At 71.7% G+C, this 213,835-nt stretch carries 196 protein-coding genes and 1 pseudogene (1 of these 197 cut by a window edge); 119 read left to right on the top strand and 78 right to left on the bottom strand.

Annotated elements, in window-relative coordinates:
• Positions 1–80: 80 nt before the first annotated feature.
• Together ACWC24_RS06710 and ACWC24_RS06705 are read right to left on the bottom strand one after the other, a co-directional pair.
• Entirely contained in the window at positions 81–290 is a 210-nt protein-coding gene (locus tag ACWC24_RS06710) for an acyl-CoA carboxylase epsilon subunit (RefSeq protein WP_450661728.1), read from the bottom strand.
• Between the two features lie 15 nt (positions 291–305).
• Positions 306–1,898 (bottom strand): acyl-CoA carboxylase subunit beta, encoded by a 1,593-nt coding sequence (locus tag ACWC24_RS06705; RefSeq protein ID WP_450661727.1) that lies wholly within the window; start codon positions 1,896–1,898, stop codon positions 306–308.
• 110 nt (positions 1,899–2,008) lie between these two features.
• Here ACWC24_RS06705 and ACWC24_RS06700 point away from each other — a divergent pair, with 110 nt between their 5' ends.
• Both ACWC24_RS06700 and ACWC24_RS06695 read left to right on the top strand, forming a co-directional pair.
• Complete coding sequence (locus ACWC24_RS06700; protein WP_450661726.1) at positions 2,009–2,875, top strand: biotin--[acetyl-CoA-carboxylase] ligase; 867 nt, start codon at positions 2,009–2,011, stop codon at positions 2,873–2,875.
• A 270-nt stretch (positions 2,876–3,145) separates the two neighbouring features.
• Positions 3,146–4,309, top strand: coding sequence for an adenylate/guanylate cyclase domain-containing protein (locus tag ACWC24_RS06695; RefSeq protein ID WP_450661725.1), 1,164 nt, complete (start codon positions 3,146–3,148; stop codon positions 4,307–4,309).
• Positions 4,310–4,400: 91 nt separating this feature from the next.
• Here the strand turns inward: ACWC24_RS06695 and ACWC24_RS06690 are convergent, their stop codons facing one another.
• On the bottom strand, positions 4,401–5,117 hold the full coding sequence (locus ACWC24_RS06690; RefSeq protein WP_450661724.1) for a hypothetical protein: 717 nt from the start codon (positions 5,115–5,117) through the stop codon (positions 4,401–4,403).
• A 94-nt stretch (positions 5,118–5,211) separates the two neighbouring features.
• On the opposite strand from ACWC24_RS06690, the gene ACWC24_RS06685 reads away from it, so the two are divergent.
• The 4 genes from ACWC24_RS06685 (at position 5,212) to hutH (ending at position 9,953) form a co-directional block, all read left to right on the top strand.
• Entirely contained in the window at positions 5,212–6,228 is a 1,017-nt protein-coding gene (locus ACWC24_RS06685) for a hypothetical protein (RefSeq protein ID WP_450661723.1), read from the top strand.
• A gap of 12 nt (positions 6,229–6,240) precedes the next feature.
• The gene (locus tag ACWC24_RS06680; RefSeq protein WP_450661722.1) at positions 6,241–7,041 is read left to right on the top strand and encodes an enoyl-CoA hydratase/isomerase family protein; all 801 of its coding nucleotides are present in this window, start codon (positions 6,241–6,243) and stop codon (positions 7,039–7,041) included.
• 136 nt (positions 7,042–7,177) lie between these two features.
• The gene (locus ACWC24_RS06675; RefSeq protein ID WP_450661721.1) at positions 7,178–8,320 is read left to right on the top strand and encodes a diguanylate cyclase domain-containing protein; all 1,143 of its coding nucleotides are present in this window, start codon (positions 7,178–7,180) and stop codon (positions 8,318–8,320) included.
• Positions 8,321–8,414: 94 nt separating this feature from the next.
• A complete protein-coding gene (gene hutH / locus ACWC24_RS06670; protein ID WP_450661745.1) occupies positions 8,415–9,953 on the top strand; it encodes a histidine ammonia-lyase in 1,539 nt (512 codons plus the stop codon).
• Between the two features lie 79 nt (positions 9,954–10,032).
• Here hutH and ACWC24_RS06665 read toward each other — a convergent pair whose 3' ends face one another.
• Positions 10,033–10,827, bottom strand: a complete 795-nt coding sequence (locus tag ACWC24_RS06665) for a hypothetical protein (RefSeq protein WP_450661720.1) — start codon at positions 10,825–10,827, stop codon at positions 10,033–10,035.
• 41 nt (positions 10,828–10,868) lie between these two features.
• Positions 10,869–11,207 carry a hypothetical protein gene (locus ACWC24_RS06660; protein WP_450661719.1) on the bottom strand — a complete coding sequence of 113 codons (339 nt, stop codon included), beginning with the start codon at positions 11,205–11,207 and terminating at the stop codon, positions 10,869–10,871.
• Positions 11,208–11,316: 109 nt separating this feature from the next.
• On the opposite strand from ACWC24_RS06660, the gene ACWC24_RS06655 reads away from it, so the two are divergent.
• The 4 genes from ACWC24_RS06655 to ACWC24_RS06640 all read left to right on the top strand — a co-directional run bounded on the left by ACWC24_RS06655 (position 11,317) and on the right by ACWC24_RS06640 (position 15,618).
• Positions 11,317–11,670 (top strand): hypothetical protein, encoded by a 354-nt coding sequence (locus tag ACWC24_RS06655; protein WP_450661718.1) that lies wholly within the window; start codon positions 11,317–11,319, stop codon positions 11,668–11,670.
• 220 nt (positions 11,671–11,890) lie between these two features.
• Complete coding sequence (locus ACWC24_RS06650; protein ID WP_450661717.1) at positions 11,891–13,153, top strand: L,D-transpeptidase; 1,263 nt, start codon at positions 11,891–11,893, stop codon at positions 13,151–13,153.
• Between the two features lie 232 nt (positions 13,154–13,385).
• On the top strand, positions 13,386–14,843 hold the full coding sequence (locus tag ACWC24_RS06645; RefSeq protein ID WP_450661716.1) for an ABC transporter permease: 1,458 nt from the start codon (positions 13,386–13,388) through the stop codon (positions 14,841–14,843).
• Positions 14,844–14,934: 91 nt separating this feature from the next.
• Positions 14,935–15,618, top strand: a complete 684-nt coding sequence (locus tag ACWC24_RS06640; RefSeq protein ID WP_450661715.1) for an ABC transporter ATP-binding protein — start codon at positions 14,935–14,937, stop codon at positions 15,616–15,618.
• 171 nt (positions 15,619–15,789) lie between these two features.
• Here ACWC24_RS06640 and ACWC24_RS06635 read toward each other — a convergent pair whose 3' ends face one another.
• On the bottom strand, positions 15,790–16,701 hold the full coding sequence (locus ACWC24_RS06635; protein WP_450661714.1) for a helix-turn-helix domain-containing protein: 912 nt from the start codon (positions 16,699–16,701) through the stop codon (positions 15,790–15,792).
• Between the two features lie 178 nt (positions 16,702–16,879).
• Here ACWC24_RS06635 and ACWC24_RS06630 point away from each other — a divergent pair, with 178 nt between their 5' ends.
• On the top strand, positions 16,880–17,920 hold the full coding sequence (locus tag ACWC24_RS06630) for an NAD(P)-dependent alcohol dehydrogenase (protein WP_450661713.1): 1,041 nt from the start codon (positions 16,880–16,882) through the stop codon (positions 17,918–17,920).
• Positions 17,921–18,031: 111 nt separating this feature from the next.
• Here ACWC24_RS06630 and ACWC24_RS06625 read toward each other — a convergent pair whose 3' ends face one another.
• Together ACWC24_RS06625 and ACWC24_RS06620 are read right to left on the bottom strand one after the other, a co-directional pair.
• Positions 18,032–19,504: an FAD-binding protein gene (locus ACWC24_RS06625; protein ID WP_450661712.1), complete on the bottom strand. Its 1,473-nt coding sequence runs from the start codon at positions 19,502–19,504 to the stop codon at positions 18,032–18,034.
• A gap of 55 nt (positions 19,505–19,559) precedes the next feature.
• Entirely contained in the window at positions 19,560–19,757 is a 198-nt protein-coding gene (locus tag ACWC24_RS06620) for a hypothetical protein (protein ID WP_450661711.1), read from the bottom strand.
• Between ACWC24_RS06620 and ACWC24_RS06615 the strand changes: the two genes are divergently transcribed.
• Positions 19,756–20,370, top strand: a complete 615-nt coding sequence (locus ACWC24_RS06615; protein ID WP_450661710.1) for a hypothetical protein — start codon at positions 19,756–19,758, stop codon at positions 20,368–20,370. The two genes, ACWC24_RS06620 and ACWC24_RS06615, sit on opposite strands and share 2 nt — an antisense overlap.
• A gap of 73 nt (positions 20,371–20,443) precedes the next feature.
• Here ACWC24_RS06615 and ACWC24_RS06610 read toward each other — a convergent pair whose 3' ends face one another.
• The gene (locus tag ACWC24_RS06610; RefSeq protein ID WP_450661709.1) at positions 20,444–21,562 is read right to left on the bottom strand and encodes a hypothetical protein; all 1,119 of its coding nucleotides are present in this window, start codon (positions 21,560–21,562) and stop codon (positions 20,444–20,446) included.
• 122 nt (positions 21,563–21,684) lie between these two features.
• On the opposite strand from ACWC24_RS06610, the gene ACWC24_RS06605 reads away from it, so the two are divergent.
• Positions 21,685–22,845 (top strand): cystathionine gamma-synthase, encoded by a 1,161-nt coding sequence (locus ACWC24_RS06605; RefSeq protein WP_450661708.1) that lies wholly within the window; start codon positions 21,685–21,687, stop codon positions 22,843–22,845.
• Positions 22,846–22,860: 15 nt separating this feature from the next.
• Here the strand turns inward: ACWC24_RS06605 and ACWC24_RS06600 are convergent, their stop codons facing one another.
• The 3 genes from ACWC24_RS06600 to ACWC24_RS06590 form a co-directional block, all read right to left on the bottom strand.
• Complete coding sequence (locus tag ACWC24_RS06600) at positions 22,861–23,109, bottom strand: hypothetical protein (RefSeq protein ID WP_450661707.1); 249 nt, start codon at positions 23,107–23,109, stop codon at positions 22,861–22,863.
• A 40-nt stretch (positions 23,110–23,149) separates the two neighbouring features.
• The gene (locus ACWC24_RS06595; RefSeq protein WP_450661706.1) at positions 23,150–23,662 is read right to left on the bottom strand and encodes a sigma factor-like helix-turn-helix DNA-binding protein; all 513 of its coding nucleotides are present in this window, start codon (positions 23,660–23,662) and stop codon (positions 23,150–23,152) included.
• A 177-nt stretch (positions 23,663–23,839) separates the two neighbouring features.
• Positions 23,840–24,346 (bottom strand): MarR family winged helix-turn-helix transcriptional regulator, encoded by a 507-nt coding sequence (locus tag ACWC24_RS06590; RefSeq protein ID WP_450661744.1) that lies wholly within the window; start codon positions 24,344–24,346, stop codon positions 23,840–23,842.
• A 163-nt stretch (positions 24,347–24,509) separates the two neighbouring features.
• Between ACWC24_RS06590 and ilvA the strand changes: the two genes are divergently transcribed.
• On the top strand, positions 24,510–25,739 hold the full coding sequence (ilvA, locus tag ACWC24_RS06585; protein WP_450661705.1) for a threonine ammonia-lyase: 1,230 nt from the start codon (positions 24,510–24,512) through the stop codon (positions 25,737–25,739).
• A 125-nt stretch (positions 25,740–25,864) separates the two neighbouring features.
• Here the strand turns inward: ilvA and greA are convergent, their stop codons facing one another.
• On the bottom strand, positions 25,865–26,365 hold the full coding sequence (gene greA / locus ACWC24_RS06580) for a transcription elongation factor GreA (RefSeq protein ID WP_162468080.1): 501 nt from the start codon (positions 26,363–26,365) through the stop codon (positions 25,865–25,867).
• Positions 26,366–26,630: 265 nt separating this feature from the next.
• Positions 26,631–27,029 carry a DUF4307 domain-containing protein gene (locus ACWC24_RS06575; RefSeq protein WP_450661704.1) on the bottom strand — a complete coding sequence of 133 codons (399 nt, stop codon included), beginning with the start codon at positions 27,027–27,029 and terminating at the stop codon, positions 26,631–26,633.
• A 235-nt stretch (positions 27,030–27,264) separates the two neighbouring features.
• On the opposite strand from ACWC24_RS06575, the gene mca reads away from it, so the two are divergent.
• Together mca and ACWC24_RS06565 are read left to right on the top strand one after the other, a co-directional pair.
• The gene (gene mca, locus ACWC24_RS06570; protein WP_450661743.1) at positions 27,265–28,125 is read left to right on the top strand and encodes a mycothiol conjugate amidase Mca; all 861 of its coding nucleotides are present in this window, start codon (positions 27,265–27,267) and stop codon (positions 28,123–28,125) included.
• Complete coding sequence (locus ACWC24_RS06565) at positions 28,118–28,381, top strand: hypothetical protein (RefSeq protein WP_450661703.1); 264 nt, start codon at positions 28,118–28,120, stop codon at positions 28,379–28,381. Before mca ends, ACWC24_RS06565 begins: the two co-directional genes overlap by 8 nt.
• An 84-nt stretch (positions 28,382–28,465) precedes the next feature.
• On the opposite strand, the gene ACWC24_RS06560 is transcribed toward ACWC24_RS06565, so the two are convergent.
• Positions 28,466–31,678 carry a tetratricopeptide repeat protein gene (locus tag ACWC24_RS06560; protein WP_450661702.1) on the bottom strand — a complete coding sequence of 1,071 codons (3,213 nt, stop codon included), beginning with the start codon at positions 31,676–31,678 and terminating at the stop codon, positions 28,466–28,468.
• 161 nt (positions 31,679–31,839) lie between these two features.
• Here ACWC24_RS06560 and ACWC24_RS06555 point away from each other — a divergent pair, with 161 nt between their 5' ends.
• The 5 genes from ACWC24_RS06555 to ACWC24_RS06535 all read left to right on the top strand — a co-directional run bounded on the left by ACWC24_RS06555 (position 31,840) and on the right by ACWC24_RS06535 (position 40,616).
• Positions 31,840–33,873, top strand: coding sequence for a thioredoxin domain-containing protein (locus tag ACWC24_RS06555; protein WP_450661701.1), 2,034 nt, complete (start codon positions 31,840–31,842; stop codon positions 33,871–33,873).
• 203 nt (positions 33,874–34,076) lie between these two features.
• A complete protein-coding gene (locus ACWC24_RS06550) occupies positions 34,077–35,345 on the top strand; it encodes a glycosyltransferase (protein WP_450661700.1) in 1,269 nt (422 codons plus the stop codon).
• Complete coding sequence (locus ACWC24_RS06545) at positions 35,342–36,991, top strand: ArnT family glycosyltransferase (protein WP_450661699.1); 1,650 nt, start codon at positions 35,342–35,344, stop codon at positions 36,989–36,991. The genes ACWC24_RS06550 and ACWC24_RS06545 overlap by 4 nt, the downstream gene beginning before the upstream one ends.
• Entirely contained in the window at positions 36,988–38,193 is a 1,206-nt protein-coding gene (locus ACWC24_RS06540; RefSeq protein WP_450661698.1) for a glycosyltransferase, read from the top strand. The genes ACWC24_RS06545 and ACWC24_RS06540 overlap by 4 nt, the downstream gene beginning before the upstream one ends.
• On the top strand, positions 38,190–40,616 hold the full coding sequence (locus ACWC24_RS06535; RefSeq protein ID WP_450661697.1) for a galactose oxidase-like domain-containing protein: 2,427 nt from the start codon (positions 38,190–38,192) through the stop codon (positions 40,614–40,616). Before ACWC24_RS06540 ends, ACWC24_RS06535 begins: the two co-directional genes overlap by 4 nt.
• A gap of 40 nt (positions 40,617–40,656) precedes the next feature.
• Here the strand turns inward: ACWC24_RS06535 and ACWC24_RS06530 are convergent, their stop codons facing one another.
• From ACWC24_RS06530 to trhA, 4 genes are all read right to left on the bottom strand, one after another.
• Complete coding sequence (locus ACWC24_RS06530) at positions 40,657–41,388, bottom strand: Mut7-C RNAse domain-containing protein (RefSeq protein ID WP_450661696.1); 732 nt, start codon at positions 41,386–41,388, stop codon at positions 40,657–40,659.
• 34 nt (positions 41,389–41,422) lie between these two features.
• Positions 41,423–42,052 (bottom strand): TetR/AcrR family transcriptional regulator, encoded by a 630-nt coding sequence (locus ACWC24_RS06525; RefSeq protein ID WP_450661695.1) that lies wholly within the window; start codon positions 42,050–42,052, stop codon positions 41,423–41,425.
• A gap of 5 nt (positions 42,053–42,057) precedes the next feature.
• Entirely contained in the window at positions 42,058–43,635 is a 1,578-nt protein-coding gene (locus ACWC24_RS06520; protein WP_450661694.1) for an MFS transporter, read from the bottom strand.
• 118 nt (positions 43,636–43,753) lie between these two features.
• Positions 43,754–44,467 carry a PAQR family membrane homeostasis protein TrhA gene (gene trhA / locus ACWC24_RS06515; RefSeq protein ID WP_450661693.1) on the bottom strand — a complete coding sequence of 238 codons (714 nt, stop codon included), beginning with the start codon at positions 44,465–44,467 and terminating at the stop codon, positions 43,754–43,756.
• Positions 44,468–44,778: 311 nt separating this feature from the next.
• Here trhA and ACWC24_RS06510 point away from each other — a divergent pair, with 311 nt between their 5' ends.
• Positions 44,779–46,599: a phosphoenolpyruvate carboxykinase (GTP) gene (locus ACWC24_RS06510; RefSeq protein WP_450661692.1), complete on the top strand. Its 1,821-nt coding sequence runs from the start codon at positions 44,779–44,781 to the stop codon at positions 46,597–46,599.
• Positions 46,600–46,838: 239 nt separating this feature from the next.
• On the opposite strand, the gene ACWC24_RS06505 is transcribed toward ACWC24_RS06510, so the two are convergent.
• The 6 genes from ACWC24_RS06505 to ACWC24_RS06480 all read right to left on the bottom strand — a co-directional run bounded on the left by ACWC24_RS06505 (position 46,839) and on the right by ACWC24_RS06480 (position 53,158).
• Complete coding sequence (locus ACWC24_RS06505) at positions 46,839–47,444, bottom strand: hypothetical protein (protein ID WP_450661691.1); 606 nt, start codon at positions 47,442–47,444, stop codon at positions 46,839–46,841.
• Positions 47,431–48,969 carry a substrate-binding domain-containing protein gene (locus tag ACWC24_RS06500; RefSeq protein ID WP_450661690.1) on the bottom strand — a complete coding sequence of 513 codons (1,539 nt, stop codon included), beginning with the start codon at positions 48,967–48,969 and terminating at the stop codon, positions 47,431–47,433. The genes ACWC24_RS06505 and ACWC24_RS06500 overlap by 14 nt, the downstream gene beginning before the upstream one ends.
• Positions 48,966–50,141, bottom strand: coding sequence for a toxic anion resistance protein (locus ACWC24_RS06495; protein ID WP_450661689.1), 1,176 nt, complete (start codon positions 50,139–50,141; stop codon positions 48,966–48,968). Before ACWC24_RS06495 ends, ACWC24_RS06500 begins: the two co-directional genes overlap by 4 nt.
• 17 nt (positions 50,142–50,158) lie before the next feature.
• Positions 50,159–51,235 (bottom strand): hypothetical protein, encoded by a 1,077-nt coding sequence (locus ACWC24_RS06490; RefSeq protein ID WP_450661688.1) that lies wholly within the window; start codon positions 51,233–51,235, stop codon positions 50,159–50,161.
• Positions 51,236–51,416: 181 nt separating this feature from the next.
• Entirely contained in the window at positions 51,417–51,842 is a 426-nt protein-coding gene (locus tag ACWC24_RS06485) for an SCO4983 family protein (RefSeq protein ID WP_450661687.1), read from the bottom strand.
• Between the two features lie 104 nt (positions 51,843–51,946).
• Positions 51,947–53,158, bottom strand: a complete 1,212-nt coding sequence (locus ACWC24_RS06480; RefSeq protein WP_450661686.1) for a pyridoxal phosphate-dependent aminotransferase — start codon at positions 53,156–53,158, stop codon at positions 51,947–51,949.
• Between the two features lie 126 nt (positions 53,159–53,284).
• On the opposite strand from ACWC24_RS06480, the gene ACWC24_RS06475 reads away from it, so the two are divergent.
• Both ACWC24_RS06475 and ACWC24_RS06470 read left to right on the top strand, forming a co-directional pair.
• On the top strand, positions 53,285–54,289 hold the full coding sequence (locus ACWC24_RS06475) for a hypothetical protein (protein ID WP_450661685.1): 1,005 nt from the start codon (positions 53,285–53,287) through the stop codon (positions 54,287–54,289).
• A 195-nt stretch (positions 54,290–54,484) separates the two neighbouring features.
• Positions 54,485–55,366 carry a S1 family peptidase gene (locus ACWC24_RS06470; protein WP_450661684.1) on the top strand — a complete coding sequence of 294 codons (882 nt, stop codon included), beginning with the start codon at positions 54,485–54,487 and terminating at the stop codon, positions 55,364–55,366.
• Between the two features lie 25 nt (positions 55,367–55,391).
• Here ACWC24_RS06470 and ACWC24_RS06465 read toward each other — a convergent pair whose 3' ends face one another.
• Together ACWC24_RS06465 and ACWC24_RS06460 are read right to left on the bottom strand one after the other, a co-directional pair.
• Positions 55,392–57,002 carry an N-acyl-D-amino-acid deacylase family protein gene (locus tag ACWC24_RS06465; RefSeq protein WP_450661683.1) on the bottom strand — a complete coding sequence of 537 codons (1,611 nt, stop codon included), beginning with the start codon at positions 57,000–57,002 and terminating at the stop codon, positions 55,392–55,394.
• A gap of 37 nt (positions 57,003–57,039) precedes the next feature.
• Complete coding sequence (locus tag ACWC24_RS06460) at positions 57,040–58,305, bottom strand: amino acid deaminase (protein WP_450661682.1); 1,266 nt, start codon at positions 58,303–58,305, stop codon at positions 57,040–57,042.
• A gap of 133 nt (positions 58,306–58,438) precedes the next feature.
• On the opposite strand from ACWC24_RS06460, the gene ACWC24_RS06455 reads away from it, so the two are divergent.
• From ACWC24_RS06455 to ACWC24_RS06435, 5 genes are all read left to right on the top strand, one after another.
• Positions 58,439–59,551, top strand: a complete 1,113-nt coding sequence (locus tag ACWC24_RS06455) for a sugar kinase (protein WP_450661681.1) — start codon at positions 58,439–58,441, stop codon at positions 59,549–59,551.
• Positions 59,548–60,309 (top strand): IclR family transcriptional regulator, encoded by a 762-nt coding sequence (locus ACWC24_RS06450; RefSeq protein WP_450661680.1) that lies wholly within the window; start codon positions 59,548–59,550, stop codon positions 60,307–60,309. The genes ACWC24_RS06455 and ACWC24_RS06450 overlap by 4 nt, the downstream gene beginning before the upstream one ends.
• Before the next feature lie 79 nt (positions 60,310–60,388).
• Positions 60,389–60,799: a RidA family protein gene (locus tag ACWC24_RS06445; protein WP_450661679.1), complete on the top strand. Its 411-nt coding sequence runs from the start codon at positions 60,389–60,391 to the stop codon at positions 60,797–60,799.
• Between the two features lie 123 nt (positions 60,800–60,922).
• On the top strand, positions 60,923–62,401 hold the full coding sequence (locus tag ACWC24_RS06440) for a GntP family permease (protein WP_450661678.1): 1,479 nt from the start codon (positions 60,923–60,925) through the stop codon (positions 62,399–62,401).
• Between the two features lie 54 nt (positions 62,402–62,455).
• A complete protein-coding gene (locus tag ACWC24_RS06435; protein ID WP_450661677.1) occupies positions 62,456–63,247 on the top strand; it encodes a hypothetical protein in 792 nt (263 codons plus the stop codon).
• Between the two features lie 76 nt (positions 63,248–63,323).
• On the opposite strand, the gene ACWC24_RS06430 is transcribed toward ACWC24_RS06435, so the two are convergent.
• Positions 63,324–64,679 carry a M14 family metallopeptidase gene (locus ACWC24_RS06430; protein ID WP_450661676.1) on the bottom strand — a complete coding sequence of 452 codons (1,356 nt, stop codon included), beginning with the start codon at positions 64,677–64,679 and terminating at the stop codon, positions 63,324–63,326.
• Positions 64,680–64,987: 308 nt separating this feature from the next.
• Between ACWC24_RS06430 and ACWC24_RS06425 the strand changes: the two genes are divergently transcribed.
• A complete protein-coding gene (locus ACWC24_RS06425; RefSeq protein ID WP_450661675.1) occupies positions 64,988–65,896 on the top strand; it encodes an anti-sigma factor RsbA family regulatory protein in 909 nt (302 codons plus the stop codon).
• A 31-nt stretch (positions 65,897–65,927) separates the two neighbouring features.
• On the opposite strand, the gene ACWC24_RS06420 is transcribed toward ACWC24_RS06425, so the two are convergent.
• From ACWC24_RS06420 to ACWC24_RS06410, 3 genes are all read right to left on the bottom strand, one after another.
• Positions 65,928–67,211: a hypothetical protein gene (locus ACWC24_RS06420; RefSeq protein WP_450661674.1), complete on the bottom strand. Its 1,284-nt coding sequence runs from the start codon at positions 67,209–67,211 to the stop codon at positions 65,928–65,930.
• 92 nt (positions 67,212–67,303) lie between these two features.
• Positions 67,304–67,813: a SigE family RNA polymerase sigma factor gene (locus ACWC24_RS06415; protein ID WP_450661673.1), complete on the bottom strand. Its 510-nt coding sequence runs from the start codon at positions 67,811–67,813 to the stop codon at positions 67,304–67,306.
• A 224-nt stretch (positions 67,814–68,037) separates the two neighbouring features.
• Positions 68,038–69,801, bottom strand: a complete 1,764-nt coding sequence (locus ACWC24_RS06410) for a chitinase (protein ID WP_450661672.1) — start codon at positions 69,799–69,801, stop codon at positions 68,038–68,040.
• 429 nt (positions 69,802–70,230) lie between these two features.
• Between ACWC24_RS06410 and ACWC24_RS06405 the strand changes: the two genes are divergently transcribed.
• The 14 genes from ACWC24_RS06405 to ACWC24_RS06340 all read left to right on the top strand — a co-directional run bounded on the left by ACWC24_RS06405 (position 70,231) and on the right by ACWC24_RS06340 (position 81,530).
• The gene (locus ACWC24_RS06405) at positions 70,231–71,040 is read left to right on the top strand and encodes a hypothetical protein (protein WP_450661742.1); all 810 of its coding nucleotides are present in this window, start codon (positions 70,231–70,233) and stop codon (positions 71,038–71,040) included.
• Between the two features lie 89 nt (positions 71,041–71,129).
• The gene (gene cpaB, locus ACWC24_RS06400; protein ID WP_450661671.1) at positions 71,130–71,837 is read left to right on the top strand and encodes a Flp pilus assembly protein CpaB; all 708 of its coding nucleotides are present in this window, start codon (positions 71,130–71,132) and stop codon (positions 71,835–71,837) included.
• Positions 71,838–71,846: 9 nt separating this feature from the next.
• Positions 71,847–73,103: an AAA family ATPase gene (locus ACWC24_RS06395; RefSeq protein WP_450661670.1), complete on the top strand. Its 1,257-nt coding sequence runs from the start codon at positions 71,847–71,849 to the stop codon at positions 73,101–73,103.
• Positions 73,100–73,501, top strand: coding sequence for a TadE family protein (locus tag ACWC24_RS06390; protein ID WP_450661669.1), 402 nt, complete (start codon positions 73,100–73,102; stop codon positions 73,499–73,501). The genes ACWC24_RS06395 and ACWC24_RS06390 overlap by 4 nt, the downstream gene beginning before the upstream one ends.
• Before the next feature lies 1 nt (position 73,502).
• Complete coding sequence (locus ACWC24_RS06385) at positions 73,503–73,865, top strand: TadE/TadG family type IV pilus assembly protein (protein WP_450661668.1); 363 nt, start codon at positions 73,503–73,505, stop codon at positions 73,863–73,865.
• 150 nt (positions 73,866–74,015) lie between these two features.
• Positions 74,016–75,353, top strand: a complete 1,338-nt coding sequence (locus ACWC24_RS06380) for a CpaF family protein (RefSeq protein ID WP_450661667.1) — start codon at positions 74,016–74,018, stop codon at positions 75,351–75,353.
• Positions 75,354–75,385: 32 nt separating this feature from the next.
• The gene (locus ACWC24_RS06375; RefSeq protein ID WP_450661666.1) at positions 75,386–76,330 is read left to right on the top strand and encodes a type II secretion system F family protein; all 945 of its coding nucleotides are present in this window, start codon (positions 75,386–75,388) and stop codon (positions 76,328–76,330) included.
• Between the two features lie 61 nt (positions 76,331–76,391).
• Complete coding sequence (locus ACWC24_RS06370; RefSeq protein ID WP_450661741.1) at positions 76,392–77,279, top strand: DUF5936 domain-containing protein; 888 nt, start codon at positions 76,392–76,394, stop codon at positions 77,277–77,279.
• An 81-nt stretch (positions 77,280–77,360) separates the two neighbouring features.
• On the top strand, positions 77,361–78,659 hold the full coding sequence (locus ACWC24_RS06365; RefSeq protein WP_450661665.1) for a sensor histidine kinase: 1,299 nt from the start codon (positions 77,361–77,363) through the stop codon (positions 78,657–78,659).
• Positions 78,656–79,405 (top strand): response regulator, encoded by a 750-nt coding sequence (locus ACWC24_RS06360; protein WP_450661664.1) that lies wholly within the window; start codon positions 78,656–78,658, stop codon positions 79,403–79,405. Before ACWC24_RS06365 ends, ACWC24_RS06360 begins: the two co-directional genes overlap by 4 nt.
• A gap of 110 nt (positions 79,406–79,515) precedes the next feature.
• Complete coding sequence (locus tag ACWC24_RS06355) at positions 79,516–79,701, top strand: hypothetical protein (protein ID WP_450661663.1); 186 nt, start codon at positions 79,516–79,518, stop codon at positions 79,699–79,701.
• The gene (locus tag ACWC24_RS06350) at positions 79,701–80,294 is read left to right on the top strand and encodes a pilus assembly protein TadG-related protein (RefSeq protein WP_450661662.1); all 594 of its coding nucleotides are present in this window, start codon (positions 79,701–79,703) and stop codon (positions 80,292–80,294) included. Before ACWC24_RS06355 ends, ACWC24_RS06350 begins: the two co-directional genes overlap by 1 nt.
• A 31-nt stretch (positions 80,295–80,325) precedes the next feature.
• Positions 80,326–80,907, top strand: a complete 582-nt coding sequence (locus ACWC24_RS06345) for a hypothetical protein (protein WP_450661661.1) — start codon at positions 80,326–80,328, stop codon at positions 80,905–80,907.
• 8 nt (positions 80,908–80,915) lie between these two features.
• Positions 80,916–81,530, top strand: a complete 615-nt coding sequence (locus ACWC24_RS06340; protein ID WP_450661660.1) for an OmpA family protein — start codon at positions 80,916–80,918, stop codon at positions 81,528–81,530.
• On the opposite strand, the gene ACWC24_RS06335 is transcribed toward ACWC24_RS06340, so the two are convergent.
• The 3 genes from ACWC24_RS06335 to ACWC24_RS06325 all read right to left on the bottom strand — a co-directional run bounded on the left by ACWC24_RS06335 (position 81,531) and on the right by ACWC24_RS06325 (position 83,238).
• A complete protein-coding gene (locus ACWC24_RS06335; RefSeq protein WP_450661659.1) occupies positions 81,531–82,454 on the bottom strand; it encodes an RNA polymerase sigma-70 factor in 924 nt (307 codons plus the stop codon).
• 32 nt (positions 82,455–82,486) lie between these two features.
• Positions 82,487–82,960: a carboxymuconolactone decarboxylase family protein gene (locus ACWC24_RS06330; protein ID WP_450661658.1), complete on the bottom strand. Its 474-nt coding sequence runs from the start codon at positions 82,958–82,960 to the stop codon at positions 82,487–82,489.
• Between the two features lie 86 nt (positions 82,961–83,046).
• A complete protein-coding gene (locus ACWC24_RS06325; RefSeq protein ID WP_450661740.1) occupies positions 83,047–83,238 on the bottom strand; it encodes a hypothetical protein in 192 nt (63 codons plus the stop codon).
• A gap of 332 nt (positions 83,239–83,570) precedes the next feature.
• On the opposite strand from ACWC24_RS06325, the gene ACWC24_RS06320 reads away from it, so the two are divergent.
• On the top strand, positions 83,571–83,894 hold the full coding sequence (locus ACWC24_RS06320) for a hypothetical protein (protein WP_450661657.1): 324 nt from the start codon (positions 83,571–83,573) through the stop codon (positions 83,892–83,894).
• Between the two features lie 17 nt (positions 83,895–83,911).
• On the opposite strand, the gene ACWC24_RS06315 is transcribed toward ACWC24_RS06320, so the two are convergent.
• Positions 83,912–84,295: a DUF192 domain-containing protein gene (locus ACWC24_RS06315; RefSeq protein ID WP_450661656.1), complete on the bottom strand. Its 384-nt coding sequence runs from the start codon at positions 84,293–84,295 to the stop codon at positions 83,912–83,914.
• Positions 84,296–84,412: 117 nt separating this feature from the next.
• Between ACWC24_RS06315 and ACWC24_RS06310 the strand changes: the two genes are divergently transcribed.
• The 5 genes from ACWC24_RS06310 to ACWC24_RS06290 all read left to right on the top strand — a co-directional run bounded on the left by ACWC24_RS06310 (position 84,413) and on the right by ACWC24_RS06290 (position 91,268).
• The gene (locus ACWC24_RS06310) at positions 84,413–85,219 is read left to right on the top strand and encodes a class I SAM-dependent methyltransferase (RefSeq protein ID WP_450661655.1); all 807 of its coding nucleotides are present in this window, start codon (positions 84,413–84,415) and stop codon (positions 85,217–85,219) included.
• A gap of 937 nt (positions 85,220–86,156) precedes the next feature.
• A complete protein-coding gene (locus ACWC24_RS06305; RefSeq protein WP_450661654.1) occupies positions 86,157–86,930 on the top strand; it encodes an isoprenyl transferase in 774 nt (257 codons plus the stop codon).
• A gap of 343 nt (positions 86,931–87,273) precedes the next feature.
• Positions 87,274–88,599, top strand: a complete 1,326-nt coding sequence (locus tag ACWC24_RS06300; protein WP_450661653.1) for a PhoH family protein — start codon at positions 87,274–87,276, stop codon at positions 88,597–88,599.
• A 453-nt stretch (positions 88,600–89,052) separates the two neighbouring features.
• A complete protein-coding gene (locus tag ACWC24_RS06295) occupies positions 89,053–89,742 on the top strand; it encodes an aggregation-promoting factor C-terminal-like domain-containing protein (protein WP_450661652.1) in 690 nt (229 codons plus the stop codon).
• Between the two features lie 131 nt (positions 89,743–89,873).
• Entirely contained in the window at positions 89,874–91,268 is a 1,395-nt protein-coding gene (locus ACWC24_RS06290; protein WP_450661651.1) for an AI-2E family transporter, read from the top strand.
• Positions 91,269–91,338: 70 nt separating this feature from the next.
• Here the strand turns inward: ACWC24_RS06290 and ACWC24_RS06285 are convergent, their stop codons facing one another.
• Together ACWC24_RS06285 and ACWC24_RS06280 are read right to left on the bottom strand one after the other, a co-directional pair.
• Complete coding sequence (locus ACWC24_RS06285) at positions 91,339–91,872, bottom strand: alkyl hydroperoxide reductase (RefSeq protein ID WP_450661650.1); 534 nt, start codon at positions 91,870–91,872, stop codon at positions 91,339–91,341.
• A 3-nt stretch (positions 91,873–91,875) separates the two neighbouring features.
• A complete protein-coding gene (locus ACWC24_RS06280; protein WP_450661649.1) occupies positions 91,876–92,430 on the bottom strand; it encodes a peroxiredoxin in 555 nt (184 codons plus the stop codon).
• Between the two features lie 139 nt (positions 92,431–92,569).
• On the opposite strand from ACWC24_RS06280, the gene ACWC24_RS06275 reads away from it, so the two are divergent.
• The 4 genes from ACWC24_RS06275 (at position 92,570) to ACWC24_RS06260 (ending at position 95,452) form a co-directional block, all read left to right on the top strand.
• On the top strand, positions 92,570–93,520 hold the full coding sequence (locus ACWC24_RS06275; RefSeq protein ID WP_450661648.1) for a LysR substrate-binding domain-containing protein: 951 nt from the start codon (positions 92,570–92,572) through the stop codon (positions 93,518–93,520).
• Between the two features lie 178 nt (positions 93,521–93,698).
• Positions 93,699–94,610 carry a MarR family transcriptional regulator gene (locus ACWC24_RS06270; protein ID WP_450661647.1) on the top strand — a complete coding sequence of 304 codons (912 nt, stop codon included), beginning with the start codon at positions 93,699–93,701 and terminating at the stop codon, positions 94,608–94,610.
• A gap of 13 nt (positions 94,611–94,623) precedes the next feature.
• On the top strand, positions 94,624–95,019 hold the full coding sequence (locus tag ACWC24_RS06265) for a roadblock/LC7 domain-containing protein (protein ID WP_202919887.1): 396 nt from the start codon (positions 94,624–94,626) through the stop codon (positions 95,017–95,019).
• A 4-nt stretch (positions 95,020–95,023) separates the two neighbouring features.
• Positions 95,024–95,452, top strand: coding sequence for a hypothetical protein (locus ACWC24_RS06260; protein WP_152895570.1), 429 nt, complete (start codon positions 95,024–95,026; stop codon positions 95,450–95,452).
• 67 nt (positions 95,453–95,519) lie between these two features.
• Here ACWC24_RS06260 and ACWC24_RS06255 read toward each other — a convergent pair whose 3' ends face one another.
• The 5 genes and pseudogenes from ACWC24_RS06255 to ACWC24_RS06235 all read right to left on the bottom strand — a co-directional run bounded on the left by ACWC24_RS06255 (position 95,520) and on the right by ACWC24_RS06235 (position 101,095).
• A complete protein-coding gene (locus ACWC24_RS06255; RefSeq protein ID WP_450661646.1) occupies positions 95,520–97,895 on the bottom strand; it encodes an ABC transporter permease in 2,376 nt (791 codons plus the stop codon).
• Positions 97,892–98,581 (bottom strand): ABC transporter ATP-binding protein, encoded by a 690-nt coding sequence (locus tag ACWC24_RS06250; protein ID WP_450661645.1) that lies wholly within the window; start codon positions 98,579–98,581, stop codon positions 97,892–97,894. Before ACWC24_RS06250 ends, ACWC24_RS06255 begins: the two co-directional genes overlap by 4 nt.
• Positions 98,578–99,102, bottom strand: coding sequence for a PadR family transcriptional regulator (locus tag ACWC24_RS06245; protein ID WP_450661644.1), 525 nt, complete (start codon positions 99,100–99,102; stop codon positions 98,578–98,580). The genes ACWC24_RS06250 and ACWC24_RS06245 overlap by 4 nt, the downstream gene beginning before the upstream one ends.
• Positions 99,103–99,914: 812 nt before the next feature.
• Positions 99,915–100,214 (bottom strand): annotated as a pseudogene (locus tag ACWC24_RS06240) (hypothetical protein); the annotation flags it as partial.
• A complete protein-coding gene (locus tag ACWC24_RS06235; RefSeq protein ID WP_450661643.1) occupies positions 100,160–101,095 on the bottom strand; it encodes an SPFH domain-containing protein in 936 nt (311 codons plus the stop codon). The gene ACWC24_RS06235 and the pseudogene ACWC24_RS06240, both read right to left, overlap by 55 nt.
• A 247-nt stretch (positions 101,096–101,342) precedes the next feature.
• Here ACWC24_RS06235 and ACWC24_RS06230 point away from each other — a divergent pair, with 247 nt between their 5' ends.
• Complete coding sequence (locus ACWC24_RS06230; protein ID WP_450661642.1) at positions 101,343–103,691, top strand: transglycosylase domain-containing protein; 2,349 nt, start codon at positions 101,343–101,345, stop codon at positions 103,689–103,691.
• 66 nt (positions 103,692–103,757) lie between these two features.
• Here the strand turns inward: ACWC24_RS06230 and ACWC24_RS06225 are convergent, their stop codons facing one another.
• The 4 genes from ACWC24_RS06225 to ACWC24_RS06210 all read right to left on the bottom strand — a co-directional run bounded on the left by ACWC24_RS06225 (position 103,758) and on the right by ACWC24_RS06210 (position 110,252).
• Complete coding sequence (locus ACWC24_RS06225) at positions 103,758–105,884, bottom strand: SpoIIE family protein phosphatase (protein WP_450661641.1); 2,127 nt, start codon at positions 105,882–105,884, stop codon at positions 103,758–103,760.
• A gap of 346 nt (positions 105,885–106,230) precedes the next feature.
• Entirely contained in the window at positions 106,231–106,923 is a 693-nt protein-coding gene (gene fomD / locus ACWC24_RS06220; protein WP_450661640.1) for a cytidylyl-2-hydroxypropylphosphonate hydrolase, read from the bottom strand.
• Between the two features lie 83 nt (positions 106,924–107,006).
• Entirely contained in the window at positions 107,007–108,392 is a 1,386-nt protein-coding gene (locus tag ACWC24_RS06215; RefSeq protein ID WP_450661639.1) for a class II fumarate hydratase, read from the bottom strand.
• A gap of 192 nt (positions 108,393–108,584) precedes the next feature.
• The gene (locus tag ACWC24_RS06210) at positions 108,585–110,252 is read right to left on the bottom strand and encodes a fumarate hydratase (RefSeq protein ID WP_450661638.1); all 1,668 of its coding nucleotides are present in this window, start codon (positions 110,250–110,252) and stop codon (positions 108,585–108,587) included.
• A 144-nt stretch (positions 110,253–110,396) separates the two neighbouring features.
• On the opposite strand from ACWC24_RS06210, the gene ACWC24_RS06205 reads away from it, so the two are divergent.
• Together ACWC24_RS06205 and ACWC24_RS06200 are read left to right on the top strand one after the other, a co-directional pair.
• A complete protein-coding gene (locus ACWC24_RS06205) occupies positions 110,397–111,098 on the top strand; it encodes a DUF1707 SHOCT-like domain-containing protein (RefSeq protein ID WP_450661637.1) in 702 nt (233 codons plus the stop codon).
• Between the two features lie 175 nt (positions 111,099–111,273).
• Positions 111,274–111,648 carry a WhiB family transcriptional regulator gene (locus ACWC24_RS06200; protein ID WP_162469284.1) on the top strand — a complete coding sequence of 125 codons (375 nt, stop codon included), beginning with the start codon at positions 111,274–111,276 and terminating at the stop codon, positions 111,646–111,648.
• A gap of 157 nt (positions 111,649–111,805) precedes the next feature.
• On the opposite strand, the gene glpX is transcribed toward ACWC24_RS06200, so the two are convergent.
• Positions 111,806–112,840: a class II fructose-bisphosphatase gene (gene glpX, locus ACWC24_RS06195; protein WP_375973165.1), complete on the bottom strand. Its 1,035-nt coding sequence runs from the start codon at positions 112,838–112,840 to the stop codon at positions 111,806–111,808.
• A gap of 127 nt (positions 112,841–112,967) precedes the next feature.
• Here glpX and ACWC24_RS06190 point away from each other — a divergent pair, with 127 nt between their 5' ends.
• The gene (locus ACWC24_RS06190; RefSeq protein WP_450661636.1) at positions 112,968–113,492 is read left to right on the top strand and encodes a DUF4245 domain-containing protein; all 525 of its coding nucleotides are present in this window, start codon (positions 112,968–112,970) and stop codon (positions 113,490–113,492) included.
• A 209-nt stretch (positions 113,493–113,701) separates the two neighbouring features.
• On the opposite strand, the gene ACWC24_RS06185 is transcribed toward ACWC24_RS06190, so the two are convergent.
• The 3 genes from ACWC24_RS06185 to xseA all read right to left on the bottom strand — a co-directional run bounded on the left by ACWC24_RS06185 (position 113,702) and on the right by xseA (position 115,917).
• Positions 113,702–114,292, bottom strand: a complete 591-nt coding sequence (locus tag ACWC24_RS06185) for a malonic semialdehyde reductase (RefSeq protein WP_450661635.1) — start codon at positions 114,290–114,292, stop codon at positions 113,702–113,704.
• A gap of 169 nt (positions 114,293–114,461) precedes the next feature.
• On the bottom strand, positions 114,462–114,698 hold the full coding sequence (locus ACWC24_RS06180) for an exodeoxyribonuclease VII small subunit (RefSeq protein ID WP_450661634.1): 237 nt from the start codon (positions 114,696–114,698) through the stop codon (positions 114,462–114,464).
• A 4-nt stretch (positions 114,699–114,702) separates the two neighbouring features.
• A complete protein-coding gene (gene xseA, locus ACWC24_RS06175; protein ID WP_450661633.1) occupies positions 114,703–115,917 on the bottom strand; it encodes an exodeoxyribonuclease VII large subunit in 1,215 nt (404 codons plus the stop codon).
• Between the two features lie 194 nt (positions 115,918–116,111).
• On the opposite strand from xseA, the gene ACWC24_RS06170 reads away from it, so the two are divergent.
• Positions 116,112–117,137, top strand: coding sequence for a 4-hydroxy-3-methylbut-2-enyl diphosphate reductase (locus ACWC24_RS06170; RefSeq protein ID WP_450661632.1), 1,026 nt, complete (start codon positions 116,112–116,114; stop codon positions 117,135–117,137).
• Between the two features lie 29 nt (positions 117,138–117,166).
• The gene (gene ppgK, locus ACWC24_RS06165; RefSeq protein ID WP_450661631.1) at positions 117,167–117,913 is read left to right on the top strand and encodes a polyphosphate--glucose phosphotransferase; all 747 of its coding nucleotides are present in this window, start codon (positions 117,167–117,169) and stop codon (positions 117,911–117,913) included.
• 94 nt (positions 117,914–118,007) lie between these two features.
• Here the strand turns inward: ppgK and ACWC24_RS06160 are convergent, their stop codons facing one another.
• Entirely contained in the window at positions 118,008–118,664 is a 657-nt protein-coding gene (locus tag ACWC24_RS06160; RefSeq protein ID WP_450661630.1) for a DUF6542 domain-containing protein, read from the bottom strand.
• A gap of 187 nt (positions 118,665–118,851) precedes the next feature.
• On the opposite strand from ACWC24_RS06160, the gene ychF reads away from it, so the two are divergent.
• The 3 genes from ychF to ACWC24_RS06145 all read left to right on the top strand — a co-directional run bounded on the left by ychF (position 118,852) and on the right by ACWC24_RS06145 (position 122,874).
• Positions 118,852–119,940 carry a redox-regulated ATPase YchF gene (ychF, locus tag ACWC24_RS06155; protein WP_450661629.1) on the top strand — a complete coding sequence of 363 codons (1,089 nt, stop codon included), beginning with the start codon at positions 118,852–118,854 and terminating at the stop codon, positions 119,938–119,940.
• A 366-nt stretch (positions 119,941–120,306) separates the two neighbouring features.
• Positions 120,307–120,561, top strand: a complete 255-nt coding sequence (locus tag ACWC24_RS06150; RefSeq protein ID WP_450661628.1) for a hypothetical protein — start codon at positions 120,307–120,309, stop codon at positions 120,559–120,561.
• A 129-nt stretch (positions 120,562–120,690) separates the two neighbouring features.
• Positions 120,691–122,874 carry a DEAD/DEAH box helicase gene (locus ACWC24_RS06145; protein WP_450661627.1) on the top strand — a complete coding sequence of 728 codons (2,184 nt, stop codon included), beginning with the start codon at positions 120,691–120,693 and terminating at the stop codon, positions 122,872–122,874.
• Positions 122,875–122,949: 75 nt separating this feature from the next.
• Here the strand turns inward: ACWC24_RS06145 and ACWC24_RS06140 are convergent, their stop codons facing one another.
• Entirely contained in the window at positions 122,950–123,531 is a 582-nt protein-coding gene (locus ACWC24_RS06140) for a Uma2 family endonuclease (RefSeq protein ID WP_450661626.1), read from the bottom strand.
• 288 nt (positions 123,532–123,819) lie between these two features.
• Here ACWC24_RS06140 and ACWC24_RS06135 point away from each other — a divergent pair, with 288 nt between their 5' ends.
• The 6 genes from ACWC24_RS06135 (at position 123,820) to ACWC24_RS06110 (ending at position 130,332) form a co-directional block, all read left to right on the top strand.
• Positions 123,820–125,052: a DUF4190 domain-containing protein gene (locus ACWC24_RS06135; RefSeq protein ID WP_450661625.1), complete on the top strand. Its 1,233-nt coding sequence runs from the start codon at positions 123,820–123,822 to the stop codon at positions 125,050–125,052.
• Between the two features lie 147 nt (positions 125,053–125,199).
• The gene (locus tag ACWC24_RS06130) at positions 125,200–125,952 is read left to right on the top strand and encodes a GntR family transcriptional regulator (protein WP_450661624.1); all 753 of its coding nucleotides are present in this window, start codon (positions 125,200–125,202) and stop codon (positions 125,950–125,952) included.
• A 299-nt stretch (positions 125,953–126,251) separates the two neighbouring features.
• Positions 126,252–126,446: an SPOR domain-containing protein gene (locus ACWC24_RS06125; protein ID WP_152892976.1), complete on the top strand. Its 195-nt coding sequence runs from the start codon at positions 126,252–126,254 to the stop codon at positions 126,444–126,446.
• A gap of 35 nt (positions 126,447–126,481) precedes the next feature.
• Positions 126,482–126,895 carry a (deoxy)nucleoside triphosphate pyrophosphohydrolase gene (locus tag ACWC24_RS06120; protein WP_450661623.1) on the top strand — a complete coding sequence of 138 codons (414 nt, stop codon included), beginning with the start codon at positions 126,482–126,484 and terminating at the stop codon, positions 126,893–126,895.
• Positions 126,896–126,961: 66 nt separating this feature from the next.
• The gene (locus ACWC24_RS06115; protein WP_450661622.1) at positions 126,962–127,420 is read left to right on the top strand and encodes an ATP-binding protein; all 459 of its coding nucleotides are present in this window, start codon (positions 126,962–126,964) and stop codon (positions 127,418–127,420) included.
• A 299-nt stretch (positions 127,421–127,719) separates the two neighbouring features.
• On the top strand, positions 127,720–130,332 hold the full coding sequence (locus ACWC24_RS06110; protein ID WP_450661621.1) for a SpoIIE family protein phosphatase: 2,613 nt from the start codon (positions 127,720–127,722) through the stop codon (positions 130,330–130,332).
• 126 nt (positions 130,333–130,458) lie between these two features.
• Here the strand turns inward: ACWC24_RS06110 and ACWC24_RS06105 are convergent, their stop codons facing one another.
• Positions 130,459–132,093 carry a hypothetical protein gene (locus tag ACWC24_RS06105; RefSeq protein ID WP_450661620.1) on the bottom strand — a complete coding sequence of 545 codons (1,635 nt, stop codon included), beginning with the start codon at positions 132,091–132,093 and terminating at the stop codon, positions 130,459–130,461.
• Positions 132,094–132,304: 211 nt separating this feature from the next.
• On the opposite strand from ACWC24_RS06105, the gene ACWC24_RS06100 reads away from it, so the two are divergent.
• Together ACWC24_RS06100 and ACWC24_RS06095 are read left to right on the top strand one after the other, a co-directional pair.
• A complete protein-coding gene (locus tag ACWC24_RS06100; RefSeq protein ID WP_450661619.1) occupies positions 132,305–133,567 on the top strand; it encodes a hypothetical protein in 1,263 nt (420 codons plus the stop codon).
• A 44-nt stretch (positions 133,568–133,611) separates the two neighbouring features.
• Complete coding sequence (locus ACWC24_RS06095; RefSeq protein ID WP_450661618.1) at positions 133,612–133,917, top strand: hypothetical protein; 306 nt, start codon at positions 133,612–133,614, stop codon at positions 133,915–133,917.
• A 161-nt stretch (positions 133,918–134,078) separates the two neighbouring features.
• On the opposite strand, the gene ACWC24_RS06090 is transcribed toward ACWC24_RS06095, so the two are convergent.
• The 4 genes from ACWC24_RS06090 to ACWC24_RS06075 form a co-directional block, all read right to left on the bottom strand.
• Positions 134,079–134,849 (bottom strand): succinate dehydrogenase/fumarate reductase iron-sulfur subunit, encoded by a 771-nt coding sequence (locus tag ACWC24_RS06090; protein ID WP_450661617.1) that lies wholly within the window; start codon positions 134,847–134,849, stop codon positions 134,079–134,081.
• Entirely contained in the window at positions 134,846–136,792 is a 1,947-nt protein-coding gene (locus ACWC24_RS06085; RefSeq protein ID WP_450661616.1) for a fumarate reductase/succinate dehydrogenase flavoprotein subunit, read from the bottom strand. Before ACWC24_RS06085 ends, ACWC24_RS06090 begins: the two co-directional genes overlap by 4 nt.
• A 51-nt stretch (positions 136,793–136,843) precedes the next feature.
• Complete coding sequence (locus ACWC24_RS06080; protein WP_450661615.1) at positions 136,844–137,665, bottom strand: hypothetical protein; 822 nt, start codon at positions 137,663–137,665, stop codon at positions 136,844–136,846.
• 90 nt (positions 137,666–137,755) lie between these two features.
• Positions 137,756–138,043 carry a hypothetical protein gene (locus tag ACWC24_RS06075; RefSeq protein ID WP_450661614.1) on the bottom strand — a complete coding sequence of 96 codons (288 nt, stop codon included), beginning with the start codon at positions 138,041–138,043 and terminating at the stop codon, positions 137,756–137,758.
• A 347-nt stretch (positions 138,044–138,390) separates the two neighbouring features.
• Between ACWC24_RS06075 and ACWC24_RS06070 the strand changes: the two genes are divergently transcribed.
• The 12 genes from ACWC24_RS06070 (at position 138,391) to ACWC24_RS06015 (ending at position 155,569) form a co-directional block, all read left to right on the top strand.
• On the top strand, positions 138,391–140,643 hold the full coding sequence (locus tag ACWC24_RS06070; protein WP_450661613.1) for an ABC transporter family substrate-binding protein: 2,253 nt from the start codon (positions 138,391–138,393) through the stop codon (positions 140,641–140,643).
• A gap of 468 nt (positions 140,644–141,111) precedes the next feature.
• A complete protein-coding gene (gene typA / locus ACWC24_RS06065; RefSeq protein WP_450661612.1) occupies positions 141,112–143,019 on the top strand; it encodes a translational GTPase TypA in 1,908 nt (635 codons plus the stop codon).
• 492 nt (positions 143,020–143,511) lie between these two features.
• A complete protein-coding gene (locus ACWC24_RS06060) occupies positions 143,512–144,534 on the top strand; it encodes an ABC transporter permease (RefSeq protein WP_450661611.1) in 1,023 nt (340 codons plus the stop codon).
• Between the two features lie 102 nt (positions 144,535–144,636).
• Positions 144,637–146,442 carry an ABC transporter substrate-binding protein gene (locus ACWC24_RS06055; RefSeq protein WP_450661610.1) on the top strand — a complete coding sequence of 602 codons (1,806 nt, stop codon included), beginning with the start codon at positions 144,637–144,639 and terminating at the stop codon, positions 146,440–146,442.
• Positions 146,443–146,540: 98 nt separating this feature from the next.
• Complete coding sequence (locus ACWC24_RS06050) at positions 146,541–147,518, top strand: ABC transporter permease (protein WP_450661609.1); 978 nt, start codon at positions 146,541–146,543, stop codon at positions 147,516–147,518.
• Between the two features lie 15 nt (positions 147,519–147,533).
• The gene (locus ACWC24_RS06045) at positions 147,534–148,595 is read left to right on the top strand and encodes an ABC transporter ATP-binding protein (RefSeq protein ID WP_450661608.1); all 1,062 of its coding nucleotides are present in this window, start codon (positions 147,534–147,536) and stop codon (positions 148,593–148,595) included.
• Between the two features lie 13 nt (positions 148,596–148,608).
• Positions 148,609–149,730: an ABC transporter ATP-binding protein gene (locus ACWC24_RS06040; protein WP_450661607.1), complete on the top strand. Its 1,122-nt coding sequence runs from the start codon at positions 148,609–148,611 to the stop codon at positions 149,728–149,730.
• Between the two features lie 217 nt (positions 149,731–149,947).
• Positions 149,948–151,585, top strand: a complete 1,638-nt coding sequence (locus tag ACWC24_RS06035; RefSeq protein WP_450661606.1) for a peptide ABC transporter substrate-binding protein — start codon at positions 149,948–149,950, stop codon at positions 151,583–151,585.
• A gap of 6 nt (positions 151,586–151,591) precedes the next feature.
• Entirely contained in the window at positions 151,592–152,515 is a 924-nt protein-coding gene (locus ACWC24_RS06030; RefSeq protein ID WP_450661605.1) for an ABC transporter permease, read from the top strand.
• The gene (locus ACWC24_RS06025; protein ID WP_450661604.1) at positions 152,508–153,494 is read left to right on the top strand and encodes an ABC transporter permease; all 987 of its coding nucleotides are present in this window, start codon (positions 152,508–152,510) and stop codon (positions 153,492–153,494) included. Before ACWC24_RS06030 ends, ACWC24_RS06025 begins: the two co-directional genes overlap by 8 nt.
• A gap of 7 nt (positions 153,495–153,501) precedes the next feature.
• Positions 153,502–154,515, top strand: coding sequence for an ABC transporter ATP-binding protein (locus ACWC24_RS06020; protein ID WP_450661603.1), 1,014 nt, complete (start codon positions 153,502–153,504; stop codon positions 154,513–154,515).
• Positions 154,508–155,569, top strand: coding sequence for an ABC transporter ATP-binding protein (locus ACWC24_RS06015; RefSeq protein WP_450661602.1), 1,062 nt, complete (start codon positions 154,508–154,510; stop codon positions 155,567–155,569). Before ACWC24_RS06020 ends, ACWC24_RS06015 begins: the two co-directional genes overlap by 8 nt.
• A 243-nt stretch (positions 155,570–155,812) precedes the next feature.
• Here ACWC24_RS06015 and ACWC24_RS06010 read toward each other — a convergent pair whose 3' ends face one another.
• The gene (locus ACWC24_RS06010) at positions 155,813–157,930 is read right to left on the bottom strand and encodes a prolyl oligopeptidase family serine peptidase (protein WP_450661601.1); all 2,118 of its coding nucleotides are present in this window, start codon (positions 157,928–157,930) and stop codon (positions 155,813–155,815) included.
• Positions 157,931–158,103: 173 nt separating this feature from the next.
• Here ACWC24_RS06010 and ACWC24_RS06005 point away from each other — a divergent pair, with 173 nt between their 5' ends.
• The 9 genes from ACWC24_RS06005 (at position 158,104) to ACWC24_RS05965 (ending at position 166,543) form a co-directional block, all read left to right on the top strand.
• Complete coding sequence (locus tag ACWC24_RS06005) at positions 158,104–158,298, top strand: hypothetical protein (RefSeq protein ID WP_162468695.1); 195 nt, start codon at positions 158,104–158,106, stop codon at positions 158,296–158,298.
• A gap of 468 nt (positions 158,299–158,766) precedes the next feature.
• The gene (locus tag ACWC24_RS06000; protein WP_450661600.1) at positions 158,767–159,159 is read left to right on the top strand and encodes a hypothetical protein; all 393 of its coding nucleotides are present in this window, start codon (positions 158,767–158,769) and stop codon (positions 159,157–159,159) included.
• Positions 159,160–159,169: 10 nt separating this feature from the next.
• Complete coding sequence (gene mshB, locus ACWC24_RS05995; protein ID WP_450661599.1) at positions 159,170–160,033, top strand: N-acetyl-1-D-myo-inositol-2-amino-2-deoxy-alpha-D-glucopyranoside deacetylase; 864 nt, start codon at positions 159,170–159,172, stop codon at positions 160,031–160,033.
• A complete protein-coding gene (locus tag ACWC24_RS05990) occupies positions 160,030–160,440 on the top strand; it encodes a DUF6113 family protein (protein ID WP_450661598.1) in 411 nt (136 codons plus the stop codon). The genes mshB and ACWC24_RS05990 overlap by 4 nt, the downstream gene beginning before the upstream one ends.
• A gap of 192 nt (positions 160,441–160,632) precedes the next feature.
• On the top strand, positions 160,633–162,915 hold the full coding sequence (locus ACWC24_RS05985) for a hypothetical protein (RefSeq protein ID WP_450661597.1): 2,283 nt from the start codon (positions 160,633–160,635) through the stop codon (positions 162,913–162,915).
• A gap of 130 nt (positions 162,916–163,045) precedes the next feature.
• Complete coding sequence (locus ACWC24_RS05980) at positions 163,046–163,996, top strand: ABC transporter ATP-binding protein (RefSeq protein WP_450661596.1); 951 nt, start codon at positions 163,046–163,048, stop codon at positions 163,994–163,996.
• On the top strand, positions 163,993–164,733 hold the full coding sequence (locus tag ACWC24_RS05975; protein WP_450661595.1) for an ABC transporter permease: 741 nt from the start codon (positions 163,993–163,995) through the stop codon (positions 164,731–164,733). The genes ACWC24_RS05980 and ACWC24_RS05975 overlap by 4 nt, the downstream gene beginning before the upstream one ends.
• Positions 164,730–165,932 (top strand): sensor histidine kinase, encoded by a 1,203-nt coding sequence (locus ACWC24_RS05970; RefSeq protein ID WP_450661594.1) that lies wholly within the window; start codon positions 164,730–164,732, stop codon positions 165,930–165,932. The genes ACWC24_RS05975 and ACWC24_RS05970 overlap by 4 nt, the downstream gene beginning before the upstream one ends.
• Entirely contained in the window at positions 165,929–166,543 is a 615-nt protein-coding gene (locus ACWC24_RS05965) for a response regulator (protein WP_450661593.1), read from the top strand. Before ACWC24_RS05970 ends, ACWC24_RS05965 begins: the two co-directional genes overlap by 4 nt.
• Before the next feature lie 47 nt (positions 166,544–166,590).
• Here the strand turns inward: ACWC24_RS05965 and ACWC24_RS05960 are convergent, their stop codons facing one another.
• Both ACWC24_RS05960 and ACWC24_RS05955 read right to left on the bottom strand, forming a co-directional pair.
• Positions 166,591–167,442, bottom strand: coding sequence for a transglutaminase family protein (locus tag ACWC24_RS05960; protein ID WP_450661592.1), 852 nt, complete (start codon positions 167,440–167,442; stop codon positions 166,591–166,593).
• A 17-nt stretch (positions 167,443–167,459) separates the two neighbouring features.
• Positions 167,460–168,488 carry a GNAT family N-acetyltransferase gene (locus ACWC24_RS05955; protein ID WP_450661739.1) on the bottom strand — a complete coding sequence of 343 codons (1,029 nt, stop codon included), beginning with the start codon at positions 168,486–168,488 and terminating at the stop codon, positions 167,460–167,462.
• Positions 168,489–168,628: 140 nt separating this feature from the next.
• On the opposite strand from ACWC24_RS05955, the gene fdxA reads away from it, so the two are divergent.
• Both fdxA and ACWC24_RS05945 read left to right on the top strand, forming a co-directional pair.
• Positions 168,629–168,949, top strand: a complete 321-nt coding sequence (gene fdxA, locus ACWC24_RS05950) for a ferredoxin (protein ID WP_007495984.1) — start codon at positions 168,629–168,631, stop codon at positions 168,947–168,949.
• A gap of 132 nt (positions 168,950–169,081) precedes the next feature.
• Complete coding sequence (locus tag ACWC24_RS05945) at positions 169,082–170,179, top strand: bifunctional succinyldiaminopimelate transaminase/glutamate-prephenate aminotransferase (protein ID WP_450661591.1); 1,098 nt, start codon at positions 169,082–169,084, stop codon at positions 170,177–170,179.
• A gap of 91 nt (positions 170,180–170,270) precedes the next feature.
• Here ACWC24_RS05945 and ACWC24_RS05940 read toward each other — a convergent pair whose 3' ends face one another.
• Both ACWC24_RS05940 and ACWC24_RS05935 read right to left on the bottom strand, forming a co-directional pair.
• Positions 170,271–170,693, bottom strand: a complete 423-nt coding sequence (locus tag ACWC24_RS05940) for an ATP-binding protein (RefSeq protein WP_450661590.1) — start codon at positions 170,691–170,693, stop codon at positions 170,271–170,273.
• Positions 170,694–171,050: 357 nt separating this feature from the next.
• Positions 171,051–172,085 (bottom strand): heavy metal transporter, encoded by a 1,035-nt coding sequence (locus ACWC24_RS05935; protein ID WP_450661589.1) that lies wholly within the window; start codon positions 172,083–172,085, stop codon positions 171,051–171,053.
• Positions 172,086–172,169: 84 nt separating this feature from the next.
• Here ACWC24_RS05935 and dapE point away from each other — a divergent pair, with 84 nt between their 5' ends.
• Complete coding sequence (gene dapE / locus ACWC24_RS05930; RefSeq protein ID WP_450661588.1) at positions 172,170–173,249, top strand: succinyl-diaminopimelate desuccinylase; 1,080 nt, start codon at positions 172,170–172,172, stop codon at positions 173,247–173,249.
• Positions 173,250–173,386: 137 nt separating this feature from the next.
• A complete protein-coding gene (locus ACWC24_RS05925; protein WP_450661587.1) occupies positions 173,387–174,148 on the top strand; it encodes an LOG family protein in 762 nt (253 codons plus the stop codon).
• Positions 174,149–174,335: 187 nt separating this feature from the next.
• Here ACWC24_RS05925 and folP read toward each other — a convergent pair whose 3' ends face one another.
• The gene (folP, locus tag ACWC24_RS05920; protein ID WP_450661586.1) at positions 174,336–175,196 is read right to left on the bottom strand and encodes a dihydropteroate synthase; all 861 of its coding nucleotides are present in this window, start codon (positions 175,194–175,196) and stop codon (positions 174,336–174,338) included.
• Positions 175,197–175,327: 131 nt separating this feature from the next.
• Between folP and ACWC24_RS05915 the strand changes: the two genes are divergently transcribed.
• Together ACWC24_RS05915 and ACWC24_RS05910 are read left to right on the top strand one after the other, a co-directional pair.
• A complete protein-coding gene (locus tag ACWC24_RS05915; protein ID WP_450661738.1) occupies positions 175,328–175,672 on the top strand; it encodes a DivIVA domain-containing protein in 345 nt (114 codons plus the stop codon).
• Positions 175,669–176,247 carry a DNA-3-methyladenine glycosylase I gene (locus ACWC24_RS05910; RefSeq protein WP_450661585.1) on the top strand — a complete coding sequence of 193 codons (579 nt, stop codon included), beginning with the start codon at positions 175,669–175,671 and terminating at the stop codon, positions 176,245–176,247. The genes ACWC24_RS05915 and ACWC24_RS05910 overlap by 4 nt, the downstream gene beginning before the upstream one ends.
• Positions 176,248–176,355: 108 nt before the next feature.
• Here ACWC24_RS05910 and chcB read toward each other — a convergent pair whose 3' ends face one another.
• On the bottom strand, positions 176,356–177,159 hold the full coding sequence (chcB, locus tag ACWC24_RS05905; RefSeq protein ID WP_450661584.1) for a 2-cyclohexenylcarbonyl CoA isomerase: 804 nt from the start codon (positions 177,157–177,159) through the stop codon (positions 176,356–176,358).
• Positions 177,160–177,543: 384 nt separating this feature from the next.
• Here chcB and ACWC24_RS05900 point away from each other — a divergent pair, with 384 nt between their 5' ends.
• On the top strand, positions 177,544–177,711 hold the full coding sequence (locus ACWC24_RS05900) for a DUF3117 domain-containing protein (protein ID WP_003966491.1): 168 nt from the start codon (positions 177,544–177,546) through the stop codon (positions 177,709–177,711).
• Positions 177,712–177,888: 177 nt separating this feature from the next.
• Here ACWC24_RS05900 and ACWC24_RS05895 read toward each other — a convergent pair whose 3' ends face one another.
• Positions 177,889–178,584 carry an O-methyltransferase gene (locus ACWC24_RS05895; RefSeq protein WP_450661737.1) on the bottom strand — a complete coding sequence of 232 codons (696 nt, stop codon included), beginning with the start codon at positions 178,582–178,584 and terminating at the stop codon, positions 177,889–177,891.
• A 250-nt stretch (positions 178,585–178,834) separates the two neighbouring features.
• On the opposite strand from ACWC24_RS05895, the gene sigE reads away from it, so the two are divergent.
• The 5 genes from sigE to ACWC24_RS05870 all read left to right on the top strand — a co-directional run bounded on the left by sigE (position 178,835) and on the right by ACWC24_RS05870 (position 184,617).
• Complete coding sequence (gene sigE / locus ACWC24_RS05890; protein WP_450661583.1) at positions 178,835–179,536, top strand: RNA polymerase sigma factor SigE; 702 nt, start codon at positions 178,835–178,837, stop codon at positions 179,534–179,536.
• Entirely contained in the window at positions 179,533–180,528 is a 996-nt protein-coding gene (locus tag ACWC24_RS05885) for an anti-sigma factor family protein (RefSeq protein ID WP_450661582.1), read from the top strand. Before sigE ends, ACWC24_RS05885 begins: the two co-directional genes overlap by 4 nt.
• Before the next feature lie 155 nt (positions 180,529–180,683).
• Entirely contained in the window at positions 180,684–183,026 is a 2,343-nt protein-coding gene (locus ACWC24_RS05880) for a trypsin-like peptidase domain-containing protein (RefSeq protein ID WP_450661581.1), read from the top strand.
• Between the two features lie 233 nt (positions 183,027–183,259).
• Positions 183,260–183,712, top strand: coding sequence for a sec-independent translocase (locus ACWC24_RS05875; protein WP_450661580.1), 453 nt, complete (start codon positions 183,260–183,262; stop codon positions 183,710–183,712).
• A gap of 248 nt (positions 183,713–183,960) precedes the next feature.
• Positions 183,961–184,617, top strand: a complete 657-nt coding sequence (locus ACWC24_RS05870; protein ID WP_450661579.1) for a hypothetical protein — start codon at positions 183,961–183,963, stop codon at positions 184,615–184,617.
• A gap of 92 nt (positions 184,618–184,709) precedes the next feature.
• Here the strand turns inward: ACWC24_RS05870 and ACWC24_RS05865 are convergent, their stop codons facing one another.
• Genes ACWC24_RS05865 through ACWC24_RS05855 form a run of 3 tightly spaced genes read right to left on the bottom strand, consistent with a single transcriptional unit; the run spans position 184,710 to position 187,786 of the window.
• Complete coding sequence (locus tag ACWC24_RS05865) at positions 184,710–185,843, bottom strand: Mrp/NBP35 family ATP-binding protein (RefSeq protein WP_152894649.1); 1,134 nt, start codon at positions 185,841–185,843, stop codon at positions 184,710–184,712.
• Positions 185,844–185,886: 43 nt separating this feature from the next.
• On the bottom strand, positions 185,887–186,489 hold the full coding sequence (locus ACWC24_RS05860; protein WP_450661578.1) for a DUF1003 domain-containing protein: 603 nt from the start codon (positions 186,487–186,489) through the stop codon (positions 185,887–185,889).
• Complete coding sequence (locus tag ACWC24_RS05855) at positions 186,479–187,786, bottom strand: magnesium transporter MgtE N-terminal domain-containing protein (protein WP_450661577.1); 1,308 nt, start codon at positions 187,784–187,786, stop codon at positions 186,479–186,481. The genes ACWC24_RS05860 and ACWC24_RS05855 overlap by 11 nt, the downstream gene beginning before the upstream one ends.
• A gap of 217 nt (positions 187,787–188,003) precedes the next feature.
• On the opposite strand from ACWC24_RS05855, the gene ACWC24_RS05850 reads away from it, so the two are divergent.
• Complete coding sequence (locus tag ACWC24_RS05850) at positions 188,004–188,756, top strand: hypothetical protein (RefSeq protein WP_450661576.1); 753 nt, start codon at positions 188,004–188,006, stop codon at positions 188,754–188,756.
• 61 nt (positions 188,757–188,817) lie between these two features.
• On the opposite strand, the gene ACWC24_RS05845 is transcribed toward ACWC24_RS05850, so the two are convergent.
• Positions 188,818–189,348 (bottom strand): hypothetical protein, encoded by a 531-nt coding sequence (locus ACWC24_RS05845; protein ID WP_450661575.1) that lies wholly within the window; start codon positions 189,346–189,348, stop codon positions 188,818–188,820.
• Between the two features lie 23 nt (positions 189,349–189,371).
• Positions 189,372–190,517: a magnesium and cobalt transport protein CorA gene (locus ACWC24_RS05840; RefSeq protein WP_450661574.1), complete on the bottom strand. Its 1,146-nt coding sequence runs from the start codon at positions 190,515–190,517 to the stop codon at positions 189,372–189,374.
• A gap of 481 nt (positions 190,518–190,998) precedes the next feature.
• Here ACWC24_RS05840 and ACWC24_RS05835 point away from each other — a divergent pair, with 481 nt between their 5' ends.
• Entirely contained in the window at positions 190,999–191,595 is a 597-nt protein-coding gene (locus ACWC24_RS05835; RefSeq protein ID WP_450661573.1) for a suppressor of fused domain protein, read from the top strand.
• Between the two features lie 57 nt (positions 191,596–191,652).
• Here the strand turns inward: ACWC24_RS05835 and ACWC24_RS05830 are convergent, their stop codons facing one another.
• Complete coding sequence (locus ACWC24_RS05830) at positions 191,653–192,876, bottom strand: MFS transporter (RefSeq protein ID WP_450661572.1); 1,224 nt, start codon at positions 192,874–192,876, stop codon at positions 191,653–191,655.
• Between the two features lie 184 nt (positions 192,877–193,060).
• Here ACWC24_RS05830 and ACWC24_RS05825 point away from each other — a divergent pair, with 184 nt between their 5' ends.
• The 3 genes from ACWC24_RS05825 (at position 193,061) to ACWC24_RS05815 (ending at position 195,403) form a co-directional block, all read left to right on the top strand.
• The gene (locus tag ACWC24_RS05825; protein WP_152894656.1) at positions 193,061–193,702 is read left to right on the top strand and encodes a DUF6758 family protein; all 642 of its coding nucleotides are present in this window, start codon (positions 193,061–193,063) and stop codon (positions 193,700–193,702) included.
• Positions 193,703–193,881: 179 nt separating this feature from the next.
• Positions 193,882–194,739, top strand: a complete 858-nt coding sequence (locus ACWC24_RS05820) for a PHP domain-containing protein (protein WP_450661571.1) — start codon at positions 193,882–193,884, stop codon at positions 194,737–194,739.
• Between the two features lie 58 nt (positions 194,740–194,797).
• A complete protein-coding gene (locus tag ACWC24_RS05815; RefSeq protein WP_450661570.1) occupies positions 194,798–195,403 on the top strand; it encodes a MarC family protein in 606 nt (201 codons plus the stop codon).
• Positions 195,404–195,521: 118 nt separating this feature from the next.
• Here the strand turns inward: ACWC24_RS05815 and ACWC24_RS05810 are convergent, their stop codons facing one another.
• Positions 195,522–195,674, bottom strand: coding sequence for a hypothetical protein (locus tag ACWC24_RS05810; protein ID WP_152895186.1), 153 nt, complete (start codon positions 195,672–195,674; stop codon positions 195,522–195,524).
• A 227-nt stretch (positions 195,675–195,901) separates the two neighbouring features.
• Here ACWC24_RS05810 and ACWC24_RS05805 point away from each other — a divergent pair, with 227 nt between their 5' ends.
• Positions 195,902–196,801, top strand: coding sequence for an NYN domain-containing protein (locus ACWC24_RS05805; protein ID WP_450661569.1), 900 nt, complete (start codon positions 195,902–195,904; stop codon positions 196,799–196,801).
• A 22-nt stretch (positions 196,802–196,823) separates the two neighbouring features.
• Here ACWC24_RS05805 and ACWC24_RS05800 read toward each other — a convergent pair whose 3' ends face one another.
• The gene (locus ACWC24_RS05800) at positions 196,824–197,693 is read right to left on the bottom strand and encodes an alpha/beta fold hydrolase (protein WP_450661568.1); all 870 of its coding nucleotides are present in this window, start codon (positions 197,691–197,693) and stop codon (positions 196,824–196,826) included.
• Between the two features lie 93 nt (positions 197,694–197,786).
• The gene (locus ACWC24_RS05795; RefSeq protein WP_450661567.1) at positions 197,787–200,351 is read right to left on the bottom strand and encodes a DEAD/DEAH box helicase; all 2,565 of its coding nucleotides are present in this window, start codon (positions 200,349–200,351) and stop codon (positions 197,787–197,789) included.
• Between the two features lie 500 nt (positions 200,352–200,851).
• Here ACWC24_RS05795 and ACWC24_RS05790 point away from each other — a divergent pair, with 500 nt between their 5' ends.
• Complete coding sequence (locus tag ACWC24_RS05790; RefSeq protein WP_450661566.1) at positions 200,852–201,643, top strand: ferritin-like fold-containing protein; 792 nt, start codon at positions 200,852–200,854, stop codon at positions 201,641–201,643.
• A 152-nt stretch (positions 201,644–201,795) separates the two neighbouring features.
• Here the strand turns inward: ACWC24_RS05790 and ACWC24_RS05785 are convergent, their stop codons facing one another.
• The 4 genes from ACWC24_RS05785 to ACWC24_RS05770 all read right to left on the bottom strand — a co-directional run bounded on the left by ACWC24_RS05785 (position 201,796) and on the right by ACWC24_RS05770 (position 203,934).
• A complete protein-coding gene (locus ACWC24_RS05785) occupies positions 201,796–202,065 on the bottom strand; it encodes a hypothetical protein (protein ID WP_152895182.1) in 270 nt (89 codons plus the stop codon).
• Between the two features lie 331 nt (positions 202,066–202,396).
• Positions 202,397–202,624, bottom strand: a complete 228-nt coding sequence (locus ACWC24_RS05780; RefSeq protein ID WP_123762915.1) for a DUF3107 domain-containing protein — start codon at positions 202,622–202,624, stop codon at positions 202,397–202,399.
• Positions 202,625–202,770: 146 nt separating this feature from the next.
• Positions 202,771–203,412 (bottom strand): TetR/AcrR family transcriptional regulator, encoded by a 642-nt coding sequence (locus tag ACWC24_RS05775; protein ID WP_351620748.1) that lies wholly within the window; start codon positions 203,410–203,412, stop codon positions 202,771–202,773.
• A 288-nt stretch (positions 203,413–203,700) separates the two neighbouring features.
• Positions 203,701–203,934, bottom strand: a complete 234-nt coding sequence (locus ACWC24_RS05770; protein WP_450661565.1) for a hypothetical protein — start codon at positions 203,932–203,934, stop codon at positions 203,701–203,703.
• Between the two features lie 270 nt (positions 203,935–204,204).
• Here ACWC24_RS05770 and ACWC24_RS05765 point away from each other — a divergent pair, with 270 nt between their 5' ends.
• The 8 genes from ACWC24_RS05765 to ACWC24_RS05730 all read left to right on the top strand — a co-directional run.
• Positions 204,205–205,230, top strand: coding sequence for an alpha/beta fold hydrolase (locus ACWC24_RS05765; protein WP_450661564.1), 1,026 nt, complete (start codon positions 204,205–204,207; stop codon positions 205,228–205,230).
• An 8-nt stretch (positions 205,231–205,238) separates the two neighbouring features.
• The gene (locus ACWC24_RS05760; protein WP_450661563.1) at positions 205,239–206,687 is read left to right on the top strand and encodes a DUF3152 domain-containing protein; all 1,449 of its coding nucleotides are present in this window, start codon (positions 205,239–205,241) and stop codon (positions 206,685–206,687) included.
• A gap of 56 nt (positions 206,688–206,743) precedes the next feature.
• Positions 206,744–206,836, top strand: a complete 93-nt coding sequence (locus tag ACWC24_RS05755) for an Ms4533A family Cys-rich leader peptide (protein ID WP_338017843.1) — start codon at positions 206,744–206,746, stop codon at positions 206,834–206,836.
• 159 nt (positions 206,837–206,995) lie between these two features.
• Positions 206,996–208,723, top strand: a complete 1,728-nt coding sequence (locus ACWC24_RS05750) for an ABC transporter substrate-binding protein (RefSeq protein ID WP_450661562.1) — start codon at positions 206,996–206,998, stop codon at positions 208,721–208,723.
• Positions 208,724–208,727: 4 nt separating this feature from the next.
• Positions 208,728–209,747 (top strand): ABC transporter permease, encoded by a 1,020-nt coding sequence (locus ACWC24_RS05745; RefSeq protein WP_450661561.1) that lies wholly within the window; start codon positions 208,728–208,730, stop codon positions 209,745–209,747.
• The gene (locus tag ACWC24_RS05740; protein ID WP_450661560.1) at positions 209,744–210,742 is read left to right on the top strand and encodes an ABC transporter permease; all 999 of its coding nucleotides are present in this window, start codon (positions 209,744–209,746) and stop codon (positions 210,740–210,742) included. The genes ACWC24_RS05745 and ACWC24_RS05740 overlap by 4 nt, the downstream gene beginning before the upstream one ends.
• Positions 210,739–212,424: a dipeptide ABC transporter ATP-binding protein gene (locus tag ACWC24_RS05735; protein WP_450661559.1), complete on the top strand. Its 1,686-nt coding sequence runs from the start codon at positions 210,739–210,741 to the stop codon at positions 212,422–212,424. Before ACWC24_RS05740 ends, ACWC24_RS05735 begins: the two co-directional genes overlap by 4 nt.
• Before the next feature lie 190 nt (positions 212,425–212,614).
• Positions 212,615–213,835, top strand: the 5' portion of a protein-coding gene (locus ACWC24_RS05730) for a DUF3492 domain-containing protein (protein WP_450661558.1). It continues 537 nt past the right edge of the window; only the first 1,221 of its 1,758 coding nucleotides appear in the window; the start codon lies at positions 212,615–212,617; its stop codon lies off the right edge, out of view.

The raw sequence follows: 213,835 nt of genomic DNA, 5'->3' as shown, positions 1-213,835 counted from the left end.
ACCCCCCCCGGGGGGGGGGGGGGGGGCCCCCCCCCCGGGGGCCCGCGGGGGCGCCCCGGCGGCCCCCCCCCGCGACGTGCTCAGCCGGGCCAGTAGGTCCGGGCCCATGCCGTGGGGCCCGGCCGGGGCACCGGACGGGTGGCCACCCGGGCCGGGTCGGACCAGGAGTCCCGCGGCGTGGGCGCGCCGGACGGCACGGCCTGTGCCGCCGCGGCGCGCGCTCGGACCACCGCCAGTGCGGCGGCCAGCTCCTCCGGGGTCGGATTGCCCCGTACGACCTTGATCGTCACAACCGCTCCCAGGGTCTAGAGGGGGATGTTGCCGTGCTTCTTCGGAGGCAGGGATTCCCGCTTGGTGCGCAGCTGACGCAGACCGCGCACGATGTGGCGGCGGGTGTCCGACGGCATGATCACGGAGTCGACGTAGCCGCGCTCGGCCGCGACGTAGGGGTTGAGGAGCGCGTCCTCGTACTCCTGGATCAGCCGGGCGCGGGTCGCCTCCAGGTCACCGGCGGCCTCCGCCTCGGCGATGGTGCGGCGGTGCAGGATGTTGACGGCGCCCTGCGCTCCCATGACCGCGATCTGGGCGGTGGGCCAGGCGAGGTTGAGGTCGGCGCCCAGATGCTTGGAGCCCATGACGTCGTACGCGCCGCCGAAGGCCTTGCGGGTGATGATGGTGATCAGCGGGACGGTGGCCTCGGCGTAGGCGTAGATCAGCTTGGCGCCGCGGCGGATGATGCCGTCGTGCTCCTGGTCGACCCCGGGCAGGAAGCCGGGCACGTCCACGAAGGTGAGCACCGGGATGTTGAAGGCGTCGCAGGTCCGCACGAAGCGGGCGGCCTTCTCACTGGCCTTGATGTCCAGACAGCCGGCGAACTGCATCGGCTGGTTGGCGACGATGCCCACCGGGTGGCCCTCGACCCGGCCGTAGCCGGTGATGATGTTCGGCGCGAACAGCGGCTGCGTCTCGAAGAACTCGCCGTCGTCCAGGACGTGTTCGAGCACCGTGTGCATGTCGTACGGCTGGTTCGCGCTGTCCGGGACGAGCGTGTCCAGTTCGAGGTCCTCCTCGGTGACGGACAGGTCCGCCTCCTCCGCGAAGACCGGGGGCTCGCTCAGGTTGTTGGACGGCAGGTACGACAGCAGCTGCTTGACGTACTCGACGGCGTCCTTCTCGTCCCCGGCCATGTGGTGCGCCACGCCCGACACGGAGTTGTGGGTGCGGGCACCGCCCAGCTCCTCGAAGCCCACGTCCTCGCCGGTGACGGTCTTGATGACGTCGGGGCCGGTGATGAACATGTGCGAGGTCTGGTCGACCATGACCGTGAAGTCGGTGATGGCGGGGGAGTACACCGCGCCGCCCGCGCAGGGGCCGACCACCAGGCTGATCTGCGGGATGACACCGGAGGCGTGGGTGTTGCGGCGGAAGATCTCGCCGTACGCGCCCAGCGACGCGACGCCCTCCTGGATCCGGGCGCCACCGGAGTCGTTGATGCCGATGACCGGGCAGCCGGTCTTCAGCGCGAAGTCCATGACCTTGACGATCTTCTGTCCGTAGACCTCGCCCAGCGCGCCGCCGAAGACGGTGAAGTCCTGGGAGAAGACGGCCACCGGCCGCCCGTCCACGGTTCCGTAACCGGTCACGACGCCGTCGCCGTACGGGCGGTTCTTGTCGAGGCCGAAGTTGGTGGAGCGGTGCCGCGCGAACTCGTCGAGCTCGACGAACGAGTCCTCGTCGAGCAGCAGCTCGATGCGCTCACGCGCCGTCAGTTTGCCCTTGGCGTGCTGTTTCTCGACGGCGCGTTCCGAACCGGCGTGCGTCGCTTCCTGGATGCGGCGCTGCAGATCCGCGAGCTTGCCCGCGGTGGTGTGGATGTCGATCTCTTCCGGCTCGGACATCGGGATACGGCTCCCTGCCTGCTCAAAAGGGGGGACGGTTACTCATCCGTAGAGTAGTGGCGGCCCTACCGTTCGGCAGTGCGGCGTTTCACACACCTAGGGTGGCTTGCATGACGCCGCGAGATGACTCCCACGGAAACGACAGTCCCTGGTCCGATCTGGATCGTCCGCCCCTCAACGCGGCCGCGTTGCGCCGCGCGCTGGTGCGTCCGGGAAGCCTGTGGACGGAGGTGGAGGTGGTGCCCTCGACGGGCTCCACGAACTCCGATCTGGTGGCGCGGGCGGTGAGCGGCAAGCCGGCCGAGGGCGCGGTTCTGCTCGCCGAGGAGCAGAGCGCCGGGCGGGGCCGCCTGGACCGCCGCTGGTCGGCACCGCCCCGCTCCGGCCTGTTCTTCTCCGTCCTGTTGCGGCCCAGTGATGTGCCGGTGGCCCGCTGGGGCTGGCTGCCGCTGCTCACCGGGGTCGCCGTGGCGACGGGACTGGCCCGGGCGGCGGCCGTGGACACGGCCCTGAAGTGGCCCAACGACCTGCTGGTCACGGTCGGGGGCGAGGAGCGCAAGGCGGGCGGGATCCTCGCCGAGCGCGCCGGGGAGGACGGCGTCGTGATCGGCGTCGGCGTCAACGTCACGCTCCGCGAGCTGGAGCTGCCGGTGCCGCAGGCGGGCTCGCTGGTCCTGGCCGGGGCGCAGACCACCGACCGGGATCCGCTGCTGCGAGCCGTGCTGCGGTCCTTGGAGGACTGGTACGTGCGCTGGCGGGACGCCGGGGGCGATCCGGTGTCCAGCGGGCTCCAGGAGACGTACGCGGCGGGCTGCGCGACGCTCGGCCGGAGCGTGCGGGCCGAACTGCCGGGCGACCGTTCGATCGTCGGCGAGGCGGTGGCGGTCGACGGGGACGGACGGCTGGTGCTGGCCACCGGCGAAGGGGTGCAGGAGCCGGTCGGGGCGGGCGACATCGTGCATCTGCGACCTGCCTGAGGTGCGGGCGGACCGTCGGGCGGGTGTCATGGAAGGGCCGGTACGTGTCATCCGGCCCGCCCGGCGTCCGGGGGCGCGGTCGGCGGACCGGCGGGGGCCCGGGGCTGCCGAGTGCCCGGCGGGGCCCGTACCGGCCTGTGACGACGCCGGGTGACGCACGCGCACGGGAAGGGAACGTCCGCTCCACCTGACGGAGTGAGCTGGCGCACACCTGCCGTAGAGTGAAGGCCGGTCGATACCTGACCGTGGCAGATCGGAAGGGCAACAGGCGTGACCGTCGACGACACGGGCTCCGGCGCGGACGCGGACGGCCGGGTCGATCCACCCCCGTTTTCGTCCTCACCCGAGCGGAACGAGCCGCAGGACGCCGAATCCGACGGGAACCCCCTCGCCCTGCGTCTCGAACAGCTCATCCTCGGCGCCGAGCGGCGCTACACGCCCTTCCAGGCGGCCCGCAGCGCCGGTGTCTCCATGGAGCTGGCGTCCCGGTTCTGGCGGGCCATGGGATTCGCCGACATCGGCCAGGCCAAGGCGCTCACGGAGGCGGACGTGCTGGCGCTGCGCCGGCTGGCCGGTCTCGTGGAGGCGGGCCTGCTCAGCGAGGCCATGGCCGTGCAGGTGGCCAGGTCCACCGGGCAGACCACCGCCCGGCTGGCCGAGTGGCAGATGGACTCCTTCCTGGAGGGGCTGACCGAGCCGCCGGAGCCGGGGATGACCCGCACCGAGGTGACGTACCCGATCGTCGAGCTGCTGCTGCCCGAACTGGAGGAGTTCCTCGTCTACGTCTGGCGCCGGCAGCTCGCCGCCTCGGCCGGCCGGGTCGTGCAGGCCGCCGACGACGAGGAGATGGTCGACCGGCGGCTGGCCGTCGGCTTCGCCGACCTGGTCGGCTTCACCCGGCTGACCCGGCGGATGGAGGAGGAGGAGCTCGGCGAGCTCGTCGAGGCCTTCGAGACGACCTCCGCCGACCTGGTGGCCGCCCGTGGCGGGCGGCTCATCAAGACGCTCGGCGACGAGGTGCTGTTCGCCGCGGACGACGCGGGGGTCGCCGCGGAGATCGCGCTGCGGCTCATCGAGACCATGGCCAACGACGAGACGATGCCCGAACTGCGCGTCGGCATGGCCTTCGGCACGGTGACGACCCGGATGGGCGACGTCTTCGGCACGACGGTCAACCTCGCCTCACGGCTGACGTCGATAGCCCCGCGCGACGCCGTCCTCGTCGACGGGGCGTTCGCGCAGGAGCTCATCCGCACCGGTGAGGCGCCGGTGTCCGAGGCGGAGGCGGCGGAGGCCGCGGCCGCCGCCGAGAAGGAGGGCGAGGAGCCGCCGACGTACCGCTTCGCGCTGCGGCCGATGTGGCAGCGGCCGGTGCGCGGACTCGGCGTGGTCGAGCCCTGGCTGCTCACCCGCCGCGACGGCGACCAGCGGTAGCCGGGGGCCGCGGGCGGCCGGCAGCGGCGGTCCGGTTCCCGCTCTCCGGTTCCCGGTGTTCGGTGTCCGGTGTCCGGTTTCCGAAGCCGGGTCAGCGGACACCCGGGTCCAGTACGTCCACGCACAGACCGATGACCGGCACGCACAGCCCGGGCGCCGTCTGCTCGCCCTGTTGGTCCCGCTGGTCCTGTCGGCCGTGCTGGTCCTGCTCGTCCCGTTGATCCCGTTGATCCCGTTGATCCCGTTGATCCCGTTGATCCCGTTGATCCCGCTGGTCCGGCTGCTGGTCCGCCGGGGCGGCGGTGGCCGGTGGCGGTACGGGCCCCGGGGCCTTCGGGTGTGGGGTGGCGGCGTTGGTGACAGGCGTACGGGGTGCCGCGGCGGACGCGGAGGCACCGGCGCGGTCGGCGGAGTCCGCCCCGGGGGCGAGCGAGGACGACGACGCCCGCGCCGAGTCCGCCGGGACGGGGGTGACGCGGGTGGTCGTCGCGACCGGGCCCGACCCGCCTGCCGCAGAGGTCGACGAAGGGCTCACCCGAGGCACGGCCGCGACGGTGGCGGCTGCGGTGGGCGACCAGTCCCCGCCGACGTCCGGGCTGGGCCCGGCCTCCGCCGCGCCGAGCCCGCCGACACCGGAATCGGGCGCCATCCGTACGAGGCTCAGCACACCGGCGGCCAGCGCGAGCCCGCCCGCCGCGAGCAGCACCTTGCGCGGGCGCGGCCTGCGGTGCCGGCCCCGGGAGGCCCAGGGACGACCGGTGACCGGGGCCGGAACGCGGATCGGCCGCCGAGCCCCGCCGGGGCCCACACCACACCCCTTGCCCGCCACCACCCGCCCCACGCCTGCCGCGTCTGCCGGGCCTGCTGAGGTTGGCGTGCCCGTCCGGCTCGCCGTGGCCGGCATGCCTACCGACCTCGCCGCACCCACTGACCTCGGCGTGCCTGCCGTGCCTACCGACTTCGCCGCACCCGCCGACCTTGCCGCGCCCGGCGTCCTCGGCGTGCCTGCGGTGGCCGCCGGCCCAGTCGCGCCAGCCGTGCCTGCCGACCTCGCCGTACCCGCCGACGTTGCCGTGCCCGGCGTCCTCGGCATGCCTGCGGTGCCGGCCACGCCTGGCGTGTCCGCCGCCTTCGGTGTGGCCGCTGCGGCGGGCGCGCCTGCCGCGCCTGCTGCCTCCGGTGTACCTGCCGTCCTCGGCACGCCCGCCGTGCCCGGCGTCCTCGGCACGCCCGCCGCGCCTGCCGTCCTCGGCGCGCCCGCCGTGCCCGGCGTCCTCGGCACGCCCGCCGCGCCTGCCGTCCTCGGCGCGCCCGCCGTGCTGGCCGACCTCCGCACCCCCGTCGACCCCGCCGCGCCCGCCGACCTCGGTGTGCCTGCTGTGTCCGCCCTGCCTGGTGCGCCCGCCCTGCTTGGCGTGCCCGCCTTGGCCGCTGTGCCCGGCATGCCCGCCGTAGGCGCTGCGTCTCGAGTGCCCGCGGTACCCGCCGTGCTCGGCGTGCCCGCCATGCCCGCCCCGCCCGGTGGACGAGCGGTACCCGCCGTGCCCGCCCCGCCCGGCGCGCCCGCCGTGGCTGCTGCGGTCGGCGTACGCGCCGTGCCCGCTGCGGCCGACGTGCCCGGACCGCCTTCGGCGGAAGCCGCCGCGGTCGCCGCCGCTGTGGTTTTGCTGATCGGTGCGGTCTTCTCGGCCGCTGTGTCCGTCATCGTGATCCCTCCCCGATGCGCCCGCGCCCCCGTTGTGCCATGGCGGAGCGCACGTTATGCGCTGCCATGGGCGATCGGCCGGGGGTTGGGCGAGATGTCACTCGAACGGGGAATCGGGTGTGGGGTTCGGGAACCGTCCGCGGGGGAGCCCGCTCTTTCCCCCGCGGGGCCGGGCTGCGATGATCGGGCGGAGTCGGATGTTAACCCGCGTTAACCGGAGGGTGTCATGAGCGAGGAGCGGTTCGGGGAGTTCGTGCTGGTGAGGCGGCACGGTGACGGGCATGTCGCCGAGCTGGCCCTCGACCGGCCCAAGGCCATGAACGCGGTCTCGACCGAGATGGCCCGGTCGATCGCCGCGGCCTGCACGGCGCTGGGCGACGACCGTGACGTACGGGTCGTCGTGCTGACCTCGACCCATGAGCGGGCGTTCTGCGTGGGCGCCGACCTGAAGGAGCGCAACTCCTTCACCGACGCCGACCTGATGCGGCAGCGGCCGGTGGCGCGGGGCGCGTACACCGGGGTGCTGGAGCTGCCGGTGCCGACGGTCGCCTCGGTGCACGGGTTCGCGCTCGGCGGGGGCTTCGAGCTCGCGCTGTCCTGCGATCTGATCGTGGCCGACGCCACCGCGGTGGTCGGGCTGCCGGAGGTCTCCGTGGGCGTGCTTCCGGGCGGTGGTGGCACGCAGTTGCTGCCGCGCCGGATCGGGGCCGCGCGGGCCGCCGAGCTGATCTTCACCGCGCGCCGGGTCGAGGCGGCCGAGGCGCGGGAGCTGGGTCTGGTGGACGTCCTGGTGGAGGAGGGGCGCGACCGGGAGGAGGCGCTGGCGCTGGCGTCGCGGATCGCGGCCAACTCGCCGGTGGGCCTGCGGGCCGCGAAGCGTGCGCTGCGGCTCGGGCACGGCCTCGACCTGCGGGCCGGCCTGGAGGTCGAGGACGCGGCGTGGCGGTCGGTGGCGTTCTCGGGGGACCGGGCGGAGGGCGTGGCCGCGTTCAACGAGAAGCGCAAGCCCCAGTGGCCGGGCGAGTGAGCCGACGGCTGTCCGGCGGCGTGCCGGCCCGGGGCCGAGTCCGCCCGTTCCCGCCGCCGGACCGGCAGCCGCAGTCCGTCCACCTGTTCGCCGTATCAATGTCCCGGTTGTCATGGAACCTCCCTAACCTGGAGTGATGGGTGAGGACAGTCGGCTCGCGGGCGTGGTGGCGTTGGCGCAGGGGATGGCGGCGGCCCACACCCCCCGTGAGTCATGGCGGGCGGCGGCCCTCGGGGCCTGCCGTGCGCTGTCGGGGAGCTTCGCCGCGCTGTCGGTCTGGGAGCGGGAGCTGGGCCGCCTGCGGGTCCTCGTGAACGTGGGGGACCGGGCCCCGGACGAGGAGGAGTTCCCCGAGGCCGAGGCCTACCCCGTGCACCAGTTCCCGGAGATCACCGAGTTCCTGCACGAGCGCTGGGCCGCGGGCGGGGAGCCCGACGCCTGGGTCGAGACGGCCTTCGGCCCCGCCTCCGGTGGTTTCGGTTACTGCCATCAGAGGGTGGCCGCGCTGCGGCGGCGGGGGCGGGGGTGCTGTGTCGTCGCGCCGCTGGTGATGCACGGGCGCGCCTGGGGGGAGCTCTATGTCGCCCGCGCGGCCGACGCGCCGGTCTTCGGTCGCGACGACGCCGACTTCGCCACCGTCCTCGCCTCCGTCGTCGCCGCCGGGATCGCCCAGACCGAGCGGCTGGAGGAGGCGCGCAGGCTCGCCTTCACCGACGCGCTCACCGGACTCGCCAACCGCCGCGCCGTGGACATGCGCCTCGACGAGGCGATCGACCGGCACCGGCGCGAGGGCGCCGCGGTGGGCCTCGTGGTCTGCGACCTCAACGGCCTCAAGCGGGTCAACGACACCTGCGGGCACGCCGTCGGCGACCGGCTCCTCGAACGGTTCGGGTCCGTCCTGTCGCTGTGCGGGGCGATGCTGCCCGGGGCGCTGGCCGCCCGGCTCGGCGGCGACGAGTTCTGTCTGCTCGCCGTGGGGCCGCCCGCCGACGACGTGGTGCGGACCGCGGGCGAACTGTGCCGCCGCGCGGCCGAGCTGGAGCTCGGCGACGGCGTCGCCTGCGGGGTGGCGTGCACCGAGGACGCCATCGGACCCGTCCGCTCGGCCCGCAGGCTGTTCCGGCTGGCCGACGCGGCCCAGTACCGGGCCAAGGCGCTGCGGGCGGACCGGCCGGTCGTCGCCGGGCGGGAGGGGCCCGACGACCCCGTCGTACGGCTGGCCGACGCGCCCTCGCGGGAGGCGAGCCCGGAGCGCCGCCGCTTCCGAGGGCGCCGCTGACGCCGGTCCGGCGTGTGACGGAGTCGGTAAGGGGTGCACCGGGCACCCACTGGTGACATCTCGGAATTCAGTGCGTACGCTCCTGAATATGGATATGCACACTGTGGTGGTGGGGACGTCCGGGGTCACCGCGTCCGACGTTCTCGCCGTGGCGCGCGACGGCGCCCGGATCGAGCTCTCCGACGAGGCGGTGGCGGCCCTCGCCGCGGCCCGCGAGATCGTGGACGCGCTGGCGGCCAAGCCCGAGCCCGTCTACGGCGTCTCCACCGGCTTCGGCGCCCTGGCGAGCCGGCACATCAGCCCCGAGCTGCGCGCGCAGCTCCAGCGCAACATCGTCCGCTCGCACGCCGCCGGCCTGGGCCCGCGCGTGGAGCGGGAGGTCGTACGGGCCCTGATGTTCCTGCGGCTGAAGACCGTGTGCTCCGGACACACCGGTGTGCGGCCCGAGGTCGCGCAGACCATGGCCGACGTGCTGAACGCCGGCATCACCCCGGTCGTGCACGAGTACGGCTCCCTCGGCTGCTCCGGCGACCTGGCGCCGCTGTCGCACTGCGCCCTCACTCTGATGGGCGAAGGCGACGCGGAAGGTCCCGACGGGGTCGTCCGCCCCGCGGGCGAGCTCCTCGCCGAGCACGGCATCACCCCCGTCGAGCTGCGCGAGAAGGAGGGTCTGGCCCTCCTCAACGGCACCGACGGCATGCTCGGCATGCTGGTGATGGCCCTCGCCGACCTCGACACCCTCTACAAGTCCGCCGACGTCACCGCCGCGCTGTCGCTGGAGGCCCTGCTCGGCACCGACAAGGTCCTCGCCCCCGAGCTGCACGCCATCCGCCCGCACCCGGGCCAGGGCGCCGCCGCGGCCAACATGCTGGCCGTGCTGAAGGGTTCGGGTCTGACCGGGCATCACCAGGACGACGCCCCGCGGGTCCAGGACGCCTACTCGGTGCGCTGCGCCCCGCAGGTCGCGGGCGCCGGCCGGGACACCCTGGCGCACGCCCGGCTGGTCGCCGAGCGCGAACTGGCCTCGGCCGTCGACAACCCGGTGGTCCTGCCCGACGGCCGGGTCGAGTCCAACGGCAACTTCCACGGCGCGCCCGTGGCCTACGTCCTCGACTTCCTCGCCATCGCCGTCGCCGACCTGGCGTCCATCGCCGAGCGCCGCACCGACCGGCTGCTGGACAAGAACCGCAGCCACGGTCTGCCGCCGTTCCTGGCGGACGACGCGGGCGTCGACTCCGGGCTGATGATCGCTCAGTACACGCAGGCGGCGCTGGTGAGCGAGCTGAAGCGGCTCGCGGTGCCCGCCTCGGCGGACTCGATCCCGTCCTCCGCCATGCAGGAGGACCACGTCTCCATGGGCTGGTCGGCCGCCCGCAAGCTGCGTACGGCCGTGGACAACCTCGCGCGCGTGCTGGCCGTGGAGCTGTACGCGGCGACCCGCGCCATCGAGCTGCGCGAGGGCCTCACCCCGGCCCCGGCCTCGCAGGCGGCCGTCGACGCCGTACGGGCGGCGGGGGTGCAGGGTCCCGGACCGGACCGCTTCCTCGCCCCGGACCTCGCCGCCGCGGACGCGTTCGTGCGCGCGGGGCTGCTGGTGGCGGCCGTCGAGCCGGTCACCGGACCGCTGCTCTAGAACGGCTCGGGCCCCGCCGTCCGAACCGGACGGCGGGGCCCCGGGCGCACCCGCGACGGTTCGTGGGTGCGCTTCGCGCCTACTTGAGCTTGGCGACCTGCGCCTGGACCACGGCGGCCGGGTTCTCCATGGCCTCGCCCGTCGCGAACGCGGAGAAGTTCACCGTGTAGAACGTGGCGACCGTGTTGCCCTTGCGGATCACCTCGGTGTTGAAGGTGGCCGTGCCCTCGCCGTCCATGTCGACCTGCTCGGCGAAGGCCACGGACTCGTCGCCGCCGCCGACGCCCTTCGCCGCGGTGACCTTGGTGACCTTCGTGTCCTCGCCGTCGGCCTTGAGGCCGTATCCGCCGGAACAGGCCTTCACTCCGTCGCTGACGGCCTTCAGGGCCTTCTCCGCGCCGTCGCCGTCGTACGAGGAGAGGCCCACGAACGTCATGGTGACGTCGAAGGCGTTCGCGATGTCCTCCGCACTGGCGTCCTCCGCGGAGACGGACTTGTCCGACGCCTTGGCCTGCTGGACGGAGTTGCTTGCGCCGGCGGCCGTGTCGCCCGGGGCCAGACCGGCGGTCGCCCAGGCGAGCGGGGCGCACTCCGCCTTGTCCGTCTCCACCTCGGACTTGGACTTCGGGAGCGTGTCGTCCCCGGAGTCGACCTTGTAGCCCTTGACCTCGCTCGTGGTGAGCAGCAGCTTCTCCAGCTCGGCGGCGCCGAGAGCCTTCGCCGCCGGAGAGGTGGTCTTCGACGCGGCGGAACCGGACGCCTTGGCGTCCCCGGTGTCCTTGGAGCCGTCGCCGGAACAGCCCGTGACGAGGGCGAGCGACAGCACGCTCACGACAGCCGTGGCGCCGAGACGCGCCCCCGATGATCTCTTCATGAGCGGACTATGAAGGTTGAGTCAAAGGACCGTCAAGTTCTTTAAAAGCCAAGGCGTTCGCGACGGACCGCGTAGGTCACGAAACCCACCCCCATGGCGAGGCAGAGGCTTCCGCCCACCGTGTACGGGGTGGTGTCGAAGCTTCCGGTGTCGGCGAGCCGGGTCCCCTCCGTCCCGTCGGCGGTCGTGCCGGTGGTATCGGCGGTCGTCGTCGCGGACGCGGTCCGCGCCCGGGCGGTGGCCCCGGCCGACGCGGTCGTCGAAGGCTGCGACGCCACCGGGCTGTTCTGGGACGCGTTCGCGGAAGGCACGAACCACAGGGCCCCCAGAAGGGTTCCCGCGGCGGTGGCGGTCAGCAACGGACGGCGAGCGGATGACACGGAATATCGATCCCCTTGTGGCGCTGGTGAATTGGCCGGGTAGGGCGATGCTAATGAAAGTCGCGGGTCGTGGGAAAGTTAGGGGAGGCCGGAGTCGTACGCTCCGTTCATGACTGCTGAAGAGACAACACGTTTTGTACGGCTTCGCGTGGAACTCGTTGTGGAAGTGGACGACACGGAAGCTCTGACGGCCGCCGCGTTGGCGCGGATCGCCGAGGACGAGGAGCTTCCGGGTGACGAACAGGCGCATGCCGAGAGTGCTGTGACGGAAGACACCGCGGAGGCGCTCGCCTATCTGGTGGATCCGTTCGACCTGGTCAGCGAGGTGCCCGGGGTGGAGCTGCAGCAGGCTTCCTGGTCGACGGAGCTGGTCGAGTACGACCCGGATTCGCCTGACTGGGACGTGGACGAGGAAGATGGCTCCGAGGATGACGAAGGCGACCGCGAATCCGGCATCGGTTGAGCGGCTCGGGGAATTCGGGACCCCGGGCGGCAACCGAAGCCCGGGGTTTCTTCGTCTCAAGGGGCGCACTGACCGACACCCGTACCACTGGCCCCAGCGGGTGACCGCCCGGCGGACGTGGTGCGACCCACATATGCGGAGCATGTGAAAAGGGACGAACCGGTCGTAGCGTGGATAGTTCTAAACGGGGACTCTCGGGTTTTTGGGGAATTCGGCAACGATGGAGAAGCGTGTGATGACGGACAGCAAGCGGCGCAAGCGTCTCATGGCCGCGTCCGCCCTGCTCGGCGGTGTGCTCGTGCTGACGGCGTGTTCCGGCGGTGACGCGGGCGCGTCCGGCAGTGGCGACGGAACCTCCCAGGCCAAGGTCGACGAGGCGGCGGCCAAGAAGACATCGGTGGCGCAGATCAAGATCACGCCCGCCGACGGTTCGTCCAACGCATCCATCAACAATTCCGCAGCCGTCACCGTGAGCAAGGGAACGCTCACGGAGGTGTCGATGACGACCTCCGACGGCAAGGCCGTCGCGGGGGAGCTCTCCGCCGACAAGACGAGCTGGAAGCCCAGCGGTCAGCTGGAGCGCTCCACCACTTACAAGGTCGCGGCCGCAGCCAAGGACTCCGAGGGTCGCGAGGCGCACGAGAACGCCTCGTTCACCACGGTCTCGCCGGCCAACAGCTTCATAGGGAACTTCACCCCGGACGACGGCTCCACCGTCGGTGTCGGGATGCCGGTGTCGATCAACTTCAACAAGGCGATCACCGACAAGGCGGCCGTCCAGAAGGGCATCACGGTCACCTCCAGCGCCGGCCAGGAGGTCGTCGGTCACTGGTTCAACGCCAACCGGCTCGACTTCCGTCCCGAGGACTACTGGAAGGAGGACTCCACCGTCACGCTGAAGCTGGCGCTCGACGGTGTCGAGGGCGCCTCCGGCGTCTACGGTGTGCAGCAGAAGACGGTCACCTTCCACATCGGCCGCAACCAGGTCACCTACGTCGACGCGCAGACCAAGCAGATGAAGGTCACGCAGGACGGCAAGACGGTCAAGACCATCCCGATCTCGGCCGGCTCGCCCGAGAACAAGACGTACCAGGGTCAGATGGTGATCTCCGAGAAGTTCAAGGAGACCCGGATGAACGGCGCCACCGTCGGCTTCACCGACGACGACGGCAAGGGCGAGTACGACATCAAGGACGTGCCGCACGCCATGCGGCTGACCAACTCCGGCACCTTCGTGCACGGCAACTACTGGGGTGCGAAGTCCGTCTTCGGCAACGTGAACACCAGTCACGGCTGTGTGGGTCTGTCGGACACCAAGGGCGCCAACGACGCCAGTACCCCGGCGGCCTGGTTCTTCGACAACTCGATCGTCGGTGACGTCGTGGTCGTCTCGAACACCGGCGACAAGACCGTCGCCCCGGACAACGGCCTCAACGGCTGGAACATGGACTGGGCGCAGTGGAAGGCGGGTTCGGCCGTCTGACGCCACCTCCATCGCCGACCGATGCCGCCCTCCGGGGCGGCATCGGCCGTTTCCGGTCCCTCCGGGGCGGCATCGGCCTTCCGGGGCGGGCTCCGCCTCCCGTGGGCTTCCTGAGGCTTCCGGGGGCTCTCAAGGGTCTTCGAGGGGACTTTCCTGGGCCTCGCACAGCCTTCTCATCGTTCTCTTATTTCGGCCTTATCGAGTCATCACACGCCGTACCTAGCTTGCGGCCATGTTCTTCACCTACCTGAGGCGCGAACTGCGCCGCCGCAGAAAAGCGGCCCTCGTCGTCGCCTCCGGCCTCGCGCTGGGCATCGCGCTGGTCATCGTGGTCAACTCCGTCTCCTCCGGGATGGGGAAGGCCCAGGACAAGGTCCTCCAGTCGCTGTACGGGCTGGGCACCGACATGACGGTCACCAAGGCCGCCTCGCCGACCACCGGCACCTCACAGCGTCCGCGCTTCCAGTTCGACGCGAAGGACAACGACTCCGACACGGAGCAGAGCACCGACCGGGTCATGGTCCAGGGCTTCCAGACCCTGTCCACCGCGACCGTCTCCAAGGTCGGCAAGCAGTCCGGCGTCTCGGACGCGGTCGGCGGACTGAGCCTCCAGGTCATCAAGGTCAGCGGCCAGTTCACCCGCGGCCAGTTCCAGCAGAACGGCAACGGCGGGGGCGGCTTCTCCCGGGGCGGCGGCCAGCCGCAGGGCGAGGTCAAGGGCGGCGGCGCCGACTTCGACGTCAACAACTACTCGGTCTACGGCACCGACGTCACCAAGCCCGCGCTCGGCCCGCTGACCTCCTCCAAGATCAGCAGCGGCCGTACGTTCACGACCTCCGAGACGAACGCCAAGGTCGCCGTCGTCGACTCGGCGTACGCCAAGGAGAAGAAGCTCAAGGTCGGCTCCACCGTCACCATCAAGAGCGTCAAGTTCAAGGTGATCGGCGTCGCGACGGCCGACAGCGGTGACTCCGCGGCCAACCTCTACATCCCGCTGACGCAGGCCCAGACCCTCAGCGACTCGAAGAGCAAGGTCACCACGATCTACGTCAAGGCGACCGACTCGCAGCAGATCGACAGCGTCAAGTCCACGATCCAGAAGAACGTCTCCGGTACGACCGTCACCACCTCCGCGGACCTGGCGGACACCGTCTCCGGCTCCCTGTCCACCGCCTCCAGCCTCGCCACCAACGTCGGCAAGTGGCTGTCCATCGCGGTGCTCGTGGCCGCGTTCCTGGTCGCCGGTCTGCTGACCTCCTCGGCCGTCTCCCGCCGGGTGCGCGAGTTCGGCACGCTCAAGGCGCTGGGCTGGAAGTCCGGCCGGGTCACCCGGCAGGTCGTCGGCGAGGCCATGGTCAACGGCCTGCTCGGCGGCGCCCTCGGCATCGCGCTCGGCCTGGCGGGCGCGTACACCGTCACCGCGATCAGCCCCACGCTCCAGGCCCAGATGGGCGGCGGTGGCGGCGGCGGTGGTGGCGGCGGCTTCGGTGGCGGTGGCGGCGGCTTCGGCGGCCCCGGTCGGCAGACCGCGGCCAAGACCCTCGACGTCGCGCTGACCGCGCCCGTCAGTGTCACCACCGTCGTCCTCGCGGTCGGCCTGGCCGTCGCCGGCGGCCTGATCGCCGGTGCCTTCGGCGGCTGGCGCGCCTCCCGGCTGCGCCCGGCCGACGCCCTGCGCCGCGTCGAGTAACCGGCCCCCGCCCGGTTCCCGCGGCCTCCGGGGCCCGCCCCGGGCGGGGCGGGCCCCCGTCTCCACACCTCACCCAGGAGTTGCACCCACCATGTACGAACTCAGAAGCGTCACCAAGCGCTACACGCGGGGCAAGGACACCGTCCACGCGCTCGACGGCATCGACCTGACCATCGCCGACGGCGACCGGCTCGTCATCCAGGGCCCCACCGGCGGCGGCAAGTCCACCCTGCTCCAGATGCTCGGCGGACTCGACCGGCCCACCTCCGGCGAGGTCGTCCTCGACGGCACCGACCTGGCCAAGCTGTCCGAGGGCCGGCTCACCAAGGTGCGCAGCGAGAACATCGGCTTCGTCTTCCAGTCGTTCAACCTGATCCCGACGCTGACCGCGCAGGAGAACGTCGAGACCGCGCTCGTACCGCTCGGCGTGAAGGTGAAGGACCGGCGCGAGCGGGCCGCCGAGGCGCTGAAGTCGGTCGGACTCGGCGAGCGGCTGGGACACCTGCCCGGCGAGATGTCCGGCGGTCAGCAGCAACGCGTCGCCATCGCCCGCGCCCTGGTGAAGCAGCCGAAGGTGCTCCTCGCCGACGAGCCCACCGGCAACCTCGACGAGGGCATGCGCGACGAGATCATGGAGGTGCTCGAAAGCATGTGGAAGGAGCACGGGCTCACCTTCATCATGGTCACCCACGACTCCGCGATCGCGAAGAAGGCACCGCGCCTGGCGACCATCCGCAAGGGAAAGATCACCGTCAAGGAGAACGCGAACTCGTAACCCGAGCACGCCGACGACGCCGTCCGCGCACGACCGCACCGGTGGTGGTACGCGGACGGTTCCGCACCCGGACCCTTCCGCACCCCTGCGGGCCGCCCCGGACCCTTCCGCACCCCTGCGGGACGCCCCGGACCCTTCCGCGCCCCGGACCGCCGCCCCGGGCGCGCCCGCTCAGGTCAGCGGTACGCGTCTCGCGTCCGTGCCCCAGCTCGCCAGCAGGCGCAGCGCCTCGGCCGACGCGGAGCCCGGCTCCGCGTGATAGGTGATCAGATGCTGCTCGCCGTCGTCGACCAGGCCGAACGTCTCGAAGGAGAGGACGAGATCGCCGACGAGCGGATGGCGCATCCGCTTGGTGCCGTGGCTCTTCTCCTTGACGTCGTGCGTGGCCCACAGCCTGCGGAACACCTCGCTCTTCACGGAGAGCTCGCCGACCAGCGCCGACAGCCGCGGATCGTCCGGATGACAGCCGGCGTCCATCCGCAGGTAGCTGACGATGTCGGTCGCCTTCTGGTCCCAGTCCACGAACAGCTCGCGGTAGTCGGGCCTGAGGAACACCAGCCGGGCCCAGTTCCGCTCCTGCGCGGGCAGTTCCGACCAGTCGCCGAACAGGGCCGCCGCCATCCGGTTCCAGGCGAGGATGTCCGAGCGCCGGCCGGAGACGTAGGCCGGGATGCCCTCCATGCTGTCCAGCAGCTGCCGCAGCCCGGTGCGCACCTGCTGCTGGCGCGCCGCCGGCTTGCGCTTGTGCTGCTTGGGCTTGGCCAGATGCGTGAGGTGCGCGTGCTCGGCGCCGGTCAGCCGCAGCGCCCGCGCGATCGAGTCCAGCACCTCCGCCGACACGTTCCGCCCGTTGCCCTGCTCCAGCCGCGTGTAGTACGCCACGGACACCCCGGCCAGCTGGGCCAGTTCCTCGCGCCGCAGTCCGGGCACCCGGCGGTGCCGCCCGAAGTCCGGCAGCCCCACGTCCTGCGGCTTCAGCCGGGCCCGCCGGGACCGCAGGAACTCGCTGAGCTCGGCCCGGCGGTCCAGCGCCGCCCGGCCCGGCTCCAGGGGCCCCGCTACGGGCTCGGGCAGTTCGTCCATGCGTCCAGTATTCCTGGCCCGCCGCCGGTCCTACGCTGCGAGCCTGACCCCGCCAGTAGTAGGAACAGCAGACGTAGGCACAGGCGTGGTCTGGGTGGACGCCCGGATGTCGGGCAGGCTGGTCACCGTGCCCGGCCGAGGACGGCCGGGCACGGAATCACCAGCTAGGAGAATTGGCATGACCACTGTCGCCGCCTACGCCGCCCCTGCCGCCAAGGCGCCGCTGGAGCGCACCACGATCGAGCGCCGCGCGGTCCGCGAGTTCGACGTGCTGATCGACATCAAGTTCGCGGGCATCTGCCACTCGGACATCCACCAGGCCCGCGAGGGCTGGGGCCAGGCCCGCTTCCCGATGGTCCCCGGCCACGAGATCGCGGGTGTCGTATCCGAGGTCGGCCCCGGCGTGACCCGGTTCGCCGTCGGCGACCGGGTGGGCGTCGGCTGCATGGTCGACTCCTGCCGGGAGTGCGACAACTGCAAGGCGGGCCTGGAGCAGTACTGCACCAACGGCGCCACCATGACGTACAACGGCGTCGGCCGGGACGGGGAGCCGACCTACGGCGGCTACTCCGAGAAGGTCGTCGTCGACGAGAACTACGTCGTCCGCATCCCCGACGGCCTCAAGCTGGACGAGGCCGCGCCGCTGCTGTGCGCCGGCATCACCCTGTACTCCCCGCTGCGGCACTGGAACGCGGGCCCCGGCAAGAAGGTCGCCATCCTCGGCATGGGCGGCCTCGGCCACATGGGCGTCAAGATCGCGCACGCGCTCGGCGCCGAGGTGACCGTGCTGTCGCAGTCCCTGCGCAAGCAGGAGGACGGCCTGAAGCTGGGCGCCGACCACTACTACGCCACCAGCGACCCGAAGACCTTCGAGGAGCTGCGCGGCAGCTTCGACCTGATCGTCTCCACGGTGTCGGCACCGCTCGACTTCGGCCTGTACCTGTCCCTGCTGAAGTCCGACGGCGCGCTGGTGAACGTGGGCGCCCCCGAGGAGCCGATCTCGCTCAACCTCTTCTCGCTGATCGGGGGCCGCAAGACGCTGGCCGGATCCAGCATCGGCGGCATCCGCGAGACCCAGGAGATGCTGGACTTCTGTGCGGAGCACGGGTTCGGCGCCGAGATCGAGCTGGTCCGCGCCGACGAGATCAACGAGGCGTACGAGCGGGTGCTCGCCAGCGATGTGCGCTACCGGTTCGTGATCGACGTCGCGACGATCTGACCGCGTCGCCTGCCGGCTGCCGGCTGCTGTCTGCTGTCTGCCGCGCGTCGCCCCGGCCCGGCCGCCCGCCTGCCCGTCACCCGGGGAGGCGGGCGGCCGGGCCGTCGGCGCTCAGAAGATGCCCTGGCCCGGCACCAGGATCCCGCGCGGGTCGTACGTACGCTTCGCCGCCTTCAGCCGCGGCCAGGCCGGGCCGAAGTGGGCCCGCCAGTCCGCGCGGGTGAAGGGGATGCTGCCGACCGGGTACTGGGTGCCGCCGGCCGTGGCGGTCGCCTCGTAGGCGGAGCGGTTGGCCGCCAGCAGACGGTCGACGGCGGCGGTGTCGTCCGGCGGCGCGGCGCGCAGCACCCCGAGGAGGTACGACAGGCGGTCGTCGGAGGTGCGCAGCAGCGGGGTGGTCAGCCGGTCCCGGCGCAGCGGGTAGAGCAGGACGACGCCGGGGCCCAGGTCGGCCGGGGTGAGGGCGTCCAGCATCCGGCCGCCGAGCGCGGCGGCGGACGACCCGGGGAGCAGCAGGTTGAGCCATGGGTGGGCGTACGACCACAGGCCCGCCGCCTTCAGCGCGGCCACGGCCGGGGCCAGCCGGTCGAGGAAGTCGTAGTACGCCAGGTCGGCGCGCTCGACCCGGGCCGGGTCGTGGCGCAGGCCGCGCAGCAGGGCGGTGTCGTCGGGCGCGGGTCCGGCCGGCGGGCCGTAGGCCACCGCCTCCAGGAGGTACGAGCGGAAGGCGCCGTCGGCGTCCGCGACGACCTGGCCCTCGACGTAGTCGAAGCGGTCCTCCTCGACGAGGATGCGCTGGTCGTCGAGGAAGGTCTCCAGATCGTCGTAGGGCAGCAGATAGTGGCGTACGGTCCCCGGCGCGCGCACCAGCCGCAGCGTCGCCTCGACGACGATCCCGCACTGGCCGAGCCCGGCCAGGACGGCGTGGAAGAGGTCGGGGCGCCGGGTGGGGGAGCAGCGGACCGCCTCGCCCGCTCCGGTGACCACCAGGAGTTCGGCGACGTTGTCGACCTGGGCGCCGTGCCGGTGGGTCTGGCCGCCCAGCCCGCCCACGGACAGGGTGCCGCCGACGGAGAGTTCGAGATAGTCGGTGAAGACGGGCGGGGTGAGCCCGTGGGCGGTCGTCGCCCGGGCGACGTCGCTCCACCGGGCGCCCGCCCCGACGGTGACGGTGGTGCTGTCCGGCCCCACGTGACCGATGTCCGTGAGGGTCGCGGTCTCGATGACCAGACCGCCCGTCACCTGCGCCTGGCCGAACGTGGCGTGTCCCTGCCCGCGCGGCGCGACCGGCAGTCGCCGCTCGTCGCAGAACCGGACCATGGCGACGACGTCGCGGACCGAACCCGGGCGCAGGACGGCGACGGGACGGTGGTGCACGAGGTGCCCGTAGTCGTCGGCGGTGGCGGCGAGCGACGGCTCGTCCGTGACGAGCGTTCCGTCCAGCCGGGGGATCCCGGCCGTGCCCGCACCGGGCACCGACCCGGCCGCGGCCCAGGCGCGGGTACCGGGGTCGAAGCCGATCACCGCCGTCCCGGTGACGGCGAGTCCGCGCAGCACGGCACGTCTTGACGGGGTGTGAGCCATCCGCCCCAACCACCTTCCAGCCGATCCGATATGGTCAAATCTCGGTCAGCGTAGGTCAGTTGCTCCCGTCGGGTGCGGACTTCGACCGCTCCCGGGCGAGCCGCTGCCGGGTGCGGCCGGGGCGGCCGGGACCGGCGAGAAGGCCGTGCATGCCGTCCCCCACGGGGCCGAGGATGTCGACAACGGCATCGGCGGTGCCGCCGAGCCGGCCGGTGGCCGGCTCGGGTTGTGACTCACGGAAGCCGGATTCCATGGTGGAGAAGAAAAGGGCGAACCGGTCGCGGAGCGACTGGACCCTGCCCCCGAAGGCCGCCGGACAGAAAGCGCGTCTGGACGCGTCACGTGACAGGATCGCCCGGCTGCGGGAGCCGGTGCCGCAGCGGCGGCTGATCCTGACGCTGTTCGCCCTGTTCCTCGTGTCTCTCGGGATCTTCCTTTTCTTCCTCGTCCCCTCGCGCTCACTCGTGGGCGACCTGCGTTCGCGCGGTGTCGCCACATGGGCGGAGGTCATGTCCGCGCCGAAGGACCACTTCGGCAGCCCCGGCGACATCGAGATCCGGTTCAGGGGCCCCGAGGGCCAGGTCGACACGACGCTCGGCGACTGGGGCGGCAGGCGCCCCTCCGGCCTGGCGGCCGGAGAGGTCGTGTCGGTGACCTACGACCCGCACGACCCCACCCGGGTGCTCACGACGGCCTGGGTGAATAGTCCGCCGGTCGTGACCCTGCCGATGCTGGTGTCGCTGGTCCTGTCCCCGTTCTTCCTGGCCGGGGCGCTCTTCCTCGCCTTCCGGCGGCGCAGGCTGCTGATCGAGCGGCTGGGGGCGCAGCCGGCGGAGGAGCCGAGGAGCGCGAAGGAGCACCGGTGACGGATCCTCGGCCGAAGGCGGACGGCCGAGGCGGAGGGCCCCCGCCCTCCCGGGGCTCCCGGGCTGCCTGTGTTCAGTGCGGGAGCGTCGCCGGGGTGCCGCCGTTCGCCTCGTAGCCCGCCACCGCCAGTGCCCGGTACGTCGCGAAATCGGCGGCCGGGTCGGCGGACAGGGACCACGGCAGGGCGCCCACGTGGCCGTCGACGTGTATCAGCTGGCTCATCGCCTCGGACCAGCGTTCGGCGCGGACCAGGAAGAAGACGAGGAGGTGACGCACGTGCGCCAGCATCGGGTCGTCGGGACGGGCCGCGTGCACCGCGAACAGCGCGCCGTGGATCGCCCTGGTCACGACCTCGCTCCGGTAGAAGCTGCTGACCAGGTTCAGCTCGGGCAGGTGCTCGAAGACCGCGAAGAGCGGCATGGCGGCCAGCAGCGAGCCCTGGGGGGCGCGGGCCGCCGCGGACTCGGCGAAGGAGTACGCCAGCTCGCGCGAACCGTGCCACTTCTCGCACCAGTGGTGCAGCGCCGCCAGATGCGCGCCCATGTGCGCCGGGGCGCGGTCCAGGATCTTCAGCCACAGTTGCTCGAACTCGGGCTGGGTGTACGCCAGCCCGCGGGCCACCGACAGCTCGACGATGTACGGGACCGGGTCGCCGGGGGCGAGCAGCGCCGCCTGCCCGCAGGCGTCCCTGGCCTCCTCCATGATGATCCGGAAGTCCTCCGTCCCCGGCGTCGACGTCCGCCACGCCTGCTGCACCAGGAACTCGGCGTGCACCGCCGCGCCGCCCGCGTCCTTGGGCGCCTCGGCCCGCCACACCCGCAGCCACTGTCCGCCCGGCGTCTCGCTCACCCCGCCGGGACGCTGCTGCAGCTCCAGCGAGGCCGCCCCCGCGAGGGACTGCACGCGCTGCCAGCGCAGCTCGCCCTCCGTCTCGGTGCCGGCCAGCAGTTGCTGCGCCGCCCGGTGGTCCTGGGTGCGCTGCACCAGGTCCAGGACGTCGACGAGGTCCTGGTCGCGGCCGGGCAGGCGGATGTCCAGCGCCTCCTCGCGCACGAACCCGTAGTTCGCCGGATCGGCGGCGTCCGGGTGCCCGGGTGTCACCCGCTCGACCCGGCCGCGCCTGCGCATCAGGAAGGGGCTCAGCACGAAGCCCAGCATGACCAGAGCCATCAGGACCCAGAGAATCTCCATGCCTCAAGCGAACCAGACGGCGCCGGCAATTGGCCAACCCGTTCGACGGCCGGCGCCGCCACGGGAGCCCCGCCGTCCCGCCGCCCGACACCGGCTCCCCGGGCGCACTACGCTCGGGGCCCATGAGCGACAGGCACATCAGTCAGCACTTCGAGACCCTCGCGATCCACGCGGGCAACACCGCCGACCCCCTCACCGGCGCCGTCGTCCCGCCCATCTACCAGGTCTCGACCTACAAACAGGACGGCGTCGGCGGTCTGCGCGGCGGCTACGAGTACAGCCGCAGCGCCAATCCGACCCGCACCGCCCTCGAAGAGAACCTCGCCGCCCTGGAGGGCGGCCGTCGCGGCCTCGCGTTCGCGTCCGGACTGGCGGCCGAGGACTGCCTGTTGCGTACGCTGCTGAGCCCCGGCGACCACGTGGTCATCCCGAACGACGCGTACGGCGGCACGTTCAGGCTGTTCGCGAAGGTCGTCGCCCGGTGGGGCGTGGAGTGGTCGGTGGCCGACACCAGCGACCCCGCCGCCGTACGGGCGGCCGTCACGCCGCGGACCAAGGCCGTGTGGGTGGAGACCCCCTCCAACCCGCTGCTCGGCATCACCGACATCGCCGCCGTCGCGCAGATCGCCCGTGACGCGGGTGCCCGGCTGGTCGTCGACAACACCTTCGCCACGCCGTACCTCCAGCAGCCGCTGGCGCTCGGCGCGGACGTCGTGGTGCACTCCCTGACCAAGTACATGGGCGGCCACTCGGACGTCGTCGGCGGTGCGCTGATCGTCAACGACGCCGGGCTGGGCGAGGAACTCGCCTACCACCAGAACGCGATGGGCGCGGTCGCCGGGCCCTTCGACTCCTGGCTGGTGCTGCGCGGCACCAAGACGCTGTCGGTGCGCATGGACCGGCACAGCGAGAACGCCACGAAGATCACCGACATGCTCACCCGGCACCCGCGCGTGACGCGTGTGCTCTACCCGGGTCTGCCCGAGCACGCCGGGCACGAGGTCGCCGCCAAGCAGATGAGGGCGTTCGGCGGCATGGTGTCCTTCCAGGTCGAGGGCGGCGAGGAGGCGGCGGTCGAGGTCTGCAACCGGGCCAAGGTGTTCACGCTCGGCGAGTCCCTCGGCGGCGTCGAGTCGCTGATCGAGCACCCCGGGCGCATGACGCACGCCTCCGCGGCGGGCTCGGCCCTGGAGGTGCCCGCCGATCTCGTACGCCTCTCCGTGGGCATCGAGAACGTCGAGGACCTGCTGGAGGACCTCCAGCAGGCCCTGGACCGCCCCTAGGGCCTGCCGGGCGGTTCACCAGCCGATCACGGGTGGAGTCGGGTCCGACGGCGGCTCCACCCAGGGCCGGGCGGTCAGCGCCCAGACCGTGAACGCCAGCACCCCGGCGAGCAGCAGCAGCCACAGCAGGCGGCGCGCGTGGGCCCTGCGCCGCAGGATGCGACCGCCCCGGCGTACGGCGTCCGCGTGCAGGCCGGGCGGCAGCCGGGGCGGGGTCCGTTCCATGATCCGTCGTGCCGCCGCTTCCCGTTGGGGCCGGTTCACCGGCACCTCCCCTCGTGCGGCCGCCCTGTCCCGGGGGCCGTCACGACGGGGCCGCCTTCGCCCCGGCCACTGCCGGCGCCGCGCTCCTGGGCGGGTGCAGCAGGGTGGCCGTCGCCCGGTCGCAGATCGCGTGGACGCGTTCGACGGGCAGCCCGAGCAGCGACGCCGCCTGTTCCTCCGCGACCCCCTCGTACAACCGCAGGACCAGGATCAGACGCTCCTGCGCCGTGAGGACGGCCAGCGCGCTCGCGGGGTGCCCGCGGGCGCGACGGCCGATACCGAGAACGCCGTACCGGTACCACGCACCATGGGCGAACCGGGTGGCCAGATATCGGCGGGCGCGGTCGTACGGATCCTCGCCGCGCAGCCGGTCCCAGTACGCGTAGGTGTGGGCCAGGGCCAGCGTCAGCAGGCGTCGCGCGCGTGGGTTGTCGTCCGGCGCCTCCGCCGTGAGCAGCGTGGCGGTGTGCAGCAGCCGTCCGCCCGCGCCGGCCACGAACGACTCGAACTCCCGGTCCTGGCGGGCAGCTTGCGGGGCATGACGTTCTCGCACCGTGCCTCCCGCCTGGCAGCCGCCCTGAGGAAACGGTTCCCCGCCGTTGGTGAGGGAGACCCGGTCTCATATGAGGCCCGGCGCGGCCTTTCGGTCAAGGGGCGCGTACGGCCGGAAACCCCGGGCCGCGCGTCCCGCCGGGGGGAGACCGCCGCGGCCCGGTGCGTCGGCCGCGGCTCAGGAAGCGGGCTGCGGGTTCGAGCCGACGATCGCCTGGGGCGCCATCCGGGAGGAGAGCGCGCTGTTGAAACGGGTCAGGAGCGCACAGAACGTCTCACGCTCCCCGGGCGCCCAGTCGTGCGTCAGTTCGGCCATCAACTGACGCCTCGACGAGCGCACTTCCTCCAGTCGCGCCAGCCCCCGCGGGGAGAGCTGGAGCACCACCGCGCGCCCGTCCTCCGGGTGCGAGGTGCGCTTGACCAGGCCGGTGTCCACCAGCGGGGCCACCTGCCGGGTGACGGTCGAGGAGTCGATGCCCATGCTCGCGGCGAGCGCCTTGACGCCCATCGGGCCTTCGTTGTCCAGCCGGTTGAGCAGGAGGTACGCGGCACGGTCCATGGAGTTGCGCACCTGCCCCACGCCGCCGAGCCGGGTCTGTTCGGCACGGCGGGCGAACACCGCCACCTCGTGCTGGAGGGTGTCCAGCAGACCGGGGTCACCGAGGGTCGTCATGTCCATCGACATTTCGGGTGTTGTGGGCATGGCCGCGGACTCACTTCATGAAGGGTGCTGGGATGTGGGGGAAAGGGTACGCGGCCGAAGGGCGAGCCGTACCGGCGCTGAGGAAACCAGTCTCGGTGGTTGGTCACAAAGGAACGCTTCAGCTGTGAACTGCGAGACTTGAGTCATGAACTACCGCAAGGCCGACCCCTTGCCGCCGGTCACCCTGGACGACGTGCGCGGAGCGCAGAAGATGCTCGCGGGCGTGGCCCGCACGACCGCGATGGAAGGCAGCAGGTACCTGTCGCGGCTGGTGGGCGCGCCGGTGCACCTCAAGTGCGAGAACCTCCAGCGGACCGGGTCGTTCAAGCTGCGCGGCGCCTACGTGCGGATCGCCGGGCTGCTGCCCGAGGAGCGGGCCGCCGGCGTCGTCGCCGCCAGCGCGGGCAACCACGCGCAGGGTGTCGCGCTGGCGTCGTCGCTGCTCGGGGTGCGTTCCACCGTGTTCATGCCCAAGGGCGCCCCGCTGCCGAAGATCAGCGCGACCCAGCACTACGGCGCCGAGGTGCGCCTGCACGGACAGGTGGTCGACGAGACGCTGGCCGCCGCCCAGGAGTACGCGGACGCGACGGGCGCGGTGTTCATCCACCCCTTCGACCACCCCGACATCATCGCGGGCCAGGGCACGGTGGGCCTGGAGATCCTGGACCAGTGCCCCGAGGTGCGCACGATCGTGGTCGGGATCGGCGGCGGCGGCCTGGCGGCCGGGGTCGCGGTCGCGGTGAAGGCGCTGCGGCCGGACGTGCGGATCGTCGGTGTGCAGGCGGAGGGCGCGGCCGCCTATCCGCCCTCGCTGGCCGCCGGACGCCCGGTGTCGATCGAGAACCCGGCCACCATGGCCGACGGCATCAAGGTGGGACGGCCCGGTGACGTGCCCTTCGGGATCGTCGACACGCTGGTGGACGAGGTCCGCACGGTCGGCGAGGACGCCCTGTCGACCGCGCTGCTGCACTGCCTGGAGCGGGCCAAACTCGTCGTCGAACCCGCCGGGGCGTCTCCGGTCGCGGCACTGCTGAGCGAGCCCGGGGCCTTCGAGGGGCCGGTGGTGGCGCTGCTGTCGGGCGGCAACGTCGACCCGTTGCTGCTCCAGCGGATCCTGCGGCACGGCATGGCCGCGCAGGGCCGCTACCTCGCGGTGACCGTACGTCTGACGGACCGGCCCGGTGCCCTCGCGGCGCTCCTGGGCGTGCTGTCGGTGGCCGACGCCAACGTCCTCGACGTGAGCCACGTACGGACCGACCCACGGCTCGGCCTCGCGGAGGCGGAGGTGGAGCTGCACCTGGAGACGAAGGGCGCGGAGCACTGCGCCGAGGTCGGCCGGGCCCTGCGCGAGGCGGGGTACACCGTCATCGGCTGAAGCCCCGAGGGTGCCTCGCGGGCAGCCGGGCGTACGGCGGCGGTGGACGAGCATCGTCCGGTCGTCGTACGACGAAGCCCCCGGCGTCTCGGCGACGCCGGGGGCTCTGTACGAGAGGGGAGGGCTCAGCCGCTGTAGGGCTCGGCCTTCAGGATGCGCACCGAGGCCTTCTTGCCGTTGGGCAGCTCGTACTCCGCGTCCTCGCCGACCTTGTGGCCGATCACGCCGGAACCCAGCGGGGACTGCGGCGAGTAGGTCTCGATGTCGGCGCTCGCGTACTCGCGCGAGGCGAGGAGGAACGTCATCGTGTCGTCCTCGTCGCCGTCGAAGGCGATCGTCACGACCATGCCGGGCGCGACCGTGCCGTCCGCCGAGGCCGGGGCCTCGCCCACCTGGGCGTTCTCCATGAGCTGGGTCAGCTGGCGCACGCGGAGCTCCTGCTTGCCCTGCTCCTCCTTGGCGGCGTGGTACCCGCCGTTCTCACGCAGGTCGCCCTCCTCACGCGCGGCCGCGATCTTGGCGGCGATCTCCGTGCGCGCGGGACCAGTAAGGTACTCAAGCTCGTCCTTGAGCTTGTTGTACGCCTCCTGGGTCAGCCAGGTGACGTTCTCGCTGGTCTGGGTCACAGGGTGCTCCTCGTCGGTACAGGGAATACAAAGCATCGCCCTCCCCACAAGAATGGTCCCTCACGGATGGGCGAAACCACGAGCCTAACAATTCATGGCCCGCAGGGGGAGGACATAAGCCACCAGAATTCTGTCGGCGCAGGTCAGCGGCTACGCATTCCGGAGGATGCGCACCTCGTCAGCCGATAGCGGCCGATGTCGGCCGGTAGGGGCCGGTACGGCCGGTAGGGACCGGTTCCGGCGGTGGGGCCGGTGTCAGCAGGTGTCAGCCGACATGGCACCCGAGGAGCTGGGCCGTGGTGCCGGGGGCCGTCGTACGCAGGGTGACGACCTTGTCGATCCGCGTGGCCGAGCCGGAGAAGCGGAAGTCCGCCCGGCCCACCTCGGAGCCGTCGGCGGCCTGGGAGCGCAGCGTGCAGTAGCCGTCGGCGCCCGCGTCCTTGTGCACTTCGAGATGGACCTTCACCGCGTGCGCCGAGGCGTCGAAGGTGATCACCTGGGCGCTGATCTCGTTCTGGACCACGTAGTGGTAGCCGAGGAAGCCGATCAGGGCCAGCAGCGCGGCGCCGAGCACGGACCCGACGACCTTGAGCGTGCGGTCGGCCCGCTCGTCCGAGGAACGGCCGTAACGGCCCTCGGGCAGTCCCGTGCTCGCCGTACTCATGATCGTCCTCTCGGCAACGCCCTCGGCGGTGTCGGATGAAGCTCCGAATGTGCCCTCCGGGGCGGGACCCCGGAATTATTCGTCCCCCGATTCGGTCACTATAGAAGCCGCCCGCCCGCGGCCCGACCGCCACCCCACAACGACCTCCCCTGCGGGCCGGCACCTACCGACCTGCACCCGTGCCCAGCGGGGGCCGACCACCGAGGAATGAGTCTTGACTGACCAGCTGCGACTGATGGCCGTGCACGCGCACCCCGACGACGAGTCGAGCAAGGGCGCGGCCACCATGGCGAAGTACGTGTCCGAGGGGGTGGACGTGCTGGTCGTGACCTGCACGGGCGGGGAACGCGGCTCCATCCTCAACCCGAAGCTCCAGGGCGACAAGTACATCGAGGAGAACATCCACGAGGTGCGCCGCAAGGAGATGGACGAGGCCCGGGAGATCCTCGGCGTCAAGCAGGAGTGGCTCGGCTTCGTCGACTCCGGCCTGCCCGAGGGCGACCCGCTGCCCCCGCTGCCCGAGGGCTGTTTCGCCCTGGAGGACGTCGACAAGGCGGCCGGCGAGCTGGTCAGGCAGATCCGCTCGTTCCGTCCCCAGGTGATCACCACCTACGACGAGAACGGCGGCTACCCGCACCCCGACCACATCATGACCCACAAGATCTCGATGGTGGCGTTCGAGGGCGCGGCGGACGCGGAGAAGTACCCCGAGAGCGAGTACGGCCCGGTCTGCCGCCCGCTCAAGCTGTACTACAACCAGGGCTTCAACCGTCCGCGCACCGAGGCGCTGCACCACGCGCTGCTGGACCGGGGCATGGAGTCGCCGTACGGGGACTGGCTCAAGCGCTGGAGCGAGTTCGAGCGCACCGAGCGCACGCTCACCACGCACGTCCCGTGCGCCGACTTCTTCGAGATCCGCGACAAGGCGCTGATCGCGCACGCCACGCAGATCGACCCCGACGGCGGCTGGTTCCGGGTGCCGCTGGAGCTCCAGAAGGAGGTCTGGCCGACGGAGGAGTACGAGCTGGCGAAGTCCCTCGTGGACACCTCCCTCCCCGAGGACGACCTCTTTGCGGGCATCCGCGACAATGCCTGACATGAGCGCAAGCGTGAGTCTGGCAGTGACGCACCTCGTCCCCCTCGCCAAGGAGGTCGACGAGAACAAGGTCACCCCCGGCGTCCTCGGCTTCATCGTCTTCGCGGCGATGGCCCTGGCGGTGTGGGCCCTGATGAAGTCCATGAACAAGCACATGGGCAAGGTCGACTTCAAGGAGTCCCAGGGCGCGGACTCCGCGGCCGAGGCCGGCTCCCGGGCGACGGCGGCGGCTCAGGCCGAGCCCCGGCAGGGCTGACCGGCCCCGGTCGGCCGGACCGGGCAGGGGCGGCGATCCCACCGCCCCGCGCCCGGCCGTCCCACCGCCCCGCGTCCGCGGGAGTCACCGCGCGGCTCGGGTCCCCGCCGGAACCGGTACGCCCATCACCTCGCGGGCGTGCCGGTCCGGGACCATGCCCAGGCGCCATGCCTGCCAGCCCGCCTCCGGGCTCACGCCCCGCTCCAGCAGCAGCCGGTACGCCTCCAGGCAGCCGGCCAGTTTCTCGTCGCGCAGCGGGTGCCCCGAGCCGGCGAGTCGGCTCACCTCGCGCAGGGCCGCCGCGGTGCCGGCCTCGGCGCCGGCGGGGTCGGTGTGCGGCAGCAGGGTGCAGCGCAGGAAGGCGGCCCAGTCGGCGCCGCGCAGATCGCCGTACGAGGTGAACAGGCCGGTGGCCTCGTCGCACAGGGCCAGGGCCTGCCGGTCGCGGGCGTTGCCCGCGTCGACGACCGCCAGCTCCAGGCAGGTCCAGGCCTCCCCGTGGGCGACGCCGATGCGCTGGAAGTCGGCGCGGGCGTCGACGAGGAGCTGGCGGGCGAAGCCGGAGTTGCGCAGCGAGCCGGTCTGCGCGGCGCGCTGGTTGCGGGTCACCCGGGCCGAGTGGTGGCGGGCGCAGGCCAGGCCGTAGACGTCGCGCATCCGGGAGAACATCGTGCGGGAGCGCTCCAGCGCGCGCACCGCGCGGTCCAGGTCGCCGGTCTCCTCCAGCGACTGGCCGAGGTAGTAGAGGGTCCAGGCCTCGCCGCGGGCGTCCTCGTTGTCGCGGTGCCGGTCGGCCGCCCGGCGCAGGCCGTCCACCGCGGGCGAGGGATCGCCGGCCACCAGCCGGGCCCGCGCGAGCTGGGTCAGCGCCCAGGCCTCGCCGCGGGCGTCGCCGGTGCGGCCGTACAGGTCGAGGGCCTTGCCGAGTTCCGCCTCCGCGCGCGGTACGTCGCCCATGCGCAGCCCGAGCTGGCCGAGCTGGAAGTGGGCCCACGCCTCGCCGTGCACGGAACCGCCCTCGTGGTGCAGCACCAGGGAGCGGGTCAGCAGGTCGAGGGCCTCGGCGAGGTGGGCGCGGTCGCGTTCCACGGCGGCCAGCGCGTGCATGGTCCAGGCACGGTCCGTGGCGAGCGCGGGATCCGCCTGGAGGGCCAGGGCCTCCCGCAGCCGTGCCGCCGCCTCGGTCAGCAGACCCTGGTGGTGCAGCGTGATGCCCAGCGAGCACAGGGCACGGGCGGCGCCCGCGTCGTGGTGGGCCTCCCGGTAGAGGTCGACGACGGAGGTGAGGGTCGTGCGGGCCTTGTCGAGCTCGCCGAGCTGGCGGGCCGCGATGCCGGTGCGCCACTGCACCGAGCGGACCAGCAGACCCTGGTCGACGGACTGGGCCAGTTCGCTGATCTCGCCCAGCCGGTAGAGGTCGCCGCGCAGCAGGCAGTAGTCGCACAGCGCGCCGAGCAGGTTCTGCACCGCGGCCTGGTCCACGCCCTCCGCGTGCCGCAGGGTCGCGGTGATGAAGCTCGACTCGTCGTCCAGCCAGCGCAGCGCCTCGTCGAGGGAGGTGAAGCCGTGCGGGCTGAACCGGTCCGAGCGGGTGGACATGTTGCCGTCGACGAGCCGCAGCACCGAGTCGGCCAGCTCGGCGTAGCTGACGATCAGCCGTTCCTGTGCGGCCGTGCGCTCGGCCGGTTCCTCCTCGTCGAGGAGGCGGGCCTGGGCGAAGGAGCGGACCAGGTCGTGCAGCCGGTAGCGGTCGCCGCGCACGTGGTCGATCAGGCCCGCCCGGGAGAGCGCCACGAGCTGCTGGGTGGCCTCCTGCCGGTCGGTGGCCAGCAGCGCGGCGGCGGCCGCCGCGCCGAGCGAGGCCCGGCCGGCCAGGGCCAGCCGTCTGAGCAGCCTGCGGGCCGGGTCCGGCTGGTCGGTGTAGCGCAGCCACAGGGCCCGCTCGACCGGTTCGACCGGGCCGTACGCGCTGAGGTCGGTGGCGAGCTGCCGGGGCGAGCGCGGACCGAGCGCGGAGCCCGCGATCCGCAGGGCCAGCGGCAGCGCGCCGCACAACCGGCTTATCAAGTCGGCCGATTGGGCGTCGTAGGGCGCTGAGCCGTCCTGCGCGGCCGCCCCGAGCAGCGCCTCCGCGCCGGCCGCGTCCAGGGCCCGTACCGGCAGCCGGTGCACCCAGGCGGTCAGCTCGGCGGGCAGCTCCAGCGGCTCGCGGGCGGTGACGAGGACCAGGCTGTCGGAGCGCTCGGGGACCAGTGTGCGGATCTGCTCGGGGTCGCAGGCGTCGTCCAGGATCACGGTGACGGGCAGCCCGGTCAGATGCTGGTGGTAGAGCTCGGTCAGCCGTTTGACCTGCTGTTCGGGGGAGACGCGTTCCCGGAACAGCAACTGCTCGCGGGGCGCGCCGAGCCGGTTGAGCAGATGCAGCAGCGCGTCCCGGGTGGGCAGCGGCGGCTCCTGCGCGCTGTCGCCGCGCAGATCGACCACGCACGCGCCCCGGAACTGGTCCTTCAGATCGTGGGCGGCACGGACCGCGAGGGTGGTGCGACCGCTGCCGGGCGCCCCGTGCAGCACGACGACCGTCGGCCGGGTCTCGGAGCTCGCGCGGGCCGCCTGCACCCACTGCCCGATCTGCGCCAGCTCCGTCCGGCGGCCGGTGAACATCCCGCCGGGCTCGGGCAGTTGCCCGAAGGACTGGCCCAGCACGCTGCGGCCGCGCGCGGCCGCGCTCTTGTCCGCCCCGCGCAGTTGCGGGCCCGTCTTCTTCGGGCCGGTGGACGCGCTCAGCACCCGTTGCTGGTCCAGGAACGGACGTATCCCGCGTACCTCCAGCGCCGTCAGCCACTGCAACCTCAGCTGTTCGGGGCCGCCCGGCTGGCCCACGGCTCCCGCCCGATGGTGTGCCGCCGGCAGATGGGAACCGGCCACCTTCACGACGGTCGCCGCCGCGCCGACGACCCCGACGGTGGCGCCCGCGGCCAGCGCCGTGCCCGCGCCGGTGCCCAGGGCCAGGTCGCTGACGGCGGCCGCGACCGCGGCGACGGCCGCCACCAGCAGGGGGGTCGCGCCACCCTGACGGGCGTAGCGCTGCTTGAAGGTGAGCTGTCCGGCGTGCGCCTCGTCGAGGGCGCGGGTGTAGGCCGTGTACTCCTCGGCGGCCGTCCGCGCCATGGTGTCGAGGGCGGCGCGCGTGCGGGTGAGCAGGACCTGTCCGTCGGCACGGCCGCCGGAGCGCCGTACCTCCTCCTCGACGGCCCGCACGATCAGCTCCTCGGCCTCCACCCTGTGACTGTCCCTCATGCCAGGTCCCCCTCCGGCGGCGACGGTGTGCCTCGTGGTCAAGTGTGCGGCGGACGAGGCGTGCAGGGGAGAGGGCCGACGGCCCGCGGCCGGTGCGGGCGGGAGCCGCGCCGCACCGGCGCTGACCGTGGATCAGTGGGTACTGGGGCAGGATGGACCTCATGCCGAACCGCCTGGCTCATGAGACGTCCCCGTATCTGCTCCAGCACGCCGACAACCCCGTGGACTGGTGGCCGTGGTCGGCCGAGGCCTTCGAGGAGGCCCGTACGACCGGCAGGCCGGTGCTGCTGAGCGTCGGCTACAGCAGCTGCCACTGGTGTCACGTCATGGCGCACGAGTCCTTCGAGGACGATGGCACCGCCGCGTACATGAACGAGCACTTCGTGTCCGTCAAGGTCGACCGCGAGGAGCGGCCCGACGTCGACGCCGTCTACATGGAGGCCGTGCAGGCGGCGACCGGCCAGGGCGGCTGGCCCATGACGGTCTTCCTGACCCCGGACGGCGAGCCCTTCTACTTCGGGACCTACTTCCCGCCCGAGCCCCGGCAGGGCATGCCGTCCTTCCGGCAGGTGCTGGAGGGGGTGCACGGCGCCTGGACCGACCGGCGCGACGAGGTCGCCGAGGTCGCCGGGAAGATCGTGCGGGACCTGGCGGCACGGGAGATCTCCTACGGCGACGCGCGGACCCCGGGCGACGAGGAGCTCGCCCAGGCGCTGCTCGCGCTCACCCGGGAGTACGACGCCCGGCGCGGCGGGTTCGGCGGGGCGCCCAAGTTCCCGCCGTCCATGGTGGTCGAGTTCCTGCTGCGCCACCACGCCCGTACCGGCTCCGAGGGCGCGCTCCAGATGGCGCAGGACACCTGCGAGCGGATGGCCCGTGGCGGTATCTACGACCAGTTGGGCGGTGGCTTCGCCCGGTACTCCGTGGACCGGGACTGGATCGTGCCCCACTTCGAGAAGATGCTCTACGACAACGCCCTGCTGTGCCGTGTCTACGCACATCTGTGGCGGACCACCGGCTCGGAGTCGGCCCGGCGGGTGGCGCTGGAGACGGCCGACTTCATGGTGCGCGAACTGCGCACGAACGAGGGCGGGTTCGCCTCCGCGCTCGACGCCGACAGCGACGACGGCAGCGGCCGGCACGTCGAGGGCGCGTACTACGTGTGGACACCCGCGCAGCTCGCCGAGGTGCTCGGGGAGCAGGACGCCGAACTGGCCGCCGCCTATTTCGGGGTGACCGCGGAGGGGACCTTCGAGGAGGGCTCCTCCGTGCTGCAACTTCCCCAGCAGGAGGGTGTGTTCGACGCGGAGAAGGTCACCTCGGTCCGGGCCCGGCTGCTCGCGGCCCGGGGCCTGCGCCCCGCGCCGGGCCGGGACGACAAGGTCGTCGCCGCCTGGAACGGGCTCGCGATCGCCGCCCTCGCCGAGACCGGCGCCTACTTCGACCGCCCCGACCTGGTCGAGGCCGCCGTCTCCGCCGCCGATCTCCTGGTGCGGCTGCACCTGGACGAGTACGCGCGGCTCTCCCGCACCAGCAAGGACGGCCGGACCGGGGCGAACGCGGGAGTGCTGGAGGACTACGCCGATGTCGCCGAGGGCTTCCTCGCGCTGGCGTCGGTGACCGGCGAGGGGGTGTGGCTCGAATTCGCCGGGCTGCTCCTCGACCACGTACTGGCCGGATTCGTCGACCCCGGGTCGGGCGCCCTGTTCGACACCGCGGCCGACGCCGAGAAGCTGATCCGCCGCCCGCAGGATCCGACCGACAACGCCACCCCGTCCGGCTGGACGGCCGCCGCGGGCGCCCTGCTGGGCTACGCGGCACAGACCGGCTCCGAGCCCCACCGGACGGCGGCGGAGCGGGCGTCGGGCGTGGTGAAGGCGCTCGGTCCGCGGGTGCCGCGGTTCATCGGCTGGGGGCTCGCGGTCGCCGAGGCGCTGCTGGACGGGCCGCGGGAGGTCGCGATCGTCGGCCCGTCGCTGGACGATCCGGCGACCCGGGCGCTGCACCGTACGGCACTGCTGGGCACCGCCCCCGGTGCCGTGGTCGCCGTCGGGACCGCGGAGAGTGACGAGTTCCCGCTGCTGTCCGACCGCCCGCTGGTCGGCGGAGAGCCGACGGCGTACGTCTGCCGTAACTTCACGTGCGACGCCCCGACGACCGAAAAGGAGCGGCTGCGCGCGGCGCTGAGCGGCTGAAACGGGCCATGGATGGCCGATCGGGCGTGCCCGAATTGGGCATGTGTTCGGACACATCCGGGTAATGGCGGCTCAGTTCCGAAACAAGCTATTTATCGGAAGAGCTGCCTCATTTCACAGTTCCCCCCTAGTCTCTGCACAGTAACGCGACGGTCGTGACTCCCCGTCGCGTCCAGGGGGCTATGGGGATCCGGGGGGATCTGTTGCTGACGTCTGTCTTCATCGCTGCCGTTTCACTGGCACTGTTCTGGATGGCCGCCTTCACCCTGTGGTGGCAGATGCACGCGTGGCGTACGCCCGAGGTGCTGGCCTCCACCCGCTTCAGCAGACCGGACGGGGGCGAGCACCTCTCCTTCTCGCTGCTGCTGCCGGCCCGGCACGAACAGGCAGTGCTGGACCACACCATCCAACGGCTGCTGGAATCGAGCCACACCGACTTCGAGATCATCGTCATCGTCGGACACGACGACCCGGAGACCGCGGCGGTCGCCGAGCAGGCGGCGCGGCGCGATCCACGGGTCCGGGTGGTCGTCGACACCCACGAGAAGAAGAACAAGCCCAAGGCCATGAACACGGCGCTGCCGCACTGCCGCGGCGATGTCGTGGGGGTCTTCGACGCCGAGGACCAGGTCCACCCCGAGCTGCTCGCCCATGTCGACCACGCGTTCCGCAGCACCGGCGCGGACGTCGTCCAGGGCGGGGTGCAGCTGATCAACTTCCACTCCAGCTGGTACAGCCTGCGCAACTGCCTGGAGTACTTCTTCTGGTTCCGCTCCCGGCTGCACCTGCACGCGCAGAAGGGGTTCATCCCGCTCGGAGGCAACACCGTCTTCGTGCGCACCGACGTGCTGCGCGAGGCCGACGGCTGGGACCCCGAGTGTCTGGCCGAGGACTGCGACCTCGGGGTACGGCTGTCCAGCGTCGGCAAGAAGGTCGTCGTCGCCTACGACTCCGCGATGGTGACCCGGGAGGAGACCCCGGGCTCGCTGATGTCGCTGCTGAAGCAGCGCACCCGCTGGAACCAGGGCTTCCTCCAGGTCTACCGGAAGAAGGACTGGAAGCAGCTCCCGGGCTTCGGCCGGCGGTTACTGGCCCGCTACACCCTCATGACGCCGTTCCTCCAGGCGTTCTCCGGGGTCATCATCCCGCTCAACGTGGCCGTCGCGCTCTTCCTCGACGTGCCCGTCGGGATCGCCTTCGTCACCTTCCTCCCGGCCGTCACGGCCCTGGTCACCTTCGTCTTCGAGGTCGTCGGACTGCACGACTTCGGCAGGCAGTACGGCCTGCGCGTCCGCCTCGTCCACTACCTGAAGCTCGTCGTGGGCGGGCCCTTCTACCAGGTCCTCCTCGCCGGGGCCGCCGTGCGCGCCGTGTGGCGCGAGCACCGCGGCCGCAACGACTGGGAGCTGACCACGCACGTCGGCGCGCATCTCACCGCATCCGAAGTGATCCGAGAGGACGTCCCAGCGTGACCTCCACCCTTCCCGCGGTGACCGCACCCAAGGTCCCCGCGCAGCGCCGGCCTGCGCCCACGACCCGTCCGACCGGCCGCACGGAGCCGCCGAAGCGACTGCGGTCGTCCCGTCCCGACCTCCTGCTGTGCGGCGTGCTCCTCGTGGCGATCCTCGTCGTGCAGGGCTGGAACATCGCCGACTACCCGACCCTCAGCGACGACGAGGGCACCTACCTCGCCCAGGCCTGGGCCGTCCAGGAGGGCCGGGGCCTGGCCCACTACACCTACTGGTACGACCACCCGCCCCTGGGCTGGCTCCAGATCGCCCTGCTCACCTGGATCCCGTCCCTGGTCAGCCCCGGCTCGATGACCGTCGGCTCGATGCGGCTGGTGATGCTGGCCGTCGGCGCGGTCAGCGCCGTACTGGTCTACGTCCTCGCCCGGCGGCTCGCCCTGCCGCGCTGGGCGGCCGGGCTCGGCATGGCCCTGTTCGGGCTCTCCCCGCTGTCCGTCGTCCTCCAGCGCGAGATCTTCCTCGACAACCTCGCCGTGATGTGGACGCTGCTGGCGTTCTGCCTCGCCGCCTCCCCGAGCCGGCACCTCTGGCACCACTTCGGCGCGGGGATCGCGGCCGCGGCGGCGGTGCTCACCAAGGAGACGATGCTCGTCGTCCTGCCCGCCGTGGTCGTCACCATGTGGCGCCACGGACACCGCGACACCCGCAAGTTCGCGCTCACCGGCGCCGTCACCGCCTGCGCCCTGATCGGCTTGTCGTACCCCCTCTTCGCCCTGCTCAAGGGCGAGTTGTTCCCCGGCGGCGGACACGTCTCGCTCTGGGACGGCATCAACTACCAGATGTCCAGGCCCGGTTCGGGCTTCATCCTGGACCCGGGCAGCGGCTCGTACGGCGTGCTGCACTCCTGGCTGTACTACGACCGGGTGCTGCCCCTGGGCGGCCTGGCCGGCGCGGTCCTGCTGCTGGCCACCTGGCGCTGGTCGGTCACCGCCCGCGCGCTGGCCGGACCGGCCCTCGCGGTCGCCGTCCTCGCCCTGGTCGCGATGCGCCCCAGCGGCTACCTGCCCGCGATGTACGTCATCGGGGCCCTGCCGTTCCTCGCCCTGGTGCTGGCCGGCGCCACCGCGTCGGTCGCCCACGCCGTGCTGCGCCGACGGCGCGGCGAGGGCGAGAACCGGTACGTCACCGGCGGCCGCTACGCCCTCGCCGCGGTCCTGGCCCTCGCCGCCGGGGCCTATGCGGTCCCACGGTGGTACGACGGCGACCGCACCGCCGTCACCGCGGACGCCAACGCCCCCTACCGGGCCGCGTCCCGGTGGCTGAGCACCGAGGTGGCCGACCCCGCCGACACCCGGGTCCTGGTCGACGACGCGCTCTGGCTGGACCTGGTGCACGCCGGGTACCGGCCCGGACTGGGCGTGATCTGGTTCTACAAGGCCGACCTCGACCCCGCGGTGACCCGGACCATGCCGCACGGCTGGCGGGACCTCGACTACGTGGTCGCCTCGCCGACCGTACGGCGCGACGCCGCCGATCTGCCCGCCGTCCAGGACGCCCTGCGGCACTCGACACCGGTCGCCACCTTCGGCACCGGCGAGGACCGCATCGAGATCCGCCGGATCGAGACCGCCGCCGGAGGCCCGCGATGAGCCACGAGCACACCGTCCCCGGCGAGCTGGGCGACCCGGCCGTACGGGCCGCCGAGGTGCCGGAACCCGGCGCCGTCACCATCGTCGTACCGACGTTCAACGAGTCCGCCAACGTCCGCCGGCTGCTGCACCTGATCACCGAGTCGGTGCCGGCCCGGCTGCCCTGCGAGGTCGTTTTCGTGGACGACTCCACCGACGACACCCCCGAGGTCATCCGCGCGGCGGCCGAGGACTGCCCGTTCCCGGTGACCGTGCTGCACCGGGACGAGCCGGTCGGCGGGCTCGGCGGGGCGGTCGTCGAGGGGCTCAGGGCGGCCGGCTCGGACTGGATCGTCGTCATGGACGGCGACTGCCAGCATCCGCCGTCCCTGGTGCCGGAGCTGGTCGCCACCGGCGAGCGGGCGCACGCCGGTCTCGTCGTCGCCTCCCGCTACATCAAGGGCGGCAGCCGGGCCGGGCTCGCGGGCAGCTACCGGGTGGCCGTCTCGCGCGGGGCGACCTGGCTGACCAAGTCGCTGTTCCCGCGCAAGCTGCACGGCATCAGCGACCCCATGAGCGGCTTCTTCGCGATCCGCCGCAGCGCGGTCACCGCCGACGTCCTCAAGCCGCTCGGCTACAAGATCCTCCTCGAACTCGCCGTGCGCAGCCGCCCCCGCCAGGTCACCGAGGTGCCCTTCGTCTTCCAGGACCGGTTCGCGGGCGAGTCCAAGTCCAGCGCGCGGGAGGGCCTGCGCTTCCTGCGCCATCTGGCCGGCCTGCGCACCGCCTCGCCGGTGGCGCGCATGATCGGCTTCGGGCTGATCGGCGCCACCGGGTTCGTCCCCAACCTGCTCGGCCTGGGGGCGCTGACCGCCGCGGGGATGCACTACGTCCCCGCGGAGATCCTCGCCAACCAGTTCGGCGTCGCCTGGAACTTCCTGCTCATCGAGCATCTGCTGTTCCGCGACCGGCGCTCGCACCGGCGCTGGTGGGACCGCGTCGGCCGGTTCGCGCTGCTCGCCAACGCCGACCTGGTGCTGCGCATTCCGCTGATCGCCCTGTTCGTCGGCCGGTTCGGGATGGGGGCGCTGTCCGCCACCGCCCTGGCCCTGGTGACGACGTTCGTCCTGCGCTTCGTCGGTACCGAAGCGCTGGTCTACCTGCCCCGGCGGGGACGCGCCGACGCCCCGGCCGACAGCCGCACAGCAAGGAGAGCCGTGTGAACCGAGTCAGCCGTGCGAACCGCCCGGGCGGGAGCCGAAGAAGGACCGCGTTCGTCGGGGTGGGCGCCCTGACGGCCGGGCTCCTGCTCGCCTCGCCCCAGCCCGCCTCCGCCGCCAACCTGATCCTGAACCCCGGCTTCGAGACGGCCGGCACCGACGGCATGCCGTACTGCTGGGAGAAGTCGGGCTGGGGCGACAACGACTTCACCTTCGACACCACCACCGACGCCCACTCCGGCACCAAGGCCATGAAGGTCACCCTGACCCGCCGGGTCGACGGCGACCGCAAGGCGATGGTCACGGAGTCCACCGCCTGCGCCCCGGCGGTCTCGCCGGGCAAGCAGTACGACCTCTCGCTCTGGTACAAGACGACCACCCCGGACGCGGCCGTCACCCTCTTCCGGCACAACACCACCGCCGGCTGGCAGTACTGGACCGACCTCAAGACGCTGGAGATGCAGGGCAACTGGACCAAGGCCTCGGTCCGCACCCCCGAGGTGCCGGCCGGCACCGACCGCATCACCTGGGGTGTCTCCGTCTACGGCACCGGCTCGGCGACCACCGACGACTACACGATGGAGCAGGTCCCCGACGTCACACCGCCGGCCGCCTGCACCGGCACCGCCGACGAGTGCGCCAACGGCCGCTGGACGGTGCTGCCCACCCAGAACCCGGTCCGCTCCATGCACTCCGTCGTCCTCAACAACGGCAAGGTGCTGCTGATCGCGGGCTCCGGCAACAGCGAGGAGCAGTTCAACGCGGGCACCTTCACCTCGGCGGTCTACAACCCGGCCGACGGCAGCTACAAGGTCATCCCCACCCCGAAGGACATGTTCTGCGCCGGGCACGTCCAGCTCCAGGACGGCCGGGTGCTGGTGATGAGCGGCAACAAGGCGTTCCCGGTGGCGGGCGGGCACGGCTACGAGGGCTTCAAGGACTCGTACGTCTTCGACCCCGTCACCGAGACCTACAGCAAGACCAACGACCTCAACGACGGCCACTGGTACCCGTCGGCGACGGAACTCGGCAACGGTGACGTCATCTCCTTCGGCGGTCTGCGCGAGGACTCCACCGGCTCGGTGACCGCCGAGAAGTGGTCGGACGCGCAGCAGAAGTGGCTGCCGCTGTCCCAGGTCAACCAGACCTGGTCGTACTGGGGTCTGTACCCGTCGATGATCCTGATGCAGGACGGCCGCCTCTTCTACTCGGGCAGCCACGTCTTCGGCAACAACATCCCCGGCACCGGCTCGGCGATCTACGACTACGACGCCAACACGATCACCCAGATCCCCGGCCTGCAGAACAAGGACCAGCGCGACCAGTCGGCGAGCGTGCTGCTGCCCCCGGCCCAGGACCAGAAGGTCCTCACCCTCGGCGGCGGCAACATCGACTCCAACCCGGACGGCAACCGGCTGACCGACGTCATCGACCTCAAGGCGGCCAACCCCGCCTACGTCGCCGGGCCGCCGCTGCCGCAGGGCACGGTGGACCTCGGCAACGGCCCCGTCGCCGAGACCGGCAACCAGGGCAAGATGTACGTCTCCGCGGTGCTGCTGCCGGACGGCAAGGTGCTGGAGACGGGCGGGGCGCTGCACAACCGCGCCGACCCGGTCTTCGAGTCGTCGCTGTACGACCCGGCGACCAACACCTTCGACCCGGTGGCCGCCGACCCCCAGGCCCGCGGCTACCACTCCTCGTCGTTCCTGCTGCCCGACGGGCGGGTGATGTCGACCGGCGACAACCCGGGCAACGGCACCTGGAACCACAACGTGTCGATCTACACCCCGCCCTATCTGCTCAAGGGCGCCCGGCCGACGATCACTTCGGTCATCGACAACCAGTGGACCTACGGCGACACCCAGCGGATCACGGTCGACCGGCCCGTCGCCAAGGCCGAACTGATCCGCCCGGCCGCCGTCACCCACTCCTCCGACCCCAACCAGCGGTTCGTGGACCTGCCGTTGTCCGTCAGCGGCAACAACGTCGACCTGAACGTGACGAGCAACCCCAACCTGGCGCCGCCCGGCTGGTACATGCTCTTCGCGGTCGACGCCAACGGCGTGCCGTCGGTGGCGAAGTGGGTCCACCTCCAGGGCCCGGCGGCGCTGAGCGCCACCGAAGCCTCCCCGCACGTGCACTCCTTCGCCGACTCGCTGACCGGCACGGTCACCGAGCCCGGCAGGAAGCGCACCGCGCAGCAGGTCAGCCCGACCGTCTCCGGCTGCGACCGGCACTACGGCACGATCAACGTGTGCGTGCCGACCGTCTTCCCGGCGCAGGTGAAGAAGACGGCCGCCGCGCGCTGCGCCTGGCTGAAGACGAACCACTACGGCCGGCTGAAGGTCAACGGCAAGGACGACCCGCTGGCCCTGGACCGCGACCGGGACGGGGTCGCCTGCGGAAAGGGTGACGTGAAGAAGTAGCGGTGCAGAGCCGGCGGGTGGAGAGCCGGCGGGTGAGGAGCTAGCGCTCGCCCGCGAACTCCTCCAGGGCGCGCTCCACGATGGCTTCCAGCTGTTCGTGGTGCGCGCCCTTCCAGTAGGCGCGCCCGCACTCCCGGCACTGCGCGAACACGTCGTACGACGCCTGCGTGCCGTGCTTGAGCTGGTCGGCGACCTCGTCCTTGGTGGCCTCCTTCAGCAGGCCGTTGCAGGCGGTGCAGCGTGTCCAGGGGCGCAGCTCGGGGGCGAAGCGGTCGAGGACGTCGCGGAGCTGGTCGTCCGGGTCGGTGCTGTAGACGAACGCGCCCGCCCACAGTTCCCGGCGGCGCAGCAGCCCGCGGTCGCGGCTGAGCATCACCCGCTGTTCGGCGGCCGAGCGGGCGGCGAGCGCCGGGTCGCCGATGTCGGTCGACTCGTACGCCGTGTCCACGCCGAGCAGGCGCAGCCGGCGGGCGAGGGTGCCGAGGTGGACGTCGAGGAGGAAGCGCAGCGGGGCGCCGGGGACCCGCTGGGGGCGTTCGACCGCGCGGACGGTCACCGACTCGCCCGCGGCCGGGATGTGCGAGACCGCTACCTGGCGGCCGTCCACGACGAGCGAGCCGACCTCGGTGAGCGGGACACCGAGGGACTCGACGACATGGCCGAGGGTCGAGACGCCGTCGGTGGCCAGGGCGGTGGCGCCGTGCCGTCGGGCGTGCGGGACGAACAGGTTGAGTTCGGGGGCGACTTCGACGTGGATCTCGGGTCGGTTCACCTGGTCAGGATGACACGGGGGGCGGTGCGCGGTCTCAGGAGTTCCGCTGCGGGAGGCCGTGTTGCAGGACGTCCAGGGTGCGGTCGATGAGACTCGGGAAGTCGTCCGTGTGCCCTCGCTCGGCCCAGTAGAGGGACGCCTCCATCAGACCGCCGACCAGGGACATGGCGTAGACCCGCACCTCGACGCTGTCCGGGTCGAGGCCGGTGCGCTCGCCGATGGCCTGGCAGAGCATGCGGCCGGTGACCGACATGCTCTCCATCATGCGCGAGCGCACCGCGGGGACCTCGACCGTCAGCCTGCTGCGCAGCCGGGAGACCTCGATGTCGTCCTTCGCGCCGAGGCTGAGGGCCCGGTGCATCACGTAGCGGATGGACTGCGGCCACGGCTCGTCGGCGGGCCGGGCGCGCAGTTCGTCCATGAGGAACGCGTCGTACTCGTCCGTGAGGACGATGTCCTCCTTGGTGGGGAAGTAGCGGAAGACGGTCGACGGCGACACCTCGGCGCGCTCGGCGATCTGGTCGATCGTCGTGGCGTCGTACCCCTGCTCCTCGATCAGTCCGTAGGTGGCGGTACGGATCGCCTCCCGGGTCTTGATCTTCTTCCGCTCCCTCAGTCCCAGCTGGGGGCGGTCGGCGGGGGTGGTGCGATGTGCGGCCGTCATGGGGTTCATTGTCGGGCATCACCTGTGAGCGTGACCACGGCCGGACCCTCGTCGCCCTCGTCGCTCTCGGGGTTCTGGGCGGGCCGCGCGCTCGGCAGGAAGGCGGCGGCCAGCAGGGCGGCGGCCAGCGAGGCGATCGCGCACACCAGCAGCACCAGGCCCATGCCGTGGACGTAGGCGCCGTCCGCGGAGGCCGCCAGGTGGGCCGAGCCCGCCTTCTCGGCGACGAGGTGTGCGGCCACCACCGAGTCCCCGGCTGCGTCGGCGGCCTTCGAGGGCAGTCCGGTGACGTCGAGCCGGTCGCGGAAGGCGCCGGCGAGCAGACTGCCGAGCAGGGCGATGCCGATCGCGCCGCCGACCTGGCGCAGCGTCATCAGCAGCCCGGACCCGCTGCCGGCCCGGTCGCGGGGCAGCGCGGCCAGGGCTCCGTCCATCGCCGGGACGACCGAGAAGCCGAAGCCGAGGCCCGCGACCGACAGCCACAGCGCGGTGAAGCCGTAGCCGGAGTCGGTCGTGGTGCGGCTGCCGAGCAGCGCGGCGAAGGCGAGGACGACCAGGCCCACGGAGACCACGGCCCGGGACCCGAACCGCGCCACCACCGGCTGGGCGGTCCGCGCGGCGATCATCAGACCGCCCATCATCGGCAGCAGCCGCACCCCGGTGCCCAGGGCGTCGTTGCCGAGCACGGCCTGGAGGTAGGGCGGCAGCACGAACATCAGGCCGGACAGGGCGAACATCACCAGGGTCGCCGCGGCCGTGTTGAGCAGGAAGCCGCGGTGGGCGAGCAGGCTCATGTCGAGCATGGGGCGCTCGCTGCGCCGCTCGCGCAGGACCAGGCCGGCGAGCAGGACCGCGGCCACCGCGAAGCAGGACAGGACCAGTGCGTCGCCCCAGCCGCGGCCGGGCGCCTCGATGATCGCGTAGATCAGGGCGGCGAGGCCGGACGCGGTGAGCGCGGTGGAGACGGCGTCGACCTTCGGGGAGGCCGGGTCGCGGGTCTCGGGCAGCAGGAACAGGCAGGCCGCGACGCCGATGGCCACCATCGGGACGTTGACCAGGAAGACCGATCCCCACCAGAAGTGGTTCAGCAGGAAGCCGCCGATGATCGGGCCGAGGGGCAGGCCGAGCGCCGAGGCGGCCGAGATGATCCCGACGGCCCGGGTGCGTTCGTCGGGGCCGAACAGCGAGGGCAGCACGGACAGGGCGAGCGGCATCACCAGCGCCGCGCCGACGCCCATCAGCGCGCGGGCGGCGATCACCCAGTCCACCTCACCGGCCAGGGTGCCCACCAGGGAGCCGGCCAGGAAGATCACCAGCCCGGTGATCAGCATCCGGCGCCGTCCGAACCGGTCGCCGAGCAGTCCGGCGGGGAGCATCAGCGCGGCGAAGACGACGATGTAGGCGTCCGCCATCCACTGGAGCTGACCGGTGGTGGCGCCGAGCTGGTCCGCCATCGTCGGCAGCGCCACATTGAGGATCGTCATGTCGAAGCCGAGCACCAGCATGCTCGCGACCAGGGCGCCCAGGGCCCACCATCGGCGCGCGGCGTGCCGCACGTCGTCGCCTTGCGTGACAGTAACCATTAAATGAGAGTAACTGTCAAAAGATGTTTGCTGTCAAGTGAGGTCTGCTGTCGGCAGAGCTCGGGCAACGAAAAATGGCCACGGCTCGTGAGCCGTGGCCATGAAGGGGGAGGGGGCGTTACGCGTGCTGGTACGCCACCAGGGAGATCCCGACGTAGTGGACGATGAAGGCGGCCAGGGTGAGGGAGTGGAACACCTCGTGGAAGCCGAACCAGCGCGGTGACGGGTTGGGCCGCTTGATCCCGTAGATCACGCCGCCCGCGCTGTAGAGCAGGCCGCCGACGATCACCAGGACGAGGACCGCGATGCCGCCCGTGCGCATGAAGTCCGGCAGGAAGAAGACGGCCGCCCAGCCCATCGCTATGTAGCAGGGCGTGTAGAGCCAGCGCGGGGCGCCGACCCAGAAGACGCGGAAGGCGATGCCCGCGGCCGCCGCGCCCCAGACGCCCCACAGCAGCCACTGCCCCTTGGCCTCCGGCAGCAGCAGCATGGTGAGCGGTGTGTAGGTGCCCGCGATGATCAGGAAGATGTTCGCGTGGTCGAGACGGCGCAGGATGCCGTCCATCCTCGGGCTCCAGTCGCCCCGGTGGTACAGCGCGCTCACACCGAACAGCAGGCACGCCGTCAGCGCGTAGATCCCGCAGGCGATGCGGCCGCGCGGGGAGTCGGCGAGGGCGGTGAGCACCAGTCCCGAGATCAGTGCGGCCGGGAACATGCCCAGGTGCAGCCAGCCGCGCAGCTTCGGCTTGATCGGGTGCGACGGGGCGGGCGCGGCGGGGCCGGGGGTGGCGGCCGACGGGTCCGTCGACGCCTCGGGGACGGGCGCAGTCATGGAGGGCATGGTACCTACGGAACCGTAAGTTACGTGTCAGTACAGCCTGCGAGTGTCCATGATCTCACGTGATTCGGGCAACGCAAAAAGTCCTTCAGTCGAACGCCATGTGGACGCAAAGAACCCCGGCTACACGTGGCGATGGTCACTCCGCTCACCTGTGACGCCCTCTGGACATATGGGCGGACGCGTCGGATGATCAAATGAGTGCGGTCGGCACCGGATGAGCGGAACTGTCTCCGCGGCGCAGCGTCCGGGTCGCAGCCCCCACGGGGCCTCCAACAAAAAATCCCCTCTTTTTAGGAGCAATCGTGGCGCGCGACATCGCGGCTCCCGTCATTCCCACCAACCATCAGGAACTGATCTCGTGGGTCAACGAGATCGCCGAACTGACGCAGCCGGACAACGTGGTCTGGTGTGACGGATCCGAGGCCGAGTACGACAGGCTGTCGGCGGAACTGGTGGCCAAGGGCACCTTCCGCAAGCTCGACCCGATCAAGCGCCCCAACTCCTACTACGCCGCTTCCGACCCGACCGACGTCGCCCGGGTCGAGGACCGGACCTTCATATGCTCCGAGCGCGAGCAGGACGCGGGCCCGACCAACCACTGGAAGGACCCCGCGGAGATGCGGGAGATCTTCCAGGGCGAGAAGGGCGTCTTCCGCGGCTCGATGAAGGGCCGGACGATGTACGTCGTCCCGTTCTGCATGGGCCCGCTGGGCTCGGACCTCTCCGCGATCGGCGTCGAGATCACCGACTCCGCCTACGTCGCGGTGTCCATGCGCACGATGACCCGGATGGGACAGCCGGTCCTGGACGAGCTGGGGTCCGACGGCTTCTTCGTGAAGGCCGTGCACACCCTCGGCGCCCCCCTCGCCGAGGGCGAGGCGGACGTCCCGTGGCCGTGCAACAGCACCAAGTACATCTCCCACTTCCCCGAGACCCGCGAGATCTGGTCCTACGGCTCCGGCTACGGCGGCAACGCGCTGCTCGGCAAGAAGTGCTACGCCCTGCGCATCGCCTCCGTCATGGCCCGTGACGAGGGCTGGCTCGCCGAGCACATGCTGATCCTCAAGCTGACCCCGCCGCAGGGCGAGTCCAAGTACGTCGCCGCGGCCTTCCCGAGCGCCTGCGGCAAGACCAACCTCGCCATGCTGGAGCCCACCGTCTCCGGCTGGACCGTCGAGACGATCGGCGACGACATCGCCTGGATGCGCTTCGGCGCGGACGGCCAGCTGTACGCGATCAACCCCGAGGCCGGCTTCTTCGGCGTCGCGCCCGGCACCGGTGAGCACACCAACGCCAACGCGATGAAGACGTTGTGGGGCAACTCCGTCTTCACCAACGTCGCCCTCACCGACGACGACGACATCTGGTGGGAGGGCATGACGGAGGAGACCCCGGCCCACCTCACCGACTGGAAGGGCAACGACTGGACGCCCGAGTCCGGCGCGCCCGCCGCCCACCCCAACGCCCGCTTCACCGTCCCCGCCGCCCAGTGCCCGATCATCGCGCCCGAGTGGGAGGACCCCAAGGGCGTGCCGATCTCGGCGATCCTCTTCGGCGGCCGCCGCGCCACCGCGGTGCCCCTGGTGACGGAGTCCTTCGACTGGAACCACGGCGTGTTCCTCGGCGCGAACGTCGCCTCCGAGAAGACCGCCGCCGCCGAGGGCAAGGTCGGCGAGCTGCGCCGCGACCCCTTCGCCATGCTGCCGTTCTGCGGCTACAACATGGGCGACTACATGGGTCACTGGGTCGACGTCGCCAAGGACAAGGACCAGGCGAAGCTCCCGAAGATCTACTACGTCAACTGGTTCCGCAAGAACGACGAGGGCAAGTTCGTCTGGCCCGGCTTCGGCGAGAACAGCCGCGTCCTGAAGTGGATCGTCGACCGTCTCGACGGCCGCGCGGAGGGCGTCGAGACCCCCATCGGCATCCTGCCGGCCAAGGGGTCCCTGGACACCGACGGCCTGAACCTGTCCGAGTCCGACCTGGACTTCCTGCTCACGGTCGACAAGGAGGTCTGGCGCGAGGAGGCCGCCCTGGTCCCCGAGCACCTCAACACCTTCGGCGACCACACGCCCAAGGAGCTGTGGGACGAGTACCACGCCCTGGTGGAGCGCCTGGGCTGACCAGCCCCCTCATACGCCGCGGCCGGCTCCGATCGTGCCCTGACCAGCAGTATCGTCACGGCCGGCCGCGGTGACCCACCACAGACCGGCGAGGTTGCGTACAACGGCGTGCGCGGCCCGAGGCCTGTCGCCGGTTCCCCGTCCGCCCTGACGGGGAACGGGCGGCAGGCCTTCGCCCTTCTCCGCGCGGACACCGGTCCCTTTCCCGGGCACCGGCGCATTCCCCGCGGGCACCGGCCCTACTGCTGCGACCGGTCCTCCAGATAGCGCGTGTGCGACTCCTGCCGCCGCGCCTCCGCCTCCCGCAGCCCCGCCGCCAGCCGGTCCGCCTCCTCGTGCAGCAGCGTCAGCTGCCGCTCCAGATGCCGCTCCGGCGGTTCCTGACCCGGAGCCAGCCGCGTCCACCACCGGGTCCGTACGAAGGTGTCGACGGCCTCCGGCAGGTCCTGCCGTACGGCCCGGGAGAGCGCGTGGACGCCCTCCGGATCCTGGGCGAGCAGCTCGGTGACCCAGCCGGGGTCGAGCAACGCGGTGAGCAGCTCGGTCAGTTCGGTCAGCCGGCCCGCGGCGGCGGGCGGCAGCTCGACCTCCGCGAGATAGTCGCGCAGCTTCCCGAAGTCGGCACGCACCTCGTCGAGCTGCGCGGACGGGTCCGGGAAGTCGGGCAGCGGCGGACGCTCCGGCGGGGCGATCAGCGCGCCCGCGCCGTACAGACCCGCGACCACGACCGGCCAGTACGGGCCCGCCACCCCCGTGAAGGTCAGCGCCAGACCGGCGATCCCGCAGGCGGCGCCGGTGATGTTCTTGCGGCTCTCCAGATACCCGAGGAACTTACTGGTAGCCACGGATCTCCTCGAAGGCGCCGTCCAGCGAGCCCTGCTGGGCGTCGAAGAGACGGCCGCCGGTCAGGTCGGCGATGTGCGCGAGCTCCGCGCGGTCGGAGTCGCCGAAGAGGATGGGGAAGACGGGGATCTCCCGCCGGTCGGCGCCGAGCCTCCGGTAGAAGGCGTCGAAGTCGCCGGCGTCGTCGCCGGTGGTGTTCTCGCCGTCCGTCATCAGCACGATCGACGTGAACGTGTCGCTGTCGCCGGCGAGATGGTCGTAGGCCTTCTCCAGCGAGGTGTAGATCGCGGTCTCGCCGTCGGCGTCGAGCGCCTTCGTGTCCCGGCGGATCGCCGCGAGCCCGCTCTGCGGGTCGGACGGGCTGACGACATGGGTCCGGACGTTCTTCACCTCCGACCCGAACGGCATCAGCGTGACCTCCTCGCGGTCGCGGAAGTCACCGGTCAGATCGGTGAGCGCCTGCTTCAGCCGGGACAGCCGGTCGCCCTCCATCGAGCCGGAGGTGTCCAGCACGTACACCGTCCGGGAGGGGCGGCGCAGTTCGTTCTCGTAGGAGTGGAGCAGCCCGTCGGCGACGGAACGGCTGCCCGGGAAGGGCAGTTCGCGCCGCCTGGAGGTGTCCAGACCTGCGGCCGGCCGCACCGAGGCCACGACCGGCCGGCGGTGGGTGCGCTCGGTGATGAGCCGCTGCACCGCGTCGGTGCGCAGGTCGTCGGCGAGGCGGCGGACGTCCGTCCGGGCCGCCGCGTCGGAGGACGCCAGCGAGGAGAGCGGGTAGTCGGCGGTGACCACCCCGTCCGTGGGGCGGATCACCGTCAGGCCCGGGATGCCCTTGAGGACGGACTCGTAGTTGAGCAGCGCGTCGACGTTCCCGCGCCGGGTGTACGCGCTCGCCAGCCAGCCCGACGACCCCGAGGTCAGCTTCTGCCCCCGGAAGAACTCCTTCAGCCGCGGGGTGGCCTCGGCGACGTCGGCGTCGGTGAGCGCCGACTGGGCGCCGGACAGGGCGGAGGCGACCGAGATCAGGGTGGAGAAGCCGGAGTTGGAGCGGGCCGGGTCGGTCATGCCGTAGGTGAGCCTGCCGTCCGCGACGGCCTTCTCGACCTGTGACCAGGTGACGTGGTCGGGCTGCCAGCCCAGGGAGGCCACCGTCCGCGTCTTCACCCCGATCGCCACCGGGCTCGACATGACGGGGGTCTCGGACACGATCTTCTTCGCCGCGTCCGGGCGCAGCCGCAGATAGGCGTTCGAGGACAGCCACACCGCGTCGAAGCGGCTGTCCGCCTTGCCCTTGGCGAGCAGGTCCACGGCGTCCAGGGTGCCCATGTAGGTGGGGCGGACGGTGAGACCGGTGTCCTTGCGGACCTGCTCCAGCACCGGCGTCATGTCGCCGAGTTCGCTGGAGGCGAGGACGCGGACGGTGCCGGGTTCGGGCGCGTCGGGATCCTTCTTCTGCCCCGTCGAGCAGGCCGTCAGGAGGGACAGCACGGAGAGCGCGGCCAGGGCCGCGGCCGGAGCACGTCTCATCCGAGGCCTCCCTCCAGCGCGCCCTGCGACCGGCTGCGCTCCAGGTACGAGCTCGCGCTCTGGAGCTCCGAGGTCAGGGACTCCACGGTCGACGCCATCACCTCGGTCGCCTGGACCTTGTACGTGTCGATGGCGTCGAGGGTGCGGTAGATCTGCTGGAAGGCCGCGCGCAGGGTCTCCGCGCCCACCGCGGGGTCGGCCGCGATCCGCTGGATCTCCCCGCTCTGGGTCGCGAGCATCTCCGCGTTGCCCCGGATGAGGTCCTCGGTCGTCCCGCGCAGGGCGTTGACCTGGTCGACGACCTTCTTCTGGTGGTCGAGGGCGGAGGCCAGCATCACCGAGATGCGCAGCGCCGACACGGTGGTCGTGGCCGCCCGGTCGACGCCCTTGATCAGCTCCTCGTTGTTGCGGCGTACGACGTCCATGGCGAGGTAGCCCTGGGCGCACACCGCGAGCTGGGTCAGCAGGTCCTGCTGCTTCTGCCGGACTGGGAAGAGCACGTCCGCGCGCAGGGTGTCGCCCTGTTCGGGCTCGGTCGCCTCCACCCCGGTGATGTGCTGCTCCACGGCGGTGTCCAGGGCCTGGGTCAGCACCACGTACTCCTGGAGCTTGCCCATGGTCTCCCACAGCCGGACCCGCTCGGTCTGCAACGCGGCGTTGTCGCGCCGCAGTTCGTCCTGTCCGCCGCGCAGCGAGCCCACGATCTTGTTCAACGTGCCCTGTGCGGAGGCGTACTTGGCGACGTGGTCGCGCAGCTTGTTGCCGCCGGGCAGCCGGGAGAGGAACTTACGGCCCTTGTTCGCCGGCAGGTCGCGCGGGTCCAGGTCCTCGACCACGCGCCGCAGTTCGACGAGCGAGCCCGCGACCTTCGACTGGGCGTCCCCGCCCTTGTCGGGCAGGCTGCGCACGGCCCGCTCCAGCATCCGGTTGGACTGCGCGGCGGCGGTGCGCATCTCCCCGGCGCCGAGCGCGGTGATCTCCCCGACCTTGCCCGCGAACTCGGGCGAGCGGGCGTCCAGCGCGGTCAGGCCCTCGATGTAGGCGGTGGCCCTGGCGGCCATCTCCGTACGGACCCGGTCGTCGACGGGGACGAGCCCGCCGGCCTTCTCCCGCGGCACCGGCGCGACGGCCTCGGGCGGGCTGAGCGTGAAGTCGTTCTCCGCAGTGGTCATGTGGTTCCCCCCGTTGTTCATCCGCGGGCCCGGCGCGCCAGTTCGTGCAGCACCTTCGAGGTGGGCACGGGCGCCTGCCGGACTCCGGTCAGTTGCTGCTTGAGATAGGCGGTCCGGCCGGCGGTCGCCGCCGTGAACTCGGTGGTGTCGCCCTGCGGCCGGAACCCGTGCCGCACGGCCAGCTTGCGCAACAGCGGGTCGGTGCCGAGGAGTTCGGCCAGACCGCGGCCGTTCTCGGTCAGCGGTACGACGGTGTGGTCGCTGTTGACGGTGGTGTCCGGGTAGAGGACGACCAGGTCGCCGGGGTCGTGCTGCTGTTCGAGCAGGGAAGCGACCTGGGACTCGTATACCAGGACGAGCGGGTTGCCCGCGCCGCTGACGAAGTCCCGGAAGTTCGCGTCGGTGCTGGACTGCTGGGCGCCCTGGACGCTGACCAGCTTGTGCAGCAGGGGCGCGGTGCGCGCGATGTCGGCGTCGCTGGACACCACCCGGCCGCCGTCGGCGACGTAGGAGGTCGCGGCGAGGTAGAGGGCGCCCGAGTTGGAGGTCTCCGGGTCGGTGCTGGAGATGTAGAGGGTGCCGGTCAGCTCTCCGTACTTGGCGGCGCCCTTGAGCTGCTGCCAGGTCCGGTCGTGCCGGGCCGCGTCCAGGTACGCGGCCATGCGCAGGGTGCCGCGGTTCCTGGCGTCGAGGGTGGCGAGCCCGTTGCCGGCGAGCACCTCGGCGGCGCCGCGGTGGGCCACGACGACGAGGGGCGAGTAGAACGGGCGCGGCAGCGTCCCGTGCACCTCGTACTTCGCGGCGAGTTCGGCGGCCGGGGCCTGGCTGGACGGGAAGGCGACGTCGTACCCCTTGAGGTCGAGGCCTTCCATCGCCCATGACCCGGAGGTCTCCGCCTGCACGGTGTAGCCCTTGGCGGCGAGGGCCTTCACCACGTCGGGATCGGCGAAGAACTCCGCCTTCTCCGATCCGATCACCATACGCACGGTCTTCGTTGCCGTGCCCTTGTCCCCGTGTTCCCGGCCCGCGACGACGGCAGCCACCACTCCGCCGATCAGCAGTGCCGCGAGGACTATTCCTGCGATGCGTCTCACGCCGGGGAGCGTGCTCCCGGAACCATACGTTCCTGGGCAGGGCGGGTGAACGGGAGGTGAAGTGGTGATCCCGGTATGCAACGGGAGGACAGGAGTCCGAAGGGAGAAACAGGGCGCCCGGTCCGCGCGTCGCTGCGGGTGCACGCGGACCGGGGCCGTTCGGGGCCCCCGTGAGGGGGTGTCAGCCGGCGGCGCTCAGCTCCGGCCGTTCCGCCGCCGCGGCGTGCGCGTCCATGCGCTCCGCCGCCAGGATGGCCGCCGCCGTGTCGGCGCGGGACGCGGCGACCACGAGGGCGCGGCCCGCGAGCGCGTGCGCCCGCTCGTGCAGTGCGGCGTGGTGCCGCTCGTCGGCGGTGGTCCTCGCCGTGGCGCGGACCGGCGCGCGACCCGCGCGCAGCCGGGTCACCTGCTGGGCGAGACGTTCGGCCGCGGTGTCGAGATCGGCCGACGGGTCCGCGCCGCGCAGTTCGTCCGTGACGGCGAGCAGCGCCGAGAGATGTCCTGCGAGCTGGATGTCCAGCTCCTCCTCGCGGGAGCGGTGGGGGAAGTCGGAGGTGTCGCCGGCCATCGTGCTGTGGACCGACTTGGTGCGGATCGGCTCGTACATGGGATGGTCTCCTGTGCTGTGACAGGAAACCATCCTAGCTTGGATTTCGTCTAAAGTTGCATCGTTCGAGAAAGGCGGCCGCCACCGGTCCCGCCGGGGTGCGCTCAGGTCTGGCTGTAGCCGTCCAGGAAGGTGCCGATCCGGCCGATCGCGTCCTGGAGGTCCCCGACCGACGGCAGGGTCACCACCCGGAAGTGATCGGGCTCGGGCCAGTTGAAGCCGGTGCCCTGGACGACCATGATCTTCTCGCTGCGCAGCAGGTCGAGGACCATCTGCCGGTCGTCCTTGATCTTGAAGACCTTGGGATCCAGGCGCGGGAACAGGTACAGCGCTCCCTTCGGCCGTACGCAGGTCACGCCCGGGATCCGGGTCAGCAGCTCGTAGGCGGTGTCCACCTGTTCCTTCAGCCGCCCGCCCGGCAGTACCAGCTCGTTGATCGTCTGGCGGCCGCTGAGCGCGGCGACCACGCCGTGCTGGCCCGGCATGTTCGCGCACAGGCGCATGTTCGCCAGGATCGTCAGACCCTCTATGTACGACTGGGCGTGCGCGCGGGGTCCGGAGACCGACATCCAGCCGACGCGGTAGCCGGCCACCCGGTAGGCCTTCGACATGCCGTTGAAGGTGAGGGTGAGCAGGTCGGGCGCGATCGCGGCGGTCGGGGTGTGGGTGGCGCCGTCGTAGAGGATCTTGTCGTAGATCTCGTCCGAGCAGACCAGCAGGTTGTGGCGGCGGGCGATGTCGGTCAGACCCCTGAGCATCGCGTCGTCGTAGACCGCGCCCGTCGGGTTGTTCGGGTTGATGATGACGAGCGCCTTGGTGCGGTCGGTGATCTTCCGCTCCACGTCCGCGAGGTCGGGCATCCAGTCGGACTGCTCGTCGCACCGGTAGTGCACGGCCGTGCCGCCGGACAGGGAGACGGCCGCGGTCCACAGGGGGTAGTCGGGGGCCGGTACGAGGACCTCGTCGCCGTCGTCCAGCAGGGCCTGCATCGCCATCACGATCAGCTCGGAGACGCCGTTGCCGATGAAGACGTGCTCGACGTCCGTCTCGATGCCGAGGGTCTGGTTGTGCATGACCACGGCCCGGCGGGCGGCCAGCAGGCCCTTCGCGTCGCCGTAGCCGTGCGCCGTGGAGACGTTGCGGAGGATGTCCTCCAGGATCTCCGGCGGGCACTCGAAGCCGAAGGCGGCCGGGTTGCCGGTGTTCAGCTTGAGGATCCGGTGCCCCGCCGCCTCCAGCCGCATCGCCTCCTCGAGCACCGGGCCCCGGATCTCGTAACAGACGTTGGCGAGCTTGGTCGACTGGATCACCTGCATGCTCGTGAGCTTACGGCTCGATAACGTCTCTTGGGTCGTGTTTTCCGCCACGTGAGACACGTCAGTTTGTACGGGTATCGCCGAGAGCTGTCACAGGAGCCCCACCTGTACCTAGAATCCGCGATCATGTCCATCCCATCTCAGCGCCAGGACGGGACGTACGGCCCCGGTGCCGCAGGCGATCCGACCGGCACTTCCGGCGCCCACCTGGGGGCGGAGTCCGCGGCGCACCCGAACGTGTACCGGCCGCAGGCCGCCGCTCCGGCTCCGGCGTACGAGGAGTACGCCGATCCCGCGGCCGCGCACGGCTGGACGAACTCGTACGACGAGACACGCGAACTGCCGGCGCTGGTGGATGGCGGGATACCGCCGGGATATCCCGGGTATCCCGGCCATTCGGAAAATCCGGAGCACGCGGAGCATTTGGAGTATTCCGCGTATTCCGCATACTCCGCGCACCCGGGGGAGAGCGGCCGTCCCGGTGACGACGGGTCCCAGGACGCGGGCGGGTACGCGGGGGGCTACGGGCATCCGCACGGCGACGGGGGCGGGGACGGGGCCGGGCGGGACGGGTACTCCGTGCCGTCCGCGTCGGTCGCTGTGTCTCCGGCGGTCCCGGCGGTCCCGGCACCCGTGGGTCCCGGCCGTCGGTCCCGGCGCAAGCCGGGTCCCGTGCGCAGGCGCCGGGCGGCGATCGTCGCCGGCGCGGCGGGGGTCGTGTCCGTGGCGGCGGTGCTGGCCGGACTCTCCTTCACCGGCTCCGGCTCCGGCGGCGAGCGGGACGGTACGGCCGGGGGGTCCGCCGCGCCGGAGGACCCGGAGACGGGCGCGGCAGCGGTCACGTTGCAGGACCCCGAAGGGGCGACGGCCCCCGGGGCCGCCATGTCCTCCGCGGCGTCGAGCGCCCCGGCCGCCGCCACGCGGCAGGCTTCGCCGGAGCACTCCGCGAGCACGTCGGCCACCGCGTCGGCGTCGCCGGGCGGGAGTGCGACGCCCTCGGCCACCCCCTCCGCCCCCGCCTCGACGGCCCCCGCCGCGACGGCCCCCGCCGTCACCCCGACCCCCTCGGTGAGCGCCTCGACCGGTAACGGTCACGGCCACGGCCACGGCCACGGCGGTGGGTGGGGCTGACCGCCTCGCCGATGATGCCCCGCCGGTAGCGCCCCGCCGGCGCCGCCCGGCCAGGATCCGGCCGTCCGGCCGAAAAGGACTCGTTGTTCACGCGCCCCTCTGTCATCACAATGTGCCTGCCGCCGCAATGTGCATGACAAATCAGTGGCGATCGGAAGATCTCCGGTCGCCTCCGTCGCAAGAGGGGACCCCCACATGAGAAAGCCTCTCGTCGCCGCACTCTTCGCCCTGGTGATCGCCGGGGCGGGCGCGGCACCCGCGGTCGCCGCCCCCGCACCCGAGGCGCCCGCGTCCGTCAGCAGTGCCGCCGCCCCGACGCGGACCGCCGCAGCCCCCACGCTCCAGGCCGTCACGTTCGCAGGCACCGTCTCGCTGAGCAACTGTTCCGGCTCGGTCATCCGCTTCCCGAACTCCGCGTCCACCGACCCCGCGCTGGTGCTCACCAACGGCCACTGCCTGGAGACCGGCTTCCCGGAGCCGGGCGAGGTGATCGTCGGCCAGTCGTCCAGCCGCACCTTCGGCCTGCTCAACTCCGCGGGCACCAAGGTGGCGACCCTGCGGGCGAGCAAGGTCGCGTACTCGACGATGACGGACACCGACGTCACGATCTACCAGCTCACCAGCACCTACGCGACGATCCTGAGCAACTACGGCATCAGCCCGCTGACCCTCGCCGACACCCACCCGGTCGCCGGTACCGCCATCACCGTCGCCTCCGGCTACTGGAAGCGGTACTACAGCTGCAGCATCGACGGGTTCGTGTACCGCCTGAAGGAGAGCGACTGGACCTGGAAGGACTCGGTCCGCTACACCTCCGCCTGCCAGACGATCGGCGGCACCTCCGGTTCCCCGGTCATCGACCAGTCCACCAACAAGGTGGTCGCGGTCAACAACACGGGCAACGAGGACGGCGCGACCTGCACGGAGAACAACCCCTGCGAGGTCGACGCGAGCGGCAACGTGACCGTCCGCAAGGGCATCAACTACGCGCAGGAGACCTACCAGATCCCGGCCTGCTTCACGACCGGCAACCAGCTCAACCTGAGCGCGAGCGCGTGCACCCTGCCCAAGCCGTAGCGGCGGCCGGGTGAGCGGCGGGCGGTCACCGGGGTGTCCGGCGGACCGCCCGCCCCGCCAGTACGTCCGTCCGGCGGCCGTCCTCGATCACGAACCGGCCGTCGACCAGGACGTACGGGATGCCCGTCGGCGGCGTGCGCGGTGCGTCGTACGTCGCGCCCGCCGCGACGGTCGCCGGGTCGAACAGCACCAGGTCGGCCCGGTACCCCTCGCGGACCAGCCCGCGGTCCGGCAGTCGCAGCCGGGCCGCCGGGCGCCCGGTGAGGTGGGCGACGCACTCCTCCAGCGACAGCACCCCCAGCTCCCGTGCGTAGTGCCCGAGATAGCGCGGGAAGGTGCCGTACGCCCGCGGGTGCGGCCTGGCACCCGTCAGGATGCCGTCCGAGCCGCCGGTGTGGACGCGGTGCCGCATGATCGCCCGGACGTTCTCCTCGTGCCCCACGTGCTGGAGGATCGTCGGCCCCAGCCGGTCCGCGAGCAGCAGCCGGCGGGCGGTGGCCCAGGGGGCTTCGCCGCGCAGCCGCGCCGACGCCAGGACCGTACGGCCGACGAGGTCGCCGAGCGCCGGGTCGGCGACCCCCGAGATCTCGACCGTGTCCCAGTCGACGGGCACGCCGTGGCAGCCGTCCGCGCCGGTGACCTCCAGGTCGTACCGGATCCGCTCGGCGGTCGCGTCGTCCGCCAGCCGCCGCAGCAGCTCCTCGGGGCCGCCCTCGGCCGCCCAGCTCGGCAGCAGCGCCGCCAGGGTCGTGCAGCCGGGGGTGTAGGGGTAGCTGTCGAGGGTGAGGTCGGCGCCGCCGGCCAGCGCCTCGTCCAGCAGCGCCAGCAGCTCGGGCGCCCGCCCCTCGTTCACGCCGAAGTTCATGGTGGCGTGGGTGAGATGCAGCGCGCAGCCGGCCTCCCGGGCCAGGTCCACCATCTCCGCGTACGCCTCCAGCGCGCCGGCCCCGTAGGAGCGGTGGTGCGGTGCGTAGTAGCCGCCGTAGCGCGCCACCACCCGGCACAGTTCGGCCAGTTCGGCGTCCCCGGCGTACATGCCGGGGGTGTAGGTGAGCCCCGAGGAGAGGCCGACCGCGCCCTGCTCCAGGCCCTCGGCGACCAGTTGCCGCATCCGCTCCAGCTCCCCGGGCGTGGCCGGGCGGTCCTCCCAGCCGACGACGAGCGCGCGGACCGTGCCCTGGGGCACGAGATAGGCCGCGTTCACGGCGACGCCCCGGTCCAGCCGGTCGAGGTACTCGCCCACCGACCGCCAGTCGAGGTCGAGGTCGTCGCCGTACCCGTTCCAGCCGGTGATCACCCGGCGCACCTCGTCGAGGGTGCGGTCGTCGACGGGGGCGTACGACAGCCCGTCCTGGCCGATCACCTCCAGCGTGACGCCCTGCGCGGCCTTCGCCGAGTGGTCGGGGTCGCGCAGCAGCGCCAGGTCGCTGTGGGCGTGCATGTCGATGAAGCCGGGGGACAGCACGAGCCCCTCGGCGTCCAGCTCCCGGCGCGCCCGCGGGCGCTGGCAGCCCGCCGCGGCGGCCTCCTTGACGATCGAGACGATCCTGCCGTCGTCCACGACCACATCGGCGCGGTACGCGTCCGCGCCGGTGCCGTCCACGACGTCCGCGTCCCGGATGACGAGGTTCTCCACGCAGTCCCTCCCGGGGAGAAGTCGGTCACGAACCTGCTCAGAAGAACGTGCGGACGCAGTCGACGACCGTGCCGTCCGCCTCGGCGACCGGGATCAGCGGCCACTTGTCGAAGGACGTGCACGGGTGGGACAGGCCGAGGCCCACCCAGTCGCCCACCTCCAGATCCGCCTCGGGGCCCGTGCGCAGCCAGGCGTGCTGGTCGGACAGCGCGGTGACCTCGATGCCGGTGGCGGGCCGCTCGACGCCGTCCCTGCGCACCACCTGGGCGACGGGCAGGTCGAGGTCGTAGGCCGCGTCGCGCTTGCCCGCGTTGACGAAGGCCTGCTCGGCGGACGGGCGCGAGACCACCTGGGTCCACAGCCGGAACGCGGGCTCCAGGGCCCCCTCCTCGGGGACCCGGTTGAAGGGCGTCAGCCTGCGGTAGTGACCGTCGTCGTGCGAGACGTAGGCGCCCGAGCGCAGCAGCTTCAGCACGGGCGAGGAGAGCTCGGGGATCTCGGCGAACACATCGGCGACCGCGTCGAACCAGGCGCTGCCGCCCGCGCTGACGACGATCTCGTCCACGCCGTCGAAGCGCCCCGCCTTGTCGAGGTCGGCGGCCAGCGCCACCAGTCGGCGCAGCCAGGCGCGCACCCGCTCCGGGGTCGCCTCGGGCACCTCGCCCTCGTAGCCCGCGACCCCGACCAGCCGCAGCTCCGGTACGGCCGCCACCGCGTCGGCGACCGCCGCGCACTCCGCCTCCGTACGGACCCCGGTGCGCGCGCCCTCGCCGGCCGCCAGCTCCACCACCACGTCCACCGGCCGTGCCGCCCCCGCCAGCGCCGCGCCCATCAGCTCCACCCCGCGCACGGAGTCGACGTAACAGACGAGCCGGAAGGCGGGGTCGGCGGCCAGCTCCGCGGCGATCCAGAGCAGCGAGGCCGCGTCCACCAGTTCGTTGGCGAGGAAGACCCGCTCGACGCCGAACGCCCGCGCCACCCGCACCTGGTGCGGCACGGCCAGGGTGATGCCCCAGGCGCCGTGCTCGATCTGCCGCTGGAAGAGCTGGGGCGCCATGGTGGTCTTGCCGTGCGGGGCGAAGGCCAGCCCGTGCCGGGCCGCGTACGTCTCCATCAGCTTCAGGTTGTGCTCCAGCCGCTCGGCCGACAGGGCCAGGACCGGGGTGGCGAATCCGCCGGTGAACAGGTTGCGGCGCTGGGCGGCCAGCTCGCCGACGGTCAGCCCGTCGGCGTCGGGCGGGAAGCCCTTGAAACGGTGGTCGACGCGTTCCTCGGCCAGGCGGGCGAGCGCCTCGGTGCCCATGGGACCTCCTGATCTGGTGCGTTGCACATATTGCAACGCTCGTTGCGTCTATCGCTCACTGCTGTCTAACATCTCGGCCGACACGGGGTCAACGAAGCCGTCGTACCCCGAGGACCGAGGAGTTACGACGATCGTGGCCGCCGCCGGACCCCGCAACGCCCCCGACGTGGTGGACGTCGTGGCGCTCGGCGAGTCCATGGTCACGTTCCTGCCCTCCCGGCCCGGCCGCCTCGCCGACGTCCCCTCCTTCGACCGCGCCATCGGCGGCGCCGAGTCGAACGTGGTCTGCGCGCTGGCGGCCGCGGGCCACTCCGCGCGCTGGGTCGGCCGGGTCGGCGCCGACGGGTTCGGCGACCACCTGGTCGAGGCGATCGGCTCCCACGGCGTCGACGTCACGTCCGTACGGCGCGACCCGGACCGGCCGACCGGCGTCTACTTCCGTACCGCCCAGGACCGGGCGAGCGACGCGCACGAGGTGGCCTACTACCGGGCCGGTTCCGCCGCCTCGGCGATGTCCGCGCACAACGTCGACCTGCGCGCGGCACGCGCCGGACGGGTGCTGCACCTGACCGGGATCACCGCGGCCCTCTCCGCCGACTGCCGTGCTCTGCTGCGTGAGCTGACCGCCCGCCGGCCGTCGGCGGGCCCGCGCCCGCTGGTCTCCTTCGACGTCAACCACCGGCCCGCGCTGTGGCGGGACAGCGACGGGCCGCGGGTCCTGCGGGAACTGGCCCGGGACGCCGACCTTGTGTTCGTCGGCGAGGACGAGGCGCGGGAGCTGTGGGGCCTGGAGGGCCCCGAGGCCGTCCGCGCCGCGTTCCCCGGCCCCGCCGTCCTCGTCGTCAAACAGGGCGACAAGGGGGCCACCGCCTTCGCCGAGGGGGCGGGCGCGACAGGCGGGACGAGCGCCGAGAACGGCGGCGAGCGGGCCCGCCGGGGCGCCGGGCTGTTCGTCCCCGCGCTGCGGGTCGACGTCGTGGCCTCGGTCGGCGCCGGTGACGCCTTCGCGGCCGGCTTCCTCTCCGCCGTCCTGCGCGGACTCCCCGTCCGCGACCGGCTCCGCCACGGCCACCTCATGGCCGCCGCCGCCCTCACCGCCCCCGGCGACCTCGCCGTCCCCCCGACCCGCGGCCACGCCGACCGCCTCGCCGCCCTCGACGACACCGCGTGGGGGAGACTTCGACTCGGACCCGGCTGGAGCACCCAGGACGCACCCCGGGCGCCGGAGGAGGCACACACCCCATGAGCCAGACCGTCGATCGCGCGCTGAGCATCCTGCCGCTGCTCGCGGAGGGCCCCGCCGACCTCGGGCAGGTCGCCGACCGGCTCGGCGTCCACAAGTCCACCGCCCTGCGCCTGCTGCGCACCCTGCACGAGCACGGGCTGGTCTACCGCCAGTCCGACCAGCGCTACCGCCTCGGCGCCCGCCTCTTCGCGCTCGCCCAGGAGGCGATGGAGAACCTCGACATCCGCGAGATCGCCCACCCCCACCTGGTCCGGCTGAACGAGAGCTGCGGGCACACCGTCCACCTCGCCGTGTACGAGGACGACGAGGTCCTCTACATCGACAAGGTGGAGAGCCGCTATCCCGTGCGCATGTACTCACGGATCGGCAAACCGGTGGCGTTGACGGTCGCCGCGGTGGCGAAACTGCTGCTGGCCGACCTGCCCGAGGCCGAGCGCCGCGCCCTCGCGGAGAAGCTCGACTACCCCCTGTACACACCCCGTTCGACCCCCAACGCCAGCACGTTCCTGCGGGAGCTGGAGCAGGCGCGCGAACGGGGCTGGGCCACCGACCTCGGCGGCCACGAGGAGTCCATCAACTGCGTCGCGGCGCCCGTCCGCGGTGCCGACGGCCGTGTGGTCGCCGCGATGTCGGTCTCCGCGCCCAACGTCGTCGTCACCGCCGACGAACTGCTCGCCCTGCTCCCGCTGGTACGCCGTACGGCCGACGAGATCAGCGGCGAGTACTCCGGCAGGGCGCCCGTGTCGCACCCGGCGTGACGGCTCCCGCACGACAGCCCGTACGACAGTCCCGTACGGCAGCCCCGTATGACCGCCCCCCCGTAACGAAGGACCGCTGATGACGGACAAGATCGCCCTCACCCCGAAGACCCACAGCACCCCGCCCGCGCGGTTCTCGCACGGCGTCAGGAAGGGCAACATCCTCCAGGTCGCCGGCCAGGTCGGCTTCCTCCCCGCCGAGGAGGGCCGGCCGCCCACGCCGGCCGGTCCCACCCTGCGCGAACAGACCCTCCAGACCCTCGCCAACGTCCAGGCGGTCCTCGAGGAGGGCGGCGCGAGCTGGGAGGACGCGATGATGATCCGGGTCTATCTGACGGACGTCGACCACTTCGCCGAGATGAACCAGATCTACAACGCCTACTTCGAGGAGCAGGGCCTCACCCAGCCGCCCGCGGCCCGTACGACGGTCTACGTCGGTCTGCCGGCCGGCCTGCTCGTCGAGATCGACGCCCTCGCCGTGCTCGACTGACGGTCACCCGATTCCACCCGTACACGCACCACACGGCGCGGCGCCCGCGCACGTCCTTCCGGGCGCCGTGCCGCGCTCCGCCCTGCCCGAAAACCGTGTGCACCCACCCAGAGGACCCCCCGAATGCCACCTTCGCCCGCCGCGCCCGCCCCTGCCGCGACCCCGCCGCACACCGGCGGTCTGCTCCTGCTCTTAGACGGCACCGCCGGACTGCTGACCGTCGCCGCCATCGGTATCGCGCTGCTGCTCTTCCTGATCATCAAGGTACGGCTGCAGCCCTTCGTCGCCCTCCTCGCCGTCTCCATAACCGTCGGCCTGCTGTCCGGACTGTCCGTCACCGAGCTGTTCGGCACCGTCCAGCGCTCGGACGCCGTCTCCACCGTCGAGACCGGCATGGGCGGCATCCTCGGCCATGTCGCCATCATCATCGGCCTCGGTACCATGCTCGGCGCGATCCTCGAGGTCAGCGGCGGCGCCGAGGTGCTCGCGTCCCGGCTGCTCGGGGTGTTCGGCGAGCGGCGGGCACCGCTCGCCATGGGGTTCACCGGCCTGATCTTCGGTATCCCGGTCTTCTTCGACGTCGGCATCTTCGTCCTCGCGCCGCTGGTGTACGCGGCCGCCAAGAGGTCCGGCAAGTCGATCCTGCTCTACTGCCTGCCGCTGCTGGCCGGCCTGTCGATGACCCACGCATTCCTTCCGCCGCACCCCGGCCCGGTGGCCGCCGCCGGTCTGCTGCACGTCCAGCTCGGCTGGGTCATCCTCATGGGCATCGTCTGCGGCATCCCCGCAGTGCTCGCCGCCTGGGCCTACTCGGCCTGGATCGGCAGGCGGATCTTCGTCGCCGTACCGCAGGACATGGTCGAGGCGGCGGCGGAGGCGAAGCGCGCGGTCGTGGCGGAACAGCGTGCCTCGGGCGTGGAGCCGCAGGAGGAACCGGTGCCGCTGGGCACGGTCCTCGGCATCATCGGTACGCCGCTGATCCTGATCCTCGCCGCCACCTTCTCCTCGATCGCCCTCGACCCTTCCACCGCCCGTTCGGTCATCACGTTCTTCGGCCACCCGTTCGTGGCCCTCACCATCGCCCTGCTCCTCGCCTACTACCTGCTCGGCATCCGACGCGGCTGGTCCCGCAAGTCCCTGGAGACCGTCTCCACCGCGTCCCTCAAGCCGGTCGGCAACATCCTGCTGGTCGTCGGCGCGGGAGGGGTGTTCGGTGCCGTGCTGAAGGCGAGCGGGGTGGCCCAGGCGCTGTCCGACACCTTCAACGACGTCGGACTGCCGGTGGTCTTCCTGTCGTACCTGATCTCGGTGGTGCTGCGGGTGGCGCAGGGATCGGCGACGGTCGCGATCGTCACCACCGCGGGCATCGTGGCCCCGCTGCTCGCCGAGGGACACCACTCCCAGGCCTTCGTCGCCCTGGTCATCATGGCCGTCTCGGCGGGCTCCATCTTCGCCTCGCACGTCAACGACGGCGGCTTCTGGATGGTGGCCAAGTACTTCGGCATCAGCGAGCGGGACACCCTGCGGACCTGGACCGTGCTGGAGACGGTCCTGTCGGTGGCGGGGTTCGCCGTGGCAGCGGTCTTGAGCATCTTCGTATAACGAAGTTGGGGGCTGGCTGTGTCCGGCACAGGATCGTCGACCATACTGCCCGCTGTGGAGCAGCGCATAGGTTCGAGCAGCCAGCCCCTGGAGGGCGAGCCGTTGAAGGGCGCCGGTTTCGACCCGGCCTTCATCCCCGGGCTCACGTCACCCCTGTCCACCCAGCCGGGCGTCGCCGGGTCGAAGGACACCGGACCGCGGGACGCCGAGCAGGCGGACGAGCCGGAGGACACCGCGTCCGAGGACACCGCGTCCGAGGACGCCGCGTCCGAGGAGAGCGCGCCGGAGGAGGCCGCGGACGTCACGGACGCCGAGGCCAAGGCCTCTTCGGACGCGGCCGGTACCGCCGAGGAGGAAGAGACCGTCGACGGCCCCGTCTTCGAGGCGGCCGACCGACGCGCGCGGATCGTCGCCGACGCCCGGGGCATCCGCCTGAGCCTCGACGACCAGGCGTGCGAGTTCCGTTGGGACGAGATCGGGGCGGTGGAGACCGAGACCGCGCGCTTCGGCAAGCGGTTCACCGTCACGGTCCACACGCCCGACCGCCGCTGGTTCCCGATCGAGATCGAGGCGAAGGCCAGGGCGCGTTTCAAGGAGTGGGAGGACCAGTTGGACGCGGTCCTCGACGCCTACTTCGAGGACGGCGAGCCCGAACAGGCCGACGCGGTCGACGCGGTCGATGCGGCCGAAGAGGCCGAAGCGACCGCCGACGCCGACGAGTCGTCCGAGCCCGAGTCCAAGTCCGACGAGTCCAGGTCCGAAGAGGACAAGGTCGATGAGGACAAGGTCGATGAGGACAAGGCCGCCGACGCCGAGAAGGACGAGTCCGCCGCGACGAAGTCCTGAAGTCCCGAAGTCCTGAAGCCCTGAGCGGATCCGGTGAGGTCCGGTCCGGTGACGTACCGGACCTCCCGCGGAGCGCTCAGGAGCAGTACTGCGCCTGCTTCCCGATCGACCGGTACATACAGTCCGCGTTCTCCAGCAGTTGGAGCACCGCGTCCCGGTTGCGCGAGGTCTCCCGCTCGATCACCTCGTCGGGCGGGTAGAAGCCGCCCGCGGAGCTCGACGTCGGGTACATCTCGAAGGTGAAGTCGAAGATCTTCTGGGTGCCCCAGAGATAGTCGTCGATCGTGCCGTCGGTGATGTACAGATCGCTGGACTGCTCGGCCGTGTAGCCGTTGCTGGCCGCCATCTTCTGCCCGACGGCCTTGAACGCGGCGGCGTCGTCCGCGGTCATCCCGGTGGCCGTGTCGTTGTACGTGTACCCGAACGGCCACAGCACCAGTTCGCTGTACGTGTGGAAGTCGATCCCGGCGGTGATCTGCTGCTTCCCGCCGACGATCCGGCCGCGTACGAAGTCGGCGACGACCTTCACCTCGGGCGCGGACTCGCCCGACGCGCCGCGGTAGGTCTCCGAGGAGGCCGACCCCGAAGAGCCGCCGCAGCAGCCCCACTTGTAGTTCCAGTTGCGGTTGAGGTCCGTACCGACGTACGAGGAACCGGAGTTGGGCTGGCGGTTCTTGCGCCAGGAGCGGTAGGAGCCGGACGCGATGTCGTACTCGCCGCCGTCCGGGTTGAGGTCCGGCACGATCCAGATCTCGCGGTTGTTCACCATGTCGGTGATGCGCGAGTCGGAGCCGTAGCCCGCGCCGAGTTCGCGCAGCAGGTACAGCGCCATCTCCACCGTGAGGTGTTCGCGGGCGTGCTGGTGGAAGGTGAGGAGCACCTCCGGCTCGGACTCGTCGGTGGCCACGTTGTCGCTGACCTTGATGGCGACGATGTCGCGGCCCTGGTACGACTTGCCGATGACCCGCTTGCTCATGATGGCCGGGTAGGCGGCCAGCCGCTGGTCGATCTCCGCCGTCATCTCGGCGTAGTTGTGGTACTTCGAGTCGGCGGAGGGGAAGTCGTAGAGCCGCAGTCCACCGGCCGAGGAGCGGTCGGGGGCCGAGCCCAGCGGGGATACGTCGTAGCCCTGCCGCCGCAGTTTGCCGATCTGGTCCGCGCGGCCGGAGACGACGACGCTCTCCGCGTCGGCCTCGTCGATGCTCACGCCGGCCGCGGCGATGGCGGTGCGCACGGCCGGGGTGCTGTGCCCGACGTGCACCTCGTACTGGTGGATGTCGTCGGAGGAGGGGGCCGCGGCACGGGCGCCGTCGGCGGTGGCGGAGGTGGTCGTGGCCGCCACCGGCGCGGCGAGCGCGAGGGCCATCAGGGCGGCGAGCGCGGCGCCGTGCCTGCCGCTCCGGGCGCCCGGGCCGCGTGGGCGAAGTCGCATGAGATCTCCTTGTTTCTCCAGGGATTCCGGGGTCGCCGGAAGTGGGGGTGGAGCCAGGGGGTGGTCAGTGCGACGTGCTGGTGCGGGTGTGCCGCCATCGTCGACTCATGTCATGACCGGGTCAAGGGCGAGCCAAGGGTCGAGGGCGTGAACCAGCCGGGAAGAAGCCGCGCAGTGTACGCGGGACCGGGTCCTGTGACGCGGTCCCCGGCAAAGTGCACCCGAGGGTGTGATCGGCACGTGCATAGGTGTGTGGTGCGCGGCGAGAGTGGGGCGTCCGCGCAAGGGGAGTCCAGCACGGGGGACCCATGAGCCGTACCCGACCCGCCGCCCCGGGGCCGTTCGACCACCGTATGGCGGTCTTCGGCTCGGACGACGACTTCGTCGCCGCAGCCCGTCCCTTCCTCGCCGAGGGCCTCGGCGCCCCGGACGAACCGCCGCCCGTGGTGATCGCCGCCCCGGACAACCTCGAGGTGCTGCGCGACTGCCTCGGCGGCGACGCGCGCGAGGTCGGCTTCATCGAGCACACCGACTGGTACACCGGCTCCGCCGCCAACGCGGTCGCGCAGAGCGCCGGTTACCTCGCCTGCCACGCCGGGCCCGGCGGCCGCGTCCACCTGCTGATGGAGCCGGTGTGGGGCGGCCGGGCCGGGCGGTCGGTCCGCGAGAGCGCCGAGTGGATCCGCTACGAGGCGCTCACCAACCTCGTCTTCGCGCCGATGGCCACGACCGTCCTGTGCGCCTACGACACCCGCACCGCCGGCTCCGCCGTCGTCGCCGCGGCCCGGCGCGCCCACCCCGACACCGAGGTCTACGTGGACCCCGTACGGCTGGCCGCCGAACTGGACGCCGTACCGCTGCCGCCGCCCTCGCCGGACGCGCGGCGGCTGCGCGGAGGCGTGGCCAAGAACGCCGTACGCGCCTGGGCCAGCGGCCGCGGACTGCCCCTCGTGGACGCCGAACTGTTCGCCGAGGCCGTCACCGAGGCCGCCGCCCTGGGCCCGGTCACCGGCGCCCTGCTGTGGGGCGAGGCGCCGGTCTGCGTCGCCGAACTGAGCCTGGCCCGCCGGGTCGACGACCCGCTGGCCGGCTTCGTACCGCCGTCCGTCACCGGACTCGAACCCGGCCAGGGGCTGTGGTTCGCCCGGCAGGTGTGCGCCTACGTCGACGTCCGCGACGACGGCACGGGCGCGACCGTACGGCTCCAGTACGCCTAGACGTACCGGAGCCGTCGGGCGGACGTCCCGCTCAGCCCAGCGTGCGCCACTTCGGGCTGAGGGCGATGTCCCGGAGCTGCTTCATCGTCAGGGCGGGGGTCGCCCGGGTGGCGGCGGTCCGCTGGCTGGCGGCGTTGAAGCCGCTGATCACCACCCGCAAGCCGTCGGTCCGCAGGGTGTCCACCGTCCACATCACGACCCCCGAGCCGCCCTTCTCGCCCGGCCCCTGGCGGGAAGCGACGAGCGTGCCGTCGGACAGGGTCTCCGCGCCCCCGAACAGCTCTCCGGCGAGGTCCGAGCTGCCGGGCTGCACGTTGATCTGGACGTAGCTGCGGCCCTTGCCGTCGTCGAGGACGAGGTAGGCGAACTCGGTGTCCTCCCCGCTCTTCGTCACCACCTTCGTCCCCTTGGGCAGCAGACCGGTGAGGGTGCGGACGATCGCCTTGCCGTCACCCGCCGGAGTGGCGGGACCGGCCGGCTCCTCCGGGACGGGCTGGGTGTCGGCGATCTCGCGCCACTCCTTCGCGGCCGCCAGCTCCGTCAGCCGGGCCACGGAGAGCGCGGGTTCCGGGCGGGTGACGGGGGAGCCCTTCTCGGCCGCCGCGTTCCACTCCCGCACGGAGACGTGCTGCCCCGACGGGGTGATCAGCTCCGCGGTCCACATCTTCGTGTCCTCGCGCTTGTCGGGGTACTCGTACCCCTTCAGGACCATGAGGACGGAGTCGTCCGCGAGGTGCGTCGTCGTGCAGGCGTCGAACGGGGTGAAGACCTTGTCCGGGCACTGGGTCGTGTCCCGCGCCTGCTTGCCGCCCGGACGCACCCGGTCCACCCCGACCGAGACGGTCGTGGCGCCCTTGCCGTCGTCGAAGACGAGCTGCGCGGACGGCGGGTACCGGCCGTCCGTGCCGCGCCCGTCCTGCTCGCTGAACGTGCCCTTGGGGAGCAGTTTCTCGAGCGTGCGGATCATGTCGTCGCGGGAGAAGGCCGCGGACGGGGACGCGGACGGGGACGCGGACTCGGACTCGGCCGGACGCGGCTGGGAGGCCACCGACGACGGCTGGGCGGCGGGTGCGTCGCCCCACGGCACGATCAGCGCGCCGCCCACCCCCACCAGCGCGATCCCTGCCACGCTGCCCACGACGGCGGTCCTGCGCAGGAGCTGCCGCCGCCGTCCGCGGGCCGCGCCGCCGGCCGCGAGCGCGGCCCGGTCGGTGTCGAAGGTGCTGCCGGTCACCTGGAGGGCGGCGGAGAGCCGGTCCTCGAAGGGGTCGCCGGCGGGAACGCCGGACCGGTCGTCGTACGGGTCCACGGGCATGACGAACCACCTTTTCCGCGAGGTCTGGGATGAAGTGAGAGGTGACGATCGGAGTGGTCGGGGAAGGCGGGGGGAGGCGGGGGAGGGAGGGGTCAGGGGCGGGCGTAGGCGCCGACGTCCTCGCCGAGCAGCTCCCGCAGCCGGCCCAGGGCCCGCACACAGCGGGTGCGCACGGCCGCCGAGCTGGCGTTCATCGCGTCGGCGGTCTCCTGGATGGAGCGGTCCTCCCAGTAGCGCAGGACGATCACGGCCCGGTCCTTGGCGGGCAGGGTGCCGAGCGCCGACATCAGGGTGAGCCGCAGCGCCGGGTCGGCGAGGGTGCCGTCCGCTCTGTCGGGCAGCAGGTCGGTGGCGCGCTCGCCGCTGCTGCGGCGCCGCTGGTGGGCGAGGAACGTACGGGTGAGGACGGTCTGTGCGTAGGCGGCGGGGTTGTCGGCCCGGGAGACCCGGCCCCAGCGGGTGTAGAGGCGGCCGAGGGTGTCCTGCACCAGGTCCTCGGCGAGATGGGTGTCCCCGGCGGTGAGCAGGCAGGCGGAGCGGTACAGATGTCCCGCGCGTGCCGCCGCGAACTCCGCGTACTCCTGCGCGCGGACCTGCCTCATGTGTGCCCCCTGCTCGTGGTTCCCGCCTGCGCCGTGCTGCCCTCACCCCATTGATGCGGCGGGGTACGGGAAATGTTTCAGGGCTGACGCACCGACAACTGAGATCTGGCTCACAGCAAGTCGGGCGGGTGCGGGCTCCTGGACGCGAAGGAGCCGGGGCCGGCCGCGCGCGTGGTGCGCGCGGCCGACCCCGGCTCGGGTCGGGTGTTACGGGTGCACGCCGGTTACGGCAGGGCGTGCACGTGCGGGCCCACCGCGTTGGACCAGGCGTTGCCCGCCGAAGCGTCCCAGTTGGTGGACCAGGTCATCGCGCCGCGCAGGGCCGGGTAGGCCTTGGAGGGCTTGAACGAACCGCAGTTGGTGAGCTTGGTCAGGCAGTCGAGGGCGTTGTTCACGATCGTCGGGGAGACGTAGCCGCTGCCCGCGCCGCTGGTGGAGGCGGGGAGGCCGAGGCCGACCTGGGACGCGTCGAGGCCGCCCTGGAGCTGGATGCAGGCGAGCGCCGTCAGGAAGTCGACCGAGCCCTGCGAGTAGACCTTGCCGTCGCAGCCGAGCATCGAACCGCTGTTGTAGTACTGCATGTTGACGACGGTGAGGATGTCCTTGATGTTCAGCGCCGTCTGGAAGTAGGAGTTCGACGTGGACTGCATGTCGATGGTCTGCGGGGCCATGGTGATGACCAGGGACGAGCCCGCCTTCGCGGACAGGGACCGCAGCGCCTGGGACATGTAGGTCGCGTTGAGGCCGTTCTCCAGGTCGATGTCGACGCCGTCGAAGCCGTACGTCTGCATCAGCGAGTACACGGAGTTCGCGAAGTTGGTCGCGGAGGCCGAGTCGCTCACCGAGACGGTGCCGTTCTGGCCGCCGATGGAGATGATGACCTTCTTGCCCGCGGCCTGCTTGGCCTTGATGTCGGCCTTGAACTGGTCGACGGTGTAGCCGCCGAGCCCGGCCGAGTCGAGCGTGAAGCTCACCGCGCCCGGCGTGCTCGTGGCGTCGGCGAAGGCGACGGCGATGATGTCGTACTGCGACTGCACGGCGGAGAGCTTCTGCACGGTCGCGCCGTTGTTGAAGTTCTGCCAGTAGCCCGTCACGGCGTGTGCCGGCACGGTCCCGCCGCCGCCCCCGCCACCGCCGGACGCGGCCGTCGTCCCGGTCACGGCCGTGGACTTCGCCGACTCGCCGGCCGAGTTGGTCGCGCTGACCTGGAACGAGTACGCCGTGGAGGCGCTGAGCCCCGAGACGGTCGCGGAGGTCCCGCTCACCGACTGGACCTTGGAGCCGCCCTGGTAGACGTTGTAGCCGGTCGCGCCCGACACGGCGTTCCAGGCCAGGGAGACCGACGAGGAGGTCGTGCCGGACACCGCGAGGCCCGCGGGGGTCGCCGGGACCGTCGGGGCCGGGTCGCCGCCACCGCCGCCGTCGGGCCCGAACACCGAGAAGTCGTCGGCGAGGTAGGCGGGCTGGCCGTACCAGCCGTGCGACCAGATCGACACCGACGTCGTCGAGGCGCCGGTGGTGAAGGTGGTCGAGAGCTGCGTCCAGGTGGTGTTGGGCGTCCAGGTCGAGACGTCCGTCGTCCCCGTGCCGGTCACCCCGAGGTAGGTGTAGGACCCCTGCACCCAGGCGCTCAGCGTGTACGTCGAGTTGGGCTTCACGGCGACGGACTGCGAGCACTGGGCGTAGTCCTGCCCGGCGGGCGTGGCCTTCAGCGCGGCCGCGCCGCTGTGCACCGGCGAGGAGACGGTCGTACCGCTGCCCGCGGAGCAGGTCCAGTTGGTCAGGCCCGACTCGAAGCCGCCGTTCTTGACGTTGTTGACGTCCGCGGCGGACGCCAGGCCCGCGCCGGCGAAGGTCAGGGACAGGGCGGTCGCGGCGGTGGCCGCCCAGAAACCGGTGCGCCCGGCGAAGGCGCGCCCGGAGCGGGTGCGTGCGGCGCGGGTGCGGCCGGGGAGGGCGGGTCTGGGGAGGGCTGGTGCGCGGTCCACGGGGGCCTCCGGTGGGGGAGAGAGATGGGGGGAGGGATGGGGGGAGAGCAGCGGGGGGAAGGGGAACGAGAGAAGACAGACGCAAGGGGGAGAAGTGGGGCGCGAGAAGGGGGAGTTGATGGCCACCACTGCAAGTACAAGTTGGTCCAGACCAATTGGGATTGTCAAGAGGTCCAGACCAAATCCGTCGTCCGTGCGGGCGTTGTCCGACCCGATGCACAACGTGCCCCGTTTTGCCGTGACTTGCGTGAACACGGTTCTCTCTCGGCTGCCCAAAGGAGGCTCTTTGGCCATGGGCCCGTGGTTACAGTGCTCGGGTAGTCACGCAATGAAGTCACCTCGGTGCACCGGAGTAACACCGGAGCACCGCCAGGCGCGAGGGACGGGGAGCTGCGCGTGCCAACTGCCATTGCCGTGACCGGTGCCGACATGGCGCTGCCGGCCCAGGACGAGCGGACCCTGCCCGCCGCCGTCCTGCACGACCTGGACCGGCGGCCGCTCGACCAGGCCCTGTCGGACGTGCAGACGCTGATCGAACAGCACGGCCACGTGATCGTCCTGACCTCGCGGGCCGCCCCCGCCGCCGTGTCGGCGCGGCTGCACACCGTGCGCTCCCTGCTGGAGAGCGACCGGATCGCCCTGTTCGGCCCGGAGCTGCCGCCGCTCGGCATCGCCGTCCTGGCCCGTCAGCTCAGGCAGTTGGCGTCCTGCGACCTCAGCCCCGGCGTGCTCGCCTCGGCGGGCCGGCTGCTCACCCACTATCTCCACACCGGCGCGCTGCTCGGCTCCGTCGCCGGACTCGACCGTGTCCCCGTCGATCTGAAGGCGCACGCCAGGTCCTGGATGCCGGGCAGCCAGTTCGCCGTACTCGCCCACCCGACACCGCAGTTGGTGCGGATCGGTCCCGGAGCGATGCTGACCGGGCCCGAGTTCGCCACCTCGATGCTGGTCGCCAGGGGGCAGCTCGCGGCCGACTGGGTCAGCGGCACCCTCGCCCCCGCCTGGAACGCCCAGGGGCTGCGCGAGGTCGCGCTGCCCGCCGAGTCGGCCGGGTGGTGGGGGACGGGGAAGCTGGTCGAGTTCTGCGCCTATCTGCCCGACCTGTCGGTGCTCTACCAGTTGGTGACCTCGGTGCGGCAGAGCGCCTGCCACTGGTGCGGCATCGACGTCATCGGCGACCGCTGCGTGTTCTGCTCCGCCACCCCGCCCGCCGCCGACCTGCCGGTCCCGGCCCGCTGACCCTCCCGACCGACCGCCTCCCGACCGACCTGCTCCCGCCGACTCCAGTAGCCCGCTCGACCGATTCCCCCAATGAGGTTGCACGGTTCATGAACTCCCGTCAGCGCCGCGGCGTGCTTCTCCTGATCCTGTCGGCCCTCTGCGCCCTGGGCGCGTTCGCCGGTGTCCTGTCCGTCATCAGCGACGTGAAGTCCAAGGTCGGCCCCGAGGTCACGGCGTACGAACTCCGGTCGGACATAGCGCCCTACACCACCCTCAGGGCCGACCAGTTCAAGAAGGTCGGCATGCCCGAGCGCTGGCTGTCGCCGAACGCGGTCACCGATCTCGCCGGCATCCGCGGCAAGATCGCGGTCACCGCCCTGCGCAAGGGCTCGCTGCTCCAGAGCGACATGATCGTGGACCGCCCCGCGCTGCGCCCCGGGCAGCAGGAGGTCGCCATCATGATCGACGCGGCGACCGGGGTCGCCGGCAAGATCACGCCCGGCTCCACGGTCAACGTGTACGCCACCTTCAAGGGCGCGCGGGACGGCGACCCCGACCAGTCCAAGATCATCGTGACCGACGCGAAGGTCATCGACGTCGGCGAGATCACCGCCCTGGAGCCGAACGCCGACAACCGCACCCAGCAGCCCACCGACGCCGTCCCCATCACCTTCGCCCTGACCACCCTCGACGCCCAGCGCATCACCTACGCCGAGTCCTTCGCCGAGCGGGTGCGGCTCGCGCTGGTCGCGCCGGGCAGCACCGTCGCGGTCCCCGAGAAGGACCGGACCTACGAACTCGCGAACGACAAGTAGGAGGCCCCCATGCCCACGAGGATCCTCCCGGCCGTCGGCGACGCGGACGCGGTCCGGTCCATCACGACCCTCCTGCACCAGCTCCCGGACGCCGAGCCGGTCCCCCCGGTCGTCGACTCCACCCAACTCGTCGACACCCTCGGCCGACTGGCCGCCGAGTCCGTCGACGAACTGCCCGAAGTCGTCGTCGTCCACGAACGCATCGGTCCGGTCCCCGCCCTGGAGCTCATCCGCGAGGTCGCCCTGCGCTTCCCGGCGGTCGGCGTCATCCTGGTCAGCTCCGACGCGAGTCCCGGCCTGTTCTCCGCCGCCATGGACTCGGGCGCCCGCGGCCTGGTCGCCCTGCCGCTGAGCTACGAGGAGCTCGCCAGCCGGGTCCAGGCGGTGGCCCAGTGGTCGGTGGGCGTACGGCGCCACCTGGGCCACGGCGCCGACGTGCTGCCCGGCGCGGGCGGCCGGGTCGTCACCGTGAGCGGCGCGAAGGGCGGGGTCGGCACCACCCTCACCGCCGTCCAGCTCGCCCTGGCCGCACAGGCCTCGGGCCGGGCCGTCGCCCTGGTCGACCTGGACCTCCAGACCGGCGACATCGCCTCCTTCCTGGACGTGCAGTTCCGCCGCTCGGTCGTCGACCTCGCGGGCATCAGCGACATCTCCCCGCGGGTGCTGGCCGACGCGGTCTTCCGGCACGACACCGGAGTGGCCCTGCTGCTCGCCCCCGGCGAGGGCGAACGCGGCGAGGAGGTCACCGACCGCGCCGCCCGCCAGATCGTCAGCGCCCTGCGCTCCCGCTACGAGGTCGTCGTCATCGACTGCGGCGCCCAGCTCGGCGGCCCCGGCGCCGCCGCCGTCGAGATGGCCGACACCGCGCTGCTGGTCACCACCCCCGACGTGGTCGCCGTACGGGGAGCCAAGCGCACGGTCCGGATGTGGGACCGCCTCCAGATCCGCAAGGCCGAGGAGACCACGGTCGTCGTCAACCGGCACACCCGCGGTACGGAGATCCAGCCCCCGCTGATCCAGCGGATCACCGGCACGGCGATCGCCGCCACCGCGATCCCCGCCAACTTCAAGGAACTTCAGACGGCCGTCGACGCCGGCCGGATCCACACCCTCGACAACCGGGGCACGGTGAAGCAGGCGCTGTGGACCCTCGCCGGCGAACTGGGCCTGATCGACGCGCCCGAGGGCACCCGCCGCGGCGGCCGCTCACGCGGCGGCGAGCGGGGCGCGGTGAGCCTGCGGCGGCGGAGGGGCGGCGGCGGATGAGGACGATCCGAGCAGCAGTGGCGACCGGCCGGGCGGACCGGGGGCAGGTGACCGTCGAGTTCCTCGGCATGACCCCGCTGATCATCATGACGCTGGTGCTGCTGTGGCAGTTCGTCCTCGTGGGATACACGTTCACGCTCGCCGGGAATGCTGCGGACGAGGCGGTGCGGGCGGGCACGGCGGCGCGCCCGGGGGAGCGGCAGGCGGCCTGCCGGGCGGCGGGCCTGGACGAGCTGTCGGGCGGCTGGAAGGGGGGCGCCGAGGTGAACTGCACCACCGGCGGCGGCTACGTGCGGTCCACGGTCGCCCTGAAGGTGCCCGTCCTGTTCCCCGGTGTGGTCGCCTTCCCGTTCACCGTCCACGGCGAGGCGGGCGCGGTGGAGGAGGCGAAGAACTGAGATGCCGTACGACGTCGGGCCACGCGCGCGGGACCGCGGCCAGGTCGCCATCGAGTACCTCGGGTTCATCCCGGTCCTGCTGCTGGTCGCCCTGGCCGGGGTCCAGCTCGGCCTGGTCGCCTACACAGCCCAGCAGGCCGGCACCGCGGCCCGCGCCGGTGCGCGCAGCGCCTCGCTGGACCAGGACCACCAGGGCGCCTGCCACAACGCGGTCAGCGACTGGCTGGCCGACGGCACGAGCTGTTCGAGCGCCGATCTGGGCGACTCCGTGCGGGTCACCGCCGAGATCGACATCCCCTCCCTGGTCCCCGGCTGGGACTTCGGACGGGCCACCCGGACGGCCACGATGCCCAAGGACCACTGACCCGACCACCGACCTGAGAGCCGACCCGAGATCCGACCCGACCACCGACCCGAGAGCCGACCCGAGATCCGAGGCGACCACCGACCCGACCGCGCGCGGGGAACCGACCGACGACCACGCAGGGACCGTACGAGCGAGGAGCACCGGACCATGAGCCTGCGGGCACGCATCAACTCCCCCGAGGAGAACGGCGGCCGGGGCGAGGACGGCCATCTGGTCGCCTCCTACCGCGCCAAGCTCCTGGAGGAGATCGACCTCGCGGAGATGGGCTCGCTGGCCGCGGCCGAACGCAGGGCGCGCCTGGAGCGGGTGCTCGGGCACATCATCAGCCGTGAGGGTCCGGTCCTGTCCACGGTCGAACGCTCCCAGCTCATCCGCCGGGTCGTCGACGAGGCGCTCGGCCTCGGCATCCTGGAACCGCTCTTGGAGGACGCCTCGATCACGGAGATCATGGTCAACGGCCCGGACGCGATCTTCGTGGAGCGCGGCGGGCGGGTGGAACAGCTCCCGATGCGCTTCGCCTCCGCCGACCAGCTCATGCAGACCATCGAACGGATCGTCTCCACCGTCAACCGCCGGGTCGACGAGTCCAACCCGATGGTCGACGCCCGGCTGCCGTCCGGCGAGCGCGTCAACGTCATCATCCCGCCGCTCTCGCTGACCGGCCCGATCCTCACCATCCGCCGCTTCCCGCGCTCCTACACGCTCCAGGAACTGGTCTCCTTCGGCTCCCTGGACGAGCACATGCTGTACCTGCTCGCCGCGCTGGTGCAGGCGAAGTTCAACATCATCGTCTCCGGCGCGACCGGCACCGGGAAGACGACCCTGCTCAACGCCCTCTCCGGGCTGATCCCCGGCGGCGAACGCATCATCACCATCGAGGACTCGGCGGAGCTCCAGCTCCAGCAGGCGCACGTCATCAGGCTGGAGTCGCGGCCCCCGAACGTGGAGGGCAACGGCCAGGTGACCATCCGCGACCTGGTCCGCAACTCGCTGCGCATGCGGCCCGACCGGATCGTCGTCGGAGAGGTCCGCGGCGGCGAGTCGCTCGACATGCTCCAGGCGATGTCGACCGGCCACGACGGCTCCCTGGCCACCGTCCACGCCAACAGCGCGGAGGACGCCCTGACCCGGCTCCAGACCCTCGCCTCCATGTCGGACGTCGAGGTCCCCTTCGTCGCGCTGCACGACCAGATCAACAGTGCCGTCGACGTCATCATCCAGCTCACCCGGTTCGCCGACGGCGCCCGCCGGATCACCGAGATCGCGCTCCTGGACAGCCACGGCGGCGAGCCCTACCGGCTGACCTCCGCCGCCCGCTTCGACGCCCGGCCGATGACCGCGGACGGCCGGGTCCACGGCGCCTTCCAGTACTTCCCGCTGCCCCGCCGTACCGCCGACCGCCTCTACATGGCGAGCCAGCCCCTCCCGCAGGCCTTCGGCGTCGCCCGTACGACCGAACAACTGGCCATCCGGGAAGCCCGGTAGAGACGGTAGAGACGGAGAGAACGGACCCCCTCATGGATCTCCAGACGCGCATCACCCTCACCACCGGCGTCACCCTGCTGGCCTGCCTCCTCGCCGTCGTCGGGCTGCGGGTTCACGCCTCCGGCCGCGCCCAGCGGGCGGCGCTGGTCGAGCGCCTCTCGCACACCGGCCGGCTCCCGGCCGGTGGACGCAGACGCCGCTTCCGCACCCTTGACCGCCGCCTGCGCCGCACCGGGGCGGGCCGGAAACTGGAACTGAGGCTGGCCGCGACCGGCCTGGACGTGACCCCCGGCGAGTTCTCCGTCTACATGACGGCGGCGGCGGTCGGCCTCTTCCTGGTCGGCCAGGCCTCCCTGGCCCCCTTCTTCGGCCCGATCGCAGGACTGCTCGGCATCTGGGCGGCCCTGCAGTTCCTGAACTGGCAGCGCCAGAAACGCATCGAGAAGTTCATCAACCAACTCCCCGAACTGGCCCGCATCCTGGCCAACGCCACCCAGGCCGGACTCGCCCTGCGCACCGCGATCGGCATGGCCGCCGAGGAGCTGGACGCCCCGGCCGGCGAGGAACTGGGCAAGGTCGCCGACCAGTTGGCGCTGGGCCAGTCCATCGACGACGCCCTGGGCGAGCTCGCCGACCGGCTCCCCTCGCGTGAACTGGTCGTCCTGGTCACCACCCTGGTGCTCTCCAACCGGGCGGGCGGGCAGGTGGTGGGCGCGCTGCGCAACCTCACCGAGACACTGGAGGAGCGCAAGGAGACACGGCGCGAGATCCGCACCCAGCTCTCCCAGGTCAACATGACGTCGTACGCCGTCCCGGTGCTCGGCGTCGGCTCCCTGTTCCTGATGAACGGGGTCAAGGACGGCGCCCTGGACCGCATGACCGGCTCGACCACCGGCCAGGCCTGCGTGATCATCGCGTTCGCGCTGTACGCGGTCGGTTTCGTCCTCATCCGCCGTATGTCCCGCATCGATGTCTGAGCCATCGGCCATCCGAGCACTCTGAGGACGAGGAAGGGAGCAACCCGTGTCCGGACACCAGGTGGGACTCGCCCTGGCGCTGCTCATGGGCCTGAGCGTGTGGGGTGTCTTCGCCGGCATCCGCATGTACCGGGCGGACGCCAAATTGCCCAGCGACCTCGCGCTGGCCCTGGAGGTCGGCGCCACCCGCACCGGAGCGGTCGACTCGCTCGTCGACCGGCTCGGCATGCGGTACGCCCCCGCCGTACTGCGCCTGATGGGCCCCACCCTGGTGGCCCGCTACCGCCGCAGGATCGACCTGGCGGGCAACCCCGGCGGTCTGACCATCGACCGTTACGCGGCCCGCCGCGCGGTCTACGGCGCGCTGGGCGGCGTCGGGGCCCTGGTGTTCCTCCTGCGCGGCCAGTACCTGATGGTCCTGCTGCTGCTGGCCTTCGGCGCGTTCTGGACCGAGGTCGGCATCTGGGCGGCGATCCGGGTCCGCAGGGACGTCATCGAACGGACGCTGCCCGACTTCCTGGACGTCCTCGCCGTCGTGGTCGGCGCGGGCCTCGGCTTCCGGCAGGCCCTGGACCGGGTGTCGAGCCGGTACGAGGGCCCGTGGGCGGACGAGATCCGCATCACCCTGCGCCAGATGGACCTCGGCATGAGCCGCCGCCAGGCCTTCGCGGAACTGCGCCGCCGCAACGACTCCGAGCAGGTCGCCATGTTCGTCACGGCACTCCAGCAGGGCGAGGAACTGGGCGCGCCCATCGTCGACACGCTGGTCGCCATCGCCAAGGACATGCGCCGCACGGACGCGCAGAACGCCCGCCGCAAGGCCGCCCGCGCGGTGCCGCGGGCCACGCTGGTGATCACCACGTTCATGGTCCCGGCCACCATGCTCCTGCTCGGCACGGGCCTGCTGCTGGGCTCGGGCACGGACTTCGGCTCCATCACGGGGAAGTAGGCGGGCGGGGTGACGGTGATGGCTACGTGGCGGCGGGCCCGGCGGACGAAAACCCGGCCGGGCGCTCGGGCGCGCACGAGCATGCGCGGGTGGCGGTGGGGCGCACGTCCGTGGGGGAGGGAGGCACGAGAGGCCGCACCCCCGGCCATCCCCATCCAGGTCAACGCCCTCCAGGCGATGTGCCGGCAGGTCTTCGGCTTCCGCCTGGCCATGATCGCCCTGGCCACCCCCTCCGCCCTCCTCAACGCCCATCCCGGTCTCGGCGCCCGTCTGGCCGGAGGGGCCGTCGTCGTCACCTTCATGACGAACTACGTCCTCTTCCGCGACTGGGAACGCTTCGGCCCCCTCCTCCTGCGCCACCCCACCCTGCTGGCCGTGGACACCCTCTTCGGCTCCCTGCTGCTGATCTCCGCGGGCCCGGACACGACCCTGGCCTACGTCAGCGTCTGCACCCCCTTGCTGGCCGGCATCGTCTACAGCTGGCGGGGCGCGGCCTGCTTCGCCTCCCTCCAGTCGCTGATCCTCCTGCTGGTCCACGCGTCCACGAAGAACCCCGGCGCGGGCCCAGCCGAGTCCCTGCTGCTGCCCGGACTCTGTGTCGTCACCGGCGCCCTCGGCTCGACCCTGCGCGGCCTGCTGCTCCGCTTCGGCGCCGCCACCCACGCCCTGAGCGCGGTGCAGTCCCGGCTGGCGGTGACGGAGGCGGTGGCCGCCGAACGGGCCCGGCTGGCCCGCGAGATGCACGACTCCGTGGCCAAGACCCTGCACGGGGTGGCGCTCGCGGCGGAGGCCCTGGCGGCCACGGCGGGCGCGGAGGACACCGACCCCGTACGGGTACGGCAGCAGGCCGAACTGGTGGCCCGCTCGGCCCGCCGCGCCGCCACCGAGTCCCGCGAACTCCTCACCGACCTGCGCGGCCGCACCGCCCCCGACGCCACCGACGTGCTGCACGAACTCGCCACCCGGACCAGCGACTTCAGCACCCGCACCGGTGTTCCGGCCACCTACCACCCCACCGGCGAACCGGTGGCGGCGCCGCCCGAGCTGCCCCCCGCCGTGGCCCGCCAGCTCCTGACCATCGCCGCCGAGGCCATGGAGAACGCCCACCGCCACGCGGCCCCCACCCACGTCGACGTCCGCGCGGGCGTCCACGGCGGCCTGCTGCGCATCAGCGTCTACGACGACGGCCGCGGCCTGCCGCCCGGCACCGACCTCGAACGACTGCGCAGCGAGGGCCACTTCGGCCTGATCGGCATGGTCGAACGCGCCGCCGCGGTCGGCGCCCGCATCCACATCGGCCGGGGCGGCCACACCCGGGGCACCGAGGTCAGCCTGGAACTGCACCTGGCGGCCGCCACCGCCCGAGAGGAGGCCTCGTGACGACGGACCGGCCGACCCGAGTCCCCGCGGATCCCCTGCGGGTCGTCGTGGCGGATGACAACCCCGTGGTCCGCGCGGGCCTGACCGCCCTCCTGACCGGCCGCGAGGACATCACGGTCGTCGCCGAGGCCGCCGACGGCCACGAGGCCTGCCTGGCGGCCGACCGCCACCGTCCCGACGTCGTCCTGCTCGACGTCCGGATGCCCGGCGTGGACGGCATCGCGGCGCTGCCCTACCTGGTCCGGATCGCACCGGTGCTGATGCTGACGTACACCGGGGAGGCGGAGACCGTCCGGGAGGCCCTGCTCAGGGGGGCGGGCGGCTATCTGGTCCACGGCGAGTTCACGGTGGACGAACTGGTCTCGGCCGTACGGGACATCAGGGACGGCAAGGCTCGACTCACGGCCACCGCGGCGGACGCGGTGCTGGCTCAACTGCGAGAATCGGATGCGATTGCACACGACGCAACATCGCCTCAGCCATTGCCCCGTACAACTTCTCCACAAAACCTTTCGCAGGTGCAACCAGGTGTGGGACAGTCGTCGTTGTCGGTGTCATCGTCCCAACTCAGCACGAGGGAGGCGGAGATCATGGACCTCATCGCGTCGGGCCTGACCAATCACCAGATCGCCGCCGCGTGCTTCATCAGCGAGAAGACGGTCAAGAATCACATCAACCGGATCTTCGCCAAGCTCCACAGCGCAAGTCGCTCGGAGGCGGTCGCCAAATGGCTGGGGGTGTCCTGAGATGACCGGACGGGAGCGGAATTGGGCCCACCGCTGGGCCCGTGGGCCCTTCACCGACATACGCGTTTCGCACTACCGTCCCGGCGACGCGACACCTGGAGGGGCACACCATGAACGGCTGGAAGAACACGACGGCCGAAGCGATGCGGCGCCGGGTCGGCGACCGGGGCCAGACCGCGGTGGAGTATCTCGGCATCATCGCGGTGGTGGTGGCGATCGTGCTGGCTATTACGGGGACGGACATCGGGCAGGCGATCTACGACGCGATCACGAAAAAGATCGCCGAAATCACCTGATGTCTCGTCGCAGTCTCTGCGACACAGGGCAGGCCTTCCCCATCTACATCACGGTGGTGGCGGGCCTGCTCTTTCTTGCGTTGGCCTATCTGGCAGTCGGCCAGGCGGCGGCGAACCGGAACGGCGCCCAGACGGCAGCCGACGCGGCGGCGCTCGCGGCGGCGCAGGACACCCGGGACCAACTCGCCGGGCAGTGGGTCACGGACCTGCTCGATCCGACCAAGTGGCAGGACGTCTTCGACGGCCGGGCCGCCGTCACCCCCTCGTGCTGGCGGGCCTATGAGCTGGCCCGGCAGAACGACGCCCATGTGACCGACTGCGGCCCCGACGGGCTGCTCGGTTACACGGTCGGCGTCCAGACGGACAAGTCGGTCGGGGACTCCGTCGTCCCCGGCACGGAGAACACGTACGCGAAGGCGTCCGCCACCGCCGTGATCGAGCCGCTCTGTACGTTCACGCTTCCGGGTGAGGGCGCCGGGGACGACGTACTGCCGCAGCTCGTCTGCAAGGACCGTGACTGGGACCTGGACCCGCACGACACCGCGACCCTCCCGCACCCCGAAGACCTCTTCGACGTCCATCTGGCCGACTGACATGCGAACGACGAGTGAAGGAAGCAGAGCGATGAGCATTCGGTTCACGGCTAAGGCTCGCAGGGGGGTGGTCGCGGCGACCGTGGTGGCCGGCCTGGCGCTCGGCGTGGTCGGTTGTGGCGGGGGCGGCGACGACGGCAAGAAGCCCGAGAGCACGGCATCCACTTCCAAAGGCGGCGGAGCGCAGCCGAGCACTCAGGAGGGACAGTCGGATACTCCGCTGGCCGAACTGAAGGGGTCGGATGGACTGCTTCTCCAGATCACTTCTGCCGAACGGGACTCCGGTGGATTCCTGACCGTGAACGGGACGTTGAAGAACGACGGAGCCGAGTTGGTCGTAGTTCCCGCAGCTCTGAGCGGCAACGAGACCGAGATCATCAGGCACGGCAGGTCGTTAGGGGGCGCCACCCTTGTGGATGCCAAGGGAAGGAAGCGCTACTACGTATTGCGAGACACGGACGGACGCCCGCTGACGACGACGGGTTTCTCGACGTTGAAGGCCGGAGAAAGCCTGTCCGTGTTCATGCAGTTCCCGTCGCCGCCAGCAGGCACGACGGAAGTCACCTTCCAGCTGCCGAATTTTGCGGCCGCTACCATCCAGATCTCCGGCTGAGGCCCCCCATGACCACCCGCCTCGCCCTAGCCCTCACCGCCCTGCTCGCCGCGAATCTCTACGCGGCCACCACCGCCCAGGCCGACGACACCCCCAGCGTCCCCCCGGGCACCGAGGCCACCGCCTCCGCCCCCGTCGAGGTCGACCCGAACGATCCCGATCTCAAGCTGCCCGAGGGCGCCACCCTCGCCAGTCCCAAGGTCCTGGACATCAAGTCGGTAGTGGAGGACCAGTCCGGGGACGAGCGCCGGGAGGACACCAACACGTCCGTGAAGTTCGCTCTCCAGGCGGAGGTCCTGTTCGGCAAGGACAGCGCGAAACTCGGCGCCGACGCGAAGGCGCGGATCGCCGCGATCGCCGAGGAGATCAAGAAGCAGAACGCGACGAACGTCCGCGTCTTCGGCTTCACCGACAACCTCGGCAGCTCGGCGCACGGTGACGTCCTGTCGAAGCAGCGCGCCAACGCCGTGCAGGACGTCCTCTCCCAGGACCTGAACGACCCGAACGTCACGTTCGAGGTGCGCGGCTACGGCGAGCAGTTCCCGATCTCGTCGAACGCGACGGAGGAGGGCCGCAGGAAGAACCGGCGGGTGGAGGTGTCGTTCCCGCGCTCGGAGAGCTGATCACCGCGTCCGCCTGCGCTGCTGCCTCACCTCCTGGTCGATGGCCCACGCGTCGGCGACCGGGCCCAGGTGGCCGAGCTTGTCGGGGTTGATGACCGAGCGGACGGTCTGGATCCGGCCGTCGAGGACGTCGAGGACGAGGGCGTGGAGCACCTTGCCGTCCCGGTCGCGGAAGACCGCGCCCGGCTGTCCGTTGACCTCGTGCTGTTCGAACGTGATGTCGATCCGGAGCATGAGCGGGTAGACGGTGGCGAGCAGACGGCTGACGTTGTCGGCGCCGCCGACGGCCCTGGCGAGCTGCGGGGCCTTGCCGCCGCCGTCCCCGACGAGCTGGACGTCGGCCGCCAGCAGGCTCTGGAGGCCGCCCACGTCACCCTGCGACAACGCCTCGAAGAACCGGCTCGCCAGTTCCTGCCGCTCCTGCCGGTCCGCCTCGAACCGGGGGCGCCCGGCCTGCATGTGCCGACGCGCCCGCACCACCAACTGCCGGCACGCCGCCTCCGAGCGGCCCACCGCCGAGGCGATGTCGTCGTAGCCGAAGGCGAAGACCTCCCGCAGCACGAACACGGACCGCTCCAGCGGGCTGAGCCGCTCCAGGAGCAGCAACGCGGCCATCGACACGGAGTCGGCCAGCTCGGCCGCCCGCGCCGGGTCCTGGTACGGATCGCTGAGCAGCGGTTCGGGGAGCCACGGGCCGACGTACTCCTCCCGGCGCACCCGGGCGGAGCGCAGCACGTCGATGGCGATCCGGGTCACCGTGGCCGACAGGAACGCCTTGGTCGACACGGGCCGGGTCGTCGAGGCGTCGAAGCGCAGCCAGCTCTCCTGCACCGCGTCCTCCGCCTCGCTCACGCTGCCCAGGATCCGGTACGCGATCGAGAACAGCAGTGGCCGCAGCTCCTCGAACTCCTCGGCCTTGTCCACTCGCTCGTCTCCCTGTAGTCCTCGGGCCGCCGTCAGTGGAACTCGCCGGCCTTGTAGTCCCCGGCGGGCTGCTGGGCGATGACGTTCAATCGGTTCACCATGTTCATGAAAGAGACCAGGACGACCAGGGCGGTGAGCTGCTCCTGGTCGTAGTGGTGCGCGGCGCGCGCCCAGACCTCGTCACTGACGCCGTCGGCCGCGTCCGCGACCCGGGTCCCCTGTTCCGCCAGTGCCAGGGCGGCCCGCTCGGCCTCGGTGAAGACCGTCGCCTCCCGCCACACCCCCATCAGAGCGAGCCGTACCGCCGTCTCGCCGGCGGCAGCGGCCTCCTTGGTGTGCATGTCCACGCAGGCGGCACACCCGTTGATCTGGCTCACCCGCAGCGCCACCAGTTCCTGTGTGGCGGCCGGCAGAGGCGACTCCTTCAGCGTCTTCCCGGCCGACATGAGGTACTTGAGGGCCTTGCCCGCGGTCGGGCTGGCGAAGTAGTTCAGTCGCGCGTCCATGGTGTGCTCCTCCGTGCTCGTCGGTGACCTCACCCCCGAGACGAGGCAGCCCGCGTCCCTGTGACATGGCGGACGGACGCGTTCGGTCAGAGCAGGTGGTCGGCCTTCCCGGCCTTGATCTCCAGGATCAGCGCGCGGAGTGCCTCACGGCTGTCCGTGGGGTGGTTCTCCTCCTGCCCGGCGACGGCGATGTAGGCGTTGCCCGAGGAGTCGGTCCCTATGCGGAAGCAGTTGTTGCCTTCGGCGCAATAGGGCTCTTCCCAGGTGATGTCGGCCATCGTGGCTGCTCCTCGGAGTTGGCGGGCGATGCTGTGGATGAGATCGCGTGCGGCCTGAGGCTCCAGCGACTTCGCGTGCCACCAGTCCATGTGGGCACGGTACTTGGCGAGTCGGGATTCCGCGTGGGTGAACTCGCCACCGTGGGCGGAGTCAAGCTGCACGGTGTCGAGCCGGGGGACGACTCCGCCCCCGGCCTCGACGGACGACCGGCCCTCGCCGCCCACCCCCGAGGCCCTGGCCTACAGCCTTACCCCCCCCCGCCGCCCCGCAGACCCCGTCGATCGCGAGGGCGGCCACGCGCACGATCCTGCGCGCCCACGGACTCGCGGACGTGGTGGAGCCGGCGGTGCACGTGGTGAACGAACTGGCCACCTGCGCCTGCCGGTTCGCGCCGGACGCCGAGGTGTACGTGTCCCTGCGTTACCGCGACGGCGCCCTGCGGGTGATCCTCTGCGACGGTCACCCGCGCCACGCCCACCCACGCCTCGCCACCGCCTGCGACACCCGGCGCCGTGCCGCGCTGCGGGTGCTGGCCTGTGTGGTCAGGGCCCGCGAGGGCGACTGGGGTTTCGACGCGGCCCACGAACCCGCAGGCGGGACGCGCATGTGGGCGGTGCTGCCACGCGCCACGACGACGGCATACCTCGGGAGTTGACGCCGGGAGCGCGCGGATCACTTCCCGTCGGCGTCGATGCGCACCCGTACGCCCGCCCTCACTCCCCAGCCCGCCATGGCCCCCGCCTCCGCCTCCAGTACGTGCCGGGAGCGGAGCCGGGGCAGGCCCAGGCGGCCGGGTTTCATGGTGCGTACGGCGATGACGTCGAGCCGGCGGTCGAGATAGGCGACGTCGATGGGGATGCGCATCCGGAAGGTGTGCACGCCGCTCGCGGGGGACAGCAGGATCGCCCCGTCGACACGGTCGCGGCCGAGCAGCCCCTTCGTCCGGGCGCGATAGGACGTGGCGATCTCCAGCGGCACGGTGACCGGCTCCTCGTCCTCCGGCCGCTCCCCACGCACCCTCAGTTCTCCCCGCCCGTCCCGCCAGCGCCGTCCCATGCCGGTCACCTCCCCCGCCGCGGCCCGGGGGAACCGTCCGCGGCGCACTCCCGTGGGACCGGGCGGCCGGAGGAAAATGAGCGGCGCCAGTCGGCCGGGCCCTGTCAGGATCGCCGTATGAGCCAGGGCACGCGCGCGTTCGAGGACCTTGTCGCGGAAGGCACGGCCGTTCCCACCGAGGGCTGGGACTTCTCCTGGTTCGAGGGCCGGGCCACCGAGCAGCGGCCGTCGTGGGGCTACGCGGTGTCGAAGGCGGCGCGGCTGTCGCGGGCCACCGCCGTGCTCGACCTCCAGACCGGGGGAGGGGAGGTGCTCGACTTCGCCCTCGGGCGTGCCGAGCGGGCCCCCCTGCTGACCGTCGCCACCGAGGGGTGGCCCCCCAACGTGGCCAAGGCGACCGCGCTGCTCGGCCGGCGCGGTGTCGCGGTGGTGGCCGTCGAGGAGGACGCGCCGCTGCCCTTCGCGGACGGCGCGTTCGACCTCGTCGTCAGCAGGCACCCCGTGCGGCCGCAGTGGGAGGAGATCGCCCGGGTCCTCGCCCCGGGCGGCACGTACTTCGCCCAGCACGTGGGACCCGCCAGCGTGGTCGAACTCGTCGAGTACTTCCTGGGCCCGCAGCCGGAGGCGGTACGCGGCGCCCGGGACCCCGGCCGGGAACGCGCCGACGCCGAGGCGGCCGGGCTGGAGGTCGTCGGACTGCGGGCGGAGCGGCTGCGGGTGGAGTTCCACGACATCGCCGCCGTCGTCCACTTCCTGCGCAAGGTGATCTGGATGGTCCCCGGCTTCACGGTGGAGGCGTACGAGCCCAGGCTGCGCGCCCTGCACCGGCGCATCGAGACCGAGGGGCCCTTCGTCGCCCACAGCACCCGCCATCTCTTCGACGCCCGCAAGCCCGGCTCGGCCCCGGCGGCCGACCGGGCGTAGGACCGCCGAGCGCGACCCGCCGTCCGCGACCCGCCGTCCGGGACGCGCCGTCCGGGACCCACCGACCGGGGCGCGCCCACCGGGACCCGTCGACCGGGACCCGTCGACCGGGACGCGCCGAGCGGGCGCGTCGAAGACACCCGTCGGAGGCGCGCGGCGGAGGTGTCGGCCGGAAGTGGCCGGGAACCGTCGGCCGTCGACCTGCGGATCGGGTGCCACGCGTACGGCCGGGCCCACCCTGGCCCGTGGACGATTCACCCGGACGGCCTCGTGAATCGGTCAAGTCACCCTCTTCGGGGCAGAACTCCACTGTGTCTGCACGGAGTTTCCACATCGTTACCGGAGTGGCTGGTTTCCCCCCTCGACCTCACGTAAGTTCAGGGCGGGCAATTCGCGCCAGCAAAGCTGTGTGTCGGTACCGCGCGGTGGAGGGGACTGCGCGGTGCCGCGCCGGTGCCGGCCGGGTCGCTCCACCGTCAAGCCGCGTCAGCGGGCGGCGTCGCCCGTCAGGGGGGACGCGGACGGTGACACGCCCGGGGCTCCCGGGATCCGCCGGGTCCGCCGGAACTCTCCCGTCTCCGGTCGTCTCAGGCGAAACACCAGGCGAGCAGCCCTGTTTCGGCCACGCGAGCCCCCGGAATCTCATCTTCAGGCACCATCGAGGCGTCGCCGTCCGACTCCGGAGAGTAGTTGTGGGGCGCCGATGCACGCAGCATCACTTACGAAGGGTTATGGTGGAACCCCCCCCTCGGGCCGGTCCGTCTCCCCCCCCCCACGGACCGGCCCGTTTTCTTTGGCCCGCGCACAGCGCTCGATTCCCCCGCGCGCCCGACCCCGTGCGCCCCCAACGATCCACACCCCCAAATCCCGCCCCGGCCGTGCAGCCGTTAGGCTTCGCCCGCGGGGACCGCCACCGTATGGAGGGGCTGACAATCACGTGAACCTGCGCGACAGGCTGCGCGGCCTGCTGGTGAGGCTGTACGCACGCCGGGTGGAAGGTCACCTGGACCACGCTCAGGTGCCCAAGCACATCGGCGTGATCGTGGACGGCAACCGCCGCTGGGCGAAGGCCGCCGGCTCCACCGCCGCGCAGGGCCACCGGGCCGGTGCGGACAAGATCGAGGAGTTCCTCGGCTGGTGCACCGAGACGGACGTCGAGGTCGTCACCCTCTGGCTGCTGTCGACGGACAACTTCGACCGTCCCCAGGAGGAACTGCTCCCGCTTCTCGGCATCATCGAGGACGTGGTCCGCTCCCTGGCCGCCGACGGACGCTGGCGCGTGCACCACGTCGGCACCGCCGACCTGCTGCCGTCCGGCATGCAGACCGTGCTGAAGGAGGCGGAGGAGAACACCGCCCACGTCGACGGGATACTGGTCAACGTCGCCATCGGCTACGGCGGCCGCCAGGAGATCGCCGACGCCGTGCGCGCGATGCTCCACGACGCCCACGACAAGGGCGTGTCGATGGAGGACCTCGCCGAGTCCGTCGACGTCGACATGATCGGCCGCCACCTCTACACCGGCGACCAGCCCGACCCCGACCTCGTGATCCGCACCAGCGGCGAGCAGCGGCTGTCCGGTTTCATGCTGTGGCAGACGGCCCATGCGGAGTACTACTTCTGTGAGGTCTTCTGGCCGGCCTTCCGCAAGGTCGACTTCCTGCGCGCCCTGCGCGACTACGCGGCACGCCACCGGCGCTTCGGCGGCTGAGAGCCCGTCGGACCACGACGGGGGAGTACACGGGACCCCGGGGATCCCGTTCGACACGGACGTCACACGGAGTTCATCGGCGCGCCGTCATATGCCGTGGCATGAGCGTGCATCTTGGAGGGCATAAGCCAGACAGGTCGGTGCCCGAACCACGGGTACCGCATCTCAGCGGACGGCTCGGGGCCGTCCGCCCGGGAGGCCCTTTGCACCAGCCCGACCGTGTGTTCCCAGCACGGACGCAGCCGCGGAGGGCCGGTTCTCGGCCCGCCGTGCATCGGCGCCGTCAACCGGTCCAGCTCCTTCTCGTCGCTCCCCGACCTCATCCGAGGGGGTACGTCCTTCCGTGGTGACCAGCACAAAGCGCCGCACGCCTGACCGGCGCACCTATGTTCTCGACACCAGCGTCCTGCTGGCCGACCCGAACGCCCTGACCCGCTTCGACGAGCACGAGGTCGTGCTCCCGATCGTCGTGGTCACGGAACTGGAGGCCAAGCGGCACCATCCCGAACTCGGCTACTTCGCCCGGCAGGCGCTGCGCCTGCTCGACGACTACCGGGTCCGGTACGGCCGTCTCGACTCCCCCATTCCGATCGGGGATCTCGGCGGTACCGTCCGTGTCGAGCTCAACCACTCGGACCCCAGCGTGCTGCCTTCCGGCTACCGCCTGGGGGACAACGACTCCCGCATCCTCGCGGTGGCCCGGAATCTCCAGGCCGAGGGGTTCGACGTCACCGTCGTGTCGAAGGACCTGCCGCTGCGGATCAAGGCGTCGTCCGTGGGTCTCCTCGCCGAGGAGTACCGCGCCGAGCTCGCCATCACGGACTCCTCCGGCTGGACCGGGATGTCCGAACTGACGCTGTCCGGCGAGCAGGTGGACATCCTCTTCGAGGAAGGGCACGTGTACGTGCCGGAGGTCTCGGACCTCCCGGTGCACACCGGCCTGACCATCCAGTCCGAGCGCGGCAAGGCGCTCGGCCGGGTGTCCCCCGAGGGCAACATCCGTCTGGTGCGCGGGGACCGCGAGGCGTTCGGCATCAAGGGGCGCAGCGCCGAGCAGCGGATCGCGCTCGACCTGCTCCTCGACCCGGACATCGGGATCGTGTCGATGGGCGGCCGGGCCGGCACCGGCAAGTCGGCGCTGGCGCTGTGCGCGGGTCTGGAGGCGGTCCTGGAGCGCCGTCAGCACAAGAAGGTCATGGTCTTCCGCCCGCTGTACGCGGTGGGCGGGCAGGAGCTGGGCTACCTGCCCGGCTCCGAGGCCGAGAAGATGAGCCCCTGGGCCCAGGCGGTCTTCGACACCCTCTCCGCGGTCACCAGCCGGGACGTCATCGAGGAGGTCACCGCGCGCGGGATGCTGGAGGTCCTCCCGCTCACCCACATCCGCGGCCGCTCGCTGCACGACGCGTTCGTGATCGTGGACGAGGCGCAGTCGCTGGAACGGAACGTCCTGCTGACCGTTCTGTCCCGGATCGGCGCGAATTCGCGTGTCGTCCTCACCCATGACGTGGCGCAGCGGGACAATCTGCGCGTCGGCCGCTACGACGGCGTGGTCGCCGTCGTGGAGAAGCTGAAGGGGCATCCGCTGTTCGCCCACATGACGCTGACCAGGTCCGAGAGGTCCCAGATCGCCGCACTTGTGACCGAAATGTTGGAGGACGTCCAGCTCTGACAATTCATGGAACGGTTGTCCTGTCGAGGCCCGTTACATGAATTCGGCGCCGCTCGACGAAGGCAATGAGCCTAGTCGGGCGGCGCCTTCGTGCGTGGGCGTTTCGCGAAAACCCCTGGGCCAAACGAGGTGTGAGCTTTCACACGCAACTCAGAATTGCCTTGCGTCGTCGTGTTACGGCAGAGTCTCACTCCTGTCAGGCCCCCGCATACGACACACCTGTACCTCTGGACGTACTCCCGCACTTCGGTGAGGGCGGTACGGCACGACGGAGGCACGAGCCCAACTCCATAGCGTCGTCGTATGCCGCCCACTCTTCACGTGGCTCTCCCGCGCAGGGAGTTGCCCGCCGGGCCCGCGCCTCCCGTGACCCCGCAGTTGGGAGGCCAGCGACAGGGGCACGATTGCGTCCGCCAGGGTCACCGAAGCGGGCGACGCTGGAAGGAAAACCGTGTGAGCCGGATCTCGGTCCGGGGATTCGCAGTGGCCTCGGCCACCGCGGTCACCGCCGTCGGAAGCGTTGTCGGTGTTGCCTCGGGCAGCGTTGCGCAGCCCAACGACGCAGAGGCGACGGCAAGCGACTCGACGCTGCTCCTCGCGGACATCCCCGCGGGTCAGCAGGCCCAGGTGCAGACCGCGTCCCTGACGCAGCAGGCTGACGCCCAGGCCATCGCCGCCGACGCGAGCGCCAAGAAGGACGCCGAGGAGGCCGCCCGCAAGGCTGCCGCCAAGACCGCGGTCGCGAAGAAGGAGGCCGCCGAGGAGGCGGCCAAGAAGCGCGCCGAGGCGAAGGAAGCGGCGAGCCGCAGCGCGGTGCGCGACGCGTCCACCTTCTCCGTGCAGAGCTCCTACACGGTCGCGCAGATCCAGGCGATGGCGCGCCAGATGGTGCCGAGCGCCCAGTTCCAGTGCTTCAGCAACATCGTGAACCACGAGTCGAGCTGGAACTACCACGCCGTCAACGCCTCCTCCGGCGCCTACGGCCTGTTCCAGGCGCTGCCCGCCGGCAAGTACGCCTCCGCGGGCGCGGACTGGCAGACCAACCCGGCCACCCAGATCAAGTGGGGCCTCAGCTACATGAACGGCCGCTACGGCAGCCCGTGCGAGGCCTGGTCCTTCTGGCAGGCGAACAGCTGGTACTAGACGGCCCCGGCCGTCGACGCTCAACCTCACGAAGCCCCTCCCCGTCCTTGGGGGAGGGGCTTCGCCCTGTACGGTCGGAAGCGACGACTCCAGGGGGAGTGGTGGGGAGAGACGGGGGAAGAGGGCGGATCATGTCGCGAGTGCCAGGGTGGCTCAGCCGGATCGGTGCGAGGCTGACCGAGATGGGCGAGCGCCTCGACGAGCGCCGCGCCGAGGTCGAGCGGGAACACGCGGACCTCGCGCCGCCGTCCGTGCCGTCGTCCCCGTCCCCCGCGCCGCCCGCGCCGTCCCCGGCGCCCGCGCGGGCCCAGGCCGGCGTACCCGGGTCCGCGCCGTCCGATCCGGAGGCGGCGCAGTACGAACTCGCCGCCGTCGCCGTCCGCCCGGACCCCGCGCAGGCGGTCCCCTGGGCCGTACGGGTGGCCTCCGAGGCGGGCTGGCGGCTGCTGGTCCTGGCGGGCACCGTCTGGGTGCTGATGCGGGTCATCAGCGCCGTACAGCTCGTGGTGCTCGCCTTCGTGGCGGCGCTGCTCATCACCGCCCTGCTCCAGCCGACGGTGGCACGGCTGCGGCTGCTCGGTGTGCCGCGCGGCCCGGCCACCGCGCTCACGGCCGTCCTCGGCTTCGTGGTCATGGGGCTGATCGGGTGGTTCGTGACCTGGCAGGTCATGGAGAACATCGACGACCTCTCCAACCAGGTCCAGGACGGCATCGACGAACTGCGCAAGTGGCTGCTGAACAGCCCCTTCCACGTCACGGACAAACAGATCAACCAGATCGCCAAGAACCTGCGCGAGGCGATCGGCGCGAACACCGACCAGATCACCTCGGCGGGCCTGGAGGGCGTCACGGTCGTGGTCGAGGCCCTGACCGGCATCCTGCTGACCGTCTTCTCGACGCTCTTCCTGCTCTACGACGGCCGGCGCATCTGGGAGTGGTCGCTGAAGCTGGTCCCCGCGGCCGCCCGTCCGGGTGTCGCCGGCGCCGGACCGCGTGCCTGGCGCACCCTGACGGCCTACGTCCGCGGCACGGTGATCGTCGCCCTGATCGACGCCATCTTCATCGGCCTGGGCATCTACTTCCTCGACGTCCCGATGGCCGTCCCGCTGGCCGTGTTCATCTTCCTCTTCTCCTTCATCCCGCTGGTCGGCGCGGTGGCCTCGGGCGCGCTCGCGGTCCTCGTCGCGCTGGTCACCCAGGGCGTCTTCACGGCCGTCATGACCCTGGCCGTGGTCCTCGCGGTGCAGCAGATCGAGGGCCACGTCCTGCAGCCGTTCATCCTGGGCCGCGCGGTGCGGGTGCACCCGCTGGCGGTGGTCCTGTCCGTCGCCGCGGGCGGCATGATCGCGGGCATCGGCGGCGCGGTGGTCGCGGTGCCGCTGGTCGCGGTGACCAACACGGTGGTCGGCTACCTGCGTTCGTACGCCCAGGGTCCGGCCCTGCGGACGTCCCCCGTCCCGCGGGGCGCGACGGTGCTGGACGCGGCCCCGGTGGACCCGCCGGTGATCCCGCCGAAGCAGCCCTGACGGGACGACGGAACGGGCCCCGCCCACCGCGAGGGTGAACGGGGCCCGAAAGAGCGTGGCTCGGGCGGAGTTACTCCGCCAGCACCGCCTCCGCGTCCAGCGTGACGCCGACCGCCTGGATCACCGAGGCGATCTTGAAGGCCTCCTGGACGACCTCACGGTCGACGCCGGCCTTGCGCAGCACCTGCTCGTGCGAGTCGAGGCACATGCCGCAGCCGTTGATCGCGGAGACCGCGAAGGACCACAGCTCGAAGTCGACCTTGTCGACGCCGGGGTTGCCGATGACGTTCATCCGCAGACCCGCGCGCAGGGTGCCGTACTCGTGGTCCGACAGCAGGTGGCGGGTGCGGTAGAAGACGTTGTTCATCGCCATCACCGCGGCGGCGGCCCTGGCCGCCGTGTACGCCTCGGGCGACAGGTTCGCCTTGGCCTCCGGCGCCAGTTCGCGCAGCACGATCGGCGAGCGCGAGGCGATCGCGGTCGCCAGCACCGTGCCCCAGAGCTGCTGGGCCGGCAGGTCGGAGTTGCCGATGACCGAACCCAGGTTGAGCTTCAGGTCCTTGGCGTAGTCCGGGACGAGCGCCTTCAGGGAGTCGAGGGACATCCGTCACTCACCGGCCAGCAGCGCGCCCGCGTCCAGCGTGTCCTCGCCCTTGGTCCAGTTGCACGGGCAGAGCTCGTCCGTCTGGAGCGCGTCCAGGACCCGCAGGACCTCCTTGGGGTTACGGCCGACGGAACCGGCGGTCACCATGGAGAACTGGATCTCGTTGTTCTGGTCGACGATGAAGACGGCGCGCTTGGCGAAGCCGTCCTCGCCCTCGATGCCCAGGTCGCGCATCAGCTCGTGCTTGGAGTCGGCCATCATCGGGAACGGCAGGTCACGCAGGTCGTCGTGGTCCTTGCGCCAGGCGTGGTGCACGAACTCGGAGTCACCGGAGAAGCCGAGGACCTGGGCGTCACGGTCGGCGAACTCGTCGTTCAGCTTGCCGAAGGCCGCGATCTCGGTCGGGCACACGAAGGTGAAGTCCTTGGGCCACGCGAAAACGATCTTCCACTTGCCCTCGTAGGTCTTGTGGTCGATCGTCTCGAACTCCTTGCCCTTCTCCAGCGAGACACAGGCAGTCAGTTCGAACTGGGGGAACTTGTCACCGACAGTGAGCACGGGCTCTCCTTGCAGCGAAGAACTACCCCTTGTGGGGGCGTTTCTCATGGGTTGGATCGTTTCGATGGTGGCACAGGCTGCATTGATTAGGGAAATAGCTACACTCTGTGGTGTTGATCGGAGGTGGTTATTAGTGACCATGAGTACGGGAAGCAAGCGACGCCAGCCCAGCCTCGCCCAGCTGCGCGCCTTCGCCGCCGTCGCCGAGCATCTGCACTTCCGTGACGCGGCCGCGGCGATCGGCACGAGCCAGCCCGCGCTCTCCGGCGCGGTGTCCGCGCTGGAGGAGACGCTGGGCGTGACGCTGCTGGAGCGTACGACCCGCAAGGTGCTGCTCTCGCCCGCGGGCGCCCGGCTCGCCGTACGCGCGAAGGCCGTGCTGGCGGAGGTCGGCGCCCTGCTGGAGGAGGCGGAGGCGCTGCGCGCCCCCTTCACCGGCGTGCTGCGCCTCGGGGTCATCCCCACCGTCGCGCCCTACCTCCTGCCCACCGTCCTGCGCCTGGTCCACGACCGCTATCCGCACCTCGACCTCCAGGTCCACGAGGAGCAGACCGCGAACCTCCTCGACGGCCTGGCCACCGGCCGGCTCGACCTGCTGCTGCTCGCGGTGCCCCTCGGGGTGCCCGGCACGGTCGAGATCCCGCTGTTCGACGAGGACTTCGTGCTCGTCACTCCCCTCGGCCACCGGCTCGGCGGCCGGTCGGAGATCCCGCGCGAGGCGCTCAGGGAGCTGAACCTGCTGCTCCTGGACGAGGGCCACTGTCTGCGCGACCAGGCCCTGGACATCTGCCGCGAGGCGGGCCGGGAGGACGCCCCGGTGACCACGACCGCGGCCGGTCTGTCCACCCTCGTCCAGCTCGTCGCCGGCGGTCTAGGCTGCACCCTGCTGCCGCGCACCGCCGTCAAGGTGGAGACGACCCGCAGCACCGAACTGCTCACCGGATTCTTCGCCGACCCCGCCCCGACCCGCCGGATCGCGCTCGCGATGCGGACCGGGGCCGCGCGCGGTGCCGAGTACCAGGAACTGGCGGCCGCGCTACGGGAGGCGCTGCGTCCGCTGCCGGTGCGGGTGCTCGACCAGAGCGTCTGAAAACCTCAACCAATCGTTCAAATGCGCGCCGAACAAATCTCCTTGCGTGACCTGGTACGTCAACTTCCGTCACCTGGCGACAGGTGGGAAGACCCCCGCCGGAATGCGCGACCGCGCTGATACACATACCCCCTCAGCGTTATGCGTCAGCCGTATGTGCGAAATCCCAAGGGGAGTGATGTCGGGCATTCGTGAGGGCACTCGGGATTCTCTCGGCCGGGTCGGCTACGACCTGTTGTCGCGCTCGCTGATGGACCGCGGGCGGGAATGGTTCACCGGGGAACTGCGGGTGGCCGGATCACCCGGGGGCAGCTTTCACCTGCGCAACGGACTGGTCGTCTCGGTCGAGAGCCCCGGCGCCCCCGGCCCCGGCGCCCTGCTGCTGCGCTCCGGCCGGGTCAGCGGCGAGCAGTGGGACGAGCTGATGCGGGAGTCCGGCGGCTCGCGCTGGCCGGCCGGCGGGCTGATCGCCCACGGGTACGCCGGAGCCGCCCAGCTCAGGGTGGTCTGCATGATGGCCTTGCAGGACGCCACGTTCGCGATCGTGGCCGGCCGGGTCGACGACTGCGAACCCGCCGAGGGGGCCGAGCCGCCCGCCGCCCCGGTCGCCGTGGGCGAGGCGTCGGCCCGGTTGCTCCAGGACGCGACCCGCAAACTGACCGCCCTCGTCGCGCTGCCGTACCCGGTACGGCCCGACCGGGAACGGCCCGTGCCCGCCCTGCTCTCCCGCGCCGGAGTGCGGCTGACCGAGTTGCAGAGCGAGCTGCTCGTCCACGCCGACGGCCGACGCACCGCCCGCGACCTGGCCTTCCGCACCGGGCGCGGGGTCTACACCGTCACGGTCGAACTCGCCCGGATGCTCGGCGAAGGGCTGCTGGAGTGCGCCGACGCGCCCGCGCCGATCCCGGTCCGGCTGCCGCCCGACTTCCAGGGCGTCCACCCCAGGGAGGCGCCCCCGCCGCCCGAACCGCCCCCGCGAGCCACCGAACCGTCCTCGCGACCCACCGAACTGCCCCGCAGGAAAACCCACCGCGAAATGAACGGCCAGTCCCCCCACATGAAAAAGAAGAACAGATGCGATCGGAATTAGGGGAGTTGCATATATGGACCACAAGGCCCTCGCGCAGGAAATGCGCGGCCTGCGTGAGCAGGTGGCCGGCATCACCGACACCGCCGTGGCCGCCGCCGACGGACTGCTCATCGCGGCGGACACCGCCGACTCCATCGACCCGGAGGGCCTGGCCGCCCTAGCGGCGGCGGGGCTGGGACTCGCCCGCCGTACCGCCGACGCGACCGACCGGGGTGCCCTGCACCGGACGGTGACGTACGGCAGCCACGGCTGCGCCGCCTTCTACGCCGTCGGCGACACCGCGCTGATGGTCGTACTCGGTGACGAGGGCATGGACGTGGACCGCCTGCACATGGCGACCCAGCCGGCCCTGAGCCGGATCGGCTCGATCCTCACCGCGCAGGACAGCAAAGCCCCCGAGGGAGTGTGAAGGGATGGCGACGAAGCGAATGTCCCCAGGTTTCTCCGACCAGGTGATGGGCCTGGTCAAGTCTCTGCGTACCGATGCCCCCGACTGCGTCGCGGCCGGCGCGGTCGACATGTCCACCGGGATGCTGCTGTCGTACGAGACCGTCGACAACCATCCGCCCGAGGTGCTCGACCTGCTGGCCGGAGCGACGCTCGACCTGTTCCAGGGCCGTACGGTCGTGATGATCGAGGACGTCTTCAAGGAGCGTCGCGGCATCGCCAGCGACAACCACTTCTTCCAGGAGATCCTGGTCAACAGCGAGAACCTCACCCACCTGTTCATCCGGATGAACGACCAGCAGGACGTCGTCGCCGTGGTGGTCTGCCGCAAGTCGGTGAACGTGGGCATGCTGTTCGCCCAGGTCCGCCGGGTGGTGCGGGAGTACAGCCTCTGAGCGCGGCGGTCCTCGAACACGGCGCGGGCCCCTCCGGCCGGAGGGGCCCGCGACCGGCGCCGCCCGTCTACTCCGTGCGCAGCCCGTCGGGCCGCATCAGCCGCAGCAGCGGCGGCAGACTGCACAGGGTCACCACCAGGACGACCGCGGCGCCGAAGCCGGTCATCGCCAGGACGCTCGCCCAGTCGATCCGCACCGCGGTCGCCGTCATCCGCAGCAGCACCGCGCCCAGCGACAGACCCACCGTCATGGCCAGCAGCAGACCGAGCGCGATCGGTATCGCCGTCTGCCACAGCACCGACAGGCCCAGCGTGCGCCGCCGGGTGCCGAACGCGACCAGCGCCGACAGCAGCTTCCTGCGCTCGCGCAACTGCTCGAGCTGGGAGACCAGCAGACTCGCGCCGATCAGCGCCAGCACACAGGCGGCGCCCACGGACAGGCCGGTGCGGATGGAGCGGTACTGCCCGGACTGCACGGTGGACGACCAGGTCATCGGGTCCAGCAGCGGATCGATCCGGGCGGCCGTGTTGCGTACGTACTCCTGCGCGTCGCGGACGGCGGGGTCGAGGCCGAGGTAGACCTGCCCGCGGATGCCCGCCGCGGCCCCCGTGGGCAGCGCCGACGGCGTGAACAGGAACCCGCCGCGCTTCACACCGGTCGGGTCGGGGCGCGACTGCGCCTGCTTCAGTCCCTGCGGCACCGGCCAGGCGACGGTGACGCTGTCCTTGTCCTCCTCGCCGTCGGCGGGGTCGAGGAACAGCGTGCCGGACTTGGCCAGTTGCCGGGTGCTGTCGTCGTAGTCGGCGCCCCGCAGCGCGAAGACATCACCCTCACGGCAGGACGGCAGCGTCGCCACCTCGCGCAGGGCCGCGCAGTCGCCCACGGTCACCTGGGCGTTCAGCTCGGCGGACATCCGCCGCTCGCCCAGATTCCCCTCGGACAGCGCGACGGCCTTGCGCACCCCCCGGGTGGCGGACATCTCCCGCGTCATCCGCGCCGCCGGGATCCCGGCCGGCACGCTCACCGACATCTGCGCCCGGCTCACGTCCTGGCCGGTCGACTTGGTGTAGTCCGCCTCCACCCCGGTGAACAGCATCTGCAACGCGATCGCGCCGGCCACCGCCACGGCGATGCCGTTGACCATGCGGGCCGCCGTGCCGCTGCTCAACTGGAGCCTGCGCACCGCCAGTTGCCAGGCGACCCCGTCCGGGTTCAGCCGGGCGACGACCGCCTCGACGACCCAGGGCAGCAGGGCGGTGATCCCGACGAGCAGCAGCAGCACACCACCGGTGACCAGGTACTGGTTGAAGTTCCCGCTCGAGCCGCCCTGGCCGAGCATCGGGTAGAGCAGCGCCAGTCCGCCGGCCGGCAGCAGCAGCCGCCACCACAGCCGGCGCCGCGGGGGCCGGGCCGTGCGCACCACGCCGAGCGGCTCGATGACCACCCCGCGCAGTGCGAACAGCGTGACCAGCACGGCGGCCGCCGGCACGGCGACCGCGACCAGCGCGGCGAGTGCGGGGGAGGGGTTGAGATAGCTGGGGAACACGCTGACCCGGAACACCTCCGCGGTGCCCGCGATCTGGCGCCCGATCAGGAAGAAGCCGGCACCCAGGACCAGTCCGAGGAGCGCGCCCGCGAGCGCCTCGCCGGCCGCGATCCGGCGCACCATCCGGCCGTCCGAGCCGATCAGCCGCAGCGCCGCGAGCCGCTGGTCGCGCCGCTCACCGCCGAAGCGCACGGCCGTGGCGATGAACACGGCGACCGGCATCAGCAGCACCACGAACATGACCAGGACCAGCAGGAGCAGCACCGGGTCGCTCTGCGACGCGGGGAACGGGTTCGGCTCGCCGAACTGGCTGATCCGGGCCACCTGCGGCGGGTCGATCCGTCCGGCGAGGTCGTCGGCGCCCGCGTAGTAGGCGAGCTCGTGCGAGCCGATGAGCCCGCTCTCCGCGATGGTCCCGGTGATCCGGTACGGCAGCCGCTCCCGCAGCAGCCGGCCGCCGTCGGAGGCGAGCAGCTCCTTCAGCGCGGGGGAGACCACCATCTCGCCCGGTGCCGGGAACGCCCGCAGGCCCGGCGGCAGCGGCGCCCGGGAGCCCTCGCGCTGCATCAGCCTGCCGCGTACGTCCTCGCCGCGGTAGGTGGAGTCGATGTCCGCGATCACCAGCGTGTCGTCGGCCGCGGGCCTCGGGTTGTAGTCGTACGTGTAGTCCCGCCGCGCCTGCTCGCGGTCGTGCCGCACGGACAGCACGTTCGGCAGGGCGGTGGTGAGCAGCAGCAGCGCCACCCCCAGCCCGACGCCGACCGCGGTGAGCACGGTCCGTATCCAGCCCTCGCGCCCGCCGGTGAAGGCGAAGCGGACCCCCATGGCCAGATCCCGGGACCGGCCCCAGGACCTCGAACCGTCCGGAGCGCGCAGGTTCCCCCACCGCACGCTCATACGGCCCGCTCCATGTCCCGGGACCTGCCGTCGCGTACGACGATCTCGCGGTCGGAGTAGGCGGCCACCCGGGCCTCGTGCGTGACCAGGACGACGGCGGTGCCCGAGGTGCGGGCCGCGTCGGTGAGCAGCTCCATCACGCGCTCGCCGTTGAGCGAGTCCAGGGCGCCGGTGGGCTCGTCGGCGAAGACCACCCGGGGGCCGGTGACCAGGGAGCGCGCCACGGCGACCCGCTGCCCCTGGCCGCCGGAGATCTCGCCGGGCCGCTTGGCCGCGAGGTCGTCCACCTCCAGCCGCTCCATCCAGCCCAGGGCGGCCTTCTCGGCCGCCTTGCGGGAGGTGCCGTTCAGCCGCAGCGGGAGGGCGACGTTCTCCACGCAGGTCAGCTCGGGCACGAGCCGGCCGAACTGGAAGACGAACCCGAACTCCGAGCGGCGCAGCGCGCTGCGCCGGGTGTCGCTCATGGTCGCCATCTCCTGGCCGTCGTAGAGGATCGACCCGGAGTCGGGGGTGACGATCCCGGCGAGGCAGTGCAGCAGCGTCGACTTGCCGGAGCCGGAGGGCCCCATCACGGCGACGACCTCGCCGGGGTGGATGGAGAACCCGGCGCCGTCGAGGGCGACCGTGGGCCCGTACGCCTTGCGCAGGTCCTGGGCGGTCAGCAGGGAGCCGGCGGGGGCGGTCACTCGGTCACCGCCTCGGCGAGCCGGTCGAGCCGGGCGGCGGTCAGTTCGAGCCAGCGCAGGTCGGCCTCCAGGTGGAACAGCGCGTGGTCGCAGATGAGCTGGTCGGCGAGGTCGCCCTTGCGCTTGCGGTCGGTGAGGATGCGCATGCTGCGCAGGTGCTCGGACCGCTGGGCGTCGAGGATGTCGGCGGCGTCGCGCCGGGTGAGCAGGGCGAGGACGACCTTCGTGTAGAGCGTCGACTGGAGGTAGAGCTCGGGCTTCTCCGGCGTCGCGAGCCAGCGCTCCACGTCGGTGATTCCCGCGTCGGTGATGGCGTAGCGCTTGCGCTCGGGGCCGCCGCCCGCCTCGATCCCGTCGACTTCGACGAGTCCGTTCTTCAGCAGGCGGGACATCGTCGAGTAGACCTGGCCGTAGTGCAGCGGCCGGTCGTGACCGAATTTCTCGTCGAAGGCCCGCTTGAGGTCGTAACCGTGGCGTGGCCCGGACTCCAGGAGCCCCAGAAGGGTGTGACCGATGGACATGCCGACGACTCTACACACCGTGTATACGTCGTGTGTATACGCGGCCCCCGCAGGGCACGGAGACGGGGGCGCGGATGCCCCCGGGCGGCCCGGAGTGCGCAGGTGGCAGCCGATTGTCACGGTTCTGCCACACGAACGCGGCTGCTCGGCCGACGGGGGTTCGGGGGCGCGGTCGTTCAGCCGCCCAGGGGTCTCGTGCCGGGGTCGTCCGGGGCGGCGGACGGTCCGTGCCGACGCTGTTGGTGGTGGCGGCTGGGAGGCGTCGAGGGAGGCCGTCGGGCCTGGGGGTCGGGCTGCCCGGGTCGGCTGGAGGCCTGGCAGTCGTGCCGCCGGGGACGGGGTGAACCGCCGGGGGTGACCGTCGGGCTTGGGGCCGGGTTGCCCAGGTCGGCGGGGGGTCTCGGGCCGGTGCCGCCGGTGCCGCCGGGGGCGCAGGGGTGGCCGGGGGTCTGGGGGTCGGGCTGGCGGGGCCCGGAGTCGGGCTGCCCGGGTGGGCCGTGGGTCCGGCGGTGCTGTCGCGTGGGCGTGGTTGCTCAGCCGGTCGGGGGTCTCGGGGTGGCGTCGTCCGGGCCGGCGGGCGGTCTGGGGGTCGGGCTGCCCGGGTCGGTCTTGGCGTCGGGATGCCCGGGTGGGCCGTGGGTCCGGCGGTGCTGTCGCGTGGGCGTGGTTGCTCAGCCGGTCGGGGGTCTCGGGGTGGCGTCGTCCGGGTCGGCGGGCGGTCTCGGACCGGTGCCGCCAGAGGTGGCCGGGGGTCCGGGGGTCGGGCCACCCCGGTCGGCCGGGGGCCTCGGAGCCGGGCTGCCCGGGTCGGTCTTGGGGCCGGGCGGGACGGCGCGGGGCGGGCGGCCGCGGCGGGCGATCGGGCCCGCCTCGCCGGGCAGTCGCCCGGCCTCCGCCAGCGCCCTGCGCAGCAGGAACTCGATCTGGGCGTTCGCCGAGCGCAGCTCGTCCCCGGCCCACCGGGCCAGCGCCTCGTACACCGACGGGTCGAGCCGCAGCAGCACCTGCTTGCGCTGCTGCGGCCGACGCTTGGGGGACGGGCCCCCGGAGGCATCCGTCACTGGTAGAGCGTCCCGGTGTTCAGGACCGGCTGCGGTGCCCGGTCTCCGCACAGCACGACCATCAGGTTCGACACCATCGCCGCCTTCCGCTCCTCGTCCAGCTCCACGATGTCCTGCTCGGCGATCCGGGCGAGGGCCGCCTCGACCATGCCCACCGCGCCGTCCACGATCTGCCGCCGTGCCGCGACGACCGCACCGGCCTGCTGCCGCTGGAGCATCGCGGAGGCGATCTCCGGAGCGTAGGCGAGATGTGTGAAGCGCGACTCGATGATCTGTACACCCGCCGCCGCCACGCGCGCGTGCAACTCGGCGGCGAGCTTCTCGGTGATCTCCTCGGCGTTGCCGCGCAGCGAGAGCCCGCCCTCGTCATGGGCGTCGTACGGGTACTCGATGGCGATGTGCCGCACGGCCGCCTCGGTCTGGGTGGCGACGAACGCCAGGTAGTTGTCCACCTCGAAGGTGGCCTGTGCGGTGTCCTTGACCTTCCAGACCACCACGGCCGCCAGCTCGATCGGGTTGCCGTAGGCGTCGTTGACCTTCAGGGCGGGGGTCTCGTGGTTGCGTACCCGCGTCGAGATCTTGGTGCGCGAGGTGAAGGGGTTCACCCAGCGCAGTCCGTCCTCGCGGATCGTCCCGCGATAGCGGCCGAACAGCTGGACCACCCGGGCCTCGCCCGGCGCCACCGTGTTCAGCCCGCACATGGCGAGGAACGCGCAGAGGCCGACCAGGATGCCGACGGCGATCAGCGCGGCCCGGGCGCCGCCCTCGTCCACCGACGACCCGGCCGCGACCAGCGCGGCGGCCGCCCCCAGTCCCAGCAGTCCGAGCAGCAGCGCGAGACCGCCGCCGATGCTGTGCGCGGTGAACTCCCGTACCTGCGGCGCCGGCATCTCCGGCAGGTCGGCGGTGGCCGACGGGTCGAGTGTGGACATGACTGGTCCCCCGTTTCCTGGACTTCCACTAGCTTCTGCTTATCTAAGTGATATCACTTATCGCGCTCATGGCAACCCTTGGGCCCTTCCGAACGTCGGTTCCCTTGGGACGGGGTGCTGATTGTCACGTCCGTAAAAGACCGGATCGGCAGCCCTTTGTCATAGAGAGCGGTGTTAGCTTTCTGAGCTGACCTGTCCCCCCGGGCACTGGTGTGACAGCCGAGAACGAAGCGGAGCGAGCGGACTCATGGGACGAGCGGACGAGAGACGAGCGCGGCAACGGGGCGGCCGCCGCGCTGCGCCCAGGGACCGCTCGCCCCAGGCGGTGGCCGACGAGGGGCCGGTCGTCGTCGGTCACGGCCGCGCGGCGGCCCGCAGGGGCGGCACGGGTGCCAAGCCCGCGAAGAAGAGCTTCATACGCAGGATGTTCACCTGGAAGAAGGTCCTCGGCACCTTCCTGGGCCTGTGCCTGCTCGGCATCGGCGGCTTCATCGCGCTCTACGTGATGATCGACATCCCCGAGGGGAACGCCGCCGCCAAGCAGGAGAGCAACGTCTACAAGTACAGCGACGGCTCCGTCATGACCCGTGACGGCGAGGTCAACCGGGAGGTCGTCGACCTCTCCCACGTGCCCAAGCCCGTCCAGAGGACCTTCGTCGCCGCCGAGAACAAGTCCTTCTACAAGGACGCCGGCGTCGACCTCAAGGGCACCGCGCGCGGTCTGATCAACACGCTCTCCGGCAAGGGCGCGCAGGGCGGTTCGACGATCACCCAGCAGTACGTCAAGAACTACTACCTGACCCAGGACCAGACCGTCACGCGCAAGCTGAACGAGCTGGTCATCTCGCTGAAGCTGGACCGCGAGAAGTCCAAGGACTACATCCTCGCCGGTTACATCAACACCAGCTACTACGGCCGCAACGCCTACGGCATCCAGGCCGCCGCCCAGGCCTACTACCGCGTCGACGCCGACCGGCTCAGCGTCGAACAGGGCGCCTACCTCGCCGCACTGCTCCAGGCGCCCAGCCAGTACGACTGGGAGGTCGCCAGCGACACCGGCAAGAGGCTCGTCACCCAGCGCTGGAACTACGTCCTCGACAACATGGTCGAGGAGGGCTGGCTGAAGAAGGCCGACCGCGACGCCATGAAGTTCCCCGAGCCCCAGAAGTCCAAGCCCGCCCCCGGCCTCGGCGGCCAGAAGGGCTACCTGGTGAAGGCGGCCAACGCCGCCCTGGAGAAGCAGCTCGTCGCCCAGGGCGTCGCCGAGAACGCCAAGCAGGCGGAGGACATGGTCGGCCGCGGCGGCTGGACCATCACGCTGAACATCAGCAAGAAGAAGCAGGCGGCGCTGGAGAAGGCCGTCGAGGAGCAGCTCACCAGCAAGCTCGACGGCAAGAAGCGCAAGGTCGACGCCGACGTCCAGGCCGGCGCCGTCTCGGTCGACCCGAAGACCGGCGCGGTCGTCGCGATGTACGGCGGCGTCGACTACTACAAGCACTACTACAACAACGCGACCCGGGTGGACTACCAGCCCGCCTCCACCTTCAAGCCGGTCATCCTCGCGGCCGCCCTGGACGAGAGCGCCAAGACGCAGGACGGCCAGGCGATCACCGCGAACACCATCTACGACGGCACGAGCAAGCGGCCCGTCAAGGGCAGCGACATCGGCTTCGCCCCGGAGAACGAGGACGACCAGGACTACGGGCCCATCACCGTGCAGACGGCGATGAACAAGTCGGTCAACTCCGCCTTCGCCCAGCTCGGCGTCGACGTGGGCATGGACAAGGTGCTCAAGGTCGCCGACGACCTGGGCATGGACACCAAGAAGCTGAAGGCGGTGCCCGCGCAGACCCTGGGCACCATGGGCGCCAGCCCGCTCCAGATGGCCGGTGTCTACGCCACCCTCGACAACCACGGCAAGAAGGTCACCCCGGCCCTGATCAAGTCCGTCGAGCACATCTCCCGCAAGGTCACCATGCCGGACCCGATCGGCGAGGAGGTCATCAGCCGCGAGGCCGCCGACACCGTCACCTCGGTGCTGACCGGCGTGGTCGACGACGGTACGGCCAAGAAGTCGGTGCGCGACAACCCCAAGCGCGACGGCCAGAAGGTCGCGGGCAAGACGGGCACCTCCGACAACAACAAGTCGGCCTGGTTCACCGGCTACACGCCGAGCCTGGTCACCTCGGTCGGCCTGTTCGGCGAGAGCGCCAAGAACGGCGCGCAGGTGCCCCTGACCGGCGCGACCGGACTCCTCCCGGGCGTCGGCCGGGTCAACGGCGGCGGATATCCGGCGCAGATATGGGCCGAGTACACCTTCGGGGTGCAGACCAAGGTCACCCAGTTCGAGCTGGAGACCACCCAGGGTGCGGCGGTACAGCCGACCCTCTCGCCGACCCCCTCGCAGTCGGTGACGGAGTCCCCCTCGGAGTCGCCGACGACCGAGGCACCCTCGAAGACCCCGACGACGCAGGCGCCGACGCAGACGCCCACCCAGACGCCGACGCAGACGCCGACCACCGAGACACCGACGGAGACGCCGACCGAGTCACCGACGGACACCGCCGAGGACCCGCTCGGTCTCAGCCAGCAGTGACCGCACGAGAGGGGCGCCCCGCGAAATCCGCGGGGCGCCCCTCTCACACCTGTACCGGCGTCGGCCTCAGCCCTGGTTCAGTTCGAACCAGACCACCTTGCCCGTGCTCAGCCGGGTCGCTCCCCACCGTCTGGCCAGCTTGTTCACCAGATACAGACCGCGGCCGCCCTCGTCCGTGTGCCGCGCCTGCCGCAGCCGCGGCAACTGCGGCACGTCGTCGCCGACCTCGCAGCGCAGCACATCGGTACGCAGCAGCCGCAGCGTGACCGGTCGCTCCGCATAACGCACCGCATTGGTCACGACCTCACTGACCAGCAGCTCCACGGAGTCGGTCAGCTCCTCCAGGCCCCAGCGCGACAACGCGCGCCGGGCGAGCCGGCGCGCCCGGCCGGGAGCCGCGTCCTCCGGCTCCAGGACCCAGTACGCCACATCGCTCGGCGCGATCCCGTCGAAGCGGGCGGCGAGCAGCGCGATGTCGTCGTCCCGGTCGCCCGGACCGAGCATGTCGAGCACCTCGTCGCACAGCGCCTCCAGCGGCGGCGGATGATCGGGGCCGGTGAGCTGCGCGGTCGCGGCCAGCTTCTCGCGCAACTGCTCTATGCCGGTCCACACGTCCCGCAGCCGCGACTCCACCAGCCCGTCGGTGTACAGCAGCAGGGTCGCCCCGGCCGGGGCGTCCAGCTCCACCGCCTCGAAGTCGACACCGCCGACGCCGATGGGCGCGCCCGCCGGCACCCGCAGCACCTCCGCCCGGCCGCCCAGGTGCAGCAGGACCGGCGGCGGATGCCCGGCGTTGGCGATGGTGATCCGGTGCGAGACCGGGTCGTAGACGGCGTACAGGCAGGTCGCCATGCGGTCGGTGCCCAGCCGCTGCGCCTGCTCGTCGAGGTGGTGCAGCACCTCCTGCGGCGGCAGGTCCAGCCCCGCGAGGGTCTGCGCGGTCGTCCGGAGCTGGCCCATGATGGCCGCCGACGTCATGGAGTGCCCCATCACGTCACCGACCACCAGCGCCACCCGGCTGCCCGGCAGCGGGATCGCGTCGTACCAGTCGCCGCCGACCCGCGCGGTCTCCGCGGCGGGCAGATAGCGCGACGCCAGCCGCACCCCCGTGGGGCGCGGCAGCGTCTCCGGCAGCATGGTGCGCTGGAGCTCGTCGGCGATGTACGCCTCGCGCCCGTACAGCACCGCCTTGTCGATGCCGAGCGCGCTGTGCGTGGCGAGCTGGGCGGCGACCAGCAGATCGTCCGCCTCGAAGGCGATGCGCTCGGGGCGGCGCAGGAACACCGCGGCCCCGATCACCCGGCGTCGGCCGCGCAGCGGTGCCAGGATCGCCCGCTGTCCGCTGGGCACGACCAATTCCCCGCCGTCGCCGAGGAGTTCCGGCAGCGCGGCCCGGGCGGCCGGGGCGTCGGCGAACACCGGGCGCACCCCGCGCAGCACCTCGGCGAGCGCGCCACCGGGCCGCACCTCGCACAGTTCGGCGGTGACGGCCGACAGCTCGGTGAGCTCCGGCGGCTGCTCCGGCTGGGGCGCCGCGGCGAACCCGTTCTCCGTGTCGCGCTCCTCCGGGATCCGGTCGGTGCGGCGCAGCCGCAGCACGACGGGACCCGTGGGCCGCTCGTCGCCGATCGGCAGCGGGTCGCGCAGATACACCAGGATCGCGTCGCTGAAGGTCGGCACGGTCGCCCGGCACAGGCCCATCACGATCTCGTCCAGGTCCAGGCCCCGCGCGATCCGCCGGGTCGCGGCCCCGACGAAGCGCAGCCGGTCCCCGTCCCGACGCATCGGCGTGGGCTTGCCGGGCACCAGGCCCTGCCCGGTGCGCCGCTCCTGCCCCCGTCCGGCGTCCCGCCCGTCGGCCGCAGGGCCGGCGCCGCCCGGCTGGGCCGGGATGGCCTCGGGAGCGGGGCGCGGCCGGTGGGTACCGGTCTCCGCGACGGCGGGCTGGGAGTGCTCGGGGTCGCCGCCGGACTGGTTCTTGCCGGACGGCGCCGCCGCCCCCGGCGTCTCGCCGGCCCGCGCCTGGGCGCCCCGGTCGGACTGGGCCGAGGGGGGCGACGGGGCCGACTGCGGCGTTAAGGCGGCGGCACCGGGGCTGCGGGGCGGCGCCGGGGTACGCAGGAGCGCCCCGCGGGGGTCCGTGGGGTCCACGCCCGGCTGCGGGCGTTCGTAGGAGGTGGGCTGCTCCGTCACGCGTGTCGAATCCGTCCGTCCGGGGCTGCGCGCCGCGCGTGCAGTTCGTCCCGCAGAAAACCCGATACCCGGAATACCTGCCCCAGGAACGGAGTTGCCGCGTGACCAGAGGTTGTTGCCGTGTCACAGGCGCTGCGGGCGCACCTCGAACCGGCGCGACCGGTTCTGCCCGTGCCGTGCCGGCCCCGGGCGCAGCCCGGACCGGTGTTGCCCTCGTACCCCTCGCTCACGTCCTGCCGCCCCTCGGTGACGTTCGGTCAGGCTCGGTGCCTGCTCCGGGAGTTGCCGCTGTGCGCCCTTGCGGAGGACGATCCTACGTTTCGCGCCCGGGGGCATATCAAGGGTCTCATGAGGACACGTGCGCGGGCGTACGGTCCCAGTCCTCCGGCAGCAACGGTACGTCCCAGGACGGATCCGGGCGCCAGTGCTGCCAGCCCTGGTTGTACGGCGCGCCCCAGGCCCGGATCACCTCCACCGCGTCCCGGCCCGCCGCCCGCACCCGTTCGGCGAGGTCGGCGTCCATCAGCCCGTCCCGCTGGGCCTGCGTGAACTCGTCCTCGTCGCGCCAGTGCCAACTGCGGTCCGGGTGCACGGAGATGTCCAGAAAGTGATCCTCGGAGTCGACGCCGCCCTCCCAACGGGTCAGCGGCTCCTCGAGGTTCACGTACCAGTTCTTGAACTCCCAGCCCGGCTCCCAGAACAGCCACACCGACCACGGCTCACCGGGCCGGGCCAGCTTCAGCACCCCCGTGCCCAGCCACCGGCCGCTGCGGGCCACCCGCGGCTTGGTGTAGCGCGACTCCAGCGGCTCGGCGTGCACCGAGGTGCCGTCGGCGAGCACGGGCCGCATGCACTCGGTGCCCGGCGCCATCCACACCGCGAGCACCTCCTCGTCGTCCCGGGCGACGGTGACGGGCCGCGCAATATGGAAGCGCTTGCCGCCGTTCTCCCGGTAACGCCACAGGATCTGACTCCCGGGCGCCCAGAAACCCGCCGAACCGCCCGTCCCCACACGTCTCATCACTTCACCGTCTGCCATGCACAGATATTAGGTGTCAGGCACATACGACGCTGCGGTACCGGAAATGGTTCACACCTGCGGAGGCCCCGGTTCGCCAGTCGTCACGGGCGCGTCATGCGCAGGACATCCAGCGCCTCGTCGAGCTGCTCCACCGTGAGGTCCCCGCGCTCCACGTAGCCGCCCTCCAGCACGACCTGCCGGATGGTGCGCCGCTGCGCCAGTGCCTTCTTGGCCACCTTCGCCGCCTCCTCGTACCCGATGTACTTGTTCAGGGGCGTGACCACGGACGGCGAGGACTCGGCGTACTCCAGGGCCCGCTCCCGGTGGGCGACGATCCCGTCCACGGTCCGGTCGGCGAGCAGCCGCGAGACCCGGGCGAGCAGCCGGACCGACTCCAGCACGTTCCTGGCGATCACCGGCAGCATCACATTGAGCTCGAAGTTGCCCGCGGCCCCGGCGACGGCGACGGCGGTGTCGTTCCCGGCCACCTGGGCCGCGACCATCAGCACGGCCTCCGGGATCACCGGATTGACCTTGCCGGGCATGATCGAGGAGCCCGGCTGGAGGTCGGGCAGCGAAATCTCGGCGAGCCCGGTCCGCGGTCCGGAGGCCATCCACCGCAGATCGTTCGCGATCTTGGTCAGGGAGACCGCGACGGTCCTGAGCTGCCCGCTGGTCTCCACGATCGAGTCCCGGGCGCCCTGCGCCTCGAAGTGGTCGCGCGCCTCGGTGAACGGCAGCCCGGTCACGGCGGCCACCTCCGCGATGACCGCGGCGGAGAAGCCGGGCGGGGTGTTGATCCCGGTGCCGACCGCGGTGCCGCCCAGCGGCAGTTCGGCGAGCCGGGGGAGGGAGGCGGTGAGCCGTTCGACGCCGTAGCGCACCTGGGCGGCGTACCCGCCGAACTCCTGCCCGAGCGTCACGGGCGTGGCGTCCATCAGATGCGTCCGCCCCGACTTCACCACGTCGGCGAACTCCTCGGCCTTGCGGCCGAGCGCGGCGGCCAGGTGCTCCAGGGCCGGGATCAGCTCGCGGGTGACGGCGGCGGTGGCGGCGATGTGGATCGACGACGGGAAGACGTCGTTGGACGACTGCGAGGCGTTGACGTGGTCGTTGGGATGCACGTCCCGGCCGAGCCGCTCGCTCGCCAGCGTCGCGATCACCTCGTTGGCGTTCATGTTCGACGAGGTGCCCGAACCCGTCTGGAACACGTCCACCGGGAAGTGCTCGTCCCAGGTGCCCGCGGCGACCTCGGCGGCCGCCTCCTGGATCGCGTCGGCCACGTCCCGGCCGAGCACCCCCAGCTCGGCGTTGACCTTCGCGGCCGCCCCCTTGATCCGCGCGAGCGCCTCGATGTGCGCCCGCTCGATCCGCTGCCCCGAGATCGGGAAGTTCTCCACGGCCCGCTGGGTCTGGGCCCGCCACTTGGCGTCCGCGGGGACCCGGACCTCGCCCATGGAGTCGTGCTCGATGCGGTAGTCGCTCATGACGGCGACAGCGTCGTCACGGGCCGGGATGTTCCCGCCCCACTCGGCCCGTCCGGCGTCTGAGGGCGAGGCCGTCCGGGCCGAAGCGGGCTCCGGGGCGCAGTCCCGGTGGGGGCGAAGGGGCGGAGCCCCTGGGGACGGGACGGGTAGGGGCGGCGGGGGCGAGAACCGCTCCCCGCCGCACCCGAGGCGTTACGCCAGCCCGGGACCCCGCACCGGGATCGACGTGAACGTCGGCGCCGGCGCCGGATCCTGGAAGAAGTCGTTGCCCTTGTCGTCGACCACGACGAAGGCCGGGAAGTCCTCGACCTCGATCTTCCAGACGGCCTCCATGCCGAGCTCCTCGTACTCGACGACCTCGACCTTCTTGATGCAGTCCTGGGCGAGCCGGGCGGCCGGTCCGCCGATGGAGCCGAGGTAGAAGCCGCCGTGCGCGCCACAGGCGTCGGTGACCTGCTTGCTGCGGTTGCCCTTGGCCAGCATCACCTTGGAGCCGCCCGCCGCCTGGAACTGCTCCACGTAGGAGTCCATGCGGCCGGCCGTGGTCGGGCCGAAGGAGCCGGAGGCGTAGCCCTCGGGGGTCTTGGCCGGACCCGCGTAGTAGACCGGGTGGTCCTTCAGGTACTGCGGCATCTCCTCGCCCGCGTCGAGGCGTTCCTTGATCTTGGCGTGCGCGATGTCACGGGCGACGACCAGGGGGCCGGTCAGCGAGAGCCGCGTCTTGACCGGGTACTTGGTCAGCTCGGCGAGGATGTCGTCCATCGGCTGGTTCAGGTCGATCTTCACGACGTCGCCGGCCTCGTCGAGGTGCTCGTCCGTGGTCTCCGGCAGGAAGCGCGCCGGGTCGGTCTCGAGCTGCTCGAGGAAGACGCCCTCGGCGGTGATCTTCGCGACGGCCTGGCGGTCGGCCGAGCAGGAGACGGCGATCGCGACCGGGCAGGACGCGCCGTGCCGCGGCAGGCGCACCACGCGCACGTCGTGGCAGAAGTACTTGCCGCCGAACTGCGCGCCGATGCCGATCCTCTGGGTCAGCTCGAAGACCTTCTCCTCCAGCTCCTTGTCCCGGAAGCCGTGGCCCAGCTCGGAACCCTCGGCCGGGATCTCGTCCAGGTAGTGCGCGGAGGCGTACTTCGCGGTCTTCAGCGCGTACTCGGCGCTGGTGCCGCCGACCACGATCGCCAGGTGGTACGGCGGGCAGGCGGCCGTGCCCAGCGAACGGATCTTCTCCTCCAGGAACTTCATCATGGAGCCCTCGTTGAGGACCGCCTTCGTCTCCTGGTAGAGGAAGGACTTGTTGGCCGAGCCGCCGCCCTTGGCCATGAACAGGAACTTGTAGGCACCGCCGTCGGTGGCGTACAGCTCGATCTGCGCCGGCAGGTTGGAGCCGGTGTTCTTCTCGTCCCACATGGTCAGCGGGGCCATCTGCGAGTAGCGCAGGTTCAGGTTCTTGTACGCGTCGTAGATGCCGCGGGAGAGGGCGGCCTCGTCGCCGCCCTCGGTGAGCACGTTCTGGCCGCGCTTGCCCATGACGATCGCCGTGCCGGTGTCCTGGCACATCGGCAGCACGCCCGCGGCCGCGATGTTCGCGTTCTTGAGCAGGTCCAGGGCGACGAACTTGTCGTTGGCCGAGGCCTCCGGGTCGTCGATGATGCGGCGCAGCTGCGCGAGGTGGGCCGGGCGCAGATAGTGCTGGATGTCGTGGATCGCCTCCTCGGCGAGCTTGCGCAGCGCCTCGGGCTCCACCTTGAGGAACGTCCGCCCGTCGGCCTCGAAGGTGGACACACCCTCGGAGGTCACCAGCCGGTAGGGGGTGGTGTCCTCTCCCATCGGGAGCAGATCGGTGTACGCGAACTCAGGCATCTCGCCCATTCCTCACTCGACAGACAGCGGCTGGCCTCCATTGGCAGCGTCCACCAGCCTAGAACCTGGCGTCCGCGCGGAGCCTGTGAGGTAAGGCTCACTTCGGGGGTGTCGCGATCTATCGTGTTTCGCTAGTCTGTTTCCGTGGACCTTCAGAAGCAGACCGAGTCGCGCCCCGCCGCCGAGCCCCGGGTCGCCGAACTGCGCGCCTCGGACGCCGACCGTGACCGCATCGCCGACATCCTGCGCGACGCCCTGGCCGAGGGCCGGCTGACCCCGGAGGAGCACGCCGAGCGGGTGGAGGGCGTGCTCGCCGCCAAGACGGTCGGTGAGCTGGAGGTCTTCATCCGGGACCTGCCGGCCGCCCACCACCGGGCCGCTCCGGCCTACGCCGCCGCTCCCGGCCGTCCGACCGCGGGCGCCATCCCGGCCGACCCCGACGAGAACGTGGTCGCGGTCTTCAGCAGCGCCGTCCGCAAGGGCCGCTGGCGCGCCGGACGCCGTATCCACGCGTACGCGATCTTCGGCAGCGTCGAGATCGACCTCAGCGAGGCGCTCTTCGAGTACCAGCAGGTCGTCATCAAGGCGCTCTCGGTCTTCGGCAACGTCGAGGTCCGGGTCCCGGAGAACGTCTCGCTGCGGGGCACCGGCGGTGGCGTGCTGGGCAACTTCGAGGTGGACACGCTGGACGCGGCCGACCCGGACGCGCCCGTCGTCTATCTCGACGGCTGGGCCGTGCTGGGCAACATCGAGGGCAAGCCGAAGCGCGGCAGGCTCGTCGGGGACATCCTCGACCGGGTCCATCGCAAGGTCGACAAGAGTTTGCGCAAGCACCTGGACCGTTGACGGTCGTGAATTCCGGGGTCCTTGCGGCGGCGGGGCCGGGCGCGGCGTGTGTGGCGTGGGCGTCGACGCGGCCCCGGAATCCTGCGGTTCGGAACTGAGTGCATAGGCGCGCGTACAGCGGGTAGGCCTTGCTGCATCGTCTCTCGCTCGCGAAGCCGTCGTCAGGAGTAGACCCGTGCAGCAACCGCCGCATTCGTCCCTGCAGGTAGCTGCCGTACCGGCCCAGCGGGTGCCGGTGCGGGACAGGGACCAGGACGCGCCATGGCACACCGAGGCGGTGTGCCGGCGCGACGAGGCCGGCCTGTTCTTCGCACCGTCCAAGGAACCCACCGCCGCCCGGCTCTCCCGTGAGGAGGCGGCCAAGCGGGTCTGCGCGCGCTGTCCGGTGATGGTCGAGTGCCGCGAGCACGCGCTGCTCCAGCCCGAACCGTACGGCGTCTGGGGCGGCCTCACCGCCGCCGAGCGCCGCGTGGTGCTGGCCCGGCGCCGCCGCCGCGAACTCGAACTGAAGAAGGCCCGCGCCGCCAACCGCATAGCGGCCGCGGGCTAGTACGCCGTTGCGGCACCAGGGCGTGTACGGCCCTCACCCGCGCCCGTGTCCTGCGGGTTCGTGGGTCGTTCGTACGTGAAGGGGGCGCTCCCTCCGCACCGGGGGCGCCCCCTTCACGTATGAGTGCGGCCGCCGGTGAGCGGCCGCCGGGTGGTGGCTACTTGGCGCGGTCGAAGTCGATCGCGCTGTACGCACGCAGCTTGCTCAGTCGGTGCTCGGAGTCGATCCGGCGGACCGTGCCGGACTTGGAGCGCATCACGATCGAGTCGGTCGTGGCGGTCTCGGACCGGTAGCGCACCCCGCGCAGCAGCTCGCCGTCGGTGATGCCGGTGGCGACGAAGAAGACGTTCTCGCCGGAGACGAGGTCGTCCGTGGTCAGCACGCGGTCGAGGTCGTGCCCGGCGTCGATCGCCCGCTGCCGCTCCGCGTCGTCCTTCGGCCACAGCTTGCCCTGGATGGTGCCGCCCAGGCACTTCACCGCGCAGGCCGAGATGATGCCCTCGGGGGTGCCGCCCACGCCGAGCAGCAGGTCGACGCCGGTGCCCTCGCGCAGCGCCAGGATCGAGCCGGCGACATCGCCGTCGGAGATCAGCTTGATGCGGGCGCCGGTCTCCCGGATCTCCTTGATGAGACCGTCGTGCCGCGGCCGGTCGAGGATGACGACGGTGACGTCCTCGGGCGAGGAGCGCTTGGCCTTGGCGACCCGGCGGATGTTCACGGACACGGGCGCGTCGATGTCGACGAAGTCGGCGGCCTCGGGGCCGGTGACCAGCTTGTCCATGTAGAAGACGGCGGACGGGTCGAACATCGAACCGCGGTCGGCGGCCGCCAGGACCGCGATCGCGTTCGGCATGCCCTTGGCGGTGAGCGTGGTGCCGTCGATCGGGTCGACGGCGATGTCGCACTCCGGGCCGGTGCCGTCGCCGACCCGCTCCCCGTTGAAGAGCATCGGGGCTTCGTCCTTCTCGCCCTCGCCGATGACGACGACGCCGTTCATCGACACGGTGGAGACGAGCGTGCGCATGGCGCGGACCGCGGCACCGTCGGCGCCGTTCTTTTCGCCGCGCCCGACCCAGCGGCCCGCGGCCATCGCCGCGGCTTCGGTCACGCGGACGAGTTCCAGGGCGAGGTTGCGGTCGGGCGCCTCGGAGGGAACCTCTAGTTCGGACGGGAGGTGATGATTCTCGGTCATCGGAGCGCACCTTTCTGATACGGCGACGGCCGGATGAGGGTGTTGGCCCCGACTCTATCGCCAGGCTTACAAAATGAGCAGGGCCCCCCACGGATGAGCGCACCGGGCACCTGCGACGATAGGGCGCGTGGCAGGTTCGAACGGCAAGCAGAAGACGGTCCGGGACATGATTCTTTCCCTGGGCCTGATCATGGTCGCGGCAGGTGTCATCTACATCTTCGTCCCGCACGACGATCACGCTCCCGACATCAAGCGGGTCGACTACCGCATCGAGCTGCTGACGGCACGTCGTGCGGCGTCGTACCCGGTGGCCGCGCCCGAAGGCCTGCCGGGGAGCTGGAAGGCGACCTCCGTGCGCTTCCGGGGCGACGAGTCCGACGCCTGGCACCTCGGCTTCCAGGACCCCGACGGGGAGTACGTGGCCGTCGAGCAGTCGACTCAGAAGCGCGCCGAGTTCGTCGAGGAGGCGAGCCAGGGCGCGACGGCGACGAAGGTGACCGACGAGATCGGCGGCCGTACCTGGACCCGTTACACCGGGGGCCGCTACGACGCCCTCGTGCTGGAGGGCACCGACGGCTCCACGACGGTCGTGGCGGGCACGGCGTCCTTCGACCGGCTGGTGAAGATGGCCGAGGCGCTGAAGACGGCGTGAGCCCCGGGCGCGTTCCGAGGCGTACGGAGACGGCGTGAGCCCCGGGCGCGTTCCGGGGCGTACGAAGACGAAGGCGTGACGAAGGCCCCCGGCGATGTGCCGGGGGCCTTCGTCAGGTCCGGAGGTCCGGAGGTCCGGGGGGCCGGGGATCCCGGGTCCCGGAGGGCGCCGCGGACGGTGGTCCGGGGGTCCGGGAGTCCGGGGTCGTCTCAGACGGTGGTGACGACCTCGTCGTAGGCCAGGCGCGGGGAGCGCGGGAACCAGGCGTCGGTGCCCGGCTTGCCGATGTTGACCACCATCAGCGGGGTGTGGTCGTCGTCGAGGAACTCCTTGCGGAGGCCCTCGAAGTCGAGGCCGGTCATCGGGCCGGCGGCCAGGCCGGCGGCCCGGACGCCGATGATGAAGTACGCGGCCTGGAGGGCGGCGTTCAGCGCGGCGCTCGACTCGCGCACCGGGCGCTCGCCGAAGACGGCGTCCTTGGCCTGGGGGAAGTGCGGGAAGAGCTGGGGCAGCTCCTCGTGGAACTCGTTGTCGGCGGAGAGGATCGCGACCAGCGGGGCGGTGGCGGTCTTCTGCTTGTTGCCGTCGGCCATGTGCTGGACCAGGCGCTCGCGGGCCTCGGTCGAGCGGACCAGGGTGACCCGCAGCGGCGACTGGTTCATGGAGGTCGGGCCGTACTTGACCAGGTCGTAGATCGCCTGGACCTGCTCGTCGGTCACCGGCTCGTCGGTGAAGGTGTTCGCGGTGCGGGCCTCGCGGAACAGCAGGTCCTGAGCGGCGGGGTCGAGAACGAGAGACATCTGAACCTTCTCGGGATGTGCGTCCGGCCCTGAGGTGCAGGACCGGCTTACGGAACCGACCATAAGCGAGGTGAAGTTCAAGTTTCAACCAAATGCGGGGCGTGGTGATCCGCTTCACAGACGCCCCTCTCACCGAGGGCGCCGCCCCGCCGAAGGCGTCCGCCCGGGGTTACCCGGCCGAGCCCTCGGTCTCCGTGCCCTCCGCCTCCTCGGCCAGCGCCGCGTCCAGTCGCGCCCGCGCGCCCTCCAGCCACCGCCGGCACACCTTGGCCAGCTCCTCGCCCCGCTCCCAGAGCGCGAGCGACTCCTCCAGCGTCGTGCCGCCCGCCTCCAGCCGCCGCACGACCTCGATCAGCTCGTCACGGGCCTGCTCGTACCCGAGCGCCTCGTCCACCCTGCCGGTCATTCACTCACTCCTGGACATCGACTCGTACGTTGAACTCGCCCTCGGCGACCCGCGCCCGCAGCGCCTCCTGCGGCGCCACCTCGCCCGGATCCCGGACGACATGCCCGTCCGCCCGCTGGAGCACGGCGTAACCACGCTTCAGCGTCGCCGCTGGGGAGAGGGCCACCACGCGCGCGTGGGTGTGGCCCAGTTCGGAATCCGCCCGGTCGAGGAGATGACCGAGGGTCCGCCGGCCCCGGCCGAGCAGGGACGCCACCTGGTCCTCACGCTCGTCGACCATCCGGTGCGGGTCCTCCATCGAGGGCCGGGCCAGCGCATGGGCGAGACCGCGCTCCTCCCGGTCGACCAGCCCCCGCACACACCGCCGCGCCCGGTCGCGCAGCATCCGCACCCGCTCGTACTCCTCGCCGACGTCCGGTACGACCTTCTTCGCCGCGTCCGTCGGCGTCGAGGCCCGCAGATCGGCCACGTAGTCGAGGAGCGGGGTGTCGGGCTCGTGCCCGATCGCGGACACCACCGGCGTACGGCAGGCGGCGACCGCGCGGACCAGCTGCTCGTCGGAGAACGGCAGCAGGTCCTCCACGCTGCCGCCGCCGCGCGCGACGATGATCACGTCCACGTCGTCGAGCGCGTCGAGCTCCTTGACCGCCTGCACGACCTGCGGGACGGCGTGCACCCCCTGCACGGGGACGTTGCGCACCTCGAAGCGGACGGCGGGCCAGCGGTGCCGGGCGTTCTCCAGCACATCGCGCTCCGCCGCCGAGGCACGCCCGCAGACCAGCCCGACGAGCTGCGGCAGGAACGGCAACGCCTTCTTCCGCTCGGGCGCGAACAACCCCTCCGCCGTCAGCGACTTCTTCAGTTGCTCCAGCCGGGCCAGCAGCTCGCCGACGCCCACCGGCCTGATCTCCGCGGCCCGCAGCGACAGCTGCCCGCGCGGCGCGTACCACTCGGGCTTCGCCAGGACGACGACCCGGGCGCCCTCGCCCACGACGTCGGAGACCGCGTCGAACACCTGCCGGAAGCAGGTGACGCTGACCGAGATGTCGTACGACGGGTCGCGCAGCGTCAGGAACACGACCCCCGCACCCGGGCGCCGCGAGAGCTGGGTGATCTGCCCCTCGACCCACACCGCGCCGAGCCGGTCGATCCATCCCCCGATGAGCCGCGAGACCTCGCCGACGGGCATCGGGGCGTCCGCGGACGTGTTCACAGCCATGCGCCCGAGAGTAACGGCCGGTACCGACAATGCGGCCCGGTCCGGGCCGGGTCGACACCGGGATCCGCCACGCCCGGCGCCCGGCGGACGAGGCGGGTACGACCGGCCAGGTCCGCCCGCCGTCGGCCGGCCGACGGCCGGCCCGGGCGGGGACCGGGGCCAGGCGATCCGAGCCCCCCGGACACGGCCTTACGATGGTTCCCATGACTGCTTCGCCTGGCCGCCGTGTCCTGCTCGCCGCCCCCCGTGGCTACTGCGCGGGTGTGGACCGCGCCGTGATCGCCGTCGAGAAGGCCCTCGAGCAGTACGGGGCCCCGATCTACGTCCGGCACGAGATCGTGCACAACAAGTACGTCGTGCAGACCCTGGAGCGGAAGGGCGCGATCTTCGTCGAGCGGACGGAGGAGGTGCCCGAGGGGAACATCGTCATGTTCTCCGCGCACGGCGTCGCCCCCGTCGTCCACGAGGAGGCCGCGCGCGGTCGCCTCGCCACCATCGACGCGACCTGCCCGCTGGTCACGAAGGTCCACAAGGAAGCCGTCCGCTTCGCCAACGAGGACTTCGACATCCTGCTGATCGGGCACGAGGGCCACGAGGAGGTCATCGGCACCTCCGGCGAGGCCCCCGACCACATCCAGCTCGTCGACGGCCCCGCCGACGTCGCCAAGGTCGAGGTCCGCGACCCCTCCCGGGTGGTCTGGCTCTCCCAGACCACCCTCTCCGTCGACGAGACCATGGAGACCGTCGACGCGCTGAAGGAGAAGTTCCCGCAGCTCATCTCGCCGCCCAGCGACGACATCTGCTACGCCACCCAGAACCGTCAGCTCGCCGTGAAGCAGATGGGCGCCGAGGCGGACCTCGTGATCGTGGTCGGCTCGCGCAACTCCTCCAACTCCGTCCGGCTCGTCGAGGTCGCCAAGCTCGCCGGCGCGCGCGCCGCGCACCTGGTGGACTTCGCCAGCGAGGTCGACGAGGCCTGGCTGGAGGGCGTGACCACGGTCGGCGTCACCTCGGGCGCGTCGGTGCCGGAGGTGCTGGTCGAGGAGGTCCTGGCCTGGCTGTCCGAGCGCGGCTACGCGGACGTCGAGCTCGTGAAGGCGGCCGAGGAGTCCATCACCTTCTCGTTGCCCAAGGAACTCCGCCGTGACCTGCGCGAGGAGGCGGCGACGCTGGTCGCCGAACGCGGTGGGTCCGGTGCGGCCGCCGACTCCGTGGAGTGACGGTCGGCCCTACGTCGTAACGTAGGGCCATGCAGATCTTCGGCGTGGACATCGGTGGATCCGGGATCAAGGGCGCTCCCGTGGACCTGGACATGGGCGACCTGGCCCAGGAGCGGTGCAAGGTGCTCACCCCGCACCCGGCCACTCCGGACGGAGTGGCCGACGGGGTGAAGCAGGTCGTCGACCACTTCGGCTGGACCGGCCCGGTCGGACTCACCTTCCCGGGCGTGGTCACCGGCGGTTCCACCATTCGTACGGCGGCCAACGTCGACAAGAGCTGGATCGACCTGGACGCGCGCGCGTTGTTCAGCGAACGGCTGGGCGGCCTGCCGGTGACCGTGGTCAACGACGCGGACGCGGCGGGTGTCGCCGAGATGGAGTTCGGCGCCGGCCGGGGCCGCCGGGGCACGGTCATCCTGCTGACCTTCGGCACCGGGATCGGCAGTGCCCTCTTCGTCGACGGGGTGCTCGTCCCCAACACCGAGCTGGGCCACCTCGAACTGAACGGTCACGACGCGGAGAAGCGCGCCTCCAGCAGGGCCAAGGAGGACGGCGAGCTGACCTGGGAGCACTGGTCCCGCCGGGTCACGAAGTACCTCGCCCACGTCGAGATGCTGTTCTCGCCCGAGCTGTTCGTCATCGGCGGCGGCGTCAGCCGCAAGTCGGAGAAGTTCCTCCACTTCATCGAGGGCATCAAGGCCGAGATCGTCCCGGCCCAGCTCCAGAACAACGCCGGGATCGTGGGAGCGGCGATGCGGGCCCTCAAGGAGGGCTAGGGCCCCAGGAACGACCCTTGTGACGCGGGAACCCCGGGCCCTCGTGGCGCCGGGTTCACCGCGGCACCACGAGGGGCCGCCGGGGCCGCCGGGCTCACCGGGTTCGTCGGCGCCGGCTCAGCGCACGGACCCGCCGCGTGATCGCGATCAGCCCGGCGACGAGCGTTCCGCCGTACAGCCAGCCGGCCTGGGTGGCGAGCACCGTGATCACTCCCATCAGCCGGCTGCCGAGCCCGCCGTTGCCGTCGGCCATCGACAGCACCCCCGCCGTGAAGGCGATCGGCGCCACGACCGGCGCGGTCAGCAGGTCCCCCCGGCGCACCCACAGCGCGGTCAGCGCGCACACCGGCAGGAACAGCACCCCGTACACCGTCGGCGACCCGTCGAACAGCAGCAGGTCGAGCCAGCCGAGCAGGATCATCGCCGCCCCGCAGAACAGCCCCCCGCCCAGTCCGGTCAGCCGCGGGCCGGGCGCCTGCCCGGCGGGCCGGACGACCGGGGGAGCGGGCCGCCGTACCGCCACCCGACGGCGCTGCACGGGTCCGCCCGCGGGGGCGTTCTCCCGGGCCGGGCGCGAGGACGGCGCAGGACGGGACGAGGGCGCGGTACGGCCGGACGGGGACGAGGGAGCGGAGGACGGCCGGGCGGGCCGCGCCGCGCCCGCCCCGCCGCGTCCGCCCTGCGGGGGCAGGGGCGGAGGTGTACCGCGTCGCGGTCCGTGCTGCTGGGGGCGCGTCCTGTGTTGCTCCACTGGACCAACTTAGGTCGGTTTATGTGCTGAATGGCCCCTCAGACACGCCGATGGGCCGAGCTTGGCCAAGCGTTCGACACGAAGCCGGTAAGGGGCGCGGCACGCCGTAGACTGGTGGATCGGCCCCCTGGTCCCGCTGGCCCCGGCCCCCTGGCCCCCACCCCTCTCACGTACGGGAAGTCGCAACGTGTCGCTCACGATCGGAATCGTCGGTCTGCCGAATGTCGGCAAGTCGACCCTGTTCAACGCCCTGACCAAGAACGACGTGCTGGCGGCCAACTACCCGTTCGCCACGATCGAGCCCAACGTGGGCGTCGTCGGCGTCCCGGACGCCCGGCTCACGAAGTTGGCCGAGATCTTCTCCTCGCAGCGCGTCCTGCCGGCCACCGTCGACTTCGTCGACATCGCGGGCATCGTGCGCGGCGCCAGCGAGGGCGAGGGCCTGGGCAACAAGTTCCTCGCGAACATCCGCGAGTCGGACGCGATCTGCCAGGTCATCCGCGCCTTCAAGGACGAGAACGTCGTCCACGTCGACGGCAAGGTCTCGCCCAAGGACGACATCGAGACGATCAACACCGAGCTGATCCTCGCCGACCTCCAGACCATCGAGAAGGTCCTGCCGCGCCTCCAGAAGGAGTCGCGGATCAAGAAGGACATCGCGCCGAAGGTCGCGGCGGTCGAGGCGGCCAAGGAGATCCTGGAGAAGGGCGACACCCTGTTCTCCGCGGGCATCGCCCAGGGCTCGGGCAACGAGGAGCTGCTGCACGACCTGCACCTGCTCACCACCAAGCCGTTCCTCTACGTCTTCAACGTCGACGAGGACGAACTGGTCGACGAGGACTTCAAGACGGAGCAGCGCGCCCTGGTCGCCCCCGCCGAGGCGATCTTCCTCAACGCCAAGCTGGAGCAGGACCTCGCCGAGCTCGACGAGGCGGACGCCATGGAGCTCCTGGAGTCGGTCGGCGCCGAGGAGCCGGGCCTGGCCACCCTCGCCCGCGTCGGCTTCAACACCCTCGGCCTCCAGACCTACCTGACCGCAGGTCCCAAGGAGTCCCGCGCCTGGACGATCAAGAAGGGCGCGACGGCCCCCGAGGCCGCCGGTGTGATCCACACCGACTTCCAGAAGGGCTTCATCAAGGCCGAGGTCATCTCCTTCGAGGACCTGGTCGAGACGGGCTCGGTCGCCGAGGCCCGCGCCAAGGGCAAGGCCCGCATGGAGGGCAAGGAGTACGTCATGCAGGACGGCGACGTGGTGGAGTTCCGCTTCAACGTGTAGCGGGTGACGTAGCGCCACTTCGCTGACCTGGCAGACATGCAGGTCGAATGGGGTCTGACTCTTCGGGGTCAGGCCCCTGGTTTTTTTACCGTGCCGGACAGGTGCCGGATTCCGTCGGGCCCGCTTCGTCCGGGAGGCCTACGACGGGTCCTGCCCTCGGGAGCCGGGCAGTGGGGCGGTCCCTTTAACCAGCGGGCGGACGGGGCACAAGGGTGGACTCGGCTTCCCGGAGGGCGTAATCGGGTTGCCTGCAACCGGCTTTGACACGCACTCGGGGTTTCCGGGGCAGTCAGTAATCTGAGCCGCATGACAGCCAACTTAGATGAAGACGGTGACCGTGAAGGCGTCCCCTCTCCCGGGGAGGACGTGGCCGACCAGGAGCGTGACTACTGGGACAATCGGCGACTCATCCAGGAGTTGGACGACGACGAAGCCGGACGGCGGGAGCGACGTCGGCTGAGGGTGCAGGAGCGGAAGATGCATTTGCGGGTCCGTATGCATCGCCACGCACGTCAGCAGGACCAGGGACCGCTACCGAGTGACATGGTGCTCCCGCCGCTGTCCGGAGACGATGATCTCTACGGTCGCGACATCAGGGATTCCGGCGACGACCGGTACTGAGCTCGACTCCGTCGGAAATCTCGAGCTTTCCCCCACGAGGACGGGCACGCCTGCGCGCCGAGCGGCCTCGACCCGCGCTGACGGACGGCAGTGGCAGTATTCGGGGACATGGCGAGGGGGCGGGGCGGTATGGGACGCAGCGAGCGGGAGACGGTCGCCGCGGGAAGGCGGCTGTACGAGGCGGCGCAGGCGGTGGCCGGTGACCACGCGCGGGCTGTCGAGGCGGTTCGGGCGGCGCTGAAGCCGGTCTGCGACACGGCGGCGGAACAGGCGCTGGACGCCATCCCGGTGGCCAGGTTGAAGGAGATCACCGAGGGGCGGCTGAGGCTCGGGGAAGTCGAGAGGAGCGGGCTGCGGTCGGTCCGGCAGGTACTCGATGCCGGTTCCTACCGGTTGCGGCAGATTCCCGGCGTGGGGCAACGGACCGCCGATCAGGTCATCGCGGCGGCGCGTCAGATATCCGATGCCGTTCGGGAGACCATCGCCGTCCGTATCGACGTGGATCGGCCGGAGCCCCGGACCACCTCGCTCGTCATGGCCCTGCATGTGCTGGTGGAAGCGGGCCCCGAGGCGCGGCGAGCCGTCGAGACGGCCGCGGCTCTCTCGGATCGGTTCGGTCCGCTGCTGGTCGAGGCCAAACCGGCCTCCGGACGGCTGCGGATGCTGCTCGCGGGACAGGCCGAACGAGCGCGGGCGCGGCAGGCCGTCGCGGAGCTTCGCGAGCTGACCGAGGAAGCAGCGCGCAGTGGTGTGCCGGAGCTGCTCGCGCAGGCTTCGGTGGATCTGCTGCGCGGTACCTCGACGGAGGTCGCGGCCTGGGTCGACTTCGAGCTGCGTTCCGCCGAGTACTACAGCCTGCTCGCGGAGATCTCCGGCCGCAGACCGGACACCGCCGCCGCCGAGGGCTTCCTGCCCGACGACATTGCCGGGCGGGTCCGCGACCAGATGCTCGACGACACGCACCGGCGGGTGTCGCTGCGCGGCTATCAAGCCTTCGGGGCGCGCTTCGCCCTGGCGCAGCGCAAGGTGATCCTCGGCGACGAGATGGGACTCGGCAAGACCATCCAGGCCATCGCCGCTCTGGCTCATCTCGCCGCCGGGGGACGGAGTCACTTCATGGTCGTCTGCCCGGCCAGCGTCCTGATCAACTGGACGCGCGAGATCGAGGCCCGGAGCAAGCTGCGCGTGATGCCTCTGCACGGCCCCGACAGACAGGAGGCGTTCGCCGACTGGAAGGACCGGGGCGGCGTAGGGGTGACCACGTTCGACGCCCTGCGTGGTTTCCCCGCTCCCGGAGGCGGCGAGGTGGGGATGCTGGTCGTGGACGAGGCGCACTACGTGAAGAATCCGAAGACGCACCGCTCCCGAGCCGTGACCGAATGGTCCGGGCGCTGTGAACGCGTTCTCTTCATGACCGGCACACCGATGGAGAACCGGGTCGCCGAGTTCCGCAGCCTTGTGGAGATTCTCCAGCCGCACCTGGCAGAGGCTGTCGGTGACCGTGCCGGAGTGGCCGGCTCCAAGGCCTTCCGGAAGGCTGTCGCCCCGGTCTATCTGCGCCGCAACCAGCAGGATGTCCTGACCGAACTGCCCGCGCTCCAGCACACGGACGAGTGGGAGGAGCTGAGCGCGTCGGACGAGGACGCCTACCTCGAGGCCGTGCGCGCCGGCAACTTCATGGCGATGCGCAGAGCGGCGTATGCGCGCCCCGAGACGTCGGCCAAGCTGAACCGGCTGCGCGAGATCGTCGAGGACGCTGCCGAGAACGGGCTGAAGGTGGTGGTGTTCTCCAACTTCAGGGATGTCCTCGGGGTGGTGAAGGACATGCTGGATGCCGTGCGGATCCGTGGTGGCGGTCAGGTGTTCGGGCCGATCTCGGGAAGCGTGCCACCCGCGCGCCGCCAGCAGCTGGTGGACGAGTTCGCCGCCGTGCCGGGTCCCGCGGTGCTGGTGGCGCAGATCGAGGCGGCGGGGGTGGGGCTCAACATGCAGGCCGCGTCCGTCGTGATCATCTGTGAGCCCCAGATCAAGCCGACCCTCGAACACCAGGCGGTGGCGCGGGCCCACCGCATGGGACAGGTGCGTTCGGTCCAGGTGCACCGGCTGCTCGCCACCAGCGGAGTGGACCAGCGGATGGTGGAGATGTTGAAGAACAAGACCCGTCTGTTCGACGCGTACGCACGTCGCAGCGCGGTCGCCGAGTCGACGCCGGACGCGGTCGACATCTCGGACACGGCGATGGCCCGTCAGATCGTCGAGGAGGAGCAGGCGCGGCTGGGAGCGGTCCGCGAGGAGTCCGCAGGACACCTGTGAGCGACCGTCGGGACCCGCGCGAGCGGCCGTCGGGCCCCGACGGTCCGACGCCTTCCGCGTACCCGTGCCGGCCTTTCAGCCGCTGCGTGGTGGTGTCAGTTTGTCGAGGTCCAGGCTGATCTCGAAGGGCACCGGGCGCCGGAGGGTGCCCCGGAAGATTCCGGCGGGGGCGTAGGCGCCGGTCGGTCCGTCGAGTTCGTAGACGTGCACGACGGGTGCCCCGTCCTCGTCCTCGATGCACCAGTAGTGGGGGATGCCGGCCTCCGCGTACTTGCGGAGTTTGACCTTGCGGTCGCGGTGCGCGGACTCGGGGGAGACGACCTCGACGACGAGCCGCACGTCCTCGGGGGCGTACCAGGTGCGGTCGGGGTCGTAGGGCAGGTCCGTCAGAAGCAGGTCGGGCTCGGGGCGGTTGCGGGCGTCGAGGCGGATCGTCATCTCCCGCTCGACCTCGAAGCCGGCCGGTGCCTGCGCCATGAGCGTGGTGGTCAGGGCGGTGACGAGGCGGCCGTGCCAGGCCCGCTGCGGCGACATCATGAAGACAAGCGCTCCGTCGATCAGCTCGGTGTGGCGTGGCGCCTCGGGGAGGCTGTCCAGGTCCTCCGCGAACCAGCCTTCCGCGCGCGGCGGGCGCATCCAGTCGGGCAGTGCGGTCATGGCTTCACCGTAGCGGCCCGCGACCGGGCGCGGAGAGCCGAACGATCTCGGTCGGGGGATTTTCGGCGTCCTGCCGGGCCGCACCTCTGAGATCCCCCGCCCGCCGCCCGTCCGGCGTCACACGCCGGGCCGTGGCGCGCTTACCATGCGCCAAGGTCGTACGTCAGTTCTCATCTCTTCTCCCTTCCCTGCCAGGGGATCCGGGGATCCGGGGATCCGGGGCTGCCGCGTCCGAGTCGTCCCGCCGCCCCGCCCCGCCGTCCCGTCAGAAGCAGGAGCACGGTAGCCGTGTCCATACCTCCGCCCCCGGGGACCCACGACCCCCAGCAGCCCCAGCAGCCCCAGCAGCCCCAGCAGCCCCAGCAGCCCCAGGGTCCCTACCAGGTGCCGCCGCCCGCGCCGTACCCGCAGTACGGGGCCTACGGGCAGCCTCCGTACCAGACCTGGGGGCAGGGCTACAGCCCGTTCAACCGGCCCGCGCCCGTCAACGGCCTGGCCATCGCCTCCCTGGTCCTCGGCATCCTCTGCTTCCTGCCGGCGGTCGGACTGGTGCTGGGGATCATCGCGCTGGTGCAGATCAAGCGGCGCGGCGAGCGCGGCAAGGGGCTGGCGATCGGCGGGACGGTGATGTCGTCGATCGGGATCGTGCTGTGGACGCTGGCGCTCACCACGAGCGCGGCGCACGACGCCTGGGAGGGGTTCAAGGAGGGCGCCGCGAACAGCGTGAGCGTGCCGGTCGGCGTCGGTGAGTGCTTCGACGCGCCGGACGCCGAGGACGGCTACACCTACGACGTCGACGTGGTCCCCTGCGACGGCGAGCACGACGGCGAGGCGTTCGCCGTGTTCGATCTGCACAAGGGCGCGGACTACCCGGACGACTCCTACCCCGGCGAGACCCGTGTCACGGACATCGCCGACGACAGGTGCTACACGCTTCTGGCCCGCTACGCGATGGACCCCTGGGCCGTTCCCGAGGACGTCGACGTGTACTACTTCACCCCGACCGAGGACTCCTGGGACGTCGGCGACCGCGAGATCACCTGCTTCTTCGGCAACACGGACGAGGACGCCACGCTGACCGGCTCGCTGCGCAACGACGCCTCGATGCTCGACGCGGACCAGGAGGCCTTCCTGAAGGCGGGCCAGGCCCTGGACACCGCGCTCGCCCAGGAGCCCGTGGACTACCCCGAAGAGGATCTCGAGGTCAACACGGACTGGGCGGGCGACGTCGAGGACGCGCTCGCGGCGCAGGCCGCGGCGCTGCGCGCGCACGAGTGGCCGGCCGCCTCCGAGCGGCCCGTGGCCGCCCTGGTGAAGGACGTGGAGGCCGCCCGCAAGGAGTGGGCGAAGGCCGCCGCGGCCGACGACGCGGACACGTTCTACGCGCACTACGACAGCGGGTACGAGTTCATCGACGACGCCGCCGCGGTCACCGCGCGCAAGGCTCTGGGCCTGGCCACCACCCCGCCGTCGTACGACGACTCCGGCGACGGCGCGGGCAGTGGGGACCTCGATGTGTGAGCGCGGCCGGAGTGGGGAGAAAGTGCCTGCGTAAAGCCCTCCACAACCCCAAGTAATCACATCGAGTGATTCCCTGGCCTTTGCTTGCACGAGACGACCCACGGTTGCCAGGCTGTTGCTGTCTGTACAATCTGATGGGAGCGGCCAGTGACATTCGGTGAGCAGCCGGCGTATCTGCGCGTCGCGGGTGATCTCCGCAAGAAGATCGTCGACGGTTCCCTGCCACCGCACACCCGGCTGCCCTCCCAGGCCAGAATCCGCGAGGAGTACGGCGTCTCGGACACCGTCGCCCTGGAGGCGCGCAAGGTGCTGATGGCCGAGGGGCTCGTCGAGGGCCGCTCCGGCTCGGGGACGTATGTGCGCGAGCGGCCGGTTCCGCGCCGGATCGCCCGCTCCGGGTTCCGTCCGACCGGCGGCGCGACCCCCTTCCGCCAGGAGCAGGCCGACGCGGACACGCGCGGCACCTGGGAGTCCAGCAGCGCGCAGGCGGAGGCGAGCGGCGCCGTCGCCGAGCGGCTCGGCATCAAGCCCGGCGACCGCGTGATGTGCACGCGGTACGTGTTCCGGGAGGCCGGTGAGGCGATGATGCTCTCCACCTCCTGGGAGCCGCTCGCCGTGACCGGGCGGACGCCGGTGATGCTGCCCGAGGAGGGGCCGCTCGGGGGCATGGGCGTGGTCGAGCGGATGCGTGCCATCGACGTCGTCGTGGACAACGTCACCGAGGAGGTCGGCGCCCGTCCCGGCCTCGCGGAGGAACTCCTCGCGCTGGGCGGGGTGCCCGGCCATGTCGTCCTCGTCGTCCAGCGCACGTACTACGCCTCGGGGCGCCCGGTGGAGACGGCCGACGTGGTCGTCCCGGCGGACCGGTACCGGGTCGCGTACCACCTTCCCGTGAAGTAGCGCACAACCCCCTGTCCACCGCCCCGGACGGCGCTCGGTCGAGGCCGTCCGGGGCGCTGTTGTCTTCAGGTCGTTCTCGCAGGTCGTCCCGGGCGTCTTCGGCATGCCGCCGACCGGGCGCGGTACACGGTGCGTGGGGCGCGTTCGCTCTCGTGCGCCCCCGGGGGCTGGCCGGTTGCGTACCTCTTTGTGAAAAGCCGTATTCGCTGCGTGAAGGTTAGGCGTAGGCTCGGGCATATGCGGATTGCGGTTTCGTTAGAAGGCGGGGCGCGGGGCGAAGCGCGGGCGGGAGGGGGGCGATGAACGACGGCGGCACGATCGCTCTTCCCTGGCTCGTCATAAGGCAGGACGACAACGGCAATCGCTATCGCGTGGGGAGGTACGCGACCCGCGCCGAGGCGCAGAAGATCGCGGACAGTCTCGACCACCGCGGGCACAAGCAGCTGTACTGGGTCGAGCGGATCGGGCAGCACGACGACGCCACCCGCAACTGACCTGCCCGCCACCCCGCTCCCGTAGGCTCCGGCCCATGACGGAACGGATCGTGGTCGGGGCCGCCCTGCTCGACGGTGGCCGCCTGCTCGCCGCGCGCCGCAGTGCGCCCCCCGAGCTGGCCGGACGCTGGGAGCTGCCCGGCGGCAAGGTCGAACCGGGCGAGACGCCCGAGGCGGCACTCGTGCGCGAGCTGCGCGAGGAGCTCGGCGTCGAGGCCGAGGCCGTGGAGCGCGTACCGGGTCGGTGGCCGCTGAGAGCGCCGTACGTCCTGTGCGTGTGGACCGCGCGACTGCGTGCCGACTCCGCCGCGCCCGAGCCCCTCCAGGACCACGACGAGCTGCGCTGGCTCACCCCCGCCGAGATCTGGGACGTGGACTGGCTGGAGCAGGATGTGCCCGCCGTGCGGGAGACGCTCGCGCGCCTGGATGCCGGCGCGGACACGATCTGAGCTCCCCGTACGCCGTTTGCGCCACAGTGCGCCCTGGAGAGCGGTGTCTCACGCCGGATGTCGGGTATGTGCCTACTAACCCCTCGAAACCGGACATGGGGCGATCCGCTTGCCCGGGAAGTGATCGGCGTGATCGACACCGAAGGCGACTGTACGGAATGGACCTTTCCCGCAGACCCCGGCGCAGCCCGCGCCGCGCGCGCGGTGGTCCGGGAGCGGCTGCGGGGCTGGGAACTCGAATCCGTCAGTGACATGGCGGCCCTGCTGGTCAGCGAACTCGTGACCAACTCCCTGCGCCATGCGACCGGTCCGATCGGAGTCCGCCTCGTGCGTCCCTCCCGGCAGCGCGGAGTGCTGGTGGAGGTCTCCGACCCGCTGCCCGACCCGCCCCGCGAGCGCGCCGCCCGCCCGGAGGACGAGAGCGGCCGTGGCCTGCAACTGGTCGCGTCCTCCTCGCGTCGCTGGGGCACCCGGCCCGGATCCGCGGGCAAGACCGTGTGGTTCGAGCTCGCGGTGCCGGACTGAGCAGTCAAACCAGTCCTTTTGAGTGGTTTCGGCGCGTACGTCCCCTGGCGTCGCCTGTACGCGCGCCCCCGTACTGTCGACTGGCCGATTCAGGTCGATGATGATCCCCCGCGGACGTGGTTCGACGGCGTGTTCCCTGGTTAGAAGACTGGAAGTGTTGTCACGGACAGGTCCGAAAAGAACCTGGACCGTGCTGTGATCGTGAACACCGTGTCGTGCGGCACCGTAGTGCTGGATACTGCGGGCAGCCGCCCCCGGTGACCGGTGCCGGGCGCGGTGAGCTGGAGGGGACGGTTCGCGTGAGCGAGATACCAGCGAAGGCGACGGAGTCCGAGGACCCGTCGGGCGGAGCGAGGGCGGATGCCTCGGGCACCGCTGCCCACGCGGAGGTGTCGTCCGGCGATCCCATGTGGCAGAGCAGTCCGCCCGGCTCGATGTACGACTACATCCGGGTCGCGTCCTTCTCCATCGGCCCCGACGGTTTCGTGGACCAGTGGAGCCTGCGCGCCGAGGAGATCTTCGGCATCCCGGCCGAACGTGCCGTGGGCATGGATCCCATCCAGGCGTTCGTCGACCCCGACCTGCGCGAACGCGGCCAGCGCAAGATGGCCGAGATCCTCGACGGCCGGGAGTGGACCGGGGTGGTCCCCTTCCGGATGCCGGACGCCCCGGCCGGGGAGCGCGGCGAGGAGGGACTCGCCGAGGTCTACGTCATGCCGACCCGGACCACGGAGGGTGACAAGGCCGCCGTCTGCATCGTCGTCGACGTCCGCACCCTGCGCAGCATCGAGACCGACCTCGCCGCCTCGCAGGCGATATTCGGCCAATCTCCGTTCGGCTTCCTGCTGATCGACGCCGACCTCCGGGTGCGCCGCGCCAACGAGCGGTTCGCCTCCATCTTCGGCGGCAGCCCCGACGACCACCGCGGCCAGGGCGTCCACGACTATCTGCCGCGCGGCGAGGCCGACCGGGTCTCCGCGACCCTGCGCCGCGTCCTGGAGACCGGCGACTCCATCACGGACATGCACGTCACGGGCTTCGTGCCGGGCTCCGAGGAGCGCCGCCACTGGTCCATCAACCTCTACCGCGTGCACAGCGGCAGCGGCCGCCCGATCGGCATCGCCTGGCTCGGCACCGACATCACCTCCCGCCGTGCCGCCGCCCGCGAGGCCGCCGCCGCCCGCCGCAACCTCGCCCTGCTCAACGAGGCCGGCGCCCGGATCGGCAACTCCCTCGACCTGGAGACCACCGCCCGCGAACTCCTGGACGTCGTCGTGCCGGGATTCTGCGACCTCGCCACCGTCGACCTCTACCAGGGCCTGCTGGCCGGCGACGAGACCCCGCCCGGCCTCGCCGACGGCAGCGCCGAACTGCGCCGCGTCGCCTTCGCCAGCGCCGTGTCCGACGCGCCCTTCGCGGGCGGCGACCAGCCGGTCGCGGTCGGCGCGGTCCACCACTACCCCTTCAACTCCCCGTGCGCGGACGCCCTGCGCACCGCCCGCCCGCTGCTCATCCCGGGCGAGGACGGCGGTCTGGTGCAGTCCACGCTCGCCGTCCCGATGGTCGCCCACGACACGGTCGTCGGACTGGCGCAGTTCGCCCGGACGAAGGGCAGCGAGCCGTTCGGCGACCGGGACCGGGACCTGGCGGTGGAGCTGGCGGCGCGGGCCGCCGTCTGTATCGACAACGCCCGTCTGTACCGCCGCGAGCACGAGCGGGCGCTGATCCTGCAACGGTCCCTGCTGCCGCCCGGCGACCCGGTCGCCTCCGGTCTCGACATCGCCTGTCGCTATCTGCCGGGCAACGCCTCCACCGGCCGCCCCAGCGAGGTCGGCGGCGACTGGTTCGACGTCATCGAACTGCCCGGCCACCGTACGGCGCTGGTGGTGGGCGACGTGATGGGCCGCGGGCTGCGCGCGGCGGTGGCCATGGGCGAACTGCGCACCGCCGTACGGACCCTGGCCCTGCTCGACCTCGAACCCGCCGAGGTGCTCTCGGCGTTGGACGAGATCGCCCGCGGGCTCGGCACCCCCGGCGGGGTCCAGCAGGCCACCCGGGCCGCCCGCCGCCCCCGCGAGGCCGACCTCTCCGAGGTGTACCTCGCGACCTGCGTCTACGCGGTCTACGACTCCGTCACCCGCCGCTGCACCTTCGCCAACGCCGGTCATCTGCCCCCCGTCCTCGTCGAACCGGGCGAGGCCGCGCTGATGCTCGACGTGCCGCCCGGGATGCCCCTCGGCGTCGGCGGCGAGCCGTTCGAGGAGGTGGAGGTCGAACTGCCCGAGGGCGCCCTGCTGGCGCTCTACACGGACGGCCTGGTCGAATCCCGCGACCACCCCCTCGACGAGGGCCTCCAGGCGTTCGTGGGCGCGCTGACCGACCCGACGCGCCCGCTGGAGGACGTCTGCGACCACGTCCTGCGGACCCTCGACACCCACCACGGCGAGGACGACATCGCGCTGCTGATGGCCCGCGTCCAGGGGCTGCCCACCGAGTCCGTCGGCGACTGGACGCTGCCGCGCGAGCCGCGCAGCGTCGGCCGCGCCCGCGAGTACGCGCGCGGCCAACTGCTCAGCTGGGGCATGGAGCCCCTGGTCGACACCACGGAACTCCTCGTCAGCGAACTGGTCACCAACGCGCTGCGCTACGGCGAGGGCGAGATCCGGCTGCGCCTGCTCCTCGACCGCACCCTGGTGTGCGAGGTCTGGGACTCCGGCCTGGTCCAGCCCAGGCGACGGCGTGCCCGCGACACCGACGAGGGCGGCCGCGGCCTCCAGCTCGTCGGCCTGCTCTCCGCCGCCTGGGGCTCGCGCCGCACCCCCCGGGGCAAGACGGTGTGGTTCGAACTCCCCCTCCCGGACGGCGAGACGGGCCTCATGGACCCGGCGGAGGCGTTGCTCAGCCTGTTCTGAGCCGTACGGCGACCGCGTACGGCGTTCCGGGCGTCCCCGGTTGGCTGTACGGCGTTCCGGGCGGCCAGGGGTGGCCGTGCGGGCGGCGCGGGCCGGCGCACGGGCGTCCCGGCCGGCTCTCCGGGGTCAGGTGGGCGCCGGCCCCCTGCGGTCGCGGGTGCGGGGGCCGCCGAAGCTCGGGGGCGTGCCGTCCTGCGCGGCGCCGGGCGACAGCAGGCCGCCGAGCACCGCCCCGGCGAGGCCGCTCTCGTGCGCGGTGGGACCGTCGTGCGGATTGCCGTGCGTACGTACGTCCAGCTCGGCCAGCTCGCGGGCCTGCGTGGCCAGGTCGCCGCAGGCCAGGACATCCGTCAGGACGTCCGCCGGGACACTCACCGAGACGTCCGCCGACGCGTCCGCCGGGACGCCGACGGGGACGTCGCCCGGGACATCGGCCGGGACCCCCGCCGGGACCGCCGCCGGGCCCTCTCCCGGCGCGCCCGCCGCACCGTCCCGCGGGACGCGACCGCCCGCCCGGCCGTCCACCGAGGCCAGGCAGCGTTCCGCCGCCGCCAGCCGGGTACGGGCCTCGGCGCCCACCACCCCCCGGTGCGTCGCGACGAAGCCGCCCGCGCCCGCGACGTCGGACCGGGCGACGAGCGACGCGGCCGCCGCCAGCACCCCGCCCCGCCCGGTGTCCAGCGGCGCGGTCGCCCCGACGACCCGGCGCAGCAGGCCCAGCGGATCGTGCGGACGCCGTGCGGTCACCTCCTGGCGTACAGAGTCCAGCACCGCGTCCGCGTGCAGCAGCCGTGACCGCAGCTCGCCCGAGGGCACCCCGGGCAGCGCCGCGGGCCCGGCCGCCCGCACCCTCGCGAGCTGGGCCTCCGCCCCCGTGAGCGCGGCCGGCAGCCACCGCGCGGCCGTCGTCAGCGCGGTCGCGAGGCGGTGCACCTCGTCCACGAACACCGCCGCCTGGGCCACTCCGCCCTCGGCGGCCCGCAGATGCAGGGCGGCCTTGCCCGGCTCGCCGCGATCGGCGGTCTGGCGGGCCCGGTTGAGCCGGGAGGTGGCGAACACCAGCCGGTCCTTGGCCTGTTCGACGTACCCCGTGACCCCGGCGCTCGCCGCGGGCCCGTACCGGACGGTCAGGTCCGCGAGCGTCGCCTGGGCCGCCCCGATCCGACCGGCCAGCTGCCGGAACCGCGCCTCCGCCGCCTCCAGCGCCGCACCGGCCCCGAACTCCGGACCGCGCAGCCGGTCGAACCCCACCGCTTCCGCGTCCAGCCGCCGCCCCGCCTCCGCGCACCGGCCGTCGATGCCCGCGAGCGCGTGCCGCCGGGCCGTCTCCTCCGCCGGTACGCCCTCGTCGTAGCGCTGCCGTATCGCGAACGCGGCGGCCAGTTCCGCCTCCGCCTCCCGCACCGCCCGCGCGTACGGTTCCGCGGGGCCGGTCCCGGACAGGGCCACCGCGCAGGCGAGTTCCTCCCGGCTGGTGCGTACGCAGTCGTCCGCCTCGACCAGTGCCGCCCGCGTCCGCCGGTCCAGTTCGGCCGGCGGTTCGACGGCGGGCGCGGCGGAGGGGCCGCCGGGGGTCGTCCGGGTCCGGGCCCGTCTGGTGCGTCGTACGTAGCCGTAGCCCGCGACCACGCCTGCCGCGCCCACCGCCGCGAGCGGCAGGACGAGATCGACGGCGGACGCCTGCGCGGCCTGGGCGGCGACCGGGGTGCAGACGGGCCGCGGGCCGGTGATCGCAACCGGCGGGTCGCTCCGCGTCGTCATCCCTGGCAACACCAGCCACACGAGCCCGAGGACCCCGCCCAGCGCGGCATGTGCCACCTGCACGGGTATGTGCGAGGTCGCACGCCGTGGCCGGCCCCGGAACAAGGATGACGTCACATTTGGGAGCGTATGACCGCCCATGCGGGCACGCGAGCGGTGTGCGTCCGGGACGGGGCGCCAGGGGCGGGCCGAGACACGAGGGGGACACGGGATGGACCGCACAGGCCCGGACCAGGACGCGAACACGAAGGCAGGCGCGAACCCGGACGCGGCCCCGGACACGGACGCGGCCCGGCACCCGGAAGCAGCCCGGCACCCGGACGCGAGCGCAGCCCCGGACGCAGACGCGAACGCGAACACGAACACAGCCCCCGACGCGAACGCCACCACCGACCCCACCACCGACTCCGCCGCAGACTCGGTCCCCGCCCCCGAATCCGCCGCGGCCCCCACCCCCGCCCGCCCCCGCCGACGCGCCCGCCGGTCGGTGCGGATCGCTCTGGGGCTCGTCCTGGCCCTCCTGCTGCCCCTGCTCGCCGCCGAGACCGCCCTGCGGGTGAACTACGCGGGCGACCCGGCCGACGGCACGTACACCCGGGGCCGGGACGCGATCTGGCTCGGTCACGCCTGGGTCGACGGGCGCAAGCGCGACGCCGACGTCACGGCCCTGGCCCACCGTCTGGACGGCAGCGGCATCCGCGACCTCTACGTCCACGCGGGCCCGCTGGAGCACGACGGGACGCTTCCCAAGTCGGCGTACGCACATGCGGGTTGGCTGATAGCGGCGGTGCATCGCGAGCTACCCGGTGTCCGGGTGCAGGCCTGGCTGGGCGACGTACTGGCCACCGAGGGGCCGGACGGCATGCGTCTGGAGCGGGCCGCGACCCGTGCGGCGGTCGTCCGCTCCACCCGCGAGATCCTTGCCGCGGGCTTCGACGGCGTCCACTTCGACCTGGAGCCCCTGCACTCGGGCGACGGCCACTACCTCGCCCTCCTCGACTCCCTGCACACGGTCACCGCGGCCGCCGGTGTCCCGCTCTCCGTCGCCTCCCACCAGATCGACCCGCTCCCCGGGTTCCACTCCTTCTGGGGAACCGTCGCCGGGCATCCGAAGTGGTGGTCGCAGGAGTTCTTCGGGCAGGTCGCGCGCCGGGTCGACCAGATCGCCGTGATGTCGTACGACACCATGCAGCCGCTGCCGAGCACCTACGGCGGCTATGTCGCCCAGCAGACTTCCCTCGCCCTGGAGGTCACCCCGCCCACCACCGACCTGCTGATGGGCCTGCCGTTCTTCCACGAGAACCGCTTCGGGCACTGGGCGCACGCCGAGACCGTCCCCGCCGCCGTCCGGGGGGTCCGCCTGGGGCTGTCCCGCACCGACCGCGGGCGCGCGAACTTCGGCGTCGCCCTGTACGTCGACTTCGCGGCCACGGAAGCCGACTGGCAGGCGTACGAAGCGGGTTGGGTGGGCTGACCTGTCCCTTTCCACCCGCCCCCGGCCGTGCGATCATCAACGCCGTGAACACAGCGATATACATCGTCGCGGTGATCGTCGCCGTGCTGATGGGGGCTGCCGGCATCGCCGGCGCGGCGACCGGCTGGGTCTCGCCGTGGGGCAGCGGGATCCTGCGGCCGAGGCTGATGGGCTGGGCGACGCTCCTCGCCGCGGTCGGGTTCAGCCTGTTCATCTTCCTGGGCCCGCTCGGCGGCTCCCACGGCCCGCTGCCGTGGATCGGCTGGGCCGCCTTCATGATCGGGCTGTTCCTCCAGTCGCGCGCCCGGCGCCCCGACATCATCCCCTTCGGCAACTGGCGGCGCTCCTAGTGCCGCGGCAGGCAACGTTCGCCCCGTCGCGACGCCCGGCACGCACTCTCGCCGCACCGGCCGAAAGCCCAAGTACGTCCAGTACGAGGACTTCCGGCCGGCACGCCGAGAGCACGCACCAGACGCCGCTCCTTGACGGGCAAACGTTGCCTGCCGCGGCACTAGCTCGACCGCCGTCCGATCTTCGACCCCAGCCACACCAGCGGGTCGTACTTGCGGTCCACCGCGCGTTCCTTCAGCGGGATCAGCGCGTTGTCCGTGATCTTGATGCCCTCGGGGCACACCTCCGTACAGCACTTGGTGATGTTGCAGTAGCCGAGGCCGTGCTCGTCCTGGGCCGTACGGCTGCGGTCCAGGCCGGTATCGGCCGCCGCGTCCAGCGGGTGCATGTCCAGCTCCGCGACCCGCATCAGGAAGCGCGGCCCGGCGAAGGCCGGCTTGTTCTCCTCGTGGTCGCGCACGACATGGCAGGTGTCCTGGCACAGGAAGCACTCGATGCACTTGCGGAACTCCTGCGAGCGGTCCACGTCCTCCTGCTGCATGCGGTACTCGCCGGGGCCGAGCCCGGCCGGCGGCACGAAGGCCGGAACCTGCCTGGCCTTGGTGTAGTTGAAGCCGACGTCCGTCACCAGGTCGCGGACCACCGGGAAGGCGCGCAGCGGGGTGACGGTGATCGTCTCGTCCCGGGTGAACACCGACATGCGGGTCATGCACATCAGCCGGGGACGGCCGTTGATCTCCGCCGAGCACGAACCGCACTTGCCCGCCTTGCAGTTCCAGCGGACGGCGAGGTCGGGGGCCTGGGTGGCCTGGAGGCGATGGATGATGTCGAGGACGACCTCGCCGTCGTTCACCTCGACCGCGAAGTCCTCCAGCCCACCGCCCTTCGTGTCCCCGCGCCACACCTTGAAGCGGGCCTCGTAGCTGCTCACTCGTAGAGCTCCTCTTCGGCGAGGTACTTGACCAGCTCCTCCTTGTCGAAGAGGGCGAGCAGGTCCGGTCGGATGGGTTCGGTGTTCTCGCGGGTGAGGGAGACCTGCCCGCCGTCCGGTTCGGGTGCCGCCGGCTCCCCGGCCGCGTCGGCCAGCCGGCAGATCAGGTTGGCGCGGCGCCACCTGCGGTCCATCGTGGGGTGGTCCTCGCGGGTGTGCCCGCCGCGCGACTCGGTGCGCTCCAGCGCGGCCCGCGCCACGCATTCGCTGACCAGCAGCATGTTCCGCAGGTCCAGGGCGAGGTGCCAGCCGGGGTTGAACTGCCGGTGGCCCTCGACCCCGGCCCGTCGGGCCCGTACCCGCAGCTCGGCCAGTTTCTCCAGGGCCTGCTCCATCTCGGCCTCGCGGCGGATGATGCCGACCAGGTCGTTCATCGTCTGCTGGAGTTCCTGGTGCAGGGTGTACGGGTTCTCCGGCGGATGTCCCTCCCGATCGCCCGGTGTCGGTCCCTCCGCCGAGAACGGCCGCAGCGCCTCCGCCGCCGCCCGGTCGACCTCGGCCTCGTCCACGGCCGGCCGCCCGTCGGCGAGCCCGGCCGCGTGCTCGGCGGCGTGCAGGCCCGCCCGCCGTCCGAACACCAGCAGGTCGGAGAGGGAGTTGCCGCCGAGCCGGTTGGAGCCGTGCATCCCGCCCGCGACCTCACCGGCCGCGTACAGCCCCGGCACCCCGCGGGCGGCGGCCGTGTCCGAGTCGACCGCGATGCCGCCCATCACGTAGTGACAGGTGGGCCCGACCTCCATCGCCTCGGCCGTGATGTCGACGTCGGCCAGCTCCTTGAACTGGTGGTACATCGAGGGCAGCCGACGCCGGATCACCTCGGCGGGCATCCGCGTCGACACGTCCAGGAACACCCCGCCGTGCGGGGAGCCGCGGCCCGCCTTGACCTCGGAGTTGATGGCGCGGGCGACCTCGTCGCGGGGGAGCAGTTCGGGCGGACGCCGGTTGTGGTCCGGGTCCTCGTACCAGCGGTCGCCCTCCTCCTCGGACTGGGCGTACTTCTCCTTGAAGACGTCGGGGATGTAGTCGAACATGAACCGCTTGCCCTCGGAGTTCCTGAGCACCCCGCCGTCGCCGCGCACCGACTCCGTGACGAGGATGCCCTTCACCGACGGCGGCCAGACCATGCCGGTCGGGTGGAACTGCACGAACTCCATGTTCAGCAGCGGCGCCCCGGCCAGCAGGGCCAGCGCGTGCCCGTCGCCGGTGTACTCCCACGAGTTCGACGTCACCTTGAACGACTTGCCGATGCCGCCGGTCGCGATCACGACCGAGGGTGCCTCCAGGACGAAGAAGCGGCCGGACTCGCGCTCGTAGGCGAACACCCCCGAGACCCGGCCCCCGGCGTCCTTCAGGACCCGGGTGACCGTGCACTCCTGGTAGACCTTGAGGCGGCTCTCGTAGTCGCCGGTCTCCCGGTGGTCCTCCTGCTGGAGGGCGACGATCTTCTGCTGGAGGGTCCGGATCAGTTCGAGACCCGTACGGTCGCCCACATGGGCCAGGCGCGGGTACTCGTGGCCGCCGAAGTTGCGCTGGGAGATCCGGCCGTCCTTCGTACGGTCGAACAGCGCGCCCCAGGTCTCCAGCTCCCACACCCGGTCCGGCGCCTCGCGCGCGTGCAGCTCGGCCATCCGCCACTGGTTGAGGAACTTGCCGCCGCGCATGGTGTCGCGGAAGTGGACCTGCCAGTTGTCGTGCTCGTTGGCGTTGGCCATCGCCGCGGCGATCCCGCCCTCGGCCATCACCGTGTGCGCCTTGCCGAACAGCGACTTGCAGATGACGGCGGTGCGGGCGCCGCGCTCACGCGCCTCGATCGCGGCGCGCAGACCGGCGCCGCCGGCCCCGACCACGACGACGTCCCACTCCTGCCGGTCGACCACGGACATCAATAGGCCCCACTCGTTAGTAGAAGCGCGGTTCGGTAGAAGCGCGGACCGTCAGAAGAAGCGGGGGTCGTCGAAGACCCCGGACGCGACGAGGTACACGTAGAAGTCGGCGAGCGCCACGCTCACCAGCGACGACCACGCCAGCAGCATGTGACGTGCGTTGAGCCGCCCGACGAACTGCCACATCCGGTAGCGCACCGGATGCCGGGAGAAGTGCTTGAGCTTGCCCCCGACGATGTGCCGGCAGGAGTGGCAGGAGACGGTGTACGCCCAGATCAGCGTGATGTTGACCAGGAAGACCAGGGTGCCCAGACCCATGTGACCCCAGCGGTAGTGCTCGTCGCGGAAGGACAGCACGGTGTCGTAGGTCAGGATCCCGGCCACGACGATCGCGGCGTAGAAGAAGTACCGGTGGACGTTCTGGAGGATCAGCGGGAAGCGGCTCTCACCGGTGTACGCGCGGTGCGGCTCGGCCACCGCGCAGGCCGGCGGCGAGGCCCAGAAGCTGCGGTAGTACGCCTTGCGGTAGTAGTAGCAGGTCAGCCGGAAGCCCAGCGGGAAGATCAGGATGATGATCGCCGGGGAGAGGGCCCACCAGCTGCCGAAGAGGTCGGCGTTGGGTCCCGCGTGCATGGTCCGGCAGTTCTCCGCCAGACACGGCGAGTAGAACGGCGAGACGTACGGTGCCGCGTAGTAGTGCGCGTTCGAGAAGGCCCGCCAGGTCGAGTACACGATGAAGGCGAGCAGCCCGGCCGCGGTGGCGGCCGGGGCCAGCCACCACCGGTCGGTCCGCAGGTGCGGGGCGTCGATCGCGGCGCGCGTCGCGGACCGGACGCCGCCGCTGTTCGGATGAGGTTCCGTACCAGTGGCCAACTTGAGGACTCCCGGTCGGGTTCAGGGGGCGGGTCCGGTCGGGGGACGCGCCGGTTCAAGGGGGCATGCCCGTGCGAGGGGCGCCCCGGATCAGGGGGCGTGCCGGTCGCGGACGCCGAGGCCCTCGTCGTCCGAGTCCGTCCACAGGGTGATGTCGTAGGGCGCGTCGGAGATGGTGACCAGCTCCGGACCGCGCGGGGCGGGCTGGGCCGCCGCCGAGCGCAGCAGGTCGACGCTCTCGCGCAGATGGTCGGTGTCCGCGCGGACGCGGCGCATCTCCAGCCCGCCGGTGCCGAGCTGCCGTTCCAGGCGGCCCACCGACCGCGACAGATCGTCGAGGCTGCGCTGGACCGATATCAGGTCGTCGTGCACGGACATGACGTGACCTCACTTCCAGGGGCCGGGCGGCCGCGGGTGGTGACGTTCATGCGCCTGCGAGTGTTGCGCGTCACACCTGCCGGTGTGAAGGCATGTGCAGCGATTGGCGGATTGCACGCCTCTCACGCACACCCGGGTGCGCTCCCTTTGCGCTCCGTAACTGCCGGGGTTCGCGCGGTTGCGCCGCGCGGGTGGGGTTCCGAGCCGCCGCGGCCGTGTCGCCCCGGACCGGTGAACCCTTTCCTCTTCAGTGGGTCCATAGATCTGATCAACTCCAAAATACCGCCAAATATGATCAAACCCCACTTGTGGCATGGGTGGGAGCGGCTCCCCGGAGGTACCCAGAGATGTCCTACGACGGCCTCGGACCGCGCGCGGTCATGCGCTCGGTCGCCTTCCTCACCGCGGGCGTGCTCGCGGTGCCCCTGCTCGCCGCGTGCAGCTCGGAGGAGGAGCCGAGCAGGCCGCTGGCCGGACAGGACGTCGCGGCGGCAGCGCGCCCCCTGGTCGCCGACGGCGGCACCCTGCACTGGGCCGTGGACACCGTGCCGGAGACGCTCAACGCCTTCCAGTCGGACGCGGACGCCACCACCACCCGCGTCGCCCAGGCCGTCCTGCCGTCGATGTTCCGGCTGGACTCCAACGGGCGCCCGCAGCGCAACGCGGACTTCCTGGAGTCCGCCAAGGTCGTCGAGACCGAGCCCAAACAGGTCGTGCTGTACCGGCTGAACCAGCAGGCCGTGTGGAGCGACGGCCGGGAGATCGGCGCCGCCGACTTCGCCGCCCAGTGGCGCGCCCTGTCCGGCAAGGACAGCGCGTACTGGACCGCGCGCAACGCCGGCTACGACCGCGTCGAGAAGATCGAGCGCGGCGACAACGACCTGGAGGTCCGGGTCACCTTCGCCCGGCCGTACGCCGACTGGCAGTCGCTGTTCGCGCCGCTGTACCCGAAGGAGGTCATGGGCACCCCGGACGCCTTCAACGACGGGGCCCGGCGCAAGCTGAGCGTCACCGCCGGGCCGTTCGCCGTCCAGCAGGTCGACCACAAGGACGCCAAGGTCACCCTGGTCCGCAATCCGCGCTGGTGGGGCCGGCCGGCCAAGCTGTCCGAGATCGTGCTGGCCGCCGTGCCGCGCGACGAGCGCGCCGCCGCCCTGGCCGCCGGCACGCTCGACCTGGCCGACATCGCCCCCGGCGACGTCCAGCGCATCGCGCTCGCCGCGCAGCAGGGCGCCGGCAGCCCGCTCCAGGGCCCGGCGGCCGGCCGGACCGCGGCCAAGGCGCTGCGCTCCTGGGCGCTGCTGCACGGCTCCGACGAGGCGGCCGCCGACCGCGAGGCCCACACCCGCCGGAAGCTGACCACGGAGATCGCCCGGTGGCGGGCCGAGCAGGACGCGCTGCGCGGGATCGAGGTCCGCAAGTCCCTGGAACCGGCCTACACCCAGCTCGCCCTCAACGGCGCCGGCGGTCCCCTCGCCGACGAGCGGGTGCGTCGGGCCGTCGCCCGCGCCATCGACCGGCAGGAGCTGGCGAAGCTCGTCCTCAAGCCGCTCGGCCTGCCCGTCACGCCCGTCGGCAGCCACCTCGCCCTCGCGGGCCAGGACGCCTACGCCGACAGCAGCGGCGCGCTCGGCGGCCAGGACACCACGGAGGCGCGGGCGCTGCTCGCGGACGCGGGCTGGGTGCCGGGCGGCCCGCTCAAGCCGCAGGAGGCCGAGAAGGCGGCCGGGGCCGAAGGGAGGTCCGAGGAGAAGAAGCCCGGCGAGAAGAAGGCCGAGAAGAAGGCCGAGGGGAAGAAGCCCGAGCCCGAGTCCACGGGCGGCAGCGAAGGCGCGTACATCGTCGGCGAGGACAACAAGGCGCCCCGCGCGACCGGGCGGGACCAGGAGCGCGACACGGGCGACGCGGGACCCCGGCCGCTCGCTCAGGACGGCAAGCAGTACACCGACAACCATCTGCGCCAGGGCGGCGCGCCGGGCGCGTACGCCCCCAAGGGCACCGCCGCCCCGGCGGGTGCTCCGGCGGGATTGCTGGCCAAGGACGGCAAGCCGCTCACGCTCCGCTTCGTGCTCCCCGCCGGGGAAGGCTCCGATGCGCTGCGGATCGTCGCCGACCACATCTCCCGCATGCTGGAGCGGGTCGGCATCCGCACCGAGGTGTCCAGGGTCACCGACGAGAGCTACTTCAAGGACCACATCGCCGCCGGCCAGTACGACCTGGCCCTGTACTCCTGGCCGGCCAGTGCCTTCCCCGCCACCGACGCCCGCCCCATCTACGCCAAGCCGGTGCCGGCCGCCGACGGCTCCCTGAGCGTCGAGCAGAACTACACGCGGGTCGGCACCGACCAGGTGGACCAGCTCTTCGACCAGGCGATCTCGACGCTGGACCAGGACGAGGAACGCTCACTGATCCGCAAGGCGGACGCGCGGATCTGGGCGGCCGCCGGATCCATCCCGCTGTACCAGCGCCCCCAGCTCACGGCGGTGCGCAAGGACCTCGTCAACGCGGGCGCCTTCGGCTTCCAGACCCCGGTCTACGAGGACATGGGCTTCCTGAAGAAGGGCGTGACCCGCCCGTCCCCGAGCCCGTCCGGCAACTAGTGCCGCGGCAGGCAACGTTTGCCCGTCAAGGAGCGGCGTCTGGTGCGTGCTCTCGGCGTGCCGGCCGGAAGTCCTCGTACTGGACGTACTCGGGCTTTCGGCCGGTGCGGCGGTGGGGGAGCGTGCCGGGCGTCGCGACGGGGCGAACGTTGCCTGCCGCGGCACTAGGACCTGTCCGGGGCCGCTCGGGCCACCGGGCGGTCCTGGCGGCCCGACCCGGCCCCCGGCGGCCGGCCGGTCCCGGTGGCCCGGCAGGCCGCCTTCGGAGTTCAGACCGTCCGGTGGCCCGGCAGGGCGCCTCATCGCCCGTGGAATGCGGGGCTGAGCTGGGCGGATATGCCCTGGCGCGCCCCAACCGCCACAGCCCCGTACCATGGGGTGAGGCCGTGGCATGTCAAGCCCGGCAGGGCCCGCGTAACACTGACGTACGCGCAGGCCGTCCTCACCACTCCGGGAGTACGCCACACCATGGCAACGCGCCACGACATCCGCAACGTCGCCATCGTCGCCCACGTCGACCACGGCAAGACGACCATCGTCGACGGAATGCTGAAGCAGGCCGGTGCCTTCGCCGCCCATCAGCTCGACTCGGTCGACGACCGCATGATGGACTCGAACGACCTGGAGCGTGAGAAGGGCATCACGATCCTCGCCAAGAACACGGCGGTGAAGTACCACCCCAAGGACGGCGGCGAGCCGATCACGATCAACATCATCGACACCCCCGGCCACGCCGACTTCGGTGGCGAGGTCGAGCGTGGTCTGTCGATGGTCGACGGTGTCGTCCTCCTCGTCGACGCCTCCGAGGGTCCGCTGCCGCAGACCCGCTTCGTGCTGCGCAAGGCGCTCCAGCAGCGTCTGCCCGTCATCCTGTGCATCAACAAGACGGACCGCCCGGACTCCCGGATCGACGAGGTCGTCAACGAGACCTACGACCTCTTCCTCGACCTGGACGCGGACGAGGAGCAGATCGAGTTCCCGATCGTGTACGCCTGCGGCCGTGACGGCATCGCGTCGCTGACCAAGCCGGAGAACGGCACGGTCCCGGCCGACTCCACCAGCCTCGAGCCGTTCTTCTCCACCATCCTGGAGCACATCCCGGCCCCGACCTACGACGAGGCGGCCCCGCTCCAGGCCCACGTCACCAACCTGGACGCCGACAACTTCCTCGGCCGTATCGCGCTGCTGCGCGTCGAGCAGGGCGAGCTGCGCAAGGGCCAGACGGTCGCCTGGATCAAGCGTGACGGCTCCATCAGCAACGTTCGCATCACCGAACTGATGATGACCGAGGCGCTCACCCGCAAGCCCGCCGAGAAGGCCGGCCCCGGTGACATCTGCGCCGTCGCCGGCATCCCGGAGATCATGATCGGTGAGACCCTCGCGGACACCGAGAACCCGATCCCGCTGCCGCTGATCACGGTCGACGAGCCGGCCATCTCCATGGTCATCGGCACCAACACCTCCCCGCTGGTCGGCCGCGGCGGCACCGGCAAGGGCGCCGACGCGAAGGCTGTCGTCAAGGACCGCAAGGTCACCGCCCGCCAGGTCAAGGACCGCCTCGACCGCGAGCTGATCGGCAACGTCTCGCTGCGCGTGCTGGACACCGAGCGTCCGGACGCCTGGGAGGTCCAGGGCCGTGGTGAGCTGGCGCTCGCCATCCTGGTCGAGCAGATGCGCCGCGAGGGCTTCGAGCTGACCATCGGCAAGCCCCAGGTCGTCACCAAGGAGGTCGACGGCAAGACCTACGAGCCCGTCGAGCGCATGACGATCGACGTGCCCGAGGAGCACATGGGCGCCGTCACCCAGCTCATGGGCGTCCGCAAGGGCCGGATGGACAACATGTCCAACCACGGCTCCGGCTGGGTGCGCATGGAGTTCGTGGTGCCCTCCCGCGGTCTGATCGGCTTCCGTACCGAGTTCCTGACCCAGACCCGCGGCACGGGTATCGGCCACTCCATCCACGAGGGCTTCGAGCCCTGGTTCGGCACGCTCCAGACCCGCAACAACGGCTCCCTGGTCGCCGACCGCTCCGGCGCCGTCACCGCGTTCGCGATGACGAACCTCCAGGAGCGCGGTGTGCTGTTCACGGACCCGGGCACCGAGGTGTACGAGGGCATGATCGTCGGCGAGAACTCGCGCTCCGACGACATGGACGTGAACATCACCAAGGAGAAGAAGCTCACGAACATGCGGTCGTCCTCGGCCGACTCGTTCGAGGCGATCGTCCCGCCGCGCAAGCTGTCGCTGGAGCAGTCCCTGGAGTTCTGCCGCGACGACGAGTGCGTCGAGGTGACCCCGGAGGCGGTCCGCATCCGCAAGGTCGTCCTCGACCAGCGCGACCGCGCCCGCACCGCGAGCCGCGCCAAGCACGGCTGACGCTCCCCGCAGAACGCCTCGAAGGCCCGGTCCTCCGCACGTCGGAGGGCCGGGCCTTCGGCGTTCACGGGAGCGTGTGCGCGGGTTCCGGCCGGGCCGGCCGGGCTCTCCCGGAGCCGCTCGCCCCGCCGCCCCGGAGGCGGTCGCAGATCATGTGGGGGAAATGTGGGGGAGATGTGCAGGGTGCGGATTGGAGCGCAATGTGGTGCCGTGCGCGCTGTGTTCGGTTATCGGAGATTCAGCTGTCAAGTTTCGGACATGTAAACAAAATTAAGGTCTCATATGTCTGAAATGGGAAGCCGCTGTCTCACGTGTCAAGCGCGCACAGGTGTCGATCGTCGCAATTTTTGCTCAAAATATTGACGATAGGGAGATCCCTACGTCTTCTTCCCTTGACGCGCGTTGAACTCCTTGGCGAAAGTTCCCCCAAACCACAGAACCTGCCGGTATCTGTGCTGCGCTCAGCTCTCCAACCCCAGGGGAAAGACACACATGACCAGTCCAGTCGCCTTGGACCCGGAGCTCGACGAGTCGAAGCCCGGGGCCGACAAGGGTGAGCAGAAGCTCGAGGGTCGCTCCCCCGGCCAGTTGATGTGGCAGCGCTTCAAGCGTGACCGTACCGGCGTCATCTGTGCCGTGGTAGTGATTTTCTACTTCGTCGTCGCTCTGCTGGCCCCGGTGCTCACCAAGTTGAGCGGGACCGACCCGTACACGCTGTACGGCCAGGACCCGACCTACAACGACTCGCCCGTCCTGGACGAGTTCGGGCTTCCGCTGGGCTGGTTCGGCGGGCTCTCCGGGACGCACTGGTTCGGAGTCGAGCCGCAGTACGGACGCGACGTGTTCGCCATGCTGGTGTACGGCATGCGGACCTCGCTGTTCATGGCCGTCGGCGTCACCGTCCTGCTGATGGTCACGGGTATCGTCATCGGCCTGGTCGGCGGCTACTTCGGCGGTCGGACCGACTACTGGATCGGCCGCGTGACGGACTTCTTCCTGTCCTTCCCGCAGCAGCTGTTCTTCATCGCGTTCATGCCTGTGGTCACGGCGTTCTTCGTCGACCCGCGTGAGGAGACCCCCACATACTTCCGCGCGCTGGCGATGCTGATCGTGCTGTGGCTGCTGGGCTGGATGGGTATGGCGCGCCTGGTGCGCTCGACCGTACTGTCGCTGCGTGAGCGTGAGTTCGTCGAGGCCGCCAAGGTCTCCGGCGCCTCGCCCGGCCGGATCGTCCGCAAGGAGATCCTGCCGAACGTGGTGACGCCCATCCTGGTGCAGTTCACGTACCAGCTGCCCAGCACCATTCTCACCATCGCCTTCCTCTCCTTCGCCGGAGTCGGCTTCGTCGAGCCGACCCCGGACTGGGGGCGGCTGTTCGCGGCGGGCTCGCAATACGCCCAGCAGGACCCGGCGTTCATCTTCTTCCCGGGTGTGGCACTGGTGATCTTCGTCCTGGCCTTCAACCTCCTCGGAGACTCGGTCCGGGACGCCTTCGACCCCAAGTCCGGGCGGTAGCTCGTCCATTGGTGGGGGGTGACTGCCGCCCCCGCGTCGGCCTACCAGCCGCGTCAGGCAGTACTCATGGATAACAACCGACAGGTAGGTGCTTACGCCAACATGAAGTCGTTCACTTCGCGCAGAGCGCGCGCCATCGTGGTCGCCCTCGCGGCCGGTTCCCTCGCGCTGACCGGATGCTCGGCCAACAAGGGCAGCAAGTCCGGGACCGACTCCAAGAAGGACCAGAAGGAAGCGTCGGTTCAGTCGAAGCCGGTCACCTACATCGACGCGGCCGGCTCCACCGGCCCCGCCGCCGAGGTCCCCGGCGCCAAGAGCGGCGGCACCGTCCAGGTCTACCAGGAGGCGGGCCTCTCCCACCTCGACCCGGGCCAGATCTACGTCTCCGACGCCGGTCAGGTCGCCAACCTCCTCTTCCGTCGCCTGACGCAGTTCCAGGAGGACGACAAGGGCAACGTCTCGGTCGCGGGCGACCTCGCCACCGACTCGGGCAAGTCCTCCGACGGCGGCAAGACCTGGACCTTCACCCTGAAGGACGGCATCAAGGACGCCAACGGCAACGCGATCACGTCCGCGGACGTCCGCCACACCGTCGAGCGCCAGTTCGCGAAGTTCATCTTCGACGGCCCGCCCTACCTCCAGACCTGGCTCGCGGGCAACAAGTACGCCTCCGACTACCGCAAGCTGCTGCCCGGCGGCGGCTTCGACGGCAAGCACCTGCCGGCCTCGGTCCTGGACACCCCGGACGCCAAGACCGTCATCTTCCACTTCGACACCGCGCGCCCCGACCTGCCGCAGACGCTGGCCATGGCGGGCTACGCCGTCGTCCCGGCGAAGACGGACACCAAGGAGGCCTACGACAAGGCCCCGGTCGCCACCGGTCCGTACAAGATCTCCTCGTACAAGGCCGGCAAGTCCCTGGTGCTCACCAAGAACACCAACTGGGACCCGAAGACCGACTCCGTGCGTCACCAGTACCCGGACGGCTTCAACTTCCAGTTCGGCATCACCGAGACGACCCAGACCAAGCGTCTGATCGCCGACCAGGGCGAGGACAAGAACGCCATCCAGCTCACGGGCAGCGTCGAGTCCACCCAGATCCAGGACGTCATCGGCAACGCGGCGGTCAACAAGCGCACGGTCAAGGGCTACCAGCCCTACGTGATGCAGCTGTCCTTCAACCTGGACCGCGTCAAGGACATCAAGGTCCGCCAGGCCATCACCTACGCGGTCAACTCCAAGTCGCTCATCGCCGGTGAGGGCGGTGCCTACGGCGGCGACGTGGCGCCGAACTACTTCGCCCCGACCCTGCCGGGCTACGAGGCGACGTACGACCCGTACGGCCGTCTGAAGACGCCGCAGGGCAACATCGCGAAGGCCACGGAGATGGTGAAGGCCCTCCCGGCCGCCGAGAAGAAGCTCGTCTTCGCCTACTCCAACAGCGAGGCCGGCCAGAAGCGCAAGGTCGCCATCGAGGACGCCCTGACCAAGGTCGGCTTCGACGTGGTCTCCAAGGAGGTCGACTCCGCGAGCTACTACGAGCAGATCGGCAAGCTCGACAACCCGTACGACATGTACATCTCGGGTTGGGGCCAGGACTGGCCGTCGCCCGGCACCGTGATCACGCCGGTCTACGACCCGGCCCAGGTCGCCGACGGTTCGCCGAACTACTCGCACGTCAAGGACCCGAAGGTCAAGGAGCTCATCCAGACCGCTCTGAGCCAGGACCCGGTCGCGGCCGCGAAGACCTGGAAGGAAGCCCAGCACTACCTGCTGGAGAAGGTCATTCCGGCGGCGCCGCTCTGGTACACCAAGCAGTTCCAGCTCTCCGGCTCGAACATCGGTGGTGCCCGCTACGGCTCGGTGTCCAGCCTTCTCGACATCAACCGTATCTACGTGAAGTCGTAACCCTCTACGGCTGATCGCGGGGGCGCGCACCAGGCGGAGCGCGCCCCCGCACTTCCGCGAAACCCTCCACCGTCTCCGCAGAGAGCAGCCTCCCCGCCATGCTTCAGTTCATCTTCCGGCGCTCGGTCGGTGCCGTCGTCACGCTTTTCCTTCTCGGCGCCGTCACGTTCTTCCTGTTCGTCGCCGCACCTTCCGACTATGCCTCTCTGGCCTGTGGCAAGGACTGCTCTCCCCAGAGACTGCACGACATCCGTGAGGCGCTGGGCCTGGACCAGCCCCTCGCGCAGCAGTTCTGGAACTTCATGTCCGGCATCGTGATGGGCCGCGACTTCCCGACCGGACACTGCAACGCTCCGTGTCTCGGTGTGTCGTTCTACTCGGGCGACCCGGTGTGGTCCACCATCATGGACCGCTTCCCGACCACCCTGACGCTGACCGCCGGCGGCGCCGTCGTCTTCCTCGTCGTGGGTGTCGGCGCGGGCATGCTCGCCGCCTACAAGCGCGGATCCATGGTCGACAAGATCGCCACGGGCGCGTCGATGGTGCTCAGCTCGTTCCAGATCTACTTCCTCGGCCCGATCGTGCTGATCATCTTCGTCTACAGCACGGGCTTCATGGACAACCCCCAGTACCACCCGATCACCGATGACCCGGTCAAGTGGTTCACGGGCATGCTGCTGCCCACCCTGGTGATGGCCACGATCTTCACCGCGCAGTACACGCGTATGGCGCGCTCGTCGATGATCGAGCAGATGGCCGAGGAGCACGTGCGCACCGCCCGGGCCAAGGGCATGTCCAGCAAGTACGTGTTCTTCCGCTACGCGTGGCGCGGCGCGCTCATCCCGATCGTGACCGTGCTCGGCATCGACATCAGCAGCATGCTGGGCGGCGCCGTCGTCACCGAGATCACCTTCTCCCTCCAGGGGATCGGCCGCCTCGCCGTGGACGGCGCGTCCCACAAGGACCTGCCGCTGACCATGGGCGTCATGCTGTTCGGTGCCTTCTTCATCCTGATCTTCAACATCCTCACCGACATCGCGTACGCCTACATCGACCCGCGCGTCCGGCTCTCCTAGGAAGAACGAACCACCGTGACCACACTGACCAAGACCGAGGACGCCCCGGCCCCCACCGGCCCGGAGAGCTTCCTGTCGGTGCGTGATCTGAAGGTGCAGTTCTCCACCGAGGACGGCATCGTCAAGGCGGTCGACGGACTCTCCTTCGACGTCGAGCGCGGCAAGACCCTGGGCATCGTCGGCGAATCCGGCTCCGGCAAGTCCGTCACCAACCTGACGATCCTGGGGCTGCACAGCCCGCGGACCACCACCGTCGAGGGCGAGATCGTCCTCGACGGCAAGGAACTCGTCACCGCCTCGGAGAAGGAGCTGGAGCGGCTCCGCGGCAACAAGATGGCGATGATCTTCCAGGACCCGCTGACCGCGCTGTCGCCGTTCTACACGGTGGGCCGGCAGCTCTCCGAGCCGTACATGAAGCACACCGGCGCCTCCAAGAAGGAGGCCCGGGACCGGGCCGTGCAGATGCTGGAGAAGGTCGGCATCCCGCAGCCCAAGACGCGCTTCGACGACTACCCGCACCAGTTCTCCGGCGGTATGCGCCAGCGCGCGATGATCGCCATGGCGCTGATGTGCGACCCCGACCTGCTGATCGCCGACGAGCCGACCACCGCGCTGGACGTCACCGTGCAGGCCCAGATCCTGGACCTGCTCAAGGACCTCCAGCAGGAGTTCGGCTCCGCGATCATCTTCATCACGCACGACCTCGGCGTCATCTCCACCATGGCCGACGACCTGCTCGTGATGTACGCGGGCCGGGCCATCGAGCGCGGCAGCGTGCGCGAGGTCATGCGGGAGCCGCGGCACCCGTACACCTGGGGCCTGCTCAGCTCCATGCCGCGGCTGGACAGCGACGTCGACGAGGCGCTCACGCCGATCCCCGGCTCGCCGCCCTCGCTGCTCAACCCGCCGACCGGCTGCCCCTTCCACCCGCGGTGCGCGTTCCGCGACGAGGTGCCCGGCACCCTCTGCACCGACAGCCGGCCGCCGCTGGGCGACGGGCGGGCGTCCGCCTGCCACCTGACGGCCGAGCAGAAGCAGACCATCTTCATCGACAAGATCCAGCCCCGGCTGCGCTAGGGAGAACCGAGACATGAGCGACAACCTCACCCTCCCTACACAGCAGGGCCCCGCCGACGTCACGCCCGCCGAGCCGCTGCTGGAGGTGCAGGGTCTGACCATGCACTTCCCGATCTACGGCGGCTTCCCGATCAAGCGGAAGGTCGGCGCCGTGCAGGCCGTCGACGGCGTCGACCTGACGGTCGGCGTCGGCGAGAGCGTGGGCCTGGTCGGCGAGTCGGGCTGTGGCAAGTCGACCACCGGCCGGCTCATCACCCGTCTGCTGGAGCCCTCCGCCGGAAAGATCACGTACGCCGGCCGGGACATCACCCACGCCTCGCGCCGGGAGATGGCGCCGGTGCGGTCCGAGATCCAGATGATCTTCCAGGACCCGTACTCCTCGCTGAACCCGCGGCAAACCGTCGGCACGATCATCAAGTCGCCGATGGAGGTCAACGGGATCGAGCCGGCGGGCGGCCGGGAGAAGCGGGTCCGCGAGCTCCTGGAGCTCGTCGGCCTCAACCCCGAGCACTACAACCGCTTCCCGCACGAGTTCTCCGGCGGCCAGCGCCAGCGCATCGGCGTGGCCCGCGCGCTCGCCCTGAACCCGAAGCTGATCGTGGCGGACGAGCCGGTCTCCGCGCTGGACGTGTCGATCCAGGCGCAGGTGGTGAACCTGCTCAAGAAGGTCCAGGACGAGCTGGGCATCGCCTTCCTGTTCATCGCCCACGACCTCGCGGTCGTCCGGCACTTCTCGCAGCGTGTCGCGGTCATGTACCTCGGCAAGGTGGTCGAGGTCGGCGACCGGGACGCGATCTACAACCGGCCCCGGCACCCGTACACCCACGCCCTGCTCTCGGCGGTGCCCGAGGTCGAGATGGACGACGACGCGGAGCCCCGCGAGCGGATCCGGCTCTCCGGCGACGTCCCGTCCCCGATCCACCCGCCGTCCGGCTGCCGCTTCCGCACCCGCTGCTGGAAGGCGCAGGACAAGTGCGCCACCGAGGAGCCCCCGCTGCTCCAGATCTCCGGCAACCGGGCCGGCCACCTGACGGCCTGCCACTTCCCGGAGGAGCCGACCACGGAGGCCCGCGACGAGGACGTCATCCTCGACCCGGCGCTCCAGGCGCTGGAGGGGTCTGCCGACCAGGGCTGACCTTTCGCGGGAAACACGGACCGCCGACCGGGGCGGGGCTCTCACGCCCCGCCCCGGTCGTGTGTCTCCGGCGGCCGTACGGCAGCGCCTGCCCTCCCCGGAACGGGTGAAGTGCATGTGCGTTGTGCGCCGTTTGAGGTGATATTGGCCGGTAAAGGATCAGCGCTGCGGCGCTGCCGGCACAGCGCAGTGATGCGCGACCTTGAGGAGGCACTCCATGCGCGGAGCCACGCACGCCAAGTGGGCCGCATGCGCGGCGGCGGCAGCGCTCACGGCGACGGCCTGCGGTGGCGGCGGCGGTGGCGGTGGTGGCGGCGGCACGTCCGGCGGGGTGCTCAGCTCCTCCTGGGGCGACCCGCAGAACCCGCTGGAGCCCGCCAACACCAACGAGGTCCAGGGCGGCAAGGTCCTCGACATGATCTTCCGGGGGCTGAAGCGGTACAACCCCGAGACGGGCGCGGCCGAGGACATGCTCGCCCAGAAGATCGACACCCCGGACTCCCAGAACTTCACCGTCACGCTCAAGCCGGGCTGGAAGTTCAGCAACGGGGAGGCCGTCACCGCGTCCTCCTTCGTGGACGCCTGGAACTACGGCGCGAGCCTGAAGAACAACCAGAAGAACGCGTACTTCTTCGGCTACATCGACGGCTACGACAAGGTCCACCCCGAGGACGGGAGCCAGCAGACCGCCCAGACGCTCTCCGGACTGAAGGTGGTCGACGACAAGACCTTCACCGTCAAGCTCACGCAGAAGTTCTCCACCTTCCCCGACACCCTCGGCTACGTGGCCTACGCCCCGCTGCCGAAGGCGTTCTTCAGCGACCACGCGGGCTGGATCAGCAAGCCGGTCGGCAACGGCCCGTACACCATCGACTCCTACACCAAGGGCTCCCAGATGGTGCTGAAGAAGTGGGGCGGCTACCCCGGTGACGACAAGGCCCAGAACGACGGCGTCACCCTGAAGGTCTACACCGACAACAACACCGCCTACACCGACCTGCTGGCCGGCAACCTCGACCTGGTCGACGACGTGCCCGCGGCCCAGCTGAAGAACGTCAAGAACGACCTGTCCGGCCGGTACATCAACACCCCCGCCGGCATCATCCAGACCCTCGCCTTCCCGTTCTACGACGCCGCCTGGAACAAGAGCGGCTCGGAGAAGGTCCGCAAGGGCCTGTCCATGGCGATCAACCGCGCCCAGATCACCGACACGATCTTCCAGAAGACCCGCACCCCGGCCAGCGACTGGACCTCACCCGTGCTGGGCAAGGCCGGTGGCTTCCAGGACGGCCTGTGCGGGGACGCCTGCAAGTACAACCCGACCGAGGCGAAGAAGCTGATCCAGGAGGGCGGCGGGCTGCCGGGCGGCCAGGTCAAGATCACCTACAACGCGGACACCGGCTCGCACAAGCAGTGGATCGACGCCGTCTGCAACTCCATCAACAACGCCCTCGGCAACGACAAGGCCTGCGTCGGCAACCCGGTCGGCACCTTCGCCGACTTCCGCAGCCAGATCGGCGACAAGAAGATGAGCGGCCCCTTCCGGGCCGGCTGGCAGATGGACTACCCGCTGATCCAGAACTTCCTCCAGCCGCTCTACTACACCAACGCCTCCTCCAACGACGGCCACTGGTCCAACAAGGACTTCGACAAGCTCGTCGACCAGGCCAACGCCGAGACCGACGGCGCCAAGGCGATCAGCATCTTCCAGGACGCCGAGAAGGTCGTCCGGGACAACATGGCGGCCATCCCGCTGTGGTACCAGAACGGCAGCGCGGGCTACTCGGAGCGGTTGTCCAACGTCAAACTCAACCCGTTCTCCGTCCCCGTGTACAACGAGATCAAGGTCGGCTGATCCGCCGTGGGACGCTACGTCGTCCGGCGCCTGCTCCAGATGATCCCGGTGTTCATCGGCGCCACTCTGCTGATCTTCCTCATGGTCAACGTGATGGGCGACCCCATCGCGGGCCTGTGCGGCGAGCGGCAGTGCGACCCCGCCACGGCCGCCCAGCTGAAGAGGGACTTCGGCCTCGACAAGCCGGTCTGGCAGCAGTACGTGACCTACATGGGGAACGTCTTCACCGGCGACTTCGGTACGGCGTTCAACGGCCAGCCCGTCACCGAGCTGATGGCGAGCGCCTTCCCGGTCACCATCCGCCTGACGATCGTCGCGATCCTCTTCGAGATCATCGTCGGCATCGCCCTCGGTGTTGTCACGGGCCTGCGCCGGGGCTCGCCCGTCGACACCGGGGTGCTGCTGCTGACCCTCGTCGTGATCTCCGTCCCCACCTTCGTCACCGGTCTGCTGCTCCAGCTGCTGCTGGGCGTCAAGTGGGGCTGGATCAAACCGTCGGTCTCGCCCGACGCCACCTTCGGCGAGCTGATCGTGCCGGGCCTGGTGCTGGCCTCCGTGTCCCTGGCCTACGTCACCCGGCTGACCCGTACCTCCATCGCGGAGAACAAGCGCTCCGACTACGTCCGTACGGCGGTCGCCAAGGGCCTGCCCCGGCACCGGGTCGTCACCCGGCACCTGCTGCGCAACTCCCTCATCCCGGTGGTCACCTTCATCGGCACCGACATCGGCGCCCTGATGGGCGGCGCGATCGTCACCGAGCGGATCTTCAACATCCACGGCGTCGGCTACCAGCTCTACCAGGGCATCCTGCGCCAGAACACCCAGACCGTGGTCGGCTTCGTGACCGTGCTGGTGATCGTCTTCCTGGTCGCCAACCTGCTCGTCGACCTGCTGTACGCCGTACTCGACCCGAGGATCCGCTATGTCTGACCACCAGGGCACCGGCGCACCCGAGGGCGTCATCGCCCCGACCGGCATGGGAGGGGCGATGGACCTCGCCGCCAGCGAGGCCGAGACCCTGGAGAAGACGCCCGGCGGCCCGCAGGGCACGGGCCCGGCCGGCAAGCCCCGCTCGCTGTGGTCCGACGCCTGGCGCGACCTGCGCCGCAACCCGGTCTTCATCATCTCCGCGCTGGTCATCCTCTTCCTGGTCTTCATCTCCCTGTGGCCCTCGGCGATCGCCTCCGGCAGCCCGCTGAAGTGCAACCTCTCCAAGGCCCAGGAGGGCTCCCAGCCGGGCGCCCCGTTCGGGTACGACGGCCAGGGCTGCAACGTCTACACCCGCACCGTCTACGGCGCCCGTACGTCCGTCACGGTCGGCGTCCTCGCCACGCTCGGGGTCGCGATCCTCGGCAGCGTCCTGGGCGGCTTCGCGGGCTTCTTCGGCGGGTTCTGGGACTCGATCCTGTCCCGGGTCACGGACGTCTTCTTCGCCATCCCGGTCGTCCTCGGCGGTCTGGTGCTGCTGTCCGTGGTCACCAGCAACACCGTCTGGCCGGTGATCGGGTTCATGGTGCTGCTGGGCTGGCCGCAGATCTCCCGGATCGCCCGCGGCTCCGTCATCACCGCCAAGCAGAACGACTACGTCCAGGCCGCCCGCGCGCTGGGCGCCTCCAACTCCCGCCTGCTGCTGCGGCACATCGCCCCGAACGCGGTGGCGCCGGTGATCGTCGTGGCGACCATCGCGCTCGGCACCTACATCTCGCTGGAGGCGACCCTGTCGTACCTCGGCGTCGGTCTGAAGCCGCCCAGCGTGTCCTGGGGGATCGACATCTCCGCCGCCTCCCCGTACATCCGCAACGCGCCGCACGCGCTGCTGTGGCCCTCCGGCGCGCTGGCGGTGACCGTACTGGCCTTCATCATGCTCGGCGACGCGGTGCGCGACGCCCTCGACCCGAAGCTGAGGTGACGGCGACATGCTGCTCGAAGTACGCGACCTGCACGTGGAGTTCCGGACCAGGGACGGTGTCGCCAAGGCCGTCAACGGGGTCAGCTACGGCGTCGACGCGGGCGAGACGCTCGCTGTGCTCGGCGAGTCCGGCTCCGGGAAGTCCGTCACCGCGCAGGCGATCATGGGCATCCTCGACATGCCGCCGGGGCGGATCACCGGCGGCGAGATCGTCTTCCAGGACCGGGACCTGCTGACCCTGAAGGAGGAGGAGCGGCGCAAGGTCCGGGGCGCCGGGATGGCGATGATCTTCCAGGACGCGCTGTCGTCCCTGAACCCCGTGCTCTCCGTCGGCGACCAGCTCGGCGAGATGTTCGTCGTGCACCGCGGGATGAGCCGCAAGGACGCCCGGGCCAAGGCCGTGGAGCTCATGGACCACGTCCGCATCCCCGCCGCCAGGGAGCGCGTCAAGCAGTACCCCCACCAGTTCTCCGGAGGCATGCGCCAGCGCATCATGATCGCGATGGCGCTGGCCCTGGAACCGGCCCTGATCATCGCCGACGAACCCACCACCGCCCTCGACGTCACCGTCCAGGCCCAGGTCATGGACCTGCTCGCCGAGTTGCAGCGCGAGTACGACATGGGGTTGATCCTGATCACCCACGACCTGGGCGTGGTCGCGGACGTGGCCGACCGGATCGCGGTGATGTACGCCGGACGGATCGTGGAGCAGGCGCCCGTGCACGACATCTACAAGGCGCCCGCCCACCCCTACACCCGGGGCCTGCTGGACTCCATCCCGCGCCTGGACCAGAAGGGCCAGGAGCTCTACGCGATCAAGGGCCTGCCGCCCAACCTCATGGACATCCCGCCGGGCTGCGCCTTCAACCCGCGCTGCCCGATGGCCCGGGAGGTGTGCCGCATCGACGTCCCGCCGCTGTACGAGGTCGCCGCGCACGGGGAACCCGAGCACGTGGTGGCCGAGCCCGGCGCGGAGCGCGTGAGCGCCTGCCACTTCTGGCGGGAGTGCCTCCATGGCTGAGCCGATCCTGGAGGTCAGCGGACTCCTCAAGCACTACCCGCTCACCCGGGGCATCCTGTTCAAGAAGCAGATCGGCGCCGTGAAGGCCGTCGACGGCGTCGACTTCGCCCTGTTGCGCGGCGAGACCCTCGGCATCGTGGGGGAGTCCGGCTGCGGCAAGTCGACCGTCGCCAAGCTGCTGGTCAACCTGGAGAAGCCGACGGCCGGTTCGATCCGGTACAAGGGCGAGGACATCACCCGGCTGTCCGGGAAGGCGCTGAAGGCCGTACGGCGCAACATCCAGATGGTCTTCCAGGACCCCTACACCTCGCTCAACCCCCGGATGACCGTCGGCGACATCATCGGTGAGCCGTACGACATCCACCCCGAGGTGGCGCCCAAGGGCGAGCGGCGCCGCAAGGTCCAGGAACTGCTGGACGTGGTCGGCCTCAACCCCGAGTACATCAACCGCTATCCGCACCAGTTCTCCGGCGGTCAGCGCCAACGTATCGGCATCGCACGCGGGTTGGCGCTGCGCCCCGAGGTGATCGTCGCCGACGAGCCGGTCTCCGCGCTGGACGTGTCGGTGCAGGCGCAGGTCATCAACCTGATGGCGCGCCTCCAGGACGAGTTCGAGCTCTCCTACCTCTTCATCGCGCACGACCTGTCCATCGTCCGGCACATCTCCGACCGGGTCGGTGTGATGTACCTCGGGCGGATCGTGGAGATCGGCAGGGACGCGGAGATCTACGACCACCCCACCCACCCCTACACCCAGGCCCTGCTGTCCGCGGTGCCGGTCCCCGACCCGGAGGCCCGCGAGCACCGCGAGCGGATCATCCTGGCGGGTGACGTGCCGTCCCCGACGAACATCCCCTCCGGCTGCCGTTTCCGCACCCGCTGCTGGAAGGCCCAGGAGCGCTGTGCGCTGGAGGTGCCGGTGCTGGCCGTGCCCGCCGACTTCCGGCACGCGAGCGGACCGCAGGCCCACGACTCGGCCTGCCACTTCGCCGAGGAGAAGCAGGTCGTGCCGCCCGAGGGGGCATCGGACGACCACGGTGACGACCTGTCATAGCAGGCCAAACCCGCATCAAGTGCGTTAACACGCAGGCAACTTGGCCGACGCGATTCCGATATACGGACGCGTCAGTCTGAACAGCGTACGGCCGTGCGGGTGCCGTAAGCGGGCCGGGAGCGCCATGTCTCCCGGCCCGCTGCTGCATTGTGCGCCTAAACCGGCGCCGCTATCGCGGACCTGGCTGGCGTTTCGTCGTGGTTTCTCAATTGATGGTTGCGGTGCGTTGTGGCGTGCTGCCGCTCAGGCGAGTTTCAGGGCGCGGCGGAGGAAGTCCACCTGGAGCAGGAGCAGGTTCTCGGCGACCGTCTCCTGCGGGGTCATGTGGGTGACGCCGGACAGCGGCAGCACCTCGTGCGGACGGCCGGCGGCCAGCAGGGCCGAGGACAGCCGCAGGGCGTGCGCGACCACCACGTTGTCGTCGGCCAGGCCGTGCACGATCATCAGCGGGCGGTGCGGCCCCTCGGCCGCGGACAGGCCCTCGTCCGTGACCAGACCGCTGTGCGCGTACGCGGCCGCGTCCGTGTCCGGGGTGCCCAGGTAGCGCTCCGTGTAGTGGGTGTCGTAGAGGCGCCAGTCGGTGACCGGGGCGCCGGCGATGCCCGCGTGGAAGACGTCCGGTCGGCGCAGCACGGCCAGCGCCGCCAGATAGCCGCCGAACGACCAGCCGCGGATCGCCACCCTGGACAGGTCGAGCGGGTACGACTTCGCGAGGTCCTGGAGTGCTTCGACCTGGTCGTCCAGCGACACCGTGAAGTCCCGGTGGACCGCCTTCTCCCAGCCCGGCGAGCGACCCGGGGTGCCCCGCCCGTCCGCGACGACGACCGCGAACCCCTGGTCGGCGAACCACTGCGAGGTCAGATGCGCGTTGTGCGCGGAGACCACCCGCTGGCCGTGCGGGCCGCCGTAGGGGTCCATCAGGACCGGCAGGGGAGTGTCGCCGGGGTAGTCCGAAGGCATAAGCACGGCGCACGGAATTCTCCGTGCGCCCCCCTCGGTCAGCGTCACGCGCGGGGACATACCCGGATCTTCGGCGTACGACCGGACAGTTGCCGTCCGCTTTCCGCCACGCAGTACCTGCACCTCCGTCCCCGGGCGATCCAGCGTGGCGGAGGCCAGTACGGTCACGCCCCCGGCGCGCACCGCGGTATGCACGCCGGGCACTTGCGAGACGCGCTCCAAGCCCCTTTCGTTGACTCGATACACATGCACCTCGCCGGTCTCGGGCGCCGTCGCGTCCTCCCCGGCCGACGCCGCGATCAGGACGTCCTCGTCGGCGACGTCGAGCACCGCCCGTACATGCAACTGCGGTCCGGTCAGCGGCCGTTCGCCGACCGTGAGGACCCGCGCGCCGCCCTCGTCCGCGATCCGGATCAGCCGTCCCGACGGGCTCCAGCAGGGCACGCCGGGGAAAAGTTCCAGCCAAATTCGATCTTCATCCGCGTGCACCATCCTGGTCGCCCCCGTGTCCGGGTCCACGGCCAGGAAGAGCTGGCTGCGCTGGTCCCGCGCCTGCACCAGAAGCAGCGGGGCACCCGCCGCTGACCAGTGCACTCGTGCCAGATACGGGTAGCGCGCCCGATCCCAGGAGACCTCCGTGCGGCTTCCGTTCAGGTCGATGATCAGCAGCCTCACCTCCGCGTTGGGCGTGCCAGCCGCCGGGTACGGAACGTGTTGTGGGTCACGTTCAGGATGGGCGGGGTCGGCGATCCACCACCGCCGCACCGGCGTGTCGTCCACCCGCGCGACCAGCAGCCGGTCCGACTCCGGCGCCCACCAGAAGCCTCGCGAACGGGACATCTCCTCGGCCGCGACGAACTCGGCGAGTCCGTAGGTGATCGAGGCCGATTCGGGCTCGGCGAGCGCCCGGTCCCCCTCGCCCTCGGCGTCCACCACGCGCAGGGCGCCCTCGTGGACGTAGGCGACGTGCCGTCCGTCGGGGGCGGGCCGAGGGTCGATCACCGGCCCCGGGACGGGGAGTTCACGTGCCGTACCGGCCCGCAGTTCGGCCGTGAACAACCGCCCGGACAGAGCGAACGAGGCCAGCTCCACGGCCGTGTCGGTGGCGTAGCCGACGATGCCGGCGCTGCCCTCGCGGCTGCGTTCGCGGCGTGCCCGCTCCTCGGCGGAGAGGTGCTCCGAGGCCCCGCCCAGCAGGGCCCGGGGATCGGCGGCCACGCGCTCCCGGCCTTCCGGAACGTCCAGTACCCAGAGGGAGTTGGCCCGGTCGGTGCCGGAGCCGGAGCGCAGGAACACCACCCGCGCGCCGTCGGGAGCCACGGTGGACGAACGCGGCGCGCCGAGCGTGAAACGCTGGGTGCGCGCGTGCCGACGGGGAAAGGAATCAGGCTCGGTCGTCATGCCTTGACCATATTGGCCATGCGCCCCCTTGTGCGGCAGTGCGCCGACGGATGCGCGCGCACGGATAGTTATGATCACTAGCGCTGCGTGGGTATGAACCCGCTGGCTGCTGTACGGATTTACCAGTTCCCCTGCTGTGCCCCCACGTCCCCGGTCCTTGGAGGTGAGCCGCCGTGGCACTCTCGATTTCGGCGGTAGTGCTGCTGGCGATCGTCGTCTTCCTGCTGATCAAGAAGTCGGGCCTGAAGGGCGGGCACGCGGTCGTGTGCATGCTCCTCGGGTTCTACCTCGCCTCGTCGACGGTGGCGCCCACGATCAGCGATCTGACCACGAGCGTCGCCAGCATGATCGGCAGCCTCAAGTTCTGAGCGGTACGGGTGTGCGGGCTCCGGTGGGCTGCTGACCGGACCGGTCCGTCAGCCCTCGGACGCGTACGGCACGAAGTCGGCCCAGGCCTCGGGCGAAAGCCGGAGGCCTGGGCCGGCCACCGAACACCCGTCGGCGCGCCCCATAACGGCATCGTCCGCGAACTTCAGCAGTTCGATCTTGCCGTCCGGCCCGGGACGGGTGTCACTCTTCGTCGGCGAAATCCACCGAGCCCCACCTCTCCTGCCCGCGGTGTTGTCTCACTCACGCGAGTGAACAGCTCCAACTGGGCCGGATTCGAGGGACGTTGCCTGCCTATTCTCGGCGTAACAACCGGCTCGGCTGCGCTCGCGCCTTCCGCTCGCCGGCCCCAGGACGCTGCCATGACTGCCGCACTTCCGTCGCCGCTGCCTGAGCGCCCTCCGGCCCCGCTCCGGATGGTCTGGCCAGGGCACCCCATGGAGGACACCATGAGCACTCAGGCCGACCACGGGCACGAGCTGATTCCCCGTCCCGAGCAGACTCCCGATGCCTTGCGTGCCGCTCTTGCCGTCGTTGCTCCAGGGCGTCTGGACGAGATGCAGGCCACGAAGGACGAGGCTTTCGCCGAAGCGGCCGAGTGGCAGTCCGTCAGTCCGGTGCGGAGCTGGATCCTGATCCGGGCCAGAGAGATCGAGATCGCCCGCAGGACGGATCTGTCCGCCCGCTACGCCCGGGCGGAGAGCAATCTCGAGCACGAAGATCCGGTCATGGCGCGGGAAGCCCTCCGCGAGCTGAGTGCGGTCCTGGACGAAGCAAGGACCGGATCGACGAGGGCCGACCGGCGCCGGGGAGGTGGGCGCGCGGTGCGAGGGGCCTCGTAGGGTGGGGCGTATGACGGAACAGAGCGCCCGGAGTCTGCTGCTGGTGCACGCGCACCCGGACGACGAGTCGATCAACAACGGCGCGACCATGGCCAGGTACGCGGCCGAGGGCGTCCGGGTGACCCTGGTCACCTGCACCCTCGGTGAGCTCGGCGAGGTCATCCCGCCCGAGCTCGCGCACCTGAGCGGTGCCGCGCTGGGCGAACACCGGCTGGGCGAACTCGCGGCCGCGATGAACGAGCTCGGCGTGAAGGACTTCCGTCAGCTCGGCGGCCCCGGCCGCTACCGGGACTCCGGGATGATGGGCCTGCCCGACAACGACGACCCGGCCTGCTTCTGGCAGGCGGACGTCGACGAGGCCGCCGCCCACCTCCTCGAGGTGATCCTGGAGGTGCGCCCCCAGGTCCTCGTCACCTACGACGCCGACGGCGGCTACGGCCACCCCGACCACATCCAGGCCCACCGCGTCGCCGTGCGCGCCGCGGAGCTGGCGGCCGAGGCCGGACGGCCGATCCCCAGGGTCTACTTCAACCGGGTGCCGCGCCCCGTGGTCGAGGAGGCCTTCGGCCGGCTGCGCGACCGGCTGCCCGGCCTGCCCTTCACCGAGACCGCCGCGGTCGACGACGTACCGGGCGTGGTGGCCGAGGAGCGGATCACCGCCGAGATCGACGGCACCGCGTACGCCGCCGCCAAGGCCGCCGCGATGCGCGCGCACGCCACCCAGATCGAGGTGGCCCCCGACGAGACGTCCTTCGCGCTCTCCAACGAGCTCGCGCAGCCCCTCTTCACCACCGAGTACTACGAGCCGGCGGACGGCACCACCGGGGCCGGACGGGTGTCCGACCTGTTCGCCGGGACAGGGGAGACGTCATGACGCAGCACGGTTCGATGCTCGCCCAGCCGCTGCAACGGCCCTCCCTCGGACGGGTCCTGGCCTGCCTGGGGCTCTTCCTGCTCGGCGTGGTGGTCGCCATGGCCGGGGCCCTGGTGCAGTCCGGCTGGTTCCCGGGCGGACTCCTGCTCGCGCTCGCCGGCGCGGCCGGGCTCTTCCTCGGCGGGTCGCGGGTGACGGGCAGCCGCGGCGGGGCCGTCGCGTCCGCCGCGGGCTGGATGGTCACCGTCGTCTTCCTCACCGCCACCCGTCCCGAAGGGGACTTCCTGTTCGGCGCGGGAGGCGGCTCCTACCTCTTCCTGCTGGGCGGCATGGCTCTTGCTGTGATCTGCGCCACCCTCGGTTGGGGGCGACGATCGGGGTCCGACTCCGTCCGACTTGGGAAGTGACGTACCACTTCGCCGTACGGCGCACGGGTACGTGCCGTGTGGTTTTACCCGGCGGTCGCGGGATAGAGGCCGGAAGCGGCCAGTATGGTGGTGCGCGCCGCCGAGCCTTCCCCGAGCACTCGACCCCGTTCGAGCAGAGGGAACCCCCACATGAGGTTGTGCGGGCGGCGGAGTCAACCGGGAGAACCTGCCTTGAGTCGTGAAACTGACACTCCGTCCTCCGGGCCCGACGGGCGCGGCGGAGCCGCATACCCTTCGGGCACGCCGCCGTACGGGACCCCCATGGTTTCCGACGCCGACGCCGCCGCGGGCGCGGGACGTCCGGCCGCCCGGCCGGAGGAGCGCAAGACCGAGACCACGCTGACGACCCGTATCCGGATCAACATCCCCGGGTCGCGGCCGATTCCGCCGGTCGTCGTCCGTACGCCCGTCGCGGACACCGAGAGCGGCTCGGGTGACGACACCGGCACTCACGCGCAGCCGGACGTCGCCCCGTCCGCCGCGGCCGTCGAGCCCCCCGCCGAGCCCGAGGCCCCGGCCGAGGAGAAGACCAGCGACTGGTTCGCCCCCCGCAAGGGCGGCGCGGCCAAGAGCGGCTCCACCAACGGTGCGGGCATGCCCGGCGGTGCGGCGGCGGGAACCGCCCCCGCCGGCGGTTCCACCGCCGCCGGTCAGGGCCCTGCCACGGGTGCGCGGCCGGGTGCCGGCCGCCCCGGCGGCACCGGCTCCGCGAACGTCCCCGGCGGCTCCCGCCCCGGCGGTACGAACGGCGCCGGACTGCCCGGTGCCACCGGCGGCCCGGTCGCGCCCGGCCACGGTGGCGGCACCGGTTCCTTCGACGTGACCGAGGCGCTGGCGGCGGGCCCGCTGGGCGGCGGTGCCCGCCCCGGGACCGGCGAGCCGCGCCGTGACGACCTGCCGTACTTCACGGAGAACGGCCGGAGCGGCCACGGCGGCCCGCCGAGCGGCCCCGGCGGCCAGGGCGGCGCCCAGGGCCCCTCCGGCCCCACCGGCGGGCCCGTCACCGGTGACGGCCCGCTGGTGCCCCCGGCCGGCGCGGCGCCCGGTGCGCCCGCCGGTGCGCGTCCCCCCGGTGGTCTCGGCGTCCGTCGCGTTCCCGGCGCGTCCGGCGCGCCCGGCGGTCCCGGCGGTGCCGGCGGTCCCGCTCGTCCCGGTGCCCCCGGTCGCGCCGGTGCCCCCGGTCGGCCCGACGCGCCCAAGTCGTTCACCGGTGAGTCCTTCACCGACCCCACGCCCGCCGGCCCCCGTGGCGGCGCGGCGATCCCCGGCGGCGGTCTGAGCGACGACACCGCGATCCTCACCCCGCAGAAGCCGGCCTCCGGCCCGGGCCCCGGCGGCTACGGCGGCCCCCGGGACAAGGTCTCCGGGGACACCGTCACCAGCGGCATGCCCGTCGCGCCCCCCGGCGCGCCGTTCGGACCGGGACCCCGCTTCGACGGGCCTCCGCAGCACACGGGCCCGAAGCTGCCCGAGCCGGTCGCGCAGAACGTGCCCGCGGCCGCGCCCCGCAAGAAGAAGGGCCGCAGCAAGCTGGTCCTGCTCGGCGGCCTCGCGGTCGTCGCCCTGGTCGGTGCCTACGGCGCGGGCCTGCTGATGAACCACTCCGACGTGCCCAAGGGCACCACCGTGCTCGGCGTCGACATCGGCGGCGGCACCCGTGACGAGGCCGTCAAGAAGCTCGACGACGCCTTCGGCAAGCGTGTCGGCCAGCCGCTGAAGCTGTCGGTCGGCGGCACCACCGTCACGCTGAAGCCGGATCAGGCCGGTCTCCAGTTCGACGAGCAGGCCACGGTCGCCGCGGCCGCCCAGAGCGACTACAACCCGGTCTCCGTGATCGGCTCGCTCTTCGGCGGACAGCGCGAGATCGAGCCGGCCATGCCCGTCGACGAGGAGAAGCTCCAGGCTGCCCTGGAGAGCGCCGCGGGCGGCGCGGGCTCCAACGACGGCACGATCAGGTTCCAGTCGGGCAAGGCCGTCGCCGTCTACGGCAAGCCGGGCAAGGGCATCGACGTCGCCGGGTCGAAGTCCGCGGTCCAGCAGGCCTACCGCACCCAGGTGGAGACCGGCGCGGCAGGCACCGTGCAGGTCCCGACCACCACCCGGCAGCCGACGGTCTCGGACGCCGAGGTCGACCGGATGATGAAGAAGTTCGCCCAGCCCGCGATGTCCGGCAAGGTCACCGTGCAGACGGACGCCGCGCACTCGATCCCCTTCAGCCCGCAGAAGTCCCTGTGGAAGTTCCTGGAGGTCAAGGCGGTCGACGGCAAGCTCGTCGAGAGCTACAACGAGGCCGCGCTCAAGGAGCTCTACGGCCACACCTTCGACGGCGTGCTCATCACCCGCGGCACCGGCCAGAAGACGGCCGTCACGGTGCAGGACGTGATCAGCGCCCTGCGCCCGGCCCTGATCAGCACCACGAACCGGGTCGCCGTCATCGACACGAACCCCAGCTAGGACAGGTCTCGGGAGCCGCCCGGTCAGGGCGGCTCCCGGGCCGTCGTCTCGTGGGCATGACATCTGTCATACGGCAGTCGGGACCGCCGACACTGCCGGACCGGTGGCCGCCGCCGCCACGATGGTGCCCATGACGACGACAGTGAAGGCAACCGCCACCGAGGTGGTCGCGTTCGATCAGGTGAGCAAGAGCTACGGGGACGTACGGGCCGTGGACGGCCTGTCGCTCAAGCTGCACCCGGGGGAAACCGTTGCACTGCTCGGACCCAACGGGGCCGGCAAGTCCACCACCCTGGATCTGCTGCTCGGCCTCAAGCACACCGACAGCGGCTCGGTCCGGGTGTTCGGCACCAGCCCCCGTGAGGCCATAGTCGCCGGACACGTGGGGGCGATGCTCCAGAGCGGCGGCCTGATGGACGAGGTGACGGTCGGCGAACTGGTCAGGCTGGCCTGCGCCCTGCACCCGAAGCCGTACAAGGCGAACGACGTGCTGGCCCGCGCGGGCATCGCGCAGATCGCCGACCGCAAGGTCAACAAGCTCTCCGGCGGCCAGGCCCAGCGCGTCCGGTTCGCCCTCGCCACCGCGGGCGACAGCGACCTGATCGTCCTGGACGAGCCGACCACCGGCATGGACGTCTCCGCCCGCCAGGCCTTCTGGGCCACCATGCGCGAACAGGCCGACCAGGGCCGCACCGTGCTGTTCGCCACGCACTACCTCGAAGAGGCCGACGCCATCGCCGACCGGGTGCTCGTGCTGCACCGGGGCCGGCTGCTCGCGGACGGCACCGCCGCCGAGATCAAGGCGAAGGCCGGCGCCCGGCGGGTCTCCTTCGACCTCGAAGGACCGGTCGACGAGACCGCGCTGCGCGCCCTGCCCTTCCTCACCTCGATCACGGTGTCCCAGAGCGGCGCCGCCGAGGACGGCGGCCGGACCGTCCGCATCCAGTCCACCGACGCCGACGCCACCATCCACGCCGTGTACGGGCTCGGCGTCTACCCCCGCAACCTCGAAGTCGCCGGGCTCGGCCTGGAGCAGGCCTTCGTCGCCATCACCGCCGCCGAGGAGGCCAAGCAGTCGTGAACGCCCTCATCAAGCTCGAACTCGCCCGCGCCCTGCGCAACCGCAAGTTCCTGTTCTTCTCGGTGGTCTACCCGTCCGTCCTGTTCCTGCTGATCGCGGGCCAGGCCGACAGCAAGACCAAGCTCGACGGCACCGGCCTGACGCTCCCGACGTACATGATGGTCTCGATGGCCTCCTTCGGTGCCCTGACGGCCGTCCTGATGGGCAACAGCGAGCGCATCGCCAAGGAGCGCGAGAGCGGCTGGGTACGGCAGCTGCGGCTGACCACCCTGCCGGGCCGCGGCTACGTCCTCGCCAAGACCGCCAGCGCGGCCGTGGTGAGCCTGCCGTCCATCGTCATCGTGTTCGTCGTCGCGGCGGCCGTGAAGGACGTACGGCTGGACGCCTGGCAGTGGCTCGCCCTCACCGGCGCCATCTGGGCCGGCAGCCTCGTCTTCGCCGCCCTCGGCGTCGCCATCGGCTACCTCGCCAGCGGGGACGCGGTCCGCCCGATCACGATGATCACCTACTTCGGCCTGTCCATGCTCGGCGGCCTGTGGATGCCCTCGACGAGCTTCCCGCAGTGGTTGCAGGACATCGCCGAATGGCTGCCCACGCACGCGTACGCTGCGATGGGACAGGCGATCGAACAGAGCCAGGCCCCGCACGCCCGGGACGTCGGCATCCTCGCCGTCTTCTTCGTCCTGTTCGCCGGTGGTGCGGCCTGGCTGTACCGGAAGGACACGCTGAAGGCGTGAACGGCAACCTTGACGAGGACCGCGAGGCCGGCAGCGGACGGCTGACATCGCTGGGCCTGCTCCCCCGCAACCGGCGCGAGATCCTGATCAAGACCTTGTGGATCGTGGTCTGGCTGGTCTTCCTCGGCTCACCGGTCCAGGATCTGGCCGGCGGCCGGCACAGCGCCTCCGGCACGGCGGCCGGCTGCCTGGGCCTCGCCGTCTTCGTCGGGGTCTACCTGGCGCTGGTCTTCCGGAACATGGGGGGCGGCCGGGCGCTGCCGCCCCGTGCGGTCGGTGCCCTGGTCGCCGCCCTCGGCGTGCTGGCCGTCGGTCTGTGTCTGGCCTTCGGCAAGGAGTGGCTCGGGCTCTTCGTGTACGTCTCCGTCGCCTGCGGTGCGGCCCTGCCGCTGCGCTGGGCGGCCCGCACCATCCCGCTGACCGCCGCGGTGATGCTGCTGGTCGGGCTGCGGGTCGGCGAGCAGGACGCGCTGAACCTGCTCGTGCTGGTGGTGCTCATCGGGTTCGCGATGACCGGCGTCGGCCAACTCGTGCGCACCACGATCGAGTTGCGCCAGGCCCGCGCCACCGTCGCCCAGCTCGCCGCCAACGAGGAGCGGCTGCGCCTGGCCCGCGACCTGCACGACCTGCTGGGCCACTCGCTCTCGCTGATCACGCTCAAGAGCGAGCTGGCCGGCCGGATGCTCCCCGGCCACCCCGACAAGGCGGCCCAGCAGATCGCCGACATCGAACAGGTCAGCCGCCAGGCCCTGGTCGACGTGCGCGAGGCCGTCACCGGCTACCGGCGGGCCCGCCTCGCCGACGAGCTCGCCGGGGCCCAGGTCGCGCTGACGGCGGCCGGTGTCACCGCCGGACTGCCCCCGGCCCCCGACCTCGACGGCTTTCCCGAGGAGGGCGAGGCCGCCCTCGCCTGGGCACTGCGCGAGGCGGTCACCAACGTCGTACGGCACAGCGGCGCCCGGCGCTGCACGGTGGAGCTGCTGCACCGCCAGACCCTCGACGGACCCGTCCTCGAACTCTCCGTCGAGGACGACGGCCGGGGCGGCTCCGGGACGGCTCCCGGCAACGGCCTGACGGGTCTGACCGAGCGGCTGGAGAAGGCGGGCGGCACGCTGGAGGCGGGTCCCCTCAAGCGCGGGTTCCGTCTGGTCGCCCGCGTCCCGGCCGGATACCGGCCGGACATAGGATCCGGGGCATGAGCCACACGATCAAGGTCCTGCTGGCCGAGGACCAGTCGATGGTCCGCGAGGCGCTGGCCGCGCTGCTCGGCCTGGAGGACGACATCGAGGTCGTCGTCCAGGTGGCGCGCGGGGACGAGGTCCTGGCGGCGGCCCGCGAGCACGACGTCGACGTGGCGCTCCTCGACATCGAGATGCCGGGCGCGACGGGCATAGAGGCGGCGGCCCTGCTGCACCGGGAGATGCCCCGGGTGAAGCTGGTCGTCCTCACCACCTTCGGCCGCCCCGGATACCTGCGCAGCGCCATGGAGTCCGGCGCCGACGCCTTCCTGGTCAAGGACGCCCCCGCCGCCCAGCTCGCCGAGGCCGTGCGCAAGGTGCTGGCCGGCGAGCGGGTCATCGACCCCACCCTCGCGGCCGCCGCGCTGGCCGAGGGCGCCAACCCCCTCACCGACCGCGAACGCGAGGTCCTGCGCGCCGCGGCCGACGGCTCCACCAACGCGGAACTGGCGAAGCTGCTGCACCTGTCCCAGGGCACGGTACGCAACTACCTCTCCACGGCGATCCAGAAGTTAGCGGTACGCAACCGGGCTGAAGCGGTACGCACCGCCCGGGAGAAGGGCTGGCTCTAGCCGCCTGACGGCAGGGGAGGGGCAGGGCAGCGGCGGGAGGCCGGGGGTCAGTTCAGGCGGGCGCGGGCCGCCGTCGCCTGGCCGCGCACCTTCTCCGCCAGGGACGCGTCCACCACGTCCACCAGGTCCGCGTACACCTCCATCTCCGCGGCCCCGGCCACGAAGTCCCCCCGCTGCACCAGGACCTGCGCCCGCTCGTACCGCAGCCGCGCCGGATGCGCGGGCAGCAGCAGCGCCAGCTCCACCGCCCACAGCGCCACGTCCGACCGTTCGGGCCGGGCCGAGGCCCACGCCCGGACGTTGTTCAGGATCCGCGTCACCACCTCCAGCGGGTCCGCCGGCGTCAGCATCGACGGCGTCAGCCGCGCCCCCGTGGCCCCCACCACGAGCAGCTCGGCATCGGCCCCGCTGAGCAACCGCCCCCCGCCGAACGGGTCCGCCAGCACCTGTTCGTCCTGCGGCCCGAACCCGACGACGAAGTGCCCCGGCAGCGCGACCCCGTACACCGGCGCGCCCGCCCGGCGCGCGACCTCCATCCACACCACGGACAGCAGGATCGGCAGCCCGCGCCGCCTGCGCAGCACCTCGTGCAGCAACGACGAGCCGAGCCACTGGTAGTCGCCCGGCGAGCCGTGGAACCCGCAGCGCTCCCCGAGCACCGCGCGCAGCGCACGGGCCCAGGCCGCGGGCCCGCCCGGCCGGAACGGCAGCTCCCCCGCCAGCCGGTCCAGCTCCATCTGCGCCGCGTCCATGCCCGCCTCGTCGAGCGCGCCGTCGGCCACCGCGCCCAGCAGCAGACACAGCGCCGACAGGTCCGGCTTCTCGCAGCGGGCCTCCTCGGCGAACCGCAGGCGCAGCGCGGCCGAGCGTTCGGGCGGCGGGGGGAACGGATGGCGCATGGCAGGCTCGTGCCCGCTCACGGCGATCCGTACCGGCCGTCGTCGGACCCGGCCGGCGCCCGGTAGTGGTGGTAGGCGTGATGCGCGGCGAAGCCCAGCCGCTCGTACAGCGCCCGCGCACCGGCGTTGTCCGTCTCCACCTGGAGCCAGGCCGCGGAGGCGCCCTCGTCGAGGGCCCGCCGGGCCAGCGCGGCCATCACGGCGGTGGCCAGCCCGCGCCGCCGCTGCGCCGGGTCGACCTCGACGGCGGCGAACCCGGCCCACCGCCCGTCGACGACACACCGCCCGATCGCGGCGGGCGGCTCCTCCGCCCGCTCGCCGGGCACGGTCGCGAACCACACCGAGGGCCCGCTCGCCAGCACCGTCAGGGCCACCTCGCTCACTCCCTTGCGCTGATAGCGCGCCAGCCACGCCTCACCGGCCGTCCGGGACAGCACCACCCCGGACGGCTCGCCCACGTCGGCGAGCGGCGCGAGCGCCCCGGCCCAGACCTCGGCGCTCACCTCGCGCACCCATCCGCGCCGCTCCAGCTCCGCGCACAGCGGTTCCTCCGTGCCCTCGCCGCCGGTCGCGGTCTGGACGTACGCGGGCAGGCCGCGCTCCTCGTACCAGCGTCGTACCTCGGTGAGCGCCTCGTCGAGCGGGAGGCCCGGGTCGCCGAGCGGCAGCACCGAATTCGCCCGCCGGGTGAACCCGGCGGCGGCCCGCAGCTCCCACCCGCCCAGCCGCGCGCTTTCCAGCGGCCGCCAGGCGCGTGCGGCGACCTGGGCGAGCTCCTCGTAGGACGCGGCCGGGCCCCGGCGCCGTGCCGGTGCGGCGGGCACCACCTTCCCCGCGACCAGCGCGGACCGCGGGATCCGTACGACTTCGCCGTCCCGTCGTGTGATCACGACCACAGCGTCGTCCCATGATGTGAGAACGCCGACCGTGTCGGTGAATTTCCCTCCGGTCTCGCCGGGGTCGCTCAATCGTCGCACCGAGACGCGTTTGCCCACGTCAGCGGTGGTGATGCGGACCTCCAGACGACCGGCGGCCGAGATTTCCACAGGTCGGTCCACCCCTCCTGTTCGGATCGTGCCCAAGAACGGAGATACTAGGGGCGGGCATCGACGACGCCGCGCTCCCGCGCGCCAGGCGGCGGAGCCTGCAGAGGCCCGCCAGCGCCCTATCGAGGAGGAACGACAGCGTGACCTACGTCATCGCGCAGCCTTGTGTCGACGTGAAGGACAAGGCCTGCATCGAAGAGTGCCCGGTCGACTGCATCTACGAGGGCCAGCGGTCCTTGTACATCCACCCGGACGAATGCGTCGACTGCGGCGCCTGTGAGCCGGTCTGCCCGGTCGAGGCGATCTTCTACGAGGACGACACTCCGGAGGAGTGGAAGGACTACTACAAGGCGAACGTCGAGTTCTTCGACGAGCTCGGCTCTCCCGGCGGCGCCAGCAAGCTGGGCCTGATCGAGCGCGACCACCCCTTCGTCGCCGCGCTGCCGCCGCAGGCCGAGTAACACCGCAAGCGGCCCGCAACACCGTGCCGCCTCGGTTCCGTACGGCCTGATCGCCGCCCGATCACGCCGTACGGGGCCGAGGCGTCTGCCGTTCGCGAGGGCCGTGCGTTCGAGAAAGTGAGCGAGATTCCCGTGTCCTCAGTCTCCGACCGGCTGCCCACGTTCCCCTGGGACAAGCTGGAGCCGTACAAGAAGACGGCCGCCGCGCATCCGGACGGCATCGTCGACCTGTCCGTCGGCACCCCGGTCGACCCGGTCCCCGAACTGATCCAGAAGGCTCTGGTCGCCGCCGCGGACTCGCCGGGCTATCCGACGGTCTGGGGCACCCCCGAGCTGCGGGACGCGCTCACGGGCTGGCTGGAGCGCCGCCTGGGCGCCCGTGGGGTCACCCACCGGCACGTCCTGCCGATCGTCGGCTCCAAGGAACTGGTCGCCTGGCTCCCCACCCAGCTGGGCCTGGGCCCCGGCGACCGGGTGGCGTACCCGCGCCTGGCCTACCCGACCTACGAGGTCGGCGCCCGGCTGGCCCGCGCGGACCACGAGGTCTACGACGACCCGACCGACCTGGACCCGGCCGGCCTGAAGCTGCTCTGGCTCAACTCGCCGTCCAACCCGACCGGCCGGGTGCTGGACAAGGCGGAGCTCACCCGGATCGTCGCCTGGGCCCGCGAGCACGGCGTCCTGGTCTTCTCCGACGAGTGCTACATCGAGCTGGGCTGGGAGGCCGAGCCGGTCTCGGTCCTGCACCCGGACGTCAACGGCGGCTCGTACGAGGGCATCGTCTCGGTCCACTCGCTGTCCAAGCGGTCCAACCTGGCCGGCTACCGCGCGGCCTTCCTGGCCGGCGACCCGGCCGTCCTCGGCCCGCTGCTGGAGATCCGCAAGCACGGCGGCATGATGACGTCGGCGCCGACGCAGGCGGCCGTGGTGGCGGCGCTCGGCGACGACGCCCACGTCCGTGAGCAGCGTGAACGGTACGCGTCGCGGCGCACGCTGCTGCGTGACGCGCTGCTGGGCAACGGCTTCCGGATCGAGCACAGCGAGGCGAGCCTCTACCTGTGGGCCACCCGGGACGAGTCCTGCTGGACCACCGTGTCCCGGCTGGCCGACCTCGGCGTCCTGGTCGCCCCCGGGGACTTCTACGGCACCGCGGGCGAACGGTTCGTCCGGGTGGCGCTCACGGCGACGGACGAGCGGGTACGGGCCGCGGTGGAGCGCCTGGCGCGCTGATCGCCGGCGCGCCCCTGCGGCCCGGCGCGCGGACAGGACACGGCGACGGGGTCCGGGTTTCCCCCGGACCCCGTCGCCGTGTCCTGTCGGCTCAGCCGCCCAGCGGCAGCCCCTTCAGCGGCAGCCCGCCCTTGGTGAGGGCGTCCGTCGGCAGCCCGCCCTTCGTGGCCGCCGACGCCGCCTGCCCGAGGACGCCCCCGCCGGCGCCCGCGCCCTTGCGTGCCGCGGGCGTCGCCTTCTTGGCGGCCTTGCCACCGGTCCTGCCCGCGGCCGGCGGGGCCTTCTTGGCGGCCTTGCCGCCGGTCTCGTTCGTGAGTGCGGCGACGTTGCGTGCCGCGCCGTCGACCGTGGTGCCGAGGTTCGCGCCGTCCAGGGAGGTGAGTCCGCCCAGGTTCGGGGTGGCCGGCAGTTCGGCGGCCGCACTCGCGGAGCCGGCCGCGCCGACCCCGGCGGCCGCTCCCGCTGCGACCAGCAGCGCGACACGGGCGATCCGGCGGGTCAGAGGCAGGGACATGATGCTCCTTCGAGGGAGAGAACAGGGAAGTGTCCGACCGGACCCGTTAGTTGATCGGGATTGATCGTCCGGGCTCGGTCCCCCTGACTACCGCTCGAAGCCCGTGAAGGTTGCGGACGCCCCGCGCAAAGAATTCGCAATGCATCGCATTATCGGGTACGGATAAAATCGGGCAAAGATCGCACGGCCCGCAACTCGGCGGAACCCCGGGGCCCTTGGGCCGCAAGGGATCCGGCGTATCGGGGCGGGCCGGCGCGCGGACCCGGGGACCCGTCCGTCCCCGGCCGCCCCACGCAACCCGCGCGGGTGAAGCCCCGTACTGCTGCGCGGTGGCCCGGCCGGCCGCCTGCCCGACCGTTACTGCGGCGCGGTGACGATCCGGATCGAGTCCCCGGCCGCCTGATCCGTCTGCTCCGTCGTGCCGGAGTCCGTCGTCCTGGCCGCGCGCCACCGGCTGTCGGTCGTCCCGGCGGTCCACTCCCGACCGGCGTAGGAGATGCGCGAGATGTGCAGCGCGGAGGCGTTGGCCACCGCCCAGTGCGCGATCTGCCAGCCGCGCTCGTCGGTGCTGCGCCCCGCCGGGTCGCGCGTCCCGCTCGGCACGGGCACCGTCACGGTCCGCCCGTCGGCCGCGGCGCTCACCTCGGGCACGGGTACCGACGCCGACTTGCCGCCGCCGTGCTTGCCGCCACCGCTCCTGCCGTCGACCTCCGCACCGGCCTCCTGCAACGCCTCGCGCCCGAAGTCCCTCACCAGCGCCGTGCGGACCGCGCTCGGCCCCGCGGCCGTGGCGGCGGTCGCGGCCGTCTGGCGGCCGTCGCAGGTCAGGGTGGCCGCCGTACGCCCGGTGAGGGCGGCGGCGAGCAGCGCGGCGTCCGACTCGTGCTTGGCGTACGCCTCCGGGTAGCCGCTGCGCTGCACCCGCTGCGCGGCCACGGTGAGCGGGAGTTCCTCGTAGTCGGAGACCTTGACCAGGTGCTCGTAGAAGACGCCCGCCGCGTACGTCGGGTCCATGATCTGCTGCTCGGTGCCCCACCCCTGCGACGGCCGCTGCTGGAACAGGCCCAGCGAATCGCGGTCGCCGTGCTGGATGTTGCGCAGGCCCGACTCCTGGAGCGCGGTCGCGAGCGCGATGGTCACGGCCCGCTCGGGCAGTCCGCGGTCGGTGCCGACCGCCGAGATCGTCGCCGCGTTGACCGCCTGCTCGGGGGTGAACTCGTAGACCGCGGGGTCGCCCTGGCCCGAGACGACCCGGCAGCCGGGGCCGCCGGCGCCGCCGGTGAGGTACTGGACCGCGAGATAACCGGCGACCGCGCACAGGACGACGACGGCCGCTCCGAAACGGAGGAGGCGGCCGCGGCGCTTGGGGGAGGTGGGGGACGGCTCTGGCACTCGTACAAGGTAGCGGAGACCCCCGTGGCCGCCGCGCCGGGTGTGGACAGTGGGGCGAGGGGCCGGCGCGCTAGGGTCGGCGCCATGGCCGATACCCCGCTTGACCTCACGTCGGACGCCGCCCGGCTCACCGCGCAGCTCGTGGACTTCCGGTCCGAGAGCGGCACCGAGAAGCCCCTCGCGGACGCGATCGAGACCACGCTGCGCACCCTGCCGCACCTGACGGTGGAGCGGTACGGCAACAACGTGATCGCCCGTACCTTCCTGGGGCGTTCGGAGCGGGTCGTGCTGGCGGGCCACATCGACACGGTGCCGATCGCCGGGAACGTCCCCTCCCGCCTCGACGAGGACGGCGTGCTGTGGGGGTGCGGCACCTGCGACATGAAGTCCGGCGTCGCGGTCCAGCTGCGCATCGCCGCCACGGTCCCGTCCCCGAACCGCGACCTGACCTTCGTCTTCTACGACAACGAGGAGGTCGCCGCCGAGCTCAACGGCCTCAAGCACATCGCCGAGAACCGCCCGCAGTGGCTGGAGGGCGACTTCGCGGTGCTCCTGGAGCCGTCCGACGGCCAGGTGGAGGGCGGCTGCCAGGGCACCCTGCGGGTCCTGCTGAGGACGACGGGCGAGCGCGCCCACTCGGCACGCGGCTGGATGGGCTCCAACGCGATCCACGCGGCCGCCCCGATCCTGGCCCGGCTCGCCTCCTACGAGCCGCGCCGGCCGGTGATCGACGGACTGGAGTACCGGGAGGGCCTGAACGCGGTGGGCGTCTCGGGCGGAGTGGCCGGGAACGTCATCCCCGACGAGTGCGTCGTCACGGTCAACTTCCGCTACGCGCCCGACCGCAGCGAGGAGGAGGCCGTCGCCCACGTCCGCGAGGTGTTCGCGGACTGCGGGGTGGCGGAGTTCGTGATCGACGACCACAGCGGCGCCGCGCTGCCCGGTCTGTCCCACCCGGCCGCGGCGGCCTTCATCGAGGCGGTGGGCGGCACCCCGCAGCCCAAGTTCGGCTGGACGGACGTCTCCCGCTTCTCGGCGCTCGGCGTCCCGGCGGTGAACTACGGCCCCGGGAACCCGCACTTGGCGCACAAGCGGGACGAACGGGTGGAGATCGGCAAGATCCTGGCGGGCGAGGAGCGGCTGCGCGCCTGGCTGACGGACTGAGGGGCCGCCGCTCCACGCAGGACATGCGGACGTCCCCCGTACGTAACCCGCGTAGATCTAGGCTGAGGTGGAAAGACCTGTCCCCCGACTCCGGTCGCGCCGGAGCGGGGGATGTCCCGACCGCGGAGGGAGCGCACATGGCTACCGGGAACCCCGAGGGCAAGAAGCAGCCACCGGAGGAACAACGCCTGGGACCCGTCCTCCGAAGGCGGAGCCAGGTGACGGCGAGCACGACGGACCAGCGGCTCCTCGACGCGGGCGGCCCGTCGGACTGGGTCCACACCGACCCGTGGCGGGTGCTGCGCATCCAGTCGGAGTTCATCGAGGGCTTCGGCACGCTCGCCGAACTTCCGCCCGCGATCAGCGTGTTCGGCTCGGCCCGCACACCGCGCAACAGTCTGGAGTACGACGCGGGCGTGCGGCTGGGCCGCGGCCTGGTGGACGCGGGCTTCGCGGTCATCACCGGCGGCGGCCCCGGCGCGATGGAGGCGGCGAACAAGGGCGCGTCCGAGGCGGGCGGTGTCTCGGTCGGCCTCGGCATCGAGCTGCCGTTCGAGGAGGGGCTCAACCCCTACGTCGACATCGGACTGAACTTCCGTTACTTCTTCGTCCGGAAGATGATGTTCGTGAAGTACGCGCAGGGCTTCGTCGTCCTGCCCGGCGGTCTCGGCACCCTGGACGAGCTCTTCGAGGCCCTGACCCTCGTCCAGACCCAGAAGGTCACCCGCTTCCCCATCGTCCTGTTCGGCAGCACCTACTGGGGCGGCCTGGTCGACTGGCTCAAGCACACCCTGATCGCCCAGGGCAAGGCGTCCGAGCAGGACCTCAACCTCTTCCACGTCACGGACGACGTGGACGAGGCGGTCGCCCTGGTCTCCAAGGAGGCGGGCCGCCACTGAGACCGGACCCGCGTAGGCGGCCCCGGCGGGCGATTCGACCGCCCGCCGGGGCCGCCCGTCGGGTCCTGACCGTTCGCCGAGGTCCGCCCGCCTGTCGAGGCCGCCCGTCAGCCGGTGACCGGACCGTCCGCCGGGGCCTGTCGTCCGCAAGGGGCCCGGCCGTCCGCCGGGCGCGGCCCGGGGCCGGTCAGGCCAGGCCGCGCCGGGCCACCGCCGGCTCCCGCAGGCCCGCGATCGACGCCACCATGTCCAGCACCTGCCGGGTCTCGGCCACCTCGTGCACCCGGTACACCTGCGCGCCCAGCCACGCCGACACGGCCGTCGTCGCCAGCGTGCCCAGCACCCGTTCCTTCACGGGCTTGTCCAGCGTCTCCCCGACGAAGTCCTTGTTGGACAGCGACACCAGCACCGGCCACCCCGTCGAGACCATCTCCCCGAGCCGCCGGGTGGCCTCGAGACTGTGCCGGGTGTTCTTCCCGAAGTCGTGCCCCGGATCGATCAGTACGGACTCCCGCGGCACCCCCAGTGCCACCGCACGCTCGGCCAGCCCCACCGTCACCCGCAGGATGTCGGCCATGACGTCGTCGTACGTCACCCGGTGCGGCCGGGTCCGCGGCTGCGCGCCGCCCGCGTGCGTGCACACCAGCCCCGCCCCGTACCGCGCGGCGACCTCCGCGAGCCCCGGGTCCACCCCGCCCCACGCGTCGTTCAGCAGATCCGCGCCCGCCTCGCAGACCGCCTCCCCGACCTCGGCCCGCCAGGTGTCCACGCTGATCACGACGTCCGGGAAACGGCGCCGCACCTCGGCCACGAAGCCGACGGTCCGCCGCGCCTCCTCCTCGGCCGTCACCTCCTCGCCCGGCCCGGCCTTCACCCCGCCGATGTCGATGATCGCCGCGCCGTCCGCCACGGCCTGCTCCACGCGCGCGAGGGCGGGTTCGTCCCGGAAGGTCGCCCCCTGGTCGTAGAAGGAGTCCGGGGTCCGGTTCACGATCGCCATGATCACCGGCTCGTGCGCGTCGAATTCACGCCTGCCCAGCCTGAGCATCCCCTGTGACCTCTCCTAGTACGTCCTGGTCTTCGGCCGCCTGCGACCCTAACCGTCAGATTCGCATGGCACGATCGGACCCTGACACTTTCGACACCGAGCACACCGAGCATGGGGACCCAGCGATGGTTATGTTCTTGTTCCTGGTGGTCGCGCTGGCCGTGGTGGTCGCCGCGGTGACCCTGGCCGTCGTGGGCGGCGGCGAGGGCACCGGCCCGCTGCCGGAGGCCGCGCCCGAGCGGCTGCACGACCCGCTGCCCCCGCAGCGCCCGGTCGACCGGGCCGACATCGACAGCCTGCGCTTCCCGCTGGCCGCCCGCGGCTACCGCATGTCCGACGTGGACGACGTCCTCAACCGCCTCGGCGCCGAACTCGCCGAGCGCGACGCGCGGATCGCCGACCTGGAGTCCGCGCTGGCCGGCGCCCAGTCCGGCCCCCGCGTCTCCATGGACAAGCCCGAGGAGGACCACAGGTGAGCGACGCGGTCGCGGGCCCGGACGGCCTGCTGCGCTGCCCCTGGGCCCTGTCCACCCCCGACTACGTGGCCTACCACGACGAGGAGTGGGGCCGCCCGGTCCACGGCGACGACGAACTCTTCGAACGGCTCAGCCTGGAGGCCTTCCAGTCCGGCCTGTCCTGGATCACCATCCTGCGCCGCCGCCCGGGGTTCCGGGCCGCCTTCGACGGGTTCGTGATCGCCAAGGTCGCGGGCTTCACCGACACCGACCGCGAACGCCTCCTCGCCGACACCGGCATCATCCGCAACCGCGCCAAGGTCGACGCCACGATCGCCAACGCGCGCGTCCTCGCCGACTGGGCCCCCGGCGAGCTGGACGAGCTGATCTGGTCGCACGCCCCCGACCGGTCCACCCGCCCGGCCCCGAGGGGCCTCGCGGACGTCCCGGCGGTCACCCCGGAGTCCACGGCCCTGTCGAAGGCCCTGAAGAAGCGCGGGCTGCGCTTCGTCGGGCCGACGACGGCGTACGCGCTCATGCAGGCGTGCGGACTGGTCGACGACCATCTGGCGGACTGCGCCGCACGCCGCGGCTGAGCGCGCCCGCCCAACGGGGCCGGACGCGTCCGTGACCGGGCGCGCCCGCCTTCCGCCGCCGGGCGGCCCCGGAGCCGGACGGGAGCCCGGAGCCGGACCCGGACTGGCTCAGCGGCCCAGGTACTTCGGCTTCTCCTTGTCGACGAACGCCTTGACCGCGATCGCGTGGTCCTCCGAGGACCCGGCCCGCGTCTGGAGCTCGTCCTCCTTCTCCAGGGTCTCGTCCAGCGAGTGCGTCAGCCCGTAGGCGACGGCCTCCTTGAGCGCCGCGTAGGCCACCGTCGGTCCCTCGGCCAGCGCCCGCGCCACCTTCTCCGCCTCGGCGCGCAGTTCGGCCGCCGGCACGATCCGGTTCGCGATCCCCAGCTCGTACGCCTCCTGCGCCTTGATGCCGCGCGGGAAGAGCAGCAGGTCGGCGGCGCGGCCCGGCCCGACCACCCGCGGCAGGGTCCACGAGACGCCCGAGTCCGCGGTCAGCGCGACGCCCGCGAACGAGGTGTTGAACGCGGCCGTGTCCGCCACGATCCGGTAGTCCGCGGCCAGCGCGAAGCCGAAGCCGGCCCCGGCGGCGACCCCGTTCACCGCGGCGACCACCGGCTTCGGCGCCCCGGCCAGGGCCCGCACGATCGGGTTGTAGTGCTCCCTGACCGTGCTCATGGTCCGGTCCGAGCCGGTCTCCCGGTCGGCGATCAGCAGCCCGATGTGCTCCTTCAGATCCTGGCCCACGCAGAAGGCCCGGTCGCCGGCCGCGGTCAGCAGTACGGCCCGTACGGCGCCGTCCGCGGCCGCCGCCTCGACCGCGTCGCGGAGGGCGACCTTGGCCTCGACGTTCAGCGCGTTCATCGCCTCGGGGCGGTTCAGAGTGATCGTCGCGAGCCCGTCGCTCACCTCGTAGAGCACGGTGTCGGCCATGGCGGAACCCCTCCGGATGTGTCGCTGTGAGGACGTACCGGCCGGTACGTCAGGTGTCCGAAGGACAGCATGGCGGAGATCACCGGCCATGCGCCGGAGCGTCCGTGTGACCTGCGTCAAAGAAATTCCGACAGGTTTCCGGTCGCGCGGCGTCCGTGCAGCGGAGCAGTATCGCAGTCACATCGCCGAATTGGGTGGTTTTGCTCGCGCGCGTTGCCCAAGCGATGCCGACTGATGTTGGTCATCGGGTCCTGAGATGCGGGATAATGGCCTGGAAGCAATGTGTTCGATGCCGGTGTCGTGCGTCCCACGCTGAGGATTGCGCGTGCCCTCCCAGGGGCCGTCGGCTTTGACGATGAGCTGGTTTCAGGAAGGGGAACGAGCATGGCGGCCATGAAGCCGCGAACGGGTGATGGCCCGCTCGAGGTGACCAAGGAGGGGCGGGGCATCGTCATGCGCGTTCCGCTCGAAGGCGGCGGTCGACTCGTCGTCGAGCTGACCCCTGACGAGGCCGACGCGCTGGGCGACGCCCTCAAGAAGGTCGTCGGCTGAGCGCGAAAGCGACCGTACTCTTTCAGCCGCCCCGGTGCCGCTTCGGTGCCGGGGCGGCTGCATCGTGTCGGCAGGTCCGTCGTCGGCGGGTCCGTGGCCGGCAGGCGGGTCCTCGGCCGGTGCGTGGTCGGCGGGTGCTGCGGGTGCCGCTGGGGTGTGTGGTGGGGCGGGCGGACGTCAGCGCTTGACCGCGCACAGCAGTCCGTCACCCACAGGGAGCAGCGAAGGCACCAGTTCCGGGATCTCGCGCACTCCGCGCAGCAGCTCCCGGATCCGTATGACCTCCGTGGGCTGCGGCCCGGAGTCGACCGTGCGGCCGTTGGCGAACACGCCCTCGAAGACGACCAGACCCCCGGAGCGCAGCAGGCGCAACGATTCAGCTAGGTAGTCGAGGAACTCCAGCCGGTCGCCGTCGCAGAAGACGAGGTCGTAGCCCGCGTCCGCCAGCCGGGGCAGGACGTCCAGCGCGCGGCCGGGGATGAAACGGGCCCGGTTGCTGGCGAAGCCCGACGCGCGGAAGGCGTGCCGGGCGAACTGCTGGTGCTCCGGTTCGGGGTCCACGGTGGTCAGCACGCCGTCCGGCCGCATCCCGTGCAGCAGGTGGATGCCCGAGACCCCCGTCCCGGTGCCGATCTCCGCGACCGCCTTCGCGTCCACCGAGGCCGCCAGCAACCGCAGCGCGGCGCCCGTGCCGGGCGACACCGAGCGCAGCCCCGCCTCGCGGGCCCGGTCACGGGCCCAGCGCAGTGCTTCGTCCTCGGCGACATAGGCGTCGGCGAACGCCCAGCTCGTCTGCCGGTTGCCGGTGATGACCCTCTCCTGTCCCGTGGTTGCCTGGGCGTGACTGTATCCGTTGCCGCCGGGAACCCGCAGATGGGACCGGGCGTTTATAGAGGTGGCGAAGACGGGCGGGGGGACACGGTTGGATCACGACGAAGGACCGGGCGAGAAGCAGGTCGAAGGGCAAGTGCTGACGCGGCCGCACGAGCCGTGCCGACCCAGATCAAATTCTTGTAAAACCGCTTATCCGGAGCTAACGGGCGAGGTGGCTATGGTAGGGGCTCCACTGGACACCACCAGAGCCGACAGGGGAGGTGCGGCTGAGCCTGTGGATCGGGGGGGAGTGCTGAGGCGCTTCCTCGGATCGTCGGGCGGGCCGAAATCCGTGAACGACACCGCTGCTGACCCCAGCCATGCCGCTGACACGACCCAGACCGCGACTTTCTCCACCGACGCGGACGGGCAGGCGTGGACTCCGCCCACCTGGGAGGAGATCGTCAGCATGCACAGCGGCCGGGTGTACCGGCTCGCCTACCGCCTCACCGGCAACCAGCACGACGCCGAGGACCTCACCCAGGAGGTCTTCGTCCGCGTCTTCCGCTCGCTGTCCACGTACTCGCCGGGCACGTTCGAGGGCTGGCTGCACCGCATCACCACGAACCTCTTCCTGGACATGGTCCGCCGCAAGCAGCGCATCCGCTTCGACGCCCTCGGCGAGGACGCGGCGGAGCGCCTGCCCAGCCGCGAACCGTCCCCGCAACAGGTCTTCAACGACGCGCACTTCGACGCGGACGTCCAGCAGGCCCTCGACACCCTCGCGCCCGAGTTCCGTGCCGCGGTCGTCCTGTGCGACATCGAAGGACTGTCGTACGAGGAGATCGCCGCGACCCTCGGCGTCAAGCTCGGCACGGTCCGCTCGCGGATCCACCGCGGCCGCTCCCAGCTGCGCAAGGCCCTGGCGCACCGTTCGCCCCAGGCGCGCGCCGAGCGTCGTTCCTTCATCGCCCGGGTGCCCGCTCTGGGGGGAGGGGGCGCGACCGCGTGAGTGGATCACGACCCATCCCCACCGAACGGCTCCTGGCCGAGCAGCACCTGGGAGACCGACTCTCCGCCCTGGTGGACGGAGAGCTCGGTCATGACGCGCGCGAGCGCGTGCTGGCGCACGTGGCGACCTGCCCGAAGTGCAAGTCCGAGGTCGACGCCCAGCGCCGGCTGAAGAACGTCTTCGCGGAAGTGGCCCCGCCGCCCCCCTCCGAGAGTTTCCTGGCCCGGCTCCAGGGACTCCCCGGCGGCGACCCCGGCGACGGTTCCCCGCCGCTCGGCGGGGGCGGCTTCGGCGGCTTCGCCGGCCGTGCCTCCGGGGGATTCGCCGGCCGGGCCGGGGTCTTCGGCGTCAGGCGCGAGGACCCGTTCGACTTCGACTTCGTCCCCTCCGGCGATCACGGTTCCGTGCTGCCGCCCACCTCACCCGACCGCGGCTTCCGCATCCATCCGGTGGGCCGTGGCGAAGCCGAGCGGTCCGCCTCGCGCGGGCTGCGGTTCGCGTTCGTCGCCGCCGGTGCGGTGTCGCTCGCCGCGGTGGCGCTCGGCGGCGTCACCACCGGCACGCCAGGCGGTACGGCCGCGGAGGCCCGCGGCGGCTCCGGCAGCGGCAGCAACGTCACTCCGGCCCGCAGCCCGGGCACGTCGGCCACGGGCGTCTCCGAGGGCCAGCGACGCCGCGGGTACGGACCGCTCATCGGGCAGGGCCGGACGGGGGCGTCCGGGCAGACCCCGCTCGCCCCGACCGGGTCGGCGGCGCCGCTGCTGCCCGGGGCGCAGTCGCCCGGCGTCGGCGAGGACGTCGTGCACGCGCTCACCACACCGGTGGTGGCCGGTGTCGCCGCCATGTCCCCGTTGATACGTCCGCTCACCGCGGCCACACCGATCGCCCTCACGGCGTGGTCCTCGGCCCCCGAGGCCACCGCACCCGGTCTGCTCGCCGCACCCGTCCCCTCCCCGTCCGCCACCCCTTCCGCCTCCGCGTCGACCCGCTGACCAGCCGTCCCGCAGGCCCCGGCCGCTGCACGGCGGCCTGCGAACCTGGTTGAATCCAGGGTGGGCCGCGCCCACGGCACGCAGCCGGGCGCGGGGTGGGATTCGACGTGCCGCGGCTGCCGACGCGCCGTGCCGCGTCCGGCTGTGGGGAGAGCATGAACGAGGGGAAGCCCACGAAGGCGAAGTGGTGGGGGCGGCCTCGGCCGCAGGACGGCTCCACGCCGGGGGAGCCGGGGGAGGCGGAGCCGCAGCACGGTGCCGATGCCACCGACGGCGATCCGCACGAGGGCGACTTCGTCCTGGAACGCCCGGCACCGACACCGCCCCCCGAGCCCTCACCGACATCCACATCGGCACCGGAACCTGCTTCCGGGCTTGCGCCTGCTTCCGGGCTTGCGCCTGCTTCCGAGGGCGTGTCGTCCGGCGGGGCCGAGGCTTCCGGCGCGGGCATGTCGTCCGGCGGGGCCGGGTCCGGGGACGGCGTCGGGGCCGAGTTCGTGACCGGCGTCGGGGCCGGGGTCGGGACCGACGCCGGGGGCATGTCGTCCGGCGGGACCGAAGCCGTGACCGGTGCTTGGGCCGAGTCCGGGGACGGACCGGCCGCTGCGCTCCTCCCCGGGGCCGAACCCGTATCCGCCCCCGAGCCCGCCGCGTCCGCCCCTGCCGCCGCGTCCGCCCCTGCCGAGGCGCCCGTCGCCGCGCCCGTTTCCGGGCCTGCGCCTGTTCCCGCACCCGAGTCCGGGGCCTTCGGCAAGCCCAAGCCGCTGCATGATCCCGACCCCTACAGCACTCCGCCGTACGGCGAACCCGGCCCCTGGGCGCCCGCCCCGCCGGTCCAGCACCCCGCAGTGGCCGCCGCGCACGGCACGCCGCCGCCCGCCCCCGCGCAGACCGCGCCGCCCGCCCCGCTGTCGGCCGCCCCCATGCAGGCAGCGCCGCCCGCCCCGCTGTCGGCCGCCCCCGCGCAGACCGCGCCGCTCGGCCCTGTGCCGACCGGCCCCGCGCGGACCGCGCCCGCGTCGGGCGTTCCCACGCAGGCCGTTCCCCCGCCGGGCGGGAGCACGCCCGGTGCCGACGTGTCCGGGCAACCCGCCCCGCAGGCTGCCCAGTTCGACCCGCAGGCGTCGTACGCGCCGCACGTCCCGTCGCAGCCGGTCGGCCCGCACCTGCCGGGTGCTCCCGGGCCGACGGGGTCGTCCACGGGCCGGGACGCCGGGGCGCCGCCGCAGGGCGCGCACGCGCCCGCCGAGGCCCTCCCGGAGGACCGTTTCGCCGACGCCGGGCCCCCGGCCGACCCCTGGCGGCGCTACGACCCCTGGGCGTCCGCCCAGCCCGTCGCCGCGGCTCCCCTCCAACTGAGCGGTGCCGCCGTGCCAGGCGCGCCGCACCGGCGCGGACGGGTACGGCGCGGCCTCGTCGGTGGCGTGCTGCTCGCCCTCGTCGCGGGCGGTGTCGGCGGCGTCGTGGGCACGTATCTGGAGCGTGAGGGCCTGCTGGGGGACGTGAGGCTGCCGCAGGCCGGTGCCGAGCCGTCCGGGCGGGCTCCGGACAGCGTCGCGGGCATCGCCGCGCAGGCGCTGCCCGGCGTCGTCACCCTGCATGTGAGCGGCACCGACGAACAGGCCACCGGCACCGGCTTCGTGCTCGACACCCGGGGCCACATCCTCACCAACAACCACGTCGTGGCGCCCGCGGGCAAGAGCGGCCGGATAACCGTGGTCTTCAACGGCGGCGAGTCCGCCGACGCCGAGGTGGTCGGACACGACAGCGGTTACGACCTCGCCGTGGTGAAGGTGTCCGGCGTCAGCGGTCTCAAGCCCATCCCGCTCGGCAACTCCGACGGCGTCCGGGTCGGCGATCCCGTCGTCGCCATCGGCGCCCCCTTCGACCTGGAGGGCACGGTCACCTCCGGGATCATCAGCGCCAAGGAGCGGCCCATCACCGCGGGCGGCGAGGCGGACGGCAGCGACGTCTCCTACGTCGACGCCCTCCAGACCGACGCGCCCATCAACCCCGGCAACTCCGGCGGCCCCCTCCTCGACTCCCGGGCCCGGGTCATCGGCATCAACTCCGCCATCCAGTCCGCCGACGGCGGCTCGGACTCCGGGACCGGCCAGGCCGGTTCGATCGGCCTCGGCTTCGCCATACCCATCAACCAGGGCAAGCGCGTCGCCGAGGAACTGATCAACACCGGCAAGGTGACCCACCCGGTCATAGGCGTCACCCTCGACATGGACTACAACGGGGACGGCGCCCGCATCAACACCGCGAGCGACGGCGGCAGTTCCCCGGTCACCGCGGGCGGCCCCGGCGCCCGGGCCGGCCTGCGGGCGGGCGACGTCATCACCGAGGTCGACGGCCGGCGCATCCACTCCGGCGAGGAGCTGATCGTCAGGACCCGCGCCCACCGGCCGGGCGACCGGCTGGAGCTGACCGTCGATCGCGACGGCCTGAAGCGGAAGGTTGTGCTCGTGCTCGGCTCCGCGGGCGGCGACTGATCCGCCCGTCGACCGGACCGGGGCCATGATCGACAGAAACCTCACAGGTCGGGGCCCCGGCCCCGGTCCGGCCGGGCGACCCTGCCGAAAACCGGGCGATTACACACACCGGAACACCCCGGGACGGTACCGGTCGGACAGGTGGGACGGGTACCGTGGACCCGGCTCGGACCACGGACGACCACATATGACCGCAGAGGGTCGAGGACTGAGGACATCGCAAGGAGCTTCAGGTGTTCAATGACATAGGACCGCTCGAGCTGATCACGCTCGTTGTCCTCGCCGTGCTCGTCTTCGGTCCGGACAAGCTTCCGAAGGTCATCCAGGACGTGATGCGCACGGTCCGGAAGATCCGCGACTTCTCGGAGAGCGCCAAGCAGGACATCCGGCAGGAACTGGGCCCCGAGTTCAAGGACTTCGAGTTCGAGGATCTCAACCCCAAGACCTTCATCCGCAAGCATCTGGACAACGACGAGCTGGGGATCAAGGAGATCCGCAACGGCTTCGATCTGAAGAAGGAGATGGCCGAGGTCACGGACGCGGTGCACAGCACCGACAGCTCCTCCTCGGCCTCCCCGTCGTCCCCGTCCGCCGGTTCCACGGGCGGCCGGATCGACATGACGAAGAAGCCCGAGGCCCCCGGCGCCCACGAGGAGCACCCGCCGTTCGACGCGGACGCCACCTGAGCGCCGTATCCGGGCCGCAGAACCTCCGACGCGTCACGTACACCACCCGGTGTACGTGACGCGTTTCATATGCCGCCAGGGCCCCGCAGGGCCCGAACGGGACCCCGGAGCGCCTCGCGCGCCCCGCGGTTTCCCGGCTGCCCCCGGCAAGGTGGATATGCTGCCGAGTTGTTGCGCGGACCGGACGAGTACGCCCGTAGGGGGGCGGGCCGCCCGGATCCGACGAGAGCGAGGAGGCGTCCGGGCACATGGAGACGACAAGTGGGACGGTCGCGCAGGCGCCGGCCACGGAGGGTGGACAGCAGGCCCCCGCCGCCTGGCGCACGGTCGACGGCTACCTGCCGGCGACCTTTCCCTGGTACGGCCTCGACGAGGCCTTCACGGGGCCGCGCTGGCTGATGCAGGTCGGTGCGGCGGCCGACGGCGCCGTCGAGCACGGGTCGATCGGACACGGTGAGGAGCCGTCCGTCCGCCACGAGTCGACGGAGGACCGGGAGCGCTTCGCGGTCGTGGTCACCGTCGCCGCCAACCCGGTGCGGCACAGCCCCGACGGCACCGGCGTGCTGGAGGCCACCTCGGTGTCCTCCGCGGCCTGGCTCGCCGGCGTGGGGCTGCTGTCCTTCACCTGGCCCGGCCAGATGGACCACAGCCTGCGCGACTCCTGGCTGGACCAGCAGACCGAGACGGCGTGGGTGCTGGCCGACGACCTCTCCGGGCCGGACTGGTCGACGCTGTCCCTGCCGGTCGACGGTGTGCCGACGTCGTTCCACTACCGGGAGTCCGAGTTCGGCTGGGTCCTGGCCGGCTCGACCGAGACGGGCGTCCACGTGGGGGCGTACGGCCGGGGCATGAGCGCGTACGGCCTGGGCTTCGCCATGATCAAGGACATCACGACGTACGCCTAGCCGAGGCGCGGCAGGGCGGCAGTACGGCAGCATGTCAGCACGGCGAAGGGGGGCTGTCCCGCTCGGGACAGCCCCCCTTCGCCGTACCGGCTCTAGAACTTGTTCCTCGGCGTGATGCCCAGGGACAGCCCGGACAGGCCGCGCTGGCGCCCGCCCAGCTTGCCCGCGATCGCGCGCAGGGCCGAGCCGGCCGGGGAGTCGGGGTCGGTGAGGACCACCGGCTTGCCCTCGTCGCCGCCCTCGCGCAGCCGGACGTCGATCGGGATGTTGCCGAGGACCGGGACGGTGGCGCCGGTCGTCCGGGTGAGGCCGTCGGCGACCGTCTGGCCGCCGCCGGTGCCGAAGACGTCGACCATCTCGCCGCAGTGCGGACACGGCAGGCCGGACATGTTCTCGACCACGCCGACGATCTTCTGGTGGGTCTGCACGGCGATGGAGCCCGCGCGCTCGGCGACCTCCGCGGCCGCCTGCTGGGGCGTGGTGACGACCAGGATCTCCGCGTTCGGGACCAGCTGCGCCACCGAGATGGCGATGTCGCCCGTGCCCGGCGGCAGGTCGAGCAGCAGCACGTCCAGGTCGCCCCAGTAGACGTCCGCCAGGAACTGCTGGAGCGCGCGGTGCAGCATCGGGCCACGCCAGACGACCGGGGCGTTGCCCGGGGTGAACATGCCGATCGAGATGACCTTCACGCCGTTCGCCGACGGCGGCATGATCATGTTCTCGACCTGGGTGGGGCGGCCGTCGGCGCCCAGCATGCGCGGTACCGAGTGGCCGTAGATGTCGGCGTCGACCACGCCCACCTTGAGGCCGTCGGCGGCCATCGCGGCCGCCAGGTTCACCGTCACCGACGACTTGCCGACACCGCCCTTGCCGGACGCCACCGCGTACACCCGGGTGAGGTTCCCGGGCTTGGCGAAAGGCACCTCGCGCTCGGTCTGGCCGCCGCGCAGGGCGGTCGCCAGCTCCTTGCGCTGCTCGTCGCTCATCACGTCGAGGGTGACGTCGACGCGCGTGACGCCGTCGACCCGGGAGACCGCCTCCGTCACGCGCTGCGTGATCGTGTCGCGCATCGGGCAGCCGGAGACCGTCAGGTACACGGTGACCGCGACCGCTCCGTCCGCGCCGATCTCCACCGATTTGACCATCCCCAGTTCGGTGATGGGTCGGTTGATCTCGGGGTCGTTCACCGTCGCCAGTGCCTCGCGCACCGCGTCTTCCGTAGCCATAAGGACGATGGTACGGCGCCGGGCCGGGGCCCCGGGAAGCCCGTCAACGGTCGTCTATGTCACGTACGGGCGGCCGATCCGTCCGTTCTGCCGGGAATGCGAGGTGTCCGTTCGTGCGCCGCTCCTCCAGCTCCTTCGTCACGTCCTGCAACTCGGAGCGGATCCAGTCGCGGGTGGCCACCTCGCCCAGACCGATGCGCAGGGCGGCGATCTCGCGGGTGAGGTACTCGGTGTCGGCGATCGACCTCTCGTTCTGCTTGCGGTCCTGCTCCAGGTTGACCCGGTCGCGGTCGGCCTGCCGGTTCTGCGCGAGCAGGATCAGCGGGGCCGCGTAGGAGGCCTGGAGGGACAGCATCAGGGTCAGGAAGATGAACGGGTACCTGTCGAAGCGCAGATGGTCCGGCGCCGAGACGTTCCACACCACCCACAGGATGATGACGACCGTCATCCAGACGATGAACCTGCCGGTGCCCAGGAACCGCGCGATCCGCTCCGACAGCCGCCCGAAGGCCTCCGGGTCGTACTCGGGCAGGATCCGGCGCCGGGGCGGGCGCGGCTGGTCCAGCCGGGCGCGCGGCCGGGTGGCGGCGGTGGCGCCCACGGGCGTCCGCTCGCGGACGGTGTCGCGCTCGCGCTCAGGTGCCATGTCCGGCTGCTTCCTCGTCTGGTTCGTCGTCCGCTTCCTCGTCGAGGTGGAACTCCGTCTCCCGCCAGTCCTCCGGCAGCATGTGGTCCAGTACGTCGTCCACGGTCACCGCGCCCAGCAGCGAGCCGGACTCGTCGACGACCGGCGCCGCGACCATGTCGTACGTCGCGAAGAACCCGGCGACGACCGGCAGCTCGGCGTCCGGTTCGAGGGGGCGCAGATCGTCGTCGATGATCGCGCTGACCAGGGTGTACGGCGGGTCCCGCAGCAGCCGCTGGAAGTGGACCGTGCCGAGGTACTTGCCGGTCGGTGTGTCGTCGGGCGGCCGGCAGACGTAGACCTGGGCGGCCAGCGCGGGGGAGAGGTCGGAGTTGCGGACCCGGGCGAGGGCGTCGGCGACCGTGGCGTCGGGCCGCAGCACGATCGGCTCGGTGGTCATCAGACCGCCCGCGGTGTGCTCCTCGTACGACATCAGGCGCCGCATGTCGGCGGCGTCCTCGGGCTCCATCAGGCTCAGCAGCCGCTCCTTGTCCCGCTCCGGCAGCTCGGACAGCAGGTCGGCCGCGTCGTCCGGGTCCATCGCCTCCAGGACGTCCGCGGCGCGCTCCTCCTTGAGCTTGCCGAGGATCTCGATCTGGTCGTCCTCCGGGAGCTCCTCCAGGACGTCGGCGAGCCGGTCGTCGTCGAGAGCGGCGGCGACCTCGGCGCGCCGTTTCGCGGAGAGGTGGTGCAGGACGTTGGCGAGGTCGGCGGGGCGCAGCTGCTCGAAGGTGGCGAGCAGGCTCTCCGCGCCCTGTCCGTGCTCCTCCAGGGAGAAGCCGGTGACGGCGGACCACTCCACGGTCAGCGTCTCGCCCCGGTCGCGCCGGAAGGCGCTGCTCTTGCGCCCCTTGCGCACGAAGATCCGGTCGACCTCCCAGTCGCGGCGGGCGGGCAGCTGGCGCACCGACAGGTCGAGCACGGTGACCTGCTCGTCGGTCTCGGTCAGCGTGACGCGGCGGTCGAGGAGCTCGCCGAAGACGAGACGCTCGGTGGGGCGCTGTTCGAAGCGGCGGACGTTGAGCACGCCGGTGGTGATGACCTGGCCGGACTCGATGCCGGTCACCCGGGTCATGGGCAGGAAGATACGGCGGCGGGTGGACAGTTCCACGACCAGTCCGAGCAGGCGCGGAGGCCGTCGCCCGACGCGCAGTATGACGACCAGATCGCGCACGCGTCCCACCTGGTCGCCGTTCGGGTCGAAGACGGGAACGCCGGCGAGGTGCGAGACGAAGATCCGGGGGGAGCCGGCTGCCATCACCCACCGTCTCCTTCCGTCTGCGCCTGTCCGTGTCTGGCTGCGTCTATCTGTTTATGTCTGTACAGAATTGCCCGCTCGGGTGGGGTTCAGGCTAGCCCGTACCGATCGGCCACGCCCTGGTGAGCGGTCCGGACGGACTGGCTCCACCGGTCCAGGGCGGCCCCGGTACGCTGCCGTACTGCGTCGAGGACCCGTGAGAGAGGCAGCCCCGTCTGTGACTGCGATTGCCCAGGGCCGTGCCCGTCGGGCCGCGCTGGTGAGCGCGCTGTGTGCCCTGGTCGTGACCGGCACGGGACTGACCGGGTGCAGTTCGGACCCGGACGCGGGCACGAACGGGGTGGGCAAGCTGTCCGCCGGGCAGATCGAGAGCAGGACCAGGACGGCGGCCGAGTCCGTGGACGCGGTGCGGCTGTCGGGGACCGTGGTCGCCGGGGGGAGCACCTACACGCTCGACATGCGCCTGAAGCCCGACGGCGGGACCGGTTCGGTCACCTCGCAGGGGGCGACCTTCCATCTGCTGCGGATCGACGACCAGCTCTACCTCAAGGCGAACGCGGAGTTCTGGAGCCACGAGGACGGCAAGGACGGCGGCGGTACGGACACGGCGGCCGGCGACAAGCTCGACGGCAAGTACGTGAAGGTGCCCAAGGACGACCCCGCCTACCAGCGGTTCAGCGGCTTCACCGACAAGGACGAGCTGCTCGACGGCCTGCTGACCCTGCACGGCGCGCTCGGCACGGACGGCCACCACGAGCAGTCGGGCGTGCGCACGATCCGTATCACCGGCGACAAGGGGTCCGGCGGCACGCTGGACGTCTCCCTGGAGGGCAAGCCGTACCCGCTGCGCCTGGAGCGCGCGGGCGGCGCGGGCACGATCGCCTTCTCCGACTGGGGCAAGGACTTCGCGGTGAAGGAACCCGCGAAGGGCGACACGGTGGACTACGGACAGCAGTTGCCCACGTCGTAGCGGTCGCCCGCGCCGTGACGGCTGCCGCCGGTCGGCCCCGGGCAGGGGGCCGGCGCAGCCGCTAGCGGCGTCCACGCTTCTTCAGCAGCAGCCGGGGCAGCCCCGCCGGAACGGGCTGCCGGGTGGTCGCCGGGGACGGCACCGGCGCCTGGGCCAGCGATCCCTCGGGAAGCGGCGCCGTCGCCCCCGTCGGCTCCAGCCGCAGCACCCGGCACTCGCGGGACCAGCGCTCCGTCATGGCCTCGCCGTCGGGCGCGTTCAGCCGCTTGCCCTTGAGCTCGGCGACCGCCGCGGCCCAGCCCTCGGAATCCGGCGCGAGCTGGACGACCCTGGCCGTCCAGGAGACGAGCCGGCCGCCCTTGTCCTTGCTGCGGACGGTGACCTCGGCCTCGGACCCGTCGGCCAGCCCCGGCAGCGGCTGTTCCCCGGGCCCGTCCCCCACGAGGTGCGCCGCGCCCTCGTGCCACGCGTGCCACAGCGCGCGTGCCGCAGGGGCGCCGGCACCCCTGACCCAGATGAGGCCGGACTTCTTGGTGGCCTCCTCGACGAGGGCCTGGTCGAGGAGGGCCTGGTCGAGCGACTCGCTTGTCATGGGCCCAGCCTATCCAGGGCCCGTCACAGCCAGCCGTTGCGCTTCAGCGTGCGGTGGATGCCCACGCAGAGGGCGACCATCGCCGACATGACCACGGGGTAGCCGTACTTCGTGTGCAGCTCCGGCATGTAGTCGAAGTTCATCCCGTACACCCCGCACACCATCGTCGGTACGGCGATGATCGCGGCCCAGGAGGTGATCTTCCGCATGTCCTCGTTCTGCGCGACCGAGGCCTGCGCCAGGTTGGCCTGGAGGATCGAGTTGAGCAGTTCGTCGAAACCGATGACCTGCTCCTGGACCCGGGCGAGGTGGTCGGCGACGTCCCGGAAGTACTTCTGGATGTCCGGGTCGACCAGCCGCATCGGCCGCTCGCTCAGCAGCAGCATGGGCCGCAGCAGCGGCGACACCGCGCGCTTGAACTCCAGCACCTCGCGCTTGAGTTGGTAGATCCGGCCGGCGTCTGTGCCGCGCGGGCTGCCCTTGCGGCCCGGCGAGAACACCTCGGTCTCCACCTCGTCGATGTCGTCCTGCACGGCGTCGGCGACCGCGATGTAGCCGTCGACGACGTGGTCGGCGATGGCGTGCAGCACGGCCGAGGGGCCCTTCGCGAGCAACTCCGGGTCGTCCTGGAGCCGGTGGCGCAACGCGCGCAGCGAGCCCTGGCCGCCGTGCCGGACGGTGATGAAGAAGTCCCGCCCGGTGAAGCACATGACCTCACCGGTCTGGACGACCTCGCTGTTGGCGGTGAGCCGGTCGTGCTCGACGTAGTGGATGGTCTTGAACACGGTGAACAGCGAATCGTCGTAGCGCTCCAGCTTCGGTCGCTGGTGCGCCTGCACGGCGTCCTCCACGGCCAGCGGGTGCAGTCCGAATTCGCCCGCGATACCGGCGAATTCGGATTCGGTCGGCTCGTGCAGACCGATCCACACGAAGCCGCCGTCGCGACGCACCAGGCGCATCGCCTCGTGCGGGGTCAGCGGCTTCGCGGTGGCGACGCGGGCCCCGTCGCGGTAGACGGCACAGTCGACCACGGCGGACGGCGTCGAGGGGTCGCGCGTGGTGTCGTAGGCACCGCCGTCCAGTCGCGGACCGTCCTTGTGCAGACCGTCCTTGCGCAGCGAGACGCGGGACGGACGGACCGCGGCGCGCAGTTCGCGGATCATCGACATGGGCAGGCTCCTTCGCAACGAGCAACGAAAGACCGCCGGGGCACGGGTGGAACTGCCCGGAATGGGGACGTCCTGGAGGCGTCTCCCCGCCCTGGGGCAGGGGAAGGATGTTTGGCACGTCCACAAAGCGGGGAGCACCGCACCGTTGCGGTGGCGAGCTTCGCTGCTGATTCAGATCAGACAGATCAGGCAAGACGAAACGAAGTGCTCTTCCGTAGCGATACGGATGCGAGAGGTGGCAGCCAGCCAGAGCCAGAGCAGCTACATCAGCGGCCGGAAGAGCGGGTGGTACTGCCAGGTCGACTTCGGTCCATTGCAGCCCCACCTCCTCCGGCCGGTCCCTCGTAAGGGAGTCCCATCGGCGTCGGGACCTGATCGCGACGCTTCAGCGCGCTGCCCCGAACCACCGGGCAAGAGTATCAGCCGACTGAAGTGTCAAGTCGCTGCTTTGCTCTGTGCTGACGAGTTCTATGCTCACCGCATGGCTGATGTTCTTCCACTGGTGGAGGCCCGGTTGCGCACCGCGCTGGGCGAGCCGGACGCGCGCGCCGCGGTCACCTTCCTCGGCACGGACCGCATCGAGGTGCTGCGGTTCCGGGACGACTCCAGGGAGGGTGCCGTCGTCCGCTACGCCACGCTCGGCATGTCCGCGCAGCCCATGGCGGACCCCACCGCGATGGTCGCCGACCCGGTCAAGGGGCCCCGCGCCGAGCTGGTCCTGTCCGTCCGCGCGGGGGTCGCCGACACCGACAAGGTGCTGCGCTCCCTCGCCGTGCTCGCCGCTTCCCCGCAGGTCGAGGGGCTGATCGTGACCCCGGGGGCCTCGCTCGACGTGGGGGAGCCGTTGTGGCCGGGCGCCCCGTTCACCTCGGTCCTGGTGGCCGAGCCGGGCGGGCTGGTCGAGGACCTGGAACTCGACGAGCCGCTCGACCCCGTACGGTTCCTGCCGCTGCTCCCCATGACTCCGAACGAGGCCGCCTGGAAGCGCGTGCACGGCGCCCAGGCGCTCCAGGAGCGCTGGCTGACGAACGGGACGGACCTGCGGGATCCGTCCCGCAGGTCCGTCCCGCTGGAGTGAGCAAGCTCACCAACACCCGCCCGGAAAGCGTCGGTTGACGCGACGCGGCCGGTGCGCTCAGCCCGCGAGGACGGTGACGCCGTCCTCGGTGGCGTGCCGGGGCTCCAGTTCCTCCGCCTTGTGATTGAGCGCGTCGCGTCGTACGAAGACCACCACCGCGCCGACGACCGCCGTGACCGCCGCGACGACGAACGGGATGTGGACGTCGCTCCACTCCTCGATCTTCGGCGCGAAGAACGGCGCGGCGGCGGCCGCGAACCAGCGCACGAAGTTGTAGCCCGCGCTCGCCACGGGGCGCGGCGCGTCCGAGACGCCGAGCGCCAGTTCGGTGTAGACGGTGTTGTTCACCCCGATGAAGGCACCGGACAGGACGGTGCAGACGACGGCCGTGGTGTGGTCGCCGTAGCCGAGGACGAGCACGTCGGCGCCGAGCAGCAGGAGCGAGCCGCCGAGCACCTTCAGCGAGCCGAACCGCGCCTGCATCCGCGGGGCCACCAGCACCGAGAAGACGGCCAGCAGCACGCCCCAGGCGAAGAACACGGCACCCGACCTGTAGGGGGTCATGTCCAGCACGAACGGGGTGAAGGCCAGCACGGTGAAGAACGTGTAGTTGTAGAAGAACGCCGAGACCGCGGCCGAGGCGAGGCCGCCGTGGCCGAGCGCCCTGATCGGGTCGAGCAGCGAGGTCCTGCGGGCCGGCTTCGGCTGTTCCTTGAGGAACGCGGTGATGCACAGGAAGCCGACCGCCATCAGGAACGCGGTGCCGAAGAACGGGTAGCGCCAGCTGGTGTTGCCGAGGAGGGCGCCCAGCAGCGGGCCGCACGCCATGCCGAGGCCCAGCGCGGACTCGTACAGCAGGATCGCGGCGGCGCTTCCGCCGGCCGCCGCGCCGACGATCACGGCGAGGGCCGTGGAGACGAAGAGCGCGTTGCCCAGGCCCCACCCGGCCCGGAAGCCGACGAGTTCGGCGACCGAGCCCGAGGTGCCCGCGAGGCCCGCGAAGACCACGACGAGGGCGAGGCCGAGCAGCAGGGTCTTGCGGCCGCCGATGCGGCTGGAGACGAAGCCGGTCACCAGCATCGCGAAGGCGGTGATCAGGAAGTACGAGGTGAAGAGCAGGGAGACCTGGCTGGCCGTGGCGTTCAGGCCCTGGGCGATGGACGGCAGGATCGGGTCGACGAGGCCGATGCCCATGAACGCGACGACCGAGGCGCCGGCCGTCGCCCAGACCGCCTTGGGCTGTCGCAGGAGGCCGCCGGCTCCGGCGTCGAAGGGGTCCATGGGGTTCTCCGATCAGGGGGAAGATGGTTGGCGTATACACATATTAGATTAGCGTGGCTAATTAATGCAAGATGCATGTAGTTATGGTCGGGTGCGGGCCGACCGGTGACGCACCGGCGCGGGTTCCGTCCGGACGGGTGATCGTCCTTGACGTGGGCGTGCGGGGGTAGGACCGTGGGGCCCTATGAGGGGCGAACCCAGTTGCCCGAAGTGTGGTGGCCGGGTCAGGGCTCCCGGACTCTTCGCCGATTCCTGGCAGTGCGATGTCCATGGCGCGGTGCATCCGCTGCAGCCCGTGATCCCGCCCAGCGTCGAGGCCCTCAGTGTCGTGGTGCACCGCACCCAGGTGCCGGTGTGGATGCCGTGGCCGCTGCCGGTCGGCTGGCTCTTCACGGGGGTGGCCTACGCCGGTGACGACCGCAGCGGCGGCCGCGCCACCGCCGTGGCCTGCTCCGGACCCGGCCCGCTCGGCGGCATGGGGGAACTGATCCTGGTCGCGGAGGAGCTCGGGGTCGGCCTCGGCGCCCGCTACGCGGGGATCGACGCGCCGGACCCGGGCCCGTACATGAACGTCGAGAAGCCGCCCCAGGCCAAGGTGCTGGCCGCCGGCCGCCCGACCCCGCTCTGGCATGTCACCGGCGCTCCCGTCGACCGTGCCGTGTTCGCGGGCGAGGCGCTCGGGCTGTGGCTCTGGGCGGTGGTGTGGCCCGAACAGTCGGGCCTGCTGATGTACGACGAGCTCGTGCTGACCGATCTGCGCGACGCCGGGGCCGAACTGGACCTGGTGCCCTGCGGCGCCCTGTCGCCACGGCTGCTGGAGCCGTAGGGCCCTCTCGGTCCCGGCCCCGGGTTGCGCCGCGGGTGCCGGTGCCCCGGGCCCGTGATGCGGCTCCTGTAGGGGGCGTACGGGTGCTTCGGGTGTGACAAGGCGGGGGTCGTCCTCCCGCTATGCTGGAGCGTCCGCTTCCGTACTGCCCGCCCCCGTCACCGTCTGGAGTTCGCGTCGTGCGCATCGACCTGCACTGCCACTCCACGGCCTCCGACGGTACGGACACCCCGGCCGAACTGGTGCGAGGCGCCGCCGCGGCCGGACTGGACGTCGTCGCGCTGACCGACCACGACAGCACCCGCGGGTACGCCGAGGCGACCGCCGCGCTGCCGCGAGGCCTCACGCTGGTCACCGGTGCCGAGCTGTCCTGCCGGGTCGACGGTGTCAGCATGCACATGTTGGCCTACCTCTTCGACCCCGAGGAGCCCGCCCTGCTCGCCGAGCGTGAGCTGGTGCGCGACGACCGGGTGCCGCGGGCCCAGGGCATGATCGCCAAGCTGAACGAGCTGGGCGTGCCCGTGAGCTGGGAGCAGGTCGCGCGGATCGCCGGTGACGGCTCCGTCGGGCGGCCGCACGTCGCGACCGCGCTCGTCGAACTGGGCGTCGTGCCGAGCGTGGGCGACGCGTTCACCCGGGACTGGCTGGCCGACGGCGGCCGTGCCTTCGTGGAGAAGCACGAGACCGACCCGTTCGAGGCGATCCGGCTGGTCAAGGGTGCGGGCGGAGTCACTGTGTTCGCCCACCCGGCCGCCGCCAAGCGCGGCCGCACGGTGCCGGAGTCCACGATCGCCGAGCTGGCCGCCGCCGGCCTGGACGGCATCGAGGTCGACCACATGGACCACGACGAGGACACGCGGGTGCGCTTGCGCGGCCTGGCCGCCGACCTCGGCCTGCTGGTCACGGGGTCCTCGGACTACCACGGCAGCCGCAAGACCGTCGCGCTCGGCGAGTACACCACCCACCCCGACGTGTACGGGGAGATCACCCGGCGGGCGACCGGGGCGTTCCCCGTGCCGGGGACCGGCGGAGCCTGAGGGTCTTCCTCGCGCGCCGTTCCACCTGTCTGTTCACTTCCGCAAGGCTTCCTCACGCATGTTCGACGTCGCCGTCTTCGGCTCTCTCTTTCTGACCCTTTTTGTCATCATGGATCCCCCCGGGATCACCCCGATCTTCCTCGCCCTGACCGCCGGCCGCCCCGCCAAGGTGCAGAAGCGCATGGCCTTCCAGGCCGTGTGCGTGGCCGGAGGGGTGATCGCCGTCTTCGGCCTGCTGGGCCACCAGATCCTCGACTACCTGCATGTCTCCGTGCCCGCGCTGATGATCGCGGGCGGGCTGCTGCTCCTGCTGATCGCCCTCGACCTGCTGACCGGCAAGACCGACGAGCCCAAGCAGACCAAGGACGTCAACGTGGCCCTCGTACCGCTGGGCATGCCGCTGCTGGCGGGCCCGGGGGCGATCGTGTCCGTCATCCTGGCCGTGCAGAAGGCCGACGGCGTGGCCTCGCAGATCTCGGTGTGGTCCGCGATCCTCGCCATCCATGTCGTGCTGTGGCTGGTCATGCGGTACTCGCTGCTGATCATCCGGGTGATCAAGGACGGCGGCGTGGTCCTGGTGACCCGGCTCGCGGGCATGATGCTCTCCGCGATCGCCGTGCAGCAGATCATCAACGGCGTCACCCAGGTGATCCGGGCGGGCTGAGGCCACCCGGCCGGGTCCGCGGCGACACAGGTCGCGGCAACGTATACAGAGCCCCGTGGGGTGCCGGTCGTGCCGGCGCCCCACGGGGCTCTGAAGTCTGTGGATGGTGATCCGCGCGTTATGAGGCCGTGGTGTCGGCCGGACGGATCCACAGGCGCTGCCCGATGGCGGCGGCCTGCTGAACGATCCCGTTGACGGAGGCGGCGTCCACGACGGTGCAGTCCACGGGCGTGCCGTCGATGTCGTCGAGTCGCAGGATTTCGAAGCGCATGGGCTTCCCCTTCGTCTGGTCATCCTCCTGAGGAGAACTACTTGGTGGTGGTCCGAGCAGGGGCATCCGTGCCCCTGCTCTGTAGCTAGTCAACGCGCTGTGTGTTACAGACATTCCCTTGGCTAAAGAAATTTTTCGAACGTCTAACTACTGACCGGTAAATAGGTTTGTGGAGACTGAATGGGACCGGTTGTGTTCGCAGCGTGACCGCCGGGACAATGGAGGCGATGAACGACGACCTCGCGGACCTGACCGCCCGCATCGACCGTACGAACGAACTGCTCCAGCGCATGCTCGCCGAGGTGGCGAAGACACCCTCCACCCACGCGATCTTCGTCGACGCGGGCTACCTGTACGCGGCGGCCGGCCGGCTGGTGGCCGGCACCGAGGACCGCCGGTCCTTCGACCTCGACGCCGAGGGCCTGATCGACGCGCTCATCGACCGCGCCCGCACGGTCTTCGCGGACAGCAGGCTGCTGCGGGTCTACTGGTACGACGGCGCCCGGCGCCGCATCCACACCGCGGAGCAGCAGTCCATCGCGGAGCTGCCGGACGTGAAGGTGCGCCTGGGCAACCTCAACGCCAACAACCAGCAGAAGGGGGTCGACTCCCTGATCCGTACCGATCTGGAGTCGCTCGCCCGGCACCGCGCCATCAGTGACGCGGCGCTGCTCGGCGGCGACGAGGACCTGGTGTCGGCCGTCGAGGCGGCGCAGGGGTACGGCGCCCGGGTGCACCTGTGGGGCATCGAGGCCCCCGAGGGCCGCAACCAGGCCGAGCCCCTGCTGTGGGAGGTCGACAGCCAGCGCACGCTCGACCTCGAATTCTTCAAGCCGTACGTGTCCCGGCGCACCGCCGCGACCTACGACCCGTCGTCCGCGGCCGCCCGGCCCTCGCGCGAGGACGTCCGTTTCGTGGGCGCCCAGATCGCCGCGAAGTGGCTGGCGGCGCGGGGCCGGGAGGCCCTGGTGGAGCTGCTGCCCGGCCACCCCTACCTCCCCGGCTCGGTCGACCAGGACCTGCTGGTCGAGGCCGAGCAGCTCCTCGCGTACTCGCTGCGCGGCCAGTCGGACCTGCGGCGCGCCCTGCGGGACGGCTTCTGGGAGCACTTGCAGACGCAGTACTAGCAGGGGCCGACCGGTACGGACCTCAGTGCGGGTGCCGGTCCCAGAAGTCGGCCAGGGCGTCGGCGGTCGGCAGCGGCTGGTCCACGTTCGGCGAGTGCTCGGCGCCGGGTACGACCGTCCGGTGCGCGCCGAGCCGCTGCGCCATCTCGTCCAGGAGAGTCAGCGGCCAGGTGTCGTCACGGGCGCCCGACAGGACGTGGAACGGCAGCGGCAGGGCGGCGAGTTCGCCGATCCGGTCCGGTTCGCTGCACAACTGCCGTCCTGTGGCCAGGAGCTGGGCGGGCTTGGTGAGCAGCCAGCGGCGCCGCAACTGCTCCTGGGTGCCCGGGCCGCGGGCCGGACCGCCGACCTCCTCGGGGGGACCCATGGCTTGGATCGCCTCCCAGACCTCGGGCATCGTCATCACGGCGAGCGCCTCGCGCAGCAGCTTCACGCGCGCCTCCTGGGAGGCGGAGATCCGGGCGGGACCCGAGGCGACGAGGGTGAGCGTACGGAAGGGGGAGTGGTCCAACAGGGCGGCGGAACGCGCGATCTGGCCGCCGAGGGAGTGCCCTACGAGGTGGACGCGAGAGCCGAGCGCCTCGACCTGCGCCAGCACGTCCCGCGCCAACTCGTCCTGTTCGTAGGCCGATTCGTCCTCGGCCGGTCCGTCGGACTCGTGCTGCCCGCGCCCGTCCACAGCGACCGTCCGGTACCCGCGCCGCGCGAGCGTCGCGTGCACCTGGTTGAAGTCCTCCTTGCTGCCGGTGAATCCGGGCAGCATCAGGGCGATGCCCCGCGCCTCGGCTCCGTCGGCCGCGGGCATGTCGACGACGGCGAACTCGCCGCGCGCCGTGCGCAGCGGGTAGGCGCGAGCACCGGGGGGCGTGTCGAAGGTGGTGGGGTCGGTCACGGGGTGAGGCTATCGGCAACGGCACGGAGTCGGGAACGCCGGATGCCCGGCCCACACGAGTGGACCGGGCATCCGGGTTCGGCTCGGTACTGCTCAGCTCTCCGCGGGGTCGGCCGAGGCCGCGACCTTACGGGTGCGACGCGCCCTCGGCTTGGCCTCGGGCTCGGCGCCCTCCGCCTCGGCGGCGGGCGCGGCCGCCGCGGTCTTGCGGGTGCGGCGCGGCTTGGGCTCCGGCTCCTGCGCGGTCTGCGCGGGGATGTCGGCCGCCGTTGCCGTGGCCTTGGTCGCCGCGGTCTTGCGGGTGCGGCGGGGCTTGGCTTCCGTGGCGTCGGCGGTGTCCGTCGCTGCCGCCGCTTCCGTGGTGGCCGCGGTGGCGGTGGTCTTGCGGGTGCGGCGGGGCTTGGCCTCGGTCGCCTCCGCGGTGTCCACGGCCGTCTCGGCCGCCGTTGCCGTGGTCTTGGTCGCCGCGGTCTTGCGGGTGCGGCGGGGCTTGGCTTCCGTGGCGTCGGCGGTGTCCGTCGCTGCCGCCGCTTCCGTGGTGGCCGCGGTGGCGGTGGTCTTGCGGGTGCGGCGGGGCTTGGCCTCGGTCCCCTCCGCGGTGTCCACGGCCGTCTCGGCCGCCGTTGCCGTGGTCTTGGTCGCCGCGGTCTTGCGGGTGCGGCGGGGCTTGGCCTCCGGCTCCTGCGCGGTCTGCGCCGGGATGTCGGCCGGGGCCGTCGTCTCGGGCTCGGCGGCCTTGCGGGTACGACGGCGCGGCGCGGCGGCCGGCGACTCGGCGATCTCGGTGGCCTCGACGGTGTCCACGGCCGTCTCGGCCGGTGCTGCCGTGGCCTTGGTCGCCGCGGTCTTGCGGGTGCGGCGGGGCTTGGCCTCGGTCGCCTCCGCGGTGTCCACGGCCGTCTGCGCGGAGTCGGCGGCCGTCTCCACGGCAGCCGTCGCCTTGCGCGTACGACGGCGCGGCGCGGCGGCAGGCGCCTCGACCGGCTCGGCCGGCGCCGACTCGGTGACCTGGGCGGTCTCGACCGCGGTCACCGGCGTCTCCACCGCCGCGGGCGCCTCCGCGGACCTGCGGGTGCGGCGACGACGCGGACGCTCCGCAGCCTGCGGGGTGTCGAGGACCGTGTCCTCCACGACCGCGGCGGCGGTCTCCGCGACCGGGGACTCGGTGGCCGTCGCCGTGGCCGGCGTCGCCTCCTGGCCCGGACCGCCGCGGGTGCGACGGCGACGGCGCGGGGTGCGCGGGGCGGTGCCCTCCTCCGTCGCGGACGTCCGCTCGACCGCGGGTGCGGTGCTCGCCTCGGTCGCCACCGGCTGCGTCGCGTCCAGCGGCGTACCGCCACGGGTACGGCGACGGCGACGCGGCGTACGGGACGGACGCTCGCTGTCGGCCGAACGGGACTCGTTGCGGTCGCCGCCCCGGTCGGGACGGTCACCGCGGCCGCCACGACCGCGTGCCGCGCGGCCGCCCGGCTCGCCGAGGTCCTCCAGGACCTCCGCGTCGAGCCCGGCGCGGGTGCGCTCGGTCCGCGGCAGGACACCCTTGGTGCCCGCGGGGATGTTCAGTTCCTCGAAGAGGTGCGGGGACGTGGAGTACGTCTCCGGCGGGTCGTTGAAGTCGAGCTCCAGCGCCTTGTTGATCAGCTGCCAGCGCGGGATGTCGTCCCAGTCGACGAGGGTGATCGCGATGCCCTTGGCGCCCGCGCGGCCGGTACGGCCGATGCGGTGCAGGTACGTCTTCTCCTCCTCGGGCGACTGGTAGTTGATGACGTGGGTGACGCCCTCGACGTCGATGCCGCGCGCGGCGACGTCGGTGCAGACCAGGACGTCGACCTTGCCGTTGCGGAAGGCGCGCAGCGCCTGCTCGCGGGCACCCTGGCCGAGGTCGCCGTGGACCGCGCCGGAGGCGAAGCCGCGACGCTGGAGCTGCTCGGCGATGTCGGCGGCCGTGCGCTTGGTACGGCAGAAGATCATCGCCAGTCCGCGGCCCTCGGCCTGGAGGATGCGGGCGACCATCTCCGGCTTGTCCATCGAGTGCGCGCGGTAGACGTGCTGCGCGATGTTCGCGACGGTCGCGCCCTGGTCGTCCGGCGCGGTGGCGCGGATGTGCGTGGGCTGCGACATGTAGCGACGGGCCAGGCCGATGACCGCGCCCGGCATGGTCGCCGAGAACAGCATCGTCTGACGCCTCGGCGGCAGCATGTTGATGATCTTCTCGACGTCGGGCAGGAAGCCCAGGTCGAGCATCTCGTCGGCCTCGTCGAGGACGAGCGACTTCACGTGCCGGAGGTCGAGCTTCTTCTGTCCCGCGAGGTCCAGCAGTCGGCCCGGGGTGCCGACGACGACGTCGACGCCCTTCTTGAGGGCCTCGACCTGGGGCTCGTAGGCCCGGCCGCCGTAGATGGCGAGGACGCGCACGTTGCGCACCTTGCCCGCGGTCAGGAGGTCGTTGGTGACCTGCGTGCACAGCTCGCGCGTGGGGACGACGACGAGCGCCTGCGGCGCCTCGGTGAGGGCCTCGGGCTTGGCGCGTCCGGCCTCCACGTCGGCGGGAACGGTGACGCGCTCGAGGAGCGGGAGGCCGAAGCCCAGCGTCTTGCCGGTGCCGGTCTTGGCCTGGCCGATGACGTCGGTGCCGGTGAGGGCGACGGGGAGCGTCATCTCCTGGATGGGGAAGGGGTTGATGATGCCGACGGCCTCAAGGGCTTCGGCGGTCTCGGGAAGGATCCCGAGCTCTCGGAACGTCGTAGTCAGGGTGCTGCCTCTTCTGTGTGGGCGGTGCGAGGCGAGCGCGGGGGTCGTGTACCGTGCCGGGGACGTCGGCCGCCTTATGGGCGGGCCGAAGGACGCGGGACCACTGCCGACGCTCTAGCGCTCGAACCGCTGAGGGTTCCCTCCGATCGTCGTACGCATCGGTGCCGTACGGTCAGGGAGGGCTGTCGGGTCGGAGCCGATCGGGCCACCGACCGGGCATCCTCATACGTGCGGCCTGTCGAGGTACGGCTGAGTACCAGCAGGCGCATTACCACCATACCCCGGAATCGCGCACACGTGATGGCCGATTCGGTCACGTAGTCACCGTCACACCGATTCACGTCGTCGTCGTCACACTGGATGACCAGGGACTTCCGTCACGCGGCGGGCGGGCTATTGTGCGCTTCATGACGAGCTCTGACAAGCCCGAGAACGCCCCCGAGACCGCCGCCGAATCCACCGAACCCACCGGGTCCGCGCAGTCCGCCGGATCCGCCGAGCGCACCGGGATCGCGGCCCAGGACTGGGCACGGGCCTCCGCCGAGCCGCAGTACCGGGCGGCTGTCGTGGATCTGCTCGGCGCGCTGGCCTACGGCGAGCTGGCGGCGTTCGAGCGGCTCGCGGAGGACGCCAAGCTGGCACCGACGCTCGCGGACAAGGCGGAACTGGCGAAGATGGCGTCGGCCGAGTTCCACCACTTCGAGCGACTGCGCAACCGGCTCACCGAGATCGGTGCCGAGCCGACCCAGGCGATGGAGCCCTTCGTCGCCGCGCTCGACGGGTTCCACCGCCAGACGGCACCCTCGGACTGGCTGGAGGGCCTGGTCAAGGCGTATGTCGGCGACTCGATCGCCAGCGATTTCTACCGTGAGGTCGCGGCCCGTCTCGACTCGGACACGCGCGAACTGGTCCTCGCCGTCCTCGACGACACCGGGCACGCGGGGTTCGCCGTGGAGAAGGTGCGCGCGGCCATCGACGCGGACCCGCGGGTCGGCGGACGGCTCGCGCTGTGGGCGCGCCGGCTGATGGGCGAGGCCCTGTCGCAGTCCCAGCGGGTGGTCGCCGAGCGGGACGCGCTGTCGACGATGCTGGTCGGCGGGGTCGCGGACGGCTTCGACCTTGCCGAGGTCGGCAGGATGTTCTCCCGGATCACCGAGGCGCACACCAAGCGGATGGCCGCGCTGGGCCTGGCCGCCTAGGACCTGTCCCGGCCGGGGCGTCAGGACCGTTCAGCCCTGGTCCTGACCCCGGCCCTGGTCCTGACCCCGGCCCTGACCCTGCTCCGGACCGTGGTCCGGTACGGGGTTCTCGTTCCCGTGGGGTTCCCGGCGGCCGTCGGCGTGTTCGGCGGTCACGCCGGCGCCGACCGCCGCCGGAGTCTTCCCGCGGGACGCAGCAGCAGCGAGAGCGAGGCGGTGGAGACCACCGCCGCGCCGAGCAGGCTCGGCAGGAGGCTGTCGGGTCCCACCGCGCTGTGGGTGATGAAGTCGCCGAAGAGCGCTCCGGCGATGCCGGTCGCGAAGACGAAGGCCCGGTTCGGCAGGCGGTGGGAGAAGCGGCGGTCCGCCGCCCACGCGAGCGCCACGCCGAGCATGGCGGAAGCGAGCGCTTCCAAGATCATGTCGAGTCCCTCCGGGCGGCCGGACTGTGCACCAAGGTCGTAGCCCGTCTTACCCGTGACCTGCGGAATGCAATCCTCCCCTGTGCGGTGGTTGTGCTCCCTTTGTGCGGGGAGCGCGGGCCGGACGCAGCGCCGGAATCGGACGGTGGAAGTCCGGGCGAACACCGTGCCGACAGCCGGTGACACCATCGTGTCGCCACCGGTGACGGTCACCGATGGCGTACCCGTTCCGGAGGCTCGTGGACGCGACGGGAAAGGGGCCCGGCGACATGATGTCGCCGGGCCCCTCCCTTGTTCCGTCCACGAGCGCCGCGTGCGGCGCGGGCGCGTACTACAGCGCGCCGAAGCCCACCTTGCGCGGGGCCGGCTCGCCGAGCTCGACGTAGGCGAGACGGTCCGCCGGGACGAGGACCTTGCGGCCGTGCTCGTCCACGAGGCTCAGCAGCTGAGACTTGCCGGCCAGTGCCTCGGCCACCGCCCGCTCGACGTCCTCGGCACTCTGACCGCTCTCCAGAACGATCTCGCGCGGCGCGTGCTGCACGCCGATCTTGACCTCCACGGCTATGTCCCTCCGACGGTCAGTGAAGTGCGCGACCATTCCGCGCCGTACGCAGCAAACATTAGCCCGGTGAGGGGACGAACACGCTCCGGTCGGCAACGCCAGGAGCGAACAGTGACCGGGAACAAATCCTCACCGGGTGCGCGTCAGTGGTGCTCGTTGCCGTGCAGCGGGAAGCCGGCGATGCCCCGCCAGGCCAGCGAGGCCAGCAGCTGGACCGCCTGGTCGCGCGGGACGCTGCGGTCGCTGTGCAGCCAGGAGCGGGCCACCACCTGGGCCAGACCGCCCAGGCCGGAGGCCAGCAGCATCGACTCGGCGCGCGAGAGCCCGGTGTCCTCGGCGATGACCTCGCAGATCGCCTCGGCGCACTCGGTGGTGACCTTGTCGACGCGCTCGCGCACGGCGGGCTCGTTGGTCAGGTCCGACTCGAAGACCAGCCGGAAGGCGCCGCCGTCGTCCTCGACGTACGCGAAGTAGGCGTCCATCGTCGCCCGGACGCGCTGCTTGTTGTCGGTCGTCGACGCCAGCGCGGCCCGTACCGCCTGGATCAGCGACTCGCAGTGCTGGTCCAGCAGTGCGAGGTAGAGGTCGAGCTTGCCCGGGAAGTGCTGGTACAGCACGGGCTTGCTGACGCCGGCGCGCTCGGCGATGTCGTCCATCGCCGCCGCGTGGTACCCCTGCGCGACGAAGACCTCCTGGGCGGCGCCCAGCAGCTGGTTCCGTCGAGCTCGGCGCGGCAGGCGGGTGCCGCGCGGGCGTGCCGCCTCAGTTTGCTCGATGGCTGTCACGCCGCCTCCCAAAGTCGTCCACTTGCGGTGTGCGCCGCGTCGCCATCGTACTTTTCGGTAACCCTGGTGTGCGCGGTGCGAGCGGAGAATTTCACGGACCGGACGCCGATGGAAACGGTGCGTAATGGAGTGAATACGCGCATGCCGGGCGGGCCGGGAGTCCGGTCCTGCTCAGCGCGTTGTCCGGCGAGCGTTCTCGCGGTCTCGGAAGGTGCCGTCCGGGGGCCTCCTCGATGGGCTTTCGACGCGCCGTCCTGCGCTTCCTCGGTCCGCCCGGTGTCGCCGGGGTCAGCGGTAGTCGTCCTCGTCCAGCGACACCACGCGCGCCTGTTCGACGAGGTCGGCCTCGTTCGCGCGCGCCGGGTCCACCTCGTCCAGGGGGTCGTCGCGCTCCGGGGTGAGGACCTTGGACTGTTCCGCCGCGTCGTTCTCCGGGGCCTCGACGTCGATCTCCCGCGGATCACCGGCCCCGAACGCCTCGAGCTCCTCGAACACCTCGGGGTCGGTGGGTTCGACGGCCATGATGGGCTCCCTTCCTCGTACTCCTGGAGCGTCCCTGAAATGAGCAGGGGCTGTAGCGGGTGCCCTCTTTCCGAGCCTAGGAGACACCCGATCCGGACGCCATGCGATCCGCGTGCGATCCACGTGTGGTCCGAGCGCGATCCCTGCGCGGTCCCTGCGCGATCCCCGTGCGGTCCGCGTGTGGCTCGCGTGAGGTCGCGCGGGATCTGTGACGGCGAACACAGGGGGTGACGCATCAGCCGCTACGTGATCGTCTCGTAACATTGCCGCATGTCGTCGACCGAGCTGCCGTCAGTGCCCCCGACCGACCTGCTTCCGGAAGCCATCGCCGTCAGGGTCGCGGCCGGCGAACGGCTCAGGTCGGTCGGACTGCCCGGGGTCACCCTGTCGGTGCGGTCGAGGCCGCCCGGGCACGAGGGACTGGCGCCGGCGCTGTTCGTCCACGGCCTCGGCGGTTCCTCCCAGAACTGGTCCTCGCTGATGGCCCTCCTCGACGGCGTCGTGGAGAGCGAGGCGCTCGACCTGCCCGGCTTCGGCGACTCCCCGCCACCGGACGACGGCGACTACTCCGTCACGGGACACGCGCGCGCGGTCATCCGTTACCTCGACGCCTCCGCACGCGGGCCCGTGCACCTCTTCGGCAACTCGCTCGGCGGCGCGGTCTCCACGCGCGTGGCCGCGGTGCGGCCCGACCTCGTCCGGACGCTCACGCTCGTCTCGCCCGCGCTGCCCGAGCTGCGGGTGCAGCGCACCGCACTGCCGACCGGGCTGCTGGGCTTCCCCGGCGTGGCGGCGCTGTTCACCCGGTTCACGAGGGAGTGGACGGCGGAGCAGCGGGTGCGGGGCGTCATGGCGCTCTGCTACGGGGACCCCGGCCGGGTGGCCCCGGAGGCCTTCGACCACGCGGTGGAGGAACTGGAACGGCGGCTGCGGCTGCCGTACTTCTGGGACGCGATGAGCCGGTCCGCGCGCGGGCTGGTCAACGCGTACACGCTGGGCGGGCAGCACGGGCTGTGGCGCCAGGCCGAGCGGGTCCTCGCGCCCACCCTTCTCGTCTACGGCGGGCGCGACCAGCTCGTCGGTTTCCGCATGGCCCAGCGGGCGGCGCGCGCGTTCCGTGACTCCCGTCTGCTGACCCTGCCGAGCGCCGGGCATGTGGCGATGATGGAGTACCCCGGTACCGTGGCCACGGCGTTCCAGGAGCTTCTGGCGTATGCGGAACGCGACGGGACCGGAGACGTGAGCGTCTCCGACGGCGATGCCGGGCCCGTCCGACGAACCGATTCCGGGAGCTGAGGGGCCAAGTGGGACGCCACAGCCGCCGCGGTCCCGCGCCGAAGGGCGCGGGCAGGACGGATGCCGGGGGAGCCGGGAACACCGGCGGCGCGCGGGGTGACGGGGGCACCGGCGACCGGGTGCCGCCCGCGGCGACGGGGACCGGCGGGACACCCGTGCGCCCGGTGCCGCGCCCGGCGGACGGCACACCCGCCCGTGGCATGCCCCGACTCCCGGACGGCACACCCGCGCACGGCGTGCCCCGGCTGCCCGACGGCACCCCCGCCCGCGGCGTGCCGAGGGTCCGGGGCGGGCACCCCGAGCAGCGTGAGTCCGGCGGCGGCTGGGGCGCGCCGAGGGGCTCGGCGGCCGACCGGACGGGGAACGGTCCCGGGGGCGGCGGGCAGGGTCCCTCCATCCCGCGCCAGCGCCGGGCGGCCACGCCGGGCCCGCGACAGGAGTACCTCGACGCCTTCACCGACGACGACGTCTTCGCGCCCCGCGCCACCGCCTCCGCGCTCGCCACGGAGTCGCACGCCCGCGGCGCCGGCCGGACCGCGGGCACCCTGCGGACGGCCACGGGCGGCGCTGCCGCCACCGGCGTCGGCAGCGGCACGGGCGGCAGGACCGCCGGTGACGTGGCGGACGGCGACGCGCCGCCGTCCGGTGAGCCCGCGCGGGAGGGCGGGGTCAAGGGCCGGGCCTTCGCCGGCATAGCGGCCGCCGCCGTCACCACCGTGCTGGCCGTCGTCGTGGCCGGCCAGGTCACCGGCCACCAGGACGACAGCGCCGCACGCTCGCAGTCCCTCACCGGCCAGGTCGGCGGCACCGCGCCCTCCGCGGCGGCCACTCCCTCGGCGTCACCCCGCGTGGTGCCGCTGACGTACGCGCAGAAGATGGCCCAGAAGTACCCCCTGAGCGCCACGCTCAAGGGCTCGGGGAAGTTCGACACGGTCCCCGGTGTCGACAAGGCGCCCGGGAAGGGCAAGAAGTACACCTACCGCGTCGACGTGGAACAGGGTCTCGGCCTCGACGGCGCACTCTTCGCGCAGGCCGTGCAGAAGACGCTCAACGACGACCGGAGCTGGGCCCACGACGGCGCCCGCACCTTCGAGCGGACCGACTCCGGCAGACCCGACTTCGTCATCACGCTCGCCAGCCCCGGCACCACCGCCGTCTGGTGCGCCAAGTCCGGCCTGGACACCACCGAGGACAACGTGTCGTGCGACTCGGCCTCCACGGAACGCGTGATGATCAACGCCTACCGCTGGGCGCAGGGCTCGAAGACCTACGGTGACGCGATCCACCCCTACCGCCAGATGCTGATCAACCACGAGGTCGGCCACCGTCTCGGCTACAGCCATGTGAAGTGCGGCAAGAACGGCGAGCTCGCCCCGGTCATGCAGCAGCAGACCAAGTTCCTCGACCACGACGGCATCACGTGCAAGCCCAACCCCTGGGCTTATCCCACCGGTTGACGGACCGTCGACTCATCGCTTTGACATGGACGGAAAGTTCGTTCATATTTCAGCGCATGTCGTTCCGTCACACCGCCGCGCGCGCCGCCATCGAGCTGGCGCTCATCGGTGTGACCGCGCTCTGCGTGGCCGACATCGACTGTCGCTGACGCCCGCCCTCAGGCGCGCGTCGCGAACTCCCTCCCCTGCCGTGACCGGTCACGGCAGGCTGCGACCTTTTCTCGACGACCTGGCGCCGGGCCGACGTCTGTCCTCATTCGTCTCACTCCTCGTCATTCCGTCTCATCATTCGAGAGGTCGTCCTTCCGATGCGTCATCCGTCCGTCATAGCGCGCCGCGTGGCAGCGGCATCCGTCAGCCTGGTCCTGGCAGCGGGCGCCGCCGCCTGCGGGCCGGAGGACAACGATGCCAACGGCTCCCAGGGCTCCCGCGGCGACTCCACGCCCCACAAGGGCGGCACGCTCACGGTCCTCAACCGCAACCCGCAGCAGGACTTCGACCCCGCCCGCCTCTACACCACCGGCGGCGGCAAGATCCCCTCCCTCGTCTTCCGCACGCTCACCACCCGCAACCGCGAGAACGGCGCGGCCGGCGCCCAGGTCGTCCCCGACCTGGCCACCGACACCGGCCGGCCCGACAAGGACGCGACCGTGTGGACGTACACGCTGAAGGAGGGCCTGAAGTACGAGGACGGCACGGCGATCACCTCGGCCGACATCAAGTACGGCATCGAGCGCTCCTTCGCCGCCGAACTCTCCGGCGGCGCCCCCTACCTGCGCGACTGGCTGATCGGCGGCGCCGACTACCAGGGCCCCTACAAGGGCGGCAAGAGCCTCGACTCGATCGAGACCCCGGACGCGCGCACCATCGTCTTCCATCTGAACAAGCCCGAGGGCGAGTTCCCCTACCTGGCCACCCAGACGCAGTTCGCACCCGTGCCGAAGGCCAAGGACAAGGGCACGAAGTACGAGGAGCACCCGGTCTCGTCCGGCCCCTACAAGGTCGTCAGCAACGAGAACGACGGCGAGCGGATCGTCCTGGAGCGCAACACGTACTGGTCCGCCGCGACCGACGCCGAGCGCAAGGCCTACCCGGACCGCATCGACGTACGCTCCGGGCTCGACTCCTCCGTGATCAATCAGCGGCTGTCCGCCTCCCAGGGCGCGGACGCCGCCGCCGTCACCACGGACACCAACCTCGGCCCGGCCGAACTCGCCCAGGTCACCGGGGACAAGGCGCTCGCCTCCCGCGTCGGCACCGGCCGCTTCGGCTACACGAACTACATCGCGTTCAACCCGAAGGTGAAGCCGTTCGACGACGTCAGGGTGCGCCAGGCGATCGCGTACGCCGTCGACCGCGCGTCCGTGGTCAACGCGGCCGGCGGCTCGTCGCTGGCCGAGGCGGCGACGACCTTCCTGCCGAACCAGAAGTCCTACGGCTACCAGCCCTACGACCTGTTCCCGGCCGGCGCGTCCGGCAACGCGGCCAAGGCCAAGGAACTGCTGAAGGAGGCCGGGTACGCGAACGGGCTGACCGTCACGCTCACCCACTCCAACAGCAAGGACTTCGAGACCAGCCCCGAGATCGCGACCGCGATCCAGGACGCGCTCAAGAAGGCCGGCATCACCGTCGAGCTGAAGGGCCTGGAGGACAACGACTACTCCGACACGGTCCACGGCGCCAAGACCGAACCCGGTTTCTTCCTCGCCCACTGGGGTGCCGACTGGCCCTCCGGCGGCCCCTTCCTGGCCCCGATCTTCGACGGCCGCCAGATCGTGAAGGACGGCGCCAACTTCAACACCGGCTTCCTCGACGACAAGGCGGTCAACACCGAGATCGACGCCATCAACAAGCTGACCGACCTCGACGCGGCCGCCGCGCGCTGGGGCGCACTGGACAAGAAGATCGCCGGACAGGCGCTGACCGTCCCGCTGTTCCACCCGGTCTACAAGCGGCTGTACGGCAAGGACATCCGCAACATCGTCATCAGCGACTGGGACGGCGTGCTGGACCCGTCGCAGGTCGCGGTCAAGTAGCACCGTGAGCGAGGCACTTGCCGCCTCCCGGACGGCCGGGACGGACGTCTTCGTCCCGGCCGCCTCCGGAGGCCTTCGGTTCTGGCGGCGGCTGCGCACGCAGCGCGCCGCCCTCGGCGCGGCGGCCGTCGTCGCGCTGCTCGTCCTGGTCGCGCTCGCCGCGCCGCTGCTCACCGCGATCGAGGGCCAGGACCCGACCAGTTACCACCCCGCCCTCATCGACTCCGCCCGCGGCGGCGTGCCGACCGGCCCGCTGGGCGGCATCGGCCCCGACCACTGGCTGGGCATCGAACCGCAGACCGGCCGCGACCTGTTCGCGCGGCTCGCGTACGGCGCCCGGGTCTCGCTCGGCGTCGCCCTCGCCGCGACCGTCGTACAGATCGCCGTCGGGGTCGTCCTGGGCATCGCCGCCGGGCTCGGCAACCGCTGGGTCGACCAGCTCTTGAGCAGGATCACCGACATCTTCGTCGCCATGCCCCTGATGATCATGTCGCTGGCGCTGCTCGCGATCGTCCCGCAGGCTTTCCCGCGCCCCGTCCTGGTCACCCTGGTCATCGGGCTGATCTCCTGGGGCAACATCGCCAAGGTGGTCCGCGCCCGGACGCTCACGCTCAAGGAGCTCGACCACGTCGCCGCCGCCCGGCTCAGCGGCTGGGGCACCTGGCGGATCGCCCGCCGGGAACTCGTGCCGGGGCTCGCCGCGCCCGTCCTCACCTACGCGGCGCTCCTGGTGCCCCAGAACGTCACCGTCGAGGCGGCCCTGTCCTTCCTCGGCGTCGGCGTGAAACCGCCCACGCCCTCCTGGGGACAGATGCTGACCGCCGCCGACGTCTGGTACCAGGCGGCTCCGCAGTACCTGCTGTTCCCGGCCGGCGCCCTGTTCGTGACCGTCCTCGCGCTCACCGTCCTGGGCGACGGCGTACGCACGGCGCTCGACCCGCGCGCCGCCTCCCGACTGCGCGTCGGCACCGGCCGCAGACGGGAGACGAAGGCCGACACGGGCAGTCGGGGGGACTCCGTATGACCGGCTTCGGCGGCTTTCTCGCGCGCCGGGCGATCGGCACGCTGCTCACCCTGTTCGCCCTCTCGGTGATCGTCTACGTCGTCTTCTACGCCACCCCCGGCGACGTCGCCCAGATCACCTGCGGCCCGCGCTGCTCGCCCGCCCAGGTCCACCAGGTGGCCGCGCAACTGCACCTCGACGACCCGCTGTACGTGCGCTACGGGCATTTCCTCCAGGGCCTCCTGGCCGGCCAGGACTACTCCACCGGCACCTCCGTGGAGCACTGCCCGGCACCCTGCCTGGGGCTGTCGTACCAGAGCGACCAGCAGGTCACCCGGCTCATCCTGACCAAGCTCCCGGTCAGCCTCTCGCTGGTGTTCGGCGCGATGGTGCTGTGGCTCGTCCTCGGCGTCGGCACCGGTGTGCTCTCGGCCTGGCGGCGCGGACGGCTCTCCGAACGCGTCCTGACCGCCCTCACCCTGGCCGGCACCGCCACACCCGTCTTCGTCATCGGCCTGGTCCTGATGATCGTCGTCTGCGGCGAACTGCGCCTGCTGCCCTTCCCGCAGTACGTGAATCTGACCGACGACCCCGAGCAGTGGGCGTGGAACCTGCTGCTGCCCTGGGTCTCGCTCGCCCTCATCGAGGCCGCGGCGTTCGCCCGGCTGACCCGGTCGTCGATGCTGGAGACCCTCGCCGAGGACCACATCCGCACCTTCCGGGCGTACGGCGTCGGCGAGCGGTCCGTCATCGGGCGGCACGCGCTGCGCGGAGCGTTCGCGCCGGTCATCGCCCTGAACGCGAACAACTTCGGGTCGGCGGTCGGCGGCGCTGTGCTCACCGAGACGCTCTTCGGACTGCCGGGCGTCGGACAGGAACTGGTGCACGCCGTGAACGTCGTCGACCTGCCGGTCGTCGTCGGCATGGTGCTGGTCGTCGGCTTCTTCGTGGTCCTCGCCAACGCCGTCGCGGACGTCCTGTACGCGATGGCCGACCGACGGGTGGTGCTCTCATGAATCCGGTCGAGAACCGGGTCGCGAACCGGGTCGAGAACCTGGACGACAGTCTGGGCGGAGGCCTGGTCGAGGTCGAGGGACTGACGGTCGGGTTCGGTCCGCTGCGGGCCGTGGACGGCCTCTCCTTCCGGCTGGAGCGGGGCGCCGCCCTCGGCCTGGTCGGCGAGTCCGGCTCCGGCAAGTCCACGGTCGCCGCGGCCCTGCTCGGGCTGCACCGGGGGACCGGGGCCGCCGTCGGCGGCTCGGTGCGCGTCGCCGGCACCGACGTACAGCAGGCGTCCGACGACGAACTGCGGCGGCTGCGCGGCGGGAAGGCGGCGATGGTCTTCCAGGACCCGCTGTCGTCCCTCGACCCGTACTACGCCATCGGCGACCAGATCGCCGAGGTCCACCGCGCGCACACGCGTGTCTCGCGGCGCGCCGCACGCGCGCGTGCCGTCGAGGTGCTGGAACGGGTGGGGATCGCGGACGCGGCGCGGCGCTCCCGGTCGCGTCCGCACGAGTTCAGCGGCGGTATGCGGCAGCGGGCCCTCATCGCCATGGCGCTCGCCTGCGCGCCCGACCTGCTGATCGCCGACGAGCCGACCACCGCGCTCGACGTGACCGTCCAGGCCCAGATCCTCGACCTGCTGCACTCCCTGCGCGAGGAGACCGGCATGGGCCTGCTCCTCGTCACGCACGACGTGGGCGTCGCCGCGGAGAGCGTCGACGACGTCCTGGTCATGCGGCACGGGCGGGCGGTCGAGCACGGCCCGGTCGCCGACGTCCTCGGGACGCCGTCGCGGGCGTACACCCGCGAGCTGCTCGCGGCGGTCCCGTGCGTGGAGGCGGGGCGCGTCGTGGCGGGCGCGGCGGACCGGGTCCGGGAAGGTGCCTCCGGGGCGCCGGGTGAGGCCGTGTTGGAGGCGACCGGTCTGCGGCGCGTGTTCGGCCGCGGGAAGCGGGCGTTCACGGCCGTCGACGACGTGTCGCTGACCCTCCACCGGGGAGAGACCCTGGGGATCGTCGGCGAGAGCGGCAGCGGCAAGACGACCCTGGGCCGGATGCTCGTCGGACTGCTGGCCCCGACCGCCGGCGAGATCCGCTACGCGGGCCGTCCGCACACCGGGGTCGACCCGGCCGTGCAGATGGTCTTCCAGGACCCCGTCTCCTCCCTGAACCCGCGCCGCAGCGTCGGCGAGTCGGTCGCCGACCCGCTGCGGGCGCGCGGCGAGGAGGACGAGGAGTACGTCCAGGGGCGGGTGCGGGAACTGCTGGAGCGCGTGGGGCTCGAAGGGGCGCACTACGACCGCTACCCGCACGAGTTCAGCGGCGGTCAGCGCCAGCGCGTGGGCATCGCGCGGGCGCTCGCGGCCGATCCGCGCGTGATCGTCTGCGACGAACCCGTCTCCGCGCTCGACGTCACCACCCAGGCCCAGGTGGTCGCGCTGCTGGGCGAGTTGCAGCGCGAACTCGGACTCGCGCTGGTCTTCGTCGCCCACGACCTCGCCGTCGTGCGCCAGGTCAGCGACCGGGTCGCGGTGATGCGCCGGGGCCGGATCGTCGAGGCGGGCCCGGCCGACGAGGTGTACGGATCCCCGCGGGACCCGTACACCCGGCAGCTCCTCGCCGCCGTACCCGCCCTCGACCCGAAGGCCGCGGCCCGGCGCCGGGCCGCGCGACGGGAACCCGTCCATATGTGACACGGCGCGTCCGAATGAACTCTTAGCGCGACGGAACGCGACCCGCACGGGAAAGTTACGACCGTTCACCCCTTTTGGTGGCGCGACGGACAACCGTCCATCGCGCCACCGCCTTGTCCGCTTACGTTCTTCCCGCTGCGAGCCGTCGAGCCAACGACGGCTCCCCATACGGGAGATCGGGGGTGCACTCGTGCGCATCGGACTGCTTACGGAGGGTGGCTATCCGTATGTGAACGGTGACGCCAGTCTCTGGTGCGACCGGCTCGTACGCGGGCTCCGGCAGCACGAGTTCGACCTCTACGCGCTCAGTCGCGGCGAGCGCCAGGTGGACGAGGGCTGGGTCGAGCTTCCCCCGCAGGTCGACCGGGTGCGCACGGCGCCGTTGTGGACGGCGGGAGGTGACGGGGCGGGGTACGGGCGCCGTGCGCGCCGGCGCTTCGACGAGTGCTTCGGGGAACTCGCGGTCGCCCTGTGCGCGGGCGTGCCGGAGGGCGTTCGGCAGCCGTCGGAGAACCTTCCCCACCGTTCCGCGGAGATCCACGCCCTTGAGGCGGACCGTTTCAGCAGGGCGCTGTACGGGCTTGCCGAACTCGCCCGCGACGAGGGCGGTCTGTCCGGGGCGCTCCGCTCCGAGCGTGCCGTACGCGCCCTGGAGCGCGCCTGTCGAGCGCCCGGTGCCGCACGCCCGGCGCGCGAGGCGCGGGTACCCGATCTGCTCGCCGTCGCCGCGCGCCTCGAACGCGCTCTGCGCCCCCTTTCGCTCGACTGGTACGAGGACGACGCACTCGGCTCGGCCGACCTGTGCCACGCCGCCTCCGGCGGAGCCGCGGCCCTGGTCGGACTGGTCGCCCGGCACTTCTTCGGCGTGCCGCTGCTGGTCACCGAGTACGGCGTCCGGCTGCGCACGCACTACCTGGCCTCCGGCGCGGACCCGGCCACCACGGCCGCCCCCTGCGTACGCTCCCTGCTCGCCGCCTTCCACGGCATGCTCGCCACCGAGGTCTACCGGCAGGCCGCTTGTGTCACCCCCGGCAACGCGCACGCCCGCCGCTGGCAGGAGCGTTGCGGCGCCGACCGGGACAAGCTGCGCACCGTCTACCCGGGCATGGACGCCGCGCGCTTCGCCGAGGTGGGCGAGGCGCCCGACTGCGCAGCCCCGGACACGCTGGTGTGGGTCGGCCGCGTCGAACCGACCAAGGACCTGGTCTCCCTGCTGCACGCCTTCGCCGAGGTCCGCAAGGAGGAACCGAAGACCCGCCTGCGTATCGTCGCGACGGCCGTCGGCCCCGAGGGCGAGTCCTATCTGGGGCACTGCCGGATGCTGGCCGCGCAGCTCTTCCCCGACGAGGCGGAGGGCCCGTACGTCATGGGCGACAACCCGGTCTCCTTCGAGGAGATCGGCGGCCCGGAG

This window comes from Streptomyces sp. NPDC001443, assembly GCF_053597355.1.
Note: the sequence above shows the minus strand (reverse complement) of the source record. Positions and strands in the feature narration are given on the sequence as shown.

What these genes read in the sequence shown, in the direction of transcription:
- ACWC24_RS05815 (WP_450661570.1), top strand. Translation starts at nt 194,798, where the DNA reads ATGTTCGACGTCGCCGTCTTCGGCTCTCTCTTTCTGACCCTTTTTGTC.
- ACWC24_RS06375 (WP_450661666.1), top strand. Translation starts at nt 75,386, where the DNA reads ATGGATCTCCAGACGCGCATCACCCTCACCACCGGCGTCACCCTGCTG.
- ACWC24_RS05830 (WP_450661572.1), bottom strand. Translation starts at nt 192,876, where the DNA reads ATGGACCCCTTCGACGCCGGAGCCGGCGGCCTCCTGCGACAGCCCAAG.
- ACWC24_RS06115 (WP_450661622.1), top strand. Translation starts at nt 126,962, where the DNA reads ATGTGCCTACTAACCCCTCGAAACCGGACATGGGGCGATCCGCTTGCC.
- ACWC24_RS06350 (WP_450661662.1), top strand. Translation starts at nt 79,701, where the DNA reads ATGTCTCGTCGCAGTCTCTGCGACACAGGGCAGGCCTTCCCCATCTAC.
- ACWC24_RS06075 (WP_450661614.1), bottom strand. Translation starts at nt 138,043, where the DNA reads ATGTCCGTGCACGACGACCTGATATCGGTCCAGCGCAGCCTCGACGAT.
- ACWC24_RS05900 (WP_003966491.1), top strand. Translation starts at nt 177,544, where the DNA reads ATGGCGGCCATGAAGCCGCGAACGGGTGATGGCCCGCTCGAGGTGACC.
- ppgK (WP_450661631.1), top strand. Translation starts at nt 117,167, where the DNA reads ATGCAGATCTTCGGCGTGGACATCGGTGGATCCGGGATCAAGGGCGCT.
- ACWC24_RS05915 (WP_450661738.1), top strand. Translation starts at nt 175,328, where the DNA reads ATGTTCTTGTTCCTGGTGGTCGCGCTGGCCGTGGTGGTCGCCGCGGTG.
- ACWC24_RS05870 (WP_450661579.1), top strand. Translation starts at nt 183,961, where the DNA reads ATGGAGACGACAAGTGGGACGGTCGCGCAGGCGCCGGCCACGGAGGGT.
- ACWC24_RS06365 (WP_450661665.1), top strand. Translation starts at nt 77,361, where the DNA reads ATGCGCGGGTGGCGGTGGGGCGCACGTCCGTGGGGGAGGGAGGCACGA.
- ACWC24_RS06700 (WP_450661726.1), top strand. Translation starts at nt 2,009, where the DNA reads ATGACGCCGCGAGATGACTCCCACGGAAACGACAGTCCCTGGTCCGAT.
- ACWC24_RS05790 (WP_450661566.1), top strand. Translation starts at nt 200,852, where the DNA reads ATGACGAGCTCTGACAAGCCCGAGAACGCCCCCGAGACCGCCGCCGAA.
- ACWC24_RS06125 (WP_152892976.1), top strand. Translation starts at nt 126,252, where the DNA reads ATGAACGACGGCGGCACGATCGCTCTTCCCTGGCTCGTCATAAGGCAG.
- ACWC24_RS06385 (WP_450661668.1), top strand. Translation starts at nt 73,503, where the DNA reads ATGCCGTACGACGTCGGGCCACGCGCGCGGGACCGCGGCCAGGTCGCC.
- ACWC24_RS05990 (WP_450661598.1), top strand. Translation starts at nt 160,030, where the DNA reads ATGACGCAGCACGGTTCGATGCTCGCCCAGCCGCTGCAACGGCCCTCC.
- ACWC24_RS05805 (WP_450661569.1), top strand. Translation starts at nt 195,902, where the DNA reads ATGAACGACGACCTCGCGGACCTGACCGCCCGCATCGACCGTACGAAC.
- ACWC24_RS06415 (WP_450661673.1), bottom strand. Translation starts at nt 67,813, where the DNA reads ATGAGGCAGGTCCGCGCGCAGGAGTACGCGGAGTTCGCGGCGGCACGC.
- ACWC24_RS06265 (WP_202919887.1), top strand. Translation starts at nt 94,624, where the DNA reads ATGGACCACAAGGCCCTCGCGCAGGAAATGCGCGGCCTGCGTGAGCAG.
- ACWC24_RS06055 (WP_450661610.1), top strand. Translation starts at nt 144,637, where the DNA reads ATGAAGTCGTTCACTTCGCGCAGAGCGCGCGCCATCGTGGTCGCCCTC.
- ACWC24_RS06020 (WP_450661603.1), top strand. Translation starts at nt 153,502, where the DNA reads ATGCTGCTCGAAGTACGCGACCTGCACGTGGAGTTCCGGACCAGGGAC.
- ACWC24_RS06215 (WP_450661639.1), bottom strand. Translation starts at nt 108,392, where the DNA reads ATGAGCGACTACCGCATCGAGCACGACTCCATGGGCGAGGTCCGGGTC.
- ACWC24_RS06675 (WP_450661721.1), top strand. Translation starts at nt 7,178, where the DNA reads ATGGGTGAGGACAGTCGGCTCGCGGGCGTGGTGGCGTTGGCGCAGGGG.
- ACWC24_RS06525 (WP_450661695.1), bottom strand. Translation starts at nt 42,052, where the DNA reads ATGACGGCCGCACATCGCACCACCCCCGCCGACCGCCCCCAGCTGGGA.
- ACWC24_RS05835 (WP_450661573.1), top strand. Translation starts at nt 190,999, where the DNA reads ATGGCTGATGTTCTTCCACTGGTGGAGGCCCGGTTGCGCACCGCGCTG.
- ACWC24_RS06520 (WP_450661694.1), bottom strand. Translation starts at nt 43,635, where the DNA reads ATGGTTACTGTCACGCAAGGCGACGACGTGCGGCACGCCGCGCGCCGA.
- ACWC24_RS06565 (WP_450661703.1), top strand. Translation starts at nt 28,118, where the DNA reads ATGCCTGACATGAGCGCAAGCGTGAGTCTGGCAGTGACGCACCTCGTC.
- dapE (WP_450661588.1), top strand. Translation starts at nt 172,170, where the DNA reads ATGGCCGATACCCCGCTTGACCTCACGTCGGACGCCGCCCGGCTCACC.
- hutH (WP_450661745.1), top strand. Translation starts at nt 8,415, where the DNA reads ATGCACACTGTGGTGGTGGGGACGTCCGGGGTCACCGCGTCCGACGTT.
- ACWC24_RS05845 (WP_450661575.1), bottom strand. Translation starts at nt 189,348, where the DNA reads ATGACAAGCGAGTCGCTCGACCAGGCCCTCCTCGACCAGGCCCTCGTC.
- ACWC24_RS05940 (WP_450661590.1), bottom strand. Translation starts at nt 170,693, where the DNA reads ATGTCCCTGCCTCTGACCCGCCGGATCGCCCGTGTCGCGCTGCTGGTC.
- ACWC24_RS06380 (WP_450661667.1), top strand. Translation starts at nt 74,016, where the DNA reads ATGAGCCTGCGGGCACGCATCAACTCCCCCGAGGAGAACGGCGGCCGG.
- ACWC24_RS05880 (WP_450661581.1), top strand. Translation starts at nt 180,684, where the DNA reads ATGAACGAGGGGAAGCCCACGAAGGCGAAGTGGTGGGGGCGGCCTCGG.
- ACWC24_RS06450 (WP_450661680.1), top strand. Translation starts at nt 59,548, where the DNA reads ATGAGCCAGACCGTCGATCGCGCGCTGAGCATCCTGCCGCTGCTCGCG.
- ACWC24_RS05960 (WP_450661592.1), bottom strand. Translation starts at nt 167,442, where the DNA reads ATGCGCCATCCGTTCCCCCCGCCGCCCGAACGCTCGGCCGCGCTGCGC.
- mshB (WP_450661599.1), top strand. Translation starts at nt 159,170, where the DNA reads ATGACGGAACAGAGCGCCCGGAGTCTGCTGCTGGTGCACGCGCACCCG.
- ACWC24_RS06485 (WP_450661687.1), bottom strand. Translation starts at nt 51,842, where the DNA reads ATGTACGAGCCGATCCGCACCAAGTCGGTCCACAGCACGATGGCCGGC.
- ACWC24_RS06210 (WP_450661638.1), bottom strand. Translation starts at nt 110,252, where the DNA reads ATGCCTGAGTTCGCGTACACCGATCTGCTCCCGATGGGAGAGGACACC.
- ACWC24_RS06315 (WP_450661656.1), bottom strand. Translation starts at nt 84,295, where the DNA reads ATGGGACGGCGCTGGCGGGACGGGCGGGGAGAACTGAGGGTGCGTGGG.
- ACWC24_RS06420 (WP_450661674.1), bottom strand. Translation starts at nt 67,211, where the DNA reads ATGCCCGTGGACCCGTACGACGACCGGTCCGGCGTTCCCGCCGGCGAC.
- ACWC24_RS05795 (WP_450661567.1), bottom strand. Translation starts at nt 200,351, where the DNA reads ATGACGCTCCCCGTCGCCCTCACCGGCACCGACGTCATCGGCCAGGCC.
- ACWC24_RS06470 (WP_450661684.1), top strand. Translation starts at nt 54,485, where the DNA reads ATGAGAAAGCCTCTCGTCGCCGCACTCTTCGCCCTGGTGATCGCCGGG.
- ACWC24_RS06445 (WP_450661679.1), top strand. Translation starts at nt 60,389, where the DNA reads ATGACGGACAAGATCGCCCTCACCCCGAAGACCCACAGCACCCCGCCC.
- ACWC24_RS06425 (WP_450661675.1), top strand. Translation starts at nt 64,988, where the DNA reads ATGAGCCGTACCCGACCCGCCGCCCCGGGGCCGTTCGACCACCGTATG.
- ACWC24_RS06460 (WP_450661682.1), bottom strand. Translation starts at nt 58,305, where the DNA reads ATGGGCACCGAGGCGCTCGCCCGCCTGGCCGAGGAACGCGTCGACCAC.
- ACWC24_RS06270 (WP_450661647.1), top strand. Translation starts at nt 93,699, where the DNA reads ATGTCGGGCATTCGTGAGGGCACTCGGGATTCTCTCGGCCGGGTCGGC.
- ACWC24_RS06555 (WP_450661701.1), top strand. Translation starts at nt 31,840, where the DNA reads ATGCCGAACCGCCTGGCTCATGAGACGTCCCCGTATCTGCTCCAGCAC.
- ACWC24_RS06275 (WP_450661648.1), top strand. Translation starts at nt 92,570, where the DNA reads ATGAGTACGGGAAGCAAGCGACGCCAGCCCAGCCTCGCCCAGCTGCGC.
- typA (WP_450661612.1), top strand. Translation starts at nt 141,112, where the DNA reads ATGGCAACGCGCCACGACATCCGCAACGTCGCCATCGTCGCCCACGTC.
- ACWC24_RS05965 (WP_450661593.1), top strand. Translation starts at nt 165,929, where the DNA reads ATGAGCCACACGATCAAGGTCCTGCTGGCCGAGGACCAGTCGATGGTC.
- ACWC24_RS06590 (WP_450661744.1), bottom strand. Translation starts at nt 24,346, where the DNA reads ATGTCGATGGACATGACGACCCTCGGTGACCCCGGTCTGCTGGACACC.
- ACWC24_RS06025 (WP_450661604.1), top strand. Translation starts at nt 152,508, where the DNA reads ATGTCTGACCACCAGGGCACCGGCGCACCCGAGGGCGTCATCGCCCCG.
- ACWC24_RS06070 (WP_450661613.1), top strand. Translation starts at nt 138,391, where the DNA reads ATGTCCTACGACGGCCTCGGACCGCGCGCGGTCATGCGCTCGGTCGCC.
- ACWC24_RS05860 (WP_450661578.1), bottom strand. Translation starts at nt 186,489, where the DNA reads ATGGCACCTGAGCGCGAGCGCGACACCGTCCGCGAGCGGACGCCCGTG.
- ACWC24_RS06635 (WP_450661714.1), bottom strand. Translation starts at nt 16,701, where the DNA reads ATGGACGAACTGCCCGAGCCCGTAGCGGGGCCCCTGGAGCCGGGCCGG.
- ACWC24_RS06035 (WP_450661606.1), top strand. Translation starts at nt 149,948, where the DNA reads ATGCGCGGAGCCACGCACGCCAAGTGGGCCGCATGCGCGGCGGCGGCA.
- ACWC24_RS06290 (WP_450661651.1), top strand. Translation starts at nt 89,874, where the DNA reads ATGTCGCGAGTGCCAGGGTGGCTCAGCCGGATCGGTGCGAGGCTGACC.
- ACWC24_RS06640 (WP_450661715.1), top strand. Translation starts at nt 14,935, where the DNA reads ATGTACGAACTCAGAAGCGTCACCAAGCGCTACACGCGGGGCAAGGAC.
- ACWC24_RS06685 (WP_450661723.1), top strand. Translation starts at nt 5,212, where the DNA reads ATGCCTACCGACCTCGCCGCACCCACTGACCTCGGCGTGCCTGCCGTG.
- ACWC24_RS06285 (WP_450661650.1), bottom strand. Translation starts at nt 91,872, where the DNA reads ATGTCCCTCGACTCCCTGAAGGCGCTCGTCCCGGACTACGCCAAGGAC.
- ACWC24_RS06540 (WP_450661698.1), top strand. Translation starts at nt 36,988, where the DNA reads ATGAGCCACGAGCACACCGTCCCCGGCGAGCTGGGCGACCCGGCCGTA.
- ACWC24_RS06650 (WP_450661717.1), top strand. Translation starts at nt 11,891, where the DNA reads ATGGAGAAGCGTGTGATGACGGACAGCAAGCGGCGCAAGCGTCTCATG.
- ACWC24_RS06185 (WP_450661635.1), bottom strand. Translation starts at nt 114,292, where the DNA reads ATGTCTCTCGTTCTCGACCCCGCCGCTCAGGACCTGCTGTTCCGCGAG.
- ACWC24_RS06440 (WP_450661678.1), top strand. Translation starts at nt 60,923, where the DNA reads ATGCCACCTTCGCCCGCCGCGCCCGCCCCTGCCGCGACCCCGCCGCAC.
- ACWC24_RS05750 (WP_450661562.1), top strand. Translation starts at nt 206,996, where the DNA reads ATGCGTCATCCGTCCGTCATAGCGCGCCGCGTGGCAGCGGCATCCGTC.
- ACWC24_RS06105 (WP_450661620.1), bottom strand. Translation starts at nt 132,093, where the DNA reads ATGACGACGCGGAGCGACCCGCCGGTTGCGATCACCGGCCCGCGGCCC.
- chcB (WP_450661584.1), bottom strand. Translation starts at nt 177,159, where the DNA reads ATGGCCGACACCGTGCTCTACGAGGTGAGCGACGGGCTCGCGACGATC.
- ACWC24_RS05770 (WP_450661565.1), bottom strand. Translation starts at nt 203,934, where the DNA reads ATGGCCGTCGAACCCACCGACCCCGAGGTGTTCGAGGAGCTCGAGGCG.
- ACWC24_RS06500 (WP_450661690.1), bottom strand. Translation starts at nt 48,969, where the DNA reads ATGAGACGTGCTCCGGCCGCGGCCCTGGCCGCGCTCTCCGTGCTGTCC.
- ACWC24_RS06340 (WP_450661660.1), top strand. Translation starts at nt 80,916, where the DNA reads ATGACCACCCGCCTCGCCCTAGCCCTCACCGCCCTGCTCGCCGCGAAT.
- ACWC24_RS06050 (WP_450661609.1), top strand. Translation starts at nt 146,541, where the DNA reads ATGCTTCAGTTCATCTTCCGGCGCTCGGTCGGTGCCGTCGTCACGCTT.
- ACWC24_RS06620 (WP_450661711.1), bottom strand. Translation starts at nt 19,757, where the DNA reads ATGGAATCCGGCTTCCGTGAGTCACAACCCGAGCCGGCCACCGGCCGG.
- mca (WP_450661743.1), top strand. Translation starts at nt 27,265, where the DNA reads ATGGCCGTGCACGCGCACCCCGACGACGAGTCGAGCAAGGGCGCGGCC.
- ACWC24_RS06330 (WP_450661658.1), bottom strand. Translation starts at nt 82,960, where the DNA reads ATGGACGCGCGACTGAACTACTTCGCCAGCCCGACCGCGGGCAAGGCC.
- ACWC24_RS06390 (WP_450661669.1), top strand. Translation starts at nt 73,100, where the DNA reads ATGAGGACGATCCGAGCAGCAGTGGCGACCGGCCGGGCGGACCGGGGG.
- ACWC24_RS05865 (WP_152894649.1), bottom strand. Translation starts at nt 185,843, where the DNA reads ATGGCTACGGAAGACGCGGTGCGCGAGGCACTGGCGACGGTGAACGAC.
- ACWC24_RS06260 (WP_152895570.1), top strand. Translation starts at nt 95,024, where the DNA reads ATGGCGACGAAGCGAATGTCCCCAGGTTTCTCCGACCAGGTGATGGGC.
- ilvA (WP_450661705.1), top strand. Translation starts at nt 24,510, where the DNA reads ATGAACTACCGCAAGGCCGACCCCTTGCCGCCGGTCACCCTGGACGAC.
- ACWC24_RS06405 (WP_450661742.1), top strand. Translation starts at nt 70,231, where the DNA reads ATGGCGCTGCCGGCCCAGGACGAGCGGACCCTGCCCGCCGCCGTCCTG.
- ACWC24_RS06235 (WP_450661643.1), bottom strand. Translation starts at nt 101,095, where the DNA reads ATGTCCACACTCGACCCGTCGGCCACCGCCGACCTGCCGGAGATGCCG.
- ACWC24_RS05810 (WP_152895186.1), bottom strand. Translation starts at nt 195,674, where the DNA reads ATGCGCTTCGAAATCCTGCGACTCGACGACATCGACGGCACGCCCGTG.
- ACWC24_RS06015 (WP_450661602.1), top strand. Translation starts at nt 154,508, where the DNA reads ATGGCTGAGCCGATCCTGGAGGTCAGCGGACTCCTCAAGCACTACCCG.
- ACWC24_RS06610 (WP_450661709.1), bottom strand. Translation starts at nt 21,562, where the DNA reads ATGGAGATTCTCTGGGTCCTGATGGCTCTGGTCATGCTGGGCTTCGTG.
- ACWC24_RS05855 (WP_450661577.1), bottom strand. Translation starts at nt 187,786, where the DNA reads ATGGCAGCCGGCTCCCCCCGGATCTTCGTCTCGCACCTCGCCGGCGTT.
- ACWC24_RS05755 (WP_338017843.1), top strand. Translation starts at nt 206,744, where the DNA reads ATGTCGTTCCGTCACACCGCCGCGCGCGCCGCCATCGAGCTGGCGCTC.
- ACWC24_RS06560 (WP_450661702.1), bottom strand. Translation starts at nt 31,678, where the DNA reads ATGAGGGACAGTCACAGGGTGGAGGCCGAGGAGCTGATCGTGCGGGCC.
- trhA (WP_450661693.1), bottom strand. Translation starts at nt 44,467, where the DNA reads ATGACTGCGCCCGTCCCCGAGGCGTCGACGGACCCGTCGGCCGCCACC.
- ACWC24_RS06310 (WP_450661655.1), top strand. Translation starts at nt 84,413, where the DNA reads ATGAGCCAGGGCACGCGCGCGTTCGAGGACCTTGTCGCGGAAGGCACG.
- ACWC24_RS06705 (WP_450661727.1), bottom strand. Translation starts at nt 1,898, where the DNA reads ATGTCCGAGCCGGAAGAGATCGACATCCACACCACCGCGGGCAAGCTC.
- ACWC24_RS05825 (WP_152894656.1), top strand. Translation starts at nt 193,061, where the DNA reads ATGAGGGGCGAACCCAGTTGCCCGAAGTGTGGTGGCCGGGTCAGGGCT.
- ACWC24_RS06000 (WP_450661600.1), top strand. Translation starts at nt 158,767, where the DNA reads ATGAGCACTCAGGCCGACCACGGGCACGAGCTGATTCCCCGTCCCGAG.
- ACWC24_RS06010 (WP_450661601.1), bottom strand. Translation starts at nt 157,930, where the DNA reads ATGACGACCGAGCCTGATTCCTTTCCCCGTCGGCACGCGCGCACCCAG.
- ACWC24_RS05765 (WP_450661564.1), top strand. Translation starts at nt 204,205, where the DNA reads ATGTCGTCGACCGAGCTGCCGTCAGTGCCCCCGACCGACCTGCTTCCG.
- ACWC24_RS06355 (WP_450661663.1), top strand. Translation starts at nt 79,516, where the DNA reads ATGAACGGCTGGAAGAACACGACGGCCGAAGCGATGCGGCGCCGGGTC.
- ACWC24_RS06680 (WP_450661722.1), top strand. Translation starts at nt 6,241, where the DNA reads ATGAGCGAGGAGCGGTTCGGGGAGTTCGTGCTGGTGAGGCGGCACGGT.
- ACWC24_RS05735 (WP_450661559.1), top strand. Translation starts at nt 210,739, where the DNA reads ATGAATCCGGTCGAGAACCGGGTCGCGAACCGGGTCGAGAACCTGGAC.
- ACWC24_RS06655 (WP_450661718.1), top strand. Translation starts at nt 11,317, where the DNA reads ATGACTGCTGAAGAGACAACACGTTTTGTACGGCTTCGCGTGGAACTC.
- ACWC24_RS06475 (WP_450661685.1), top strand. Translation starts at nt 53,285, where the DNA reads ATGTCCATCCCATCTCAGCGCCAGGACGGGACGTACGGCCCCGGTGCC.
- ACWC24_RS06480 (WP_450661686.1), bottom strand. Translation starts at nt 53,158, where the DNA reads ATGCAGGTGATCCAGTCGACCAAGCTCGCCAACGTCTGTTACGAGATC.
- ACWC24_RS06605 (WP_450661708.1), top strand. Translation starts at nt 21,685, where the DNA reads ATGAGCGACAGGCACATCAGTCAGCACTTCGAGACCCTCGCGATCCAC.
- ACWC24_RS06145 (WP_450661627.1), top strand. Translation starts at nt 120,691, where the DNA reads ATGGGACGCAGCGAGCGGGAGACGGTCGCCGCGGGAAGGCGGCTGTAC.
- ACWC24_RS05785 (WP_152895182.1), bottom strand. Translation starts at nt 202,065, where the DNA reads ATGATCTTGGAAGCGCTCGCTTCCGCCATGCTCGGCGTGGCGCTCGCG.
- glpX (WP_375973165.1), bottom strand. Translation starts at nt 112,840, where the DNA reads ATGACCGAGAATCATCACCTCCCGTCCGAACTAGAGGTTCCCTCCGAG.
- ACWC24_RS06100 (WP_450661619.1), top strand. Translation starts at nt 132,305, where the DNA reads ATGGACCGCACAGGCCCGGACCAGGACGCGAACACGAAGGCAGGCGCG.
- ACWC24_RS06575 (WP_450661704.1), bottom strand. Translation starts at nt 27,029, where the DNA reads ATGAGTACGGCGAGCACGGGACTGCCCGAGGGCCGTTACGGCCGTTCC.
- ACWC24_RS06040 (WP_450661607.1), top strand. Translation starts at nt 148,609, where the DNA reads ATGAGCGACAACCTCACCCTCCCTACACAGCAGGGCCCCGCCGACGTC.
- ACWC24_RS06495 (WP_450661689.1), bottom strand. Translation starts at nt 50,141, where the DNA reads ATGACCACTGCGGAGAACGACTTCACGCTCAGCCCGCCCGAGGCCGTC.
- ACWC24_RS05925 (WP_450661587.1), top strand. Translation starts at nt 173,387, where the DNA reads ATGGCTACCGGGAACCCCGAGGGCAAGAAGCAGCCACCGGAGGAACAA.
- ACWC24_RS05840 (WP_450661574.1), bottom strand. Translation starts at nt 190,517, where the DNA reads ATGTCGATGATCCGCGAACTGCGCGCCGCGGTCCGTCCGTCCCGCGTC.
- ACWC24_RS06245 (WP_450661644.1), bottom strand. Translation starts at nt 99,102, where the DNA reads ATGTCCATCGGTCACACCCTTCTGGGGCTCCTGGAGTCCGGGCCACGC.
- folP (WP_450661586.1), bottom strand. Translation starts at nt 175,196, where the DNA reads ATGCTCAGGCTGGGCAGGCGTGAATTCGACGCGCACGAGCCGGTGATC.
- ACWC24_RS06085 (WP_450661616.1), bottom strand. Translation starts at nt 136,792, where the DNA reads ATGTCCGTGGTCGACCGGCAGGAGTGGGACGTCGTCGTGGTCGGGGCC.
- ACWC24_RS06170 (WP_450661632.1), top strand. Translation starts at nt 116,112, where the DNA reads ATGGTTCCCATGACTGCTTCGCCTGGCCGCCGTGTCCTGCTCGCCGCC.
- xseA (WP_450661633.1), bottom strand. Translation starts at nt 115,917, where the DNA reads ATGGCTGTGAACACGTCCGCGGACGCCCCGATGCCCGTCGGCGAGGTC.
- ACWC24_RS06140 (WP_450661626.1), bottom strand. Translation starts at nt 123,531, where the DNA reads ATGACCGCACTGCCCGACTGGATGCGCCCGCCGCGCGCGGAAGGCTGG.
- ACWC24_RS06630 (WP_450661713.1), top strand. Translation starts at nt 16,880, where the DNA reads ATGACCACTGTCGCCGCCTACGCCGCCCCTGCCGCCAAGGCGCCGCTG.
- ACWC24_RS06625 (WP_450661712.1), bottom strand. Translation starts at nt 19,504, where the DNA reads ATGGCTCACACCCCGTCAAGACGTGCCGTGCTGCGCGGACTCGCCGTC.
- ACWC24_RS06325 (WP_450661740.1), bottom strand. Translation starts at nt 83,238, where the DNA reads ATGGCCGACATCACCTGGGAAGAGCCCTATTGCGCCGAAGGCAACAAC.
- ACWC24_RS06120 (WP_450661623.1), top strand. Translation starts at nt 126,482, where the DNA reads ATGACGGAACGGATCGTGGTCGGGGCCGCCCTGCTCGACGGTGGCCGC.
- ACWC24_RS06615 (WP_450661710.1), top strand. Translation starts at nt 19,756, where the DNA reads ATGGTGGAGAAGAAAAGGGCGAACCGGTCGCGGAGCGACTGGACCCTG.
- ACWC24_RS06645 (WP_450661716.1), top strand. Translation starts at nt 13,386, where the DNA reads ATGTTCTTCACCTACCTGAGGCGCGAACTGCGCCGCCGCAGAAAAGCG.
- fomD (WP_450661640.1), bottom strand. Translation starts at nt 106,923, where the DNA reads ATGGCAGACGGTGAAGTGATGAGACGTGTGGGGACGGGCGGTTCGGCG.
- ACWC24_RS06180 (WP_450661634.1), bottom strand. Translation starts at nt 114,698, where the DNA reads ATGACCGGCAGGGTGGACGAGGCGCTCGGGTACGAGCAGGCCCGTGAC.
- ACWC24_RS05740 (WP_450661560.1), top strand. Translation starts at nt 209,744, where the DNA reads ATGACCGGCTTCGGCGGCTTTCTCGCGCGCCGGGCGATCGGCACGCTG.
- ACWC24_RS06345 (WP_450661661.1), top strand. Translation starts at nt 80,326, where the DNA reads ATGAGCATTCGGTTCACGGCTAAGGCTCGCAGGGGGGTGGTCGCGGCG.
- cpaB (WP_450661671.1), top strand. Translation starts at nt 71,130, where the DNA reads ATGAACTCCCGTCAGCGCCGCGGCGTGCTTCTCCTGATCCTGTCGGCC.
- ACWC24_RS06430 (WP_450661676.1), bottom strand. Translation starts at nt 64,679, where the DNA reads ATGCGACTTCGCCCACGCGGCCCGGGCGCCCGGAGCGGCAGGCACGGC.
- ACWC24_RS06665 (WP_450661720.1), bottom strand. Translation starts at nt 10,827, where the DNA reads ATGAAGAGATCATCGGGGGCGCGTCTCGGCGCCACGGCTGTCGTGAGC.
- ACWC24_RS06060 (WP_450661611.1), top strand. Translation starts at nt 143,512, where the DNA reads ATGACCAGTCCAGTCGCCTTGGACCCGGAGCTCGACGAGTCGAAGCCC.
- ACWC24_RS05980 (WP_450661596.1), top strand. Translation starts at nt 163,046, where the DNA reads ATGACGACGACAGTGAAGGCAACCGCCACCGAGGTGGTCGCGTTCGAT.
- ACWC24_RS06230 (WP_450661642.1), top strand. Translation starts at nt 101,343, where the DNA reads ATGGGACGAGCGGACGAGAGACGAGCGCGGCAACGGGGCGGCCGCCGC.
- ACWC24_RS06395 (WP_450661670.1), top strand. Translation starts at nt 71,847, where the DNA reads ATGCCCACGAGGATCCTCCCGGCCGTCGGCGACGCGGACGCGGTCCGG.
- ACWC24_RS06255 (WP_450661646.1), bottom strand. Translation starts at nt 97,895, where the DNA reads ATGAGCGTGCGGTGGGGGAACCTGCGCGCTCCGGACGGTTCGAGGTCC.